The following is a 176987-nucleotide window of genomic DNA, read 5'->3' as shown; positions in this document are numbered from 1 at the left end:
TTTGTTTATAAGACCCTGGTGCGGCCCGGGGCCCGGGCCCGGGCCCGAACCCGCAGACCGGAGACCGCAACAGCGGTCAGGCCCCCGGCTCGCCCGGCATCCGCAGGTCCCACCCGGCCAGCTCCCGCAGTTGGGCGACCGTCACGTCGTCCGGCAGCGGGCGCGGCGGCTCGTTGCGGAACGGCGGCTGCCAGCCCTCCTCCGCCGTCCACCGGCGGACCGCCTTCGCCGGGGCGCCCGCGACCACCGTGTGGTCCGGCACCTCGCCGCGCACCACCGAACCGGCCGCGACCACCACGTTGCGGCCCAGCCGGGCGCCGGGCAGGATCACCGCGCCGGTGCCGATCCAGCTGCCGGAGCCGATCTCCACGGGCTCGTTGCGCGGCCACTGCTTGCCGATCGGCAGGTCGGTGGCCCGGTACTCGTGCGCCTGGTCCGATATGTAGACGCCGGGTCCGGTCCACACGTCGTCGCCGAGCACGATCGACTGGTGGCCGACGATGTGGCTGTCCCGGCCGATCACACAGCCGCCGCCGATCCGCACGATCGGCTCGGGCCCGAGGTCGAGACCGGGCAGGAAGCCCGCACTGATGGTCACCCGCTCGCCGATGATCGAGAACGGGCCGATGGTGATCCACTGTTCGTTGAAGACCGCGCCGAGCGGGAACGTCAGCTTCGTCCCCGCGCCCAACTCGCCGAACCGGTACGGCCCGGGGTTCTCGCTGGACACCGCGCCGGCCTGCTGCACCCACCGCCAGCCCCGGTGGACGAGCCGGCCCGCGGCTCGCCGGCCGCCGGCCCGGGCGGCGCTGAACAGGGAACGCGTGATCGACATGCACTCACGCTACCGGTCCGTAGGGTCCGCCCGGCGAGAGGGCGGCCAAGGTCACACGGGCCGGTCACATCGAAAGCGTGTTCGGAAAAACGGTGGGCGGAATTCCACCCTGCTGCCAGACTCGGGCCATGGAGATCACCGCGCACCTCGACGCGCTGCGCCGCGAGGGCACCCTGCTCGGGGACGCCGCCGCCCGGACCGACCCCGCCGCTCCCGTCCCGACCTGCCCGGAGTGGCGGCTTCGCGACCTCGTCCTGCACATCGGCCAGGTGCACCGCTGGGTGACCGGCACCGTCCGGGACCGGCTGCCCGTCCCGATGGACGCCGAACGCCAACGGGCCGCCTGGGGGCCGGAGCCCGACGACGCCGACCTGGTCGACTGGTTCCGCACCGGCCACGCCACGCTGGTCGACACGCTCACCGCCGCCCCGGCCGACCTCGACTGCTGGACCTTCCTGCCGGCGCCGAGCTCGCTGGCCTTCTGGGCCCGCCGCCAGGCGCACGAGACCGCCGTGCACCGCATCGACGCCGACGCGGCCGCCGGCGCCGAGGGACCGCACACCGACCGGCGGCTCGCCCTCGACGGCATCGACGAGCTGACCCGCTTCCTGACCGCCCGCTCCGCGGCCCGCAGCGAGCGGCGGCGGACGATCCAGATCAGCCCGGACGACGGCCCCGGCCGCTGGCTGCTGACCATCGGCCCGGAGCCGCTCGGCGTCGAACACGCCGAGCGTCCGGCCGATCTGACGCTCACCGGCCCGGCCCGCGACCTCTACCTGCTGCTCTGGAACCGCCTGCCGGCCGGCACCGGCCGGGTGGTCACCGCCGGGGACGCCTCGGTGCTCGACCTGTGGCGCGAGACGGCCACCATCGGCTGACGCCCCCTGCGCCCCAGCACCCGGCACCCGGCACCCCGCGCGCGGCACTCAGCACCCGGCGCGCGGCGGGCCCGAGGGGCGCGTCAGCGCACCCAGCGCGCCGGGCGCTTCTCCAGGAACGAGCGCATGCCCTCCTGCGCCTCCTCCGAGGAGAACAGCCGCGCCGACAGCTCCACCAGTCCGTCGGCGTCCCGCTCGAAGGAGCGCACCACCTCGGCGTTGGCCAGCCGCTTGGACTGCGCGAGGCCCTGCGGCGACCCCAGCCGCAGGGCGTCCAGCAGGCCCTTCAGCGCGACCTCGGCCGCCTCCGGCGCGTCGACGGCCTGGGTGACCAGCCCGATCCGGGCGGCCTCGGCGGCGTCGAAGACCTCGCCGGTGAGGTAGTAGCGGGAGGCCGCCCGCGGGTCCAGCTTGGGGCGCAGCGGCAGCGAGATGACGGCCGGTGCGAGCCCGAGCCGGACCTCGGTGAACGCGAAGGTGGCGGCCGGCCCGGCGAGTGCCAGGTCGGCCGCGCCGACCAGCCCGAGCCCGCCGGCCCGGACGTGCCCGTCGATCACGGCGATCACCGGCTTGGCGCAGTCGACGATCGCCCGCTGGAGGTCGACCAGTCCGCGCGGTCCGACGGTGGGGTCGGCGCCGGTCGCCTCGGAGAGGTCCGCCCCGGCGCAGAACACCTTGCCCGCGTGCGTCAGCACCACGGCGCGGACCTCCGGGTCGGCGGCCGCCGCGGCGAGTCCGGCCGTCAGTTCGGCCATCAGCCGGGTGGAGAGCGCGTTGCGGTTGTGCGGCGAGTCGAGCGTCAGGGTGGTGACGGCGTCCTCGGTGGTCACGCGGACGAGGGGCGCTTCGCTGGTCATCGGTGCGGTCCTGCTTTCCGGCTGAGGGTGGGTCGCAGCGGGCGCCCGCCGCCGGTGGGCCGCGGGCGCCCGGACGACTCTGGCATGCCCACCCTCCCCTCGGGAAGTGCCCAGCTCGTCGCCGTGGTCACCCGCGCCGGGCCGGTTCGGCGCCGCGAGGCGTCGGGCTCCGGGCCGAACGGCTCCGGAAGGCGGACCGGTGTCCCGGAGGGGTGCGGCCCGTCCCCGGCGGCGTGGCCGGGCGGGGCCGGGCCGGGCGGGGCCGCTGAACGCCTGCGACGTGCCGGACCGCGTGCTTCGGCGCCCGCTCGGGACCGGCGCACTGGCCGTGAACGCCTGGTGCGGTGACCGGCCGTCGGCCACGATGGGCGCATGACCATGGAATCGCAGCGCAGGGCCGCCCCGCTCACCCACATCGCCGAGCCGCCCGGGGTCGCGCCGGGGACGGGGTACACGCAGGTCGTCACGGGGAGCGGGCGGCTGGTGGCGGTGTCGGGGCAGGTGGCGTTCGACGAGGAACGGCGGGTGGTCGGGGTCGGGGACCCGAAGGCGCAGGCGCGGCAGGTGTTCGAGAACCTGCGGCGGTGTCTGGCGGCGGCGGGGGCGGACTTCTCGCACGTCGTCAAGCTGACGTACTTCCTCACCGATCTGGGCGACCTGCCCGCCGTGCGCGAGGCCCGGGACGAGGCGCTCGGGGAGGTGCCGCTGCCGGCGTCGTCGGCGGTGCAGGTGGCGGCGCTGTTCCTGCCGGAGGTGCTGATGGAGATCGAGGCGTTCGCGGTGGTGCCGGAGTAGGCCCTCAGGGCGCCACCGCCGCCTCGCCCCGTCGTGCCGCCCAGCGGACGGCGGGGCCCATCGCGAGGCCTGCGGCGGCGAGCAGTGCGCCGAGGGCGGCCCAGCCGAGCAGGCCGTGGCCGATGACGGCGGTGGACACGACCGCCGGGCCGATCATCAGCGCGACGGCGCTGCCCGCGTTGAAGACGCCCTGGTAGGCGCCGTGGGCCCGTTCGCCGGCCAGGTCGTAGCTGAGCGCCCAGGTGCCGGCCTGGCCGAGGACCTCGCCGGTGGCCTGGAGGGCGACGCCCGCGAGCACCACCACGGCGGCGATCGCGGCGGGTGCGCCGTGGGCGAGGGCGATGACCAGGCAGGAGGCGGCGAGGACGAGCCCGGCCCGGCCGCAGGCCCGTGCGGCGGCGGCCGGGTGTTCGGTGCCCCGGGTGGCGCGGACCTGGAAGGCGATGACCAGCACGGTGTTGACGACCAGGGTGGCGGCCACGGTGATCCGGGGCGCGTCGGTCTGCTGGACGATCCACAGCGGTATGCCGACCTCCAGCATGGCGAACTGCAGGGCGAGCACCGAGCTGAGCGCGGTCACCAGCAGGAAGGGTCCGTCCCGCAGCGCCGGGTTGCGTTCGCGGGCCGGCCGCGGCCGGCCGTCGGCCCGCGCCCCGTGGCCGGCGTCGCGGGCGCCCGACCCCGGCCCCGGCCCCGGCCCCGCCCCCGCTCCCGCTCCCGCTCCCACTCCCGGCAGCCGGTGGAACATCACGGCGACCGCCAGGTAGGAGGCCGCGTCGGCCAGGATGGCCGTCAGGTAGCCGGTGCGCGAGTCCACCTGGAGTGCGATCGCGCCGACGCCGGTGCCGAGGCAGAGCCCGACGTTGGTGACCACCCGCAGGTAGGCGCGGCCGGCCACCCGCTTGTCGGCGGGCAGCACCTCGGCGTAGAGGGCGTTGCGGACGGCGGCCGAGCCCCGGTCGGCGGCGGCGACCAGGCAGGCGAGCGCCACGAACGCCGGGTAGCCGCCGGCCGCGGTGTAGCCGGCGGTGCCGAGGCCGGTGAGGGTGACCAGGACGACCAGGACGGGCCGGCTCCCCCAGCGGTCGGCGGCCCGCCCGGCGGGGACGCTGGCGAGGACGCCGCACAGGCCGGCGGCGGTGAGCGCGAGGCCGAGCCGGGCCGCGCTCAGGCCGAGGTAGCGGGTGAAGAACAGCACGCCGACGGAGAGCGAGAGTCCGCTGCCGAGGGTGTTGAGCAGGGTGATCCGGGCGAGGCGGCGCACCGTCGGGTCGGGGTGCAGCAGCCGGGAGGCCCTGGACGCGGGCAGCGCGGAACTCGGTGCGGCGTTCGCCGCCGGTGGGGTGGTCATGCCCCCGATTCCACCCCGGCGCCGCCGCCCGGCCGTACTGATTTAGGCTGGGCCTGAAACGTCCGGGGGGAGGCGGCGTGCACCGGTTCAAGCTCGACCTCGGTGATCTCGCCACCACCTGGTTCGCCTGCTCGCCGATCCAGGAGGCCGCGCTCAGCCTGCGGATGTGGACGCATCCGGGCCACTACGCCCTGCACTCCGCGGCCTTCGAGCGGCTGCGGCCGTCCTTCGAGCGGCTGGACTCGTCGCTGCTGCTCTCGCTGGTCGCCGCGAACCGCTGGATCCCGGACTTCCTGACGCCCCGCCCGGCCTCCCCGTGGCCGGACTTCCGCGCCGAGCTGGCCGTCGTGCGGGCGCTGCCGCCGGAGCGGTTGCGAGGGGAGCTGGAGCAGACGTTCCTGCCGCACCACCAGGTGCTGCCCGCGGTGCTGGCGGACGGGCTGGCCGATCCGGCGCGGTTGCTGGCGCGGATCGCGGACGCGCTGGAGGAGTACTGGGAGCGCTGTCTGGCGCCGGCGTGGTGGCCGCGGGCGCGGGCGGTGCTGGAGGCGGATCTGGTCTACCGGTCGCGGGTGCTGGCGCAGCAGGGCGCGGCGGCGCTGTTCGCCGATCTCGACCACCGGTTGCGCTGGGCGGACGGGATCCTCTCGATCGACCGCCGCTGGACGGAGTGGGACGGCGAGATCACGGTGGACGGGCGGGGGCTGGTCCTGGTGCCGACGTTCTTCGCCCGGGGCGCGGTCACGATGATCAGCAACGACCGTGCGCCGCAGATCGGTTATCCGGCGCGCGGGCAGGCGGGGATGGCCGGCCGGCGTCCGCCGGTGATCCCGCGCGCGCTGGAGCGGCTGGTCGGCGCGCCGAAGGCCCGGTTGCTGGCGTTGCTGGCCGAGCCGGCCTCCACGACCGATCTCGCCTACCGGCTGGGGGTGACGCCGGGGGCGGTGAGCCAGCACCTGGCGGTGCTGCACGCGACGGGCCTGGTGACCCGGGCGCGGCACGGCCGTTCGGTGCTGTACCGCCGCAGCCCGCTCGGCGACGACCTGTGCGGCGGGACCCGGCACGGCTGACGGCCCGGCCGACGCCAGAGCCGACGGCCCGGCCGACGGCCCGGCCAACTCTTCAGTGGTACAGACCTGTTGACGCATTGGTCTGTACCTCCTACAGTGCCCATGCCCCCGTCTCCCCACGGCGGTGGGCATGTCACAAGCCCGAAGCACCTCCCGCACCACCCCGTACGGTTCGGCGTCACCCTGTCCAACCCCCACAGTCGCAGGGAGAACCATGTCCGTTCGATCCCGCACGCGCCGAGGCCGCCACAGGCTGCTCGCGCTGCTCTCCGTCCTGCTCCTCCCGCTCGCCGCGATCACCGCCCTGGCCACCCCGGCCAGCGCGGCCGGCAAGCTCACCGCCGCCTTCACCAGCGAGAACAGCGGTTCCTGGTGGAAGGGCACCTACATCGTCAAGAACGACAACACCACCGCCGTCAACGGCTGGACCATCGAGTTCGACCTCCCGGCCGGCGTGACCATCCAGAACAGCTACAACGGCACCGCGACGGTCAACGGCCGCCACGTCACCGCCGTCGCCGCGTTCTACAACGCCAACGTCCCCGCGGGCCGGACCACCGAGCCGTACAGCTTCTGGTTCGTCGCCAACGGCCCGATCGGCACGCCGACCGGCTGCCGGATCAACGGCGACAAGTGCGACGGCAGTTCGGACGTCCTGCCGTCCGCCCCGGGCACCCCGACGGTGACCGACTCGACGGCGCACAGCCTGGCGCTGAAGTGGTCCGCCGCGACCGCCGGCGACTTCCCGGTCGCCTCCTACGAGGTGCTGAACGGCACCACCGTGGTCGGCACCAGCACCACCACCGACGCGCTGGCCACCGGGCTGACCCCGGCGACCAGCTACACCCTGACCGTCCGGGCCAAGGACACCCGCGGCAACGTCGGCCCGCTGAGCGCGCCGGTCACCGCCTCGACCTTCGACCCGGCCACCGATCCCACGCCGCCCACCGCACCCACCAACCTGCGCACCACCGCGGTGGGTTCGAGTGACGTGACGCTCGCCTGGAACGCCGCCACCGACAACCTGAAGGTCGCCGCGTACGACGTCTACCAGGACGGCACGCTGGTCCGCACGGTGACCGGCTCCACCCTGACCGCCTCCGTCGGCAGCCTCTCCCCCTCCACCTCCTACACCTTCACGGTCAAGGCCCGCGACGGCGCCGACAACGCCTCGCCCGCCTCCACCGCGCTCAAGGTCACCACCTCCGACCTGGTCGGCACCGGCAAGTACGCCCGGGTCGGCTACTTCACCCAGTGGGGCATCTACGGGCGCCAGTACTTCGTGAAGAACCTCGACACCTCGGGCAGCGCCGCCAAGCTCGACGTCATCAACTACGCGTTCGAGAACATCGACCCGGTCAACCTCACCTGCATGGCGGGCGTCACCCGGGGCACCACGTCCAACCCGCAGGACCCCGACCAGGGCACCGGCGCGGGTGACGCGGACGCCGACTACGCCCGCCCGATGAGCGCCGCCCAGTCGATCGACGGCGTGGCCGACGACGGCTGGGGCAAGCTGCGCGGCAACTTCAACCAGCTGAAGAAGCTCAAGGCCAAGTACCCGCACCTCAAGGTCGTCGCCTCGCTCGGCGGCTGGACCTACTCCAAGTACTTCTCCGACGCGGCGGCCACCGACGCGTCCCGGCAGAAGTTCGTGAAGTCCTGCATCGACATCTGGATCAAGGGCAACCTGCCCGCCTACAACGGCGCGGGCGGCGACGGCGTCGCGGCCGGCATCTTCGACGGCATCGACATCGACTGGGAGTGGCCCGGCTCGCCCGACGGCCACGCCGGCAACCACTACAGCGCCAACGACAAGGACAACCTCACCGCGCTGCTCGCCGAGTTCCGCAAGCAGCTGGACGCGCTCGGCGGCTCGCACAAGCTGCTGACCGCCTTCACCCCGGCCGACCCGGTCAAGATCAACCAGGGCTGGGACCTCTCGAAGATCTTCAACTACCTGGACATCGCCAACATCCAGGGCTACGACTTCCACGGCGCCGGCAGCGACAACTCGTGGGAGCCGAACCGCGCCGGCCACCAGGGCAACCTCTACGTGGACGCCCAGGACCCGTACACCACGCACTTCAGCGTCGAAGGGGCCGTCAAGCCCTACCTCGACGCCGGCGTCAACCCGCGCAAGCTCACCATCGGCCTGGCCTTCTACGGCCGCGGCTGGCAGGGCGTCGCGGACGGCGGGGTCAAGGGCGAGTGGCAGAGCGCGACCGGCGCAGCCCCGGGCCAGTTCGCCGAGGAGGCCGGCACCCGCGGGTACAACAACCTGATCACCACCTTCCCCAACCTCTCCGTCTACCACGACGAGCAGTCGGTGGCGACCTTCGGCTACACCGGAGCGGGCGGGCAGTGGTGGACCTTCGACGACGCCTGGTCGATCGGCAAGAAGACCGCCTGGCTGAAGTCCAAGGGCCTGCTCGGCGCGATGATCTGGGACATGACCGGTGACACCCCGGGCGGCACCCTGATCAACGCCCTCGACGGCGGACTCAAGTAGTCACGTAGCACCACGGTAGTCGGAAGGGGCCGGTCCGGCGGACCGGCCCCTTTCCGTGCGCCCCGCACCGCCCGGGGCGACGGCCGGACCAGCGCGGGGCGACGGCCGGACCAGCCCGGGGCGAGGGCCGGATCAGCGCGAGGCGAGGGCGGCGAGGCGGCGGGCGGAGCGGTACTGGCGCAGCACCTGGGCGAAGGTGGTGTGGCCCTGGGTGGTGCGGGCGAAGGCCCGCCAGGCCGGGTCGACCAGGCAGACCGCCGCGTGGAACAGGTACGGGCGGCGCTCGAAGGCGTTCAGCATCTGCTTGCCGGCCCGCATCTCCACCCCGAGGCCCGCCTTGATCGCGAACGCGTAGTTCAGCGCCTCGCGCCGGACCTCCGCCGCGGTGCCGGCCTCGGCCAGCTTGACCGCCCACTCCCCGGCCAGCCGGCCCGAGCGCAGCGCGTAGGAGATGCCCTCGCGGGTCCACGGCTCCAGCAGCCCGGCCGCGTCGCCGGCCACCAGGACGCGGCCGCGCGACAGCGGGGAGTCCTCGGCCCGGCAGCGGGTCAGGTGCCCGGACTCCACGCTCGGCGGGAAGCCCGACAGGCCAAGGCGGCGGATGTAGTCGGCGAGGTACTGCTTGGTCCGCTCGCCGTCACCGCGCGCCGAGATCACCCCGACGGTCAGGCTGCTGGACTCGGTCTTCGGGAACACCCAGCCGTAACTGCCGGGCAGCGGGCCCCAGTCGAGGTGGATCCGGCCCGCCCAGTCGGCGGCGACGTCCGCCGGGACGGGGATCTCCGCCTCCAGGCCGAGGTCGATCTGGTCGAAGGAGACGCCGACGTGCCGGCCGATCCGGCTCGCGCTGCCGTCCGCGCCGACCACGGCGCGCGCCTCGAAGCTGCGCCCGTCGGAGGCGGTGACCAGCGCCGTCCGGTGTTCGCCGCCGCGCTGCTCGACCCCGGTGACGGTCACTCCGGTGACCAGCACCGCCCCGGCCTGCTTGGCCGCCTGGACCAGGCGCAGGTCGAACTCGTCCCGGTTGACCAGGCCGAACAGCATCCGCTTGGAGCGCCTGGTGCGGGTGAAGCGGCCTCGGTAGGCGAAGGAGACGGCGTGCACCCGGTCCTGGAGCGGCAGCCTGAAGTCCGGCGGCAGGCTGTCCCGGGAGGGGCCGATGATGCCGCCGCCGCAGGTCTTGTAGCGCGGGTGCTCGGCCTTGTCGAGCAGCAGCACGCGCCGGCCCTGCGCGGCCGCGGCGTGCGCGGCGGAGGCGCCGGCCGGCCCGGCGCCGACCACGACGACGTCCCAGACGCCGTCCAACGGGTCCGGCCGGTCCGGCCCGGCGGCCTCGGCGTCGAGCGGGCTGGGGGAATCGGGGCTTCCGGAGTCAGTCACGGGCAGCAATCCTATGCCGCCGCCCCCGCCGTCGTCGGCCGCACCGCCCCGAACGCGCGACCGAATTCCCGGTCGGGGCGGGCCCGGCGCGGCCCGGGGCGCGGGCCCGGTCCCGGCCCGTGCCGACGTCCCCGGGGCCCTGCGGGCGGCTCGGCCTATGATCGGCATCACCCACCGTCAACGCCGTTCGCCCGCACCACCCCCTCGGACGGACCAGCCCCTCCCGGAGTACCCGATGCCGCAGCAGCCCCTGGCCGACGCCGTGCGGTCCCTCATGGACCGCGCCCGCACCGACCTCGCCGACCTGGTCGCCTTCCCCTCGGTCGCCGACCCGCGCCAGTTCCCGGTCGAGGAGTGCGAGAAGGCCGCCCGCTGGGTCGCCGACGCCTTCGCCGCCGAGGGCCTGACGAACATCCGGCTGCTGGACACGCCCGACGGCACCCAGTCGGTCTACGGCGAGCTCCCCGGCCCGGCCGGTGCCCCGACCGTGCTGCTCTACTCGCACTACGACGTCCAGCCGCCGCTGGACGAGGACGCCTGGCTCAGCCCCGCCTTCGAGCTGACCGAGCGCGACGGCCGCTGGTACGGGCGCGGCGCCGCCGACTGCAAGGGCAACATCCTGATGCACCTGACGGCCCTGCGGGCGCTGCGTCAGGTGGACGGCGGCTACCCGGTCGGGCTGAAGGTCATCGTCGAGGGCTCGGAGGAGCAGGGCACCGGCGGTCTGGAGCGCTACGCCGAGGCCCACCCCGAGCTGCTCGCCGCCGACGTCATCGTGATCGGCGACACCGGCAACTTCGCCCCCGGCCTGCCCACCGTCACCGCCTCGCTGCGCGGCATGACCGTGGTCGACGTCTCGGTCCGCACGCTGGCCGGCAACCTGCACTCCGGTGCCTTCGGCGGCGCCGCCCCGGACGCCCTGCAGGCCCTGGTCAAGGTGCTCGCCTCGCTGCACGACGAGAACGGCGACGTCGCCGTGGCGGGCCTGGCCACCGACCAGCGCTGGGACGGCGTGCAGTACTCCGACGAGCAGTTCCGCGCCGACGCCAAGGTGCTGGACGGCGTGGCGCTCACCGGCACCGGCACCGTCGCCGACCGGCTCTGGGCCCGCCCCTCGGTCACCGTGCTGGGCATCGACGCCCCGCCGGTGATCGGCGCGACCTCCTCGGTGCAGGCCTCCGCCAAGGCCTCGGTCAGCCTGCGGGTGCCGCCGGGCATGGACACCGGCGCCGCCCAGGAGGCGCTGGTCGCCCACCTGGAGGCCCGGGTGCCGTTCGGCGCGCAGATCACCGTGGAGCGGCTGGGCAACGGCGCCGCGTTCAGCGCCGACACCTCCGGCCCGGCCTACGAGGCGATGGGCGAGGCGATGGCCGAGGCCTTCGGCACCCCGATGGTGGCCTCCGGCGAGGGCGGCTCGATCCCGCTCTGCAACACGCTGCGCACCCTCTACCCGCAGGCCGAGATCATCCTGATCGGCGTCGAGGAGCCCACCACCCAGATCCACGCGGTCAACGAGAGCGTCGACCCGCTGGAGCTGGAGCGGATGGCCCTCACCGAGGCGCTCTTCCTGCGCCGCTACGCGGAGCTGCGCTCCGTCTGACGGGCCGTTCGGCGGTCCCGTTCGGCGGTCCCCTTCGGCGGACCCGTTCGGCGGACCGCTGCCGGGCCGCGCCGTCCCTCACGACGGCGCGGCCCGCCCGCACCACCGCACGCCCTCACCACCGCACGCCCGCGCACGCCGAGCCCCGCGCGCCTCCCGACCGTCCCTACGCCGGACTGTCCGTCCTGCCCCTACGCCCGGCGCACGCACGTCACGCCCCCCCGGGCCGGTCCCCCCGCCACGGACCCCCGCCACGGCCACCCGGGCCAGCGCCCAGCCGACCGCACCGACCGCGAGACCGGCGCCCGCACCGAAGCACAGCTCCGCGAGCGGTCCGCGCCGCAGCGGCACCAGCCGGTGCACCACCCCCGCCGCGGTCGCCGCCCCCAGCACCGCCGCGCCCGCCCGGCGGGCCCGGTCCGACGGCCCGTCGGCCGGCCGGACCGGCTCCACCGCCCGGGCCCGCCGCACCGCGTGGCGCGCCACCGCGGCCAGCGCCGGCACCGAGGTGCCGTACTGCAGCACCTCGTACAACGGCGGGCCGCCCGCCACCGGCCGCTCCAGCGCCGGCAGCAGCCGGGCCCCGAACCGCCCGGCGTGGGTGAAGCCGTCCCAGCCGACGTGGCTCGCGGCCCCGACCGCCGCCGAGAGTGCGAACCACCCGAGGTCCGCGCCGGACGGCCGGCCCCGCCCGGCCCGGCGGGCCGTCAGCGCCTCGGCGGCGCCCGCCCACCGACCGGGGAGCAGCGCGACCAGCGGCCCGCGCACCAGTCCGTGCCAGCCCGCCACCAGACCGGCGGCGAGCGCCACGTCCAGCGTCGGCACCGCCCACCAGCGGTGGGTGGCGCCGCCGTACCGGTACACGCCGGGCAGCAGCGATTCGGCGAAGAACGGCACGTCGGGCGCCAGCGATCCGGCGACCAGCGCCGACGCGACCAGCGGACCGCGCCCGCCCGCCGCGCGCAGCAGGGGCAGCACGGCGGCCGGGTGGCTCAGGGTGAACGGCATGCCCTCATCCTGCCGCCGTGCGGCCGGGCCCGTCACCCGCGGGCGCCGCCGCGTCCGGGCCTGGCGGCCTCACGCCGCGTCGGCGGTCCGCGTCAGCCCCACCCCGGCCCGGCGACCGGCCTCCAGGTAGCGCAGTTCGCCGCAGCGGCGGGCGTCCAGCGCAGCGGCCAGCCGCCGGTGGCGGCCCGGGGGCAGCAGTCCGGCGGCCTCGTCCAGGCTGACGAACCGCCAGCCGCGCAGTTCCTCCTGCTGGAGCAGCAGCCCCTGCCGGGCGGTGGCGTCCAGCAGTCCGCCGTCGTAGACCAGGCGCAGCCCGCCGCGGCGCGGGCCGGTGCGCGGCTCCCAGTCGACGGCGAGCAGGCGCAGCACGGCCGGGTCGAGGCGCAGGCCGAGTTCCTCGGCGGTCTCGCGCAGGGCGGCGTCGGTGGGTGCCTCGCCGCGTTCGACGACGCCGCCGGGGAACTCCCAGTCCGGTTTGTAGACGGGGTCGACGAGCAGCACCCGGTCCTGTTCGTCGAAGAGCAGGACGGCGGCGGCCACGGTGTCCCCGGTCGGGTCGGGGGTCTGCACGATCGGGCAGCGGGCGGAGCCGTCGCCCACCAGTTGGGCGAGCCTGGCAGCGGTCTCGCGCGGGGTGAGGCCGGAGGTGTCGACGAGCCGGGCGTCGCGGCGCAGCCAGCGGCGGGCGGCGCGGTAGCGCGGCAGGTGGTCCAGGCACCACTGGCGGATCCGCTCGCTGCGTTCCGGGTCGTCCGGGATCTCCTCGCGCTGGGCGATGCGCTCGCGCAGGATCGTTTCTTCAGCGTCGAGGACGAGATGGTGCACGGCGATGCCGTTCGAGGCGAGCGACCCGAAGATCTCGTCCCGGTAGTCCTCCCGCAGCAGCGTCATCGGGACCACCAGCGGTCCCGGCACCTCACCGAGCAGTGCGGCCGCCGTCTCGGGGACGAGCCGGCGCCAGGCCGGCAGGTCCTGGAAGTCCGACACCGCCGCCATCCGGTCGGCCGGCAGCATCGCGCGCAGTCCGAAGCCCACCAGCTCGGGATCGAAGAGCATGCTGCCCGGCAGCAGTTCCACCAGCTCGCGGCAGGCGCTGGTCTTGCCCGCCCCGAATGTGCCATTGACCCAGACGATCACTCACGCCCCCATGTTCTCGACCTCCCCCGGCGCCGTTCGCACCGGGCGGCGCCCCCGTCAGTCGTGCCGGCGCCACCCGAGGTGGTACCCCGGCCGCGCCGGTCCCCATACCTCCACGTGCGTGCCGCTCATGGCGGTTCCCCGTTCCGTTTGACAGGGGCATGTGCCCAGGTCAGAGGGCCTGCGACGGTTCCCGTACGACCCCTGGGGCGCCGGAGTACGCCTCCCCGCCACCGTAGTCCGGCCGTGTTGCGCGCGCCCCCGCCGCACTTCTCACGCCCTGTGGGGCGCGGGTCTCCCCCGCCGTTCGGCGGCCGCGTCGGACCGCCCCGCCGGCGTCGGACCGCCCCGCCGGCGCCGGGCCGCCGTGGCCCGGGCGCCGGCGGGGCCGTGCGGCCACGCCTCAGGGCCGGCCCATGTGGGTCGGGTAGTAGCCGCTGCTGATCCGCGAGACCCGGATCGAGGTCCCGGGCCGCGCGGCCTCCACGTACTGGTTGTCGCCCAGGTAGATCGCCACGTGGTGGATGCCGCGCGCGGTGCCGTCGTCCGACCAGAACAGCAGGTCGCCGCGGCGCAGCTGTCCGGCCGTCACCGGCGTGGTGGCCGCGTACTGGTCGTTGGCGACCCTCGGCAGGGAGATGCCGCCGCGCCGGAAGGACTGCTGGACGAGGCCCGAGCAGTCGTAGCCGTCCGGCCCGTTGCCGGCCGTCCGGAACGGCTTGCCGCGCTGGGCGAGCGCGAACTGCACCGCCGTCTCGACGTCACGGTCCGCCGCCGGGGCGGACGCCGAGTCCGCCGACGAGGAGCCCGAGCCGCTGCCCGAGCCGCCGGTGCGCGCCAGGTAAATGTCGTAGTGCGAGGTCCAGCGCCACTGGCCCTGGCTGTTGCGGAACCAGTACCGGGAGCCGTCCCACCCCTGGGTGATCCCCCCGGCGGAGCCGGCCGCCCGCGTGCCCGACGTCCCCGAGCCGGAGCCCGAGCCGCCGGTGCGCGCCAGGTAGACGTCGTAGTGCGAGGTCCAGCGCCAGTGGCCCTGGCTGTCCTTGAACCAGTACCGCGAGCCGTCCCATCCGGCGTGGGCCGGCGCCGGCTCGGCCGCCGCGGTCCCGGCCGAGGTGCCGAGGCCGATCACGCCGGCGCCGGCCGCGATCACGGCCACCAGGCCTATCCCCCGGCGGATCCGCGCCGCACGGGAAGGGCGGCCGCCCGCCGCCGGACGGGGGGTGGGGTCTGCGGTGTGCTGCTCGGTCGCGTCGTCGGCGGCACCCGGTGCGCCGGTGTTGACGGTCGTCATGCTGCTGTCTTCCTTCGCTGATCGCGCCGGTCGCCTCGATCGCGCCGAACGCTGGGAGCTGAACGCTGGACGCGGTGCGCGGGGCCTCACCGGCCCCGGCCGCGCCGCTTGTCACGTTAGGCACGCGTTCGCTCACGGCGCGCAGTGGAGTGCGCCAAAGGAAGGCTCACGGAAGGTGAGCGACCGTCATCCGACCCGGCGCCGGATGACCGCCCGTCACCCGTGTGCCGACTCCGCCGGCAGCTGCTTCTTCAGCACCTTTCCCAGGGCGTTCCTGGGCAGTTCGGGCACCAGCACCACCCGTCGGGGCCGCTTGTGCACCGAGAGGCGCTCCGCCACAAAGGCCGTCAGCTGTTCGCCCGTCACGGAACCCTCCGGAACGACGTACGCCACGATCGCCTGGCCGAGGTCGTCGTCCGGCACGCCGACCACGGCGGCGTCGGCGACCGCCGGGTGGTCGCGCAGCGCCGCCTCCACCTCGCCGGCGCCGATCCGGTAGCCGCCGCTCTTGATCAGGTCGACGGAGGCGCGCCCGACGATCCGGTGGAAGCCGTCCGCGCCGATCACCGCGACGTCCCCGGTGCGGAACCAGCCGTCGGCGGTCCAGGCCTCGGCGTCGGCGTCCGGCCGGTCGAGGTAGCCCCGGAACAGGGTGGGCCCGGCGACCTGGAGCTCGCCGACGCTCTCGCCGTCGTGCGGCACCGGAGCGCCGTCCTCGCCGACCAGCCGGGTGCGCACCCCGGCCACCGGCAGGCCGACGCTGCCGGGGCGCCGCTCGCCGTCGGCCCGGGTGGAGACGGTGATCAGCGACTCCGTCATGCCGTAGCGCTCGATCGGGGCGTGGCCGGTCAGCGCGGCGATCCGTTCGAACACCGGGACGGGCAGCGGGGCGCTGCCGGAGACCAGCAGCCGGGCGGAGGCGAGCCGGGCGGCCGCCTGGGGATCGCCCGCCACCCGGGACCAGACGGTCGGCACGCCGAAGTAGAGGGTGCCGCCCGCCGCCGCGTACCCGGCGGGGGTGGGCCGTCCGGTGTGCACCAGCCGGCTGCCGGTGCGCAGCGCGCCGAGCACGCCGAGCACCAGGCCGTGCACGTGGAACAGCGGCAGGCCGTGCACCAGGGTGTCCTCGGCGGTCCACTGCCAGGCGTCGGCGAGCGCGTCGAGGTCGGCGGCGACGGCGGAGCGCCCGATCACCGCCCCCTTGGGCGCGCCGGTGGTGCCGGAGGTGTAGAGCACGAAGGCGGTGGCCGCGGGGTCGGGCTCGGCGTACGTGGTCGCGGAGCGCTCGCGCAGGTCGACCGGGAGGCCGGCGATCCCGGCGTCCTGCGGCGGGGTGTCGGCGGCGGCGTGGGCGAGCAGGGCGGCGCCGGAGTCGCGCAGGATGTGGGCGCGCTCCTTGGGCCCGGAGTCGGGCGGCAGCGGCACCACCGGCACCCCGGCGAGCAGGCCGCCGACGACGGCGGCCACGGTCTCGGCGGTGGGCCGGGCCAGCACCGCGAGGGCCGGGGCGCCGGCCACCCGGTCGGCGACGGCGGTGGCCGCGCCGAGCAGCTGCTCGCGGGAGAGCCCGGGGCCGTCGGAGATCCGCAGTGCGTCGCCCGAGTCGTCCGGGCCGCCCTGAAGCGCCATCAAGAGTGTCATCCGTCTGCCCTCGCCCCTGTCCACGATGTCCACGATGGTCGGCGGCGCGCGACGGTCCGCGACCGCGCGCCGCCGACCGACTCTACGGGCCGCCGGCCACCGGGCGGTGTCCGGGCGAAGGACGGCGGGGGCGCGCCCGGCGGTCACCGGGCGCGCCCCCGCGCGGTTGCGCTCGCGTCGGATCAGGCCTTGCGGGCCTTGACCTCGGCGGTGAGCTGCGGCAGCACCTCGAAGAGGTCGCCGACCACGCCGTAGTCGGCGAGCTCGAAGATCGGGGCCTCGGGGTCCTTGTTGACGGCCACGATGGTCTTCGAGGTCTGCATGCCGGCCCGGTGCTGGATCGCACCGGAGATGCCGTTGGCGACGTACAGCTGCGGGGAGACCTGCTTGCCGGTCTGGCCGACCTGGCTGCTGTGCGGGTACCAGCCGGCGTCCACGGCGGCGCGCGAGGCGCCGACGGCCGCGCCCAGGGCGTCGGCCAGCTCCTCGACCACGCCGAAGCCCTCGGCGGCGCCGACGCCGCGGCCGCCGGAGACCACGATCGCGGCCTCGGTCAGCTCCGGGCGGCCGGTGGAGACCCGCGGGGTCCGCGAGACGACCTTGGCGGCGTTGCCGGTGAACGCCACGGTGACGTCCTCCACCGCGCCGGCGGCCGGGGCGGCCTCCGGGGCGACGGCGTTCGGCTTGACCGCGATGACCGGCACGCCGTTGCTGACGCGGGAGTCGACGGTGTAGGAGGCCGCGAAGACGGACTGGGTGGCGACCGGGCCGCCGTCGCCGGCGCGCAGGTCGACGGCGTCGGTGATGACGCCCGATCCCAGGCGCAGGGCGACGCGGGCGGCGATCTCCTTGCCCTCGCCGGAGGAGGTGACCAGCACGGCGGCGGGCGCCGCGGACGCGGCGATCTGGGCCAGCGCGTCGACCTTGGGGACGACCAGCTGGTCGGTGAACTCGGCGCCGTCGGCGACGTACACCTTCGCGGCGCCGTACTCGGCGGCCTTGGCGGCCAGCTCGGCGGCCTTGTCGCCGGCGCCGAGGACGACGGCGGACGGCTCGCCGATGCGGCGGGCCAGGGTCAGCAGCTCCAGGGCCGGCTTGCGGACCGCGCCGTCGGCGTGGTCGACCAGGACGAGGATCTCAGCCATGTGCTCGATGTCTCCGTGATTCGGGGGGCAGCAGGGGTGGCGGGTGAACGCATGGTGGTTCACCCGCGGGGTGACCGGGTGGCTAGATGAACTTCTGGCCGGCGAGGAATCCGGCGAGCGCCTTGCCGCCCTCGCCCTCGTCCTTGACGACCGTGCCCGCGGTGCGCGCCGGACGCGCCGCCACCGACTCCACCGCCGTCCACGAACCCGCCAGACCGACCTCGTCCGCCCCGATGCCCAGGTCGTCCAGGTCCAGGGACTCCACCGGCTTCTTCTTCGCCGCCATGATCCCCTTGAACGACGGGTACCGGGCCTCACCCGACTGGTCCGTCACCGACACCACCGCCGGCAGCGCCGCCTCCACCAGCTCGGTCGCCGCGTCACCGTCCCGACGGCCCCGGACCACACCGCCCTCGACCGACACCTCCGACAGCAACGTCACCTGCGGCACACCCAGCCGCTCCGCCAGCAGCGCCGGCAGCACACCCATCGTCCCGTCCGTCGACGCCATGCCACCGACCACCAGATCGAACCCGGTCCGCTCCAGCGCCTTCGCCAGCACCGCCGACGTCCCGATCACATCCGAACCGTGGATGTCCTCGTCGTTCACGTGCACGGCCCTGTCCGCACCCATCGACAACGCCTTGCGCAACGCGTCCTTCGCGTCGTCCGGCCCCACCGTCAGCACCGTCACCTCGGAACCCTCATGGGCCTCCGCGATCCGCAGCGCCTGCTCCACGCCGTACTCGTCCAGCTCCGACAGAAGGCCGTCCACGCCCTCCCGGTCGGTGGTGTGATCGTCCGAGAAACGACGGTCACCCGTCGCGTCCGGCACGTACTTCACACAGACAACGATCCTCAAGCTCATGAGCGGTTCTCCTGGTACGGGTGCACTGGTCGGATGCACTGGTCCACGGCCTCGGCCGCGCCGAGGGTACTGAGTGCCGGATCGGCCCTCGGCGGATCCGGCCCGTCGGCTCCCTTCGACAGCCTTCGAGGCTCTCCGGAGAGAATACGGCACTCAGTACCCCTCGTAAAGGAACTCAGTACCCTTTGCGCTCTTCCGGGGTACCACCGGCCGGGCCCCGGCGGGGCCGGGGCAGCGGGCCGCAAGGTTTGTGCAAGACCGGCCAGGAGCCGTCATGGAATCCGCCAGACCGCCCGGGCACACACCCGCCGGGGCCGCCGAGACCCGGGGCCCCGGTCCGGGATCAAGGAGGGGGAACGACATGACCTTGGTGCACGGGGAAGTCGACGAAGTCAACCACGGGGAACGGTCCGGCGCGCAGTGGTCGCCGGAGGAGCACCACGACCGGGCGGACGCTCACGACCGGGCGGAAGGCCCGGACGGGGCGGCCGGGGCGGACGGGGGCGCGGCGCGGCGCACGCGGCCGTGGGCCACGCTCACCGACTGCAAGGAGGTGCTGGTCGTCGTCCACTCGATGGTCTACGGCCAGCGGCTGCACGACATCTATCCGCTGCTCGCCGCCGACCTGCGGGTGCACGTCCAGTTCACGGTGCCGCCGCACGCGTTCAACGGGGGTGCGGCGGGCCACGTCCGGCGGCTCGGCGGCACGGTGCTGCCGTGGGCGGAGGCCGTCCGGCGGGAGTTCGACCTGGTGCTGGCCGCCGGCTCGCAGGGCCTGGAGCGGCTGCGCGGCCCGCTCGTCCGGCTGCCGCACGGGGCCGGTCACATCAAACTGGCGCCGGCCGGGCCCGGAGCCGGGCGCACGGTGGCCGGGCTGGGGCCCGAGTACGTCGTGTGGCACGGGCGGCTGGTGCCCACCGCGCTGGCGCTCGCCCACGAGGACGACCGCGCCGAACTCGCCCGCGGCTGCCCGGAGGCCCTGCCGATCGCCGAGGTGGTCGGCGACGGCTGCTACGACCGGATCGCCGCCGCGCTCCCCGACCGCGAACGGTACCGCGCCGCGCTCGGGCTGCGGCCCGGCGAACGCCTGGTGCTGGTCTGCTCCACCTGGGGCAGCGGCTCGCTGTTCACCCGGCTCGACGCCGTGCTGCCGCGGCTGGCCGCCGAGCTGCCCCGGCACGGCTACCGCACGGCGCTGCTGGTCCACCCCAACGTGGCCGCCGCGCACAGCCCGTGGGCGGTCCGGTCGTGGGCGACGGCCACCGCGCGCGGGGCGGTCACCGTGCTCGCGCCCGAGGAGGACTGGCGTCCGCTGCTCGTCGCCGCCGACTTCGTCATCGGCGACCACGGCTCCGTCACCCTCTACGGCACCATGACCGGCGCACCGATCCTGCTCGCCGAGTACCCGCACCGGGACGTCAACCCGCGCTCACCCGGCGCGCTGCTCGCCCGCACCGCGCCCGCGCTCAGCCCGTCCCACCCGCTCACCACCCAACTCGGCTACGCCGCCGAACAGTACCGGCGGGAGGAGTACGCGGCGATCGCGGCCCGGATCAGCTCCCGGCCGGGCGCCTTCGACCGCCGGATGCGGCGGCTGCTCTACCGCGTCCTCGGGCTCGGCGAGCCCGCCCACCTGCCGGAACCGCCCGCGCTGCCGCTGCCCGCACCGCTCTGGACGACGGGCGACGGGGCCGGGCGGGCACCACGGGAGGACGGGTGACCGTGCTGCACACCGTGCGGCTCGCCCCGGCCGACGGCCCGGCGCCGTCGGCCGGGGCGCCCGGCCCGCACGTCGAGGCCCGCATCCACTCCCCCGCCGGCGTCTGCCACGGGCTGCTCGCCACCCGCCCGCCGGCCGGCCGCTCCGGCGGGCCGCTGAGCCGCGTGTTCGTCGACGAGCACCTGGCACTCGACCTCGCCGACCCCGACGCCGCCCGGTGGCGCCACCACGCCGACGTGCTCCACCTCGGCACCGCCGCGCCCGGCCGGCTCACCACCGTGCTACGGGCCCACCCCGGCTGCGCGGTGGCCACCGCCGACGGCGAGGGCGGCACGCTGCTCGTGCTGACCCGCACGGGCGGGCGCCTGACGCTCCGGCCCCGCCCGGGGAGCAGCGGCCCGGCCTCCTCCGCCCAACGGCTGGCCGCCGGCTCCCTCGCCCACGCCTGGCTCGCCGCCGGGCGCACCCTCGGCGAGCTCACCGCCCTTGCCACCTCCGCCTACACCGCCCGCCCACCCTGCCCGGGCTGCCCCCTCGCCACCTGAGCCGCCCCTTCGGCCGGGCGGCCGGGCGGCCGGGGGCGCCCCACCACCGACCCGGCCTGGCGGGCCATCCCCGGTCGCGGTTCGTGGAGCCCCACCCCACAGCGCGACGCCCAGCGGCCGACGGCCACCCCACTCCGGGATCCGCGAGCCGACCGCCAAGCGCTGCGCGTGCGCTCCGGCGGGCCGCGGTTCCCCCGGCACCCCCCACACGGCCGAGCCCACCCCCGCGTTCGAGATCCGTGAGCCGGCCGAACCACCAAGCACTGCATGTGTGCACCGATGGGCCACCCGACAGCGGGGCTCCCCCGGGGGGGGGCGAGCCCCGCTCCACATGCGAGATCGCGAGCCGGGCGACCGACCGAGCGCTGCGCGTGCGCACCGGCGGGCCACCCGACAACGCGGCTCCCCCAAACGGCGAGCGCCACCCCACGCTCGGGATCCACGAGCCGGGCGGCGCGACCCGGAAAGCACCCGCCGATGCGACAGGCGGAGCGGCGACCCCGCACCCCACCACCCCCAAGTGGCCACGCCCAGCCCCGCGTTCGAGATCCGCGAACCGGCCGAACCACCAAGCACCACGCGTGTGCACCCGCGGGCCACCCGACAGCCCGGCCCCCCGGGGGGGCGAGCCCCGCTCCACATGCGAGATCGCGAGCCGGGCGACCGACCGAGCGCTGCGCGTGCACACCGGCGGGCCACCCGACAACACGGCTCCCCCAAACGGCGAGCGCCACCCCACGCTCGGGATCCACGAGCCGGGCGGCACGGCTCGGAAAGCTCCCACCGGCGAGACAGGCGGAGCAACGACCCCGCACCACACCGACCACCCCCAAGTGGCCAAGCCCAGACCCGCGTTCGAGATCCGCGAACCGGCCGAACCAGCAAGCGCTGCGCGTATGCAGCGGCGGGCAAGCCGACAACGCGGCTCCCCCAAACGGCGAGCGCCACCCCGCCTTCGGGATCCACGAGCCGGGCGGCACGGCTCGGAAAGCACCCGCCGATGAGACAGGCGGAGCAACGACCCCACACCACACCAACCACCCCCCAAATGGCCAAGCTCAGAACCGCGTTCGAGATCCGTGAGCCGGCCGAACCACCAAGCACCACGCGTGCGCACCGGCGGGCCACGCGACAACGCGGCTCCCCCAGACGGCGAGCGCCAGCCCACGTTCGGGATCCGCGAACCGAGGGTGCGGCCCGGGAAGCTCCCGGCGGTGAGACGGGCGGAGCGACGACCCCACACCACACCAACCACCCCCAAGTGGCCAAGCCCAGCCCCGCGTTCGAGATCCGCGAACCGGCCGAACCACCAAGCACCACGCGTGCGCACCGGCGGGGCGGTTCGGGGCGACGGCCCGACCCCTCACGCCGCGTGGGTCAGGTGGGTGGCAGGGTGCCGAGGGCAGCGGTGAGGCGGGTGGTGTCGGGGGCGGAGAGGGCTTCGTAGCGGGCCAGGGAGGCGCGGTAGTGGGTGGCCGCCCCGGTCAGGTCGCCGCGGGCGCGGGCGAGGTCGCCGGTGAGTTCGAGGACGCGGGCCTCCCAGTGACGGGAGCCGGCCGCGCGGAACGCGGCGAGTGCCTCGGTGTAGCACCGGGCCGCCTCCGCGTGGGCGCCGAGGGCCACGTGGGCCTGGCCGAGGATGGCGAGTGCGCGGGCCGCCTCGTACGCGGCGGGGACGGCGACGAGGTCGCGGTGGGCGCCGGTGATGGCGGGGACGGCCTCGGCGGGGCGGCCGTCGGCGAGCAGGACCTCGCCGAGCGCGAGGCGGGCGAGTGCGGTGCCGCGGACGTCCCCCTTGGCCTCCCGGAGCCCGGCCGCCCCCCGCAGGCAGTCGGCCGCCTCGGCGAGCCGGCCCGCCGTGCGGTGGGTCTGGCTGAGGCCGTACAGGGCGCCGGCCTCGGCGAGCGGCCGGCCGAGTTCGCGGGCCAGCCGGAGCGCCTCGGCGAACCAGTCGGCGGCCCTCTCCCCCTCGCCCGCGTTGCGCAGGCCGGTGCCGCCGGAGGTGAGCATCCGCAGCAGGCCGTCGGGGTCGCCCGCCGTCCGCGCGGCGGTGCGCCCGATCCGGTGGGCGTCGATCCACAGCCGGGCCGGGCGCAGCCGCAGGAACAGCGGCCACATGGCGTCGACGAGTTGCCAGGCGGTGGCGGCCCGGCCGGTGGCGGCGGCCCAGCGGACGGCGTCGGCGAGCCGGCCGGTCTCCGTGTCGAGCCAGCGGACGGCGGCCGGCTCGTCCGCGAACTCCCGGACGCCCGGCACCGGTTGGGTGGCGTAGTCGCGGCGCAGGGTGCGGTGGCTGGGGCTGAGCAGCGCCTCGGCGGCGGTGGCGGAGGCGAGGTACCAGTCGAGCACGCGGTCGACGGCGGCCCGCCCCTCCGGCCGGTCCCGCACCTCGTCGGCGCGCGCCCGGGCGTGCAGCTTGACCAGGTCGTGGAAGCGGAAGCCGTCCTCCATCTCCTCCAGCAGGTGGACGTCGATGAGCCCGCCGAGCAGCCGGTCGGCCTCGGCCCGTTCCAGGCCGCCGACCGCGCAGACCACGTCGAGGGTGAAGACCGGGAACGGCAGCAGGCCGAGCAGCCGGTACAGCCGGACCGTGTCCGCCCCCAGGACCTCGAAGGACGCGTCCAGGGCGTGTCGCACGGCCTCTCCCTCGACATCGAGCGCGGCGAGCCCCTGGGACTCCTGGCCGAGCGCCTCGGCGGTGGCGGCGAGCGGCCGGCCCGGGCGGGCGGCGATCCGGGCGGCCGCCAGGCAGACGGCGAGCGGGAGCCGCCCGCAGCGTTCCACCACCAGGGCGGCGGCGCCCTGTTCGCGGGCCACCCGGTCGGCGCCGACCCGCTGGGCGAGCAGTTGCACCGAGGCGTCGTCGGAGAGGACGTCGACCGGCCGGAAGACGGCGCCGTCTATGCCGAGCCCGGTGAGCCGGCGGCGGCTGGTGACGACGACCACCGCGTGTTCCGAGCCGGGCAGCAGCGGGCGGACCTGGGCGGCGGTGGAGGCGTTGTCGAGCAGGACGGCGATCCGGCGTTCGGCGGCGAGCGAGCGCCAGAGTGCGGCGACCTCGGCGAGGCTGCGCGGCACCGGCGCGATGCCGAAGGCCCGCAGGAACCCGCCGAGCGCCTCGGCCGGGTCGGCGGGCCCGCCCGGGGCGTGGCCGCGCAGGTCGGCGTAGAGCTGGCCGTCCGGGAAGCGGCCGGCGAGGCGGCGCAGCCACTGGGCGGCGAGGGCGGTCTTGCCCACCCCGGCCGGGCCGGTCACCACCACGGTGACGTCGGCGGCGCCGCCCGGAGCGTCGTCCAACTCACGGTCCAGGGCGGCGAGATCGGCGTCCCGCCCGACCAAACGTCTTGGCGTCGGAGGCAGTTGGCGCGGCACCGGTAGGGCCGGGGCGGCGGGTGGCGGGGCGGCCTGGCCGTAGACGGTGAGGTGGTGGATCTCCCCGGCCTGGACGACCGAGCCGCCGACCCGGGCGCCGGAGACCGCGTTCCTGGTCGCGGTGTGCGGTTCTCGCGGTTCGTGCGGTCCGTGCGGTTCTCCCGGTCCGTGCGGTTCACGCGCTCCGTGCGGCTGATGAATTCCCGCCCCGCCGAACCGATCCTGCCCCACTGGCTCCCCCTACCGGTAGAACGATGGACTGCCGTGACGGGAGCGGCCGATGTGCACGGGCAATCGGCGCCGCCCCTATATCACATGAGGCTCCGTCGGACCGGGTTAAGTGTCAACAATGCCTCGCCGCACAGCAGGAGACGGTATGGATCCGGCCCCCGCAATCGTGGGATGCTCCCTGCGACAGCAAGCTGGTAGCCAACCGGCGGGGGGCGTCACAATGGAGTTCCATCTTCTGGGTCCGATTGAACTTTCGGTGAACGGCGAGTTGTCGGCAATTCGCTCGGACAAGAGGCGGCAGCTGCTGGCCGCCCTGGCACTGGAGGTCGGCCGCCCGCTCAGCCACGAACTGCTGGCCAACCGGCTGTGGGACGAGGGGCCCCCGCCCAGCGCGGTGGCCAGCATCTACAGCCATGTCTCCCGCATGAGGAGCCAGTTGCGAAAGGCCGTGGCAGCCGAGGGGCTCGACGAGTCCCGCGACACCCCGGCCATCGATTGCCGATCGCACACATATGCGCTTCGTGCCGATCCCCAATTGATCGACTGGCATCGTTTTGTCGACCTGTCTCTGCGCGCCCGCCAACTCACCGAGAACGGCGAGGACATCCAGGCCCGCACCGTCCTGGGCCGGGCCGAGGAAATCTGGCGCGGTGAACCGCTCGCGGGCCTGCCCGGCAGTTGGGCCCAGTCCACCCGCACCACGATGGCCGACCAGCGCCTCGCCACCACCCTGCTGCGGATCGAGATCGACCTCCGGCTCGGCCGCTTCGCCGAGGTCGTCCCCGAACTCACCGCCCTGCGCGAGGCGCGCCCCACCGACGAGCGGGTCGCCGCCCACCTGCTGGTCGCCCTGCACGGCGCCGGACGCCAGGCGGACGCGCTCACCGTCTACCCCACCGTCGTCCGCCGGCTGCGCACCGAACTCGGCACCGGGCCCGGCGAGGCCCTGGTCCGGCTGCACGAGCGGATGCTCGCCGGCGAGCCGCTCACCGGACCGGCCGCCCGTGCGACCGCGGCCCGCGCGAGCGCCGCCCCGCGCCCCTCCCCCGCCGCGCACGCCGGTGGTCCGTCGGCCGCCCCGGCGGTCCGCCGCCTGATCGGCCGCCGGGAGGACCTCCGCCGCCTGCTCGGGGGCCCCGAGGACGCCGTCGAGCAGGGCGCCGTGGTGGCCGTCTCGGCGATCCTCGGCATGGCCGGGGTCGGCAAGACGACGCTGGCCCTGCACGCCGCCCATCTGATGCGGGGCCGGTTCCCCGAGGGCTACGTCCACCTCAACCTGGGCGCCCACGCCGTCAACCGGAGCCCGCTCGCACCGCAGGCGGTCGCGACCTCGCTGCTGCGCCGGCTGGGCGTGCCGGCCACCACGATCCCGCTCGACAGCGAGGAGCTGTTCGCGCTCTGCGCCGAGGTGCTCGCCACCCGGAGGGCGGTCGTCGTGCTCGACGACGCGGCGACCGCCGCCCAGCTGCGACCGCTGCTGCCGACCTCGCCGGCCGCGCTGATCCTCGTCACCAGCCGCCGCCGGCTCGCCGAACTCCCGGGCTCCAGACCGGTCTTCCTCGACATCCTGCCGGTGGACGACGCGGTCGCCCTGTTCACCTCGGTGGTCGGACGGGAGCGCGCCGACGACCGGAGCCGGATCGTCGAGATCGTCGACCGCTGCGGACTGCTCCCGCTGGCCATCGAGATCGCCGCCAGCCGGTTCAAGGCCCGGCCGTCCTGGACCCTGGACCACCTCGCGCTGCGGCTCTCCCGCAAGACCGGGCGGCTCGCCGAGATCCGGCACGACACCGAGAGCGTCGCCCGCGCCTTCGAGATGTCCTACCGTTCGCTGCCCGCCGAACAGCAGGAGGCCTTCCGGCTGCTCGGCGCCCACCCCGGGCCGGACATCGGCCTGCACGCGGCGGCGGCCCTGCTCGGCCGGCCGGTCGACGAGACGGACCACCTGCTGGAGGCGCTGCTGCACTGCCACCTGCTGCAGGAGAACGTTCCGGAGCGCTATCAACTCCACGATCTCCTCCGGGAATACGCGCTCGCACTGATGCGCGACGAAGGTGCCGAGGAGGAGGCCGGGGCCGCGCTGCGGCGGTTGCTCGGATTCATGCTCCACGCAGCCGACCAGGCGGACCGGCTGCTGTATCCCCGTCGTTCACGCCTCCCTCTCCCGCAGTTTCGCCAATTGCCGGGAATGGAAACGTTGTTGTACGACCTTGACCTCGATTCGCACGAGTCGGCGCGGGACTGGCTGGACACCGAACAGGCCGCCCTGGCGGCACTCGCCTCGCACGCCCGCGCCACCGGCCACCCGGAGACCGCCGCCTGGCTGGCCCACGTGCTGGCCGGCCGGCTGGACGCCCAGGCCTACTGGAGCGAGGCCCACGACCTGCACCAGACCGCCGCGGCGCACTGGCGTTCGATGGCGAACGACCGCTGCGAGGCCCGCGCCCTGATCGACCTCGGCGCCACCCTCGCCAACGCCTCCCGCTACCCCGCCGCCGTCGAGGCCCTGGACCGCGCCCTCACGCTGGCCCGCGCCGGACAGGACCCCGACGCCACGGCGGAGGCCCTGAGCATCCTGGGCCGGGCACTCTGGCACCGGGGCGCCCTGACCCGCTCCCTCGCCCTGCAGAAGGAGGCCCTGCACATTCGAAGAGCGCACGGAGACCTCTGGCACACCGCGCGCTGCCTCGCCAACCTCGGCATCGTCCAGCGCTCCCTCGGGAATCACAAAATGGCCCTCTCCGCCTACGAGAGCGCCCTGCCATTGGCTCGGAGATTCCAGGACAGAACCTTCGAGATGAGGATCCTGAACAATATCGGAGATCTCCATCTGGCAGCCGGTAATCTCTCCGCCGCACGTTCCGGGTTCGAGCGGGTGCTGAAATTCCCCGCGGGGGCCATCTCCACCTTCGATCTCGCCATCGTGAAAATCAACCTGGCAGCGACCTTGAACATCCCGGAGGAACTCGACCAGTCGTTGGCTCTTCACCGGCAGGCACTGGCCGTCTTCCGCTCCGTGAGCGCCATCAAGCACGAGGCCGACGCACTCAACGGCCTGGGTCACGCCCTCCGCTCGGCCGGCCGCCCCGCCGACGCCCGCGACCAGCACGCAATCGCCCTTGAACTGGCCCGCTCGGCGGGAACCGCCCACGAGGAGGCGGCCGCCCTCTACGGGCTCGCCCGCGCCGAGGCCGTCCTCGGCGCCCGGGCCCAGGCCGCCGGGCACCTGTCGTCCTCGATCAGCCTCGCCGAACGCCTCGGAGCGGCGGATCAGGCCGCGCTCGCCAGGAAGGCCCTTGCCGAAATCGGCCCGGCCGGACACCCGGACGAGTAGATTCCGGTTATATTTCCGACCCACCGCTCACGGCCATCGGCCGAAATTGATCGACCAGCCCCGCCGATGCGCCTGAAAACGCCATCCGCCGCCCGCTCCGTACATCCACCAACGCTTCACACAAGGCGTCGGACCCTAGATCGCCGGGCGGCCGCCGAGTCTGCTACAAAGGCATCGAGCGAGATCTCGCTCGACCCTCGCAGAGCCCTCAGGAAAGGCGCCATGTTCACTGTCTCCGCCCTGATAGCCGGATCCCTGCACGCCCTGGCCACGGGGATAGCCGCAATGCCCATCTGGTGCTGATCCGGGCACCAGCCACGCCGGAGGGCGTGACCGGAGACCCGGTCACGCCCTCCGGCACGTCGCGAGCCACCACCGCCGAGGGGCACCGCCCCCGAGGTGCACCGCCGTCGAGGGGCGCTGCAACTGCGGTGCGGGGGCCGTGGGCACCGGTCGACAGCACCCGCTGACAGCGGTCCGAGGTTTGAAATCCGCTGTATCGGCTCAGCCGATATCCACTACCCTCCTGCGGGGGGAGGATGCCGACTGATGGGGGTCGCCCGTGCCCAGACGCTGGGAGTTCTACCGATCGCCCATGGGGGCCGACGTGGTGCGTCGGGAGGTCGACAAGTGCAAGCTGAAGCGCTTCGAGACCGTGAAGCTCCAGGCGATCATGGAGCGCGCCGCCACCGGCACGCTCCGTCCTCCCGACGTCAAGCACCTCGGTGATGGCCTTCTGGAACTGCGCTTCGAGGGCGAGAGACGGATCTTCCGGCTCTTCTACTCCGAAGTCGACAACCAGGGACCCGTCCTGCTCGCGGTCAAGTTCATCAACAAGAAGGCCACCCATGGCATCGCAACCGATCCGGACGACATCAAGTCCGCCCGCAAGCGCCTGACCGAGTGGAACGGCCGTCCCCGGCCGTGACCGGAGTACGGGGCGGCCGTTGATGGAATATCCGGCTTAGGCGATACTCGGAGCATCTTCAAGGGGAGAGAGCACCATGGATGAGCACCTGGCATCACTACTCGGCATCGACCCGGACGACCCGGATGTCCAGCGCGCTCATGAGGACGCGGAAGCCCTGATGCAGCTCATCCAGACGCTCGTGGCGCACCGGAAGTCCGCCAAGCTCACGCAGAAGGCCGTCGCTGCCGAGATGGAGACGACGCAGTCGGCCGTGTCGGACTTCGAACGGCTGGGCGGAGACCCTCGCCTGTCGACGATCATGAGATACGCGCGCGCGGTAGGCCTGAAGATCTACGTCAAGGCACACACCGACCACGAGGTGACCCGGCCGTCGAGCAGTTGGACGCCGGTCGCGGAGACCGAAGAGCGGGTCCCGAGCTCATTCGGCCGGCGGAAGGCCGCATGACAGGCAACGCCGCCCGGGAGATCACTTCCGTCGATGAGCTCCTCACCGTGGCGCATCTGAACCACATCCAGTACTTCGAGGTCAGCGGGCGCCGGTTCGACGGCTTTGAACAGCCCAACGACGACGACCTCCCCGGCGAAGGGGTCGCACAGGTCCGCCTGATGCAGCTCTTCGACGGCGAGGCCATCGCCGCGCGGGCGCGCGCCGAGGTTCATGCGGAGGAAGGGCTGCTGATCGCGGACGTCGCCGCGTTCTTCCAGATCTCCGAGAAAGTCGATCTTTCACCGGAACTCGTCGGCGCTTTCGCCAAGCGCGTGGCCTCCCCCATCATCCGCCCGTACCTTCGCGAGGCGATCCACACCACCGCCGCCAAGCTCGGGATGGCGGGCGTACCGCTGCTCGCGCCCCTCGACCATGCCGGCGAGGAGATCCTGAACCCGGAGTCGGCGGACTGACGGATGCCGGAGGGCGGGGTCGGCGACGAACACGAACGGGGCCGGTGCGGTTCGCACCGGCCCCGTTCGTGTTCGTCGTGGCGGGGTGTCAGGCCGTGGTGAGGGGGACGGCGGCCTCGGGGGTGAGGACGCGGGCCGTGAAGGTCTCGGTCAGGTACAGATGGACGGTGTCGGCCGTGTGGGAGAGGTAGCCGACGCTGACGTCCTGGCCGAGCTGGAGTTCGAAGTCGCCGCCGCGGGTGGAGAGGAGCAGGGCGCCCTCGATGGCGGGGGCCCAGATGAGTTCGCCGTCGAGGAGGCGGGCGATGTGGCTGGCGACGGGGTAGCCGTGGTCGGAGGTCTCGTTGACCGCGGTGTAGGCGTCCGCGCCGAGCAGGAGGGCGTAGGGGCCGCCGACGCCGGCCAGGCGGAGGGTGGTGAGGGCCCTGCTGACCGCCTCGGGGTACTCGCGGACGTCGGTGGGGAGCGGGACGGCGGGGTTGGTGGCGGCGGCGCGGATGCCCTCGATGCCGGCGGCGGGGTAGCCGTCGAAGACGGCGCGGTCCTCGGTGAGGGCGAGGGTGCGGGCGGCGTCCTTCACGGGCTGCCAGTCGGAGTCCCGGGAGCCGCGTTCGACGTCGTCCACGGCGGAGCGGCCGACCGGGAAGGGCACCCGCAGTTCGACGAGCGGCCGCACCTCGCGGGCGTGGGCCTGGACGCCGGGGTTGGGCGGTTCGATGGCGGTGAGGTGGCCGGTGCCGACGGCCGCGAGGGCGGGGCCGTCGGGGCCGTTCAGGTCGACGACGCGACGGCCGGCGAGGTGGAGCTTGAAGGTCTGCCGGGCCTCCTCCTCGATCTCCGCCCAGGCCGCGGCGGAGACGGGAGCGAGCTCGCGGTGCAGGTTGTTCATGACGCGGGGGTGCCTTTCAGGCTGCCGATGGCGAGGGAGCCGTCGGGGACGGCGGCGGAGGAGGGGACGGCGGCGGTCGGGACGGGGGCGGGGACGGCAGCGGGAACGGCGGCCGGGACCGCCGCGGCCGGCGCGGGCGGCGGGTCGTCCAGGAACTCGGCCGTCGGGACGTGGAACAGGGTGCCGGTGGCCGCGGTCGAGAAGTCGAGCAGCCGGTCGTGGGCGCCGGGCGGGCGGCCGACGAACATGTTCTCCAGCATCTCCTCGGTCACCTCCGGGGTGCGCGAGTAGCCGATGAAGTACGTCCCGAACTCCCCGCCGCCGGCGAAGGAGCCGAACGCCATGTTGAACCGCATGATCTGCCGCTCCTCGCCGTCCGGGCCGGTGACGCTGGTCAGCGCCACGTGCGAGTCGGCGGGTTTGACGTCGTCGGCGAGCTCGATGTCGGTGAGCTTGGTGCGGCCGACCGCGCGTTCCTGCGCCTCGACCGGGAGCCGGTTCCAGGCGTCCAGGTCGTGCAGGTACTTCTGGACGATCACATAGCTGCCGCCCGCGAACTGCGGGTCCTCCTCGCCGATCAGCACGGCGGCGTCCGCGGCGCGGCCCTCGGGGTTCTCGGTGCCGTCGACGAAGCCGAGCAGGTCGCGGTCGTCGAAGTAGCGGAAGCCGTGCACGGCGTCGACCACGGTGGCGGCGCCGGCGAGGCGGTTGGTGAGCTGGCCGGCGAGTTCGAAGCAGAGGTCCATCCGGGCGGCGCGCAGGTGGAACAGCAGGTCGCCGGGGGTGGCCGGGGCGCGGTGGCGGGCACCGGTGATCTCCCGGAACGGGTGCAGCCCGGCCGGGCGGGGGCCGTCGAAGAGCCGGTCCCAGGCGTCCGAGCCGATGCCGGTGACACAGGTGAGCCCGGCGTCGGGGGCGCGGAAGCCGACCGCCCGGCGCAGGCCCGCCACATCGGGCAGCAGGGCCCGGACGGTGGGCTCGCCGCCGGGGTCGACGGTGAGGACGAGGAAGATCGCGGCGGTGGTGAGCGGGGTGAGGACGGGCTGCGGCATCGGCGGACTCCGGTCTCCGGGGTCTGATCATCCGTACGATTACACCCCGGGACGGACATTTCGGCGCGGTCGACGGGCCGAGCAGGGGACGCGGGCGGACAGCGGGACGGCCCCTCACCGGCCGGGACCGGCGAGGGGCTCGGGGGCAGCGACGGGCCCGGGGCGCGTCAGGAGGACCTGCGACCGCGCAGACCGAGGGCGGTGACCAGCGCGCCGAGGGCGACCGCCGCGACCGGGACCACCAGCGCGGCCCGGAAGCCGTCCAGCCCGGCCCCCCCGTCGCCGGTGACGGCCAGGTGGACGGCGGTGACCGCGGAGAGGCCGAGCGCCGCACCGAACTGGAAGGCGGTGTTGAGCAGCCCGCCGGCCAGCCCCTGCTCCTCCTCGGCGACGCCGTCGGTGGCGGCGATGGTCAGCGGCCCGTAGGCGAGGGCGAAGGCCAGGCCGGTGAGGATCATGGTCGGGAACATCATCGGGTAGCTCCAGTCCGGGCCGACCGGAAGGAACAGCGCGTAGGACAGCGTCGCCAGGCCGAAGCCGCCGAGGATCACCCGGACGGTGCCGAACCGGTCCACCAGCCGGGGGGTGAGGGTCGGCGCGAGCACCGCGTCCGCCCCGACGGCCAGCAGGGCGAGACCGGTCTGCAGCGGGGTCCAGCCGCGCAGGTCCTGGAGGTAGAGGGTGACGGTGAACTGGAAGCCGAAGAAGGAGCCGGCGAACAGCAGCGCGCCGAGGTTGGCGCGCAGCAGCGGGCCGGAGCGCAGCAGGCCGAGGCGGACCAGCGGGGCGGCGGAGCGCCGTTCGACGGCGACGAAGGCGGCCAGCAGGGCCAGCCCCCCGGCCGCCTCGGCGAGGGTCGGGACGGCGGCGGCGCCCGGTTCGCCGATCCGCACCACGGTGTGGACCAGCAGCAGCATGGCGCCGGTGACGGTGGCGGCGCCGGCCAGGTCGAAGCGCTCGCCGGGGCGGCGGGCCGGCGGACGGTCGCGCGGGAGCAGCGGCAGGGCGGCGAGCAGCAGGGCGCCGGCGAGCAGGACGGGGGCGAAGAAGACCCAGCGCCAGCTGATCGCGGTGAGCAGGCCGCCGGCCACCAGGCCGAGCGAGAAGCCGGCGGCGGCGGTGCCCGCGTAGAGGAGCAGCGCGCGGTTGCGGCGGGGGCCCTCGGCGAACGCGGTGGTGATGATCGCCAGGCCCGCGGGGGTCATGAAGGCGGCCGCGAGGCCGGTGGCGAAGCGGGCCAGGACGAGCACCCAGGGCGCGCCGGCGAGGCCGCCGGCGCCGGAGAAGAGGACGAAGACGGTGAGCCAGAACAGGAAGGTGCGGCGCCGTCCGAGCAGGTCGGCGGTGCGGCCGCCGAGCAGCATGAAGCCGCCGTAGCCGAGCACGTAGGCGCTGAGCACCCAGCTGAGCGAGCCGGTGTCCATGCCGAGGTCGGCGCGGATCGAGGGGAGCGCCACGTTGAGCATCGCGACGTCGACGCCCTCCAGGAAGATCGCGCCGCACAGGACGAGCAGGACGGCGGTCTCGCGGCCGGTGAGGCGGGCGGAGGGGGGCGGTGCGGCGGGTGCGGGAGGCGGTGCGGCGGCGGGCGCGGCGGGGGCGGCGGGGGCGGGCGTGCCGGTTCCGGACACGGCTGAGGACGCGGACACGGAGGTCTCCTGGGGAGTGCGCGGGAAGGCGGGGAGGCCGGACCGGGCGGTTCTCCGTCGTCCAGTCGGTTCCCTCTTGTAACCACCAGCCATCCTGAGGCAGCATCAGGAACCATGGAAGAAGGCACTTGGAAGTCACCGACGCACTGCGCGGTGACCGAGGACGACTACGACGCGTTCCAGTGGGACACCCGGGAGGACTGCGAGGTCCGGCAGATCCTCGACCGGATCGCCGACAAGTGGTCGTTGCTGGTGATCGCGCTGCTGGACCGCGGCTCGCTGCGCTTCACCGAGCTGCGGCGGGAGATCGACGGGGTCAGCCAGCGGATGCTGACCGTCACGCTGCGCCAGCTGGAGCGGGACGGCCTGGTCGAGCGGACGGTGCACCCGGTCGTGCCGCCCCGGGTGGACTACGCGCTGACCCCGCTGGGCCGGACCCTGCACGAGACGGTCCGGTCGCTGGTCACCTGGACGGAGACGCACCAGCGCGAGATCGCGGCGGCCCGGGCCTCGTACGACGCGCGGACGGGCTGAGCGCGGGCACGACGAGGGGCGGGCCCGGTTTCCCGGGACCCGCCCCTTCTCGTGGTGCGCGGACCGCCGCCGTCAGACCCGCAGGGCCGCCAGCTGCTCGGCGAACGGGACCACGCTCTCCGTCTCCCCGGACCCGCCGTCCGCCGCCGGCCCGTGGGGGGCGCGGCCGGCGAGCAGTCCGGCGAGTTCGCCGGCGGCCCGGTCGATCCGGCCCGGCAGGCCGTCGGTGAGCCGGTCGCCCGTGGTGCCCCAGTCGTCGGTGGCCGCGTAGACCGCGGTCGGGACGACCACCGAGCGCAGGTAGCTGAACAGCGGGCGGACGGCATGCTCCAGCGCCAGCGAGTGCCGGGGCGTGCCGCCGGTGGCGGCGATCACCACGGGCTTGCCGCTGAGCACGTCGGGGTCGATCACGTCGAAGAACGACTTGAACAGCCCGCTGTAGGAGGCGGTGAAGATCGGCGTCACCGCGATCAGCCCGTCGGCGCGGGTCACCGTCTCGATCGCCTCGCGCAGCGCGGCGCCCGGGAAGCCGGTGACGAAGTTGTGCGCGATGTCGGTGGCGAGGTCGCGCAGTTCGATCACCGTCACCTCCACCTCCCGCCCGTCGAGGGCGAGCCGGCGGACCGTCGCCTCGGCCAGCCGGTCCGCGAGCAGCCGCGTCGAGGACGGCTTGCTCAGGCCGGCGCTGACCACCGCCAGTCGGTACGCGGTCACTTGGCCACCTCCACGTTCTCCTCGGTGTTCTGCTCCTGCTCCCGGCGGGCGCGGTCGGCCGCGACCAGCGAGGCGTGCGTCGGCGCGTCCGGGACGTCGGCCGGGCGGCCCTTGGCGAACTCCTCGCGCAGCACCGGCACGACCTCCTCGCCGAGCAGGTCCAGCTGCTCCAGCACGGTCTTCAGCGGCAGGCCGGCGTGGTCCATGAGGAACAGCTGGCGCTGGTAGTCGCCGAAGGTCTCGCGGAAGGTCAGGGTCTTCTCGATGACCTCCTGCGGGCTGCCGACGGTGAGCGGGGTCTGGTCGGTGAACTCCTCCAGCGACGGCCCGTGTCCGTACACCGGCGCGTTGTCGAAGTACGGGCGGAACTCGCGCACCGCGTCCTGCGAGTTCCTGCGCATGAACACCTGCCCGCCGAGGCCGACGACGGCCTGCTCGGGGGTGCCGTGCCCGTAGTGGGCGTAGCGCTCGCGGTAGAGGTTGATCAGCTTCCGGAAGTGCTCCTTGGGCCAGAAGATGTTGTTCGCGAAGAAGCCGTCGCCGTAGTAGGCGGCCTGCTCCGCGATCTCCGGGCTGCGAATGGAGCCGTGCCAGACGAACGGCGGGACGCCGTCGAGCGGGCGCGGGGTGGCCGTGAAGGACTGCAGCGGGGTGCGGAAGCGGCCCGACCAGTCGACCACGTCCTCGCGCCACAGCTGGTGCAGCAGCGCGTAGTTCTCGATCGCGAGCGGGATGCCCTGGCGGATGTCCTTGCCGAACCACGGGTAGACCGGGCCGGTGTTGCCGCGGCCCATCATGAGGTCCACCCGGCCGTCCGCGAGGTGCTGGAGCACCGCGTAGTCCTCGGCGATCTTCACCGGGTCGTTGGTGGTGATCAGCGTGGTCGAGGTGGAGAGGATGATGCGCTCGGTCTGCGCCGCGATGTAACCGAGCAGGGTGGTCGGCGAGGACGGCACGAACGGCGGGTTGTGGTGCTCGCCGGTCGCGAAGACGTCCAGGCCGACCTCCTCCGCCTTGCGGGCGATGGCCACGGTGGCCTTGATCCGCTCATGCTCGGTCGGGGTGCGGCCGGTGGTCGGGTCGGGGGTGACATCGCCGACGGTGAAGATTCCGAACTGCATGTTGCTCACCACACTCCAGGCTGAATCCCGCTGGGAAACCCGGCTCAGGATCCGATCGTCAAAGTTTCAACCACTTTAGCATCCTCCACCCGGGTGTTATTCCCCCCAGCGTCCGGCCCCTGGCCCGAGACCGCACTACGGCCCCGCAGGGCGTCCGGGAGCAGGGTCAGCAGACCCGCGACGGCCAGCGCGACCCCCAGCCAGAGGACCGCCCGCAGGCCCCACAGGTCGATGGCGAGCCCGCCGAGCAGGGAGCTGAGGATGACACCGAGCGTGATGAAGGCGTTGTGGACGGTGTTCACCAGCGGCCGGGCGTTGCCGATCCGCTGCACCCGCGAGGCCATCGCCGGGTTCATGGTGACGCCGACCAGGCCGACCCCGAGCAGCAGGCCGACCGCCGGCACCCGGTGCTGGGCGAAGAGCGCGAGGCCGGCCAGGAAGAGGGTGTTCAGCCCCAGGCCGACGGCGAGCACCGGCAGCGCGTGGCGGTCGGCGAGCCGGCCGACCACGGTGTTGCCGACCACGGTCGCCGCGCCGTAGGCGACCAGCAGCAGCGGGACGGAGCCGGCCGAGAAGCCGGTGATCCCGGTGAGGACCGGGTTGACGTAGCTGAACAGCGCGAAGGTCGCGCCGATGATCAGGGTGCTGGTGGCGAAGGCCAGCCAGAGCCGCCGGTTGCGCAGGGCGCCCAGCTCCGCGCGGAGCGAGCCGCCGCCCTCGGCGTGGTCGGCGTCCGGCACCCCGGCGACGGTGGCCAGCGCGACCGCCACGGTGAGCACGGCCACCGCCCAGAACGCCGCCCGCCAGCCGAGGTGCTCGCCGATGACGGTGGCCAGCGGCAGGCCGAGCAGGGTGCCGAGCATCAGGCCGTTCATCAGCACGGCGATCGCCCGGCCGCGCAGCTCGGGGCGGGCCAGCTGGGTGGCCATCGAGATCGAGATGCCGAAGAAGGCCTGGGCGGCGACCCCGCTGATCACCCGGGCCACCAGCATCACCGGGTAGCCGGAGGCGGTCGCGGCGAGCAGGTTGCCGACCAGGAAGACCGCGAACAGCAGCATCAGGGCGTGTTTCTGACGCATCCTCAGCAGAGAAACGGTGAGGAACGGACCGCCGAAGGACATCGCGACGGAGAAGGCGGTGATCAGGTAGCCGATCTGCGGGACGGTCGCGTCGAGGCCCTCCGCCAGCTGCGGCATCAGCCCGGCGACGGCGAACTCACTGGTCACCATCGCGAAGATGCCGAGGGCGAGGACGTAGACGGCACGTGGCATGGGAGTGCTCCCCCGATAGTTTTGGATTGGCCGGTTCAAAATAAGGGCAGGCCGGGGCAGGGGCGGGCCGCACCGAGGACAGGGCGGACCGCGGACCGTCGCGAGGGAAGGGCAGGCCCGTCCGGTCAGGGGGTGAGCGCGTCCACGGCGGTGGCGGCGACGGCCTCGACGGCGGCCCGGTCGGCCCCGCCCTTGGCGGCGACCCGCATCCCGGCGATCACCGCGTTCACGAACCGGGCGAGCTCGTCCGGCTCCCGGCGCGCGGCGATCTCGCCCGCCCGCTGGCCGGCACCGATCGCGGCCGCCAGCGCGGCGAGCCGCACCCGCTGGTCCCGCTCCACCACCGCGGCCGCCTCCGGGTCGCGCCCGGCCAGCTCGACGACGGTGTTCACGGTCAGGCAGCCGATGCTGCGCCCCTGCGGGCGGTTCTCGAACTCCCCGTCGACGACCCGCGCCAGCAGGATCCGGATCCGCTCCAGCGGCGGCAGGCCGAGGTCCTCCAGCAGCGCCACCTGCGGGACGGTCATCAGCTCGTTGTAGCGGTCCAGCGAGCGCCGGAACAGGTCGCGCTTGCTGCTGAACGTGTTGTAGATGCTGCTCCGCCCGAGGCCGGTCGCCTCGCAGAGGTCCTGGGTGGAGGTGGCCTCGTAGCCGTTCGCCCAGAACGCCCGCATCGCCGCGTCCAGCGCCCGGTCCTCGTCGAAGGTGCGCGGTCTCGCCATGGCAGCACCGTAGCCGTTTTGGACCGTCCGGTGCAATACCGGCCCGGTGCCCCGCTCCCCCGGGCGGCGGGGCGGCGGCGCGCGACAATGGGAGGAGCCGGGAGGAGCCGGGAACGGCCGGCCGGAGCACCCCGAAGGGCGGCGAACCGATGGCGGCGTACATCGCGGTGAGCGCGCTGAGCCACGAGGGCCTGCTGCGCGAGCAGAACGAGGACAGCCTCGTCGCCGGGCCGTGGACGCTCTGCGCGACCGTCACCACCAACCCGCAGACCCTGCTCTTCCCGCTGGGCCCGCCCTGCCCGGTCGCGGTCGCCGACGGACTCGGCGGCCACCCCGGCGGCGAGGTCGCCAGCGCCCTGGTCGCCCGGCGGCTGGCGGCGGCCGGCCCCGGGCTCGACGGCGAGGAGAGCGTCCGGGAGGCCCTGCAGAACTGCAACCGGGACGTCTACGCGGCCGCCGGCGGCGATCCCGGACTGGCCGCGATGGGCACCACGGTGGCTGGCCTGGTGCTGCTGGAGGACCGCGTCGTGGTCTTCAACATCGGCGACAGCCGGGTCTACCGGATCGGCGACGGCGCCCTGCGCCGGGTCAGCGTGGACGACAGCCCACCGCTGCCGCCCGGGCGGCGCACCACCTCGGTGGTCACCCAGACCCTGGGCGGCTCGCTCGGGCTGACCTTCGTCGAGCCGCACGTCCGCAGTGAGCCGCTGGCCGTCGGCGACCGGTACCTGGTGTGCAGCGACGGGCTGACCGACCCGGTGCCGGAGGAGGAGCTCGCGGCCCTGCTCGACCGTCCGCCGGCGGAGGCCGAACGGGCCGACGGGCGGGCGGCGTTCGAGCTCTGGAAGGCCGCGATCGAGGCCGGCGGGCCGGACAACATCACGCTCGCGCTGGTGCGGGTCGGGCAGTAGCCGCCCTGGCACGGGAGGGCCCGGCGGCGCGGTGCACCGCCGGGCCCCCTCGGTCCGGGTCGGACGACGACTCCTCGGTCAGTACTCGGCCTTGATGCTCGCGCCGGAGAAGCCCTGCTGGGCGTAGAGGCTCAGGAAGACGTAGCCGGCCGGCGGGTTGGTGATGGTCAGGGTCTCGGTGTTGCCCGCGTTGGCGGACCTGGCGGTGTAGGAGTTGGTGTAGGCCCAGCCCCGGTCGTTGAAGTAGAGGTCGGCGTTGCCGGTGCCGCCCGTGCTGGTGAGCCGCAGCTGCGTCACCCCGGCCGGGAGGTACAGGTAGAAGTGCGCGTAGTTGCCGGTGGTCGCCGCCAGGTCGACGCGCCCGCAGTTGCGGTCCAGCTGGCGGGGGTCGGCGCCGGTGCACTGGACCGGGCCCGAGCCGGCGACGGTGACGTCCTGGCGGGTGCTCGCGGTGGCGCCCTTGTTGTCGGTCACGGTCAGCGTGACGGTGAAGGTGCCGGCCCGGGAGTACGTCTTGGCCGGGTTGGCCTCGGCGCTGGTGGTGCCGTCGCCGAAGTCCCAGGCGCGGGAGGCGATCGTGCCGTCCGGGTCGGTCGAGCGGTCGGTGAAGGTGACCGACTGCCCGGAGACCGCGGCGGTGAAGGCCGCGGTGGGCGCCTGGTTGCCGGGCGGGTTGGTGCCGCCGCCGCAGGCACCGGCCGCGCAGGCGGTCAGCCAGCGGTCGAAGTCGGCGTCGTAGCGGGTGCCGATGGTGGTCTTCAGGATGGTGCGGGCGCCGGCCCAGTCACCGGTGCGGTACTTGGCGAGCACGGCGTCCAGGTCGGCGCGGTGCTGCTCCAGCATGTAGCGGACGGCCAGGTAGCCCCAGCGGTAGACGCGCTCCTGGTCGCCGTAGGCGGTGTCGAAGAGCTCGGAGAGCCGGTAGGTGTGGAGGCCGGCGGCGCTGATCGCCGCGTCGTAGGTCTCCTTGCGGTACGAGTAGGAGACGTACTCCGCGAAGCCCTCGACCCACCAGATGGTCGGGGTGGTCATGCCGGCGTCGAAGTCGCCGTACATGTCGAACCGGCCGTCGAGGTAGTGGGTGTACTCGTGGTTGAGGTTCCAGATCTGGAAGTCCGGCGTCCAGTCGGCCTCGTAGGCGAGGAAGCGCGGCTGGTTGCCGGCCTCGTTCGGCTTGCCCTCCAGGTACATGCCGCCGTTGTTGGTGTCGATGCCGTAGATGCCGGCGGCGAACACCGCGTAGTCGAAGCGGGTGTGGAAGACCACGACCTCGATCGTGGTGTTCCGGTCGTCGGCGACCGGGCCGTTGTCCTTGGCCACCGCGTGGAAGAAGGCGTCCTGGCCGTTGAGGCTGGAGCAGGTGGTGCCCAGCTGCGCGGCGTCCAGCTTCTGGGCCAGCACGCGGATGCTCGGGCTGCAGCTGTGGTCGACGGTCAGGACGGCCGACCGGAGCCGGGCGGGAGCGTCACAGGTGCCGTAGTAGGCGCAGTTGCCGCTGTCGTAGGCGTCGCCCATCTCCGCGACGGCGGCCCACTGGTAGGAGGTGCGGTCGCCCGGCGAGGAGCGCTCGGCCAGCCCCTTCATCAGCGGGCGGACCTTGGGCCGGAGCGGCTCGTACTGCAGGAAGCGGCCCAGCTCGCGGGTCGCGTTGTAGACCAGGAAGGTGTAGTCGCCGCCGAGCAGGGCGCCGTTGGCGGAGGCGAAGGCGTAGAGCGCGTCGAGCACGCCCGGGTCGGCCTGCACCGCCTCGGCGAAGCCCTTCGTCTGGTGGCCGCGCCACAGCACGGTGAACACACTGTTGAGCGCGTTGCCCATGTTCGCCGGGTTGTGGGTGGCGGCGTCGTACGCGCCGAGCAGGCGCTTGACCACCGGCAGGTAGCGGACGTTCTCCTGCGCGCTGTCGATGAGGGTGATCGCCTCCCCGAGCGTGCCCGCGTTGGCGGCGGAGACGTCACGGGAGTGCGCGCTGTTGAAGAAGGCGTCCAGCGCGCCGCGGATCGAGGTCTGCAGGGCGGTGCCGTAGGTGCCGACGTCGGACGCGTGGTACCACTGCACGTAGTAGCCGGCCCGCAGGAACAGCACCAGCTGGGCGGTGGAGGTGGAGTTGTCGCCCGGGTAGGAGGCGGCGTTGTCGCGCAGGGCGTCCGCGACCGTGACCATCTGGGACTCGCGGAACGTCCGGTTGGCGTCGCCGCCGGTCAGCAGGAACAGGCTGTTGATGCAGCCCAGGTCGGCCGCCTTGACGGCCTGCACCAGAGCGCCGCCGGTCCGGCTGAAGTCGGGGATGTTGCAGGGCTGTTCGGCGAGGGCCGCGGGGGCTCCCGCGCCGAAGGCCTTGGCCAGTGCGGCCTGCTGCTCCGCCTTGCGCTCCGCCGCCGACAGGCGTTCGGCGCGCTCGGGGTCGGTGGTCGAGAACGGGGCGCGCTCACGCGGCGACACCGGCTTCTTCGCGCCGTGGCCGTCCGGCGCTTCACCGATCGCGGGCCGCGGGGCCAGGCCGGCGGGGCCGGCCGAGGTCGCGGGCGAGCCTCCGCCGGGCTGCGGCGAGGCCGGGGCGGGGGCGGCCTGGGCGCGCGGGGCGAACAGGCCGACCGCCACGAACATCACCAGGAGGAACGTCAGCAACCTGGCGACATGGGGGTGTTGGTGCAAGGGACGTGCGGTTCTCACGTGGGGGCCTCCGGGCCGTCGTCGGCCGCGTGGGGGTGCGGCCGGTGGGGGTGGTGAGGACCGTTGCGACGGCACCGTTGGGGCGGTGACCGTCGAGCACCGGTGGGGAGTGTGACATGTACAATGGCATGCATCACATGGCGGAGGAAGGCCCAGAACCGGCAACTGCCGCTTCCCCACAGGAACTTCACGAAACGACCGCAGACGGCGAGGGCCGCCGGTCGGTCGACCGGCGGCCCTCGCTGGCGGCGACACCGTCGCCGGGGTGGGTCAGTCGCGCACGAGGAGCACCACGCCCGCGGTGACCAGGCCGAGCACGACGGCGGCCGCGCCGTACGACAGCCGGTGCGAGCGCACCACCGGCAGGTAGCGGTCCACGGCGTAGCGACCGGGGCCGGTCAGCGCCAGGCCCGCCGCGGCGGTGATCAGGAGCAGTTCGTACTCGCAGCCGCCCTTCCCGGCGAAGAAGCTGCCGTTCCAGCTGACGGCGAGGGCGTTGAGCATGGTGCCCAGGATCGCGGCGGCCGCCAGCGGGGCCAACAGGCCGACAGCGAGCGCCAGTCCGCCACCGGCCTCGGTGAGGCCGGCCACGACGGCCATGAGCTTGGGCGCCGGGTAGCCCTGCGACTCGAAGAACTTGCCGGTGCCGTCGATCCCGCCGCCGCCGAACCAGCCGAACAGCTTCTGGCTGCCGTGCCCGGCCATGGTCAGGCCGAGGGCCAGGCGCAGCAGCAGGAGGCCGGCGTCGTAGGCGTGCGGGGAGGTGGCCGCGGACCCGGAGTGTCTCCCGGCCGCGACGGGGGTGGTGGGGGCGGTCGTGCTCGGGCTGGTGCTCGGCATGCGCGTCTCCATCGAGAAAAAAAGGGGGGTTCGTCGATGCTGGCGGACTTGTTCAAATTCGAACCAGCGGGGTGATGTGACCGTACCGGTAAGTTTGAATTTGAACAACTAGCCGGACGGAAGATTTTGGCGTGGCCGGGTCAGCATTGGTGTAGACCGGCGTACGAAGGTGCCTGGCGGGGCAGGCTCAGGGCATGGCACATCGCAAGGAACACCGGCGGGCGGAGGGCCGGGGCACCCCGTACGCCGACGCCCTCACCGCCTTCACCGAACGGGTGCGGCTGATCACCCCCGACCAGTGGGACGCACCCACCCCCTGCGCCGACTGGACCGTCCGCGATCTGGTCAACCACCTCACCGGCGAGCAGCTGTGGGTGCCCGAACTGCTGATGGGCTCCACCATCGGCGAGGTCGGCGCCCGCTTCGACGGCGACGTCCTCGGTGACGACCCGGTCGGCGCCTGGACCGCCGCCTCGGCGGCCGCCCGCGACGCCTTCGCCGTCCCCGGCTCGACCGACCTCACCGTGCACCTCTCCTTCGGCGACGTCTCCGGCCAGTACTACCTGGACCAGCTCACCGCCGACGCCGTCGTGCACGCCTGGGACCTCGCCGAGGGCATCGGGCGGCTCACCCGGCTGCCGGACGGCCTGGTCGACTTCGCGCTCGACGAGTACACCGGCTACGGGGACCTCTCCGGCAGCGGGCTGTTCGACCCGCCCCTGCCGGTGGCGGACGACGCCGGCCCGCAGACCCGCATGCTTGCCCTCACCGGACGCCGGGACCGCCCCTGACCTGCGGCTCCGCCCGGCCCACCGGTTCCACCGCGCACTCCCCCGGGGCCGCGCCGCCCGGGCAACGGGCGCGGCGCCGGATACTGGAGGTGGCGGGGGGCGAACCGCAGCAGACCGGAGAGGCGGGCGCGCCATGAGCCGCAGGCCGGACATCCTCGGCGAGTTCACCGCGGAGCACCGCGCGGTGGAGGACCTGCTCGCCCGGATCGAGGCCGCTCCCCCGCTCTCCGGCGCGGCCGGGCCGGAGGGCGCGGCGGAGCCCGCGGCGCCGGGCGGCGCCGCGGAGCCCGTGGAGCGGCTGATCGGGCAGCTCACCGACCTGTTGTTCAGCCACTGCGCGGCGGAGGAGGAGCACCTGTTCCCGGTCGTCCAGCACGACGTGGCCGACGGCGGCGCGATGGTGTTCCGGTGCATCCACGACCACCTCGCGATCGGCCAGTACCTCGCCGACCTGCAGTCCCTCCCGCCCGGCGACCCCGCGCCGGCGACCCTGCTGCGCGGACTCGCCGAGCTGCTGCGCCGGCACCTGGCCACCGAGGAGAAGGAGCTGTTCCCCGCCGCCCGCAAGGCGTTGCCGGCCGCCGCCCGGAACGCGCTCGCCGAACGGCTGCGGGCCGAACGGGCGGAGATCGCCGAGGCGGGGCCGTCGGGGCCGTGAGCCCGCGGGTCAGGGCTTGGCGCTGATCACCGCGAACCGGCCGCCCTCCGGGTCCTGGAGCCGGGCCACCCGCCCGTACGGCGAGTCGAACGCCGGGCCGAGCGCTCCGCCGCCGAGCTCCCCGGCCCTGGCCACCGCCGCGTCGGTGTCCGGCACCGAGAAGGACACCTCCCAGTGCGGCGGCATCCCCGCCGGCCCGCCCGCCTGCTCCCGGGCGAGCGCGGCGACGCTGCGCCCCTCGGTCCGCAGCACCACCCGGTCGTGCTCCCAGCGGACCTCGAACCGCTCCGGGTCCCGGCCGTCCCAGCGGAACACCTCGCCGTAGAAGAGCGCGGCCGCGAACGGATCCGGGGTGCGCAGCTCGATCCAGACCGGTGAGCCCAGGAGGTCGAGGCGCCGGGCCCGGCCGAGCGGACCCTCCCAGATGCCGAACACCGCGCCCAGCGGGTCCGCGGCGAACGCCACCCGGCCCGCGTCGAAGGACAGCGGCCCCACCGCGAGCGTCGCGCCGCGCTCGCGGACCGCGTCGGCGGCGGCGTCCGCGCTCTCCGTGCCGAAGTAGCTGGTCCAGGCGACGGGCATGTCCCAGCCCCCGGTGGCCACGCCGAGACCGGCCACCGCCTGCCCACCGGTCACGGCGTGCACGTACGGGCCGAAGCGGTCCGGCCCCGGCTCGAACTCCCAGCCCAGCAAAGGCCCGTAGAAGGCCTTGGCCACGTCGAGGTCGCGCGCCATCAGGCTCACCCAGCACGGGACGGCCGCCACGCAGCGCACCTCGGCCGTTGTCCCACCGCTGACCATCGCGACCACCTCCGAGACCCCGGCCGCCGGGCCCCTCCCGACTCCCACGGCCGTCCGGCCGCCCGGGCGACTTCAGCCTAGGACGTACCGGACGGTTCGGGGCGGATCAGCACGCGGGGTGGGGTGTGGGCGTGGTGAGACCCTGGTGAGGGGCGTGCGCGGAAGGTTCCGCGCCCCGGGCGGTTCAGAGCACGGGCGCACCTCCGAAGCCGTCGTGGCCGGCGCCCGGGGCGGTCAGGGCCAGCCATCCGTGGCCCCGGACCGGAGTGTCGGCGCTGATCGCGGCCGGGTTCACCGAAAGACCGGCGGCGGCCGCGCCGATGGACTCGACCAGGGAGGCGTTGGGTTCGGTGCCGTCCGGGTCGTCCTCGTCGGGCTCGCCGGCCGTGGGCAGCGGCTCCCAGGGCAGCGGCTCGCCGGTCCACTCCGGCGCGTCGTGGCGCCAGTACCCGCGCACCAGGGTGCCGTGCTCGGCGGCCGCCCAGATGACGGAGTCGGCGAACGGGTCCTGGAAGAACACCTGGGCGCGGCCGCAGGCGGCGCTGAGGCGCTCGACCACCTCGTGCGGCCACCACGTCGTCTCCCGCAGCGGGGACTCCGCGTAGATCAGCCGCCAGCCCGCGTACTCGGGCGTGACGAACACCCGGTGCACCGGCCCGGGCGCGGACTTCTCGTCGTCCTCCTGGGCGGCGAGCCCGTACCGGACCGTGACGGGAACGCGGTCGTGCAGGCCCAGCACGGTGAACGCCGCCTCGTACGTCCCGCCCGGGACGGCGAGCCACCAGTGGTCGGGCAGCGGACCCGGCCGCTCGGCCTCGAACGCCCGGCGCACGGCCCGCGCGTCGACGGCGTGCTCCGGTGCCCCGGCGCGGAGGACGTCGAGGAGCGCGGCGAGCGCCTCCGGGGCGGGGACGGCGGTGGTCGCCGTGGTCGCGGTGGTCGCGGTGGTCATGGCACGGACGCTAGCCGAGGGGTCCGACACCCCCTCACCCGGACGGGTGAACCGGAGCGGCGGCCCGGCCCGCCGCCGGGACGACCGCGGGGACAACTGCGGGGACAACTGTGGGGGTCAACGCCCCTTCCGGCCGCAGGAGTCGAGCCGGGCGACCAGGTGGAGGCGGTCGCCGTCGGCGGTGTCGGCGGGCCGGTCGCCGTCCGTCCAGGGCGGTTCGGTGCGCGGACCGGGCCGGTCGTGGAGGGCGAGGACGGTGAAGCCGTGGACGGCGAGCAGACCGCGCAGCTCCTGGGGGAAGAGCAGCCGCCAGGCGGAGTGCTGCTCGACCGGCGGCGCGCCGTCGTCACTGGCCCAACTGCGGGTGCGGCGCAGCAGTTGGGCGGCGTGGTCGATCCACAGCACGGTGCGCGAGGTGTGGGTGACGCCGTCGTGGGTGACGCTGTCGAGCCGCGGGGCGTCGAGGAGTTCGGTGCGGCCGAGGAAGAAGGCGCCGTTGCGCATCTCGGCGACCAGCAGGCCGCCGGGGCGCAGGTGGTGGCGGAGCCGGCCGAACAGCGCGTCGAGGTCGGCGTTGGTGTGGCAGTAGAGCAGCGCGCTGTCCAGGCAGAGCACCGCGTCGAACCGGCCGGGCAGGGTGAAGTCGCGCATGTCGCCGACGTGGTAGGCCGGTCCGGGGTGGCGGGCCCGGGCGTGGGCGATCATCTCCGGGGAGCTGTCCAGGCCGGTGACGGTGCGCCCGGCCGTGCGGTGCAGCCAGCCGGCGTCCCGGCCGGTGCCGCAACCGAGGTCGAGGACGTCGGCCCCGGCGCCGTGCTCGCGGAGCATCGACTCGGCCCACCGGGCGGCGGTGAACCCGGGGTCGGGGAAGCGGAGTTCGTAGAGCTCCGGGCGGTCGGTGAGCAGGTTGCGGCGGGCGGTGGCCGGCTCGGGGGCCGGGCGGGGGTGGTTCATCGGGCCTCGCTGGGGAGGGGACGGGAAGCCGCCCGGTGCGGCCGGGCGAGAGCGGCGGCCGGGCCGGCCGACGTGCCGGGGGCCGTGGCCGGCGCGGACGCGGCGCGCGGGGCACCGAGGACACCGGGGGCACCGGCGGGCCGGCCGGAGCCGTACGCGTACGGCGCGCGGCGACCTCACCGGCCCGCCACCGGCCGCGGCCCCGCGAGCGGCGCGGCGCCCTGCCCGGGGAGCGGTGCGCCGGCGGGGGCGGGCAGCACGCCGAGGCCGGCCCGGTCCGGGGTGCGGACGGTGCCGTCGGCACCGCCGATGCCCTGCCAGGGGTCGTGGGCGAGCAGCAGGTGGCCGTCGAGGTCGAGCCACCGCGCCCGGTCGGCGAGGTGGACGGCGGGCGCGATGCCGAGCGAGCTGGCGGCCAGGCAGCCGAGCATCAGCTCGGTGCCGCTGCCGCGCAGGGCCTCGACGATGCGCAGCACCTGGTGGACGCCACCGCACTTGGCGAGCTTGAGGTTGACGCCGTGCACCCGCCCGGCGAGCCGGCAGGCGTCCTCGTAGCCGACGGCGTCCTCGTCGGCGATCACCGGGACGGGCGAGCGTTCGGCGACGGCGGCGAGCGCGTCGGGGCGGCCCGGGGGGATCGGTTGCTCGACCGCCTCGACGCCGGTGGCGGCGAAGGCGGGCAGCAGTCGCAGGGCCTGCTCCGGGGTCCAGGCGCCGTTGGGGTCGAGCAGCAACCGGGCGTCCGGGGCGGCCTCGTGGACGGCCCGCACCCGGGCCAGGTCGAGGCCGGGGTCGGCCGAGCCGGCCTTGACCTTGAGCACCGTGAAGCCGGCGCCGGCGAGCCGGGCGGCCTGGACGGCGGCGTGCGCCGGCGGGTCGATGCCGATGGTGCGGGCGGTGGCGGCGGCGACCGGTCCGGCGCGGCCGAGCAGCCGGTGGACGGGTTCGCCGGCCCGCTTGCCGACCAGGTCGAGCAGCGCGGCCTCGACGGCGGCCAGCACCCCGGCGGGCAGCGCCGCGTAGGGGGCGGCACCGTCGCGGAGGTCGGCGAGCGCCTGCTCGGGGTCCGGGCCGTCCTCCAGCGCGGGGCGCAGGGCGTCGAGGGACCGCCGGATCCGGTCGGTGGGAAGGTCCAGCCAGACGCTGCTGACCGCCTCGCCGTGGCCGGTCGATCCGCCGTGGGCGAGGGAGAGCTGGACGGCGTCGCGTCCGGTCGTCACCGAGCGCGAGATGCGCAGGGGTTCGGCCAGCCGGAGCCGGACGGTGCGGACGTCGAGCCTCATCGGCCCTCCTCGGCACGGGCGGGGGCGAAGCCGGGGGCGCTCACGGCGGCCCCGACCGGGACGGCCTCGGCGGGCCCGCCGCGGTCGGTGCGGCAGCGGGCCCAGCCGGTGACCTCGGCGGCCGCCGGGTGCGGGATCTCGACCGGGCGCGGCGCGGCCCGGGCGGCGTCCAGGCCGTGCCGCCGGCAGAACGCGTCGTCGTACACGGTGCCGAGGTAGCGGTGCGGGCCGTCGGGGAAGACGGTGGCGACGGTGGCGCCGGGGTGGGCGCGGGCCGCCCAGGCCGCGACCAGGGCGACCGCGCCGGTGGACCAGCCGCCGCTGACGAAGGCGCCCCGGGCGAGGCGCCGGCAGGCGTCGACCGCCTCGGCCGGGCCGACCCAGTGCACCTCGTCGAAGGCCTGGTGGGCGACGTTGCGCGGGTGGATGGAGCTGCCGAGCCCGCGCATCAGCCGGGGCCTGGCGGGCTGGCCGAAGATGGTGGAGCCGACCGAGTCGACGCCGATGATCCGCAGCCGGGGCCAGCGGCGGCGCAGCGCCTCGGCGAGCCCGGCGCTGTGGCCGCCGGTGCCGACACTGCAGACCAGCACGTCCAGCTGGTCGAGGTCGGCGGCGATCTCCTGGGCCATCGCCCGGTAACCGGCCGCGTTGTCGGGGTTGTTGTACTGGTCGGGCCAGTAGGCGTCGGGCAGCCGGTCGAGCACGGCGCGCAGCCGGGCGAGCCGGGCGGCCTGCCAGCCGCCGTGCCGGGCGGGCCGCTCGACCAGCTCCAGCCGGGCGCCGTAGGAGCGCAGCAACTGCCGCATGGACGGTTCGAGTTCGCTGTCGCCGACCAGCACGACGGGGTGGCCGAGGGCCTGCCCGGCGAAGGCCAGGCCGACCCCCATGGTGCCCGAGGTGGACTCCACCACCGTGGCGCCGGGCCGCAGTTCGCCCCGGGCGTGGGCGCCGCGGAGCATGGCGACGGCCGAGCGGGCCTTCATGCCGCCGGCGCTCAGCCCCTCCAGTTTGGCCCAGAAGCCGGGGTGCGGGTGCGGCAGCGGGGTGGTGATCCGGGCCAGCGGGGTGCCGCCGAGCAGCGGCAGCAGGGCCGGGTTGCCCAGCCGTGGACGGTCCACGGCCGCGCCGGGGTCGAGCAGGGCGGTCACCGGCCCGCACCTCCGTACAGGTGGAGGACGCTCGGTCCGCCGTCGAGCCAGAAGAAGGGGTACGGCTCGGCGCTGACGGCGCTGACCCCGTCGCCGAGCAGGCACGGCAGGACGGCGCTGCCGGTCTGCGCGAACAGCACCAGGGGCTTGCCGGTGGCGCGGGCGTGGGCGAGCAGCGGGTCGAGGGTGCCGTTGCCGAGGGTCATGCCGGAGGCGAGGATCGCGTCGCAGTCGTCGAGGTGGGCGAGGGCGTCGGTGTGCACCGGCTCGTCCCATTCGGTGGTGCCGCCCTTGAGGTCGCAGGGCAGATAGCCGACCTCGTGCGAACGGAGCTGCTCCAGGAGGGAGTTGACGACACCGACGACCAGCACCCGGCGGGTGACGGCGAGCGGCAGCAGCCCCACCACGGCGGAGGCGCGCACCCGTGACTTCACCAGCGAGGAGCCGGCGGGCAGGCCGTACCGCCGGGCGCCGTAGGCCGGTGCGTGCGGGCGGCAGTGGCCGAGGTAGGCGTCGAGCGCGGCGACCCGGACGGCGGTGCGCGGGTGGTCGAGCAGGTCGCCGACGCTGGCGCCGACGCAGTCGGTGACCGTGTCGGCGGGCAGCTCGCCGGGTTCGACGGCGCAGGAGCCGACGGCGGCGCCGAGCCGCAGGCTGAGCACCTCGTTGCGGTAGCCGCGGGAGCGGCCGCCGTGCCGGACGGCCTGCACGGTGCTGAAGGCGAGGGCGATCCGCAGGGAGGCCGGGTCGGGTCCGTACGCCCCCGTCCGGACCCGCCCGGTGATCAGGTCGAGCACGGGACGCGGGGCGGCGGCCCCGGTGCTCGGACGCGTGCTCGGGTGCGGACTCGTGCCCGGGCCCGGGAGGGTGATCGGGCCGATCGCGGTGGCGGCGCTCACGCGGACACCTCCGCGGGCTCGGCCGGGCCGGCGGCGGGCGCGAGGCGGGGAGTGAGCCCGGCGAGCAGCCGCTCGGCCGAGCGGCGCGCCCCGTTCCCGCCGGTGTCGGCCGTCATGACGTGCCCCAGGTACTCGTTGTTGCTGGTCGCGGGCCGCACCGCGCGGCCGGACCCCGCGAGGCTGAGCTCGACCACCGCCGGGTCGCGCCGCACCGAGGCCTCGCCGTCGAAGCCGTCCAGCAGGCCGTCCTGCCCGCCGTCGGGCACCAGGAAGGCGATGGCGGCGCTGGTCACCCCGGTCGGGCGGACGGTGAGGTCGGGACGGCGGCCGAGGGCGAGGTCGACGGCCGCGGCGGCCAGGTCGACCCCGGTGACCCGCCGGACCAGTTCGGTGATCCGGTTGCCGGCCGGGCGCGGGTTGACCTCGACCACCCGCGGACCCGTGGCGGTGAGCTTGATCTCGGTGTGGGCGACGACCTGGTCGAGGCCGAGCGCGGCCAGCGCGGCGACGGCGGTACCGGCGGCGGCCTCGGCCTCCGCCCGGTCGAGGGCGGCCGGGAACATGTGGCCGGTCTCGACGAAGGCGGGCGCGCCGCCGATGCTCTTGTCGGTGATGCCGACGACGTGTGCGACCCCGTCCGCGGAGACCGTCTCGACGCTGACCTCCGGCCCGGTGAGCAGTTCCTCCAGCAGCACCGCCGGCTCCCGCCGCTGCCCGCGCGCGTTGACCGGGAAGCCCTCCAGCGCCTCGATCGCCGCGAGGAGTTCGGCCTCGTCACGGACCGCGCGGACGAACATCCCGGCGCACAGGTCGACCGGCTTGACGACCAGCGGGTAGCCGATCCCCGCGGCGGCGGCCCGGGCCTGCTCGCCGTCGGCGCAGAGCGCGTACCCGGGCCCGGGGACGCCCGCCCCGGCGAGCCGGCGGCGGGTGAGGTCCTTGCGGCAGGCGGCCTCGACGGCCTCGGGCGCCGGGCCGGGCAGGCCGAGCCGGCGGGCCACCCGGGCGACCTGCGGGAGGTAGTAGTCGCAGGAGGAGAGCACGCCGTCGAAGCCGAGCAGCGCGTGCAGCCGTTCGGCGAACGGGAGCAGCGCGTCCGGGTCGTTGGTGTCGGCGGTGAGGACGTTCTCGGCGGCGAGCAGCGGGTGCGGGCCGTCACCGGGGGCGGCGGCGCGCAGGTAGTGGTGCAGGTCGCGGGTGAGGAAGGTGAAGCGGTGGCCGCCCTCCCCCAGCGCCCGTGGCAGCAGCCTGCTCATGGAGCCGACCCAGCTCTCGATCACCAGCAGATGCGCCACGGCTCTCCCTTTCGACGGACTCGGCGAACAGGCAGGACCGTAACGGGATTCGTTTTCATTTTCAACGCGCCGGACCGCGCATCCGTCGATGCGTCAGATGAAACTGGTTTTCATGTACTCTTGCCCCCACCCGCCGCGCCCCAGCCCTGCCGGAGTTGCCTGATGGACCGTCAGTTCCCTTATGTCGTACGCCATGCGCTCCCGCAGGACGTGCCCGGAGCCCGCCGGCTGATCCTGGACACCTTCTACCGCGAGTTCGGCTACGGCTACGTGCCCGACTGGCACGCCGATGTCGTCGACCTCCAGGGCCACTACCTGGACCACCCCCGGCACGCCCTGCTGGTCGCCGTGCACGGCGAGGAGGTGGTGGCCACCACCGCGCTGCACTCCACCGGACCGGCCCACCCGCCGCACCCGCGCGAGCTCACCCGGCGCTACCCGTCCGGGACCACCGCGCAACTGGTCCGGGTCTACGTCCGGGCCGAGCACCGCCGGCACGGACTGGCCCGGGAGCTCGTCCACCGGGCCCGCGCCTTCGCCGCCGCCGAGGGCGGGTACCGGCGGCTCTACCTGCACACCAACACCGCGATCCCCGGCGCCGAGGCGTTCTGGCGCAGCCTCGCGGAGGAGGTCCACGACGCCCGGCCGACCGGCGAGCACGGGCCGGGGGTGGCCACCGTCCACTTCGAGATCCCGCTGCACCGGCCGGCGGTCACGGCCGGCCCCGGGCGGACCGGCGGGACCGCGGGGCGGAGCGTCGGCGAGGGGGTCGGAGCGGGCGCCCGGGCGATGTGACGCAGGTCACACCGGAGTACGAAATTTCCGGGGACGGATTCCCCGTTTAGCCCTGCGTAGGACTAAGCGGGGAGTGACTCCCCGGAACCCGTACCCCGGGAGGAGTGCACCCGTGACCACCGTCGCCCCTCGCCCGAGCCCCGCCGCGGGGCCGGCCCGCGCGCCCCGACTGCGCGCGGACGCCAGCCGCAACCGCGAACGGATCGTGCTGGCGGCCCGGGACGCGTTCGTCGAGTACGGCGCGGACGCGCCGCTGGACGAAATCGCGAAGCGGGCGGGCGTCGGAAACGCTACGCTCTACCGGAACTTCCCCACCAGGACGGCACTGATCCGCGAGGTGGCGCTGCTCGTCAAGAACCGCATCGTGGCGATCGCCGAACGGGCGGCCGCCGAGGTCGCCGGCCCGTTCGACGCCCTGGAGCGGTTCGCCCACGAGACGGTCGACGAGAAGGTCGGCGCGCTCTGCCCGCTGCTCACCAACCGGGTCGACATGTACGACCCCGACCTGGTCGAGGCGCGCGAGCGCCTGCTGGCCGTCGCCGGCGGCCTGCTGGAGCGGGCGAAGGCGGCGGGCGAGGTCCGTCCGGACGTCGACCACGGAGACCTGTTCATCGCCCTCAGCCAGCTCACCCGCCCGCTGCCGGGCACCGAGTGCCACGTCCTGGACGGGTTCGTCCACCGGCACCTGCAACTGTTCCTGGACGGCATGCGGGCGCCCGCCCCGTCCGTCCTGCCCGGCCGGGCCGCGACCTTCGAGGACTTCCACGGCGACCACTGACCTGCCGCGCCGGCCGACCGGCGTGACCTGACGACACACCCGAGACCCACCACCGCGGGGACGCGGTGCGGCCGCCCGTGCGCGCCCACCGCTGCCGTCCGCGACCCCTGAGCGACCTCCGCACCGCCCGCACACCGCACCCCTAAGTGAGTACTTCCATGCCACAAACCGACGCCCAGTCCGCCCTCCAGCCCGATCCGAGGCGCTGGAAGGCCCTGATATTCATCGGCCTCGCGCAGCTGATGGTCGTCCTCGACGCCACCATCGTGAACATCGCGCTGCCGTCCGCCCAGCAGGACCTCGGCATCACCGACGGCAACCGCCAGTGGGTGATCACCGCGTACGCCCTGGCCTTCGGCGGCCTGCTGCTCTTCGGCGGCCGGGTGGCCGACCTGTGGGGGCGCAAGCGTGCCTTCGTGGTCGGCCTGACCGGCTTCGCCCTGGCCTCCGCGCTGGGCGGCGCCGCCGTCAACACCACGATGCTGCTCGGCGCCCGCGCCCTCCAGGGCGTCTTCGGCGCGCTGCTGGCGCCCGCCGCGCTGTCGCTGCTGGCCGTGATGTTCACCGAGGCCAAGGAGCGCGCCAAGGCGTTCGGCATCTACGGCGCGATCGCCGGCGGTGGCGGCGCGATCGGCCTGATCCTCGGCGGGCTGCTCACCGAGTACATGAACTGGCGCTGGACCTTCTTCGTCAACATCCCGTTCGCCGTGGTCGCCGCCGCCGGCGCCGTCCTGGTGATCCGCGAGCCGGCCGTGGGCCGCAACCGCAACCGCCTCGACGTCCCCGGGGTGCTGCTGGTCACCACCGGTCTGGTCGCCCTGGTCTACGGCTTCACCCGGGCCGAGTCGGACGGCTGGAGCTCGGGCGTGACGATCGGCCTGTTCGTCGCCGCCGCCGTGCTGCTGGCCGCGTTCGTCGCGGTCGAGCGGCGGGTCAAGGCGCCGCTGCTGCCGCTGCGCGTCGTGCTGGACCGCAACCGCGGCGGGGTCTACCTGTCGCTGGGCCTGGCCGTGATCGGCATGTTCGGCCTGTTCCTGTTCCTGACCTACTACCTGCAGATCGTGCTCGACTACAGCCCGGTGCTGACCGGCGTGGCCTTCCTGCCCATGGTGGCGGGCATGATCACCGGCTCGACCCAGATCGGCGCCCGGCTGATGACCCGCGTCCCGGCGCGGTTCCTGATGGCGCCCGGCTTCCTGGTCGCCTCGCTCGGCCTGCTGATCCTGACCCAGATCGACCTGGACAGCTCCTACCCGGCGCTGATCCTGCCCGGTCTGGTCCTGATGGGCCTCGGCATGGGCACCGCGTTCATGCCCGCGATGAGCCTGGCCACGCACGGCGTCCAGCCGCGCGACGCGGGCGTGGCGTCCGCCATGGTCAACACCTCCCAGCAGGTCGGCGGCGCCATCGGCACCGCACTGCTGAACACCATCGCGGCGAGCGCCACCACCACCTGGCTGGCGGCCCACGCGGCGAGCGCCACCACCCCGGACGCCGCCCGGGCGGTGCAGTTCCAGGGCATGGTGGAGGGCTTCTCCACCGCGATCTGGTGGTCCTTCGGCATCCTGGTCCTGGCGGGCGTGATCGCCTTCACCCTGATCAACGCCGGCCGCCCCGGCTCCGGCGGTGCCGGCAAGGGCGCCGACCCGGACGCGGCGGAGGCCAACGAGGTGCCGGTGCTCGTGCACTGACCCCCGCGGGGTTCGCGACGGTGCGACGCGGCCCGCCCGGTGTCCTGAGGACACCGGGCGGGCCGTTCGCCGTTTCCGGGCACCCCGGTGGAAGTGGGGAGTGGTCCCCGATTATTCTGGTCGGACTTCGAAACGGGGATCACTCCCCGCTTCACTCCGACCGAGGTGCGTGGACATGACCCGGAATCAGGGAAGCGGTGGCGGACGCGGACAGCGCGCCGCCGACTGGACCGACGGCCGGCTGGGGATCTACACCCTGGCCCGGGCCAACCTGCGGAAGATCTTCCCGGACCACTGGTCCTTCATGCTGGGCGAGATCTGCCTCTACAGCTTCGTGATCATCATCCTGACCGGTGTCTGGCTGACGCTGTTCTTCAAGCCGAGCATGGGCGAGATCGTCTACGACGGCTCGTACGTGCCGCTCAAGGGCGTGCCGATGTCGGAGGCGTACGCGTCGACGGTCGCCATCAGTTTCGAGGTGCGCGGCGGTCTGCTGATCCGGCAGATCCACCACTGGGCGGCGATCGTCTTCATCGCGGCGATGTTCGTGCACATGATGCGGGTCTTCTTCACCGGCGCGTTCCGCAAGCCGCGCGAGATCAACTGGGTGTTCGGCTTCCTGCTGCTCTTCCTCGGCATGCTGGACGGCTTCTTCGGCTACTCGCTGCCGGACGACCTGCTCTCCGGCACCGGCATCCGCTTCGTCGAGGGCGCGATCCTGGCCGTCCCGCTGGTGGGCACCTACATCCAGATGTTCCTGTTCGGCGGCGAGTTCCCGGGCACCGACATCGTGCCCCGGTTCTTCACCGTCCACGTGCTGCTGATCCCGGGCATCATGCTGGGCCTGCTGGTCGCCCACCTGATCCTGGTGTTCCACCACAAGCACACCCAGTGGGCCGGGCCGGGGAGGACCGAGAAGAACGTCGTCGGCATGCCGCTGATGCCGGTCTACCTGGCCAAGGCGGGCGGCTTCTTCTTCCTGGTGTCCGGCCTCATCGCCGCCGTCTCGGCGATCGCCACGATCAACCCGATCTGGGCGTACGGCCCCTACCGCCCGGACCAGGTGTCCACCGACGCCCAGCCCGACTGGTACATGGGCTTCGCCGAAGGGCTCGTCCGGGTGATGCCCGGCTGGGAGGTCGGTCTGTGGGGCCACACCCTCAACCTCGGCGTGCTGATCCCGTTCTCGCTCTTCCCCCTGATCCTCGGCGCGATCGCCGTCCACCCCTTCGTGGAGGGCTGGGCGACGAACGACCGCCGCGAGCGCCACCTGCTCGACCGCCCGCGCAACGCCCCGGTCCGCACCGCGCTCGGCGCGGCCTGGATCTCGCTCTACCTGGTGACACTGGCCGGCGGCGGGAACGACCTCGTCGCCACCCACCTGCACCTGTCGCTCAACTCCATCACCTACGCCGTCCGGGTGGGATTCTTCGTCGTCCCGGTGGCCGTCTTCGTCGTCACCAAGCGCTGGTGCCTGGGCCTCCAGCGCAGGGACCGGGAGAAGGTGCTGCACGGCCGGGAGACCGGCGTCGTCGAGCGGCTTCCGCACGGCGAGTACGTGGAGGTGCACGCCCCGCTCGCGCCCGCGGAACTGCACCGGCTCACCTCGCACGAGCAGCCGCGTGCCCTCGAACTGCCCGCCCCCGTGGACGACAATGGAGTGGCCCACCCGGCCGGGGTCCTTGACCGCGCCCGTGCGAGGCTGTCCCGTGGGCTCCACGGCGAGGGCGCCCGGATCCCCCGGCCCACCGCCGAGGAGTTCCACCGGGCCGCCGCGCACCACCCGCCCGTCGGGCCGCCCGCCGTCGCCGAGCCCCGCGTCACCGAGCAGCACGTCACCGAGCACCGCGTCACCGAGTCCCGCGTCACCGAGCACCAGGAGACCGGCGGCGGGCACGGCCACTGAGGCCGCGCCGCCCGCGACCACCCGCCGAACCGGAGAGGGAGGACACCGTGCACGACCGTACCGACCAGCTGGCCGACAGCAGATACCTCCTGCTCACCACCTTCGGCGAGGACGGACGCCGGATCCGCTCGCAGAGCTGGGTGATCGCCGACGGCACCGCCCTCGGCATCTGGACGCCCGCCCACTCCGGCGAGGCCGAGCGGATCCGCCGCCACCCCAAGGTCCTGGTCGGCCCGTGCGACGCGCACGGGCGCCCGACCGGGCGTCAGCTCCCGGCCCGCGCCGCCGTCTGCGACGCGGACGCCACCGCCCGCTACCGCACCTCGCTGATCAACAAGTACGGGCTGACGGCGTTCCTGGCGCTGGCCCGCAGCCGGATGCGGCTCGGGCTGGCCGGGACGGTCGGCATCCGGATCACGCTCAACGAACTGGAGCAGCGGCTGGTCGGGCCGGAGTGGCAGGTGCCGACCACGTACTGCCCGAACTGAGGGCCGGGCGGGCGGGCGTCAGGCCGGCCCGTCGTCCGGCGCGCGGGCCAGGTCCCCCGGCTCGCAGGCCTCCCGGCCGGTGCCGGCGTGCACCACCTTGACCGCACGGCCCGGCCCGCCCGGCACCACCCGCTGCTCGCGGCCGCAGCGCGGGCAGATCAGCGGAATGCGCGAGCGGTGCGCGGCCGGGCCCGCGGTGCCGTCCGGTTGCGTCACGACAGCGGGTGGGTCGGGACCGGGCTGACCTCCTGGATCTCGCCGTGGGCCTTGGTGAGCAGCTGCGAGGCGAGGTCGTTGAGCGCCCGCGCGGCCGCGATCTCCTCGCCGACCCTCAGCTGTTCCGGGTCGGACGGGTGGCGGCTCGTGTACCCGTGGGCGCGCAGCTCCGTGCCGTCACCCAGCCGCAACAGGGCGGCGGCGGCCGTCCGCGGCCCCTCCTCGCGGAATTCCATCTCGATGTGCCAACCGACAAGAGTCTGCATGGCGGATCACCTCCGGCGGTCGCTTCTCGTCCGGTTACCCCTCCAGAGTGCGCCGCACCTCCGGTGAACACCAGAGCAGGGGTTTTGAACACGCTCAATCCCAGCGCCTCGCCCTGCCCCCGCCGGAGCAGGAAGTCGGCCGGGCCGACTTTCCACTCCCACCCACCAGCCGGCACCACCAGACACCCGACCGCCCCACCCGCACGGCGCGCCCGGCGGAGCAGGAAGTCGAACCGGCCGACTTCCCACTCCCCACGCCAACCAGCCCCGCCGGAGGCGGCGGGCGGCTCGCACCGCACATTCGGCGGCGGCGTGGCGTGGGAAGTCGGACGGGCCGACTTTCTGCTCCGTGGCGGGTGGGGGTCAGGTGGTGGGGATGGTGAGGAGGAGGGTGCCGGTGTCGAGGGTGCGGATCTCGAAGTGGGTGATGGTGGTGGGCGGGTAGGCGGTGCCGCCGGTGGTGCGGAGGGGGGTGGTGGGGGCGTAGCCGGTGGCGGGGACGTTCCAAGTGGTCACGGTCTGGTGGCCGCCGGTGGCGGAGACCGCGACCAGGTCGCAGGTCAGCGGCCCCTGGACGCCGGAGAGTTCGAGGGTGACCCGGCTGCCCCAGGGGGCGGGGTCGACGCCGACCACGGCGTGGGTCCCGGTGGCCGCGTCCGTCGCGGTGAAGCGGTGGGCGGCCGCGGTGGCGACCACGCCGGGCGTGGAGTCGGCGGTGATCACGGCGGCGGTCACCGCGGGGCCGGCGATCGTCAGCGCGGCCGCCGCGGCAACCAGCACCAGGCGCCGCACGCGCCCGCGCCGGCGGCTCTCCCGGACCTGCCCGACCAGCCGGTCGAACAGCGCCGGGTCCGGCCGGGGGGTGGGGTCGGCCGGGTCGGCGGCGGCCGCGTACTCACCGAGCAGCGCCTCGACCGGGCGGAGTTCGGCGAGCTGTCCGGCGCACTGCGGGCAGCCGGCGGCCAGGTGGGCGTCGAAGGCGGCGCGTTCGGCCGGGTCGAGGACGCCGAGGACGTAGGCGCCGACGTCGAGGTGCACGGCCCGCGCGGGATCGGGTTCGGACGGTGTCACGATGTCACTCCCCGTTCCTCCAGCGCGAGCCTGAGCGCGCGCAGCGCGTAGTACGCCCGCGAGCGCACGGTACCCGCCGGGATGCCGAGTTCGGCGGCCGCCTCGGTGGCGGTGCGGCCCTTGAAGTAGGTCTCGACGATGACCTCGCGGTGCGCGGCGGAGAGGTCGCCCAGCGCGTCGGCGACCGTCATCATCCGCAGCGCGCGGTCGAGTTCGTCCTCGGCCGGCAGCAACTCCAGCGGCCCGGCGTCCACTTCGCGCGGGCGGGCGCGTTCGGCGCGGTGCTCGTCGATGACGATCCGGCGCGCGACGGTGGCGAGCCAGGGCCGCAGCGACCCGGCCGCCGGGTCCAGCCGGTGGAGGTTGCGCCAGGCGCGCAGCAGCGTCTCCTGCACGACGTCCTCGGCGCGCTGGCGGTCACCGGCGACGAGGTGGAGGACGAAGCCGAACAGCGGCCCGGCGTGCTCGCGGTAGAGCGCGCGCATCAGGTCCTCGTCCGGGGCCGGCGCGCCCCGGACGGCCGGGCCGCCGTCACCGGGAGGCTCCTCGGTCACCCTCACATCCTCGCGCACACGGACCTCCGGGTCGAGCGTCGTCACGGGCCGGACGGCCGGCTCAGTAGCCGGTCCCACCGGAGCCGCCGGAGCCGCTCGCACCGGCCCGGTCACCGGTGGGGGTCACCGCGAACCAGATGCCCTGCACGCCCTGGCCCTTGGTGTCGCCGGGCTTCTCGTCGGGCGTGTAGCGGTAGAGCGGCCGGCCCGCGAGGGTGAGCTGCTTGCTGCCGTCGGCGCGGGTGACGGTGCCGACCAGCTTGGGGTCGACGCCGCTGACGGAGGCCGTCGTGCCGGTGGCCGGGACGGGCGGCCAGAGGGCCGCGCAGCCGCCGTTGCAGGTGGCGGTGGGCGGGTCGGTGCTGTCGTGGTCGAAGCGGTAGAGGGTGTACCCGGCGCTGTCGGTGACGATGGTGCCGAGGTGCGGGTCGTCGGTGGTCCTCAGGACGGCTGCGGACATGCCGGGCGAGGCCGGGGCGCTGGGCGCGGCGGGCGGTTTGGCGGGCGACGAGCCGCTGTAGGACGAGCCGCAGCCCGTCACCAGGGCCGCCGCGGCCAGCCCGGCGGCGGCGAGCACGGCGAGCCGTCCGCGGGAGTGCACGGGAGGGCGCCGGGCTCCGTCGGTGTGATCATCGGTCGTGCCGTCGGTGCGGCGGGTGGTGCGCATGGTGACCGCTCCCCGGTCGGTGCGGGTGCACGTCGGTGCCGGACACCCTCCGGTACGGACGGGGGCGGCCGTCCGCTCAACGGACGGCACGGTAGGGTCCGCGGAATAGCGCGCGGGCAGCAGCCGTTGTCGGGGGCACATGGCCTAGACCGCCACCACCGGAAGGGCAGGAATCGCGACATGAGCAGCACGGTCGAGCTGACCAAGGAGAACTTCGACGAGATCGTCCCCGGCGCGGACGGCGAGGGTTTCGTCTTCATCGACTTCTGGGCGGCCTGGTGCGGCCCCTGCCGCCAGTTCGCGCCGGTCTTCGAGAAGGCCGCCGAACGCCACCCCGACCTGGTCTTCGCCAAGGTGGACACCGAGGCGCAGCAGGACCTGGCCGCGGCCTTCGGGATCCAGTCGATCCCCACGCTCGCGATCATCCGCGACGGCGTGCTGGTCTTCTCCCAGGCGGGCGCGCTGCCCGAGCCGGTGTTCGAGGACCTGATCGGCCAGGCCCGCAAGCTGGACATGGCCGAGGTGAAGCGGAAGGTGGCGGCGGAGCAGGACGGCGGCCCGAAGGCCTGACCTCCGGCCCTCGCACGGCCCGTTCGTCACGGCGAGCCCCCGGGGTGGTACGGCCACCCCCGGGGGCTCGCCGCCATGTCTCCGGGAAGGTGCGTCGGGCCGCCGCGCTCAGTCCTCGCCCGCCCCGCTCCAGGCGGTGAGGCGGACGGCGAGGGCGCGCAGTTCGTCCCGCAGGGCGTCCGGGCTCCGGACGGTGAAGGGCCAGCCGAGGCCGGCCAGCATCACGGCCATGCCGTCGAGCCGCTCGGCCCGCGCGCGGAACAGGACGCGGCCGTCCCCGGTCGCGGTGACCGTGCCCGCGGTGGGCGGGATGCGGTGGCGGGCCTCGTCGAGCGTGGTGGTGAGCACCACCTCGACCTCGTGCGTCCAGGGCACCGCGGCGAGCGACTCCAGCACCCGCTGCACCGGGTCGACCCCGGCCGGCGGCTCGAAGCCGTCCTCGCGCGGCTCGACCGAGCGGATCCGGTCGACCCGGAAGGTCCGCTGCTCCCCGCTGTGGTGGTCGAGCCCCGTGGTGTACCAGCGCCCCGAGTGGAAGACCAGCCCGTACGGGTCGAACGCGCGCTCGCTGGGCGCGCCCGCCCGGTCCCGGTAGTCGAGCCGGACGCGGCGCCGGCGGCGGGCCGCCTCGGCGAGCGCGAAGAGGGCGGTGGCGGCCGGGCTGGGACCGGTGGCGGGCGCGCCGGTCAGCCCGAGGGTCTGCTCGACGGCCGCGACCTGCTCGCGCAGCTGCGGCGGCAGCACCCGCTGGATCTTGGCGAGCGCCGACTCCCCGGCCTGCTCCCCCACCGACAGCCCGGAGCGCCGGCCGGCCAGCAGCCCGAGCACCACGGAGGCGGCCTCGTCGCCGGTGAGCATCAGCGGTGGCAGCCGGAACCCCGGCATCAGCCGGTACCCGCCGTAGCGGCCCCGCTCGGCGCGCACGGGGATGCCGAGCTCGGCGAGCCGGGCCGCGTAGCGCCGCACGGTGCGGACGTCGACCTCCAGCCGGGCCGCGAGTTCGGCGCCGGTGAGGCCGGGGCGGGCCTGGAGCAGTTCGAGCAGGGCGAGGATGCGGCTGACCGGGTGTTCCACGGGTCCTGCGCTCCTCGGGCCTGCTGCGGTTCGCCCGGCCGGTGGCCGGTCCGCCGGCCCGCCGATCGGGCACGCCGGCCGGCCGATCGGCGGACCTGCCGACGATCCGGTTAATCCGGTCGAGTTCTGTCCGGATGTGATTCTAGGGTCGGAGTCGACAACGGGCAGCCGGGAGACCTCCCGGTGCCCCGACGGCGGCCGCGCGGCCCGGCACCATCAGGACAAACAGGAGAGGACCGTTCCCCATGAGCACCTTCGTACTCGTCCCCGGTTTCTGGCTCGGCGGCTGGGCCTGGGACGCGGTGGCCGAACCGCTGCGCGCCGCCGGCCACGTCGTGCACGCGGTGACCCCGCCCGGGCTCGCCGAACGGGCCGGCGAGGCCTCGCCGGAGACCGGGGCGCAGACCCACATCGACGACCTGACCGACCTGCTGGTCCGCGAGGACCTCCGGGACGTCGTCCTGGTCGCGCACAGCGGCGGCACCATCGCCGTGAGCGGCGCGGCCGACCGGGTCCCGGAGCGGATCCGCCGGGTGGTCTGGGTCGACTCCGGCCCGATGGCCGACGGCGTCGCGCTCGCCGAGCTCTGGGACCCCGCCTACCGCGCCGCTCTGGAGGCCTCCCTGGTCGACGGCCGGCGGCTGCCGCTGCCCTCCTGGGAGGTGCTGGCCTCGGGCGGCGCCGACACGGCGGGGATCGACGAGGAGGGCCTCGCCCGGTTCCGCGCGCGGGCGACCGACCAGCCCGCCCGCACGTTCACCGAGCCGGTGCGGCTGGCCGACGGGGCGGCGAAGCTGCCGAAGGCCCTGGTCTCGTGCTCGATCCCGCTGGCGCAGGTCCGGGAGATGATCGCCGCCGGGCACCCGTACTTCGCGGCGCTCGGCGGGCCGGAGTGGGAGCTGCGCGAAATCCCGACCGGCCACTGGCCGATGTTCTCCCGGCCGGCCGAAACGGCGGCGGTGCTGGCCGAGTTGGCCGGGATCGAGTAGGGCGCTCCCGGCCCGGCCGCGCGGGCGGGGCGCCGGCGCCGGCGCGCCGAGCGGCGCCTCGCCCGCGTGTTCGGCTGCGCCGGGCGGGCGGGGCGTCGCAGGATGGGCACGGCACCACGGCACACCCGCGAGAGCACGGAGGAAGCACGGATGACCTCTTCCCAGTCCACCGCCCCCGAGGAGTACGACGTCATCGTGATCGGCGCCGGTCCGACCGGCGAGAACGTCGCCGACCGGACGGCCGCCGCCGGTCTGCGCACGGTGATCGTGGAGAGCGAACTGGTCGGCGGCGAGTGCTCGTACTGGGCCTGCATGCCGAGCAAGGCGCTGCTGCGCCCGGTGGCCGCGCTGGCCGACGCCCGCGCGGTGGCCGGCTCCCGGGAGGCGGTCGGCGGCGGCGTCCTGGACCCGGCCGCGGTGCTCGCGCGGCGCGACTCGTTCACCTCGCACTGGCAGGACGACGGCCAGGTGCAGTGGCTCCGCGACACCGGGATCGACCTGGTCCGCGGCCACGGCCGGCTGGCCGGCGAGCGGCAGGTGACGGTCGAGGCGGAGGACGGCAGCGAGCGGCTGCTGGTGGCCCGGCACGCGGTGGCGATCTGCACCGGCAGCCGCCCGGTGCTGCCGCAGGGCGTGCCCGGACTGGCCGGCGCGAGGCCGTGGACCAACCGGGAGGCGACCGGCTCGCCGACCGTCCCCCGGCGGCTGGCCGTGGTCGGCGGCGGCGTGGTCGGCGTGGAGCTGGCCACCGCCTGGCGGGCGCTCGGCTCGGAGGTGACGCTGCTGGTCCGCGGGAGCGGGCTGCTGCCGCGGATGGAGCCGTTCGCCGGCGAGCTGGTCGCGGACGGCCTGCGGGCGGCCGGGGTGGACGTCCGGTTCGGGACCGAGGTCGCCTCCCTGGAGCGCCGGGCGGCGGGGGCGGACGACGGGCCCCGGGAGGTCACGCTGGTGCTCGGCGACGGCGGGCGGCTGACCGCCGACGAGGTGCTGTACGCCACCGGGCGCGCCCCGCGCACCGCGGACGTCGGCCTGGAGCAGGTCGGCCTGCACCCCGGCGGCTGGCTGGACGTGGACGACAGCTGCACCGTGCTCGGGGTCGACGGCGGCTGGCTGTACGCGGCCGGGGACGTCAACCACCGGGCGCTGCTGACCCATCAGGGCAAGTACCAGGCGCGGATCACCGGCGCGGCGATCGTCGCGCACGCCGAGGGGCGCTCGCTGGACACCACGCGCTGGGGCGCGCACGCCGCGTCCGCCGACAGCGCGGGCGCGCCGCAGGTGGTCTTCACCACCCCGGAGGTCGCGGCCGTCGGTCTGACCCTGGACGCCGCCGAGCGGGCCGGACTGCGGGTCAAGGCGATCGACCACGACCTCGGCGCGGTCGCCGGTGCCTCGCTGTACGGCGACGACTACGAGGGCCGGGCCAGGGCGGTCTTCGACCTGGACCGGGAGGTGCTGGTGGGCGTGACGTTCGTCGGCCCCGGCGTCTCCGAGCTGTTGCACTCGGCGACCGTCGCGGTGGTCGGCGAGGTGCCGATCGACCGGCTCTGGCACGCGGTGCCCGCCTACCCGACGATCAGCGAGGTCTGGCTGCGGCTGCTGGAGGGCTGCCGGGGCTGAGCCCGCCGCCCCCGCCCGCGCCCGCGCCCGCGGGCCGTCCGCCGGTTTACGGCGGACGGCCCGGTGCCCGGTGCCCGGCGCGGCGAGGTGTGGCGGGCGTCCGGCGGCGGGACACTGGCCCGGGGAGGGGTGTCCGGGCGGGGCCGTTTCGCCGAGCAGGTGGTGTGTGGCAATGAGCGAAGTGCTGTTGGCCGTCGGGACCGAGAAGGGCCTCTTCCTCGGGCGCAGCCGCGACCGGTTGGACTGGGAGTTCAGCGGGCCGCACTTCCGGATGAACGCGATCTACTCCGTGGCGATCGACCGCCGCGACCGCGGCGACGGCGGGCCCCGCGGGGACGGGGGTGTCCGGCTGCTGGTGGGCGCCGACAGCAGCCACTGGGGGCCGTCGGTCTGGCGCTCGGACGACCTCGGCGCCAGCTGGTTCGAGCCGCCCACCCCGGCGATCCGCTTCCCCGAGCACACCGGCGCCTCGCTCACGCGGGTCTGGCAGCTCCAGCCGGCCGGCCCCGAGGCCCCCGGCGTGGTCTACGCGGGCACCGAACCCGCCGCGCTGTTCCGCTCCGAGGACGGCGGCGAGAGCTTCACGATGGTCGAGCCGCTCTGGAACCACCCGCAGCGCAGCGAGTGGGGAGCCGGGTACGGCGGCCAGGGCCTGCACACCGTCCTCAGCGACCCGCGCGACCCGCAGCGGCTGCTGGTCGCCGTCTCCAGCGGCGGCGTCTACCGCAGCAAGGACGGCGGCGACAGCTGGGAGCCGTCCAACGCCGGGCTGCGGGCCGAGTTCTTCCCGGAGGAGAGCCAGTACCCCGAGTTCGGCCAGTGCGTGCACAAGATCGCCCGGGACGCCGTCAACCCGGACCGGCTCTACCTGCAGAACCACGGGGGCGTCTACCGCAGCGACGACGGCGGCGCGAACTGGCGCTCGATCGCCGACGGGCTTCCGGCCGACTTCGGCTTCGCGATCGCCGCCCACCCGCGCCGCGCCGACACCGCGTACGTGTTCCCGCTCGGCGGCGCCGACGACCGGATCCCGCCCGGCCGCCGCTGCCGGGTGTTCCGCACGAACGACGCCGGTGACAGCTGGCAGGCGCTGGCCGAGGGCCTGCCGGGCGAGGACCACTACGGCATCGTGCTGCGCGACGCGCTGCGCACCGACGACGTCGAGCCGGCCGGCATCTACTTCGGCAACCGGACCGGCGACGTCTACGCCAGCCACGACGAGGGCGAACACTGGTCGTTGCTGGTCTCCCACCTGCCGGACGTCCTCTGCGTCCGGGCGGCCGTGATCGCGGACTGACCCGGGCGCGGGGGTCGGGGCAGGGGGATCGGGGCGGGGGCGGGCGGGGCAAGGCAGGGCAGGACAGAGCAGGGGCCGGGACGGCGGGCTCAGGTGTCGTACTCGCCGTCCCACGGGGCGTGGAAGCCCAGGTTGTCGGGGTAGAACTCGGCCCAGTCGTCCTCCGTCGCGCCCTCGCCGTGCCGTTCGACGACCAGGCCGAAGCGGCAGCCGTCCACGTGCACGGCGAAGGGCGCGATCGCGATGTCCCCGTAGGCGCGCCCGGGCAGGGCGTCCAGCCACTGCGCCAGCCGGTCGGCGGCGGCGACGGCGGCGACCGGGAACCCGCCCGGCACCGCCTCGATCCGCGAGCCGAGGTGACGCCCGGCCTCGTCGAACCGGTGCAGCACGGCGAAGCAGCACCGGTCGGCGCCGTCGTCCGCCTCAGGGACGGCGTAGGTGACCGAGGCGAAGAACTGGCCGCCCCGGAAGCGGCCGATGGTGTCGGTGCGGTAGCCGGGCTCGTGGGCGATCGGGATGACCTCGGGGACGCTCATGCCCGGCCACGCTAGACCCCGCCACCGACAACGCCCGGGGCGGGGGCGCTCAGCGCAGGGTGCGGAAGAACGCCCGGACGTCCGCCACCAGCGGCTCCGGCGCCTGGAGCGAGGCGAAGTGGCCGCCGGTGTCGTACGCGGTCCAGCGGGTCACGGTGTGGGACAGCTCGGCCAGGGTGCGGATCGCCCGGTCGCCGCGGAACACCGCCACCCCGGTCGGCACGCCGGAGGGCGCCGGGCGGCCCCAGCCGTCGGCCGCGATCTCGCGGTAGAGGCGGGCCGCCGAGCCGGCCGTGCCGGTGAGCCAGAACGCGGTGACGTCGGTCAGCACGGCGTCCCACGAGGGCAGGGTCTGGCGGGTCGCCACCGGATCGTGGTCGACGAAGAATTCGAGGTTCCAGGCGAGTTGGCCGACCGGCGAGTCGTTGAGCGCGTAGGCCACGGTCTGCGGGCGGGTGGACATCTGCGTCGCGTAGCCGGAGTGCGCCTGCCACCAGCGGGCGTTGTCGCCGGCCCGGGCCCGCTCGTCGGCGGTCAGCAGCGCGGACTCCGCCGCGTCGAGCGGGGCCGAGGCGGTCGGCGGCGCGTTGAGGTGGACGCCGACCACCCGGTCGGGCGCCACCCGGCCGAGCTCGGGCGAGACGATGGCGCCGAAGTCGCCGCCCTGCGCGCCGTAGCGCGGGTAGCCGAGCCGGCGCATCAGCTCGGCCCAGGCCGCGGCGATCCGGCGGGTGCCCCAGCCCGGCGCCGTGGTCGGCCCGGAGTGGGCGAAGCCCGGCAGCGAGGGCGCGACGACGTGGAACGCGTCGGCCGGGTCTCCGCCGTGCGCCCGGGGGTCGGTGAGCGGCCCGAGGACACCGGTGAAGTCGTGGACGGTGCTGGGCCAGCCGTGGGTGAGGACCAGCGGGAGCGCGTCCGGCTCGGGCGAACGGACGTGCAGGAAGTGCACGTTCTGGCCGTCGATCGTGGTGGTGAACTGGGGGAAGGCGTTGAGTTCCGCCTCGTGCGCCCGCCAGTCGTAGCCGTCCGTCCAGTACTCGGCCAGCTCACGCAGGTACGGCCCGGCCACCCCGTACGACCAGCCGGCCCCCGGCAGGTCGTCGGGCCAGCGGGTGCGGGCGATCCGCAGGCGCAACTCGTCGAGCTCGCCCTGCGGAACGGCGAGCCGGAACGGACGGACGGCGTCCTCGTCGGTGATCATGCGGCGACGGTAGGCGGCGAGTAGGTCCGCCGGTGTCCTACTCTCCACCCGGCCCGGCCGGTCGAAGGGGTCGAACCGGTTGATCCGGACGGATCGTTCACCGAGCATGGCGGGGACGGTACAGGGCGCGCCGAAGGGTGCGCCGACGCGCGAGGATCGGACGAACGGCGTGGCGGAGAAGGATCCTGACTGGCAGTACGGCTACGGGGCGGACGGCGACGCCCTCGTGCGGTACGAACGCGGGGAGCGGGAGGGGCGGCCCTGGGCCGATCAGCTGGAGGTGGTCGACCCGCGCGCCGACCTGGCCGCGCAGGTCGCCTACGTGCGGGCGGAGATGGCGGGCTGGGTGGTCTCCGGGCCGGTCGGGCTCGGCGAGGAGCTGGTGCGGCAGGGCTCCACGGTGCTGCGCCACGGCCACACCATGGAGCGCAAGCTCGCCGGCGCGGCCCCCGACGGGGGGTGGGAGGCCTGGGCGAGCACCCCGCTGCGGGCCGGGTTCCGCGTCGTTCCGTGCGACCGGCCGGCCGGGGAGCTGGCCCCCGGCTCGCTGGCCGCCTTCGGACCGGGCCACCCCGACCACCGCCCCGAGGACGCCGGGAACGCCCCGTCGGCGGTGGACCGGCTCGCCGAGTTGCTCGCCGGCGAGGTCATAGGGCCGCTGCTGCCGTCCAGCGCCCTGGTCGTGGACGACGCCGACCGGGTGGTGGCCGGAGCCGTGCTGACCGACTGGGACGGACTGCCCTGGATCGCCCATGTGTTCCGCGACCCGGCGCACGGCTACCCCGGTCTCGGCGGTGACCTGCTGCGGCGCACCGTCGCGGACGTCGCCCTCGCGGGCCGGAGCGCGATCGGGCTGGCGGTGACCGAGGGCAACCGGGCGCGCCGGCTGTACGAGGAGATGGGTTTCACGGTGACGCGCAGCTCGCTGACGGTCATCGTCCCCTGAGGTACCGCGGCACCGGGGCACCGCAGGCCCCGGTGCCGGGACAGCCGTCCCGGAGCCGGCCCTCAGGGGTGGGCCAGCTCCAGGACGGCTATCCCGGCGAGCACGGCCGCGCTCGCCGCCACCCGCATCCGCCCCAGACGCTCGCGGAACACCACGGTGGCGATCAGCGCGGCGATCACGATGCTGGTCTCGCGCAGCGCGGCGATCGTCGCGAGGTTCCCCCGGGACTGCGCCCAGACCACCAGCCCGTAGGCGGTCAGCGACAGCACCCCGCCGAGCAGCCCGTACGGGACCGCCGGACCGGCCCCGGCCAGCAGGCTCCGCCCCCGGCGCGCCCAGGCGATCAGCGCCAGCACCGGCCCCTGGAGCAGGAACAGCCACGCGATGTAGCCGCCGACGGTGCCCGCGTGCCGCACGCCGCCGCCGTCCGACACGGTGTACCCGGCGATCATCACCCCGGTACCGAGGGCGGCCGCCAGCGCGGGCAGCTGGGCCCGGCCCGGGATCCCGTGGGCCAGGGCCAGTCCGGCCAGGCCGCAGGAGATGACGGCCACGCCGATCAGCTCCCCGGTCCCGAGCCGGTCGCCGAGGAGGGTGACCGACAGCACCGCCACCAGCAGCGGCGCGGAACCCCGCGCGATCGGGTACATCTGCCCGTAGTCCCCCAGCTGGTAGGCGCGGAGCAGGAGCAGCTGGGAGGTCACCTGCAGCACCACGGAGGTGACCAGGTACGGCCAGGCCGCGGCCGCCGGCAGCGGGTTGAGCAGCACCATGACCAGCGCGCAGGCGGTGCAGGCGAGGTTGATCAGCGTGAAGCCGACCAGCTTGTCCGGGATCCGGTGCGCCAGCCCGTTCCAGACCGCGTGCAGCACGGCGGCGGTCAGGACGGCCGCGGGAACAGCCGCGGGAACGGCGGCGGGCATGGTGGACTCCCCTCCGGTGGGCGGCCGAGGGGCCGGCGGACCACCGCCCTCGGAATCGGATTCCACGGTACACTGCCACCATGGAAGAGCGTTCCGATTTTTCTCCGCTGGAATCCCAGCTGGCCGCCCACGTCCGCGCCCGGCTCGGCGAGCTGCGCGGCAGCGAGGCGCGGGTCGCCCAGGTGGTCCTCGCCCGGGGCGCGGACCTGGTCGGCCTGAGCGTGAGCGATGTCGCCGAGCTGGCCGGGACGGCGCCCTCGTCGGTGGTCCGGGCCTGCCAGCGGCTCGGCTTCCGGGGCTACCAGGAGCTGAAGATCGCCGCCGTCCGGCAGGCCCCGGCCCCCGCGCCCGACCCCGCCGACACCCGGGACCCGGCCGCCCGCGCGCTCGCCGACACCGTCCGCTCCGCCCGCGAGGCGCTCGACGGGATCGCCACCACGCTCACCCCCGACCGGCTGCGGGCGGCGGCCGAGGCGCTGAACGCCGCCGACCACGTGCTGGTCCTCGGCGCCGGGCTGTCCGGCGCGGTGGTCGTGGACGCCGCGTACCGGCTGCGCGCGCTGGGCCTGCGCACCGACGCCCCGGCCGACCCGATCACCGCCCAGCTGGCCGCCGCCCAGCTGCCGCCCACCGCCGCCTGCCTGGCCGTCAGCCACACCGGCGCCACCCGCACCGTGGTCGACGCCGCCCGGCACGCCCGCGACAACGGCGCCACCGTGATCGCCCTCACCGGCTACGCCCGCTCGCCGCTGGTCGACGCCGCCACCCACGCCCTGGTCGCCGGCGGCCAGGACCTCGTCTTCGGCCTGGAGACCACGGCCAGCCGGATCGCCCACCTGACGGTGCTGGACGCCCTCACCCTGACCCTGCTCGCGCTGCGCGGCGAACCGGCCGAGCGGGCCCTGCGCCTGTCCGCGGACGTGACGGCCGATCACGCGTACTGAGGGGCCGCCGCGTTCGTCCAGCCGGTGAAACGGCCCCCGGGGCCGTCGGTGGCGGTGTGTAGGCTCGCGGCATGGCAAGGGTGACGCGGGACGACGTGGCGAGGGCGGCGGGGACGTCGACCGCGGTCGTGAGTTATGTGATCAACGATGGACCGCGGCCGGTGGCGGCCGCGACGCGGGCCCGGGTGCTGGCCGCCGTCGAGGAGCTGGGGTACCGGCCGAACCGGGTCGCGCAGGCGATGGCCCGGCGGCGCACCGACCTCATCGGCATGGTCGTGCCGGACGCCCGCCAGCCCTTCTTCGCCGAACTCGCGCACACCGTGGAACGCGCGGCCGCCGAGCGCGGGCGGCTGCTGCTGATCGGCAACTCCGACTACGCCGACGAGCGCGAGGCGCACTACATCCGCGCCTTCCTCGGCATGCAGGTGGACGGCCTGATCCTGGTCACCCAGGACCCGTCCGCCCCCGGGGTCACCGGCGTGGACGCCACCGAGGGGACGCCGGTCGTCCTGCTGCACCACCGCGCCGAGACCGAGCGCGGGATCGCCGTGGTCGCGGACGACGAGGGCGGCGCCCGCGAGGTCGTCCGCCATCTGCTCGGCCACGGTCACGCCGAGGTGCACTGCTTCGGCGGCACCTTCGCGCTCAGCCCCAGCGACCCGGTGACCGTCCGCACCGCGGGCTGGGCCGCCGCGCTCGCCGGGGCCGGCCTCTCCACCGAGGGCCGGCTGACCGCCGCGCCGTTCGACCGGGTGCGGGCGCACCGCGAGGCGCTCGCGCTGCTGGCGCGCGCCGACCGGCCGTCCGCCGTCTTCTGCGCGACCGACGACCAGGCGATCGGTCTGCTGCGGGCCGCCGACGACCTGGGCCTGCGGGTGCCCGAGGACCTCGCGGTGGCCGGCTTCGACGACATCGCCGAGGCGGTGATCGCCGGCCCGCCGCTGACCAGCGTGGCCACCGCCCAGGCGGAGATGGCGCGCGCCGCCGTCGACCTGGTGCTGAGCGCGGGTGCCGACGGCGGGCCGGCCCCGGCCCCCGGGGCCCGGACGTTCCCGGCCCGGATGGTGCTGCGCCGCTCCTGCGGCTGCCCCGGGGACTGACCCGCCGGGCCCGGGGCCGGGCCGGTCAGATCCCGGCCCGGGTGAGCCGGCGGAAGACGACGGCCACCACCAGGGCGGTGAGCACCAGCAGCAGACCGGCCTCGACGAGCTGGATCGGCACGAGGTGCGACACCGGGTGGTACCGCCCCCAGGAGGTGGGCGCCGCCGCACAGACGTCGGCCACCGGCAGGCATTCGTCGGACGTCATCCTGGTGCCGTCCGCGAGCACCACCCCGTGCTCCACCAGCCAGGCGTTGGTGGGCTGGGCGAAGCCGCCCAGGGTGTTGTTGTACGGCTGCTCCTGGTCGACCAGCGGCCAGAGCGAGGGCCGCAGCATGATCATCGCGGTGTGGGCGAGCGCCACCGCCGCGCCGCTCGCCAGCACGGCGGCGACGGTGCGCCGCAGCAACTGTCCGACCAGCACGCCCAGCGCCAGGCCGAACAGCGACCAGGCGACGGGGACCACGCCGAGCACGGGGTAGGTGAACCCCTGGAACGGCGGGTCGAAGGCCCCGAAGGCCCCCCGCCGGTGCACGATGTCCGACCACCACACCCAACTGGTCAGCCCGGCCACCAGGGTGGACAGCAGCAGCACGGCGGCGCCCGGGACGGCGAGCCGGGCCGCCAGCCAGCGGCCCGGGCTGACGGACTGCGCCAGCACCATCCGCAGGGTGCCGCGCTCGTACTCCTGGGCGAGCAACGGCCCGCCGAGGAAGGTGCCGAGCAGGACCGGGACGGCCGTGACGGCCGGCTGCAGGATGTCCGTGAAGGCCCGGAGCAGCAGCTCCAGCCGGCCGTACTGCACCCGGCACTCAAGGCCCCAGCTCTCCCCGGAGTCGCAGCCGGTCCGCGTCATCAGCTCGGCCCGGTCCTGGATGAGGACATGCAGGGCGATCAGGACCAGCACGGTGAGGAGCGCCGGAACGGCCATCGTCCGCACCGCCACCCGGCTCTGCTGCCACGACAGCCAGAGCACGCCGCGCGGCCCCCGGGGGCGGCGGGCGGTCGCGGGCCGTCCGGCCGTCCGGTCCGCGGGCGCCGGGGCGGGCGGGCCGGTCAGGGTGCTGGTGCTCATGCGGCGGCCTCGCGATCGGGGGCGGTGACGGGGGTCCGGACCGGGGTGCGGAGGTAGGCCAGCAGCAGTTCCTCCAGGCTCGGCCGGGTCGACTCCCACGGGCCGTCCACCGGTTCGCCGGTGTGCAGCAGCGCGGTGACCTGGCGGCCCCGGACCCGCCGCTCCACGGTGGTGCCGGCGGGCAGTTCGGCCCCGTCGGCGGCGCCGACGAGCAACCGGTGGCCGTCGAGGATCTCCTCCAGGTCTCCGGCCAGCCGGATCCGGCCCGCCTGGACCAGCAGCAAGTGGTCGATGACGCCGTCGAGTTCGGGCAGGATGTGGGAGGAGACCAGGATGGTGGTGCCGCGTTCGGCGGCCTCGGCCATCAGCACGCCCATCAGTTCGTGGCGGGCGAGCGGGTCGAGGTCGGCCATCGGCTCGTCGAGCAGGAGCAGTTCGGGGCGCTTGCCGAGGGCGAGCGCGAGCGCGACCCGGGTGCGCTGGCCGCCGGAGAGCGAGCCGACGCGCGCGCCCAACGGCAGCTCGCCCATGTCGATGACCCGTCGGGCGGCCTCCTCGTCCCACCCGGGGTTGAGCTCGCGCCCGAGGCGCAGCGTGCCCGCCACCGTGAACGAGGGGTAGAGCGGCTTCTCCTGGGTGACGTAGCCGACCCGCGCACGGGACTCCGGAGTGCTCGACGTCTCGCCGAACACCCGCAGTTCGCCCTCGGTCGGCTCGATCAGCCGGGCGGCCAGGGTGAGCAGGGTGCTCTTCCCCGCCCCGTTGGCGCCGACCACGCCGCAGATCCGGCCGGCCGGGACGGTGAAGTGGCAGTCGCGCAGGGCCCATCGGTCACCCCGGTAGCGCTTGCCCAGCCCCACGGCCTCGACGGCCGGCCGCTCCTCCGCCGGTGTCGCGTCCGGTCCGGTTGTCACGTCCGTCATGCGGTCCCCCCACCCTCCCTAGTCCGTTGCGGCCGGGCCCACCGGCCCGGCCGGCCCGTGCGGCGTCCCGGGGACGCCGGATGCGAAGCGCTGCTCCAGCACGGAGGCCAGCAGCGCGGTGATGTCCTCGCGGTCGAGTCCGGCCGCGCGGGCCTCGTCGACCCAGCCCACCAGCCCCGCCCGCAGCGGCCCGTCGGCGGCCGCCTCGGGCCGGGCGAGCGAGCGGCGGACGAAGGTGCCGAGCCCCGGCCGGGGTTCGACCAGCCCCTCGCGCTCCAGCTCGCGGTAGGCCTTCAGCACGGTGTTCGGGTTGATCGCGGTCTGCTCGACCACCTCCCGGGCGGTCGGCAGCTTGTCCCCGGGCTGGAGCACACCGAGCCGCAGCGCCTGCTTGGTCTGCTGCACGATCTGCTGGTAGGTGGAGACGCCGCTGCGCCGCTCGATGCGGTACTCGATCACACCCGCAACACCCTTTCACTAGGTCATTAGTGGAATCGTGGCGAACCTCGGCGCCGTGGTCAAGTCGGACCCGGGGGGTCCGGGGCCCGCGGGGCTCACGGACGGCGCAGCAGCCGCAGGTCGCCGTCCTCCACGACCCGCCGGTAGCCCAGCTCCCCGTACCGGCCGAGCATCCGGACGGTGTCCTCGATCGCGCAGGGTGCGTGCACGCTGGGGTCGGCCAGGTCGACGACCACCCACTGCGGCCCGTCCTGCAGCGCGTCGGCGAGCGGTGGCGCCGGTTCGCGGCAGACCAGGCCGACCGTGGTCCGCCCGGCCAACTGTGCGGCGAGGCGGTTGGACGCGGCCACGGTCGCGCCGTCGGGTATCCGTTCGAGCAGCTCCCGGGTCCGCGCCAGGCGGGGCGAGGTACCCCAGGCCCCGGGGGCGGCGAGCTCGTGCAGCGGGTAGACCGGGAGCGTCACGGCGGCGACCAGGCCGGCGGCCACCAGGGCGCGCCGGGCCCGGCGGACGGCCGCGGCGGGGGACGGGGCAGGGGAAGGGCCGTCCGGGGCGGGGGAAGGGCCGTCCGGCACGGGGGAAGGGCCGTCCGGCGCGCACCGGTGGCCGCCGGGGCGGGCGAAGGCGCCGGTCCGGTCGAGGGCGTCCACCAGGGCCGCCAGCAGCAGCGGCATCAGCACCGCGCTGTAGTGGTACCCCACGCCCCAGTAGTGCGGGTTGTCGGCGATCAGCCGCCAGCCCAGGGTCGGCACGCAGAGCAGCGCCAGCGGTGACCGCAGCCCGAGGAACCCGGCGGTCGCGGCGGCCAGGCCGAGCAGCAGCCACTTCAGCGGCGGCCAGACCAGCCGCACCGCCGTCTCCCACGGCGCACCGGCGGCCTCCCCCGCACCCACCTGCCCCCAGTAGGCGAAGTCACCGCCGGGGTTGAAGGACGGCAGCACCACCAGCATGGTCAGCGCCGTCGCGGCCAGACCGAAGAGCGCCACCCCGAAGCCCAGCGCCCGGATCCCGCTCCCGCGCGCCGCCCGTGCGCAGACCAGCGCCCCGACGACGGCCACCGTCAGCCCGAGGTCCTCCTTCACCAGCACCAGCGGCAGCGCCCAGAGCACCGCCGCGACCGGCCGCCCCCGCCCCAGCGCGGTGGCCGCGAAGGCCAGCAGCGGCACGGCGAACGCGATCTCGTGGAAGTCGTCGGCCACCGCCTCGACGATCCCCCAGGACACCCCGGTCAGGCAGCCGACGGCGCCGGCCAGTCGCGGGCCGCCGACCCGGTAAGCCCACCGGCTCAGCGGCACCACGGCCAGTGCCATCAGCACCGCCTGGGCGACCAGCAGCGTCACGGCGCTCGGGAACACCCGGTAGAACGGGGCGAGGGTGGCGAGCAGCGGGTGGAAGTGGTCGCCGAGCAGGTGGTAGCCGGGACCCTTGAGCAGCACGACCGGCGCCCGCCCGTCCGCGTAGGCCCGCACCGCCTGCTCGAAGATGCCCAGGTCGTAGGCCTGGGTCAGCATGCGCCGGTGCCGGTTGACGGCGACGCAGGAGTAGAGCACGGCGAACAGCCCGGCGAGCCCCCAGGACAGCACCCGGGGACGCCGGAGGGAGCGGAGCACCGCGCGGAGCACCCACATGAACAAACCACCCTTCCACTATTGAATTAGTGAAAGGGTGGTGGAAGCCCGGAGCGGCCGTCAACCCCGGCCGGACCGGACCGGGGGGTACCCCGCCCCGCACAGGGGGGTCAACCCCCCTACCGGGAAGGGGGTTTCTCCGGTTCCGGGGCGCCCGGCCGGCCGCCAGACTTCCTGCCATGAGCCCACAGTCCACGGCCCTGCCGTCCCCCGTTCCGGCCGCACCGCCGCGCCGCGACCCGGACGGCAGCGATTTCGCCCAGCTCACCCGCCGCATAGCCGAGGAGGCGCTGCTCGACCGCCGCCCCGGCTACTACGCGATCCGCTTCGGCGTCACGCTGGCCGCGTTCGCGGGCGGCTGGTACGCCCTGTTCGCCCTGGGCGACAGCCCGCTGCAGCTCGCACTGGCCGCCGCCATGGCCGTTGTCTTCGGCCAACTGGGGCTGCTGGCCCATGATCTGGCGCACCGCCAGGTCTTCGCCGACCGGCGGCGCAGCGAGCTCGGCGGGCGGATCGTCGCCAATCTGCTGATGGGCATGAGCTACGGCTGGTGGATGAACAAGCACACCCGCCACCACGCCAATCCCAACCACGAGGGCCGGGACCCGGACGTCGCGCCCGACATCGTGGTCTGGTCCCAGCAGCAGGCCCGGCAGGCGCGCGGGGTCCCCCGGTTCATCGGGCGGCGGCTGGCGTTCCTGTTCGTCCCGCTGCTCCTCCTGGAGGGCCTCAACCTCAGCTACAACAGCTTCCGGGCGCTCCGCAGCCCCTCCCTGAAGCGCCGCCGCCTGGAGGGCGCCCTGCTGGTCCTGCACTTCGCGGCGTACTTCGGGACCGTCTTCGCCGCGCTGCCGGCCGGGCGGGCGGTCGCCTTCCTCGCGGTCCACCAGGCCCTGCTCGGCGTCTACCTGGGCTGCGTCTTCGCGCCGAACCACAAGGGCATGCTGATGGTGACGCCGGAGATGCGGCTGGACTTCCTCCGCCGGCAGGTGCTGACCTCGCGCAACGTCCGCGGCAACCCGGTCCTGGACACGCTGATGGGCGGCCTCAACTACCAGGTGGAGCACCACCTCTTCCCCAGCATGCCGACCCCGGCGCTCCCCCGGGCCGCCCGGATCACCCGCCGGTTCTGCGCGGAGAAGGGCATCCCGTACCACGAGACCGGGCTGCTCCGCTCCTACCGCGAGATCTTCGCCCACCTCCACCGCACCGGCGAGCCGCTGCGCGCGGACCACTGAGCGCGGACCACCGAGCGCCGACCACTGAGCGCGGGCCGCCGGGGCCACGCCCCGGCGGCATAGGGTCTGTCTCTTGGATTTTGTCGGATCAGGCCGCGGCGTCTGGGTGCGTGCATCGCAAGGCGGAGGAGGGAGCCACTGCGGTGGGGGCACCTCCCGGCCGCCAGGCTGGGGGCCATTGGCGACCGACGACAACGCGGCGAGGTGCGTGCCCAGACGCCGCGGACCCGGCAAGGATCCAAGAGACAGACCCTAGACGAGTTCGGCGGCGAGCAGGTCCATCAGGAGGTTGTCGTGCCAGCTGCCGTCGGAGCCGCGCTCGTACTGGCGCATCACGCCCACGGGGCGGAAGCCGACCTTCTCGTAGCAGCGGATCGCCGGGGCGTTGTCGGCCGCCGGGTCGATGACCAGCCGGTGGAAGCCGTGGTGGCCGATCAGGTGGCGGGCCAGGGTGCGGACGGCGTCGGTGCCGTAGCCGCGGCCGTGGCGGGCCGGGTCGAGGTAGATGTCCAGGCCCGCGTGCCGGTACTCGTCGTCGTCGTTGGCGTACCACTGGACGGCGCCGGCGATCCGGCCCTCGGCCTCGATGACGAAGGTCTCGGTGCCGGACTCGGCGAGATCGGTGGTGACGGCGTCGGTGAGGTCGTCACCACCGCGCCAGCGGGCGTAGACCTCGGGGGTGCGGCGGATGGCGACCAGCGCCGGGATGTCCTCGGTGGCGGCCGGGCGGAGCGTGACGTGCGAGCCGTGCAGAATCGTCCCCATACCAGCGGATGCTTCCACGGAACGCCCCGTTCGGCGAACCGTTTTCGGCTTTGCGCGCACCGCCTCCCACCAGGGATGATTCGCCGTCGTGATACGTCTGCTGATCTTCCTCCTCTTCGTGGCGGGCTACGTCGTCTACCGGATCGTCCGCCGCAGGCGGCATCTGAAGTGGGCCCGCGAAGGCTTCGATCCGGCGGCCTACGGGATGCCGCCGCGCGATCGCCTCGACGCCGGCCGGGCCGGGCCGCCGCCCCCGCTGGAGCGGCGGCAGCGCTCGCAGGCGATCGCCGACGCGGCCTGGGCCGGGGACTGGCGCCCGGCGGCCGCCTACGTCGCCGAGGCCGGCGACCACTGGGACGAGCGGTGGTCGCGGCTGGACCTGCTGGCGGCGATCGCCGCCGACGGCGACGGCTGGCTGGGCGCCTGGCGCTCCGCCGAGCCCGGCAACTGCGACGCCGCCACCCTGGAGGCGAAGCTGATGGTGCGCCGCGCCTGGGAGGTGCGCGGCTCCGGTTACCGGCACGAGGTCGGCGACGACGCGATCGAGGCGTTCCGCGAGCTGCTGCCCGCCGCGATCGAGGCGGCCCGCCGGGCGGCCCTGCTGGACCCGGCGAACCCGGGCCCGTGGGTGGTGATCGTGACGGCGGCGCGCGGGGCGCAGTTCACCCCGGAGCGGTTCCAGGAGGCCTGGGAGGAGCTGGTGAGGCGCGCCTGGTACCACTACGAGGGCCACTGGCAGGCCCTGCAGTACTGGTGCGGGAAGTGGTTCGGCTCCGACAAGCAGATGCTGGCCTTCGCGGAGCGGGCCATGGACGCGGCCCCGCCCGGGAGCCCGCTCGGCGGGATCTACCTGCACGCCCTCGCCGAGCTGGAGGAGCGCCGCAGCAGTGCCTCCACGATCGCGGCGGACCGGACCAGGTGGCGCGTCGAGAACCTCGCCGCCCAGCTGCGGCTGGTCCGGCCGGACGACGAGCGGATGCCGCCGCTGCGGCACCTGCTGGCGCACTTCGCCGGCGAGGTGGAGGCGTACGACGTCGCGCTGGAGCAGTTCCGGGCGATCGGGCCGTGGTGCGGGGCGCGGCCGTGGACCGCGCAGGACGACCCGGTGGCGGCGTTCGACGTGGCCCGCGCGCTGGCGGTGAAGCGGGCCGGGGCGCAGCCGCTGGCGGCCGAGCTGCGGCCGGCGAAGAACGCCGGGGCGGGACAGGGGCTGTAGGCCCGGGGAGGGGCGCTCCCCGCGTCGTGCCCCTCCCCCAGCCTCCGACGGCCGCCACCGGCCTCCGACGGCTCAGAAGGTCTCGACCGGCAGGCCGGCCCCGGCCCAGTCCTGGATGCCCTCGCGGTACTTGCGGACGTTGGTGTAGCCGAGCGCGGTCAGCCGGTCGGCGACCTGGCCGCTGTTGGGGCAGGCCTCGTTGGAGCAGTAGGTGACGATGGCGGCGTCGCGGTCCGGGAGCAGCCCGGGCGCGAGGCGGTCGACGTCGGCCCGGACGAGCTCGATCGCGCCGGGCAGGTGCTGCTGGGCGTAGTAGTCGCCGCCGAGGGTGTCCACGACGGTGACGGAGCCGGTCTCGATGGCGGCGGCCAGTTCGTCCCGGGTGATGAGTGCGGTCATGCTGCGGCCTCCTGGGGCTGCGCAAGGATTCGGACTATAGTCCGCTTATGACTCAGGACAGTACCGGACCGCAGTCCGCTTACGCAATGCCCACTCCGGCCCCGGACGGTCCCGTGCCGCTGGAGCTGCTGCGCACCCCGCCGCCCGTCGAACGCGCCGACGCCGCCCGCAACCGGGCCGCGGTGCTGGAGGCGGCGGCGCGGCTGTTCGCCGAACACGGGGTGGAGTCGGTCTCCATGGACCAGGTGGCCGCCGCGGCCGGCGTCGGCAAGGGCACCCTCTTCCGCCGCTTCGGCGACAAGGCCGGGCTCGGCGCGGCCCTGCTGGACGCGCGCGAGCGGGCGCTGCAGGACGCGGTCCTGCGCGGGCCGGCACCGCTCGGGCCGGGGGCTCCGGACGCCCCGGCCGGGAGCGGGGCACGGCTGGCGGCGTTCGTCACCGCCTATCTGGACTACCTGCTGGAACACCTGGACCTGGTCCGGATGTCCGAGACGGCCGGCCGGGGCTCGCGCTACCGCATCGGCGCCTACCGGTTCTGGCACCGGCACGTCACGCTGCTGCTCGGCGCGGGCGGGCCCGGCGGGGATCCCGAGCACGACGCGCACGCCCTGCTGGCGGCCCTGGCGGCCGAGCACGTGTCCGCCCTGCTCCCGGAGCTGGGCGAGGAACGGATCCGGGCGGGAGCACTGCGGCTCGCCGCCCGGCTGGTGTGAACGCCCGGCCGGTGCGGGCGCCCGGCGTCAGCTCTCCGGCCCGTACGCCCCGAAGCCGCGGCACACCAGGCCGTCGCGGAAGGTCAGCGCCTCCGCGACGGCCACCCCGCGCTCGTTGCGGTAGTCGATCACGATCGTGTCGACCGAGACCCGCACCGAGTCCAGGGTGAAGCGCAGTTCGGGCAGCAGCGCGAGCGCCTTGCTCCAGTACGCGCGCAGCGCCTCCTTGCCGCGCACCTCCCCCGACGGCTCCCCGAGGAAGGTGACGACCCGGGGCGAGACGAAGACGACGTCCTCGGTGTAGTGCGCGAGAACGCCCTCCAGGTCGCGGGCGTTCCACACCGCCACCCACTCCTCGGCGAACCGCCGTGCGAAAGCATGATCGATGGTCATGCCGCCATCCTGCCGCTACGGAGCCGGCTCGGGGAGCGCATCGGTGGAACGGAGCGGGGCGAGGACGAACGGCAGGTACTCGGGCTCGCAGCCGATCAGGACGGTGGCGTCGCCGTCCCGGCACTCGACGAGGTACCAGGAGCGCAGGACCGCACGCGGGTCGCCCGAGCTGCGGGGCCGGACGGCGACCACCTCCAGGGCGGCGACGGGGAGCGCGACGGGGAGCAGCTCGGCGGGCGCGTCCTCCCCCTGGGGCCGGTGGGTGCGGCTCAGCTGCAGCGAGGTGGGGGTCGCGTGCAGGAAGGCCCCGGCCGGGTCGCAGTAGGGCAGCTTGCCGAAGACCTTGGCCTCGAACCGCGCCGGCTCGCCGAAGTGGAACGAGGCGTGCATCCGGTCGACCTCGGGGTCACGGCCACGGCGCAGGGACAGCAGGTCGGCCACGGCGTCCGGCACCAGGTCGAGCAACAGTTCACCGATCATGCGGGTATTCGATCATGGAGTGGCGGGCCCCGGTGGCCGGTCCGGAAATCCCCCGCGAGAATTTTCCGGGTCGGCTGTCGAAACGGCCGCCGCCCGTTCGACGCAGGGGTGAGCGGCGGGGAGAGGCCCCGCCCGCACACCGACGAGGAGTGAGCCGTCATGCCGCGTTTCCTGTCACTGATCCGCATCAACGAGGAGCAGGCCTCCGAGTTCGCGTCCGACCCCGGCTTCGAGGAGCGGATGGGGGCGCTGTTCGAGGAGATCACCAAGGCCGGGGTGATGCTGGACACCGCCGGGCTGCTGCCCACCAAGGAGGGCACCCGGCTGCTCTGGGAGGGCGGGAAGGTGAACTGCACCGACGGCCCGTTCACCGAGACCAAGGAGGTCGTGGGCGGCTACGCCCTGCTCCAGTGCAAGGACAAGGCGGAGGCCGTCGAGTGGACCCGGCGCTTCCTGGAGACGCACCCGGCGCACTGGACCGTGGGCGCCGAGCTGCGGCAGATCGACGAGGCCGCCACGCCGCCGGAGGCGTGACCGCCGGGGCGGTGGTTTGCCGCCGCGGGCGGCGGCTGCTCTGATGGGTGATCGTGACGGAGCGCGACGCGGGGACGGCGGGGACGGCGCGGTCGGCGGGTGCCGCGGAGACGGCCAGGACGGTCGAGACCGTCTTCCGGATCGAGTCGGCGCGGATCATCGCGGGGGTCGCCCGGATCGTGCGCGACGTCGGCATCGCCGAGGAACTGGCGCAGGACGCGCTGGTCGCGGCCCTGGAGCAGTGGCCCGGGTCGGGCGTCCCGGACCGTCCGGGCGCCTGGCTCATGGCCACCGCCAAGCACCGCGCGGTCGACCTGGTCCGCCGCCGCGAGACGTATGCGCGCAAGCTCGCCGAGGTCGGGCGGACGCTGGAGGACGTCCCGCCGCCCGAGCCGTCCGGGCCGGACGACATCGACGACGACCTGCTGCGGCTGATCTTCACCGTCTGCCACCCGGTGCTGCCGGCGCAGTCCCGGATCGCACTCACCCTGCGGCTGCTCGGCGGGCTGACCACGGCGGAGATCGCCCGGGCCGTCCTCTCCGCCGAGCCGACCGTGGCCCAGCGGATCGTGCGCGCGAAACGGACCCTGGCGCAGGCCGGGATACCGTTCGAGGTCCCGTACGGTCAGGAGCGGGCGGCCCGGCTCTCCTCCGTGCTGGAGGTCATCTACCTGATCTTCAACGAGGGCTACGCCGCGACCGCCGGGGACGACCTGCTGCGGCCCGCGCTGTGCGAGGACGCGCTGCGCCTGGCCCGGGTGCTGGCCGCGCTGATGCCCGCGGAACCGGAGGCGCACGGGCTGGCGGCGCTGCTGGAGTTCCAGGCCTCCCGCACGGCCGCCCGCACCGGTCCGGGGGGCGAGCCCGTCCTGCTCGCCGACCAGGACCGCACCCGCTGGGACCGGCTGCTGATCAGGCGCGGGCTCGCCGCCCTGGGCCGGGCGGGCACCGGGCCGTACTCCGTGCAGGCCGCGATCGCCGCCTGTCACGCCCGGGCCGTGCGGTACGAGGACACCGACTGGGCGGCCATCGCCGCGCTCTACGGCCGGCTGATGGCGCTGACGCCCTCGCCGGTGGTGGAGCTCAACCGGGCCGTGGCGCTGTCGATGGCCGAGGGGCCGGCGGTGGCGCTGGAGGTGGTCGACGCACTGGCCGCGGAGCCGGCGCTGCGCGGCTACCACCTGCTGCCGAGCGTCCGGGGCGAACTGCTGGCCCGGCTGGGGCGGGGCGCCGAGGCGCGGGCGGAGTTCGAGCGGGCGGCGGCGCTCACCCGCAACGTCCGGGAGCGGGATCTGCTGCGCGCCAAGGCGGCGGAGGCGGCCGAGGCGGCAGCAGCCCGGACGGACGAGGGTCGGGATTCGGCGGGCTAGCGGCCCGGAGGGCTGAGGGTTCGAGGGAGCTGAGGGTTCGAGGGATTCGAGGGGTGGCAGGGTCGAGGGGGTTCCGGGGGTTCTGAGCGCTCGGGGCGCTCAGAGGGCGTCGTCGAGGCGCAGCCGGGCGCTGACCAGACCGAGGCCGTCGGCGAGCACGGTCAGCTGCTCCCGGCTGAGCACGTCGATGAGCAGTTCGCGGACCAGGGCGACGTGCCCGGGGGCCGCCTCGCGCAGCATCTCGCTGCCCTGATCGGTGAGTTCGGCGAAGACCCCGCGCACGTCGCTGGGACAGGAGCGGCGGCTGACCAGGCCCATCTTCTCCAGCTGGGTGACCTGGTAGGTCAGCCCGCTCTTGGAGGTGACCAGCTTGTCCGCCAGCTCGGTCATGCGCAGCGAGCCGGCCGGGGCGGCGGAGAGGTGGACGAGGATCTCGTACTGGGTGTGGGAAAGGCCCGATTCCTCCTTGAGCTGGCGTTCCAGGCGGCGGTTGAGGAGGTTGCTCGCGGTGACGAAACTCCGCCAGGCGGCCATCTCCTCCTCGTCGAGCCACCGGGGCTCGTACGAGGAGGCGGCGGAGGGGGGCGCCGAAGGTGCGGACGAGGTGGAGGGCATGGGGTGATCGTACTCCCATTGTTCAAATTCGAACAAAGGTGTACGGTCGAAGCAATGGTGTTCAAATTTGAACTACCCCACCCGCCGAGGCCCGCCACCGAGGGCCGGAGGAGAAGAGCCGCCATGAGCACCGCCGCACCCGAGCGCATGCCCGCCCTCTACCTGTCGCACGGCGCGCCGCCGCTCGCCGACGACCCCGTCTGGCCCAAGGAGCTGGCCGCCTGGTCCGCCGACCTGCCGCGCCCGAAGGCGATCCTGATGGTCTCCGCGCACTGGGAGGAGGCCCCGCTCGCGCTCGGCGCCGTCACCACCGTGCCGCTGGTCTACGACTTCTGGGGCTTCCCCGAGCACTACTACGGCGTCCAGTACGCCGCCCCCGGCGCACCGGAGCTCGCCGAGCGCGTGCGCAAACTGCTGCGCGCCCCCGGCACGCCGGTCCAGGACATCCCCGACCGTGGGCTCGACCACGGCGCCTACGTCCCGCTGGTGGAGATGTTCCCGGAGGCGGACGTGCCGGTCCTCCAGGTCTCCATGCCGACCCTGGACCCGCAGCGGCTGCTGGAGATCGGCCGCCGGCTCGCCCCGCTGCGCGACGAGGGCGTGCTGATCGTCGGCAGCGGCTTCTTCACCCACAACCTGCGGGCGCTCAGCCGCGACGGCCGGGTGACCTCGGTGATGGCCGAGTTCGACGACTGGGGGCGGCGCGCCCTGGCGGCCCAGGACCTCGACGCACTGCTCGACTTCGAGCAGAAGGCCCCGGCCGGCCGGCTCGCCCACCCGCGCACCGAGCACTTCGCCCCGCTGTTCGTCACGCTCGGCGCGGCGGAGCACGAGCTGGGCAGCCAGCGCTCGGTGATCGACGGGTTCTGGATGGGCCTGGCGAAGCGCTCGATCCAGATCGGCTGACGGCCGAGGGCCGGCGGCGACCGGCAGCCGTCGGGAGGGCGGCGTTCGGAGCGCCCGGCCGTTCAGAGCGCGCAGCAGGTGAAGCGCTCGCCGATGTGCTCCGGCTGCTCGATCTCGTCGACCAGCGCCACCGCGTAGTCCGGCACCGAGATCCGGCTCTCCCCCTCGGCGTCGGTGAGCAGTTGCTCCAGCCCGGTGCGGTAGCGGCCGGTGCGCGCCCCCGGGCCGATGTGGGCGGCCGGGCTGAGCACCGTCCAGCGCACGTCGGTGACCGTCCGGTAGTACGCCAGGGCGTCGCCGTGCGCGTGCATGATCTGCAGCACCGCCTCCGGCAGGCCCGGGGCGTCCCAGACCCGGGTCCCGGGCGCGGTCTCCAGGCTGCCCGCGCCGCCGACCGCGAGCAGCCGGGGCGCCTCGCCGCCGAGCCGGCGCAGCCCCTCCACCAGGCTCCTCGCGGCCGGTTCGATCAGCGCCAGGTGGCCCGGGCCGTCACCGCCGCCGACCGCGCTCACCAGGGCGTCCTGCCCGGCGGCGACCCGGGCCACGTCCGCCCGGTCCAGCACGTCCCCGGCCTCGACGGACACCTCCCCCGGGTGGCGCGCGGCGTCGAACCGGGCCGGGTCGCGGACGACCGCCGTCACCCGGTGGCCGCGCGCGGCGGCCTCCGTGACGACGGCGCTGCCGATGGTGCCGTTGGCGCCGAGCACGGCGATCCTGGCCATGGGGTACCTGCCTGTTCTCCGGGAACCGGGTGCGGACGGGGCCGGGTGGGGATCCGGAGCCAGCAGTAGCACCCGGGGCGGGCGGGGCCCTGGCGGACACGCGGGAGCGGATGAGACGGTGGCCCGATGACCGACCGACCGTTGAACGGTGATGACGTCCGGGCCGCGCTCGGCGAGCTGACGGCCGTGCTCGGCCCGGCGGCGGCCGGGGCCGCCGGCACCCGCTGGGACGCGCCCGCCGGACCGCTGGAGTGGAGCTGCCGGGAGACCGCCGCCCACATCGCCCACGACCTGCTCGCCTACGCCGGCCAGCTCGCCGCCCGGCCCGGTGACCGCTATCTGCCCATGGACCTGACCGTGCGCCCGGAGGCCGGGCCGGCCGAGGTGCTCACCGTGGTCACGGCCTGCGCGCACCTGCTGGCCACCGCCCTGGACGCGGCGCCGCCCGAGCTGCGGGCGTACCACTTCGGGCCGTGCGACCCGGCCGGGTTCGCCGCGATGGGCGTCACCGAGACCCTGCTGCACACCCATGACATCACCCTCGGGCTCGGCCTGGAGTGGCGGCCCGCGGAGCGGCTCACCGCGGCCGCGCTGGCCCGGCTCTTCCCCGACGCGCCGGCCGGCGACCCGGTGGACGTGCTGCTGTGGTGCACCGGCCGCGGGGAGCTCGACGGCCGCCCGCGCCGGACCTCGTGGCGCTGGCGGGCGGCCGTCGGGTAGCGGCCGGCGTCAGGAGGTGGCGAGCCGCTCGGCGGCGCTGCGCTCGACGCAGAACTCGTTGCCCTCGATGTCCAGGAGGGTCGCCCAGCCCTTGCCGTCCGGGGTGCGGTGGTCCTCGAACAGCGTCGCCCCCAGGCCGAGGAGGCGCTCCACCTCCTCGTCCCGGGTGCGGTCCTGCGGCTGGAGGTCCAGGTGGACCCGGTTCTTGGCGGTCTTGCCCTCGGGCACCCGGATGAGGAGCAGCGAGGCGCCGGCCGAGTCGACCAGCACCTCGTCGTCCCCCGGCCCGTCGTCCTCGCCCAGGGTGCCGTCCAGGGCCTTCGCCCAGAACTGCGCCAGGGCGTAGGGGTCGGCGCAGTCGATCGTCACGTGTCGCACGAGAGAAGTCATGACGATCACCCTGACCCCGATCGCCGCCCGGGTCCACCCGTTATCCGGCGTTCCCGGCGGGCGCGGCGTTCCCGGCGGGCCGGCTGTGCCAGTGGCCGTCGACCGGGTGGCGCGGCGGGGCGGCCGGGACGAGGGCCTCGAACGGGTAGCCGGCCTTCTCCGCCACCCGGCACGACGCCGCGTTGTCCCCCTCGTGGAAGAGGTCCAGCCGGAGCAACCCGTCGGCGGCGAAGGTCTCCGCCGCCCAGGCGGTGAGCGCCGCCAGCGCGCGCGGGGCCACGCCCCGGCCGCGCGCGGCGGCGGCCGTCCAGTAGCCCACCTCGGAGCCGGCGCTGCCCGGGGCGCCGCGCTTGAGCACGACCTGGCCGACCAGCGCACCTCCCTCCAGGACCGCGAAGGAGTACCGGCTGCCCTCCGCCCGGCTCCGGTCCTCGGCCGCCAGCCAGCGGGCGGCGTCGTCCGGGCCGGTCACCCGGTTGCGGACGTAGCGGCGCAGCACCGGGTCGCGGTGGACCTCGATCAGGGCGCTCGCGTCCTGCGCCCGGAAGGGTCTCAGCAGCAGTCCCCCGGCGGTCGGCGCGGCCGTCACCGCAGGCCCTCCCAGCCCCAGCGCGGGGTGGGCCCCGGCTCGCCGAGGTCGGTGCCGGCCGGGGAGGCGGAGACGTCCTCGGCGATCCTGGTGCCCCAGTCGAAGTACTCCAGGACGCGGGCCCGCAGCAGTGCGTCCTCGGGCAGTTCCGCGCGCACCGCCTCGGCCATCAGCTCCATCCAGCGCAGCCGCTGCTCCTCGGTGATCGCGAGGCCGAGATGGGCGCGGAGCAGCGCCCGGTGGCCGCCGAGGTCGGTGGTGAAGCGGTCCGGGCCGTCGAACACCTCGGCCAGCCAGACGGCGACGTGCTCGACGTGGGTGGGCGTGAACCGGGCGAAGACCGGCGCGAGCAGCGGATCGGCGAGCACGCCCCGGTAGAAGGTGTCGCTCAGCCGTCTCAGGGCGTCCAGGCCCCCGATCGCGTCGTACAGGCTGCCGGAGCGGTGGTCGGTCATCGGTGTCTCTCCCCCGTGGGCGGATCTCCTGCCACCTTTCCTAGCAGCGCGACGCCCGGCCCGCCCCCTCCGGACCCCCTGTTCGCGGCCGGCTCACCAACCGGATCCGGTGGCTCCGCTCCGGTGCGGTCCCGGGCCCGCGCCGTGGTGGGCGCCCCCGCCCGGGTGACACCCCCGATCGGGGGTGTGCAGGGAGCGGCGGGCGGAGGACAGTGGGGCCATGCAGATTCCACTCTCCGTGATGGACTTCCTCGACCGGGCCGAGCTGGTCTACGGCGACCGGGTCGGCATCGTCGACGAACCGGTGCAACCGGCCGAGCCCTGGACCGATCTGACGTACCGTCGGATCGCCCGGCTGGCGCGGGCGCAGGCGGCCGGGCTGGACCGCCTCGGCGTCGGCCCCGGTGAACGGGTCGCGATCGTCTCGCACAACTCGGCGCGGTTGCTGACCTCGCTGTTCGGCGTGAGCGGGCACGGCCGGGTGCTGGTGCCGGTGAACTTCCGGCTCAAGGCCGAGGAGGTGTCGTACATCGTCGAGCAGAGCGGCGCCTCGGTGCTGCTGGTCGACCCGGAGCTGGCCGAGCCGCTGGCCGGGGTGGTCGCCAAGCACACGTTCGTGATCGGGTCGGACAGCGATGCGCTGCTGTACGACTTCGGGACCGCGCCGCGCCGGTACGCGATCGACGAGAACGACACCGCGACCGTCAACTACACCAGCGGAACCACCGCCCGCCCCAAGGGCGTTCAGCTCACCCACCGCAACATCTGGCTGAACGCGACGCTGATGGCCCTGCACTTCGGGGCGAGCGACCGGGACGTCTACCTGCACACCCTGCCGATGTTCCACGCCAACGGCTGGGGCCTGCCGTTCTCGCTCACCGGGCTCGGCGCGCAGCACGTGGTGCTGCGGAAGGTGGACGGCGCCGAGATCCTGCGCCGGGTCGAGCGGCACGGGGTGACCTTCCTGTGCGGCGCGCCGGCGGTGGTGCAGATGGTGCTGGACGCGGCGGCCGAGTGGGACGGTCCGGTTCCCGGCCGGGACCGGGTGCGGATGGTGGTGGCGGGCGCGCCGCCGCCGACCTCGGTGGTGCAGCGGATGGAGTCCGAGCTCGGCTGGGAGTTCATGCAGATCTACGGGCTGACCGAGACCTCGCCGGTGGTGACGGTCAACCGCACCCGCGCCGAGTGGGACGAACTGCCCGCCGAGCAGCGGGCGGAGAAGCTGGTGCAGGCGGGCTCCCCGGCGATCGGCAACCAGGTGCGGGTGGACGAGCAGGGCGAGGTGCTGGTCCGCTCCAACGTCGTCCTGGACGGCTACTGGCAGCAGCCGGAGGCCACCGCCGAGGCGCTGCGGGACGGCTGGTTCCACACCGGCGACGGCGGCGTGCTGACCGACGGCTACCTCACCATCTCGGACCGGAAGAAGGACGTCATCATCAGCGGCGGGGAGAACGTCTCCTCGATCGAGGTGGAGGACTGCCTCTACGACCACCCGTCGGTGGCCGAGGTCGCGGTGATCGGCGTGCCGGACACCAAGTGGGGCGAGACGGTCAAGGCGCTGGTGGTGCTGAAGCCGGGCGCGGAGATCACCGAGGCCGACCTCATCGCGCACTGCAAGCAGCGGCTGGCCGGCTACAAGTCGCCCACCTCGGTGGAGTTCCGGGACGCGCTGCCGCGCACCACCACCGGGAAGCTGCAGAAGTTCCGGCTCCGCGAGCCGTACTGGTCGGGGCGCGAGCGCGGGGTCAACTGATCCGCGCGGCCCGGGGGTTCAGTCGAGCAGGCCGGACTCCCGGGCGGTGACGGCGAGTTCGGTGCGGTTGCGGACGCCGAGCTTGTGCATGGCGCTCTTCAGGTAGCCGGTCACCGTGTTGCAGGTCAGCCCGAGCTGGGCGGCGATCTCCGGGTTGGTCCGGCCGGTCGCCGCCCAGCGGAGCACCTCGTGCTCGCGCCGGGTGAGCGGGACGGCCGGGGGTCTTCGCGCGCCGCCGGCGCCCGTGGCCGGCGGCGGGGCCGCAGCCGGGACCGGGGCCCCGCGCCAGGCGGCGGCTCCGGCGAGGGCCCGGGTGGCGGCCTCGGCGAGCCTGGTCACGGCGGCGATCCGGACGTCCCCGAACGGGACCACCGCGCGCAGCGAGGCGTACACCACGCCGTGCACCGCGCCGTCGTGCAGCAGCGGCACGGTGAGCATCGCGTAGAGGTCCTCCGCGATGACGGCGGCGTCGTAGTGGTGCGAGATGGTGGTGTCGGCGCGGTAGTCGGGCGCCCAGCTGGGCGCCCGTTCGGCCAGCGCCCGGCCGCCGAGGCCGGTGCCGGCCGGCACCGGGAGGTCGTGCAGCAGGTCCGCCCTGGTGCCCGCCCAGTGCCGCAGCACCATGCCCTCCCCGCCGGCCCTGGCCACGCCCGGCTCGGGCACGCCGACCAGGCCGACGTCCGCGCCGCAGTCGGCGATCACCCGGCGGGCGAGGTCGCCGAGCACGGCGTCGCGGACCAGCTCGGCGGCCCGGGCGGCGAGGTCGTCCGGGGTCTCGGCGCTGCTCTTCGACGCGGTCGGGGCGGTCGTCATCGCGCGATTGTCACACGCGGTTCCGGTGGTGGGGAGGGGTCGCGAAGGTGTTCGGTGCGCGTGTCGCGCGCCGTCGTGCGGAGTTCCGGGCGGGCGCGGGCCGGACGGCGTAGGGTGCGGGCGCGAGGTTACCGGCGGGTCACCACCGAGACCTGTCGCACCTCGTCGTGGTTTCCGTTGTTTCCAAGGTTTCCAACCGTTGCGAAGGGGAGATCCATGGCCGATCCGAACGTTCCCGAAGGCTCGCCCGTCCTGGCCGGGCTGCTGGCCGACCTGCGGGACGAGAGCGCGGTGCTGGACGGGCTGGTCGCCGCACTGGAGCCGGAGCGCTGGGCACTGGACACGCCCGCGCCCGGCTGGACGGTGGCGCACCAGATCGCCCACCTGGCCTGGACGGACGGCTGGTCGGAGCTGGCCGCCCGCGATCCGGAGGCCTTCGTCGCGGAGTCCGGCCGGGTGTTCGGCGAGCTGGCGGCGGCCGGCGCGGACCCGGTGGAGGACGGCGCGGCGCGCGGGGCGGCCGAGGAGCCCGCCGCGCTGCTGGCCCGCTGGCGGACCGGACGGGACCGGCTCGCGGCCGCGCTCGCGGCGGCCCCGGCCGACGCCCGGCTGCCCTGGCTGGGCCCGCCGATGAAGGCCGCGTCGATGGCCACCGCCCGGCTGATGGAGACCTGGGCGCACGGGCAGGACGTGGCGGACGCGCTGGGCGTCCGCCGGGAGCCGACCGCCCGCCTGCGGCACGTCGCGCACCTGGGGGTGCGGACGATCGGGTTCGCGTTCACGGTGCACGGGCTGCCCGCCCCGCAGGCCCCGGTGCGGGTGGAACTGACCGCGCCGGACGGCGGGTCGTGGACGTGGGGGCCGGCCGACGCGGCGGACCGGGTGACCGGCCCGGCGCTGGACTTCTGCCTGCTGGTCACCCAGCGCCGGCACCGGGACGACCTCGCGCTGACCGCCGTCGGCGAGCTGGCGACGGCCTGGCTGCCGATCGCCCAGGCCTTCGCGGGCGCGCCCGGGGCGGGGCGGGAGGCCGGGTCGCCGCTCTAGCCCGGTCGCCGCTCCAGCCCGGTAGCCGCTCCGGCCGGGTCGTCGCCTCAGCCATGTCGTCGCTTTAGCGGATGATGCGCCGAATACGCCGGATCGCCCGGTAAACCACACGTTTCGGCGATGTACAGGGTTCGTCGGCGAATGGTGGACTTCGGGCATGAAGCGAACGAACCCGCTGCGCACCGCCCTCGCCGGGGCCGCCGCCCTGCTCGCCGTGGGCGCTCTCGCCGCCCCCGCCCAGGCCGCGTTCGCGCTGCCCGCCGGCCCGGCCGGGGTGTCCGCCCCGGCACAGGTCCGGGCGGGGACGCCGGCCGCGCACCAGGTGGTCACCTTCGTCGAGGAGTACCGGCGGGCGGTGCTCGGCGAGAGCAACGAGACCCCGCGCGCCGTCCGTGAGCGCTACCTCGCCCCGCACCTGGAGTTCCGCCTCGACGCCTGGGCGCAGGAGCACGACGCCGATCCGGTGTTCCGGGCCCAGAACGTCCCGGCGGACTGGTCGGCCCAGCAGGTGAAGGAGGAGTACGGCTTCGCCTCGGTCCGGCTCACCGAGTTCTGGGGCGGTGGCGGCAGCCAGGAGGTCTGGTACACCGTCCGCCTGAGCGATCTGCGGATCGTCGAGCTGAACGACCAGCCCGCCTTCTGACCGGGCCCGCCGACGGGCCCGGTCCGCACGGACCCCGGCGCGGCGCAGGCACCCCCCACGACTGCGCCGCGCCGGTCGTCACTTCCCCCCGTCCCGCAGGAGCAGCAGCCCGGCGCCCCGCTCCAGGGCGCCCGCCGTCCAGGCCGGGAACACCTCGGAGACCAGCCACTCGACCTCCTCGGCCGCGTCCTCGTCGCCGCCCGGCAGGAGTTCGGGCTCCCGGTGGATCCGGCCGGTGTCGAACCCCGCGAGTTCGGCCCGGACGCGGTCGAGTCCGGGACCGGCCGTGAAGGAGGGGAAGGGCCAGGGGTCGTCGTCCGGCGCCCCGGATCCCCACGGGAAGGGCCAGGGCCGCGCCCAGAGGCCGGCGAGGGCCGGCAGCCCCCAGGCCTCGAAGGTGTCCGCCAGCTCGTGCCAGCCCCGGCCGGGCAGCACCGCCGCGCCGAGGGCGTCACCGGCGCCGGGCAGCAGGAGTTCCAGCAGCCAGGTGTAGCCGGCGGGACGGCGGCGGTCGAGCCGGCCGGCGGCGAGTTCCCGCAGGGCGGGCTCCACCTCGGCCGCCTCGGTGGCCCGCAGCAGGCGGCCGGCGTCCGCGAGCGGGCCGATCCGGTCGAGGGCGGCCCGGACGAAGTCCTCGTCACCGGAACCGACCGTGCGAAGCAGGGCGTCGCCGTCGACCGCGAACGCCGAGAGGTACTGTTCGGACATCGCGCCATTATGGCGGTGTCGTCATCTCCCGTGACACCCGGGGTCGTTGGGGCGTACCCCGTGGATCGGTCCGGACGAGGCGCCCAGGCGGAGTCCGTGCGGTGGGGACGCCTCCACGCCGCCGGGCCGGGGGCGTGCGTGCCCTTGGCGTCGCGGCCCCGGGCCGAGCCGCAAGGCACGCCCCGGGGCCCGCCGTCCCACCCCCGCCGTCCGCCCGGAGGACGGACCGGGCGGCGTCCGGGTGCGTGCATCGCACGGCGGAGGCGGGGGCACCCGCCGGCCGCCGGCCGGGGGCGCGTTGTTCGGCGGGCGGGAGTGTGAAGACGGGCCCTACGAGAGGACCGGCTTGCTCCAGGGGGCGACACCGAGGGCGCGGGTGGTGCCGAGGTCGAGGTGGGCCGGGACGGTCAGCCGGGGGCGGCCGGGGATCGGGGCGATGTCGAGGAAGCGGCCGTCGTCGGGGCCCCGGTCGCCCGCGGTCACCGTGTTGCGCCAGAGCAGCTGGGACTCGGCGTACTCCTGGGGCTGGAGGATCAGCGGCACGGGGGTGGCGTCGAAGTCGTCCAGGGTGGCGATGCCGGCCGAGCCGCGCTTGACGGTGACGGCGAGCGGGGCGCGTTCGGCGTCGAGGACGCGGACGGCGGGGTGGCCCTTGAGGGCGTAGGGGCGGGTGCCGCAGTTGGTCAGCCGGACCGGCATCACCCGCAGTCCCGTCGCGGCGTTGGCCTCGCCGACGGTCAGCGCGACGCCCTCGGGGGAACAGACGGGCGCGGGGGCGGCGGAGGCGGTGGGGGCCTCGGGGGCGGACGTCACCGGGAGGGGCGCCTCACCGATGGTGCGCGCCGGTCCGGGCGCTCCCCCGCCCGCCCCGGTCGCCGGGGTGCTGCCGCAGCCGGCCGCCGCCAGTGCCCCGGCCACGAGCAGCAGCCCGGCCCGCAGCGGTCGCGGCGCCCGGCGGGCCCCGTCCGGAGCGGCGGTCTGCGGCGACGGCGTCCAGTCCATGGGGACGATCATGGCACGGACCGTTCCCTGCGCCCCCTCACAGCCCGATCCGCAACGGGGTGAGCCGGGTGGCGACCAGGTTGGTGGCACCGCGGTCCCGTTCGACGTGCCCGTGCACCAGCAGCCCGGCCCGGTCGAGGGCGGTGCGGCGCTGGGACTCCCAGACCGGCCGGCTGCAGATCACATTGATCAGCCCGGTCTCGTCCTCCAGGCTGAGGAAGAGCACCCCGCCCGCCGTCGGCGGCCGCTGCCGGTGGGTGACCAGGCCGCCGACCACCACCGCCGTCCCCGGTGGCACGTCCGGGAGTTCGGCCGCCGAGAGGGCGCCGCCGCGCTCCAGGTGGGCGCGCAGGTGCTGGAGCGGGTGGCTGGTCGCGGAGGTCCCGGTGGCCCAGAGGTCGGCGATGGTCTCCTCGACCGGGGTCATCGCGGGCAGCTCCGGCGCCCCGGTGCCCGGCGTGGTGCCCGGGATGAGGTCCGCCGAGACGCCCGCGAACGCGCCGGCCGCCCAGAGCGCCTGCCGCCGCCCGAGCCCGAAGCAGCCGAACGCGCCCGCCGCGGCCAGGGCCTCCAGGCCCGGCGCGGGCAGACCGGTGCGGCGGGCGAAGTCCTCCAGGTCCGCGTACGGCTGCCCGGCCGCGATCGCCTCGGCCTGCGCGGCACCGATGCCGCGCACGGTGTCCAGGCCGAGTCGGATCGCGGGCTGCGGCTTCCCGGCGGTGAGCGGCGGCGCGGGCGTCGGCCCCCGGTACGGCTCCAGGGTGGGCCCGGCGCCGCTGGCGTTGACGTCCACCCCGCGCACCCGCACGCCGTGCCGCCGGGCGTCCGAGATCAGGCTGAGCGGTGCGTAGAAGCCCATCGGCTGGTTGGCCAGCAGGGCGCAGGTGAAGGCCGCCGGGTAGTGGTGCTTGAGCCAGGCGCTGGCGTACACCAGGTAGGCGAAGCTGATCGCGTGGCTCTCCGGGAAGCCGTAGTTGGAGAAGGCCTCGATCTTGGTGTAGACGTCCTGCGCCACCTCCTCCGGGATGCCGCGCTCGGCCATGCCGCCGAGCAGCCGCTCGCGCAGCCGGGCGACCCGCTCGTGCGAGCGCTTGGCGCCCATCGCCTGGCGCAGCCGGTCCGCCTCGACGGGGGTGAACCCGGCGCAGTCGATGGCGAGTTGCATCATCTGCTCCTGGAACAGCGGCACCCCGAGGGTCTTGCCCAGCGCGTTCTCCATCAGCGGGTGCGGGCAGCCGGCCGGTTCCACCCCGGCGCGGCGGCGCAGGTACGGGTGGACGGAGCCGCCCTGGATCGGCCCGGGCCGGATCAGCGCGACCTCCACCACCAGGTCGTAGAAGTGGTCCGGCTTGAGCCGGGGCAGAGTGGCCATCTGGGCGCGCGACTCGACCTGGAAGACGCCGACGGTGTCGGCCCGCCGCAGCATCGCGTACACGCCCGGGTCGTCGTCCGGGATGGTCGCGAGGTCGTAGTGCTCGCCGTGGTGCCGGGCGACCAGGTCGCAGGTGTCGTGCAGGGCGGCGAGCATGCCGAGGCCGAGCAGGTCGATCTTGACCAGTCCGGCGCCGGCCACCGACTCCTTGTCCCACTGCAGCACGGAGCGCCCCGGCATCCGCGCCCACTCGGTCGGGCAGATCTCCGCGATCGGCTCCCGGGTGAGCACCATGCCGCCCGAGTGGATGCCCAGGTGGCGCGGCAGGCCGTGGAGCTGTCCGGCGAGCGCGAGCACGTCGGCGGGGACGACGGCGTCCGCGCCGGGCGGCGAGCGGAAGTCGGCCTGCCGGCTGAACGCGTCCACCTGCCCCTGCGGGTAGCCGAGGACCCTGGCGGCGTCGCGCAGCGCCAGCCGGGGCCGGTAGGTGATCACATTGGCGACCTGCGCGGCGTGCTCGCGCCCGTAGCGGCGGTAGACGTACTGGATGACCTCCTCGCGGCGGCGGTTCTCGATGTCCAGGTCGATGTCCGGCGGCCCGTCGCGGGCGGTGGAGAGGAAGCGTTCGAAGAGCAGCTTGTAGTGCACCGGGTCGACGGCGGTGATCCCGAGGGCGTAGCAGACCGCCGAGTTGGCCGCCGAGCCGCGCCCCTGGCACCAGATGGACTCCCGGCGGCAGAAGTCGACGATGTCGTGAACGATCAGGAAGTAGCCGGCCAGGTCGAGCGTCTCGATGACGTCCAGCTCCCGGGCGAGCTGACGGCGGGCCGGGCCGTTGCCGGGTCCGAACCGGGCCGGGCCGCCCTCGGCGACCAGGGCGCGAAGGTGGCTGATCTCGGTGTGGCCGGGCGGGACGGGGTAGCCGGGCAGCTCCGGGTCCAGGGTGGCGAAGTCGAAGGCGCAGGCCCGGGCGAGGTCCACGGTGGCCTCCCGCACGCCCGGGAAGCGGGCCAGCCGGGCCGCCATCTCGTGGCCGGAGCGCAGGTGGGCGGTGCCGGCGGCCCGGGTCCAGCCGGCCGCCTCGGCGAGGGTGCGCCGGTCGTGCAGGGCGGCCAGGCTCTGGGCGAGCCGGCCCTCGGCGGGGCTCGCGTGGTGGGCGTTGGTGGAGGCGACGGTGGTCAGGCGCAGCCGGGCGGCGAGCGCGGCGAGGGCGTCGTTGCGCGGGTCGTCGCCGGGGAGCCACTGGTGGACCAGCTCGACGTGGACGTTCTGGTGGCCGAACGCCTCGGTGAGGGTGCGCAGTCGGTGTTCGGGGTCGGCCGGGCCGCTTCCGGCGGCGGCCAGGGCGGCGGGGACCCGGCCTAGGCGGCAGCCGGTGAGCACCGCCCAGTGGCCGCCGTGCGCGTCGGCGAGGTCGGCGAAGTCGTAGACCGGGTTCCCCTTGGCCCCGCCCGCGAGTTGGGCCGCGCCGATGACGGCGGAGAGCCGGCGGTAGCCCTCCGGGTCGCGGGCCAGCACCAGCAGGTGCTCGACGCCACCCTTCTCCTGACGGAGCGTCAATTCCGCCCCGAAGACGGTGGCCACGCCCGTTCCCCGGGCCGCCTCGGCGAACCGGACCGCGCCGTAGAGGCCGTCGTGGTCGGTGAGGGCGAGGGCCTCGACGTCCAGCCGGGCGGCCTCGGCAACCAGCGCCTCGGGGTCGCTGGCGCCGTCGAGGAAGCTGAAGGCGGAGTGGACGTGCAGTTCGGCCCAGGCCGGTCCGGCGGGCGGCGGCCCGGCGGGCCGTCCGGCGGGGGCCCCGGCGCGGTCGCCGGGCGCGCGCGGGTGCAGCGGAACGACGACGTCGCCGCCGTCGCCGGTCAGCCGGCGGTGCAACTCGCTCCAGGGGAGGGAGGGGTGGCTGGTGAATCCCATCGGGGGTGGCGCCTTCGGTCTCTCGCTGGTCTCCTGCCCCCCTCGGACGGCCCGGCCGTCAGTCGTACCCGGCCTCCACGAACCAGGCACCCCCCTCCACCGTGAGCAGCAGCGCCCGCCCGTCCGCCACCGTCACCTGGAACCGGGCCCGGCGGCGGGCGCGCGCCTGGTCCCACCAGTACTCGACGGCCGGCCAGGGGCCGGTCCAGCCGTCCACCGCCAGTTCCCGCCCGCGCACCGCCACGGTGGCCGGCCGGGCCGACACCCCCGCCCGGCCGTCCACCGTCACCGGCCGCCCGTCGCCGTCCAGCACCGCCGCCGGCACCGGGACGCGGTGCACCACGGCCGGCCAGACGTCCCGCAGCCCGCCGAGCCGCCCCGGCCAGGGCGCGTCGGCCGGGGCCGCCGGGTCGTACGGCTCGCCCCACGGCACCCGGACCGCCTGGTCCTCCGGCCCCCGGCCGCCGGCCGGCTCGATCCGGCGCAGCCCGGCGTGGCCGAGCACCGCCTGCACCCGGGCCACCGCGCGTTCCACCCGGTCGTCCGCCACCGCCTGCCCCCAGAGGGCGAGTTGGCGGCCCTGGTCGGGGGTGAGGTCGTCGGGGAGCAGACGCAGCGCGGTGAACCCGCCCCGCTCCGGCTCGTGCGGGCCCCCGGCTCCGGTCCCGCGGCCGAAGGTGCCGGCGCTCTGCCAGGCCTGGAGCTGCCAGCGGACGCGTTCGGCGAGCGCCGTCGCCGAGAGCCGGCCCTCGTGCCGCCAGAGCCGGGCGACCGTCCGGCCGTCGGCGCACTCCACCTCGACGGCGACCCGCTGACAGGTCAGCCCCGCCCCGGCGAGCCGCTGGTGCAGCCGCTCGGCCAGGGTGCGGGCGACGAACACCAGCGGTTCGGCGAGCGGCTCGGGCGGGTCGAAGCGCTGTTCGACGGAGAGGTCCGGCCCCTCGGTGCGCGGCACCAGCGGGCGCGGCTGCAGACCGCGGGCCAGCCGGTGCGCCACCGTGCCGGCCGGGCCGAAGCGGTCGGCCACCGACTCGGCGGGCAGCGCGGCGAACGCCCCGACCGTGGGCAGGCCCAGCCGGTCCAGCAGGTCGGCCAGTGCGGCGTCGCCGAGCGCGGCCACCGGGTAGGGGGCGAGGAACTCCGCCGTGCGCCCGGCGGGGACGAGCACCCCGGCGCGGGCGGCGAGCACGGCGGCGAACAGGCCGTCGGCCACGCCGACCTGGCCGACGGGCACCGGCGCGGCGGTGACGGGCGCGGACCCGGGGGCGGGGGCCGGCGGGTAGGCGGGCGGGCGGGCGAAGCCGCCCCGGGCGCCGTCCCGGGCGGCGGGCGCGGCGGCGAGCAGTTCGTCCACCCCGGTGGTCCGCCGCTCCCCGGCCCGCCCGGCGCCGGCGGGGCGCAGCGGGACGACCTCGGCCTGCTCCGCGTCCCCCCGCTCGGCGGCGGCGCGGCTCCCGGCCGGTTCCACGTCCGCCGGGTGCGCGTCCGCCGGGTGCGCGTCCGACGGGTGCGCCCGGGCGGCGACGGCCGCCGCCGAGGCCGCCAGGGCGGCCGTGACCGCCCCCTGGACCTTCGCCGCCAGGGCCTCCTCCCCGCCGAAGTAGCGGGCCGGTCCCTTCACCGGGATCGCGCACAGCCCCGGGCGCAGCACCTCCACCCGGGGGGTGAACGCCTCCACCGCCGCGACCACCGGCTCGAACCGCCGGGCCTCCGCCTCCGGGTCGCGGTCACGCAGCTCCAGCGCCGGGCAGAGCCGCTGGGCCAGCTTGAGCCGCTGCCCCTGCCGTACCCCGGCCGCCCGGGCCGCCGCCGAGCAGGCCAGCACCCGGCCGCCCTCGACCACCGCCACCGGGACGTCCGGGCCGCCGTCCTCCGCCGGGCGTTCGACGGCCGCCACCGGCCAGTCCGGACACCACACCACCAGCACCCGGGGGGTGACCACGCCACCCGCCCCGGTGGTCCCGGCCACCTCGCCACCGGTCATCTCACACCACCGCCATGCGGTCGAGGCCAGCCCCGGCCCCCGGCACCGCGCCCTCCCCCAGCACGTCCACGTCCACCGCCCCGGCGCCGGCCGTCTCCTCCACGGTCCGCGCCGCGCCGTGCGCGTCCGGCAGCCAGAGCCGGGCCGTCCGCCCGCGCCCCGCCGAGCCGCGCCCCTCGGCCACCACCTCCACCTGCCGTCCGGCGAGCTGCCCGTGCCCGTCCCCCAGCCCGAACCAGCGCCCGGAGCGCACGCCCAGCCGCAGTCCGGCCCCGGGCCACGGCCCGGCCACCAGCAGCACGCAGCCGCTGCGTCGCAGCACGGCGGCCAGCCGGGCGGCGAGGTTCGGCGGGACCGGACCGTCCGGGCGCAGCATGATCAGCTCGACGGCGCCGGCCAGGACGGACACCACCTCGGCCCAGTGCGGCCCGGGGTCGTCGGCCACCAGCAGCCGCCGCAGGTCGAGCCCGTACCCGGCGGCCGCGGCCAGCCCGAGGTCCGGCAGCCCGACCGCCGCGGCCCAGCCGCCGTCGGTCTCCCGCGCCCCGGCGGCCAGGGCGAGCAGCAGCCCGGCGTCCCCGCCCGCCACCGACACCGCCGCGCCCCGGCGCAGCCCGCCCTCCGGCAGCAGCCCGCTCAGCGCGGGCACCACCGGCAGCAGTCCCCGGCCGGGGGCAGCGGTCGACGCCACCGGTCGGAGCGCGGGCTTCCGCTCGACGGTGGATTCGAAAACAGATTCGAAAACGGGCACACCCCCAGGATCGAACATCCGTTCGCAAAGATTCAAGTCCGAATCGTCCGCATCCGCCCCGCCACTCTCCGTAATCACCCTGGAGTGTGCGCGCTCGCGGCGGGCTCCGGCGGCCGACGGGCGACCTGATGGTGCGTCACCATCCCACTGTGCCTAGGATGTCGATAGTCCGTTGAACGGAGCGTTGGCCGCGTGGGGGTTTCGGTGGCCACGACAAGCAGGTGTTTATGTCCGGCTGACAGGGTCTGCCGGTGCGACCGAGGGCCGTCCGGCCCCGGCGGCGGTCGCGACGACGAAGACGAGTCGAGGAGAATCATGCGTGGCACCACGCTCGGTGACCGCTACCGCTTGGACGAGTGGCTCGGGGGCGGCTCGATGGGCGATGTCTGGCTCGCCCGGGACCAGGTGCTCGACCGCCGGGTGGCCGTCAAGGTCCTGAAGCCCGCGCTGCTGGACGAGCCCGGCTTCGCGGAGCGGTTCCACGACGAGGCCCGGGTGATGGCCCGGGTGCAACACCCGGGCATCGTCGGCGTGTACGACTTCGGCCCCGGCCGCACCACCGACGACGTCCCCTCCTGGGGCGCACCGGCGGGCCCCGCCGCCCGTCCGACCGCCTACCTGGTCATGGAGCTGATCGACGGCGAGCCGCTCAGCACCGTGATGGAACGGCGGGGCCCGCTGACCGTCCCGGAGGCGCTCGGCCTGGCGCTGGAGGTCCTGGGGGCGCTCCAGGCCGCGCACGAGGCCGGCATCGTCCACCGGGACATCAAGCCGGCCAACCTGATGGTGCGCGACGGCCATGTGGTCATCACCGACTTCGGCATCGCCCGCCCCGGCTGCGACCCCCGGCTCACCGTGCCCGGGATGGTGCTCGGCACCGCCGCCTACCAGGCACCCGAGCAGGCCTCCACCGGCACGGTCACCGCCTCGGCGGACCTGTACGCGCTCGGGGTGGTGCTCTACGAGTGCCTGACCGGGCGGCTGCCGTTCGAGGGCGGGACCGCCCTGGAGCTGATCCTCAAGCACCTGACCGACCCGGTGCCGCCGCTGCCGGCCGACGTCCCGGACGCGGTCCGGGCCCTGGTCGAACGGGCCCTGGCGAAGGACCCGGCGCTGCGCTGGCCGGACGCCGCCGCGATGGCCGCGGCCGTCCTGTCGGCCCTCGCCGGCGAACCGGCCGGGGGCCCGGCGGCCGGGCCCTCCTGGGCGGCGGTGGTCCGGTCGACCGGTGCGCAGGCGGCGCTGCGGGCCGCCGGGTCGGCGGCCCGGCCGATGGTCCCGGCCCCCGCACCGGCCCCGGCCGGGGCACCCTCCGGGGCGCCGCCGCGCCGCGCCGCCCGGTGGCGGACGGCACTGTTCGGCAGCCGGCGCCGGACCCTGCTCACGGCGGGCGCGGCCGCGCTCTGCTGCGCCGTCACCGCCACCACGACCGTCGTGCTGCACCGGGAGGGAGGTCCGGCCGATGTCCGGGCGACCGGGGCGGCGGCCGCCTCCGACCGGTCGGGCCCGCCGGCGGCGGAGGCCGTCGGCCTGCTCCCCGACCCGGGTGCGCCGTCCCCTGCCCCCGGTGCGCCGACGCAGCCGGGGCTCCCCTCGCCGCCCGGGACGCCCGGGCCGGCCGTCCCGGGCGAGCCGCTGCCGGGTGCGCCGCTGCCCGGGGCGGGCGGTCCGACGGGCACCGGCGGCACGGCCGGGGGCGCGGGCGGCGGAACGGCCGGCGGGACGTCCGCAGGCGCGGGCGGTACGGCCGGCGGAACCGGCCGGGACGGCGCCGCGTCGAACGCCCCCGCCGACCCTCCGGGCGCCCCCGCCCCCGCCCCCGGCGCCCCGGACACCCCCGCCGGCTCCACGGCCCCGGCCGCGCCGGGCGGCCCCTCGCCGGCGCCCGGGCAGCCCTCGGCGCCGGACGGCCCCGCCTACACGGCCGAGCCGCCGCCGAGCGTCCCGGGGTACACCGCCACGCCGCGGCGGACCGTCCCCCCGGCCCCGGACTACACCTACGCGCCCAAGCCGACCTACACCGCCTCCCCGCCGCCGTACACCGCCTCCCCTCCCCCGCCCCCGCCGCCCGGCACCGTCCCGACGGACCCGCCCATCAAGCCCCCGACCCAGCCGGGCGGCACGCTGCCCACGCTCGCCCGGCTGTCCAACGGCGGGTCCGTGCTGTACGACCAGGCCTCGCTCAACCGGCCGGGCAACCCGGTGGTCCTGTCCTCGGACGACGGCGGCCCCGGCGGCGTCTGGCAGCTGACCCCCTACGCGGACGGCGGGTACGCCCTGCTCAACGGCGCCACCGAGTACACCAAGGTCCTGAACCTGGAGGAGACCCGCGCGCAGACGCAGCTGGCGTACCGGCCGGCGCCCAACGCCACCCCGCCGAGCCAGGTCTGGTCGTTCTTCCCGGTGCCCGGGGGCTACGTGGTGACCGTCGCCCGGGACGCGAAGCGCTGCCTGTCCGCCGCCGGTCCGGGCGCGCCCGCCACGGTCCGCACCTGCGCGGGCTCGGCCGACCAGGTGTGGACGGTCTCCGCGGCCTGAGCCGGTGCGCGGTGCGGACGGCCGGGGCGTCGGCTTCCGGCCGTCCGCGCCCGGTCCGGCGGTCCGGTGCTCCGATCCGGGCTCGTCAGGCCGGGAGCCAGGAGGGCCAGGACCGCCGGGTCGGCCCGGCCGGGTGGCCGTCGCCGAGCAGCGGCACCAGGCGCTCGGCCTCCGGCGCGCCGATCGGGGCCAGGATGCCGTGCGCCTCGGCCCAGCAGGCGCGGGCCCGGACCGGGTCGTCCGGATGCCGGTCCGCCAGCGCGTCGCCGAGCGCGGCCAGGGCCAGGCCGCGGCCGCGGTGGTCCCCGTCCAGGGTCAGCGCCTCGACCGCGCGTTCCGCCGCCTCGGCCGCCTCCGGGGCGCGCCCGGCCGCGCGCAGCGACTCGCCGAGGCGCAGCAGGATCCGGCCGGTGCGCCGGTGGTCCTCCGGACCGGTCAGGGCGAGGGCCGCCCGCCGGTGGGCGACCGCCTGGTCGTACCGGCCGAGCTCGTGGGCGATCGAACCGAGCGAGTCCCGGGCCCGGGCCTCCAGCTCGTGGTCGGCCAGGTCGTGACCGATCACCAGGGACTGGTCGACCACCCGGCCCGCCGCGCCGAACCGGCCCTGGCGGGCGAACGCCCCCGCCAGCTCCAGCAGTTCGGCGGCCAGGGCGCGCCGGTCGCCGACCCGCTGCCAGACCGCGACCGCGGCCGAGAACCCGGCCACCGCCTCGTCCGGGCGGCCGAGTTGGACGAAGCAGGCGGCGAGCGAGCCGTGCACGAGGGCGAGCAGCGGCTGCGGCAGTCCGTGCGCGGTGCACAGGTCGCGGGCCCGGAGCAGTTCGGTGAGGGCCGAGGACGCGGAGCCGACCTCGGCCAGCAGCCGGCCGAGCACCAGGCGCGCCCGGGCCTCCGCCGTCCGGCCGCCCTCCCGCAGGGCGGCGTGCAGCAGGGCGTTGGCGGCGTGGCCGAGCGGCCGGGTGGCGTGCCCGGAGTCCGCCGACAGACATGCGCCCAGCAGGAGTTCGGCGATCCGGTCGAGGCCGGGCGCCGCCCCCGGGGACCGGCCCGGGAGCGTCGCGCACTGGCGCACCAGGGCCCCGACGGCCACGTAGTCCCCGACCGCCGGGGAGGCGGCCGGTGCCGCGGGCGACCGGAGCGCGGCCGTCACCCCGGCGTGGTGGTGCTCCACCAGCCGGGCCAGCGCGGCCGCCCGCTCGTCGTCGGCCTCCGCACGACCGTCCGGGCCGTCAGGGCCGTCCGGGCTGTCCGGGCCGTCAGGGCTGCCCGGACCGTCGGCACCGTCCGGGCCGGGCCGGTCGACCCGCTGGGCGAAGGCCCGCAGCAGATCGTGGTAGCGGTAGCGGTCGGGGCTCGCCGCGACCTCCAGCATCGAGCAGTCCACCAGGGACTCGGCCAGCGCCTCGGCGTCCGGCCCCGGCCGGTCCAGGACCGCCGCCACCTGCGCCGCCGACAGGTCCGGCACCTCGGGGACGGCCAACAGCCGGAAGGCGCGGGCCTGTTCGGCGTCCAGCAGGTCGTACCCGAAGCGGAACGACGAGTCGACCGCGAGATCCCCGCTGCGCAGCGCGTCCAACCGGTAGCGCTCGCCGCCCAGTTGCTCCACCAGCCGGGCGACGCTCCAGCCCGGGCGGCAGGCCAGCCGGGCCGCGAGGATCCGGACCGCCAGCGGCAACTGACCGCAGAGCCGGACGAGTTCACGGGCCGAAGCATCCTCCGCCGCCACCCGTTCGGCGCCCACCACCCGGGTCAGCAGGGTGACCGCCTCCTCGGCGGGCAGCACCGGCAGTTCGGTGAAGCGGGCGTTGGGCAGCGCGCCGATCCGGGTCCGGCTGGTGACCAGGACGGCGCAGCCCGCGCCGCCCGGGAGCAGCGGCCGGACCTGCTCGGCGTCGCGCGCGTTGTCGAGCAGCACCAGGACCCGCCGCCCCGCGAGCAACGACCGGTAGCAGGCCGCCCGTTCGGCCGGTCCGGCCGGGATCGCCTCGCCGGGGACGCCGAGGGAGCGCAGGAAGACCGCCAGCGCCTCCTCGGGGCGGGCCGGGCGGCCGTCCGCACCGTGCAGGTCGAGGTAGAGCCGGCCGTCCGGGAACTCCTCGGCGAGACCGTGCGCGACGTGCAGGGCGAGCGCGGTCTTGCCGACTCCGCCCATGCCCGCGACCGCCGCCACGGGCACGCAGCCCGGCTGCCGCAGGGCGGCCCGCAGCGCCGCCACCTCGGCCGACCGGCCGGTGAAGTCGGCGACGGCGGCGGGGAGTTGGTCGGGCCGGAGCAGGGCGGCCGGTTCCGGGTCGGCCGGCGGCAGGGGCTGCGCCGACGGCTCCGGCCCGGGCGCCGCCAGGGTCTCGTCCGCCGCGAGGATCCGCCCCTGCAGATCGCGCAGTCCCGGGCCGGCGCCGACGCCCAGCTCGGTGCGCAGCCGGCGGTCCGCCGCCCGGTACACCTCCAGCGCGTCGGCCTGCCGCCCGGAGCGGTAGAGCGCGAGCATCAGCAGCTCCGAGAGCCGTTCGCGCAGCGGGTGCTCCTCGGCCAGGGCCGCCAGTTCGGCGACCGACTCCGCCCACCGGCCGCCCTCGACCTCCGCCTCCAGGCAGGACTCCAGGACGGCGAGCCGGCGCTCCTCCCACTCCCGGCGCTGGCGCTGCACGTAGGGCCCGGGCACCCCGGACATCGGCTCGCCGCGCCAGAGCGCCAGCGCCGTCCGCAGCACGGCCGCCGCCTGCGCGGGCCGCCCCTCGGCGCGCAGCGTCCGCGCCCGGGCCAGCAGCGTCTCGCACCGGGCGGTGTCCAGGCCGTCGGGCCCGGCCACCAGCAGGTAGCCGCCGCCGAGCGAGGTCAGCACGTCCGGTCCGAGGATCCGGCGCAGCCGGTGCACATAGGTGCGGATGACGCCGTGTGCGCTGGCCGGCGGGTCCTCGCCCCACAGGTCGTCGATCAGCTGGGCGCCCGACACCTGCCGGCCCGCCCGGAACAGCAGGGCGAGCAGCAGGCCCTGCTGCTGCGGCGATCCGAGCGCCAGCTCCACCCCGTCCCGCACGCCGCGCACCGGCCCCAGCACCTCGAACCGCAGCCCTCCCGACCACGCCTCCCGGTCCACCGATCGACTCCCCCCGTGTCCGCACAACTCCCCCGTCCGCATGATAACCACCGGCATTCCCGCTGCTCAGCTCGGGCGGAACGGCGCCGCCGGGCCGCCGCGGCGATGCTTGACTTCGAGTGGACTCCACCTCATAGCTTCGACGGCACGACGCACCGCGGACGACCCGGGAACGGAGAACCCCATGAGCACGGACAGCAGCAGCGACAGCGCCGCCACCACGCGCGAGGAGCGATTCGAGCGGGGGCTGGCCGTGCTCACCTCCGTCGACGGCGAGGCCGGGCAGCGGGTGATCGACGCACTCGCCGACATCCACCCCGAACTCGCCCACCAGGTGGTCGCCTGGGGCTTCGGCGAGATCTACAGCCGGCCCGGACTGCCGCCTCGCGACCGGCAGTTGGTCACCCTGGGCATGCTCACCGCACTCGGCGGCTGCGAACCGCAGCTCGACGTGCACCTCAACGCCGCCCTCAACGTCGGCCTCACGCCCGCCGAGATCACCGAGGTCCTGCTGCACTCCGCCGCGTACTGCGGCTTCCCCAAGGCCCTGAACGCCACCTTCGTCGCCAAGAAGGTCTTCGGCGAGCGCGGCCTGCTGCCCGTGGAGGGGCGGTGAGCGCGCCGCGCTCCCGGGCCGGAAAAGCCGGTGAACGACGGGAACGGCGGCGGCAGACTGGCCGGTATGACCGATGAGACGCTCGAAGCGTTCAAGAAGGACCTGCTCGTCTATCTGCAGGACGCCCGGGACGCCCTGCTCTGGAAGCTCGAAGGACTCTCCGAGTACGACATCCGCCGGCCGCTGACGCCGACCGGGACCAATCTGCTGGGGCTCGTCAAGCACATGACGGCGGCGGAGGCCCTGTACTTCGGGGAGACCTTCGGGCGGCCGTTCGACGCACCCCGGCCGTGGATCACCGGGGACGCCGAGCCCAACTCCGACTTCTGGGCCACCCCGGAGGAGAGCCGGGAGCAGATCGTCGACCATTACCGCGCGGCCCAGGCGCACGCCGACGCCACGATCGCCGCGCTGCCGCTGGACGCGGTCGGCCGGGTGCCGTGGGGCCGGCGCAGCGAGGTGACGCTGCACCACGGCCTCGTCCACATGACCGCCGAGACCCAGCGGCACGCCGGACACGCCGACATCGTCCGCGAACTCGTCGACGGCAGGACCGGCCAGCGGCAGGGCGGGGAGAACACCGCGCCCGGCGACGCGGCCTGGTGGGCCGGTCACCTGGCCCGCGTCGAGGACGCCGCCCGGCAGGCGGCCGGGGCCTCGCGGCCGGCCCCGGCGCAGCAGTCCGCCCAGGCGCAACGGTCCGCCCAGGCGTAGGTGCCCGCTCGGGGGCGCAGGTGCCCGCTCGGGCGGTCGCCCGCTCAGGCGTAGTGGCGGGCGACGGCGGTGGCGGCGTCCGCGACGGCCGCGCGCAGGTCGGGCGGGCCGAGCACCACGGCCTCCGGGCCGAGCCGCAGGAGGTCCCCGACGGCCACCGCCGTGTTCTCGACGGCGAGGTCCACCTCCACCCACCCGTCGGCCCCGGGCGGCCCGGCGGCGGCCACGGCCCGGGCACCGGCGGCGCCGAACTGCATCGGGAGCAGCTTCCGGGCCTGCGGGGAGACCCGCAGCCGGGCGGTCTGCCGGTGGAGGGCGGCGGTCAGCCGGCGGGCGGTCTCGGCCCAGTGGGCGGCCAGGTCGAAGCCGGCGGGGCGCTCGAAGGCCTCCTCGGCGACCTCGACGGCGAGCAGCCGGGAGACCCGGTAGGTGCGGACGGCCTGCTCGGGGTCGCCGGCGGCCGCCGCACCGGCGACCAGGTACCAGATGCCGCCCTTGAGGACGAGGCCCAGCGGGTGCAGTTCCCGGTGCACCTCGCCGCGCCAGCGGCGGTAGTGGACGCGCAGTACCCGCTGCTCCCAGACCGCCCGCGCCACCGGGGCCAGATGGGTGACCGGGTCGGCGTCGCGGAACCATGCCGGGGCGTCGAGGTGGAAGCGGTCCTGGACGCGGCGGGTGCGGTCGGCGAGTTCGGCGGGCAGCGCCGCCTGGAGCTTGAGCTGGGCGGTGGTCAGCACCGCGCCGAGCCCGAGGTCGCGGGCCGGCCCCGGGGCGCCGGTGAGGAACAGCGCGTCGGCCTCGGCGTCGGTGAGGCCGGTGAGCCGGGTGCGGTAGCCGTCCATCAGCCGGTAGCCGCCCTCGGGGCCCCGGTCGGCGGTCACCGGCACCCCGGACGCGGCCAGCGCCTCGACGTCCCGGTAGACGGTGCGGACCGACACCTCCAGCTCGGCCGCGAGTTCCCCGGCGGTCATCCGGCCGCGGTTCTGGAGCAGGAGCAGCAGGGCGAGGAGCCGGTCGGCGCGCATGCCCCTCATTCTGGCGCCCGTACCTGACAGAAGGTGTCAGGTACGGGCGCCAGAGTGATCACCGGGCGCACGGCACACCCGCCGCGCGCCGGCCCGGAGGCACCACCCTGAGGACGACCATGAACGCATCCACCACCGTCACCGGCGGCTTCGGCTACACCGACTGGACGGAGACCCCGATCGGGCCGGCGGAGACCCTGCCCCGGCTGGCCCGGGCCTCCGTCGTCAACACCTTCACCGGCGGCATCGAGGCGGCCGCGACCGTCTGCGAGTACGTCCTCGTCTACGCCACCGCGAACACCGGCGGCTTCACCGGCCTGCAGCGGTTCACCGGCCGGCTGGACGGCCGCGCCGGGGGATTCGTCGTGGAGGAGCGCGGCACCTTCGAGGAGGACGGCACCGTCCGCTGCACCTTCGAGGTGGTCCCCGGCAGCGCCACCGGCGAGCTCACCGGCCTGCGCGGCACCGGCGGCTACCACTACCGCCCCGGCGAGTCGCCCGTCCCGTTCACCTTCGGCTACGAGCTCGGCTGAGCCGCCCCGGGGTTCGAGGGCGCATCCTAGGCGCGGCCGGTGAGCAGGGAGATCCGGACCTCCTCCGGGTAGCCGGCGGCGGTGGGCGGGGCGGGGAGGGCGGCGAGCAGCCGGGCGGCGAAGGCCGGCCGGTCGGCGTCGGAGGGGAGCTGCGGGGCGGGGATCGCGGAGTAGAGGGTGCCCAGGAGCCGGTCGGGGGTGAGGGCGTCCTCGTACGCGATCACCGTCTCCCGCACGTCCGTGAAGCCGGCCGCCGCCAGCTCGGCGGCGTAGCGCTCGCGTTCGGCCGCGCCGGTGCCGCAGGAGGCGGTGACCGGGCGGCCGAAGTGCTCCTCCAGCGCGCCGCGCAGGGCCTGCGACCAGTCGGTGTCCTGGGCCCAGACCGGTGTGCCGTTGGCGATCACGGCGACCCCGCCGCCCGCACGGGTGCGGGGGCGCAGGGCCCGGAAGAGCTCCTCGGAGCGCATCCAGTGCAGGGCGTTGCCGATCACGGTGACGCCGAGCGGGCGGTCGCCGGGCAGCAGGTCCGCGAGGACGGGGACGTCCGCGTCGGTGCCGAGCAGCCACAGCGCGTTGCGCACGCCGGCCCGGTCGGCGGCGGCCCGGGCCCCGCGGAGCATGTCCGGTTCCGGGTCCAGACCGATGACGGTCCGGACCCGGGCGGCGAGCGGCAGGGCGAGCTGGCCGGTGCCGCAGCCGAGGTCGAGCGCGAGGTCGCCGATGCCGGGGTGGGCGTCCAGGCCGAAGGCGCGGACGAGGGTGTCGAAGACGGCCGGCGGACAGCCGCGGCGGTACTCGGCGTAGTAGGCGGCCACCTCACCGGAGAAGTCCGGGAGGGCGGGGGCGGTGGAGGAGGTCATGGCCGAGTACCTGCCCACCCGGGCCGGGCGCAGTCGGCTGATCGCTGTGGGCGGACGGCCCGGGCGGGCAGGGGCCGGCGTTCAGACCTCGACGGGCGGCTCGGACATGATCCGGCGCACCTCGACCGGCATGTCGAGGGGCCTGCCGCCCGGGCCGGGGGCGGCGGAGACCTCGGCCGCGATCCCGATCGCGCGCGGCTCGTCGGCGCAGTCCACGATCCACCAGCCGGCCAGCCACTCCTTGGTCTCCGCGAAGGGGCCGTCGCTGACCACCGGCACGCCGCCGCCGGCGCGCACGATCCGGGCGGTCTCCGGCCCGGCCAGGCCCTGGGCGTCGACGAGTTCGCCGGTGCCGCGGAGCTCGGCGTTGAGGTCCCGCATGTACTGGACGTGCACCCGGACGTCCTCGACCGGCCACTCCTCGACCTTCGGGATGTCGAGGTCCTTCGAGCTGAACTGCATCAGCAGCATGTACTTCATCGTTGCGCTCCTCGTTCGTCCTGGGCTTTCACGGAGGGGTCGGAGCCGGCCGCGCGATCTCGACATCCCCGGCGCCGTCCGCGGCAAGAACGTAGCGGCTGCGCCCGCGCGCCCCCGGGAGCGGCGTCGTTGACCCGGCGCCGACCACGCGCCTAGGGTCGGGATCCGTGCAGCGATACGACTGGCTGAAGACGATTCAGCGGATGGACCCGGAGACGCAGTTCACCGAGATCTACCGGATCAGCAGCTGGTACGAGTTCCCCTGGGACTACATCCAGTCACTCGGCTTCGCGCTCTACCGCACCTACGCCGTGCCCGGCATCGGCCGGCTGCTCGCCCGCACCGGCGAGTTCACCGGTCGCACCCAGAAGCGGTACGACGACACCCTGCTGATCCTGGAGGCGGTGGTCGAGCACGGCTTCGACTCCTCCCGGGGGCGGGAGGCGATCCGCCGGATGAACCGGATGCACCGCCGGTACGACATCTCGAACGACGACTTCCGGTACGTGCTCGCGACGTTCGTGGTGACGCCCAAGCGGTGGATGGACGACTACGGCTGGCGCCGCCTCTCCCCGCACGAGATCCGGGCGGCGGTCAACTACTACCGCGAGCTGGGCCGGCACATGGGCCTGAGCGGCATCCCGGAGACGTACGAGGAGTTCGAGCGGCTGCTCGACGACTACGAGCGCGAGCACTTCGCCTTCGACCCGGCCGGCCGGGCGGTCTCCGACGCGACGCTCGGCCTGATGGCCTCCTGGTACCCGCTGCCGGTGCGGCCGGCGATGCGGCTCTCCTCGGTCTGCCTGCTCGACGACCCGCTGCGCGAGGCCTTCGGCTACCCCGCCCCGCCGGCCGCGGTGCGCGGCGCCGTGCGCGCGGGGATGCGGCTGCGCGGGCGCTTCGTGCGGCTGCTGCCGCCGCGCCGCAGGCCGCACCTCGGCCGGGACGGCCGGCAGGTGCGCAGCTACCCCGGCTATCCCCACGGCTACCGGATCAGCGACCTGGGGACGTTCGAGGGCGAGGGTTCCTCCTCCGGCGGCTGCCCGTTCCCGCACGCCCCGGCGTCCGTGGACGGGGGCCGGGCCGGGGACGGGGCCCGGGGCGTGGACGGGGACGGCGGCTGAGGCGCGGCGGTCAGGCCGGCCAGCAGCCGCAGCCCCGCCTCGGAGGGCGAACCCGGCTCGGCCGTGTACACGGCCACCCGCTGCCCCTCGTCCTTCGGCAGCACCAGGTACTCGGTGGTCAGCTCCAGCCGGCCGACCAGCGGGTGCCGGTACACCCGGTGGTCGGTGCCGTTGCAGAGCACCGAGTGGGTGGCCCACAGCTGTGCGAACTCCTCGCTCGCCAGGCTCAGTTCACCGACCAGGGCGGCCAGCCCCGGCGCACCCGGGTAGCGGCCGGCGATCATCCGCAGATCGGCCACCGCGGTGCGGGCCTTGCTCGGCCAGTCCTCGAACAGCTCGCGCAGGTGCGGGTCGAGGAACAGCAGCCGGGCGAGGTTGGGCCGGTCGGCGGGGCGGTCCGGGGCGGCCGGGTCGAGGTGTCCGGCCAGCAGCGCGTGGGCGAGCGGGTTCCAGGCCAGGACGTCGAAGAACCGCCCGATCACCAGCACCGGGGCGCAGCCGAGCGAGTCGACCAGCACCCGCACCGACGGGCGCACCCGCTCGGGGCGCAGTGTGCAGTGCCGCGGCCGGGGCACCGGACGGGCCAGCGCGTAGAGGTGGGCGCGTTCGGTGGCGTCCAGGCGCAGCACCCGGGCGACCGCGTCCAGGACGGCGTCCGAGGCGTTCGGGCTCAGCCCCTGTTCGAGCCGCGTGTAGTACCCGGCGCTCACCCCGGCCAGCTGCGCCAGCTCCTCGCGGCGCAGCCCGGGGACGCGGCGCCGGCCACCGAACGTCGGCAGCCCGACGTCCTCCGGGCGCAGTCCGGCCCGCCGGGAGCGGAGGAAGGCGCCGAGTTCGCGGTGGGGCGCCGGGGCGTCCTGCGATGGGGTCATGACGCCCAGTCTCCCCCGGGCGCACGGGTGTTGCCTGCACCTGCGGGGTGTAGGCACAGCGGATGCCTGGCAGCCGGACGGTGTCCGGCGCAGGCTGCTCGTCATGACCACCGACGACACCCGCACCCTCGTCCTGCTCGCCCACCCCGATCTGGCGGCCTCCCGGGTCAACGCGGCACTGGCCCGGGCCGCCCGGAGCGTCCCGTCCGTCACCGTCCACGACCTGTACGCCGCCTATCCGCGCTCCCGGCGGGCGGACGCCCCGGCGACGCCGGTCGACGCCGGGTTCGAGCAGAAGCTGCTCGCCGCCCACGACCACGTGGTGTTCCAGTTCCCGCTGCAGTGGTACTCCTCGCCGCCGCTGCTGAAGGAGTGGCTGGACGAGGTGCTCACGGAGGGCTTCGCCTACGGCCCCGGCGGCGAGGCCCTGCGCGGCAGGTCGCTGCGGGTGGCCACCTCGACGGGCGGTCCCGCCGCCGCGTACCGCCCGGGCGGGAGGGCCCACCGGGCGCTGCCGGACCTGCTCCTCCCCTACGCCGCCACCGCCAACCTCGTCGGGATGGACTACCGGCCGCCGTTCGCCGTCCAGGACGCCCGCGCCCTGAGCGACCCCGAGCTCGCCGGCCACGCGGACCGCTACCGGGAGCTGCTGGCCGCCGGCTGACCCGCCGGGGCCGCCCGCGGACTCCGCCGTCCCGGCCGCGCGGGGGCCGGCCGGGACGGCGGGCACTGCGGTGCGCCGCCCCCGGCCCGGCCCGCACGCGCCCCGGCCGCCGCGCCCTACGCGAGGGCCGCGCCGGTGAGGTGGCGCAGCAGCGGGCCCGGGTCGTGGCTGCCGCACGCGGTGCGGACGGCGGCGTCGTGGGCGGCGGCGAGGGCGTCGAGGCGGGCGAGGCGGGCGTGGCCGAGCCGGGAGAGGTGCGCGGTGATGCGGCGGCGGTCCTGCTCGTCCTGGCGGCGGTAGACCCAGCCGGCCTCGGTGAGGGCGTCGACGATCCGGCTGAGGCTGGCCTGCGGGATGACCAGGGCCTGGGCGAGTTCACCCATCGAGCGGCCGGTGCCCTCGGTGAGGGCGCGCATCACGCGCCACTGGTCGAGGGTGCAGCCCTCGGCCTCCAGGCGGCCGGCGAGGTCGCGGGCGAGGCGGCGCTGGGCGATGGTGAGCAGCTCGATCAGCAGGGGCCGGTCGGTGGCGACGGCGTCGGGGGTGGTGGCTGGTGGTGTCATGGCCGTGTCTCTTTTCCCCGTCGCTGGTCCTGGTCACCGGTCCTGGGCGCCACGCCCTCGTTTGGCCGGATCGGCTGGCCATGACGATACTCGCAAGCGATGAGCGCCGATGTGAAGCTGCTGGAGCCGCTCGACGCGCGGTACCTCCCCCGGGAGGCGCCGGCGCTGCGGGTGGGCCTGGTCGTGCCGCAGTCCGGGCCGCTCGGCCTGACCGGGCCGTCGGCCCTGGACGGAGCGCTGCTGGCCGCGCACGAGGTGAACGCGGGCGGCGGGGTGCGCGGACTGCCGCTGGAGCTGGTGCTGGTGGACGGCGGCGGCACTCCGGCGGCGGTGGCCCGGGAGGTGGCGCTGCTGCTGGACGCCGGGGCGGTGGACGCGGTGGCGGGCTGCCACTCCAGCGATGTGCACCGGGCCGTGGAGACGGTGACCACCGGGCGGACCGCGTACGTGTACACGCCGCCGCACGAGGGCGGCAACCGCTTGCCGGGCGTGTTCTGCACCGGGGCGGACCCGGCGCGGCAGCTGGCGGGCGCGGTGGAGCGGCTCACCGAACAGCACCGGCTGCGCCGCTGGGCGCTGGTCGGCAACGACTACATCTGGCCGCACGCGATGCACCGGGCGGCCGGGGCGGCGGTGGCCCGGGCCGGGGCGCGGGTGGTGCTGGAGCGGCACCTGCCGTTCGGGACGGCGGAGCGGGCGCTGGAGCCGCTGCTGGACGCGCTGCGCGCCGAGCGGGCGGACGCGCTGCTGCTGAGCCTGATCGGCGCCGACCTGGTGCGCTTCAAGCGGGCGCTGCGCCGCAGCGGCCTGGACCGCCGGCTGGTGCGGCTGTCCGGGGCGCTGGAGGAGAACGGCCTGCTCGCGTACGGCGGGGACGGCACCGGCACGCTGTACGCCTCGATGCCGTCGTTCGCGTCCCTCACGGAGGAGCGGCGGGTGCGGCTGGCGGAGCAGCACCGGGCGGTGTTCGGGCCGTACGCGCCGGTGCTGGACGCCTACGCGGTCGGGTTGTACGACGGGCTGCACCTGCTGGCGGCGCTGGCGGTGAACGGGGAGCTGGTCGCGGACGACGGGCTGGGACGGGCAGCGGCGCGGCTGCTGCGCGGGGACGGCGCGGCGGTGCGGCGGGCGTGGGCGCGGGCGCCGCTGGGGCCGGCCCGGGACGGGGTGCACCTGGCGCGGGCGGAGGGGCTCGGGTTCACCGTCCTGTCGTAGGGCGCCGGCCGGGCCGGGACCGGCCCGGGGACGCTCCGGCACCGCGATCCGGTGTTCGGCATGCGGACGCGATCCACAAAACCCTTCCATTTGGAAATAGCGGGCTCTAGTGTCTCCCCACCACCTCGGGTCGCCCCAGCACGGGTCGTCACGGAAGAGAGCCCCCACATGCCCGAAGCACCCCCCTCCCCCGCCGGCATCGAGAGCTACGGCTACAAGCAGGAACTGCGCCGCTCCCTGCGCTTCACCGACCTGCTGGTCTACGGCCTGGTCTTCATGGTGCCGATCGCCCCCTTCGGCATCTTCGGCAGCGTCTTCCAGGGCTCGGGCGGCATGGTCGCCCTGGCCTACGTGCTCGGGATGGTGGCGATGATGTTCACCGCCCTCTCCTACGCGCAGATGTCCCGGGCCTTCCCGATGGCCGGCTCGGTCTACACCTACGCCGGTCGCGGCATCGCGGCGCCGGTCGGCTTCCTGTCCGGCTGGATGATCCTGCTGGACTACGTGCTCGTGCCCGGCCTGCTCTACCTGATCGCCGGCGTGGCGATGAACTCGCTGGTCCCGGCGGTGCCGGTGTGGCTCTGGCTGGTCGGCTTCGTGCTGCTGAACACCGCCGTCAACTACTTCGGCGTCGAGATGACCTCCAAGGTCAACAAGGCGATGCTGATCGGCGAGCTCGTGGTGCTGGTGGTGTTCATCGCCTTCGGCGTGGCCGCGCTGGCCTCCGGCAAGGGCCGCGGCTTCGACTTCACGCCGGTCTACAACTCGCAGACCTTCTCCTGGAGCCTGGTCTTCGGCGCGGTGTCGATCGCGGTGCTGAGCTTCCTCGGCTTCGACGGCATCTCCACCCTCTCCGAGGAGAACCAGGACTCCACCAAGGCCATCGGCCGCTCGATGATCGCCGCGCTGGTGCTGGCCGGCTCGCTGTTCATCGCACAGACCTGGATCGCCTCGCTGCTCGTCCCGGACCCGGACGCGCTGATCGCCGACGGCGACCCCGACGGCACCGCCTTCTACGACGCGGCCCGCGTCGCCGCCGGGGGCTGGCTCGCCACCGTCACCGCCGCCGCGACCGCCGTGGCCTGGGGCTTCGCCAACTCCCTGGTCGCCCAGGCGGCCACCTCGCGGCTGCTGTTCGCGATGGCCCGCGACCGCCAGCTGCCCGCGTTCCTCGCCAAGGTCCACCCGCGCCACCGCGTCCCGGTGAACGCGACCCTGCTGACGGCGGGCGTCTCGCTCGTCCTCGGCCTCTACACCGCCTCGCGCGAGGACGGCATCACCCTGCTGTCCACCCTGGTCAACTTCGGCGCGCTGACCACCTTCCTCGTCCTGCACGTGTCCGTCGTGGTGCACTACGTGTTCCGCCGCCGCAGCCGCGACTGGTGGCGCCACCTCATCGCCCCGGTGATCGGGTTCGCGATCCTCGCGTACGTGGTCGTGAACGCGGACATCGCCGCCCAGCGGCTCGGCTTCGTCTGGCTGGCGATCGGCGGACTCGTCCTGACCGGGCTGCTGCTCTCCGGCCGCCGCCCGAACCTGGCGGCGGTGGCCGCCGACGCCACGCCCGACACCGCACCCGACGCCGCTTCCGCCCCCGCTTCCGCCCCCGGCAAGGAGAACCCGTGAGCCTGCCCGACGTCGTCTCCCTCTCGCCCGAGCCCGACGAGTACGCCTACACCTTCGGCGGACGCGAACCGCTGGTGACCGTCCGGCCCGGCACGATCGTCGAACTGACCACCGAGGACTGCTTCGGCGGCCGGGTCCGCGGCTTCGCCGACCTGCCGAGCGCGGTCTGCGAGTTCCCGTACCTCAACCCGGTCACCGGACCCATCGCGGTGGCCGGCGCCGAACCCGGCGACACCCTGGCCGTGCACTTCGTGGAGATCACCCCGGCCCGCGACTGGGGCATCTCCAGCACCTTCCCGCACTTCGGTGCGCTCACCGCCACCCACAGCACGGCGATGCTGCACGCCCCGCTGGAGGAGCGGGTCTGGGTGTACGAGCTGGACGTCGCGGCCGGTGTCTGCCGGTTCCGGGCCCGCAACAGCGACTTCACCACCGAACTCCGGCTGGACCCGATGCACGGCACGGTCGGCGTCGCCCCGGCCGGCGGCGAGACCCTGATGTCGATCACCCCCGGCGCGCACGGCGGCAACCTCGACACCCCCGAGATGCGGGCCGGCACCACCGCCTACTTCGGCGTCAACGTGCCCGGCGGGCTGCTCGCCATCGGCGACGGCCACGCCCGCCAGGGCGAGGGCGAGGTCTGCGGGACGGCGGTCGAGACCGCGATGCGCACCACGGTGGTGGTCGACCTGATCAAGGGCGGCGGACCGGCCTGGCCCCGACTGGAGAGCGACCACCACCTGATCTCCACCGGCTCGGCCCGGCCCCTGGAGGACGCCTTCCGGATCAGCCAGCACGACCTCGTCCGCTGGAGCGGCGAACTGCTCGGCCTGGACACCCTGGACGCCTACCAGCTGGTCAGCCAGGCCGGCCTGGCCCCCGCGGCCAACGTGTGCGACACCAACTACACGATGGTCGCCAAGCTGCCGAAGTCCGTCCTCGGCCGCACCCGGGCCTACGACGGCCTGCACGACCGGCTCCGGGAGATCGCCGCGACCTACCTGCGGGGGCGTTGAAGAGGGATCAGGTTCCCTGCACAACGGTGTTCTGATTGGCGGTGAGCAGCCACCGGCCGTCCTCCTTCACCATGACGTACAGCGGGCTGCCCTCCTCCCCGATCTGCCCGCCGTCGCCGTCGAGGTAGCGCTGGCGCACCTTGACGGCGGCGACGTCGGGGCGGAGGAAGAGCACGTGCACCACCTCGTAGGTGGCCGTGCTGCCGCTGCCGGCGAAGCTCCCGGGCAGCACCTTGCGGGTGAACTCGGCGATCTCCTCCCGCCCGCGCAGCAGCAGGCCGTGCCCGGTGGTCCAGATCGCGTCCTCGCGGAACAGGCCGATGAACTCCTCGGTCAGCTCGTTGACCTGCGCGTGCTGGACGGTGGCGACCACCTGCTGGACGGCGGCGATCTCGGCCTCGACGGACCCGGCGTTCATGAGGGCGTTCGTGATGGGGTTCATGCAGCCATGGTGGAATCTCAAGTCCGGTTGAGGTCAAGGCCGGGCGCCCCGCGGGCTTGAGGTTGCCGCAGCGGCAGCCCCTACCGTCGTGAGCGGGGCCGGAGGGACCGGCCCGGTGGAACACGTGAGGGGAGAGCGGATGGCCGGCTGGCCGATCGAGGAGGTCGCCCGGATGTCCCGGGTGACGGCCCGGACGCTGCGGCACTACGACGAGATCGCGCTGCTGCCGCCCGCCCGGACCGGCGCCAACGGACACCGCTACTACGGGGAACCGGAGCTGCTGCGGCTCCAGCAGATCCTCGTGCTGCGGGCGCTCGGCCTGGGGCTGTCCGAGATCGGCCGCGTCCTGGCCGCCCAGGTGGACGAGCTGGAGGCGCTGCGCGGCCATCACCGCCGGCTGCTCACCGAGCGCGACCGCCTCGACGAGCTGGCCGCGACCGTCGCCCGCACGATCACCGATCTGGAGCGATCCAGGAAGGACGGTACGCCGATGACCGAGATCAACCGGCCGGAGAACCTGTTCGAAGGGGTCCGGCCCGCCGACTACGAAGAGGAGCTGCGCGCGTTCCCGGAGCTGGCCGAGGCCGCCGGGCGGGCCGTGGCGGCGATGACGCCGGAGGAGGTCGAGGCGGGGCAGCGCGAGCGCACCGCGCTGATGATCGGGCTCGCCGAGCTGATGGCCGCCGGGCTGCCGGCCGGCGCCGAGGAGGTGCGGGCCCGGGTCGCCGGGCAGTACCGCGCGCTCACCGCCGTCCAGCCGGTGTCCGCCGCGGAATTCCGGGCGATGGGGCGCGGCTGCGTGGAGAACGGGCCGTGGCGGGCGGCGTACGAGGCGATCGCCCCGGGGCTGGCCGAGTACCAGCGGGACGCGATCGAGGCGTTCACGGCGACGCTGCCGGACGCATTCGCACACCCGCACCCGAACGGGTGACCTAGGCTGGTGGGGTGCTCCTTCTCGTTCGCCGTCGCCACGTGGACCTGCTCCGCGTGACCAGCATGTCCTGTCGACGCTCCGGCTGACCCTCGTACCCCTCACCCTCAGCGCGGCCCGCAGCGGCCGCGTCCCCCCCTCCCGGCCCGGGCACACCCGCCGCACCAGGCGCGTCCCCGGCGTCCCCGGTCCACCACCGGAGCCGGCCGGGACGAGACCCAGCGGATGTCCCCATGACGCAGCAGCACCCCACCAGCCCCGCCGACGCCCCCGCCGACGCCCTCCCGGTGATCGACCTCTCGCTCGCCGGCGGCAGCCCGGCGGACCGCACCCGCCTGCACGACGAACTGCGGACCGCGGCCACCGGCGTCGGCTTCTTCCAGCTCGTCGGCCACGGGGTCACCCCGGCCGAGACGACCGCCCTGACCGAAGCCACCCGCGCCTTCTTCGCCCTCCCCGAGGCCGACCGCCTCGCCGTCGCCAACCTGCACTCCCCGCACTACCGCGGCTACACCCGCACCGGTGACGAGCGCACCGGCGGCAGCCGGGACTGGCGCGACCAGCTCGACATCGGCGCCGAACGGCCCCCGCACGTGCCCGCCCCCGGCGAGCCCCCGTACTGGTGGCTGGAGGGCCCCAACCAGTGGCCCGCCGCCCTCCCCGAGCTGCGCGACGCCGCCCTGGCCTGGATCGACCGGCTCGGCGCGGTGGCCCGCACGCTGCTGCACGAACTCCTCGCCTCGATCGGCGCCCGCCCCGACTTCTACGACCCCGCCTTCGCGGGCCGGCCCCACCTGCGGCTCAAGCTGGTCCGCTACCCGGGCACCGCCCCCGACGGCGCCGCCCAGGGCGTGGGCGCGCACAAGGACTACGGCTTCATCACCCTGCTCCTCCAGGACACCGTCGGCGGCCTCCAGGTGGAGCGCCCGGACGGCTCCTTCCTGGACGTCCCGCCCCTGGAGGGCGCCTTCGTCGTCAACCTCGGCGAACTCCTGGAGGTCGCCACCGACGGCTACCTCAAGGCGACCAGCCACCGCGTGGTCAGCCCGCCCGGCGCCCGCGAGCGCTTCTCCGTCCCGTTCTTCTACAACCCCCGCCTCGACGCCCACATCGAGCCGCTGGACTTCCCCCTCGCCCACCACGCCCCCGGCGCCACCCAGGACCCCGCCAACCCCCTCTACGCCGACTTCGGCTTCAACGAGTGGAAGGGCTACACCCGCGCCCACCCCGAAGTCACCCGCCGCCACCACCCCGACCTCGCCGCCTGAGCCCACGGCAGCGCACCCGGGCCCGCGCTCCTCACCGGAGCGCGGGCCCTTGCGCGTCCGGCGCGTGGACCCGGTGGGACAGCGGTGTCACACTGGCGGTGTCACAGTGGTGGTGCGACGCGGCGGGAGGCGGGGGTGGAGGTGCGGCTGACGGTGGACGAGTTGGCGGCGCGGGCGGGGGTGACGGTGCGGACGGTGCGGTTCTACGGGACGAAGGGGCTGCTGCCGCCGCCGGTGCTGGGGGCGCGGCGGGTGGGGTGGTACGGGGCGGAACACCTGGACCGGCTGGGGCTGATCGAGGAGCTGCAGCGGCAGGGGCTGACGCTGGCCGCGATCGAGCGGTACCTGGCACGGCTGCCGCAGGGCACCACACCGTTGGACCTGGCGATCCACCGGGCGCTGGTGGCGTCGTGGACGCCGGAGGTGCCGGAGGAGGCGGGCCGGGCGGAGGTGGAGCGGCGGGCCGGGCGGCGGCTGTCGGAGGAGCAGGTGGACCGGCTGGCCGCGATGGGGGCGCTGGAGCGGACGGCGGACCCGGAGGTGTTCCGGGTGGACCCGGGGCTGCTGCCGCTGGGCGTGCGGATCCTGGACGTGCCGATCCCGCTGGAGACGCTGGTGGCGGCACGGGCGGTGGTGGTGGAGCACAGCCGGGCGACGGCGCGGGAGTTGCAGCGGCTGTTCCGGGAGACGGTGTGGAAGCCGTACCGGGAGAGCGAGCCGGCGCCGGACGACGTGGAGCGGATGAAGGCGCTCACCGACCACATCCGGCCGATGGTGGCGCAGGCGCTGGTCACCGCGTTCCAGAAGTCGCTGCGGGAGGAGCTGGACGCGGGGCCGGGCGGGGCGGCCGCGCAGGAGCGGCGGGCCGCCCCGCCCGAGCGGTGATCAGTCGGTGAAGGTGCGGCCCTCGGCGGCGATCCGCTCCAGCAGGGCGGGCGGCGCGAACCGCTCCCCGTACGCGGCGGCGAGTTCGCGGGCACGGGCCGCGAAGCCGGCCGGGCCGCCCGGGTAGCCGTTGATGTACTGGAGCACGCCGCCGGTCCAGGCCGGGAAGCCGATGCCGAGGATGGAGCCGACGTTGGCGTCCGCGACCGAGGTGAGCACGCCCTCCTCCAGGCAGCGCACCGAGTCCAGCGCCTCGCTGAACAGCATCCGCTCCTTGAGGTCCTCGAACGGGACGGCGGCGTCCGCGCGGGTGAAGTGCTCGCGCAGGCCCGGCCAGAGGCGGCCGCGCACCCCGTTCTCGTCGTACTCGTAGAAGCCGGCGCCGCCGCTGCGGCCGGGGCGGCCGAACTCGTCGACCATCCGGTCCACCACCGCGTCCGCCGGGTGGGCGGTCCACTCGCCGCCGGCCGCCTCGACGGCGCGCCGGTACTCGTTGCGGATCCTGCGCGGCAGGGTGAGGGTCAGCTCGTCGAGCAGCGAGAGCACCTTGGCCGGGTAGCCGGCCTGGGCGGCGGCCTGCTCGACGCTGGCCGGCTCGACGCCCTCGCCGATCATGGCGACGCCCTCGTTGATGAACTGGCCGATCACCCGCGAGGTGAAGAAGCCGCGCGAGTCGTTGACGACGATCGGCGTCCTGTTGATCTGCCGGACCAGGTCGAAGGCCCGGGCCAGCGCCTCGTCCCCGGTCCGCGGGCCGCGGATGATCTCCACCAGCCGCATCCTGTCGACCGGCGAGAAGAAGTGCAGGCCGATGAAGTCGGCGGAGCGCTGCACGCCCTCGGCGAGCAGGCCGATCGGCAGGGTGGAGGTGTTGGAGCAGAGCAGGGCGTCGGGGGCGACGACGCCCTCGATCTCCTGGAACACCTTGTGCTTCAGCTCGGGGTCCTCGAAGACCGCCTCGATGACCACGTCGCAGCCGGCCAGGTCGGCGGCCTCGGCGGTGGGGGTGATCCGGGCGAGCAGTTCGTCGCGCTGCGCCCCGGTGCGCCGCCCGCGCGCCACCGCCTTCGCCAGCAGGCCCTCGGAGTAGGCCTTTCCGCGCTCGGCGGCCTCCACGGTGACGTCCTTGAGCAGCACCTCGATGCCGGCCTCGGCGCAGACGTGGGCGATGCCGGCGCCCATCATCCCGGCGCCGAGCACCGCGACCTTGCGGACCGTCCGCTTCTCCACCGCAGCGGGCCGTCCGGCGCCGGAGTTGACGGCCTGGAGGTCGAAGAAGAGCGCCTGGATCATGTTCTTGCCGGTCTGTCCGCAGGCCAGCTCGGTGAAGTAGCGCGCCTCGATCACCATCGCGGTGTCGATGTCCACCTGGGCGCTCTCGACGGCGGCGGCGAGCACGTTGCGCGGCGCCGGGTAGGGGGCGCCGGCCAGTTGCTTGCGCAGGTTGGCGGGGAAGGCGGGCAGGTTGGCGGCGAAGGCCGGGGTGCTGGGGGTGCCGCCGGGGATCTTGTGGCCCTTGACGTCCCAGGGCTGGACGGGGGACGGGTTCGCCTCGATCCAGTCCCGCGCCCGGGCCGACAACTCCTCGGGGGTGTCGACGAGTTCGTGCACCAGGCCGTGTTCGAGGGCCTGCGCCGGGCGGTACTGGCGGCCCTGCAGCAGGAACTTCAGCAGGGCGTCGGTGATGCCGAACAGCCGGACGGTGCGGACGATTCCGCCGCCGCCGGGCAGCAGGCCGAGGGTGACCTCGGGCAGGCCGATCCGGCTCGCGGGGGTGTTCAGGGCGATCCGGTGGTGGCAGGCGAGGGCCAGCTCCAGGCCGCCGCCGAGCGCGCTGCCGTTGACCGCGGCGACGACCGGCCGGCCGAGGGTCTCCAGGGTGCGCAGGGCGCGCTTGATCCGCATCGACTTCTCGAAGACGGCGGCGGCGTCCTCGGGGCGGGCGGCGGAGAGCATCCGCAGGTCGCCGCCGGCGAAGAAGGTCTTCTTGGCGGAGGTGACGACCACGCCGCGCAGCTCGCCGGCGGCGGCGAGGCCGGCCAGGCGGGCGACGACGGCCTCGAAGTCGGCGGTGAACGCCTCGTTCATGGTGTTGACGGACTGGGCGGGGTCGTCGAGGACGAGGGTGACCACGCCGTCCCGGTCCTGCTCCCAGCGGATGGTGGTGGTGTCGCTCATGGGTTCGGGTCTCCGGAGGAGGTGGGGAGGAGGACGGGGGTCAGACGCGCTCGACGACGGTGGCGATGCCCATGCCGCCGCCCACGCAGAGGGTGGCCAGGCCGTAGCGCAGCTCGCGCCGCTCCAGCTCGTCGACGAGGGTGCCGATCAGCATCGCGCCGGTGGCGCCGAGCGGGTGGCCGAGGGCAATCGCGCCGCCGTTGACGTTCACCTGCTCCGGGGAGAAGCCCATCTCGCGGACGAAGCGCAGCGCGACGGCGGCGAAGGCCTCGTTGATCTCGACCAGGTCGATGTCGGCGGCGGTCAGCCCGGCCTTCGCGAGCGCCTTGCGGGTGGCGGGTGCCGGGCCGGTGAGCATGATGGTCGGCTCGGAGCCGGAGACGGCGGCGGAGACGATCCGGGCGCGCGGCCGCAGCCCGTAGCGCTCGCCGGTCTCGCGGTTGCCGATGGCGACCAGCGCGGCGCCGTCGACGATGCCGGAGGAGTTGCCGGCGTGGTGGACGTGGTCGATCGCCTCCACCCAGTGGTACTTCTGCAGGGCGACGGCGTCGAAGCCGCCGGCCTCGCCGATCGCGGCGAAGGAGGGCTTGAGGCCGGCGAGCGTCTCCACGGTGGTGCCGGGGCGGATGAACTCGTCGCGCTCCAGCACCACCAGGCCGTTGCGGTCGCGGACCGGGACCACCGAGCGGTCGAACAGGCCGTCGGCCTGGGCCTTGGCGGCGCGGGCCTGGGACTCGGCGGCGAACGCGTCGACGTCGGTGCGCGAGAAGCCCTCGATGGTGGCGATGAGGTCGGCGCCGATGCCCTGCGGCACGAAGTTGGTCTCGTAGGCCGTCATCGGGTCGGCGAACCAGGCACCGCCGTCCGAGGCCATCTTCACCCGGGACATCGACTCGACGCCGCCGGCCAGGACGAGGTCCTCCCAGCCGGAACGGACCTTGGCGGCGGCCAGGTTGACGGCCTCCAGGCCGGAGGCGCAGAAGCGGTTCTCCTGGACGCCGGCGACGGTGTCCGGCAGGCCGGCGGCGATGGCGGCGATCCGGGCGATGTCGGAGCCCTGGTCGCCGACCGGGCTGACCACGCCGAGCACGATGTCGTCGATCGCCGCCGGGTCGAGGTCCGGGAAGCGGCGGCGGATCTCGTGGATCAGGCCGACGACCAGGTCGATCGGCTTGGTGCCGTGCAGGGAGCCGGTGGCCTTGCCCCGGCCGCGCGGGGTTCGGATCGCGTCGTAGACGTACGCTTCGGTGGTCACGGTGGGGAGCCTTTCGGGGCGGGGGGTGACGGCGGAGCCGGGTGGTGGGGATCAGTCGAGGAGGGAGCGGCCCACGATCTCCTTCATGATCTCGGTGGTGCCGCCGTAGATGGTCTGGATGCGGCCGTCGGTGAACGCCCGGGCGACCGGGTACTCGGCCATGTAGCCGTAGCCGCCGTGGAGCTGGAGACAGCGGTCGGCGGTGCGCTTCTGCAGCTCGGTGGCCCACCACTTGGCCATCGAGGCGTCCGCCGGGGTGAGCGCGAAGCGGTTGTGCTCGGTGATGCAGCGGTCGACGAAGGTGCGGGTGACCGCGCACTCGGTGGCCAGTTCAGCGATCTCGAAGCGGACGTGCTGGAGCTTGGCCAGCGGCCGGCCGAACGCCTCGCGCTGCTTGACGTAGGCGGTGGTGAGCTCGACCAGGTGCTCGGCGCCGGCGATCGCGGAGGCGGCGATGGTGAGCCGCTCCTGCGCGAGGTTGCGCATCAGGTACAGGAAGCCCTGGTTGAGCTCGCCGAGCAGGTTCTCCTTCGGGACGCGGACGTCCCGGAAGAACAACTCGGCGGTGTCCTGGGCCTTCTGGCCGATCTTGTCGAGGTTGCGGCCGCGCTCGAAGCCGGGCGTGCCGCGCTCGACGACCAGCAGGCTGAGACCGTGCGCGCCGCCCTCGGCGGTGGTGCGGGCGACCACGACGACCAGGTCGGCGAGGATGCCGTTGGAGATGAACGTCTTGGCGCCGTCGAGCAGGAAGTGGTCCCCCCGGTCGACCGCCCGGGTGCGGATGCCCTGGAGGTCGGAGCCGGTGCCGGGCTCGGTCATCGCGATCGCGGTGATCAGCTCACCGGTGCAGAACCCGGGCAGCCAGCGGCGCTTCTGCTCCTCGGTGGCGAGCGAGGTGAGGTAGGGGCCGATGATGTCGTTATGCAGGCCGAGCGCCAGTCCGGAGGCGCCGGCCCGGGCGAACTCCTCGGCCAGCACGACGGCGTAGCGGAAGTCGGCGGTGCCACCGCCGCCGTACTCCTCGGGGACGGCGAGGCCGAGCAGGCCCTGCCGGCCGGCGGCCAGCCAGGCCGCGCGGTCGACGATGCCGGCCTGCTCCCAGCGGTCGTAGTGCGGTAGCACCTCCTTGGCGAGGAAGGACCGGACGGTGACCCGGAAGTCCTCGTGCTCGTCGGTGAAGAGGTCGCGTTGCACGGCAGGCTCCTTGGCGGGGTGGGGAGTTCAGGCGGTCGGCGGCGCGGCCGGCGGGTCCAGCCCGGGCACGCCCCAGTCGGCGGCCACCTCGGCGGCGTCGGCGCCCGGCCGGGCGGGCGGGCGGCGCAGCGCGCCGGGGGTGGCGGAGAACCGCGGGGCGGGGGCGGGCTGGGTGACGCCGTCCGCCTCGACGTACGTCCCCCGGCTCACCAGATGCGGATGGCGATGGGCCTGACGCATCGTCAGCACCGGCTCCACGCAGGCGTCGGAGCCCGCGAAGACGGCCTCCCAGGCGGCGCGCGGGCGGGTGGCGAAGCGCGCGGCGATCGCGGCCCGCAGCTCGGGCCAGCGGGCGGTGTCCCACTGGCCGGGGGCGTCCGGGCCGAGCTCCAGCAGCCGGGCGAACTCGGCGTAGAACTGCGGCTCCAGGGCGCCCACCGCAAGGTGGCCGCCGTCGGCGGCCGGGTAGACGGCGTAGAACGGCGCGCCGCCGTCCAGCAGGTTCACTCCGCGGCGGTCCTGCCACCGCCCGCCCGCCAGCAGGCCCTGGAGGACGGCGGTGAGGTGGGCGGCGCCGTCGACGACGGCGGCGTCGACGACCTGGCCGGCTCCGGTGGCGCGGGCGTGGTGCAGGGCGGCGAGCAGGCCGACGACCAGGTAGAGCGAGCCCCCGGCGTAGTCGCCGAGCAGGTTGGCGGGGATGCCGGGCGGCCCCTCGGCGGCGCCCGGGGCACCCGGGGCGTCGGCGTCGGGGGCGGGGGCGGGGGCGACCAGGCCGAGCGCACCCGAGACCGCCGCGTACCCGAGGTCGTGCCCGGCCCGGGCGGCCAGCGGCCCGTCCTGGCCCCAGCCGGTCATCCGCCCGTACACCAGCGCGGGGTTGCGGGCCAGGCAGGCCTCGGGCCCGACCCCGAGGCGCTCGGCGACGCCGGGCCGGTAGCCCTCGATCAGCAGGTCGGCGCGGGCGGCCAGGTCGAGCACCAGGCCCGACCCGCCCGGGGCCTTGAGGTCGACGACCACCGAGCGCTTGTTGCGGCCCGCGACGTCGTGGGCCGGGTCGATGCCCAGCGGCGAGGGTTCGGGCCGGTCGACCCGGACGACGTCGGCGCCGAGGTCGCCCAGCAGCATCGCGGCGAACGGCCCCGGGCCGATCCCGGCGAGCTCCACCACGCGCACGCCGGCCAGCGGTCCGCCGCGCTCGCCGCGCCCGCCACCGGCCCTGCCCTGTTCGGACGCCACTGCCCCTCCGGGGTCGAGGAAGTCTGACAGTAAAGCTGTCACACTCGCGATGATAGGGAAGCGACCGTTCAGTAACAAGACCTCTCCGCCTGTGCCGCGGCCCCCGGCGCACGCCGCGCGGCGACGCTCGCGGAGGGTGCCTCGGTACGTCTACGGACAGCCCGGTACCGTCGTCCCCGGCGGGGGGCTGCTGACCTCCCGTCGGATCCGGAGGAAGGAAGAGCAGCCGCACATGGTCTACCCAGGGTTCACCACCGGGCCGGTCGCGCCCAGTACCTCGCCGTTCGCCGCCCCCACGCCCCGGCCGACGCCCACCCCGGCCCCCGCCGCGGGCACGCCCGCCGCCACGCCGGGCCCGGTGCCGTCGCCCTCCCCCGGCGTGAACCCGGGCGGCACCACCACCCGGCTGGACCGCCCCTACGAGCTCAACGCCTCGGCCGGCATCGCCCGGCAGATCGCCGCCGACCTCGACAAGGCCAACGGCAAGGGCGGCAACAACCTCGCCGAGCACGCCTCCACCGCCGCCGGGAGGATCCGCGGCTTCGCCTTCGGCGGCGCGCTCACCGGCTCCACCGAGCGCTGGCTCCAGCAGTGCAAGACCCTGCACGACAAGCTGACCGGCACCGCCGACAACCTGGACGCCACCCAGCGCGCCTACCAGGCCAACGAGACGTCCATCGCCGGCCGGCTCGGCCGCCCCGGCCGCTGAGCCGCCGGGGAGAGGAGAGGAGCAACCCCCATGGTGTCCTTCAAGGAACTCCACGAGGCCGACTTCGCCGGCGTCACCGAGACCGCCGAGGCCTGGACCTCGATGGCGACCGCCCTCGACGCGCTGGACTCGCGCGTCGCCCGCGACCTCACCGGCACCCCGCAGCGGGCCGGCTGGGAGGGACCCGCCGCGATCCAGGCGGGCGCCACCCTCAAGGGCGTCGACACCGACGTCACCCAGGCCGCCGCGGTCGCCAAGGCGCTCGCCGCGATCATCCGCGACGCGGCCGCCGACTTCACCGCCGCCCGCAAGGCCCTCGACACCGCGATCCACGACGCCGAGACCCAGACCCTGACCGTCGGCGCCGAGGGCGACGTCCGCTGGCCGCCGATGCCCGGCTCGCACAACGACCCGGACGCCGGTCCGGCGATCAAGAAGTACGACGAGGAGATGAAGGCCAAGGCCGAGGCGATATCCGCCCGGCTCACCAAGGCCGTGCAACAGGCCACCGCCGCCGACCAGCGCGCCTCCGTCGCCCTGCAGACCGACATCGGCACCAGTACCACCGCCTTCAACGCCAAGCCCTACGGCGGCGGCGACGCAGCCGACGCCAGGCGCGCCGCCGACCTGCTGACCAAGGGCGGCAGCCTCTCCGACGACGAGCTGAAGCGGCTGCAGGACCTGATGGCCACCGGCTCCGGTTCCAAGGAGTTCTCCACCAGCCTGCTCAACAGCCTCAACGCCGGCGGCCACAAGGGCCCCGAGGCGCTGCTCGACTACGCCAAGGTCTACGGCGACCTCGCCCGGGGCGACCACAACGCCCAGCAGTACCAGGACCTCTACGGCAACCTCGGCCAGGTGCTCGCCACCGCCACCAAGGACGGCGGCATGGGCAAGGCCTGGGAGGACGACCTGCTCAAGGCCGCCCGCAAGCCGGGCGGATCGGCGGCCGGGTACAACGACAACTACCGGGCGCTCACCGAACTGATGGGCGCCAAGGGCGACTTCGACAAGCCGTTCCTCACCAGGGTCGGCAACGACCTGGTCGACTACGAGCGCGGCAGCAAACTCAAGGGCGAGGAGCTCTGGGGGCCGGACTACGGCAACGTCACCGGGAAGCAGGGCGACCCGATGCGCGGGCTGATGAAGGCGATGAGCCACAACCCGGAGGCGTCCAAGGAGTTCCTCGACCCGGGCGCCAACAAGAACCTCGACTACCTGTTCAAGGACCGCACGTGGCCCAACCAGGGCTACGAGCACAACCAGGTGGACGGCCTGGCCCGGGACACCTCGCGCGGCGCCTTCGGCGACGCCCTCCAGGCCGCCACCACCGGCCGCGACCCGCACGGCGACCAGCCGCCGGTCCGCCCGCACGACGAGGCGATGGCGCGGATCATGTCCGAGACCGTCACCCACTTCGGCGGCCCCAAGGCCGGCCACGAGAACGAGCTGCCCGCCGCGCTGCGCCGGCCGCTCGCCGAGATGATCGCCGACTACGCCCCCGACACCTACGAGATCCTCGGCAAGGAGACCGGCGGCACCTCCGAGACCAGCAAGCTCACCATCGGCCGGGAGCAGATGCTGCGGACCATCCGCGGGGTCGCCGAGGACCCCGAGGCGTTCAAGGTCGTCCACTACGCGGAGAGCCAGGAGGTCGCCCGGCGGCTGAACGAGTACCCCGCCGAGGCCTTCCAGCCGGACCAGACCGGGCGGCCCGACCACAAGATCCAGGGCTTCACCCGCGAGGCCGGCGAGGTGATGGGCACCCTCAGCGGTGTGCGCACCGACGTCATCGCCGACCACCGGGACGACGCGATCTTCCGCAACAACTGGAACGCCAAGATGGACTACCACCTGCTCGGCGCCCCGGTCACGCCCGTCCCGATGGTCGGCGACGCGGTCCAGCGGCTCGTGGACGTCGGCACCTCCGTCTACGCCAACAACCTCAACAACGACGAGAGCCTGAAGGCCACCGAGCAGATCTCGGACACCTTCCGGGCCGGCGACGAGCAGCTCAAGGCGATGATCCGGGAGCGCGCCCTGGCCGCCGGCATCCCGAAGGAGGAGGTCAACGCCACCGGCGGGGTCACCACCACGCTGCTGACCGACGTCAACGCGAGCTACCAGACCGGCGTCGACGACGCGTACCGCCGCGCACTGGGGCGGAGCTGATGAACCGATGAGCGGACCGACGCAGGAACACCAGGAAGACCGGGAGCACCGGCAGGACCGGCAACACCGGCCCGTGGGCGAGCGGGTCGACACGGCGCTGAGCAGGCGCGGGTTCACCACCCGGTCGCTGCGGCTGCGGGCGGGCGGGGTGCTGCTGGCGATCACGGCCGGGGCGGCCGGGCTGCTGCTGTTCGGGTACACCAACGTGCTCGGCCCGGACCGCGTGTGCGGGGGCGCGGCGAGCGCGGACGCCGTGCACGCCGCGCTGGGACCGGGGCGGATCAGCGAGGAGAAGTCCCCCGGCTACTCCCCCACCGCCGTCGACCCGACGCAGTACTGCCGCGCCACCGTGGACTTCGGCCTGTTCGGGGACACCGGGAAGAGCGTCGGGTTCGGGCTCTCGGTGAACCGGAGCGTGGGCGCCGAATCCCGCCCGGGGGCACGGCTCTTCGCCGACCACGGTGCCGTGGGCGCGGTGACCCCGGGTGGCGCCTGGGCGCTGCTTCCGGAAGGCTGCCCCACCGGACTGCGGGCCTCGGTCGGCACCGGACACGACGGGAAGGACGGCGACCACGCGGAAGGCATCGCCCGGCTCGCCGTCGAGCTCGCCGGCCTCGCCGCGAAGGACCGCACCTGCGGCACCGCACCGCCCGCGCCGACGACGCTCTCCCCGGCGGGCGCCGAGCAGCCGGTCGACTGGAACAACCTCTGCGGCCTCCCCGGCATGGCGGTCGCCAAGGCGCCCGACGCGGACCACGAGGACTGGTACCGCCAGCAGGCCACCACGGCGTTCTCCCCCGTCTGGTCCTGCACCGTGACCGACCGGCCGACCGGGAGGCCCGTGGCCTCGTTCGTGGTCGTCACCGAGCCCCGGGTGGTGGACCTCCCGGCGGACCAGGAGCGCTCCACGGCGTTCGGCCGCAGCACGTGGGCCGGCACCGGGAACGAGGACGTGGTGGCCCTCTGCCAGGGCCGCAGGACGTACTTCCACTACGAGGAGCGCCCCGCACCGGCCCTCCGCAGCCAGCACCTGCTGCCCGACACCGGGGCCGTCTGGACGCAGTTCCTGACCGCCGCCGGGAAGGCGATCGGCTGCGAGCCGATCGTTCCCTAGCGGCCTCCGTCCTCCCCGGGGACCGCCCGTCCCCCCTCGGGTTCCCCCCGGCGGGGGAGGCGGATCGGATGGCCGGAGGAGGTGCGGGCGGACGGGTGCGCGGGAGCGTGGGGGCATGACCTCGACGCTTCCGCTCCTGTCCACGGCCCCGGCCGCCGCACCCGCCGCCGCACCCGCCGCCGCACCCGCGCCCGTCGGCCGGGTGCGGACGGCGGCGGCCGTGGTGGCCGTCGCCGCGACCGTTCCCTACCTCACCCTCAAGCTGCTCTGGCTCACCGGTCACCCGGTCGGGGCCGGGGACGCCGATGCCATGGACGACCTGTGGCTCCTCAACCTGCTCACCTTCGGCATGGACGCCGTCGCCGTCGTCCTGGCCCTGGCGTTCGTCCGGCCGTGGGGGCGGCGCGCGCCCGCCGGGCTGCTGGCCTTCCCGATGTGGGTCGCGACCGGACTGCTCGGCACCCTGCTCGTCGCGCTTCCGCTCGTCCTGCTCGCCGCCCTGGTGCTCGGCCCGGAGGCGGCGGGGGCCGGGAAGGACGACGGGCCGAGCGGCTGGGTGTTCACCCTCGTCTACGGCGGCTTCGCCGTCCAGGGGCTGGCGCTGATCACCGGGTTCCTGCTGTACGCGCGGGAGCGCTGGGCCGGGCTGCTGCGCCGCGACCGGATCGGCGACCTGCCGCACTCCCCCACGCTGAGCACCCAGCGGGCCTTCGCCTGCGCGGCCGCGCTGCTCGCCGCCGGGGTCGCGGCGGCCCGGCTGTACTGGGCGTTCGGCGGGGCGGCCGGGCTGCCGGTGGCGTGGCGGGAGGAGCGCGGCCGGAGCGTGGCGGTCATGGACGCGGTGACGGCCGCGATGGCGGTGGCCGCGGCGGCGGCGCTGCTGGTGCTGGTGTTCCGGCGCCGGCCGGAGTGGCGGCTGCGCGGGCCGCTCGCGGTGGTGTGGACCGCCGCCGGGTCGGTGTTCGCCTGGGGCGCCTGGCAGTTGGTGGCGTTCGGGACGACGGTCAGCGCCTCCGCCGACCCGCGCGAGGCGGTGCCGGGGCTGCTGCCGCTGGTGGAGGCGGTGCAGGTGGTGACCGGGCTGCTGGTGCTGGCCGTGGGTGCGGTCGCGCTGGTGGAGCGGGCGGCGGCGGGAGCCGTCCCGGACACCGCCTGGGCGACGACGACCGGCCTCCCGGCCGGGGGTGCTGACGTAGAGTCGGCGGAGTGATCACGGGGGCGGGTCGGGAGTCGGAGGGGAGCGGCGGCGGGGCGCTGCGGCGGGCGGCGGGTGCGCTGCTCGGGCGGCGGGCCCGGCTGCGCTGGGTGCACCTGGTGCTCGGCGGGGCGCTGCTGATGCCGTACTGGATGCTCTCGACGGTCGCGCTGGGCGCGCTGGATCCGCGCAAGGGCTCGTTGGCGCAGGTCCTGCTCTACTTCGCCGCGCTCGGCGCCTCGCTGCCGATGGCCGCCGTCACCGCCCTGGTCCCGACCGTCCGGGCGCTGGAGGGTGCGGCGGCCCTGGCCCTGTGCGCGCCCCGGCGGGCGGCGGAGGTGGTCACCGGCCCCGCGCGGTCCTGGGCGGCGCGGCGGCGGACGGCCGGGTGGTTCGTGCTGCACCTGCTGTTCGGCGGCGTCGTCAGCGGGATGACGCTGGCCGGGGCGCCGTTCGCGGTGGTGCTGATCCTGCGGCCGACCGGCTTCGAGGAGATGGTTCGGTTCTGGGAGGAGCGCGGCGTGCCGGGCTGGCTGCCCGGCCCGGTGCTGGGCGTGGCACTGCTGGCCCTGATCGTCGGCACCAGCGCCGGTCTCGGCGCACTGCTGGCGCGGTGGGCGCCCGTGCTGCTCGGCCCGACCCCGGACGAGCGGCTGGCCACCGCCGAACGGCGGGCCGTCGTGCTCGCCCAGCGCAACCGGCTGGCCCGTGAACTGCACGACTCGGTCGGCCACGCGCTGAGCGCCGTCGGCATCCAGGCCTCGGCCGCCGCCCGGGTGCTGCGCACCGATCCGGAGTTCGCGGCGCAGGCGCTGGCCGCCATCGAGGAGACCGCGCGCGGCGCCGTCGCCGAACTGGACGCGGTGCTGGGGCTGCTGCGCGAGGAGGACGGCGACGCGGCGGGGCCCGCCGGACCGACCCTCGCCGGGCTGGAGGACCTGCTGCGGCAGCTGGCCCGCACCGGGCTGGCGGTGGACGCCGAGCTGGCCCCCGGCCTGGACCGGCTGCCGGCCGCGTTCTCCCGCGAGGCCTACCGGATCGTCCAGGAGGGCCTGACCAATGTGCTGCGGCACGCCGGCCCGGCCGGTTCCGAACCGGCCCGGCTGCGGGTCGCCCCGGCCGGGGGGCGGCTGGAGATCGAACTGACCAACCCGCTCGGCCGGTCACGGCCCAGCCGGCCCGGCGGCGGACGCGGGCTGCGCGGGATCGGCGAGCGCGCGGCGGCGCTGCGCGGCGGCTGCGAGGCCGGGCCGGTGGACGACGGGACGACGTGGCGGCTGGCCGTCTGGCTGCCGGTGGGAGGAGAGCGTTGAACAGCAACGGCAACAGCAAGAGCAGCGGGAGCGGGAGCGCGGGCGGGCCGGTCCGGGTGGTGATCGCCGACGACGAACGGCTGGTGCGCACGGGGCTGCGGGTGGTGATCGACGCCGAGCCGGACCTCACGGTGGTCGGCGAGGCGGCCGACGGCGCCGAGGTGGTGCCGCTGGTGCGCGCGCTGCGGCCGGAGGTGGTGCTGATGGACGTGCGGATGCCGGGGATCGACGGCATCCGGGCCACCGAGCAGTTGGTCGCCGGGATGGCCGAACCGCCCCGGATCCTGGTGGTCACCACCTTCGAGCACGACGACCACGTGTACGACGCGCTGCGGGCGGGGGCGGCCGGGTTCCTGCTGAAGCGGGCACGGGCCGAGGAGATGGTGCAGGCGGTGCGGCTGATCGCGCGCGGCGACTCGCTGCTGTTCCCGGCGGCCGTGCGCGACCTCGCCCTGCGGTACGCGGCGCCGGCCGCACGGACCTCCCGTCCGGCGCCCGAACGCGGCCCGGTCGGGCGGCTCACCGAGCGGGAGGGGCAGGTGCTGCGGCTGATGGCGGCCGGGCTCAACAACGGGGAGATCGCCGCGAGGCTGGTGCTCAGCCAGGAGACGGTGAAGACGCACGTGGGCGGCGTGCTGGCCAAGCTGGGCGCGCGGGACCGCACCCAGGCGGTGATCGCGGCGTACGAGTCGGGGTTCGTGCTGCCGGGCTGACGGGGAACCGGCGGGGGCGGGACCCGGCGGGTGCGCGGCCGGGGGCGGGGTGCGCGGCCGGGGGCGGTGGCCGGCCGGTCCCGCTCAGATCCGCCAGGACCGGATCCGGTCGGCCGCCGCGAAGACGTCCGCCCGCCCCTCGGCGATGTCCCGGGCCAGCTCCACCAGCGCCCCGTACGGCGGGTCGATGCCCTCGCCGGCCGCGTGCATGTACGCCGCCGTCGTCATGCAGGCGTACAGGTTGTTGCGCACGGGGAGCGGCCGCAGCAGCACGATCGTGTGCATCAGGGTGGCCGCGCACCATGCCGGATCCGCGTCGTGGCCGAGCTGTGCGGTGTTCACCCGGTGCCGGGCGACGGCCGCCTGCAGCGCCGAGTAGTCCCGCACGCTGAGGTCCTCCGGCGAGGCCAGCTCCTGGACGTCGAGCAGCCAGCGCAGATCGACCCGCAGCAGCATCATCGCGGCACCCCGGTCGCCCGCCCCTCCCCGCCCCGCCCGCTCAGGCGGCCGGCGCGTCCTCCGGGAACTCCCGGTCGAACTCCTCGCGGTGCGCGTTCCAGAAGGCCACCGCGTGGGAGACGAACACCCGGCGCTGCTGCTCCCGCACACTCAGGTCGTGCACATACGCCTTGACACTCTTGCCGTCGGCGGCGGCCGCCTCGCGGATCGCGGCGAGCTCGTGCTCCGTGTACTCGATGTTGAGTGCTGGCATGGCGCCGATGGTACTGGAGCGCACGGGAGTTGGACACCGAGCCGGTGACCCCGACGCCGCTGCGGCCGGGTGTACGCCGCCGGTCGGAGCCCGGCGCGCCCGGCGTACCTCCATGGTCCCGGTGCGGACCGCTCCGCAGGCTGACGTGCGGCGGCTCCACCGGTCCGTACCGTCGACCCGTGGGCGGCGGAGGGGTTCCGCGGGGGAGGCCCGGACCTGGAGACGGCAGGGGACGGCATGGGTATCGAACGGCGGAGGCCGGTGGCCCGGGCGGCGGCGATCACGGCGGTCGCGCTCGCGGTCACGGCGGGCACGGTCGGCGCGGCGGGCGCGGCGGGCGCGGCGGCGGACGGGGACGGCCCGGCCCAACGGCCGGGCGTCAACCGGCTGGAGGGCGTCTGGCAGGTGGACGGCTACGGCACGATCGCGGAGATCCACGGCACCACCCTCACCACCTACGACGTGACCAGGATCAGCTGCACCCCGGGGTTCCTGGACGGCGCCCAGGTCGGCGCTCCCGGCCACGGCGGCGCCGTCCGGTACGGCCGGCCCGGCAAGGGGTACGGGGAGCTGACCGTCACGCCCCGGGGGCGCGACCGGGCCGTGTACAAGGAGGACGGCGCCAGCTCGGCCAAGGACCTCTCCCGGCTGCCCGGGCTGCCGGCCCGATGCACCCGTCCGGCGCCGCAGGACCCGCTCGCGGTCTTCGACCGGTTCTGGGCGACCTTCGAGGAGAACTACCCCTTCTTCGCCGCCAAGGGCGTGGACTGGAAGGCCCGGGGCGCGCAGGCCCGGGCGACCATCACCCCGGGGACCGACACCACCGCGCTCGCGGGGATCATCACGGGCCTGCTCGAACCGCTCGGCGACGCGCACACCTTCCTCGGCCGCAAGGCGGCCGACGGCGGCTACGACCTGGTCTTCGGGGGGCTGCGCCCGGGCACCCAGGAGCCGAGCGACCAGCTGCGGGAGCAGGCGGGCCGGGCGGTCGCCGCCCAGCTCCTCGCCCCGGAGCAGACCTTCGGCCGCGGCCGGCTGGGTGTCGGCGAACTGCCGGGCGGCATCGGCTACCTGCGGGTCAGCAGCTTCGACGGGTACGTCGACGACGGCCCCTACCAGGCCCACGCGGCCGAGCTGGACAGGGCGCTGGACGCCCTGCTCGCCCACCCCGAGCGGCTCAACGGCCTGGTGATCGACCTCCGGCTGAACGGCGGCGGCTCGGACGAACTGGGCCTGCGGATCGCCTCCCGGCTCACCGACCGGCCCTTCCTCGCCTACCGCAAGGTGGCGCGCAACGACCCGGCCGACCCGACCGCCTTCACCCGGCCCCAGGCGGCGACCGTCCGCCCCGCCGCCGGGGCGGCCCGCTACACCGGGCCGGTCGCCCTGCTCACCGCCGGCTCGACGGTGAGCGCGGGCGAGACCTTCACCCAGGCGATGGCGGAACGGCGCCCGGCACCGGTGCGGATCGGCGAGAACACCCAGGGCGTCTTCTCCGACGTCATGCTCAAGCCGCTCTCCGACGACCTGCTCGCCGGCCTGCCGAACGAGAAGTTCCTCACCCGCGACGGCAGCACCTTCGACGGCCCGGGCATCCCGCCGGACGTCCGCACCCCGGTCTTCACCCCGGAGGAGCTGGCCGGGCTGAAGGACTCCGCCCTGACCGAGGCCCGGCGGCTGCTCGCCGCCGGGGCCGGCCGCCGCTGAGCCGTCACCGCGTCACATCGGGTCCACCGCCCTCAGTTCGCCGTCCAGCTCCAGCCAGCGGGTGACGCCCAGGCCGCGCAGGAACGGCAGGTCGTGGCTGGCGACGATCAGCGCGCCCTGGTACGCGGCCAGCGCCTGGGTGAGCTGGCGGACGCTGGCCAGGTCGAGGTTGTTGGTCGGCTCGTCGAGCAGCAGCAGCTGCGGCGGCGGGTCGGCCAGCAGCAGCGCGGCCAGGGTCGCGCGGAACCGCTCGCCGCCGGAGAGCGTGCCGGCCGGCTGGTCGGCCCGCCCGCCGCGGAAGAGGAACCGGGCCAGCCGGGCCCGGACCGCGTTGTCCCCCGTGCCCGGCGCGAACAGCTTGACGTTGCCCACCACGGTCAGCTTGTCGTCGAGCAGGTCCAGCCGCTGCGGGAGGTGGCGCAGCGGCACCGGCGTGGTGACCTCGCCCTCCAGCGGGGCGAGTTCACCGGCGATGGTGCGCAGCAGGGTGGACTTCCCCGCGCCGTTGCGGCCGACCAGGGCGATCCGCTCGGGCCCGCGCAGGTCGAGGTGGGCGGTGATGCCGTGCGGCATCCGGACCTTCTGCAGGGTGAGCACGGTGCGCCCGGCCGGCACGGCGGTGCGGGGCAGGTCGATCCGGATCTCGGCGTCGTCCCGGACGGCCTCCTCGGCGGCGGTCAGCTTGCGCCTGGCCTCCTCCAGCCGCTCGGTGTGCATGCCCTGGAGCCGGCCCGCGGTCTCCTGGCCCTGGCGTTTGAGCTTGCCGGCGACGATGTGCGGGTCGTTGCGGGTGACCGAGCGCTTCCTGCCGTAGCTGGCGCTGCGCTCCAACCGCATCCGGGCCTCGGCCAGGTCCCGCTTCTGGCGGTGGACATCGGCCTCGGCGTTGCGCAGCAGCCGCTCGGCGGTCTCCTGCTGGGCGGCGACGGTGCGCTCGTACTCGGCGAAGTTGCCGCCGTACCAGGTGACCTGGCCGTCCCTCAGTTCGGCGATCTGGTCGACGTGCTGGAGCAGTTCGCGGTCGTGGCTGACGATCACCATCACGCCGCCCCAGCCGGCCACCGTCTCGTAGAGCCGCTCACGGGCGGCGCGGTCGAGGTTGTTGGTCGGCTCGTCGAGCAGCAGGACGTCGGGACGGCGCAGCAGCAGGGTGGCCAGCCGCACCAGCACGGCCTCGCCGCCGGAGAGTTCACCGGTGGCGCGGTCGAGGTCGAGCCGGTGCAGGCCGAGCCGGTCGAGCAGCGCGCGGGCGCGCTCCTCGACGTCCCAGTCGTCGCCGACCGCGTCGAAGTGCCGCTGGTCGGTGGAGCCGGTCTCGATGGCGTGCAGGGCCTCGCGGGCGGCCCGGACGCCGAGCGCCTCGTCGACCCGCAGGCCGGTGTCCAGGGTGAGGCCCTGCGGCAGGTGGCCGATCTCGCCGGCCGCCCTGACGGTGCCCGAGGTGGGCGTGAGTTCGCCCGCCAGCAGGCGCAGCAGGGTGGACTTCCCCGCGCCGTTGAGCCCGATCAGCCCGGTGCGGCCGGGGCCGACGGCGAGGTGGAAGCCGTCGAGGACGGGCCTGCCGTCCGGCCACTCGAAGGAGAGGTCGGTGCAGAGGAGTGAGGTGGTGGGTTGTGCCATGGAGAGCCTCCCGGAGGTCGCCGACGTGGTCGTGGAGCAACACGGGGAGACACCGCGGGCACGGGCGGGACCGGGGAGGGAGGGCCGGGGTCGGCGGAGCGACGGGGGACGCCAGGCCGGCTCACCACTGAGGTCGGGCACGCGCACACTCACGGACCGCGGGCAATGGCATGACCGGCGACAAGGCGGTGGCATGGCTGCGGTGCGGCGGGGGCGGTGTCTCGGGACCTCAGTAGATCAAGGGCCTACTCCTGTTCTGGTGACTGGCAGGGATGACGCTACGGAGCGGCCCGGCCGGCGTGCAACCGGTTTTTCGGTGCCGATCGCGTGCCGATCCGGTGACAGCCGTGCCCCGGACCGGTCCGCGCGGCCGGGGGTGTCCGCCGCGCGTGGCAGACTCCTCCCCTGCCACCCGGTCGACATTCGCGGCCGTGGCGTGCATTCACAGGGGGAACAGAACTCATGTCACCGATATCCCGGGCGACGCGTGCCGCGCTGGGCGCTTCCGCCGTCGCGCTGACCATGGTCGTCGCGACCGCGTGCGGCCCGGAGAACAGCGACCCGGCCGCCGCCCCGTCCGGCGCGCAGACCGCCGCGACCACCGCGCCCGCCGCGGACTCCACCGGCAAGCCGGGCGGCCTGCCGCCGATCAAGCTGCCGACCGCCGACGAGCTCAAGAAGTGGAGCTTCGACGACTGGGACAAGTGGGCCCAGCAGAACGTCATCACCCCGGCGGTCAAGGGCTTCTGGGACCTCCAGAAGATCCTCAGGGCGAAGCCGGCCAAGCCCGGCCCGGGCACCCAGCCCACCGCACAGCCCACGACGCAGCCGACCGCGCAGCCCACCGCACAGCCGACGTCGGCGGCCCCGACGGCCCAGCCGACCGGCGCCACCCCGACCCCGCCCGGCAGTGGCGGAACCGGTGGCGGCACCGGCGGCGGCCAGAACGACCCGCAGCCGAAGCCGGTCGAGATGAAGCCCGTCGCCCACCCGTACGCCAAGCCGGCCCACGTCAACGGCAAGCTGTTCTTCCAGGACGGCAACCAGGACTACGTCTGCTCCGGCACCGTCGTCTCCGACCCGGCCAACCCGGGCCGGAGCAACCTGGTCTGGACGGCCAGCCACTGCCTGCACGGCGGCAAGGGCGGCAAGTACCACACCAACATCACCTTCGCCCCGGCGTTCAACAGCAGCGGCGCGGTCAGCGGCGGCAAGCAGGGCTCGCTCGCCGAGGCCGAGCCGTACGGCGAGTGGGGCGCCGTCGCGGGCATGGTCGCCCCGCAGTGGACGGCCGAGGCCGACCCGGAGAACGGCGGCCCGTGGAGCCAGTACGACTTCGGCATCCTCCGGGTGGCCAACCCGGACGGCAGCGCCAAGTCCCTGGAGGAGGTCGTCGGCGGCTCGGTGCCGGTCTGGTTCAACGCCCCGCGCGAGCAGATCGCCACCGTGAGCACCTACGGCTACCCGGCCGGCAAGCCGTTCGACGGCATGGAGCTGGAGCACTGCGAGGCCGGCAAGCCCGCCCGCCGCTCGATGGACCCGGCCCGCCCGACCATGCTGATGACCGGCTGCAACGGCACCGGCGGCGACAGCGGCGGCGGCTGGTTCACCACCAGGGACGGCAAGCAGGTCCTGGTGTCGGACACCTCCATCGGCGGGTTCGACAACACCTGGGAGGCCGGCCCCTACCTGGACGACGTCGCCCAGCACGCCCTGGAGTACTTCGCCAAGAAGAGCAAGTGACCCCGGTCACGCGCTGAACCCCGCCGCCGGGGGCGGTGGCACCGCCGGGCACCGGCCGGTGCCACCGCCCCCGGCGGCGTCCGGGCCCGCCCGCCTAGAATCGGGGCATCATGAGCGCCACACTCGTCGTCAAGGACCTCGCCGCCGGCCACGGCGAGCGCACCCTCTTCTCCGGCCTGGACCTGGTCGTCGCCCCCGGCGACGTGATCGGACTGGTCGGCGTCAACGGAGCCGGGAAGTCCACCCTGCTGCGGCTGCTGGCCGGCCTGGACACCCCGGAGGGCGGCTCGGTCCGGCTCAGCCCGGCCACCGCCAACGTCGGCCACCTCCCGCAGGAGCCGGAGCGCCGCCCGGAGGAGTCGGTCCGCGACTTCCTGGCCCGCCGCACCGGGGTGGCCGCCGCGCAGGCCGCACTGGACGAGGCCACCCAGGGCCTGGTGGACGGCACCCCCGGCGCCGACGACGCCTACGCGGCGGGTCTGGACCGCTGGCTGGAGCTCGGCGGCGCCGACCTGGAGGAGCGGGCCGAGGAGGTCGCCGACTCGCTGGGCCTCAAGGTCTCCCTCGACCTGCCGATGACCGCCCTGTCCGGCGGCCAGGCGGCCCGGGCCGGCCTCGCCTCGCTGCTGCTCTCGCGCTACGACGTCTTCCTGCTCGACGAGCCCACCAACGACCTCGACCTGGACGGCCTGGAGCGGCTGGAGGCCTTCGTCAAGGGCCTGCGCGCGGGCACCGTGGTGATCAGCCACGACCGCGAGTTCCTGGCCCGCACCGTCACCAAGGTGCTGGAGCTGGACCTGCACCAGCGCCGGGTGAACCTCTACGGCGGCGGCTACGAGGCGTACCTGGAGGAGCGCGCCACCGCCCGGCGGCACGCCCGCGAGGAGTACGAGGAGTACGCCGACACCAAGGCGGGTCTGGAGGCCCGGGCCCGGATGCAGCGCGGCTGGATGGAGCAGGGCGTGCGCAACGCCCGGCGCAAGTCCAGTGACAACGACAAGATCGGCAAGGCGATGCGTGCCGAGTCCACCGAGAAGCAGGCCGCCAAGGCCCGCCAGACCCAGCGGATGATCGAGCGGCTGGAGGTGGTCGAGGAGCCGCGCAAGGAGTGGGAGCTGCGGATGGAGATCGCCACCGCGCCGCGTTCCGGCTCGGTGGTCGCCACCCTGCGCGGGGCCGTCGCCCGGCGCGGGGACTTCACCCTCGGCCCGGTGGACCTGCAGATCGACTGGGCGGACCGGGTGGCCATCACCGGCGCCAACGGCGCGGGCAAGTCCACCTTGCTGGCCGCCCTGCTGGGCCGGCTCGACCTCGACTCCGGCGACGCCTCGCTGGGCTCCGGCGTGGTGGTGGGCGAGGTGGACCAGGCACGCGGGCTGTTCCTCGGCGGCGAACCGCTGCTGGAGGCGTTCGCCGCCGCCGTCCCGGAGCAGGCGCCGGACGAGGTGCGCACCCTGCTGGCGAAGTTCGGCCTGAAGGCGGTGCACGTGCTGCGCCCGGCGGGCACCCTCTCCCCCGGCGAGCGGACCAGGGCGGCGCTGGCGCTGCTCCAGGCGCGCGGGGTGAACCTGCTGGTGCTGGACGAGCCCACCAACCACCTGGACCTGCCCGCGATCGAGCAGCTGGAGTCGGCGCTGGCGTCGTACACCGGCACGCTGCTGCTGGTCACCCACGACCGGCGGATGCTGGACACCGTCGCGGTGAACCGGCGGATCGAGGTCGGCGGCGGCGCGGTCCGCGAGCTGTAGCCGGGGCCGCAGCCGGGAACAGGGCCGCGGGCCGGGGACGGAGGTCCAGACCTCTTCCCCGGCCCGCCGTCATGTGCTGTGCTGTCGCCCATGGTTGACAGCACAGCGCTCGACAGCGCGGTGGCGGACGCGTCCCACCCGACCGTTCCGCTCACCCCCATGACCGTGCCCGCCCACGAGGCCGAGGCCCGCAGCAGGTCCTTCCACGACGTGATGGCGCAGCGCCGGACCGTCCGCGACTACTCGACCCGCCCGATCCCGGACGGCGTGGTCGAGTGGGCGATCCGCACCGCCAACACCGCACCGAGCGGCGCCCACGTGCAGCCCTGGCGGTTCGTGGTGATCACCGACCCGGAGCGCAAGCGCCGGCTGCGGGAGGCCGCCGAGGCCGAGGAGCGCGAGTTCTACGCCCACCGGGCCTCCGAGGAGTGGCTGGCCGCACTGGCGCCGATCGGCACCGACTGGCGCAAGCCGTTCCTGGAGGACGCGCCGGCCGTGATCGTCGTCTTCGAGGTGCACAAGGGCCCCGCCTCGCCGCGCCCGTACTACACCAAGGAGTCGGTGGGCATCGCGGTCGGCCTGCTGCTCGCCACGCTGCACCAGGCGGGCCTGGCCACGCTCACCCACACGCCGAGCCCGATGAAGTTCCTCAACGAGGTGTGCGAACGGCCGCAGGAGGAGCGGGCCGCCTACGTCATCCCGGTGGGCTACCCCGCCGAGGGGGCGCGCGTGCCGGACCTGCGGCGCAAGGAGCTCGACGAGGTGCTGGTCCGGCTCTGACGCGCCCCCGGACGGCTCCGGCGCGCGGCGGCGGGCGGTGGTGACAGGTACAGGACGCGGCCATAATCGCTGTCATGAATCACGTCATGCCGCCGCCGCGCGGCGGCGCGCCCGCGTCCGGCACCCCCGGCGCACCCACCGCCGGCGTGCCCACCCCCGGCCGGCCGCCCGAACTGCTGCGGTCCGCCGGGGGGATCACCCTGCGGCGGCGCTCCCCGGCCCAGGCGCGCGCGCTCAACACCGCCGTCCGGGCCAACCTGGACCATCTGCGCCCCTGGCTGGAGTGGGCCGCCGAGGCGCCCACTGCGGCCCGGACCGCCGAGCTCACCGCGGCCGGCGTCGCCGCCTGGGACGCCGGCACCGACTTCATCTACCTGGCCGGCCTGGACGCCGAACCGGGCCGGGTGATCGGCTCGTTCGGCCTCCACGGCCGGATCGGCCCGGGTGCACTGGAGATCGGCTACTGGGTGAGCGCCGAGCACGGCCGCCGCGGCATCGCCACCGCCGCCGCCCGCACGGTCGCCGAAGCGGCGCTCGCGCTGCCCGGGATCCACCGGGTCGAGATCCACTGCGACCCGGCCAACACCGCCAGCGGCGCGGTGGCCCGCCGGACCGGCTTCCGGCTCGACCGGGTGGTGGCGGCGCCGGTGCGGGCGCCGGGCGAGACCGGGCGCAAGCAGGTCTGGATCCGGGAACGGAACCCGGTCCGCGCCTGAGCGCCCGGCCGGCACCCGGGCATGAGCACCCGTCAGTACCGCTCGCCCGTCCGTCGTTACCGCCGGTCCGTCAGTACCGCTCGCCGGCCGCCGCCGGCAGCGCGTCCAGCTCGGCGAGGTCCGCCGGCGAGAGCACCAGCTCGGCCGCCGCCGCGTTCTCCTCCAGGTACTTCGGCGTCTTGGTCCCCGGGATCGGCAGCACGTACCGCCCCTGCGCCACCACCCAGGCCAGCGCCACCTGCGCGGGCGTCGCGCCGACCCGCGCCGCGACCGCCCGCACCCGCTCCACCAGCGCCAGGTTGGCCTTCAGCGCCTCCTGCTGGAAGCGCGGCAGCCCGCGGCGGAAGTCGTCCGCCGGCAGCTCGTCGAAGGACGCGATGCCGCCGGTCAGGAAGCCGCGGCCGAGCGGGGAGAACGGCAGGAACGCGATCCCCTGCTCCTCGGTGTACGGCAGCACCTCGGCGAGCGAGTCCCTGGTCCAGAGCGACAGTTCGTTCTGCACCGAGGCCACCGGGTGGACGGCCTGCGCGCGCCTGATCTCCTCGACGTTCACCTCGGAGAGCCCGATCCGCCGCGCCTTGCCGGCCGCCACCGCCTCGGCGAGCGCGCCCCAGGACTCCTCGACCGGCACCTCCGGGTCGATCCGGTGAAGCTGGTACAGGTCGACGTGGTCGGTGCCGAGGCGGCGCAGGCTGTCGTCGATCGAGCGCCGGATGTGCTCGGGCCGCCCGTTGCGCAGCACCCGCTCCTCGGCGTTGCCCGGCACGAGCCCCACCTTGGTGGCGAGCACCGCGCGCTCCCGGTGCGGGCCGGCCAGCGCCGCGCCGACCACCTCCTCGTTGCTGTACGGCCCGTAGATGTCGGAGGTGTCGATCAGCGTGACGCCGAGGTCCAGTGCCTGCCGGATCACCCGGACCGAGGTGTCGTCGTCACGGTTGTGGACGTCGTAGGCCCAGGTCATCCCCATGCAGCCGAGGCCGATGACCCCGACCTCGGGACCCTCGCTGCCGAGCGTGGCGTTGCGCATGACGGTACTCCTCACTGGTGTCGGCCCCCTCGGGGCGCCGACCGCGGTCGGATCAACGGGAACCAGCCTCCCCCTTGGAGTGCGCTCTAGGTCAAGGCCGCCTCCTCCGCCGGACGACGCTCCGTCAGCCATTCCCGGAACCCGCCCCGCAGCACCAGGTCCGCGAGCCGCCGGTACCCGCCCGCGCCCGGGTGCGCGCCGTCCCCGGCCAGGGCCTGCGCCGTCCACTCCCGGTCCGCCGCCAGTTCCCGGGTCACGCCGATGAACGGCACCCCGCGCCCGGCGCAGACCCCGGCGATCCCGTCGGCCAGCGCCAGCAGCCGCTCCAGGTGCGGCGCGCCCGCACCGGCCACCGGCGGCGGGCCCACCACCAGGGGCGCGAGGCCGCGCTCGCGCGCCCCGTCCAGCAGCGCGGACACATGGACCAGGCTCGCGTCCGGCGCCACCCGCACCCGGCCGTCCTCCTCCACCGCGTCGTTGCTGCCCACCGACAGCACCAGCCGGTGGTCCGCCCCCGGCAGCGCCCGCACCGCCGTCTCGCCCCAGCACCGGGCCAGCACATCGGCCGAGGTGTTCCGCCGCACGCCCAGGTTGAACACCGTCACCTCCTCCGGCCCCGCCGCGAGTGCGGTCCAGCAGTCCGCCATCACCCGGCCCACCCAGCCGCGGTACTCGGGGTCCCCGATCCCCTGGGTGAACGAGTCGCCCAGGAAGACGATCCGCAGGTTCCGGTCCGCCGTGTCATCACTCATGGCGGAACCTTAAGGTCCGCGTAAGCCTTGCTACGACCTGCCTTTGGTGCACCTGAGGCGCTTGACGTGCGCAGGTGGTCTAGTCCAGGTTGATGCTCAGTACCGCGCACTCCCCCACCGGACCACCCCTCCGCCGCCGCCCGCCCCGCGCCTCCTCCCCCCAGCGCGCGGCGGGCGGCGGACTCCCGTCCCCGAGAGGCACCCCCATGCCACGCGCGCCCCACGACACCGCTGCCCGGCACCGCCGCCCGGTCCTCCGCACCAAGGCGCTCGGCCTCGCCACCGCCGTCGTCCTGGCCGGTGGCGGCCTCGCCGCCGTGGCCACGAACGCCGGCGCCGCCGACGGCAACCTGCTCGGCAACCCCGGGTTCGAGAGCGGCGCGCTGGGCACCTGGAGCTGTACCGGCGCGGCCGGCAGCGTGGTGAACTCCGGTGCGCACAGCGGCTCCTACGCACTGCGCGGCGAGGTCTCCGGCGCGGTCACCGCGCAGTGCGGCCAGAGCGTCGCGGTCAGGCCCAACACCACGTACACGCTGAGCGCCTGGGTCCAGGGCCAGTACGTGTACCTCGGCACGACCGGCACCGGCGTCACCGACCCGGCCGTCTGGACGCCCGGCGGCGCCGGCTGGCAGCAGCTGACCGCCACCTTCACCACCGGCGCCGCCACCACCAGCGTCGACGTCTACCTGCACGGCTGGTACGGCCAGGGCGCCTACCTCGCCGACGACGTCACCCTCACCGGCCCCGGCGGCACCCCGAGCACGCCCCCGCCCACCACGACGCCGCCGACCACCGCGCCGCCCACCACCGTTCCCCCGACCGGCGGCCCGACCACCCCGGCGCCGAACGTCGCCCTGCCGGTGGCCCCGTACATCGACATGGGCGCCTGGCCCACCCCGTCGATGCCCGCGATGGCCAGGTCAGGCAACCTCAAGGCCTTCACGATGGGCTTCGTCACCGCCGTCGGCTGCAAGGCCAGCTGGTTCAACGCCTACGACCCGCGCACCGGTTGGGCGAAGGACCAGATCGACGCGCTGCGCGCGGCCGGCGGCGACGTCAAGCTCTCCTTCGGCGGCGCCAGCGGCACCGAGCTCGCCGCCGCCTGCACCGGCGTCGACCCCCTGTTCGCCGAGTACGACGCCGTCGTCAACGCCTACGACCTGCGCTACGTCGACTTCGACATCGAGGGCGCGGCGATCGCCGACACCGTCGCCAACGAGCGCCGCTCGGCCGCCCTCGCCAAGCTGCAGAAGGCCCACCCCGGACTGAGGATCTCCTTCACCCTGCCGGTCCTCCCCGAGGGCCTGACCAGCGAGGGCGTCGCCATCGTCCGCTCCGCCCGGGACGCGGGCGTGGACGTCGACGTCGTCAACGTCATGGCGATGGACTACTACCGCGCCGGCACCGACTACGGCGACGCCGCCGTCCAGGCCGCGCAGTCCCTGTACGGCCAGCTGAAGGCGCTGTACCCGGCCAGGAGCGACGCCCGGCTGTGGGCCATGGTCGGGGTCACCCCGATGCTCGGCGAGAACGACGACCACCAGATCTACAACCAGGCCGACGCCCAGCAGCTGGTCGCCTTCGCCCGCCAGCACCACCTCGGCACGCTGGCCTTCTGGGACGCCACCCGGGACGCCAACGCCTGCACCGGCGGCGGCCTCTACAAGTGCACCAACATCCCGCAGCAGCCGTACGAGTTCGCGAAGATCTTCGCCCAGTACACCGGCTGAGCGCCGGATCCGGTCGCGACGCCGACGCCCCCTCCCCCCGGGGCGTCGGCGTCGCGGCACGTCGGGGAGCGGCACGTCGGGGAGCGGCGCGGCGGGGAGCGGCGCGTCAGACCGGCGCGCCGACCTTCTCGACCGGGCCGAAGTCGCGGAAGGTGCCGTGGGTGCGCATCGGGACGCCCCGCAGCTCGGTCCTCCGGTCGTAGCGGACGGTGCGGCCCTGGGCGTCGATCCACTGGTCGAGCTGGAAGGCCGCCACGCCCTTGCCCTTGAAGAGCTTGTACTGCTCCGGCTCCACGACCTTCATCCGCTCGATGTCGAGCGTGCCGGAGAGATGGAAGCACGGCGTGCCGTCGCAGTCCTCCATCCCCTTGCGGGCGGACGGGCCGACGCCCAGCAACGCCTTGGCGTAGCCGTGGTAGTCCGGGATCCGGTCGCCGAGCGGGGAGGTGCGCCAGCTGCCGCCGCTCTTGATGTAGGTGGTGCCGTCGTCGGTCACGACGACGGTCGGGCCGTCGTCACCGGTGCCGCCGAGCAGGTCGCTGCCGCCCGCGCTCATGGACTCGGTGAGCCGGCCGGAGCGGACGGGCGCGTTGAGGTTCACCCGGGCCTTGGTGACGGCGCTGAGCGGGCCGCCCTCGGTCGTGAAGTCCTGGGTGGCCGCGTACGGCGACTTCTCGGCGAGTGCGAGCGCCTTCTCCGGGTCGATCGCCCCTCCCGCCGTCGTGGCGACGGCGGTGGCGGTGGCGGTCGCGGTGGGCGTGACGGTGGGCGTGGCGGTCGGCGTCGTGCTGGGCGTGGCGGTCGGCGTCGGCGTGGCCGTCGGGGTCGGTGCCGACTCGGGCGTACTCGTGGCCGTCGCGGACACGGACGGGGGCGCGGCCGGCGCCGTGTCGTCGTCGCAGCCCACCAGGGCGGCGAGACAGGCCGCCGTGGCGGCGACGGCGAGCACGGTGGAGCGACGCATCATCAGGAAACCCCCGGTCGAACAGAGAGACGGGGCGCATCCTGACACACCGCCCGGTCCGTGGTCGAACCGTTTCCCCGCCCGGCCGCTCACCCCCGGGGGCGGACCACCGCGACTCCCGCGTCCGCACACGAATCGTTCCACCCGCCCCCGGCGCAGGAAGTCGGGCCCGCCGACTTCCTGCGCACCGGGCCGGGCCCTACGCCCCCGCGGCCACCGGCTCCTCGTCCGCGACCTCCAGGCCGTAGGCGACGACCGCCTGCCGCAGACCGCCCGGGTAGCCGGCGAGCGCCGGGGTGAAGTCCCAGTTCCCGGCGTCGTCGCGGTCGAAGCGGCCGAGGCGCATCGCGATGTTGGACTCCGCGCCGTCCGCCAGGTGCACGATCGCGGCGTCCTGGTCGGCGCCCGCCTCCAGGATCAGCGCCGGTCCGGCGAACCCGGCCATGGTGGCCCCGGGATGGTTCTCGGTGTCGGCGGCGGCGATGACGACCAGCCGGTCCGCCTCGGCGGGCAGCGCCTCGAAGTCGACCATCAGACAGGCGTTGGCGTCCTCGTAGCCGGTCACCAGACGGACCGAACCGTCGGGCGTGGAGGCGTTGTTGTAGAAGACCAGGTGGTCGTCGGAGAGCGCGCGGTTGCCCTGGCAGACCAGGGCCGCGATGTCGTACTCCTCCTCCCCGGTCCAGTGCAGCAACAGCCGGGACGGTTCGGCGGCCACCTCGATCTCCGGCTGCCCGGCGCCGGCGTCCACGGCCTCGGCCTCGACCTCGGCGTAGGCCGGCGCGAAGACCTCGTGGAAGCCGTGGTGCTTCAGCAGGCCCACCAGTTCGGCGCCGTTGATCAGCGTGATCGGCTTGCCCGACACGAACTGGTGCGAGCTGGGCCCGAACTTGCTGGTGGTGACCAGTACCGCCTTCGTGGCGGCACCGTCGTGCTGCAGCGTGCCGAAGAGGTCCCGGACGGCCGACGGCGTCACCGTGTCCCGGTACCGCTTGACCTGCACGATCACGTTCCCGCCCCGGAACGGGTCGGTGTCGATGCCGCGGACGTCCACCCCGCCGTCCTTCGACCGGGCCGTGAGCTCGACCTTCATGCCCATCGACTCCATCAGCCGGGCGATCAGACCCTCGAACTCGATCGGGTCCATCTGCAGCAGCAACTGGAGTTCGCGCACCCGCCGCGACATCCGGCCGCGGTTCGCGTTGGTGTCGTCACGCAGGTGCCGGAACAGCATGCGCTGGGCGCGGCGCTCGTTGGTGTCGGGGTTGCTGAGGCGGTGGAGCTTGCGGCTCCGGGACATAGGTACTCCCTCGAACGCGCCGGTACGACGGATCGTCAGGCACGTGTCAGAAAAGGCGACTTCAGGACGGCTTGAGCGTGTCCCCCGCTGGGTGAGTGAGTAGGTTACCGCCGCACCTGAGCTTTCGGCATGACGACGAACAACAGTGACCTACTCTTGACCGCCGGCCGCCCGGGGCTCCTGGCGCACCGCGCCTACGCTGTCGGCATGGCGACGAACAGCAGCGACCTCCTCCTCATGACGACGACCCATGACAACGAGGCAAGGGCCCGCGCCCTGGCCGCCGCCGTGGTCCGGGCCCGGCTCGCGGCCTGCGCGCAGGTGTCCCGGATCCAGTCGGTGTACTGGTGGGAGGGCGAGGTCCGGGACACGGCCGAGTGGCGGATCGACTTCAAGACCCGCGCCGAACTGGCGGGCGCCCTCACCGACTTCGTGAACGACAACCACGACTACGACACCCCCGAGCTCATCGCCGTCCCGGTGGTCGCGGGCAGCCCCGGCTACCTGGAGTGGGTGCGGGCGGAGACCGCCCCAGGCCGGTGAGGGCGCCGGAGGACGGCCCGCCGCCCGGTGCTCGGGGCGGCGGGCCGGCGGGGTTCCCCGGTCAGAACCAGTGCAGGTTGAACGGGGGGCGGTCGGTGCGGAAGAGGGCGTCGGCCCGGGCGGCCGCCTCCGGGTGGTGGGCGTGGACGCGGCCGGCGCGGACCAGCGTGCCGGGGGTGGTGCCGCCGAGGTAGACCGAACCGAGGTCGCTCGCGTCCAGCGACAGGTCCGGCTCGCGGTCGGTGGGGACGCACTCGGCCCTGCCGTCGCGGACGGTGAGCAGGTAGCGGCCGTGTTCGCCGAGGAACGGGTCGTCGACGTCGAGCACGAGCTCGCCGTCCGCGAACCAGCCGCGGGCGGTCAGGGCGCGCGGGACGTCCAGCAGCCGCACCCAGAGCCAGTCCGTCTCACCGCTCACCTCGGCCGCCCGGAAGTCCTCCAGCTGCCAGGGCAGCGGGTGTCCGGTGGGGAGGTGCTTGAACACGATGTGGGTCATCAGGTCGTGCCGGAGCACGTAGCGGGCCAGGGCCGTGAACGCGGTGTCGTCGAGGGCGACGGTCTCGTCCACCGTCAGGGTGACCGCCTTGGTCACCGGGTCGACGTCGCCCCGCGAGTAGCTCGCGTAGCCGTCCGGCACGCCGTCGGCGTCGCGGTGGACGACGACGTAGCGCGGCGCCGGGGCGATCGGCGGCTGCCCCGCCCGCAGCGCCCACCAGCGGTGCGGCCGCGACAGCGCGCCGGGCTGGGTCCGCCGGTACCGGTCGTAGACCTCCTCCATGAGGTCGACGCACTCGGCCCGCCGCAGCACCTCGACGGTGCCGCCGTCCGCGCCGCCCGCCCTCGGGGCGGCCAGGGCCGCGCGGTGGCGCGGCACCGTCAGCCGCCGGGTGTACGTCGCCGGGCCGTAGCCGAACCGGCGGTAGATCACGGCCTCCGCGGCGAGCAGCACCGAGAGGAACTCCCCGCGCCCGCGCAGTTCGGCGAGCTGGTGGCGCATCATCGCGGTGAGCACGCCCTGGCGCCGGTGCGTGGGCAGCACGCCGACGGCGGTCACCCCGGCGGCCGGGACAACGACCTCCCCGGGCAGGGTCAGCTCCAGGGAGTACGCACCGGCCGTGCCGATCGGCCGCCCGTCGTCCGCCACCGCCAGCACGCCCCGGTCCAGCTCCAGGGCCGACCACCAGGCCCCTCCCCCGTCCTCGGCCGGCGGCTCCGGGAGGAGCCCGAACGGGACGAGGAGGGTGTCGACGAAGACGTCGCGGTCCTGCTCGGTGGTGGAACGAATCTCCATGGGTACTGCTGCCTCCCCGCTTCACCGGCACCACGCGCGTGGTGTCCGGCCACAGTGCAACGCCAGGCGGCGGGCGGGTCAAGCGAATTTGGTCCTCCCCGTCGGATCACGCGTGGCGCAGCGCGGGGCGGGCCGGGAGTCCGAGGAGGGCGCCGAGGGCGAGGCCGAGGAGGGAGTCCAGGGCGTCCTGGGCGTCGCAGGCGCGGCCGAGCGCGGGGACGGCGTACTGGGCGGCCTCCAGGACAAAGGGGAGGGCCGCGGCGGCGACGAGCACCGCCGCCGCCCGGCGGCGGGAGCCGGTCAGGGCGGCGGCCAGGCCGATCGGGGCGAACACCAGGACGGCGAGGTCGGCCTGCCGGGAGGAGAACCACTCCCCCGGCGGGCGCAGCCGCACGCCGTCCAGCGTGCAGTGGTGGACCACGCCCGCCCAGGAGAGGTCCTGCCAGAACGGGCGCGGGTGCTCGGGGAGCAGGGTGAGCGTGGCCACCCCGCCGAGCGCGAGCAGCAGGACGAAGCCGACCGCCCAGTGCGTGCGCAGCAGCCGCCCCACCGGGCGGTTCAGCAGCGCCGCCGGGACGAGGGAGGCGAGCAGCCCGGGCCAGAACATCGGCAGCCCGTTCAACACGGTTTTGATCACGCCCGCACGGACGCCGCCGGCGCCCGCGCGGTTCTCCCCGGCGCGGTGTTCGTCTCCGACCGAGCCTTGGGGCGGCGGCTGTTAGAGTCGTCCGGCGTTCCGACCGAGGGGGTCAGCCGATGAAGAACCGTCTGGTGCTCACCGTGTTCGCCGGTGTGGTGGCCACCCTGCTGATCGGCTTCCTCGACCCGGCGCCCGTCCGTCCCTCGCCGTCCGTCGCGCGGCCCGCCCACGCGCCGTCCGTGATGCCGACGGCGTCGGGGGTCGAGGACAAGGCCCCCGCCTTCGTCCGCTGGGTGGAGCAGCACGGCACCGAGGAGCAGCGGGCGGCCGTGCTGGGCCACGTCACCAGGCTCGACCAGGCCGTGCCGCAGGACGACCACGTCAACACCTACCTGGCCACCGACCACCCGACGGCGGTGGACGCCCGGACCCGCGCGATCGTCGACGCCTACCTGGCCTGGGCCGGGCCGTTCGACCCGACCCGGATGCTCGTCCTCTACGACGCGAGCGGCGCGGTGATGGGCGCGGTGCGCCCCGACGACCGGCGCTGAGCCTCAAGCCCCGCCCCGGGCCGGCGCCATGACGTCGCGCACCCCGCGCGACATCCGCTCGGTGATCGCCGCGACGAGGGCGCGCGGGCGGCGCGGGGCGAGGTGGGCGGCGATCCGGTTGGCCAGGCCCGGCACGAGGTAGGCGCGGTCGGCGTCCAGGGCCCGCAGCGCCGCCCGGACGACCGGTTCCGGGGTGGTGAACCTCCCCACGACGGCGGCCTTCCGGGTGCCGATGACGTCGAAGAAGCCGGTCTCCACCGGGCCGGGGCAGAGGGCCAGGACGCGGATGCCGCGCCGTCGGTACTCCTGGCGCAGCGCGAGGCTGAAGTTGAGCACGAAGGCCTTCGACGAGCCGTAGACGGCGAAGTACGGGGTGGGCTGGAAGCCCGCGGTGGAGCCCACGTTGACCACCGCGCCCCTGCCGCGCGCCAGCATGCCGGGCAGCAGTTCGTGGGTGAGGTCGGCCAGCGCGACGACGTTGACCATCAACTGGTCGTGGTCGCGCCGCGGGTCGATCGTCTCGAACGGGCCGCAGGTGCCGAAGCCGGCGTTGTTGACCAGGAGGTCCACGCCCAGGCCGCGGTCGGCGAGTTCGGCGCCGATCCGGCGGGCGGCGTCGGGGGCGGCGAGGTCCTGGACGAGGACATGGGCGGTGATGCCGTGGGACTCGCCGAGGCGTCCGGCGAGGTCGTGCAGCCGGTCGGCGGAGCGGGCGACCAGGACGAGGTCGTGGCCGCGGGCGGCGAGTTGGCGGGCGAACTCGGCGCCGAGGCCGGAGGACGCGCCGGTGATCAGAGCAGTGGTGGCAGTGCGCACGGTGGTGCTCCTTGTCTCATCAACTGTGACAGGAGAGTATCGGATAACCGAAAATGTGCAACACTCTTGTTTCAGTTAGTGTCCGAGCCGTCCCCCCGCTGTACCGTTCCCGGGTACGACCGAGCTGGAGGCACCACCCATGACCCGCACGCCGCCCGCCCGCCCGCTGCGCGCCGACGCCGAACGCAGCGTCCGCGCGATCCTCGCGGCGGCGGAACGCGTCCTCGCCGAGAGCCCGGGCGCGTCCATGGAGCAGATCGCGGAGGCGGCCGGGGTCACCCGGACCACCGTCCACCGCCGGTTCGCCAACCGGCAGGCGCTGGTCGACGCGCTCGCCACCGAGGCCGCGGCCAAGCTCGCCGAGGCCATCGAGGACGGCCGCCCCGGAACCGCCCCGCCGCTGGTGGCGCTGCACCGGGCGACCGCCAACGTGCTGCGGGTGAAGGCCGCCTGGGGCTTCGCGCTCGGGCCGGCGGTCGCCCAGAGCGCGCAGGCCGCACGGACCCACGACGAGATCGCCCGCCGCTGCCTCGGACTGCTCGCCCGGATCCGCGACGAGGGGGTCATCGCCGCGGACGCGGACCTGGAATGGGTGCGCCGCGTCTTCTACGCCCTCATCGGCGAGGTCATGCACGGCGGCCCGCACGGCACCCACGGCGCACCGGCGGACGGCGCCGATCCGGAGGCGCTGGCGGCCCGGATCGTCGACACCTTGCTGCACGGCGTGGGCCCGCGCACCACGCGCTGACACGCCGGACGCCGCGCCCGGCCGCGCGCTCGCACGGTCGGCCGCACCCCTCCTACGACGGCCTGGGCAGCACCGTCCCCACCCTCGTAGATCTCATGACAATCGGTCATTTCCCTCGATCGAGGGAACTCGCGCCCGTGTCCCCACTTTTCCGGTCCGATGGGGCAGCATCAGCACGTCCGCGCCCGAACAACCTCCGTCCGGGCGGCAGAACCGGCCCTGGGACCAGCCCGTGACTACCTCCGCCCCCGTGTGGGACTGCCCCTTCAACCACACCGACGGCCTGGAGTTCGACCCTCTGCTCAAGCGCCTGCTGACCGAGGAGCCGATCGCCAGGATCCGTCTGCCGCACGGCGAGGGCGAGGCCTGGCTCGCCACCCGCTACGAGGACGTGCGCGTGGTCACCACCGACCGCCGGTTCAGCCGAGCCGCCGGCATCGGCCGCGACCTGCCCCGGATGACGCCCGCCCCGATCGCCCAGGTCGAGTCGATCAACCTGATGGACCCGCCGGCCCACAACCGGCTCCGCCGGCTGGTCGCCCAGGGCTTCACCAACCGCCAGGTGGAGCGGATGCGCGCGCACACCCAGGGCGTCGTCGACGGCTACTTCGACGAGATGGCGGAGCACGGCGCACCCGCCGACCTCGTCCGCTTCCTGTCCGCCCGGCTCCCGCTCACCACCATCTGCGAGCTGCTCGACATCCCGGCCGGGGACCGCGCCGAACTCCGCGGCCACGCCGTCGCGATGATGTCCATGGGCCCGGACAGCGGCGCGGGCCAGGTCGACGCCAAGGCCGCGTTGCGCGCCTACTTCGCCGAACTCACCGCCGCCCGCCGCCGCTCGCCCGGCGAGGACCTCATCAGCGCGCTCGCCACCGCCCGGGACGGCGCCGAGCTGCTGGACGACGACGAACTCGCCGTGATGGCCATGGTCCTGCTGGTCACCGGCCACGACACCAGCACCTACCAGCTCTCCAACATCACCTACACCCTGCTCACCCACCCCGAGCAGCTCGCCAAACTGCGCGCCCAGCCGGACCTGCTGCCGCAGGCCCTGGAGGAACTGCTGCGCTTCATCCCGTTCCGCCAGGGCGTGGGCATCGCCCGGGTCGCCACCGAGGACGTCGAGCTCGGCGGCGTGCTGATCAGGGCCGGCGAGCCGGTGCACGTCTCCTACCTGGCCGCCAACCGCGACCCGGCCGTGTACGAGCGCCCCGACGAGCTCGACCTCGACCGCGGCGCGCCCACCCACATGACCTTCGGCTACGGCACCCACCACTGCCTCGGCTCCCACCTGGCCCGGATGGAGCTCCAGGTGGCGATCGGCACCCTGCTGAACCGGTTCCCCGGGCTGCGCCTCGCCGTCCCGCCCGCCGAACTGGACTGGCAGACCGGCTCGATCTGGCGCTACCCGCAGACCCTGCCGGTCGCCTGGTGACCACCTCCCGGTGACCACGCCGCGGTGACCCCCACCGCCCCCAGCCGCCTCCGCACCCCCAGGCCCGCCCGACCGGAGATCCACCCATGGCCACACTCTGCAGACCCGCCATCGCCGTGCCCGAGCACGTCATCACGCTCGACGAGACCCTCGACCTGGCCCGCACCCTGCACGCCGACCACCCGCAGCTCGGCCTCGCGCTGCGGCTGATCGAGAACACCGGCGTACGCACCAGACACCTGGTCCAGCCCATCGAGGAGACCCTGCAGCACCCGGGTTTCACCGTCCGCAACGCCGTCTACGAACGCGAGGCCAAGCGCCGCGTCCCCGAGGTGGTCGAGCGTGCCCTCGACCACGCCGAACTCGGCGCCCGGGACATCGACCTCATCCTCTACGTATCCTGCACCGGCTTCATGATGCCCTCGCTGACCGCGTGGCTGATCAACGCCATGGGGTTCCGCTCCGACACCCGGCAGCTGCCGATCGCCCAGCTCGGCTGCGCGGCCGGCGGCGCCGCCGTCAACCGGGCGCACGACTTCTGCCGCGCCTACCCGGGCGCCAACGTGCTGATCGTCGCCTGCGAGTTCTGCTCGCTCTGCTACCAGCCCACCGACATCGGCGTCGGCTCGCTGCTCTCCAACGGCCTGTTCGGCGACGCGGTCGCCGCCGTCGTGCTGCGCGGCCGCGGCGGCACCGGGGTCCACCTGGAGCGCAACGGCTCGCACCTCGTGCCGGACACCGAGAACTGGATCTCCTACGGGGTCAAGGACACCGGCTTCCACTTCCAGCTCGACAAGCGCGTCCCGGGCACCATGGAGATGCTCGCCCCGGCGCTGCGCGCGCTGGCCGTCGAGCACGCCTGGAACGTCTCCGGCCTCGGCTTCTACATCGTGCACGCGGGCGGCCCGCGGATCCTCGACGACCTCTGCCACTTCCTCAACCTGGAGCCGGTCGCGTTCCGGTTCTCCCGGGCCACGCTCACCGAGCGCGGCAACATCGCCAGCGCCGTGGTCTTCGACGCGCTGGCCCGGATGTTCGAGGAGGGCGGCGTCGAGGACGGCACCCAGGGACTGATCGCGGGCTTCGGCCCGGGCATCACCGCCGAGATCTCGCTGGGCAGTTGGGTCGGCAGGCCACTGGAGGCGGTGGTTCCGCGGCGCTCGCGCGCGCTCGACCCCGCGGAGCTGACGCTCACTCACCCGACCGCGCCCCTACCACGTCCGGCCGGGACTACGATCACCGAATGACCGATACCACGGATGCCACCGGTACCAGTGAGACCGGCGAGACCACCGGCGCCCTCGCCGGCACCGCGACACCGGACGGCGCCGGAGCCCCGCCGATCCCCAGACAGCCCCGCCCCGCCGGGGCCGGGCGGGCCGCCGAGCTGGCAGCGCGCTTCCCCGCCCTGCACGCCCCGCAGTACTGGGCCTGGGGCCGCTACGACGCGCAGTTCTCCACCGTCCTGCCGCCGGACGAGCTGGTCACCAACATCCACCTGGTGGGCTTCACCGACGGCGGCCGGGTGGTGCTCTGCCGCGACGACCGCGACCACTGGTTCCTGCCCGGCGGGACCCGCGAGCACGGCGAGTCGGTGGACTCCTGCCTGGTCCGCGAGTTGCGCGAGGAGGCCGGCGCCCGGCTGCTCGGCGAGCCGGTCTGGCTGGGCGCGCACCGCTGCGTGACCGACGACCCGGTGCCCTACCGGCCGTGGCAGCCGCACCCCGAGAAGGCCTGGCTCTGGGGCTGGGCCGAGATCACGGTCGACTCCGTCCCGACCAACCCGGACGACGGCGAGCAGGTGGTCGAGGTCCGCGCGGCGGACCCGGCCGAGGCGCAGCAGCTGCTGCTGGGCGGCCACGACGCGTGGTGGGGCGAGCTGATCGCCCTGGCGGTGGAGCTCCGGTCGCGACCGCACTGAGCCCCGGCCGCAGCCTCCGCCGCACCGGGCCCCGGCCCCCCGCTCCCGGGGGCGGAGGACCACCGGAATGGCGCAGCAGCGGGCCACGGTGTCCGAGGTCCGGTGATTGACTCGGAAGGACCCGGGTCCGTCCCGGGCCCGCACGGACGGGAGCCGTCATGGACAACTACCCGCTGCTCAACATCTTCTGGACGATGCTGGAGCTGTTCCTCTGGATCCTCTGGTTCTTCCTGCTCTTCAAGATCATCACGGACATCTTCCGCAGCCAGGACATGGGCGGCTGGGCCAAGGCCGGCTGGCTGATCCTGGTGATCCTGCTGCCGCTGATCGGTGTGCTGGTGTACGTGATCGCACGGGGCAGGAGCATGGGCGAACGCGACATCGCCCAGGCCCAGAAGGCCGACGCCGCGTTCAAGGCGTACATCCGCGACGCGGCCGGCAGCGCGCCCGGCGAGGGGGCGGCCGGGGAAGGGCCCGGGGCGCCCGGCCGGAGCCATGTCGACGACCTGGCCAAACTGGCCGATCTCAAGGCCGGCGGGGCCATCTCCGAGGAGGAGTACCAGAAGGCCAAGGACAAGCTGCTGGTGTGAGGCCGGCGGGGCGGCCGGCGGACGGGTGTCCACCGGCCGCCCCGCGGCTGCTCAGCGCCGTCCGGAACGGCGGTCCCCGGAGCGGCGGTCGTCCGACGACCCGCCGCCGGCCAGTCCGGCCCGGCGCAGCGCGTCCGCCATGGCGCTGTTGCCCAGCGGCGCCGAGCCGCCGGAGCCGCCCCGGTCACGGTCGCGGCGGTCCTGCCCGCGCCCGCCGCCCTGACCGCCCTGGCCGCCCTGACCGCCCTGGCCGCCCTGGCCGCCGCGGCGCTCCTGGCGCGGCGGGCGGGCCTGCCGGTCGCCGCCGCGCCCGCCGCCCTCGCCGCCGCGCCCCACCTCGTCGTCCAGCCGCAGGGTGAGCCCGATCCGCTTGCGCGGCACGTCCACCGAGGTCACCCGGACGGTCACGATGTCGCCCGGCTTGACCACCTCGCGCGGGTCCTTGACGAAGTTCTTCGACAGCGCCGACACGTGCACCAGGCCGTCCTGGTGCACGCCCACGTCGACGAAGGCGCCGAACGCGGCCACGTTGGTGACCACGCCCTCCAGCACCATGCCGACCTCCAGGTCGCCGATCTTGTCCACGCCCTCCTTGAAGGTCGCGGTGCGGAACGCCGGGCGCGGGTCGCGGCCCGGCTTGTCCAGCTCGCCGAGGATGTCGGTGACGGTCGGGACGCCGAAGGTGTCGTCGGCGAAGTCACCCGGGCGCAGGGTGCGCAGCTTCCCGCTGTTGCCGATCAGCCCGCGCAGCTCCCCGCCGGTCGCGGCGAGGATCCGGCGCACCACCGGGTACGCCTCCGGGTGCACGCTGGAGGCGTCCAGCGGGTCGTCGCCGTCCGGGATGCGCAGGAAGCCCGCGCACTGCTCGAAGGCCTTCGGGCCGAGCCGGGACACGTCCTTCAGCGCCTTGCGGGTGCGGAACGGGCCGTTGGCGTCACGGTGGGCGACGATGTTGTCCGCGAGCGTGCCGGTGATGCCGGAGACCCGGGTGAGCAGCGGGGCGGAGGCGGTGTTGACGTCCACGCCGACCGCGTTGACGCAGTCCTCGACGACGGCGTCCAGCGAACGGGAGAGCTTCACCTCGCTCAGGTCGTGCTGGTACTGGCCGACCCCGATCGACTTGGGGTCGATCTTGACCAGCTCGGCCAGCGGGTCCTGGAGCCGGCGGGCGATCGAGACCGCACCGCGGATCGACACGTCGAGGTCCGGCAGCTCCTGCGAGGCGAAGGCGGACGCCGAGTAGACCGAGGCGCCGGCCTCGCTGACCATCGCCTTGGTGAGCTTCAGCTCCGGGTGGCGCTTGAGGAGGTCCTCGGCGAGCTTGTCGGTCTCCCGGGAGGCGGTGCCGTTGCCGATCGCCACCAGGTCGACGTCGTGCTTCTTCGCCAGCGCGGCCAGGGTCGCCAGCGCGGCGTCCCACTTGTTGGCGGGCTGGTGCGGGTAGATCGTGTCGTGGGCGACCACCTTGCCGGTGGCGTCCACCACCGCGACCTTCACGCCGGTGCGGAAGCCCGGGTCCAGGCCCATGGTGGCGCGGGTGCCGGCCGGGGCGGCGAGCAGCAGGTCCCGCAGGTTGGCGGCGAAGACGCGCACCGCCTCGTCCTCGGCCTCGGCGCGCAGCCGGCCGCGCAGGTCGATGCCGAGCCGGACCAGGACGCGGGTGCGCCAGGCCCAGCGGACGGTGTCGCCGAGCCACTTGTCGGCCGGGCGGCCGTGGTCGGCGATGCCGAAGCGGGCCGCGATCCGCTGCTCGTAGTCGTTGGCGCCGGGCAGGTCACCGGTCTCCTCGCCGTCGTACGGGGACAGGTCGAGGTCCAGCACCTCCTCCTTCTCGCCGCGCAGCATCGCCAGGATGCGGTGCGAGGGGAGCTTGGTGTACGGCTCGGCGAAGTCGAAGTAGTCGGCGAACTTCGCGCCCTCCTGCTCCTTGCCCGCACGGACGGTGGCGACCATCCGGCCGCGGGTCCACATCCGCTCGCGCAGCGAGCCGACCAGGTCGGCGTCCTCGCCGAACCGCTCGACCAGGATCGCCCGCGCCCCCTCCAGCGCGGCCGGAGCGTCGGCCACCGACTCGTTGAGGTAGCCCGCCGCCAGCGCCGCCGGGTCCTGCGTCGGGTCGGCGAGCAGGGTGTCCGCCAGCGGCTCCAGCCCGGCCTCCCGGGCGATCTGCGCCTTGGTGCGCCGCTTCGGCTTGAACGGCAGGTAGATGTCCTCCAGCCGCGCCTTGGAGTCGGCCGCCAGGATCCGCCCGCGCAGCGCGTCGTCCAGCTTGCCCTGCGCCTCGATCGACTCCAGGACGGCGGTGCGCCGCTCCTCCAGCTCCCGCAGGTAGCGCAGCCGCTCCTCCAGGGTGCGCAGCTGCGCGTCGTCCAGCGAGCCGGTGACCTCCTTGCGGTAGCGGGCCACGAACGGCACCGTCGCACCGCCGTCCAGCAGCTCGACCGCCGACTTCACCTGCCCCTCGCGAACGCCCAGTTCCTCGGCGATCTTCCGCTCGATCGCCTGCTGGGCCTGCTGGGCCGCCTGTTCGACTGGCGTGGTCACGAAGCCGGTCACCTTCTTCAGAGTTGCTGTCCGTACCTCCGCATTCTCGCAGCAACCCCCGACACCACGCCCCGCCCCCACCACCCCGGGCGTGGCGCGCCGGGCGGCCGCGGCGGGCCCGGCGACGGTCCGGAGCCGCTGCGCGACCGGCCCGGATCCGTCGCCCGGCGGCGGCTCCCGCCGGCGCCGGCGCGATCCCGAGCGCCCCCCGCGAAACCCAACGCCCCCGTGAAATCCTCGCTTTCCCACCCTGGTGTTCGAAATCCGCCTGAGCGCGGGCCCCGTCGCGGCGTACAGTGCCGGGCATGTGCGCAGCCGCTCGGACGCCCGACCACCTGCACGACGACGACCATCCGTACGACCAGTTGCACGGCCCTCTGCACGACCCCCTGCACGACCGCCTGCACGACGACGAACCGGCCATCGACACCGGTCTGGTGAGGCGGCTGATCGCCGCCCAGTTCCCGCAGTGGAAGGGTCTTCCGCTCACCCCGGTCGGGTTCGCGACCACCGACAACGCGATGTTCCGGCTCGGTCCCGAACTCGCCGTCCGCCTCCCGCGGGCCGCCTGGGCCGCCGGGAACCTCGGGCGCGAGCAGTACTGGCTCCCCCGCCTGGCCCGACAGCTGCCGGTGCCCGTCCCGGCGCCGGTCGGCCAGGGCCGGCCGACCGTCGGCTACCCCTGGAGCTGGTCGGTGCTGCGCTGGCTGGACGGCGCCAACCCGGTCCCCGGATCGATCCCCAACCCCGTCCAACTCGCCCACGACCTCGCCGACTTCCTCACCGCCCTGCGCTCCGCCGAGACGGGTCCGCAGGCTCCGGCCGCGCTGCGCTCGGGACCGCTGGCCGGCCGCGACGCCGCCACCCGCGCCGCCATCGGCCGGCTGCGCGGGGTGATCGACACCGAGACGACGACCGCCCTGTGGGACAAGGCCCTGCGCTTGCCCGAACCCACCGGACCGGGCGTCTGGGTGCACGGCGACCTCACCCCCGGCAACCTCCTGGTCACCGGCCAACGCCTCTCCGCCGTCCTGGACTTCGGCCTGTTGGGGACCGGCGACCCGACCGTCGACCTGCTGCCCGCCTGGAGCCTGCTGCCGCCCTCCGCCCGCCAGGCCTTCCGCACCGCCCTGGCCGTCGACGACGCCACCTGGGAACGCGGCCGGGCCTGGGCGCTGTCCCTCGCCCTCGTCCAACTGCCCTACTACCGCACCACCAACCCGCCGCTGGCCGCCAACGCCCGGCACATCGTCCGGGAGGTCCTGGCGGACCGCAGCGTCTGAGCGTCGGAGCGTCAGACGAAGCGGGTCGGCTCGGCGGCCCCCGGCGGCAGCGGGGCGTGGGCCGCCTCCGACTGCCAGGCGCCGGCCAGCTCGGCCGGGAAGCGCCGGCCACTGCGGGTCAGCACCAGCCCGGGCGTCAACTCGACCTCGTCGCCCGGGCGGAACGGCCGGTCGGTGCCCGGTGCCAGCCGTTCCCACGGGCCGAGGTGGCCGCGCCGCCCCGCCACCCGCAGCCGGCTGCCGTACGTGCTGGTGTCCCGCACCGTCACCGCGCCGCCGCGCACCGACACCTCCAGGTGGCGGCGGCTGACCAGGGCCGCCCGTTCGGCCGGGAGCAGGCCGAGCAGCGCGATGCCGTCCTCCGCCGTCCCGGGCGCCCGGCCGACCGCCGTGCGGGTCCCCTCGTCCAGCGTGCACCGGGCCACGCACTGCCCGTCCAGCACCACTTTGACCTGCGCGGCGCCGGCCCGGGGGCCGTCGTCGAGCAGCGGCACCCCGTGCAGCTCGCAGGTGGGCACGCCCCGGCGCATCCGCGGCAGCATCACCCGCCCGCCGCGGTGCACGCTGTACAGGGTGCACCGCGCGTCGGGGCAGCGCCAGGACCGTCCGACCACCTCGACCAGCGGCTTGCGGCCGGCCGTCAGCAGGCCCTGCTTCTTCAGCGCCGACAGCTCCATCTTCTTGGAGATCTCGGCGCCGGTGCGGTACCCCATGTCCAGCGGCACCAGCCGCACCGCGCCCCGCCCGGCCGCCTCCGGGCGCAGGAACTGCCAGGTGTTGCCCTGGATCCACGGGTACTCGATCCGGTGGTCGTCGTAGTGGTCGGCGGTGATCACCTGGATCCCGGTCATGCCGGCGATCTCCAGCACCCGCTCGTCGGCGTCCGGCACCTCCTCCACCAGCCCCTCGGCCACCCACCGCGCCAGCGTCCGGGCGTCCGCCTCCTCGGCGAACTCCCGCCGCCCGCCCAGCAGGCTGCGGTCGGCGACGCAGTAGACCGCCACGTGCCGGTCCCCGGTCAGCCGCACCAGGGCGTCCACCACCAGCCCCAGCCGGTGCAGCGAGCGCGGCGCCGTGCCGCCGAAGTCGGTCCGCCGGACGACGTTGGAGAGCTCCACCAGGTAGTCCGCCCGGTCCGCGGACGTGGCGAGGTTGCGGTCGAGGTTGCGGTCGAGGGCGCGGTCGGGGCTGTGCTCCATGGGGCCTCCGTGCGGTCGGACGTGCACGGGCCGCCCTGGACGAACCGTCCCGGCGTCCCGTCACAACGGTTCCATCATGACCCAGGCCGCTCCGTCCCGGGGCCCGCGGAGGAACCCCCTGCTCCGCCAACGCTCCCAGTAGGGTGCGAACATGACACGGCATATCGAATTCGAGGGTCCGTACAACTTCCGCGACCTGGGCGGCTACCCGGCCGCCGACGGACGGACGGTCCGCCGGGGCCTGCTGTTCCGTTCGTCCTCGCTCGGCAGGCTCGCCTCGGCGGCCGACCTCGAACGGTTCCGGGCACTGGACATCGGCACCGTGATCGACCTGCGCCACCCCTGGGAGATCGAACGCCGGGGGCGGATACCGCAGCTGGACGGCGTCGCGTACCACAACCTCTCGATCGAGCACCGGCCGTACGACCAGGCCGAGATCGACCCGGGGCTCGACCCCTGGCGCTACCTGGCGGACCGGTTCGCCGAGGTGGCCGAGGACGGCGTCGCGGAGATCCGCGCCGTCCTGGAGCTGATCGCGCAGGCCGAGCGGCCGGTGGTCTTCCACTGCGCCGCCGGCAAGGACCGCACCGGGCTGATCGCCGCCCTGGTGCTCACCCTGCTCGGCGTGGGCGAGGACGACGTGGCCGCGGACTTCGCGCTCACCGAGCTCGTGACGGCCCGGCTGGTGACCGACTGGCGCGCCGCCAACCCGGGGCGCACGCTGCGCTGGCCGGCCTTCGGGCGCGCGCCGGAGGAGGTGATCCGGCTCGCGCTCGCGGATCTGACCGCCGCCCACGGCTCGGTGCACGCCTATGTCACCGGCAAGGTCGGCATCGACGGGGCGCTGGTCGGCCGGCTGCGGGACCGACTGCTCACGGCCTAGCCGGGGGCGTCGAGAACCGGCCAGCACCGCGCCGGAACGACAATCGCACGAAAAAGAAATCGATCGGCCGACAGATCACCAAGGGACAGGGCTGGTCGGCATTCGACGGTAAATGCCAGGGAAAGACAATTCCCGGCGAATGCCGATCAGCCCCTTGCCAAGCCCCGACACCTGGGCCTTGACCTGCCGAATGGCCGAAAAAAATGGTGCTGAGCGCCTGTTCGTGCACGCTAAGGTCATTCCCGCGACGGCTCGTCCGATCGGGTGACCGCGACCGTTCCGGTCGGACCTCCGCTCGTTTCCTTTCGCCTGCATGACCCCGCCCCGCACGGCGGTGTCACCGAAACGATCGGACGGACCATGCACGCAGAGAACCGCGCCCGCCGCCCCCGCCGGACCGACCGCACGCGCGTCCGGGGCATCCTGGTCGCCGCCGCACTCCTCGGCATCACCGGCGCCGGCCCCGCCCTCGCCGAGGGCTCCTGGACGTCCCACATCAGCGGCTGGGGCCCCGGATCGGAGTCACGGCGCTGGGCCGACAGCGACCGCGACGACGTCGCCACCACCGTGACCTTCCAGGGCTGCGTCACCGGCAACAACGACTTCAAGGACGCCGACCTCCAGCTCTACAAGGACGTCTTCGGCCCCGACAAGGCCTACGGCCACCGGTCCAACCACTGCGACACCTCCGGCTGGGGCGACCAGAGTTCCGGCGACTACTACTTCACGCTGGAGGCCGTGCGCAGCGGCGCCAAGCTCTGGGTGGACACCGTCACCACCCGGTACTGACCCCGTCCGGCCCGCATCCGTCCCGTACGCGAATCCGTGTCGTACGTGAATCCGTCCCGTACCGAATCCGCCCGGTACCGCTCCAGCCCGTCCGCGCCCCGCCCGCCGGCCCCACCCGCACCCCTTCCGAGCGAAATGCGTCGACTCCGCCATGGCCCTTGAGTTCCACCGCATCGACTTCCAGTACAGCCGGAAGACCTTCCTGTTCACCGGCCTCGATCTGCGGATCGACCATCCGGCCACCGTCCTGCTCGGCCCCAACGGCGCCGGCAAGTCCACCCTCATGGCGCTCGCCGCCTCCCAGCTGAGCCCGCGCCGGGGACTGGTCACCTGGCGCGGCGTCAACCCGGCGACGGGCGCCGGCCACCGGGCCGCCTACCGGCGCGCGGTGGCCTGGCTGCCCCAGCAGATCACCCCCGTCCCCGGGCTCACCGTGCGCGAACAGGTGGCGTACTGCGGGTGGTTGAAGGGCATGTCGCGCACCGCCGCCTGGCAGGCCTCGGCCGGCGCCCTCGCCCGGGTCGGCCTCTCCGGACTCGCCGACCGGGCCGGCCACCAGCTCTCCGGCGGCCAGCTGCGCCGGATGGGCATCGCCGGCTGCCTCGCCCATCACAGCGAACTGATCCTGATGGACGAGCCCACCGCCGGGCTCGACCCGACCCAGCGCGCGGTGTTCCGTTCCCTGGTCGAGGAGCTGACGGGCGAGGTGAGCGTGGTGGTCTCCACCCACCAGACCGAGGACCTCGCCGGCACCTACCGGCAGGTGGTGGTGCTCGACCGCGGCCGGGTCCGCTTCCAGGGCGCCACCGAGGAGTTCCACGCCCTGGCGCCCGGCGGCCGGCTCCCCGGGCCCGGCAGCGGCTCCGACGGCGGCTCCGGCACGCGGAGTGCCGAGGCCGCCTACGCGAGCCTGATCGAACGGGAGACCTGACCATGCTGCTGCGCACCGTACTGCGGGTCTCGGCCGGCACCCGGACGCTGCCGTTCCTGCTCGGCTTCGTCCTGGTCGCGCTCGGCGACGAGCTGACCACCTGGGTCACCCCGGCCTACGGGCTCGCCGCCGCCGGACACGCCAGCCTGGCGCTGCCGTTCGCCTGCGCGGCCTGTGCGGCCTGCGGCGCGTGGGAGGGCGCGCGGCTGCACCGGGGCCGGGTGTTCGGCCGCTCGCCGGTCCGCTCCGCGCCGGCCATCACCACACCGGTGCTGCTGCCCGTCGCCGTGATGGGCGGGCTCGGCATGGCCGTCGCGCTCGGCACCGCCGCACTGGCCGGCGGCACCGTGGACGGCGTCCCGCAGCCCGCTCCGCTCGCCGTCTGGGCCGGGCTGCTGCTCGCCAACACCCTGGTCGGCTCGGTCGTCGGACGGGTGCTGGCGCCGCTGGTCGCCGTCCCGCTCGCGCTGGCGGGCAGCTTCGTGCTGAACGCCTACCCCGCCGCGTTCGACACCTACTGGCCCCGGCACCTGGTCGGCGGCGGGCTGTCCGACTGCTGCGCCGTGGACCAGGTGCTGGACGGTCGGGCGGTGGCGGGCTCGCTGGTCTTCTCCGGCGCGGTCTGCGCGGCCGCCGTGCTGCTGATCCGCCGGCGCGGCACCCCGCTCGCCGTCGCCGCCGCGCTGGCCGTCACCGCGGGCGGCATCGCGGCGGGCGGCTGGACGGCCCGTGACCTCGGCCCCGAACCGGTACGGGACCGGTCCGCCGCCGCCCTGGTCTGCGACGGCGGGCGCCCACGCGTCTGCCTCTGGCCCGAGCTGGGTGACACCCGGTCGGCCGTGGTCCGCGGCGAGGTCCGGCGGGTCACCGGCAACCTGGCCTGGTACGGCGTCGCCGTCCCGGAGGCGTTCACCATGGCCGCCCGCCCCGGACCGGGCGAGGCCAAGCTCGGCGTCCCGACCGACGCCCGGGCGCAGGACGTCGCCCCCGCCGTCGTCGGCGGCCTGCTCCCGCGTGCCCCGGACTGCGCCCTCCGCGGCGACCCCTATCCGGCGGACGCCGCGGCGGGCACGGCCACCGCCTGGCTCACCGCCCGGGCCGGACCGGGCGGGACCACCGTGCCCGCGGCCGGCGTCGGCGGCCGCTTCACCGAGGACGACGCCGCCCGCGCCGCCCTGCTGCTCCACCTGCCCGACGGGACGCAGCTCGCCTGGTACCGCGCCACCGTGGCGGCCCTGGCCGACTGCGGCACCCTGCCCCCGCCGCTCCCGCACACCGGGACGGCCTCCGCCGGGGGTGAGCGGTGAGCTGGTGGTGCAAGGCGCGCGCCGTCCCGCTGCTCGCGGCCGTACTCGCCGGGACCTTCGCCGTCGGCCTGCTGTGCGGGGACGGCGAGCTGCCGGTGCCCGCCCTGCACGGACAGGCCGGGCACTTCCTGCTCGCGCACGTGCTCACGCTGCTCCCGGCGGTGTTCCTGCTGCACGGGCTGGGCCGGGGCGACCTGCGCACCGAATCGGTCGCCGGGCGGTTCCTGCGCGGCCTCGACGCCGGGCTGGCGCTCGCCCTCGCGGCCGGCGGGACGGCCTGCGGCGGCCTCGCCCGTGCGGCCGGCTGCGGGGCACTCGCCCTCGTCCTGGCCCGCAACATCGCCGGCTACCTCGGCCTCGCGCTGCTGGTCCACCCCCTGGTCGGCCACCGCCCGGCCGCCGCCGCGCTCGCCGCCGTCCCGCTGCTCTGCTCGGCGGCGGGCTGGTACCCGGACGGCCGCCCCCAGCCGTGGGCCTGGCCGCTCCATCCGGCCGGCTCCCCGACGGCGCTCGCCGCCGTCGCCCTGCTCCTGCTCGCCGGCACCACCTGCACCCTGCTCCGCCGACCCCCGCCCACCACCCCGCACCCACCGACCGGCTGACCGCACCCCGGCCCACCCGGCCACGCCCATCACCCGCCGCGTCAATCCCCTGCCCGGCGGCAGGCAACCCCGTGCACCCCGCCACCTCCCCGGACGCCGCCCACCACCGCCAGCGCAACCCACGACCGCCCGCCCACACCCCGGCAAGCCCGGCCACGCCCATCACCCGCCGCGCCAATCCCCTGCCCGGCAGCAGGCAACCCCGTGCACCCCACCACCGCCAGCGCAACCCACGGACCGCCCGCCCACACCCCGGCAAGCCCGGCGCCCGCGGGGCCTCCGCGCCCCGGCGGCTCAGCGGCGCCGGGGCCTGCCCGGGCGACCGCCACCGCGGGCGCCGCCCTGCGGCTTGCGCGGCCCGCGGGCGCTGCCGCCGCCGGGGGCCGCGGCGTCGGCCTTCTCGGGCCAGTGGGCCGGGCGCCGCAGCGCCGCCGGGAGGCGGGTGGCGGCGTCACCACGGGCCGCGTTGAGCTGCGCCTGGGTGAGGAACAGCGCATCGGTGAGGTCGGCGCCCGCCAGGTCGGCGTCCCGCAGGTCCGCGCCGACCAGGTCGGCGAGCCGCAGGTCGGCGCCGGCCAGGTCCGCCGCGACCAGCAGCGCGCCGCGCAGATTGGCCCCGCGCAGGTCGGCCCCGCGCAGCCGGGCGCCGAACAGGTCCGCGCCCCGGTGCTCGCGCCGGCCCGGCACGGCGGCCCGGACCAGCTCGCTCGCCCTGAGCAGCAACTCGGCCACCGCCTGCCGGTGCGCCGGCACGTCGACCGCCAGGATCTCCTCCGGTGTCCCGCCCGCCAGCCGCTCGGTCTCCTCCAGCGCCCGGCGCAGCTCCCCGTGCACGGGGCGGGCCGGGGCGAAGGTGAGCGCCTCGGTGAGGTACCAGAGCAGTTCGTGCAGCTGGCGCACCACCGGGAACACCTCGAACATCGGGCCCGCAGTCTCCGGGACCTCGCGCCAGCTGCGCCCGCCGAAGGTGACCCGGGAGACGTGCTGACCGGCCCCGAAGCAGTCGTACACCGTGCAGCCGGGGAAGCCGCTGTCCCGCAGCCGCTCGTGGATGCCGCAGGTGAAGTCGGTCTGCAGATTGCGGCAGGCGCTGCCGGCGGCCTTGTTCACGGCGAAGTCGGTGCCGGCCGCGAACGGCAGCGCGACGCAGCACAGCCCGAAGCAGTTCCCGCAGTCGGAGACGAGGTTGAGGCCCGGGACGCTCACGATGCTGTTGTTCCTCCGGTACGACGGTCCAGTGCGGTGCGGCGCTGTTCGGCGCTGTTCACCGCGGTGCGGTGGTGCAGGTGTAGAGCGTACCGACAAGCCCCCGCGCGGCCGTCGGTTAGTGTGGTCGGCCGAACACGAGCAGACCCGGCGCACCAGTGGAGGAACCCAGGCATGTCCCGGCACGACGTGGCGCCGTACCCGGACACCGAGGGCACCGAGCGGCCCGCCGCCGGGCAGCCGGCCGCCCTCCGCCTCCCGCCCCGCGCCCGCACCGTCGCCTTCACCCTGCTCTGCTTCGCGGTCTGCCTGGCGATCGCGGCCCAGCAGTGGACCACCCTCCAGCTCGGCGGCTTCGACCTCGGGATCTTCGACCAGGGCGTGCGCGGCTACGCGCACTTCGGCCTGCCGGTCTCCACGCTGAAGAGCTTCCACCACGCGTTCCCGCCCGGCTTCTCGCTGCTCGGCGACCACTTCTCGCCGGTGATCGCGCTGATGGCACCGCTCTACTGGCTCTGGGACGACCCGCGCTCGTTGCTCCTCGGCCAGGCGCTCTGCTTCGCCGCCGGCGTGCCGCTGATCCGGCGGATCACCGACCGCTGCTTCGCCGACGCCGACCCCCGCACCGCCCGCCGCGCCGCCGACCTGGCCGCGCTCGCCTACGGGCTGGGCTGGCCGCTGCTGGTGGCCTCGCGCGGCGGGTTCCACGAGGTGGCGTTCGCCGTCCCGCTCACGCTGCTGATGCTGGAACGCGGCATGGCCCGGCAGTACTGGGCGTCCGCGCTGGCCGGTCTGCTGCTGTGCTGCACCAAGGAGGACATGGGCCTGACGGTCGGCGCGTACGGCCTGGTGCTGCTGCTGCGGGCACGCCGGGAGCCGGACGCCGGCCGTCGCCGGCCGGCCGTCCGCTGGGGCCTGGGCCTGCTGCTCGGCGGCCCGCTCGCCTCGGCGGTGGCGATCGCGAAGCTGGTCCCGGCGATGGGCGGGGTGCCCGGCTACTACTGGAACTACCAGGCGCTGGGCGAGGACGGCGGCTCGGCGGTCGCCCATGTGCTCGCCGACCCGACCCTCCTGGTCTCGGCGTTCTTCGACGCCCCGCTGAAGCCGCTGCTGCTGCTCTGGATCTTCGGCACCCTGTTCCTCCTGCCGCTGCGCTCCGCCACCGTGCTGCTCGCCGTGCCGCTGCTCGCCGAGCGGGTGCTCTCCAGCAACCCGAACCACTGGTCGGTCGCCCGGCACTACGACGCCTTCCTCTGGCCGATCCTGGTGGTCGCCGCGGTGGAGGTGCTGGGCCGCTGCCACGACCGCGTGCTGACCCGCCGGCTCGGCGTGGCGGCGGCCGCCGTGACCGTCGCGGCCGCGCTGCCGCTCGGGGCGGCCAACCTGTTCGTGCCGGCCTACTGGCAGCCGAAGACGAGCGAGGCGGCGCTGCTGCGCGGCGCGGCGCTGGTCCCGGACGGCGCCTCCGTCGAGGCCGACAACCAGGCCGCGCCCCGGCTGACCGCCCGCGCCGACGTGGTGCTGGTCGACGAGACGCCGCGCGCACGCGAGTACGTGCTGATCCGGGCGGACAAGCGGTCCTTCCCGTTCCGGACCGACCGGGAGCAGGCGGCCCGGATCGAGCTGCTGCTGGCGCACGGGTACCGGACGGTCTGGTCGGAGGACGGCGTGTACCTGCTGCATCGGGAGGGCACCGAGCCGGTCCCGGGCGAGCGGGTGCCCGGCCCGGACTCCACCCCGTACCAGGACGAGGTGCCGTCGGACGTCGGCCACAACCTGTTCCGCGGCTGACGCCCGCTGCCGGTACGGGCACCGGCCCCGGCCCGCGCGTCAGCCCCCCGTACCGGTTCTCGTCCCGGGGTTCCCGTCCCGGCCCTCGTCTCAGCCCTCGTACGGCAGCAGGTCCGCGCGCTTGGGCGCCCGGCCGTCGCCGGAGGAGCGGCCGGTGAGGCGGCGGCCGATCCAGGGGCCGAGGTGGGTGCGGGCCCAGCGGGCGTCGGCGGCCAGCTTCTCGCCGCGGGTCGGCGGGGCGGCGGCCGGCAGCGGCGCGCGCCAGTCGAAGCCGGCGGGGCGGCCGAGCGCCTCCAGGACGGCCTCGGCGACCCGGCGGTGTCCCTCGGGCGAGAGGTGCAGCCGGTCCTCCGCCCAGAGCCGGCGGTCGTCGAAGCAGGGCGCGGAGAAGAGGTCCACCACGGCGATGCCCGGGTCCTGGGCGAGCTCGTGCACGAAGGCCTTCATCCGCAGGATCGCCGGGAGCAGCCGGGCCGAACCGGCCATCCGGCGGGTCGGGTCGGTGCTGGTGAACATGACCACGGTGGCGCCGGTGGCGCGCAGCCGGGCGGCGGAGGCGCCGAGGAGTTCCTCGACCCGGGCGATGTCGCAGCGCGGCCGCAGCACGTCGTTGAGCCCGCCGGCCAGGGTGACCAGCTCGGCGCCCATGGCGGCGGCGTCCTCCAGCTGCTCGTCGTGGATCTGGCCGATGAGCTTGCCGCGGACGGCGAGGTTGGCGTAGCGGAAGCCGCCCTCGGGGTGGTCGGCGGCGAGCCGGGCGGCCACGCGGTCGGCCCAGCCGCGGAACTGGCCGTCGGGCAGCAGGTCGTCGCACATGCCCTCGGTGAAGGAGTCCCCGACGGCGACGTAGCTGGCGAAACTGGCGCCACCGCGGACGGCGGCGGGCGTGTTCTCGGTGTTCTCCATGGCCCGACGATCGTACGCGCGCGGACGGCGACGGGGTCCGGCGGCCTCGGGATCGGGCCCCGGCCGCAGACCCCGGCATCGGCCCCGCACCACCGGCACCACCGGCACCACCGACACCACCAGCACCACCGACACCGCCGGAACCACCGACACCGCCGGCACTACGGGCATCAACGGCCACGGCAAGCGGATACCGATCCACCGTTTATCGGCGCCGGGCAGAGTGGGACACGTCGGGAGGACGCGAGGCCCGGCCCGAGCAGCACCACACCACAGTCACTTCGGGGGAACCACATGAACAGCACCAGCCGCCTGCGCGCCACCGCGGTCACCCTGGCCGCCGCGGCCGCGCTGACGGCCGGCCTGGCGGGGACGGCCTCGGCCGCCCCGACCACCGACCGCACCACCACGGGCGCCACCGCCGCGGCCGCCACCGCCGCCCGCAGCACCACCGTCCGGCTCTCCAACTGGACCGGCTGCACGCTCACCCGGGAGTCCTGGGAGCTGAGCCACGGGATCTGGAGCCACGAGCCGCCGGAGCGGATCGCCGACCAGCAGCGGGGGAGCTGGTCGTCGGAGTCCAACGGATTCGCGACCGGCACCGAGGGGTTCGCGCAGTTCTACGCGGAGAACTGCGCGAACCCCGCCCTCGACGGGCGTCTGGTGCGGGTGCACTGGAACAACCCGTACGTCGGCTCGAACAGCTACGACTGGGCCGGCAGTGACCTGAAGTTCCACGTCAGCAAGGCCGGCGGCTCGGGCAACAACGCCACCGTCGACTTCTCGGTGTGGGGTGTCTGACCCCCCGACACCCGCAGGACCCCGGGCCGCGGCACGGCGCCTCCCACACGGGCGCCCCGCCGCGGCCCGGCCGCGTTCCGCTCCGGCCCGGACCGGCTCCGGTCGGGCCGAGCCCCGGCCGGACCCCGCTCCGGTCAGACCCCGACCGGCTCCTCCACGCCGCCGGTGACCCAGTGCGTGCGCACGGCGTCGGTCGGCCGCTGCTCCCCCAGCGCGTCCAGCCCCCAGACGCCGAGCGCCGCCACGACCGGCCGCAGCTCGGCGCCGCGCGCGGTCAGCGCGTAGACGGTGGCGTTGGCCGGCCGTTCGAGGCGGCGGCGCTCGACGACGCCCTCGCCCTCCAGCTGCTTGAGCCGCGCGGCGAGGATGTCGGTGGAGACGCCGGGCAGGTCGGCGTGCAGGTCGGTGTAGCGGCGCGGGCCGGCCAGGAGTTCACGGACGATCAGGAGGCTCCAGCGCTCCCCCACCGCGTCCAGGGCGCGGGCGACGGCGCAGTACTGGTCGTAGCTTCGGCGTGACATGTGGATCAGCATAGCCAAGAGGTTGGACTTTCCAAGTGCCTACTTGGTAGAACAAAGCGACCAGGATCGACGCGGGGTGACGGTCGGGAGGCCGCAGATGGAGTTTCGGCAGTCCAGCAAGCTGAATGACGTGTGCTACGAGATCCGCGGCCCGGTGGTCGACCAGGCCAACGCGCTGGAGGAGGCCGGGCACAGCGTGCTCCGGCTGAACACCGGCAACCCGGCCACGTTCGGCTTCGAGGCGCCGGAGGAGATCCTCCAGGACATCATGCGCAACCTCCCCCGCGCACACGGCTACAGCGACTCGCGCGGCATCCTGCCGGCGCGCCGCGCGGTGGTGCAGTACTACCAGCAGCGCGGCGTCGAGGGTGTGACCGTCAACGACGTCTACCTCGGCAACGGCGTCTCCGAGCTGATCCAGATGTCCGTCACCGCCCTCGTCGACGACGGCGACGAGGTGCTCGTCCCGATGCCCGACTACCCGCTGTGGACGGCGGTGGTCCGGCTGGCCGGCGGCAAGGCGGTGCACTACGCCTGCGACGAGGGGGCGGACTGGTTCCCCGACCTCGACGACATCGCCGCGAAGATCACCGCCCGCACCAAGGCGATCGTGGTCATCAACCCCAACAACCCCACCGGCTCGGTCTACCCGAAGGAGCTGCTGGAGGGCATCCTCGACCTCGCCCGGCGCCACCAGCTGATGGTGCTGGCCGACGAGATCTACGACAAGATCCTCTACGACGGCGTGGAGCACCACTGCCTGGCCGCCCTGGCCGACGACGTGCTCACCCTCACCTTCAACGGCCTCTCCAAGTCCTACCGGGTGGCCGGCTTCCGCAGCGGCTGGCTGGTCGTCTCCGGCCCCAAGCAGCACGCGAGCGACTACCTGGAGGGCCTCACCATGCTCTCCGGCATGCGGCTGTGCCCCAACGTGCCCTCCCAGTACGCCGTCCAGGCCGCACTCGGCGGCCACCAGTCCATCAACGACCTCGTCCTGCCCGGCGGCCGCCTCGCCGAACAGCGCGACGTCGCCTTCCGGGCCCTCAACGAGATCCCCGGCGTCAGCTGCGTCAAGCCCCGCGGCGCGCTCTACGCCTTCGCCCGGCTCGACCCGACCGTCCACCGGATCGTCGACGACGAGCGCTTCGTCCTGGACCTCCTGCTCCGCGAGAAGATCCACGTCGTCCAGGGCACCGGCTTCAACTGGCCCCGCCCCGACCACTTCCGCTTCGTCACCCTCCCCCGCGCCGACGACCTGGAGACGGCGATCAACCGCATCGGCCGCTTCCTCGCCACCTACCGCCAGACCTGACCGCCCCGACACCCCCGAAGCCCCCGCGGAGCGAGCTCTGCGGGGGCTCCGGGCGGATCCCGGTCACGGCTCGCGGACGTCCCGCTCCCTGAGCTCGGTGATCACCCGGGCGACGGCGGCGAAGTCGCTGTCCACGTGCAGGACCGGGTAGTCGTGGTGCACCGCGACGGAGCAGAGCAGCAGGTCCACCGCACCGGCCGACCGGTGCTGCCCCCTCTGCGTCAGCTTGTACTGGGCGTTGAGCGCCCAGTCCTCACCGCCCTTCGGAAGCCCGAGCGCCGCACCGAAGAGGTCGTCGAGCTCTTCCTCCAGCTCGTCACGGTGGGCGGGGCCGGTGGCCGAGTAGAGGATCTCCGCCTTGGTCACCTTGGCGATCCTGAGGAGTCCGGACTCCAACGGGGCTCGCCACCGGCCGAGCACCCTCGGGTTGCGCATCAACTCGACGAACCCCGAGGTGTCGATCAGGAAGCCCATGTCGCTCATCCGCTACTCCTGTCCGCCGGCCTTCCGGGCCCGGTGGATCCGCTCGGTCGGGTCGAACTCACCGCGGGCCGCGCGCGCGGAGAGCCGCTCCAGGGCCTCCAGGCGCTTGAGGCGGTTGACGTAGTCGGCCAGGGCGCCGTTGATGGTGTCCTTCTTGGTGCTGGTCCCCATCAAGCGCATGGCCTCCGCGAGGATCGCATCGTCGACATCGACGTTGGTCATGCTCATATTCGCCCCTTTGTAGATGACGTGGCAAATCGATCCACATCATCCACGGTACGGCCGCGCCACGGCACTGGCAAGTCGAAATGTCCGAATTCTCCGACGGCAGAGCCCCCGCGGAGCGAGCTCTGCGGGGGCCGGCCGGGTGCGGAAGGGCGGGGCGCCGGGGGGTTACCAGCCCCAGCCGCCGCCGCGGCCGTCGTCGTCGTGGTCGCTGTCCCAGCCCTCGCCGACCGTGCGCAGGATCGTGTAGTGGTCGACCCGGGTGCCGTCCTCGGCCAGGGCGGTGACGGTCATCTCGGACTTCTGCCCCAGGTGGGCGGGCTTCACGTCGACCTTGATGAAGGAGTAGCCGGTGTAGCGGACCCGCGACCACTCGACCTTCTCGGTGACCTTGCCGCCGCCCTTGGCGAAGTAGTAGGTGTCCACCGAGTCGAGGCGGTTCTCGTGGCCCTCGTAGGTGTCCGGGGCGTCGAAGCGGTAGAGGCTGCGGCCGGCCGCGCCCGCCGTCACGTAGACCACGCCGTCCTTGGCGGGCTCGACGGTGGCGCCGCTCGGCACCGCCCGGGAGACCTTGTTGCCGAGGATCGCGTCGGTGCGCTCGTACACGTGGTTGTGACCGTTGATCACCAGGTCGACCCGGTACTTCTCGAACAGCGGCACCCAGGCCTCGCGCACCCCGCCCTCGGAGGCGTGCTGGTGGGTGGTGGAGAAGGCGCAGTGGTGGAAGAAGACCACGACGAAGTCGACGGTCTCGTCACCCCGCAGGTCCTTCAGGGTGCGCTCCAGCCAGCGGGTCTGCTTGCCCGCCGAGATGCCCAGGTTGGCCGGGATCTCGTAGGAGACGTCGTTGGCGTCCAGCGAGATGACGCCGACGTTCTTGTAGCGGAACGAGTAGACACCCGGGACGCTGCGCCGGTCCGGGCCGTTGTCCGGGAGGTAGAAGCGGGCGTTCTCGCCGCCGTAGCCGTTCGGCGAGTACCAGGCCTCCATGTCGTGGTTGCCGTAGGAGACCATCCACGGCACCTTCGAGGCGACCGTCTCGGTCTGCACCAGGAAGGCGTCCCAGGTGGCGGCGTTGAACACCGACTTGTCGGAGTCCTGGCCGGAGCCGGCCGGGTCGGCGTAGCAGATGTCGCCGGCGTGCAGGTGGAACGCCGGGTTCTGCGCCAGGATGACGTGGTCGTTGCCCTTGGCGTGGTCGCTGACGCCCTGGTCGCCGAAGGCGGTGAAGGTGAACGGCTCGTACACCTTGCCCCAGCGGTGCTCGCGCGAGGGCGCGGTGCGGAAGGTGCCGAGGGTGGAGATGGCCTGCTGCGAGGCCGGGTCGAAGCCCTGGTGGCCGACGCCGTAGTAGTAGGTGGTGTCGGGGTGGAGGTCCTCCAGCGCCACGTGCAGGTAGTACTGGTCCACCGGCTGGCCGGTGGGGGTGAGCGCCGGGGTGTGCAGGGTGCGCACCTCCGCCTCGATCCGGTGGCCGAGGTCCCACGGGTTCTTGCCGTAGCGCAGGAACGGCCGCTTCACCGGGGCCGGCACCTGCCAGGAGACCCGGAACTGGGTGTCCGGCTCGGGACCGAAGGACAGGTGGCGCCCGATCGGGGCGACCAGCGAGCCGTCGACACCCGCGGCGGCCCCTCCGGTCAGCAGCTGCGGCGAGACCGGGGCGGCCGAGGCGGTGCCGCCGCCCAGGACGCCGCCCACCGCCAGCGCACCCACCGAGACGGCGCCGGCACGCAGCATCCGGCGGCGGGAGTGACGGGCCCGCAGGTACTCGTGCTGCTCGGCCATGCTCATGCGTTCGGCGAGCTTCACCGGCACGCCCATGTTCGGAGTTTCCATGGGCCGGACTCTTCCAGCCACGCGTTGACCGGACACGGACGCGCGGTGAACGGGCCCGGGCGTGCCGGTCAGTCGAACGCCAATGTTCGACCATGCCTCGGCAAAGCCGTACGCAGGCGAAACGCGCCGTCAGGGCCCGGACGGACGCGGGTCCGGAGTGCGGGTCCGGAGCGCGGTCGGGCCCGGACGCGGGCGCCGCGGCCGGGGCTGGCAGGATCGTGCACCATGGCCCGGATCCTGATCTACCGTCGCAACCTCCGCTTCCCGCACGCCTCCGTCGTCGACGGCACCCGCGCACTGGGCGAGCTGGGAGAACGGCACGGCTTCACCGTCGACGCCACCGAGGACCCGGCCGTCTTCCGGCCCGCCGCGCTGCGCCGCTACGCCGCCGTGGTGTTCCTCTCCACCGGCGGCCCGGTGCTCGACGAGGCCGGACAGGACGCGCTGCGCGCCCACCTGAGCGCCGGCCACGGCTGGGTCGGCGTGCACGCGGCGTCCAGCACAGCGTACGAGTGGCCGTGGTTCGAGGGACTGGTCGGCGCCCGGTTCGACCGTCACCCGGCGATCCAGACCGCGCCGGTGCGGGTCGCCGACCCGGACCACCCGGCCACCGCCCACCTGCCGGCGCGCTGGGAGTGGACCGACGAGTGGTACGACTTCCGCTCCGACCCGCGCGAGCGCGGCGCCCGGGTGCTGCTCACCGTGGACGAGGCCGACTACACCGGGGCGGCGATGGGCCTGGCCGACCGTCATCCGCTCGCCTGGTGCGGGGAGCACGACGGTGCGCCGACCTTCTACACCGCGCTCGGCCACGCGCCCGAGGCGTACGCGGACCGGGCCTTCCGCGGTCACCTGCTGGGCGGCCTGCGGCACGTGCTCGGCTGAGCGGCCCGGGGCGCGCCGCCGCAACAGCGGACCGCCCGGAGCAGACGATCTGCTCCGGGCGGTCCGCTCGTTCAACCGGTCACCAGCACTCCTCCTCTTCCTTCTCCTTCTTGTTGGTGAGGCAGATCGGGACGCAGTCGTCGTCGTTCACCTGGATGGGGCCCGTGACCGGGTCGCGCGGGAGCTGGTAGCCGTCGGGCGCGGCGGTCTCCTTCAGGTAGTACTGCCCGACCGCCAGGTGGTCGAAGTCGCAGGCACCGTCGGTGTCGGTGGTGCAGCCGCCCGCGGGGGTGTCCGGGTTGGCACCCCCGGTCTGCAGGCCGGGGACGCCGTTGCTCTCGCGCCACAGCTCGAACACCGCACCGGACAGCGGCTCGCCCGACCACTTGTCCTTCTTGTTCAGGTGGATCGAGCCCGTGCCCGGCGGCTTCGTCGACGGGCAGTCACCGGCGGTGACCTGGACTCCCTGGGCGGCGTTGGCCGCCGTCAGCACCAGCGGGCCGAACACCGGGTCGGCCGGCAGGTCGTACCCGGGGGGCGCCGCGATCTCCCGCCAGTAGTAGGTGCCCAGCTCCACCGTGCGGCGGCAGAAGCCGTCCGCGCCGGTGGTGCACGCGGCACCGACCTGGGTGTCGGGGTTGACACCCGTGGTCTGGAGACCGGGAATCCCGTTGGTCTCCTCCCACAGCTCGAACACACCGCCCGCCAGCGGAGCACCGCTCTCGGCGTCGGTCTTGAGCACCCGCACCTCACCGGTGGTCACGGGGCCCTGCGGAACATCGGGGGCCGTCACCTGGACACCGGCCTGGGCGTTCGCCGGGGTCAGCACCAGCGGGCCGAACACCGGCTGGGCCGGCAGCAGGTACCCGGGAGGCGCGGCGGTCTCCCGCCAGTAGTAGGTGCCGACGTCCACCGTGCGGCGGCACAGACCGTCCGCGCCGGTGGTGCAGGCCGAACCCACCTGGGTGTCCGGGTTCGCGCCGGTGGTCTGGAGACCGGGAATCCCGTTGGTCTCCTCCCACAGCTCGAACACACCACCCGCCAGCGGAGCACCCGTCACCGAGTCCGTCTTCAGCACCCGCACCTCACCCGTCACGGGCTGCTGCGGGGCATCGGGGGCGGTGACCTGGACACCCTGGGCGGCGTTGGCCGCCGTCAGGACCAGCGGACCGAAGACCGGCTGGGCCGGCAGCACGTATCCGGGAGGTGCGGCGGTCTCCAGCCAGTAGTAGGTACCCAGGTCCACCGTGCGGCGGCACAGGCCATCCGCGCCGGTGGTGCACGCGGCACCGACCTGGGTGTCGGGGTTGACACCCGTGGTCTGGAGACCGGGAATCCCGTTGGTCTCCTCCCACAGCTGGAACACACCACCCGCGAGCGGGGCACCCGTGACCGCGTCGGTCTTCAGCACCCGCACCTCACCGGTGACGGGAGCCTGCGGCTCGTCGGGAGCGGTCACCTGGACGCCGGCCTGGGCGTTCGCCGGGGTCAGCACCAGCGGGCCGAACACCGGCTGGGCCGGCAGCACGAACCCGGGAGGCGCAGCCGTCTCCCGCCAGTAGTACGTCCCGACGTCCACCGTGCGGCGGCACAGACCGTCCGCACCGGTGGTGCAGGCCGAACCCACCTGGGTGTCCGGGTTCGCGCCGGTGGTCTGGAGACCGGGAATGCCGTTGGTCTCCTCCCACAGCTCGAACACACCACCGGCCAGCGGAGCACCGGTCTCGGCGTTCGTCTTCAGCACCCGCACCTCACCGGTGACGGGAGCCTGCGGCTCGTCGGGAGCCGTGACCTGGACCCCCTCGGCGGTGTTGGCCGGGGTCAGCACCAGCGGGCCGAACACCGGCTGGGCCGGCAACACGAACCCGGGAGGCGCAGCCGTCTCACGCCAGTAGTACGTCCCGATCTCCACCGTGCGGCGGCACAGACCGTCCGCGCCGGTGGTGCAGGCCGCACCGACCTGGGTGTCGGGGTTGACACCAGTGGTCTGGAGACCGGGAATCCCGTTGGTCTCCTCCCACAGCTCGAACACACCACCGGCCAGCGGAGCACCGGTCTCGGCGTTCGTCTTCAGCACCCGCACCTCACCCGTCAGGGGCAGCTGCGGAATGTCGGGGGCAGTGATCTGAACGCCCTCGGCCGCGTTGGCCGCCGTCAGCACCAGCGGACCGAAGACCGGGTCGACGGGCAGCGTGTAGCCGGGAGGCGCGGCGGTCTCCAGCCAGTAGTAGGTACCCAGGTCCACCGTGCGGCGGCAGGTGCCGTCGGCGCCGGTGGTGCAGGCGGCACCGATCTGGGTGTCGGGGTTGATGCCGGTGGTCTGGAGACCGGGGATGCCGTTGGTCTCCTCCCACAGCTGGAACACGCCACCCGCGAGCGGGGCACCCGTGACCGCATCGGTCTTCAGCACCCGCACCTCACCCGTCACAGCGGGCTGGAGCACATTGGGAGCCGTCACCTGCACACCCTCGGCCGCATTGGCCGGAGTCAGCACCAACGGACCGAACACCGGATCCACCGGCAGCACGTACCCGGGAGGCGCAGCGGTCTCCAGCCAGTAGTAGGTGCCCAGGTCCACCGTGCGGCTGCACAGACCGTCGGCGCCGGTGGTGCACGCCGAACCGATCTGGGTGTCGGGGTTGATGCCCGTGGTCTGGAGACCGGGAATCCCGTTGGTCTCCTCCCACAGCTGGAACACACCACCCGCCAGCGGCAGACCCGTCACCGCGTCCGTCTTCAGCACCCGCACCTCACCCGTCACAGCGGGCTGGAGCACATTGGGAGCCGTCACCTGCACACCCTCGGCCGCATTGGCCGGAGTCAGCACC

160 protein-coding genes and 3 pseudogenes are annotated in these 176987 nt (G+C 74.8%); 78 read left to right on the top strand and 85 right to left on the bottom strand.

The window, feature by feature from the left end:
- Positions 1 to 76: 76 nt before the first annotated feature.
- Positions 77 to 835: an acyltransferase gene (locus tag ACFVVL_RS09135; protein ID WP_380296100.1), complete on the bottom strand. Its 759-nt coding sequence runs from the start codon at positions 833 to 835 to the stop codon at positions 77 to 79.
- 128 nt (positions 836 to 963) lie between these two features.
- On the opposite strand from ACFVVL_RS09135, the gene ACFVVL_RS09130 reads away from it, so the two are divergent.
- Positions 964 to 1713: a maleylpyruvate isomerase family mycothiol-dependent enzyme gene (locus ACFVVL_RS09130; protein ID WP_387672751.1), complete on the top strand. Its 750-nt coding sequence runs from the start codon at positions 964 to 966 to the stop codon at positions 1711 to 1713.
- An 83-nt stretch (positions 1714 to 1796) separates the two neighbouring features.
- Here the strand turns inward: ACFVVL_RS09130 and ACFVVL_RS09125 are convergent, their stop codons facing one another.
- Complete coding sequence (locus ACFVVL_RS09125) at positions 1797 to 2570, bottom strand: enoyl-CoA hydratase family protein (protein ID WP_380296097.1); 774 nt, start codon at positions 2568 to 2570, stop codon at positions 1797 to 1799.
- Positions 2571 to 2948: 378 nt separating this feature from the next.
- Between ACFVVL_RS09125 and ACFVVL_RS09120 the strand changes: the two genes are divergently transcribed.
- Complete coding sequence (locus tag ACFVVL_RS09120; protein WP_380296114.1) at positions 2949 to 3365, top strand: RidA family protein; 417 nt, start codon at positions 2949 to 2951, stop codon at positions 3363 to 3365.
- A gap of 4 nt (positions 3366 to 3369) precedes the next feature.
- On the opposite strand, the gene ACFVVL_RS09115 is transcribed toward ACFVVL_RS09120, so the two are convergent.
- The gene (locus ACFVVL_RS09115) at positions 3370 to 4716 is read right to left on the bottom strand and encodes an MFS transporter (protein ID WP_387672748.1); all 1347 of its coding nucleotides are present in this window, start codon (positions 4714 to 4716) and stop codon (positions 3370 to 3372) included.
- A gap of 77 nt (positions 4717 to 4793) precedes the next feature.
- Between ACFVVL_RS09115 and ACFVVL_RS09110 the strand changes: the two genes are divergently transcribed.
- A complete protein-coding gene (locus ACFVVL_RS09110; RefSeq protein ID WP_387672745.1) occupies positions 4794 to 5786 on the top strand; it encodes an ArsR family transcriptional regulator in 993 nt (330 codons plus the stop codon).
- Between the two features lie 214 nt (positions 5787 to 6000).
- The gene (locus tag ACFVVL_RS09105; RefSeq protein WP_380296093.1) at positions 6001 to 8298 is read left to right on the top strand and encodes a glycosyl hydrolase family 18 protein; all 2298 of its coding nucleotides are present in this window, start codon (positions 6001 to 6003) and stop codon (positions 8296 to 8298) included.
- Between the two features lie 132 nt (positions 8299 to 8430).
- Here the strand turns inward: ACFVVL_RS09105 and ACFVVL_RS09100 are convergent, their stop codons facing one another.
- On the bottom strand, positions 8431 to 9846 hold the full coding sequence (locus ACFVVL_RS09100) for a geranylgeranyl reductase family protein (protein WP_387672741.1): 1416 nt from the start codon (positions 9844 to 9846) through the stop codon (positions 8431 to 8433).
- 67 nt (positions 9847 to 9913) lie between these two features.
- Here ACFVVL_RS09100 and ACFVVL_RS09095 point away from each other — a divergent pair, with 67 nt between their 5' ends.
- Complete coding sequence (locus ACFVVL_RS09095) at positions 9914 to 11278, top strand: dipeptidase (RefSeq protein ID WP_387672738.1); 1365 nt, start codon at positions 9914 to 9916, stop codon at positions 11276 to 11278.
- Positions 11279 to 11356: 78 nt separating this feature from the next.
- Here the strand turns inward: ACFVVL_RS09095 and ACFVVL_RS09090 are convergent, their stop codons facing one another.
- The 6 genes from ACFVVL_RS09090 to ACFVVL_RS09065 form a co-directional block, all read right to left on the bottom strand.
- Positions 11357 to 12286 (bottom strand): DUF4184 family protein, encoded by a 930-nt coding sequence (locus ACFVVL_RS09090; protein WP_387672735.1) that lies wholly within the window; start codon positions 12284 to 12286, stop codon positions 11357 to 11359.
- A 69-nt stretch (positions 12287 to 12355) separates the two neighbouring features.
- Complete coding sequence (locus ACFVVL_RS09085) at positions 12356 to 13423, bottom strand: NUDIX domain-containing protein (protein WP_387672732.1); 1068 nt, start codon at positions 13421 to 13423, stop codon at positions 12356 to 12358.
- Between the two features lie 403 nt (positions 13424 to 13826).
- Complete coding sequence (locus ACFVVL_RS09080) at positions 13827 to 14717, bottom strand: C40 family peptidase (RefSeq protein WP_380298385.1); 891 nt, start codon at positions 14715 to 14717, stop codon at positions 13827 to 13829.
- A 216-nt stretch (positions 14718 to 14933) separates the two neighbouring features.
- Entirely contained in the window at positions 14934 to 16358 is a 1425-nt protein-coding gene (locus tag ACFVVL_RS09075; protein ID WP_387672728.1) for an acyl-CoA synthetase, read from the bottom strand.
- Positions 16359 to 16540: 182 nt separating this feature from the next.
- On the bottom strand, positions 16541 to 17503 hold the full coding sequence (locus ACFVVL_RS09070) for an electron transfer flavoprotein subunit alpha/FixB family protein (RefSeq protein ID WP_380423039.1): 963 nt from the start codon (positions 17501 to 17503) through the stop codon (positions 16541 to 16543).
- 82 nt (positions 17504 to 17585) lie between these two features.
- Positions 17586 to 18371 (bottom strand): electron transfer flavoprotein subunit beta/FixA family protein, encoded by a 786-nt coding sequence (locus tag ACFVVL_RS09065; protein WP_387672725.1) that lies wholly within the window; start codon positions 18369 to 18371, stop codon positions 17586 to 17588.
- Positions 18372 to 18732: 361 nt separating this feature from the next.
- Between ACFVVL_RS09065 and ACFVVL_RS09060 the strand changes: the two genes are divergently transcribed.
- Together ACFVVL_RS09060 and ACFVVL_RS09055 are read left to right on the top strand one after the other, a co-directional pair.
- Positions 18733 to 20091, top strand: a complete 1359-nt coding sequence (locus ACFVVL_RS09060; RefSeq protein ID WP_387672722.1) for a hypothetical protein — start codon at positions 18733 to 18735, stop codon at positions 20089 to 20091.
- Positions 20088 to 20636: a hypothetical protein gene (locus tag ACFVVL_RS09055; protein WP_387672719.1), complete on the top strand. Its 549-nt coding sequence runs from the start codon at positions 20088 to 20090 to the stop codon at positions 20634 to 20636. The genes ACFVVL_RS09060 and ACFVVL_RS09055 overlap by 4 nt, the downstream gene beginning before the upstream one ends.
- Positions 20637 to 22013: 1377 nt before the next feature.
- Here the strand turns inward: ACFVVL_RS09055 and ACFVVL_RS09050 are convergent.
- A complete protein-coding gene (locus tag ACFVVL_RS09050; RefSeq protein ID WP_387672716.1) occupies positions 22014 to 23975 on the bottom strand; it encodes an ATP-binding protein in 1962 nt (653 codons plus the stop codon).
- Between the two features lie 532 nt (positions 23976 to 24507).
- Here ACFVVL_RS09050 and ACFVVL_RS09045 point away from each other — a divergent pair.
- The 4 genes from ACFVVL_RS09045 to ACFVVL_RS09030 all read left to right on the top strand — a co-directional run bounded on the left by ACFVVL_RS09045 (position 24508) and on the right by ACFVVL_RS09030 (position 29404).
- Positions 24508 to 27573, top strand: coding sequence for a BTAD domain-containing putative transcriptional regulator (locus ACFVVL_RS09045; protein WP_387672713.1), 3066 nt, complete (start codon positions 24508 to 24510; stop codon positions 27571 to 27573).
- 595 nt (positions 27574 to 28168) lie between these two features.
- Complete coding sequence (locus ACFVVL_RS09040) at positions 28169 to 28501, top strand: type II toxin-antitoxin system RelE/ParE family toxin (RefSeq protein ID WP_380297386.1); 333 nt, start codon at positions 28169 to 28171, stop codon at positions 28499 to 28501.
- A 76-nt stretch (positions 28502 to 28577) separates the two neighbouring features.
- Complete coding sequence (locus ACFVVL_RS09035; protein WP_380297384.1) at positions 28578 to 28949, top strand: helix-turn-helix domain-containing protein; 372 nt, start codon at positions 28578 to 28580, stop codon at positions 28947 to 28949.
- The gene (locus ACFVVL_RS09030) at positions 28946 to 29404 is read left to right on the top strand and encodes a hypothetical protein (RefSeq protein WP_387672709.1); all 459 of its coding nucleotides are present in this window, start codon (positions 28946 to 28948) and stop codon (positions 29402 to 29404) included. Before ACFVVL_RS09035 ends, ACFVVL_RS09030 begins: the two co-directional genes overlap by 4 nt.
- Positions 29405 to 29492: 88 nt before the next feature.
- Here ACFVVL_RS09030 and ACFVVL_RS09025 read toward each other — a convergent pair whose 3' ends face one another.
- From ACFVVL_RS09025 to ACFVVL_RS09015, 3 genes are all read right to left on the bottom strand, one after another.
- Complete coding sequence (locus ACFVVL_RS09025) at positions 29493 to 30293, bottom strand: family 1 encapsulin nanocompartment shell protein (RefSeq protein WP_380293344.1); 801 nt, start codon at positions 30291 to 30293, stop codon at positions 29493 to 29495.
- Positions 30290 to 31345, bottom strand: coding sequence for a Dyp-type peroxidase (locus ACFVVL_RS09020; RefSeq protein ID WP_380293346.1), 1056 nt, complete (start codon positions 31343 to 31345; stop codon positions 30290 to 30292). The genes ACFVVL_RS09025 and ACFVVL_RS09020 overlap by 4 nt, the downstream gene beginning before the upstream one ends.
- 167 nt (positions 31346 to 31512) lie before the next feature.
- The gene (locus ACFVVL_RS09015; RefSeq protein ID WP_387672705.1) at positions 31513 to 32994 is read right to left on the bottom strand and encodes an MFS transporter; all 1482 of its coding nucleotides are present in this window, start codon (positions 32992 to 32994) and stop codon (positions 31513 to 31515) included.
- 114 nt (positions 32995 to 33108) lie between these two features.
- On the opposite strand from ACFVVL_RS09015, the gene ACFVVL_RS09010 reads away from it, so the two are divergent.
- Positions 33109 to 33528, top strand: a complete 420-nt coding sequence (locus tag ACFVVL_RS09010) for a winged helix-turn-helix transcriptional regulator (protein WP_387672702.1) — start codon at positions 33109 to 33111, stop codon at positions 33526 to 33528.
- A 72-nt stretch (positions 33529 to 33600) separates the two neighbouring features.
- On the opposite strand, the gene ACFVVL_RS09005 is transcribed toward ACFVVL_RS09010, so the two are convergent.
- From ACFVVL_RS09005 to ACFVVL_RS08990, 4 genes are all read right to left on the bottom strand, one after another.
- On the bottom strand, positions 33601 to 34242 hold the full coding sequence (locus ACFVVL_RS09005; protein ID WP_380293349.1) for an FMN reductase: 642 nt from the start codon (positions 34240 to 34242) through the stop codon (positions 33601 to 33603).
- Entirely contained in the window at positions 34239 to 35363 is a 1125-nt protein-coding gene (locus ACFVVL_RS09000) for an LLM class flavin-dependent oxidoreductase (RefSeq protein ID WP_387672698.1), read from the bottom strand. The genes ACFVVL_RS09005 and ACFVVL_RS09000 overlap by 4 nt, the downstream gene beginning before the upstream one ends.
- Before the next feature lie 44 nt (positions 35364 to 35407).
- Entirely contained in the window at positions 35408 to 36634 is a 1227-nt protein-coding gene (locus ACFVVL_RS08995; protein WP_387672695.1) for an MFS transporter, read from the bottom strand.
- 125 nt (positions 36635 to 36759) lie between these two features.
- Positions 36760 to 37356 carry a TetR/AcrR family transcriptional regulator gene (locus ACFVVL_RS08990; RefSeq protein WP_380293352.1) on the bottom strand — a complete coding sequence of 199 codons (597 nt, stop codon included), beginning with the start codon at positions 37354 to 37356 and terminating at the stop codon, positions 36760 to 36762.
- A 149-nt stretch (positions 37357 to 37505) separates the two neighbouring features.
- Here ACFVVL_RS08990 and ACFVVL_RS08985 point away from each other — a divergent pair, with 149 nt between their 5' ends.
- Complete coding sequence (locus ACFVVL_RS08985; RefSeq protein WP_387672692.1) at positions 37506 to 38267, top strand: PP2C family protein-serine/threonine phosphatase; 762 nt, start codon at positions 37506 to 37508, stop codon at positions 38265 to 38267.
- A 78-nt stretch (positions 38268 to 38345) separates the two neighbouring features.
- On the opposite strand, the gene ACFVVL_RS08980 is transcribed toward ACFVVL_RS08985, so the two are convergent.
- A complete protein-coding gene (locus tag ACFVVL_RS08980; protein ID WP_380293399.1) occupies positions 38346 to 40871 on the bottom strand; it encodes a collagenase in 2526 nt (841 codons plus the stop codon).
- 336 nt (positions 40872 to 41207) lie between these two features.
- Positions 41208 to 41777 carry a DoxX family protein gene (locus ACFVVL_RS08975; RefSeq protein ID WP_387672689.1) on the bottom strand — a complete coding sequence of 190 codons (570 nt, stop codon included), beginning with the start codon at positions 41775 to 41777 and terminating at the stop codon, positions 41208 to 41210.
- A gap of 194 nt (positions 41778 to 41971) precedes the next feature.
- Here ACFVVL_RS08975 and ACFVVL_RS08970 point away from each other — a divergent pair, with 194 nt between their 5' ends.
- On the top strand, positions 41972 to 42568 hold the full coding sequence (locus ACFVVL_RS08970; RefSeq protein WP_380293358.1) for a TIGR03086 family metal-binding protein: 597 nt from the start codon (positions 41972 to 41974) through the stop codon (positions 42566 to 42568).
- A gap of 133 nt (positions 42569 to 42701) precedes the next feature.
- On the top strand, positions 42702 to 43226 hold the full coding sequence (locus ACFVVL_RS08965) for a hemerythrin domain-containing protein (protein ID WP_387672682.1): 525 nt from the start codon (positions 42702 to 42704) through the stop codon (positions 43224 to 43226).
- A gap of 9 nt (positions 43227 to 43235) precedes the next feature.
- Here ACFVVL_RS08965 and ACFVVL_RS08960 read toward each other — a convergent pair whose 3' ends face one another.
- The 7 genes from ACFVVL_RS08960 to ACFVVL_RS08930 form a co-directional block, all read right to left on the bottom strand.
- Positions 43236 to 43991 carry a VOC family protein gene (locus ACFVVL_RS08960; protein ID WP_380293362.1) on the bottom strand — a complete coding sequence of 252 codons (756 nt, stop codon included), beginning with the start codon at positions 43989 to 43991 and terminating at the stop codon, positions 43236 to 43238.
- 220 nt (positions 43992 to 44211) lie between these two features.
- Positions 44212 to 44979, bottom strand: coding sequence for a hypothetical protein (locus tag ACFVVL_RS08955; protein WP_387672679.1), 768 nt, complete (start codon positions 44977 to 44979; stop codon positions 44212 to 44214).
- A 117-nt stretch (positions 44980 to 45096) separates the two neighbouring features.
- Positions 45097 to 45933, bottom strand: a complete 837-nt coding sequence (locus ACFVVL_RS08950; protein WP_387672676.1) for a class I SAM-dependent methyltransferase — start codon at positions 45931 to 45933, stop codon at positions 45097 to 45099.
- A 176-nt stretch (positions 45934 to 46109) separates the two neighbouring features.
- A complete protein-coding gene (locus ACFVVL_RS08945) occupies positions 46110 to 47216 on the bottom strand; it encodes a dipeptide epimerase (RefSeq protein WP_387672673.1) in 1107 nt (368 codons plus the stop codon).
- Complete coding sequence (locus ACFVVL_RS08940; protein ID WP_387672670.1) at positions 47213 to 48364, bottom strand: pyridoxal-phosphate dependent enzyme; 1152 nt, start codon at positions 48362 to 48364, stop codon at positions 47213 to 47215. Before ACFVVL_RS08940 ends, ACFVVL_RS08945 begins: the two co-directional genes overlap by 4 nt.
- The gene (locus tag ACFVVL_RS08935) at positions 48361 to 49161 is read right to left on the bottom strand and encodes a Rossmann-like domain-containing protein (protein WP_380293401.1); all 801 of its coding nucleotides are present in this window, start codon (positions 49159 to 49161) and stop codon (positions 48361 to 48363) included. The genes ACFVVL_RS08940 and ACFVVL_RS08935 overlap by 4 nt, the downstream gene beginning before the upstream one ends.
- A 98-nt stretch (positions 49162 to 49259) precedes the next feature.
- A complete protein-coding gene (locus ACFVVL_RS08930) occupies positions 49260 to 50558 on the bottom strand; it encodes an ATP-grasp domain-containing protein (RefSeq protein WP_387672667.1) in 1299 nt (432 codons plus the stop codon).
- Between the two features lie 162 nt (positions 50559 to 50720).
- Between ACFVVL_RS08930 and ACFVVL_RS08925 the strand changes: the two genes are divergently transcribed.
- From ACFVVL_RS08925 to ACFVVL_RS08905, 5 genes and pseudogenes are all read left to right on the top strand, one after another.
- Entirely contained in the window at positions 50721 to 51353 is a 633-nt protein-coding gene (locus ACFVVL_RS08925) for a GNAT family N-acetyltransferase (protein WP_387672664.1), read from the top strand.
- A 112-nt stretch (positions 51354 to 51465) separates the two neighbouring features.
- On the top strand, positions 51466 to 52131 hold the full coding sequence (locus ACFVVL_RS08920; RefSeq protein WP_380293376.1) for a TetR/AcrR family transcriptional regulator: 666 nt from the start codon (positions 51466 to 51468) through the stop codon (positions 52129 to 52131).
- Between the two features lie 158 nt (positions 52132 to 52289).
- Entirely contained in the window at positions 52290 to 53822 is a 1533-nt protein-coding gene (locus ACFVVL_RS08915) for an MFS transporter (RefSeq protein WP_387672661.1), read from the top strand.
- 175 nt (positions 53823 to 53997) lie between these two features.
- Positions 53998 to 55605, top strand: a pseudogene (locus ACFVVL_RS08910) (cytochrome bc complex cytochrome b subunit); the annotation flags it as partial.
- 170 nt (positions 55606 to 55775) lie between these two features.
- Positions 55776 to 56216: a PPOX class F420-dependent oxidoreductase gene (locus ACFVVL_RS08905; protein WP_380293382.1), complete on the top strand. Its 441-nt coding sequence runs from the start codon at positions 55776 to 55778 to the stop codon at positions 56214 to 56216.
- An 18-nt stretch (positions 56217 to 56234) separates the two neighbouring features.
- On the opposite strand, the gene ACFVVL_RS08900 is transcribed toward ACFVVL_RS08905, so the two are convergent.
- The 5 genes from ACFVVL_RS08900 to ACFVVL_RS08880 form a co-directional block, all read right to left on the bottom strand.
- Complete coding sequence (locus ACFVVL_RS08900; RefSeq protein WP_380293384.1) at positions 56235 to 56432, bottom strand: hypothetical protein; 198 nt, start codon at positions 56430 to 56432, stop codon at positions 56235 to 56237.
- Positions 56429 to 56698, bottom strand: a complete 270-nt coding sequence (locus ACFVVL_RS08895) for a DUF1876 domain-containing protein (protein WP_350545708.1) — start codon at positions 56696 to 56698, stop codon at positions 56429 to 56431. The genes ACFVVL_RS08900 and ACFVVL_RS08895 overlap by 4 nt, the downstream gene beginning before the upstream one ends.
- 363 nt (positions 56699 to 57061) lie before the next feature.
- On the bottom strand, positions 57062 to 57769 hold the full coding sequence (locus ACFVVL_RS08890; protein WP_387672657.1) for an anti-sigma factor family protein: 708 nt from the start codon (positions 57767 to 57769) through the stop codon (positions 57062 to 57064).
- The gene (locus tag ACFVVL_RS08885) at positions 57766 to 58323 is read right to left on the bottom strand and encodes a sigma-70 family RNA polymerase sigma factor (RefSeq protein WP_387672654.1); all 558 of its coding nucleotides are present in this window, start codon (positions 58321 to 58323) and stop codon (positions 57766 to 57768) included. Before ACFVVL_RS08885 ends, ACFVVL_RS08890 begins: the two co-directional genes overlap by 4 nt.
- Positions 58324 to 58384: 61 nt before the next feature.
- Positions 58385 to 58990, bottom strand: coding sequence for a hypothetical protein (locus tag ACFVVL_RS08880; protein ID WP_380293390.1), 606 nt, complete (start codon positions 58988 to 58990; stop codon positions 58385 to 58387).
- Between the two features lie 180 nt (positions 58991 to 59170).
- Here ACFVVL_RS08880 and trxA point away from each other — a divergent pair, with 180 nt between their 5' ends.
- On the top strand, positions 59171 to 59560 hold the full coding sequence (gene trxA, locus ACFVVL_RS08875) for a thioredoxin (protein ID WP_380293392.1): 390 nt from the start codon (positions 59171 to 59173) through the stop codon (positions 59558 to 59560).
- Between the two features lie 108 nt (positions 59561 to 59668).
- Here trxA and ACFVVL_RS08870 read toward each other — a convergent pair whose 3' ends face one another.
- Positions 59669 to 60634, bottom strand: coding sequence for a helix-turn-helix transcriptional regulator (locus ACFVVL_RS08870; protein ID WP_387672651.1), 966 nt, complete (start codon positions 60632 to 60634; stop codon positions 59669 to 59671).
- A 245-nt stretch (positions 60635 to 60879) separates the two neighbouring features.
- On the opposite strand from ACFVVL_RS08870, the gene ACFVVL_RS08865 reads away from it, so the two are divergent.
- The 3 genes from ACFVVL_RS08865 to ACFVVL_RS08855 all read left to right on the top strand — a co-directional run bounded on the left by ACFVVL_RS08865 (position 60880) and on the right by ACFVVL_RS08855 (position 64540).
- The gene (locus ACFVVL_RS08865; RefSeq protein WP_387672648.1) at positions 60880 to 61623 is read left to right on the top strand and encodes an alpha/beta fold hydrolase; all 744 of its coding nucleotides are present in this window, start codon (positions 60880 to 60882) and stop codon (positions 61621 to 61623) included.
- A 150-nt stretch (positions 61624 to 61773) separates the two neighbouring features.
- Positions 61774 to 63243, top strand: a complete 1470-nt coding sequence (locus ACFVVL_RS08860) for a dihydrolipoyl dehydrogenase family protein (RefSeq protein WP_387672645.1) — start codon at positions 61774 to 61776, stop codon at positions 63241 to 63243.
- Between the two features lie 172 nt (positions 63244 to 63415).
- The gene (locus ACFVVL_RS08855) at positions 63416 to 64540 is read left to right on the top strand and encodes a WD40/YVTN/BNR-like repeat-containing protein (protein ID WP_387672642.1); all 1125 of its coding nucleotides are present in this window, start codon (positions 63416 to 63418) and stop codon (positions 64538 to 64540) included.
- 89 nt (positions 64541 to 64629) lie between these two features.
- Here ACFVVL_RS08855 and ACFVVL_RS08850 read toward each other — a convergent pair whose 3' ends face one another.
- Positions 64630 to 65076, bottom strand: a complete 447-nt coding sequence (locus ACFVVL_RS08850; RefSeq protein ID WP_387672639.1) for a hypothetical protein — start codon at positions 65074 to 65076, stop codon at positions 64630 to 64632.
- 49 nt (positions 65077 to 65125) lie between these two features.
- Complete coding sequence (locus ACFVVL_RS08845; protein WP_387672767.1) at positions 65126 to 66277, bottom strand: epoxide hydrolase family protein; 1152 nt, start codon at positions 66275 to 66277, stop codon at positions 65126 to 65128.
- Positions 66278 to 66446: 169 nt separating this feature from the next.
- Between ACFVVL_RS08845 and ACFVVL_RS08840 the strand changes: the two genes are divergently transcribed.
- Positions 66447 to 67223, top strand: a complete 777-nt coding sequence (locus tag ACFVVL_RS08840; RefSeq protein WP_387672636.1) for a GNAT family N-acetyltransferase — start codon at positions 66447 to 66449, stop codon at positions 67221 to 67223.
- A 62-nt stretch (positions 67224 to 67285) separates the two neighbouring features.
- Here ACFVVL_RS08840 and ACFVVL_RS08835 read toward each other — a convergent pair whose 3' ends face one another.
- Positions 67286 to 68146, bottom strand: coding sequence for an EamA family transporter (locus tag ACFVVL_RS08835; protein WP_387672633.1), 861 nt, complete (start codon positions 68144 to 68146; stop codon positions 67286 to 67288).
- Between the two features lie 80 nt (positions 68147 to 68226).
- Between ACFVVL_RS08835 and ACFVVL_RS08830 the strand changes: the two genes are divergently transcribed.
- Positions 68227 to 69090, top strand: coding sequence for a MurR/RpiR family transcriptional regulator (locus ACFVVL_RS08830; RefSeq protein ID WP_380297074.1), 864 nt, complete (start codon positions 68227 to 68229; stop codon positions 69088 to 69090).
- Between the two features lie 71 nt (positions 69091 to 69161).
- A complete protein-coding gene (locus ACFVVL_RS08825) occupies positions 69162 to 70190 on the top strand; it encodes a LacI family DNA-binding transcriptional regulator (RefSeq protein ID WP_380297075.1) in 1029 nt (342 codons plus the stop codon).
- A gap of 25 nt (positions 70191 to 70215) precedes the next feature.
- Here ACFVVL_RS08825 and ACFVVL_RS08820 read toward each other — a convergent pair whose 3' ends face one another.
- The 4 genes from ACFVVL_RS08820 to ACFVVL_RS08805 all read right to left on the bottom strand — a co-directional run bounded on the left by ACFVVL_RS08820 (position 70216) and on the right by ACFVVL_RS08805 (position 74275).
- A complete protein-coding gene (locus ACFVVL_RS08820) occupies positions 70216 to 71265 on the bottom strand; it encodes an ABC transporter permease subunit (RefSeq protein WP_387672630.1) in 1050 nt (349 codons plus the stop codon).
- On the bottom strand, positions 71262 to 72188 hold the full coding sequence (locus ACFVVL_RS08815) for an ABC transporter ATP-binding protein (RefSeq protein ID WP_380297078.1): 927 nt from the start codon (positions 72186 to 72188) through the stop codon (positions 71262 to 71264). Before ACFVVL_RS08815 ends, ACFVVL_RS08820 begins: the two co-directional genes overlap by 4 nt.
- 18 nt (positions 72189 to 72206) lie before the next feature.
- Positions 72207 to 72647, bottom strand: coding sequence for a GntR family transcriptional regulator (locus ACFVVL_RS08810; RefSeq protein ID WP_380297080.1), 441 nt, complete (start codon positions 72645 to 72647; stop codon positions 72207 to 72209).
- 95 nt (positions 72648 to 72742) lie between these two features.
- Positions 72743 to 74275: a DUF2079 domain-containing protein gene (locus ACFVVL_RS08805; RefSeq protein WP_387672626.1), complete on the bottom strand. Its 1533-nt coding sequence runs from the start codon at positions 74273 to 74275 to the stop codon at positions 72743 to 72745.
- 179 nt (positions 74276 to 74454) lie between these two features.
- Between ACFVVL_RS08805 and ACFVVL_RS08800 the strand changes: the two genes are divergently transcribed.
- On the top strand, positions 74455 to 75513 hold the full coding sequence (locus ACFVVL_RS08800; protein ID WP_387672623.1) for a fatty acid desaturase family protein: 1059 nt from the start codon (positions 74455 to 74457) through the stop codon (positions 75511 to 75513).
- Positions 75514 to 75765: 252 nt separating this feature from the next.
- On the opposite strand, the gene ACFVVL_RS08795 is transcribed toward ACFVVL_RS08800, so the two are convergent.
- Complete coding sequence (locus tag ACFVVL_RS08795; protein WP_380295709.1) at positions 75766 to 76278, bottom strand: GNAT family N-acetyltransferase; 513 nt, start codon at positions 76276 to 76278, stop codon at positions 75766 to 75768.
- Positions 76279 to 76366: 88 nt separating this feature from the next.
- Between ACFVVL_RS08795 and ACFVVL_RS08790 the strand changes: the two genes are divergently transcribed.
- Entirely contained in the window at positions 76367 to 77494 is a 1128-nt protein-coding gene (locus ACFVVL_RS08790) for a hypothetical protein (RefSeq protein ID WP_387672620.1), read from the top strand.
- A 72-nt stretch (positions 77495 to 77566) separates the two neighbouring features.
- Here the strand turns inward: ACFVVL_RS08790 and ACFVVL_RS08785 are convergent, their stop codons facing one another.
- Complete coding sequence (locus ACFVVL_RS08785) at positions 77567 to 77893, bottom strand: rhodanese-like domain-containing protein (RefSeq protein ID WP_387672617.1); 327 nt, start codon at positions 77891 to 77893, stop codon at positions 77567 to 77569.
- An 86-nt stretch (positions 77894 to 77979) separates the two neighbouring features.
- Here ACFVVL_RS08785 and ACFVVL_RS08780 point away from each other — a divergent pair, with 86 nt between their 5' ends.
- Complete coding sequence (locus ACFVVL_RS08780; protein ID WP_380295714.1) at positions 77980 to 78606, top strand: TetR/AcrR family transcriptional regulator; 627 nt, start codon at positions 77980 to 77982, stop codon at positions 78604 to 78606.
- 27 nt (positions 78607 to 78633) lie between these two features.
- Here ACFVVL_RS08780 and ACFVVL_RS08775 read toward each other — a convergent pair whose 3' ends face one another.
- Both ACFVVL_RS08775 and ACFVVL_RS08770 read right to left on the bottom strand, forming a co-directional pair.
- The gene (locus tag ACFVVL_RS08775; protein ID WP_387672614.1) at positions 78634 to 78999 is read right to left on the bottom strand and encodes a nuclear transport factor 2 family protein; all 366 of its coding nucleotides are present in this window, start codon (positions 78997 to 78999) and stop codon (positions 78634 to 78636) included.
- Between the two features lie 15 nt (positions 79000 to 79014).
- Entirely contained in the window at positions 79015 to 79479 is a 465-nt protein-coding gene (locus tag ACFVVL_RS08770; RefSeq protein WP_380295718.1) for a hypothetical protein, read from the bottom strand.
- 159 nt (positions 79480 to 79638) lie between these two features.
- Between ACFVVL_RS08770 and ACFVVL_RS08765 the strand changes: the two genes are divergently transcribed.
- Positions 79639 to 80013, top strand: a complete 375-nt coding sequence (locus tag ACFVVL_RS08765) for a YciI family protein (protein ID WP_380295720.1) — start codon at positions 79639 to 79641, stop codon at positions 80011 to 80013.
- A gap of 53 nt (positions 80014 to 80066) precedes the next feature.
- The gene (locus ACFVVL_RS08760) at positions 80067 to 81383 is read left to right on the top strand and encodes an RNA polymerase sigma factor (RefSeq protein WP_380295722.1); all 1317 of its coding nucleotides are present in this window, start codon (positions 80067 to 80069) and stop codon (positions 81381 to 81383) included.
- A gap of 99 nt (positions 81384 to 81482) precedes the next feature.
- Here the strand turns inward: ACFVVL_RS08760 and ACFVVL_RS08755 are convergent, their stop codons facing one another.
- Positions 81483 to 81998 carry a MarR family winged helix-turn-helix transcriptional regulator gene (locus ACFVVL_RS08755; RefSeq protein WP_380295724.1) on the bottom strand — a complete coding sequence of 172 codons (516 nt, stop codon included), beginning with the start codon at positions 81996 to 81998 and terminating at the stop codon, positions 81483 to 81485.
- Positions 81999 to 82121: 123 nt separating this feature from the next.
- Between ACFVVL_RS08755 and ACFVVL_RS08750 the strand changes: the two genes are divergently transcribed.
- A complete protein-coding gene (locus ACFVVL_RS08750; protein ID WP_380295726.1) occupies positions 82122 to 82904 on the top strand; it encodes a dioxygenase in 783 nt (260 codons plus the stop codon).
- A gap of 62 nt (positions 82905 to 82966) precedes the next feature.
- On the opposite strand, the gene ACFVVL_RS08745 is transcribed toward ACFVVL_RS08750, so the two are convergent.
- Complete coding sequence (locus tag ACFVVL_RS08745) at positions 82967 to 83626, bottom strand: NAD(P)-dependent oxidoreductase (RefSeq protein ID WP_387672608.1); 660 nt, start codon at positions 83624 to 83626, stop codon at positions 82967 to 82969.
- Positions 83627 to 83752: 126 nt separating this feature from the next.
- Between ACFVVL_RS08745 and ACFVVL_RS08740 the strand changes: the two genes are divergently transcribed.
- Entirely contained in the window at positions 83753 to 84346 is a 594-nt protein-coding gene (locus ACFVVL_RS08740) for a maleylpyruvate isomerase N-terminal domain-containing protein (RefSeq protein ID WP_387672605.1), read from the top strand.
- Between the two features lie 9 nt (positions 84347 to 84355).
- Here the strand turns inward: ACFVVL_RS08740 and ACFVVL_RS08735 are convergent, their stop codons facing one another.
- From ACFVVL_RS08735 to ACFVVL_RS08725, 3 genes are read right to left on the bottom strand one after another with little or no spacing between them, the layout of a single operon-like run.
- Positions 84356 to 84736, bottom strand: coding sequence for a VOC family protein (locus ACFVVL_RS08735; RefSeq protein ID WP_387672602.1), 381 nt, complete (start codon positions 84734 to 84736; stop codon positions 84356 to 84358).
- 40 nt (positions 84737 to 84776) lie between these two features.
- Entirely contained in the window at positions 84777 to 85325 is a 549-nt protein-coding gene (locus ACFVVL_RS08730) for a GNAT family N-acetyltransferase (protein WP_387672599.1), read from the bottom strand.
- A complete protein-coding gene (locus ACFVVL_RS08725; protein ID WP_380295734.1) occupies positions 85322 to 85780 on the bottom strand; it encodes a group II truncated hemoglobin in 459 nt (152 codons plus the stop codon). Before ACFVVL_RS08725 ends, ACFVVL_RS08730 begins: the two co-directional genes overlap by 4 nt.
- A 220-nt stretch (positions 85781 to 86000) precedes the next feature.
- Between ACFVVL_RS08725 and ACFVVL_RS08720 the strand changes: the two genes are divergently transcribed.
- Positions 86001 to 87533, top strand: a complete 1533-nt coding sequence (locus tag ACFVVL_RS08720; protein WP_380295736.1) for an AMP-binding protein — start codon at positions 86001 to 86003, stop codon at positions 87531 to 87533.
- Between the two features lie 18 nt (positions 87534 to 87551).
- Here the strand turns inward: ACFVVL_RS08720 and ACFVVL_RS08715 are convergent, their stop codons facing one another.
- The gene (locus ACFVVL_RS08715) at positions 87552 to 88346 is read right to left on the bottom strand and encodes a LuxR C-terminal-related transcriptional regulator (RefSeq protein ID WP_387672595.1); all 795 of its coding nucleotides are present in this window, start codon (positions 88344 to 88346) and stop codon (positions 87552 to 87554) included.
- A gap of 216 nt (positions 88347 to 88562) precedes the next feature.
- Here ACFVVL_RS08715 and ACFVVL_RS08710 point away from each other — a divergent pair, with 216 nt between their 5' ends.
- Positions 88563 to 89393, top strand: coding sequence for a TIGR03084 family metal-binding protein (locus ACFVVL_RS08710; RefSeq protein WP_387672592.1), 831 nt, complete (start codon positions 88563 to 88565; stop codon positions 89391 to 89393).
- 157 nt (positions 89394 to 89550) lie between these two features.
- Positions 89551 to 90036, top strand: coding sequence for a hypothetical protein (locus ACFVVL_RS08705; protein ID WP_380295742.1), 486 nt, complete (start codon positions 89551 to 89553; stop codon positions 90034 to 90036).
- A gap of 78 nt (positions 90037 to 90114) precedes the next feature.
- Here ACFVVL_RS08705 and ACFVVL_RS08700 read toward each other — a convergent pair whose 3' ends face one another.
- From ACFVVL_RS08700 to ACFVVL_RS08680, 5 genes are all read right to left on the bottom strand, one after another.
- Positions 90115 to 90744, bottom strand: a complete 630-nt coding sequence (locus ACFVVL_RS08700; protein ID WP_387672589.1) for a hypothetical protein — start codon at positions 90742 to 90744, stop codon at positions 90115 to 90117.
- A gap of 330 nt (positions 90745 to 91074) precedes the next feature.
- A complete protein-coding gene (locus ACFVVL_RS08695; protein ID WP_387672586.1) occupies positions 91075 to 91758 on the bottom strand; it encodes a DUF4232 domain-containing protein in 684 nt (227 codons plus the stop codon).
- Positions 91759 to 91783: 25 nt separating this feature from the next.
- Positions 91784 to 95032 (bottom strand): error-prone DNA polymerase, encoded by a 3249-nt coding sequence (locus tag ACFVVL_RS08690; protein WP_387672583.1) that lies wholly within the window; start codon positions 95030 to 95032, stop codon positions 91784 to 91786.
- Positions 95033 to 95090: 58 nt separating this feature from the next.
- Entirely contained in the window at positions 95091 to 97016 is a 1926-nt protein-coding gene (locus ACFVVL_RS08685; RefSeq protein ID WP_387672580.1) for a hypothetical protein, read from the bottom strand.
- A gap of 1 nt (position 97017) precedes the next feature.
- A complete protein-coding gene (locus tag ACFVVL_RS08680; RefSeq protein ID WP_387672578.1) occupies positions 97018 to 97707 on the bottom strand; it encodes a hypothetical protein in 690 nt (229 codons plus the stop codon).
- A 375-nt stretch (positions 97708 to 98082) separates the two neighbouring features.
- Between ACFVVL_RS08680 and ACFVVL_RS08675 the strand changes: the two genes are divergently transcribed.
- Entirely contained in the window at positions 98083 to 100305 is a 2223-nt protein-coding gene (locus tag ACFVVL_RS08675; protein ID WP_387672575.1) for a protein kinase, read from the top strand.
- 85 nt (positions 100306 to 100390) lie between these two features.
- On the opposite strand, the gene ACFVVL_RS08670 is transcribed toward ACFVVL_RS08675, so the two are convergent.
- Positions 100391 to 103402 (bottom strand): BTAD domain-containing putative transcriptional regulator, encoded by a 3012-nt coding sequence (locus tag ACFVVL_RS08670; protein ID WP_387672572.1) that lies wholly within the window; start codon positions 103400 to 103402, stop codon positions 100391 to 100393.
- 184 nt (positions 103403 to 103586) lie between these two features.
- Between ACFVVL_RS08670 and ACFVVL_RS08665 the strand changes: the two genes are divergently transcribed.
- Positions 103587 to 104018, top strand: a complete 432-nt coding sequence (locus ACFVVL_RS08665; protein ID WP_380297687.1) for a carboxymuconolactone decarboxylase family protein — start codon at positions 103587 to 103589, stop codon at positions 104016 to 104018.
- 66 nt (positions 104019 to 104084) lie between these two features.
- Positions 104085 to 104732, top strand: a complete 648-nt coding sequence (locus ACFVVL_RS08660) for a DinB family protein (protein WP_387672569.1) — start codon at positions 104085 to 104087, stop codon at positions 104730 to 104732.
- A 44-nt stretch (positions 104733 to 104776) separates the two neighbouring features.
- On the opposite strand, the gene ACFVVL_RS08655 is transcribed toward ACFVVL_RS08660, so the two are convergent.
- The gene (locus tag ACFVVL_RS08655; RefSeq protein ID WP_387672566.1) at positions 104777 to 105757 is read right to left on the bottom strand and encodes a helix-turn-helix transcriptional regulator; all 981 of its coding nucleotides are present in this window, start codon (positions 105755 to 105757) and stop codon (positions 104777 to 104779) included.
- Positions 105758 to 105876: 119 nt separating this feature from the next.
- Between ACFVVL_RS08655 and ACFVVL_RS08650 the strand changes: the two genes are divergently transcribed.
- Entirely contained in the window at positions 105877 to 106290 is a 414-nt protein-coding gene (locus ACFVVL_RS08650) for a DUF3224 domain-containing protein (RefSeq protein WP_380297691.1), read from the top strand.
- A gap of 26 nt (positions 106291 to 106316) precedes the next feature.
- On the opposite strand, the gene ACFVVL_RS08645 is transcribed toward ACFVVL_RS08650, so the two are convergent.
- Entirely contained in the window at positions 106317 to 107150 is an 834-nt protein-coding gene (locus ACFVVL_RS08645; protein ID WP_387672563.1) for a class I SAM-dependent methyltransferase, read from the bottom strand.
- A gap of 81 nt (positions 107151 to 107231) precedes the next feature.
- The gene (locus tag ACFVVL_RS08640) at positions 107232 to 107630 is read right to left on the bottom strand and encodes a YciI family protein (RefSeq protein WP_387672560.1); all 399 of its coding nucleotides are present in this window, start codon (positions 107628 to 107630) and stop codon (positions 107232 to 107234) included.
- Positions 107631 to 107797: 167 nt separating this feature from the next.
- On the opposite strand from ACFVVL_RS08640, the gene ACFVVL_RS08635 reads away from it, so the two are divergent.
- The gene (locus ACFVVL_RS08635) at positions 107798 to 108754 is read left to right on the top strand and encodes an oxygenase MpaB family protein (RefSeq protein ID WP_387672557.1); all 957 of its coding nucleotides are present in this window, start codon (positions 107798 to 107800) and stop codon (positions 108752 to 108754) included.
- On the opposite strand, the pseudogene ACFVVL_RS08630 reads toward ACFVVL_RS08635, so the two are convergent.
- Positions 108733 to 109626 (bottom strand): annotated as a pseudogene (locus tag ACFVVL_RS08630) (helix-turn-helix transcriptional regulator); the annotation flags it as partial. The gene ACFVVL_RS08635 and the pseudogene ACFVVL_RS08630 overlap by 22 nt on opposite strands.
- 103 nt (positions 109627 to 109729) lie before the next feature.
- Here ACFVVL_RS08630 and ACFVVL_RS08625 point away from each other — a divergent pair.
- Positions 109730 to 110290 (top strand): NAD(P)H-dependent oxidoreductase, encoded by a 561-nt coding sequence (locus tag ACFVVL_RS08625; protein ID WP_380297699.1) that lies wholly within the window; start codon positions 109730 to 109732, stop codon positions 110288 to 110290.
- A 116-nt stretch (positions 110291 to 110406) separates the two neighbouring features.
- On the opposite strand, the gene ACFVVL_RS08620 is transcribed toward ACFVVL_RS08625, so the two are convergent.
- A complete protein-coding gene (locus tag ACFVVL_RS08620) occupies positions 110407 to 110853 on the bottom strand; it encodes a MarR family winged helix-turn-helix transcriptional regulator (RefSeq protein WP_387672553.1) in 447 nt (148 codons plus the stop codon).
- Positions 110854 to 110952: 99 nt separating this feature from the next.
- On the opposite strand from ACFVVL_RS08620, the gene ACFVVL_RS08615 reads away from it, so the two are divergent.
- The 3 genes from ACFVVL_RS08615 (at position 110953) to ACFVVL_RS08605 (ending at position 114710) form a co-directional block, all read left to right on the top strand.
- Positions 110953 to 112068 carry an ABC transporter substrate-binding protein gene (locus tag ACFVVL_RS08615; protein WP_387672551.1) on the top strand — a complete coding sequence of 372 codons (1116 nt, stop codon included), beginning with the start codon at positions 110953 to 110955 and terminating at the stop codon, positions 112066 to 112068.
- A 168-nt stretch (positions 112069 to 112236) separates the two neighbouring features.
- Positions 112237 to 113694: an APC family permease gene (locus tag ACFVVL_RS08610; protein WP_387672548.1), complete on the top strand. Its 1458-nt coding sequence runs from the start codon at positions 112237 to 112239 to the stop codon at positions 113692 to 113694.
- Complete coding sequence (locus ACFVVL_RS08605; protein WP_387672545.1) at positions 113691 to 114710, top strand: acetamidase/formamidase family protein; 1020 nt, start codon at positions 113691 to 113693, stop codon at positions 114708 to 114710. The genes ACFVVL_RS08610 and ACFVVL_RS08605 overlap by 4 nt, the downstream gene beginning before the upstream one ends.
- Positions 114711 to 114717: 7 nt before the next feature.
- Here the strand turns inward: ACFVVL_RS08605 and ACFVVL_RS08600 are convergent, their stop codons facing one another.
- Complete coding sequence (locus ACFVVL_RS08600; protein ID WP_387672542.1) at positions 114718 to 115152, bottom strand: SgcJ/EcaC family oxidoreductase; 435 nt, start codon at positions 115150 to 115152, stop codon at positions 114718 to 114720.
- Positions 115153 to 115291: 139 nt separating this feature from the next.
- On the opposite strand from ACFVVL_RS08600, the gene ACFVVL_RS08595 reads away from it, so the two are divergent.
- From ACFVVL_RS08595 to ACFVVL_RS08585, 3 genes are all read left to right on the top strand, one after another.
- The gene (locus ACFVVL_RS08595) at positions 115292 to 116083 is read left to right on the top strand and encodes a MerR family transcriptional regulator (protein WP_387672539.1); all 792 of its coding nucleotides are present in this window, start codon (positions 115292 to 115294) and stop codon (positions 116081 to 116083) included.
- A 233-nt stretch (positions 116084 to 116316) separates the two neighbouring features.
- A complete protein-coding gene (locus ACFVVL_RS08590) occupies positions 116317 to 117351 on the top strand; it encodes an isopenicillin N synthase family dioxygenase (RefSeq protein WP_380294654.1) in 1035 nt (344 codons plus the stop codon).
- Positions 117352 to 117486: 135 nt separating this feature from the next.
- A complete protein-coding gene (locus tag ACFVVL_RS08585; RefSeq protein WP_380294653.1) occupies positions 117487 to 118236 on the top strand; it encodes a MerR family transcriptional regulator in 750 nt (249 codons plus the stop codon).
- Here the strand turns inward: ACFVVL_RS08585 and ACFVVL_RS08580 are convergent, their stop codons facing one another.
- Genes ACFVVL_RS08580 through ACFVVL_RS08565 form a run of 4 tightly spaced genes read right to left on the bottom strand, consistent with a single transcriptional unit; the run spans position 118237 to position 124102 of the window.
- The gene (locus tag ACFVVL_RS08580) at positions 118237 to 120414 is read right to left on the bottom strand and encodes a 3-hydroxyacyl-CoA dehydrogenase NAD-binding domain-containing protein (RefSeq protein ID WP_387672535.1); all 2178 of its coding nucleotides are present in this window, start codon (positions 120412 to 120414) and stop codon (positions 118237 to 118239) included.
- 40 nt (positions 120415 to 120454) lie between these two features.
- Entirely contained in the window at positions 120455 to 121669 is a 1215-nt protein-coding gene (locus ACFVVL_RS08575; RefSeq protein ID WP_387672533.1) for an acetyl-CoA C-acetyltransferase, read from the bottom strand.
- Positions 121670 to 121720: 51 nt separating this feature from the next.
- Entirely contained in the window at positions 121721 to 122863 is a 1143-nt protein-coding gene (locus ACFVVL_RS08570) for an acyl-CoA dehydrogenase family protein (protein ID WP_387672530.1), read from the bottom strand.
- A gap of 27 nt (positions 122864 to 122890) precedes the next feature.
- Entirely contained in the window at positions 122891 to 124102 is a 1212-nt protein-coding gene (locus ACFVVL_RS08565; RefSeq protein ID WP_387672527.1) for a CaiB/BaiF CoA transferase family protein, read from the bottom strand.
- Between the two features lie 232 nt (positions 124103 to 124334).
- Between ACFVVL_RS08565 and ACFVVL_RS08560 the strand changes: the two genes are divergently transcribed.
- The 6 genes from ACFVVL_RS08560 (at position 124335) to ACFVVL_RS08535 (ending at position 131318) form a co-directional block, all read left to right on the top strand.
- On the top strand, positions 124335 to 124811 hold the full coding sequence (locus ACFVVL_RS08560) for a hypothetical protein (protein ID WP_387672524.1): 477 nt from the start codon (positions 124335 to 124337) through the stop codon (positions 124809 to 124811).
- Positions 124812 to 124841: 30 nt separating this feature from the next.
- On the top strand, positions 124842 to 126983 hold the full coding sequence (locus ACFVVL_RS08555) for a DUF6571 family protein (RefSeq protein ID WP_387672522.1): 2142 nt from the start codon (positions 124842 to 124844) through the stop codon (positions 126981 to 126983).
- A gap of 7 nt (positions 126984 to 126990) precedes the next feature.
- A complete protein-coding gene (locus ACFVVL_RS08550; protein ID WP_387672520.1) occupies positions 126991 to 128097 on the top strand; it encodes a hypothetical protein in 1107 nt (368 codons plus the stop codon).
- 115 nt (positions 128098 to 128212) lie between these two features.
- Positions 128213 to 129307: a hypothetical protein gene (locus ACFVVL_RS08545; protein WP_387672518.1), complete on the top strand. Its 1095-nt coding sequence runs from the start codon at positions 128213 to 128215 to the stop codon at positions 129305 to 129307.
- On the top strand, positions 129304 to 130605 hold the full coding sequence (locus ACFVVL_RS08540) for a histidine kinase (RefSeq protein ID WP_387672515.1): 1302 nt from the start codon (positions 129304 to 129306) through the stop codon (positions 130603 to 130605). Before ACFVVL_RS08545 ends, ACFVVL_RS08540 begins: the two co-directional genes overlap by 4 nt.
- The gene (locus ACFVVL_RS08535) at positions 130602 to 131318 is read left to right on the top strand and encodes a response regulator (protein ID WP_387672512.1); all 717 of its coding nucleotides are present in this window, start codon (positions 130602 to 130604) and stop codon (positions 131316 to 131318) included. The genes ACFVVL_RS08540 and ACFVVL_RS08535 overlap by 4 nt, the downstream gene beginning before the upstream one ends.
- A gap of 84 nt (positions 131319 to 131402) precedes the next feature.
- On the opposite strand, the gene ACFVVL_RS08530 is transcribed toward ACFVVL_RS08535, so the two are convergent.
- Complete coding sequence (locus ACFVVL_RS08530) at positions 131403 to 131774, bottom strand: toxin Doc (RefSeq protein ID WP_380294661.1); 372 nt, start codon at positions 131772 to 131774, stop codon at positions 131403 to 131405.
- A 43-nt stretch (positions 131775 to 131817) separates the two neighbouring features.
- On the bottom strand, positions 131818 to 132030 hold the full coding sequence (locus ACFVVL_RS08525) for a hypothetical protein (protein ID WP_344322900.1): 213 nt from the start codon (positions 132028 to 132030) through the stop codon (positions 131818 to 131820).
- 237 nt (positions 132031 to 132267) lie between these two features.
- On the opposite strand from ACFVVL_RS08525, the gene ACFVVL_RS08520 reads away from it, so the two are divergent.
- Positions 132268 to 133737, top strand: coding sequence for a S41 family peptidase (locus ACFVVL_RS08520; protein ID WP_387672509.1), 1470 nt, complete (start codon positions 132268 to 132270; stop codon positions 133735 to 133737).
- A 12-nt stretch (positions 133738 to 133749) separates the two neighbouring features.
- On the opposite strand, the gene ACFVVL_RS08515 is transcribed toward ACFVVL_RS08520, so the two are convergent.
- On the bottom strand, positions 133750 to 135357 hold the full coding sequence (locus ACFVVL_RS08515) for an ABC-F family ATP-binding cassette domain-containing protein (protein ID WP_387672506.1): 1608 nt from the start codon (positions 135355 to 135357) through the stop codon (positions 133750 to 133752).
- A 462-nt stretch (positions 135358 to 135819) separates the two neighbouring features.
- Between ACFVVL_RS08515 and ACFVVL_RS08510 the strand changes: the two genes are divergently transcribed.
- The 4 genes from ACFVVL_RS08510 to ACFVVL_RS08495 all read left to right on the top strand — a co-directional run bounded on the left by ACFVVL_RS08510 (position 135820) and on the right by ACFVVL_RS08495 (position 140344).
- The gene (locus ACFVVL_RS08510) at positions 135820 to 137100 is read left to right on the top strand and encodes a hypothetical protein (RefSeq protein ID WP_387672503.1); all 1281 of its coding nucleotides are present in this window, start codon (positions 135820 to 135822) and stop codon (positions 137098 to 137100) included.
- Between the two features lie 110 nt (positions 137101 to 137210).
- Positions 137211 to 138848, top strand: a complete 1638-nt coding sequence (locus ACFVVL_RS08505; RefSeq protein ID WP_387672500.1) for an ABC-F family ATP-binding cassette domain-containing protein — start codon at positions 137211 to 137213, stop codon at positions 138846 to 138848.
- A gap of 90 nt (positions 138849 to 138938) precedes the next feature.
- Positions 138939 to 139628 carry a nitroreductase family protein gene (locus ACFVVL_RS08500; protein ID WP_380298345.1) on the top strand — a complete coding sequence of 230 codons (690 nt, stop codon included), beginning with the start codon at positions 138939 to 138941 and terminating at the stop codon, positions 139626 to 139628.
- A 74-nt stretch (positions 139629 to 139702) separates the two neighbouring features.
- Positions 139703 to 140344, top strand: a complete 642-nt coding sequence (locus ACFVVL_RS08495; RefSeq protein WP_387672497.1) for a GNAT family N-acetyltransferase — start codon at positions 139703 to 139705, stop codon at positions 140342 to 140344.
- 70 nt (positions 140345 to 140414) lie between these two features.
- Here ACFVVL_RS08495 and ACFVVL_RS08490 read toward each other — a convergent pair whose 3' ends face one another.
- Positions 140415 to 141371 (bottom strand): aldo/keto reductase, encoded by a 957-nt coding sequence (locus ACFVVL_RS08490; RefSeq protein ID WP_380298341.1) that lies wholly within the window; start codon positions 141369 to 141371, stop codon positions 140415 to 140417.
- Positions 141372 to 141457: 86 nt separating this feature from the next.
- Positions 141458 to 142123 (bottom strand): GDSL-type esterase/lipase family protein, encoded by a 666-nt coding sequence (locus tag ACFVVL_RS08485; RefSeq protein WP_387672493.1) that lies wholly within the window; start codon positions 142121 to 142123, stop codon positions 141458 to 141460.
- Positions 142124 to 142329: 206 nt separating this feature from the next.
- On the opposite strand from ACFVVL_RS08485, the gene ACFVVL_RS08480 reads away from it, so the two are divergent.
- Complete coding sequence (locus tag ACFVVL_RS08480) at positions 142330 to 143853, top strand: carbohydrate binding domain-containing protein (protein ID WP_387672490.1); 1524 nt, start codon at positions 142330 to 142332, stop codon at positions 143851 to 143853.
- A 106-nt stretch (positions 143854 to 143959) separates the two neighbouring features.
- Here ACFVVL_RS08480 and ACFVVL_RS08475 read toward each other — a convergent pair whose 3' ends face one another.
- Both ACFVVL_RS08475 and ACFVVL_RS08470 read right to left on the bottom strand, forming a co-directional pair.
- Positions 143960 to 144820, bottom strand: coding sequence for a hypothetical protein (locus ACFVVL_RS08475; RefSeq protein ID WP_387672487.1), 861 nt, complete (start codon positions 144818 to 144820; stop codon positions 143960 to 143962).
- Between the two features lie 196 nt (positions 144821 to 145016).
- Complete coding sequence (locus tag ACFVVL_RS08470; RefSeq protein ID WP_387672484.1) at positions 145017 to 146117, bottom strand: restriction endonuclease; 1101 nt, start codon at positions 146115 to 146117, stop codon at positions 145017 to 145019.
- Positions 146118 to 146324: 207 nt separating this feature from the next.
- On the opposite strand from ACFVVL_RS08470, the gene cutA reads away from it, so the two are divergent.
- Entirely contained in the window at positions 146325 to 146660 is a 336-nt protein-coding gene (gene cutA, locus ACFVVL_RS08465) for a divalent-cation tolerance protein CutA (protein WP_387672481.1), read from the top strand.
- 61 nt (positions 146661 to 146721) lie between these two features.
- Here cutA and ACFVVL_RS08460 read toward each other — a convergent pair whose 3' ends face one another.
- Together ACFVVL_RS08460 and ACFVVL_RS08455 are read right to left on the bottom strand one after the other, a co-directional pair.
- Positions 146722 to 147951, bottom strand: a complete 1230-nt coding sequence (locus ACFVVL_RS08460; protein ID WP_380297355.1) for a GNAT family N-acetyltransferase — start codon at positions 147949 to 147951, stop codon at positions 146722 to 146724.
- Between the two features lie 106 nt (positions 147952 to 148057).
- Positions 148058 to 148588, bottom strand: coding sequence for a hypothetical protein (locus ACFVVL_RS08455; protein WP_380297357.1), 531 nt, complete (start codon positions 148586 to 148588; stop codon positions 148058 to 148060).
- 119 nt (positions 148589 to 148707) lie between these two features.
- Here ACFVVL_RS08455 and ACFVVL_RS08450 point away from each other — a divergent pair, with 119 nt between their 5' ends.
- Entirely contained in the window at positions 148708 to 149142 is a 435-nt protein-coding gene (locus tag ACFVVL_RS08450; RefSeq protein ID WP_387672477.1) for a hypothetical protein, read from the top strand.
- A gap of 3 nt (positions 149143 to 149145) precedes the next feature.
- On the opposite strand, the gene ACFVVL_RS08445 is transcribed toward ACFVVL_RS08450, so the two are convergent.
- Positions 149146 to 149958: an SDR family NAD(P)-dependent oxidoreductase gene (locus ACFVVL_RS08445; RefSeq protein ID WP_380297360.1), complete on the bottom strand. Its 813-nt coding sequence runs from the start codon at positions 149956 to 149958 to the stop codon at positions 149146 to 149148.
- 139 nt (positions 149959 to 150097) lie between these two features.
- Here ACFVVL_RS08445 and ACFVVL_RS08440 point away from each other — a divergent pair, with 139 nt between their 5' ends.
- From ACFVVL_RS08440 to ACFVVL_RS08420, 5 genes are all read left to right on the top strand, one after another.
- The gene (locus tag ACFVVL_RS08440; RefSeq protein WP_380297362.1) at positions 150098 to 150706 is read left to right on the top strand and encodes a TetR/AcrR family transcriptional regulator; all 609 of its coding nucleotides are present in this window, start codon (positions 150098 to 150100) and stop codon (positions 150704 to 150706) included.
- Positions 150707 to 150938: 232 nt separating this feature from the next.
- Entirely contained in the window at positions 150939 to 152144 is a 1206-nt protein-coding gene (locus ACFVVL_RS08435; protein ID WP_387672474.1) for a cytochrome P450, read from the top strand.
- Positions 152145 to 152230: 86 nt separating this feature from the next.
- Complete coding sequence (locus ACFVVL_RS08430; protein ID WP_380297366.1) at positions 152231 to 153391, top strand: type III polyketide synthase; 1161 nt, start codon at positions 152231 to 152233, stop codon at positions 153389 to 153391.
- Positions 153388 to 154065 (top strand): NUDIX domain-containing protein, encoded by a 678-nt coding sequence (locus ACFVVL_RS08425; RefSeq protein WP_387672471.1) that lies wholly within the window; start codon positions 153388 to 153390, stop codon positions 154063 to 154065. Before ACFVVL_RS08430 ends, ACFVVL_RS08425 begins: the two co-directional genes overlap by 4 nt.
- A gap of 158 nt (positions 154066 to 154223) precedes the next feature.
- Positions 154224 to 154655, top strand: a complete 432-nt coding sequence (locus tag ACFVVL_RS08420; RefSeq protein ID WP_387672468.1) for an SHOCT domain-containing protein — start codon at positions 154224 to 154226, stop codon at positions 154653 to 154655.
- Positions 154656 to 154706: 51 nt separating this feature from the next.
- On the opposite strand, the gene ACFVVL_RS08415 is transcribed toward ACFVVL_RS08420, so the two are convergent.
- Positions 154707 to 157199 carry a Tex family protein gene (locus ACFVVL_RS08415; RefSeq protein ID WP_387672465.1) on the bottom strand — a complete coding sequence of 831 codons (2493 nt, stop codon included), beginning with the start codon at positions 157197 to 157199 and terminating at the stop codon, positions 154707 to 154709.
- Between the two features lie 305 nt (positions 157200 to 157504).
- Here ACFVVL_RS08415 and ACFVVL_RS08410 point away from each other — a divergent pair, with 305 nt between their 5' ends.
- Entirely contained in the window at positions 157505 to 158482 is a 978-nt protein-coding gene (locus tag ACFVVL_RS08410) for an aminoglycoside phosphotransferase family protein (RefSeq protein WP_387672463.1), read from the top strand.
- A gap of 11 nt (positions 158483 to 158493) precedes the next feature.
- Here ACFVVL_RS08410 and ACFVVL_RS08405 read toward each other — a convergent pair whose 3' ends face one another.
- Complete coding sequence (locus ACFVVL_RS08405) at positions 158494 to 159681, bottom strand: FHA domain-containing protein (RefSeq protein WP_387672460.1); 1188 nt, start codon at positions 159679 to 159681, stop codon at positions 158494 to 158496.
- Between the two features lie 151 nt (positions 159682 to 159832).
- Between ACFVVL_RS08405 and ACFVVL_RS08400 the strand changes: the two genes are divergently transcribed.
- The 5 genes from ACFVVL_RS08400 (at position 159833) to ACFVVL_RS08380 (ending at position 164193) form a co-directional block, all read left to right on the top strand.
- Positions 159833 to 160564, top strand: a complete 732-nt coding sequence (locus ACFVVL_RS08400) for a tyrosine-protein phosphatase (RefSeq protein WP_380297733.1) — start codon at positions 159833 to 159835, stop codon at positions 160562 to 160564.
- Positions 160565 to 160924: 360 nt separating this feature from the next.
- On the top strand, positions 160925 to 161353 hold the full coding sequence (locus ACFVVL_RS08395; protein ID WP_387672456.1) for a hypothetical protein: 429 nt from the start codon (positions 160925 to 160927) through the stop codon (positions 161351 to 161353).
- Between the two features lie 151 nt (positions 161354 to 161504).
- Positions 161505 to 162284 (top strand): ATP-binding cassette domain-containing protein, encoded by a 780-nt coding sequence (locus tag ACFVVL_RS08390; RefSeq protein WP_387672453.1) that lies wholly within the window; start codon positions 161505 to 161507, stop codon positions 162282 to 162284.
- A gap of 2 nt (positions 162285 to 162286) precedes the next feature.
- Entirely contained in the window at positions 162287 to 163591 is a 1305-nt protein-coding gene (locus ACFVVL_RS08385) for a hypothetical protein (protein ID WP_387672451.1), read from the top strand.
- A complete protein-coding gene (locus ACFVVL_RS08380) occupies positions 163588 to 164193 on the top strand; it encodes a hypothetical protein (protein ID WP_387672448.1) in 606 nt (201 codons plus the stop codon). Before ACFVVL_RS08385 ends, ACFVVL_RS08380 begins: the two co-directional genes overlap by 4 nt.
- 294 nt (positions 164194 to 164487) lie before the next feature.
- On the opposite strand, the gene ACFVVL_RS08375 is transcribed toward ACFVVL_RS08380, so the two are convergent.
- Positions 164488 to 165399 (bottom strand): pentapeptide repeat-containing protein, encoded by a 912-nt coding sequence (locus ACFVVL_RS08375; protein WP_387672445.1) that lies wholly within the window; start codon positions 165397 to 165399, stop codon positions 164488 to 164490.
- Between the two features lie 174 nt (positions 165400 to 165573).
- Between ACFVVL_RS08375 and ACFVVL_RS08370 the strand changes: the two genes are divergently transcribed.
- Positions 165574 to 167190, top strand: a complete 1617-nt coding sequence (locus ACFVVL_RS08370; protein WP_387672442.1) for a DUF2079 domain-containing protein — start codon at positions 165574 to 165576, stop codon at positions 167188 to 167190.
- Positions 167191 to 167280: 90 nt separating this feature from the next.
- On the opposite strand, the gene ACFVVL_RS08365 is transcribed toward ACFVVL_RS08370, so the two are convergent.
- Positions 167281 to 168096, bottom strand: a complete 816-nt coding sequence (locus ACFVVL_RS08365; protein WP_380291151.1) for an SGNH/GDSL hydrolase family protein — start codon at positions 168094 to 168096, stop codon at positions 167281 to 167283.
- Between the two features lie 294 nt (positions 168097 to 168390).
- On the opposite strand from ACFVVL_RS08365, the gene ACFVVL_RS08360 reads away from it, so the two are divergent.
- Complete coding sequence (locus tag ACFVVL_RS08360; protein ID WP_387672438.1) at positions 168391 to 168897, top strand: aegerolysin family protein; 507 nt, start codon at positions 168391 to 168393, stop codon at positions 168895 to 168897.
- A gap of 170 nt (positions 168898 to 169067) precedes the next feature.
- Here ACFVVL_RS08360 and ACFVVL_RS08355 read toward each other — a convergent pair.
- Positions 169068 to 169418, bottom strand: a pseudogene (locus tag ACFVVL_RS08355) (winged helix-turn-helix transcriptional regulator); the annotation flags it as partial.
- A gap of 97 nt (positions 169419 to 169515) precedes the next feature.
- Between ACFVVL_RS08355 and ACFVVL_RS08350 the strand changes: the two are divergent.
- A complete protein-coding gene (locus ACFVVL_RS08350) occupies positions 169516 to 170730 on the top strand; it encodes a pyridoxal phosphate-dependent aminotransferase (protein WP_387672435.1) in 1215 nt (404 codons plus the stop codon).
- Between the two features lie 63 nt (positions 170731 to 170793).
- On the opposite strand, the gene ACFVVL_RS08345 is transcribed toward ACFVVL_RS08350, so the two are convergent.
- The 3 genes from ACFVVL_RS08345 to ACFVVL_RS08335 form a co-directional block, all read right to left on the bottom strand.
- On the bottom strand, positions 170794 to 171213 hold the full coding sequence (locus ACFVVL_RS08345; protein ID WP_387672432.1) for a PIN domain-containing protein: 420 nt from the start codon (positions 171211 to 171213) through the stop codon (positions 170794 to 170796).
- A 3-nt stretch (positions 171214 to 171216) separates the two neighbouring features.
- The gene (locus ACFVVL_RS08340; protein WP_387672429.1) at positions 171217 to 171441 is read right to left on the bottom strand and encodes a type II toxin-antitoxin system VapB family antitoxin; all 225 of its coding nucleotides are present in this window, start codon (positions 171439 to 171441) and stop codon (positions 171217 to 171219) included.
- Positions 171442 to 171606: 165 nt separating this feature from the next.
- Positions 171607 to 173274 (bottom strand): purple acid phosphatase family protein, encoded by a 1668-nt coding sequence (locus ACFVVL_RS08335; protein ID WP_387672426.1) that lies wholly within the window; start codon positions 173272 to 173274, stop codon positions 171607 to 171609.
- A 225-nt stretch (positions 173275 to 173499) separates the two neighbouring features.
- Here ACFVVL_RS08335 and ACFVVL_RS08330 point away from each other — a divergent pair, with 225 nt between their 5' ends.
- Entirely contained in the window at positions 173500 to 174159 is a 660-nt protein-coding gene (locus ACFVVL_RS08330; protein ID WP_380291163.1) for a ThuA domain-containing protein, read from the top strand.
- A 79-nt stretch (positions 174160 to 174238) separates the two neighbouring features.
- On the opposite strand, the gene ACFVVL_RS08325 is transcribed toward ACFVVL_RS08330, so the two are convergent.
- On the bottom strand, positions 174239 to 176987 hold a 2749-nt coding region (locus ACFVVL_RS08325; RefSeq protein ID WP_387672423.1), incomplete at its 5' end, for a collagen binding domain-containing protein.

It is taken from the genome of Kitasatospora sp. NPDC058115 (assembly GCF_042884635.1).
GTDB lineage: Bacteria > Actinomycetota > Actinomycetes > Streptomycetales > Streptomycetaceae > Kitasatospora.
Note: the sequence above shows the minus strand (reverse complement) of the source record. Positions and strands in the feature narration are given on the sequence as shown.

Excerpts from the sequence above, each read along its gene's own strand:
- ACFVVL_RS09135 (WP_380296100.1), bottom strand. The coding sequence starts at position 835 with ATGTCGATCACGCGTTCCCTGTTCAGCGCCGCCCGGGCCGGCGGCCGG.
- ACFVVL_RS09130 (WP_387672751.1), top strand. The coding sequence starts at position 964 with ATGGAGATCACCGCGCACCTCGACGCGCTGCGCCGCGAGGGCACCCTG.
- ACFVVL_RS09125 (WP_380296097.1), bottom strand. The coding sequence starts at position 2,570 with ATGACCAGCGAAGCGCCCCTCGTCCGCGTGACCACCGAGGACGCCGTC.
- ACFVVL_RS09120 (WP_380296114.1), top strand. The coding sequence starts at position 2,949 with ATGGAATCGCAGCGCAGGGCCGCCCCGCTCACCCACATCGCCGAGCCG.
- ACFVVL_RS09115 (WP_387672748.1), bottom strand. The coding sequence starts at position 4,716 with ATGACCACCCCACCGGCGGCGAACGCCGCACCGAGTTCCGCGCTGCCC.
- ACFVVL_RS09105 (WP_380296093.1), top strand. The coding sequence starts at position 6,001 with ATGTCCGTTCGATCCCGCACGCGCCGAGGCCGCCACAGGCTGCTCGCG.
- ACFVVL_RS09100 (WP_387672741.1), bottom strand. The coding sequence starts at position 9,846 with ATGCCGATCATAGGCCGAGCCGCCCGCAGGGCCCCGGGGACGTCGGCA.
- ACFVVL_RS09095 (WP_387672738.1), top strand. The coding sequence starts at position 9,914 with ATGCCGCAGCAGCCCCTGGCCGACGCCGTGCGGTCCCTCATGGACCGC.
- ACFVVL_RS09090 (WP_387672735.1), bottom strand. The coding sequence starts at position 12,286 with ATGCCGTTCACCCTGAGCCACCCGGCCGCCGTGCTGCCCCTGCTGCGC.
- ACFVVL_RS09080 (WP_380298385.1), bottom strand. The coding sequence starts at position 14,717 with ATGACGACCGTCAACACCGGCGCACCGGGTGCCGCCGACGACGCGACC.
- ACFVVL_RS09075 (WP_387672728.1), bottom strand. The coding sequence starts at position 16,358 with ATGACACTCTTGATGGCGCTTCAGGGCGGCCCGGACGACTCGGGCGAC.
- ACFVVL_RS09070 (WP_380423039.1), bottom strand. The coding sequence starts at position 17,503 with ATGGCTGAGATCCTCGTCCTGGTCGACCACGCCGACGGCGCGGTCCGC.
- ACFVVL_RS09065 (WP_387672725.1), bottom strand. The coding sequence starts at position 18,371 with ATGAGCTTGAGGATCGTTGTCTGTGTGAAGTACGTGCCGGACGCGACG.
- ACFVVL_RS09060 (WP_387672722.1), top strand. The coding sequence starts at position 18,733 with ATGACCTTGGTGCACGGGGAAGTCGACGAAGTCAACCACGGGGAACGG.
- ACFVVL_RS09040 (WP_380297386.1), top strand. The coding sequence starts at position 28,169 with ATGGGGGCCGACGTGGTGCGTCGGGAGGTCGACAAGTGCAAGCTGAAG.
- ACFVVL_RS09035 (WP_380297384.1), top strand. The coding sequence starts at position 28,578 with ATGGATGAGCACCTGGCATCACTACTCGGCATCGACCCGGACGACCCG.
- ACFVVL_RS09030 (WP_387672709.1), top strand. The coding sequence starts at position 28,946 with ATGACAGGCAACGCCGCCCGGGAGATCACTTCCGTCGATGAGCTCCTC.
- ACFVVL_RS09025 (WP_380293344.1), bottom strand. The coding sequence starts at position 30,293 with ATGAACAACCTGCACCGCGAGCTCGCTCCCGTCTCCGCCGCGGCCTGG.
- ACFVVL_RS09020 (WP_380293346.1), bottom strand. The coding sequence starts at position 31,345 with ATGCCGCAGCCCGTCCTCACCCCGCTCACCACCGCCGCGATCTTCCTC.
- ACFVVL_RS09010 (WP_387672702.1), top strand. The coding sequence starts at position 33,109 with ATGGAAGAAGGCACTTGGAAGTCACCGACGCACTGCGCGGTGACCGAG.
- ACFVVL_RS09000 (WP_387672698.1), bottom strand. The coding sequence starts at position 35,363 with ATGCAGTTCGGAATCTTCACCGTCGGCGATGTCACCCCCGACCCGACC.
- ACFVVL_RS08995 (WP_387672695.1), bottom strand. The coding sequence starts at position 36,634 with ATGCCACGTGCCGTCTACGTCCTCGCCCTCGGCATCTTCGCGATGGTG.
- ACFVVL_RS08990 (WP_380293352.1), bottom strand. The coding sequence starts at position 37,356 with ATGGCGAGACCGCGCACCTTCGACGAGGACCGGGCGCTGGACGCGGCG.
- ACFVVL_RS08985 (WP_387672692.1), top strand. The coding sequence starts at position 37,506 with ATGGCGGCGTACATCGCGGTGAGCGCGCTGAGCCACGAGGGCCTGCTG.
- ACFVVL_RS08980 (WP_380293399.1), bottom strand. The coding sequence starts at position 40,871 with ATGTTCGTGGCGGTCGGCCTGTTCGCCCCGCGCGCCCAGGCCGCCCCC.
- ACFVVL_RS08975 (WP_387672689.1), bottom strand. The coding sequence starts at position 41,777 with ATGCCGAGCACCAGCCCGAGCACGACCGCCCCCACCACCCCCGTCGCG.
- ACFVVL_RS08970 (WP_380293358.1), top strand. The coding sequence starts at position 41,972 with ATGGCACATCGCAAGGAACACCGGCGGGCGGAGGGCCGGGGCACCCCG.
- ACFVVL_RS08965 (WP_387672682.1), top strand. The coding sequence starts at position 42,702 with ATGAGCCGCAGGCCGGACATCCTCGGCGAGTTCACCGCGGAGCACCGC.
- ACFVVL_RS08955 (WP_387672679.1), bottom strand. The coding sequence starts at position 44,979 with ATGACCACCGCGACCACCGCGACCACGGCGACCACCGCCGTCCCCGCC.
- ACFVVL_RS08950 (WP_387672676.1), bottom strand. The coding sequence starts at position 45,933 with ATGAACCACCCCCGCCCGGCCCCCGAGCCGGCCACCGCCCGCCGCAAC.
- ACFVVL_RS08945 (WP_387672673.1), bottom strand. The coding sequence starts at position 47,216 with ATGAGGCTCGACGTCCGCACCGTCCGGCTCCGGCTGGCCGAACCCCTG.
- ACFVVL_RS08925 (WP_387672664.1), top strand. The coding sequence starts at position 50,721 with ATGGACCGTCAGTTCCCTTATGTCGTACGCCATGCGCTCCCGCAGGAC.
- ACFVVL_RS08915 (WP_387672661.1), top strand. The coding sequence starts at position 52,290 with ATGCCACAAACCGACGCCCAGTCCGCCCTCCAGCCCGATCCGAGGCGC.
- ACFVVL_RS08895 (WP_350545708.1), bottom strand. The coding sequence starts at position 56,698 with ATGCAGACTCTTGTCGGTTGGCACATCGAGATGGAATTCCGCGAGGAG.
- ACFVVL_RS08880 (WP_380293390.1), bottom strand. The coding sequence starts at position 58,990 with ATGCGCACCACCCGCCGCACCGACGGCACGACCGATGATCACACCGAC.
- trxA (WP_380293392.1), top strand. The coding sequence starts at position 59,171 with ATGAGCAGCACGGTCGAGCTGACCAAGGAGAACTTCGACGAGATCGTC.
- ACFVVL_RS08865 (WP_387672648.1), top strand. The coding sequence starts at position 60,880 with ATGAGCACCTTCGTACTCGTCCCCGGTTTCTGGCTCGGCGGCTGGGCC.
- ACFVVL_RS08860 (WP_387672645.1), top strand. The coding sequence starts at position 61,774 with ATGACCTCTTCCCAGTCCACCGCCCCCGAGGAGTACGACGTCATCGTG.
- ACFVVL_RS08855 (WP_387672642.1), top strand. The coding sequence starts at position 63,416 with ATGAGCGAAGTGCTGTTGGCCGTCGGGACCGAGAAGGGCCTCTTCCTC.
- ACFVVL_RS08850 (WP_387672639.1), bottom strand. The coding sequence starts at position 65,076 with ATGAGCGTCCCCGAGGTCATCCCGATCGCCCACGAGCCCGGCTACCGC.
- ACFVVL_RS08845 (WP_387672767.1), bottom strand. The coding sequence starts at position 66,277 with ATGATCACCGACGAGGACGCCGTCCGTCCGTTCCGGCTCGCCGTTCCG.
- ACFVVL_RS08835 (WP_387672633.1), bottom strand. The coding sequence starts at position 68,146 with ATGCCCGCCGCCGTTCCCGCGGCTGTTCCCGCGGCCGTCCTGACCGCC.
- ACFVVL_RS08830 (WP_380297074.1), top strand. The coding sequence starts at position 68,227 with ATGGAAGAGCGTTCCGATTTTTCTCCGCTGGAATCCCAGCTGGCCGCC.
- ACFVVL_RS08825 (WP_380297075.1), top strand. The coding sequence starts at position 69,162 with ATGGCAAGGGTGACGCGGGACGACGTGGCGAGGGCGGCGGGGACGTCG.
- ACFVVL_RS08820 (WP_387672630.1), bottom strand. The coding sequence starts at position 71,265 with ATGAGCACCAGCACCCTGACCGGCCCGCCCGCCCCGGCGCCCGCGGAC.
- ACFVVL_RS08815 (WP_380297078.1), bottom strand. The coding sequence starts at position 72,188 with ATGACGGACGTGACAACCGGACCGGACGCGACACCGGCGGAGGAGCGG.
- ACFVVL_RS08805 (WP_387672626.1), bottom strand. The coding sequence starts at position 74,275 with ATGTGGGTGCTCCGCGCGGTGCTCCGCTCCCTCCGGCGTCCCCGGGTG.
- ACFVVL_RS08800 (WP_387672623.1), top strand. The coding sequence starts at position 74,455 with ATGAGCCCACAGTCCACGGCCCTGCCGTCCCCCGTTCCGGCCGCACCG.
- ACFVVL_RS08795 (WP_380295709.1), bottom strand. The coding sequence starts at position 76,278 with ATGGGGACGATTCTGCACGGCTCGCACGTCACGCTCCGCCCGGCCGCC.
- ACFVVL_RS08785 (WP_387672617.1), bottom strand. The coding sequence starts at position 77,893 with ATGACCGCACTCATCACCCGGGACGAACTGGCCGCCGCCATCGAGACC.
- ACFVVL_RS08780 (WP_380295714.1), top strand. The coding sequence starts at position 77,980 with ATGCCCACTCCGGCCCCGGACGGTCCCGTGCCGCTGGAGCTGCTGCGC.
- ACFVVL_RS08775 (WP_387672614.1), bottom strand. The coding sequence starts at position 78,999 with ATGACCATCGATCATGCTTTCGCACGGCGGTTCGCCGAGGAGTGGGTG.
- ACFVVL_RS08770 (WP_380295718.1), bottom strand. The coding sequence starts at position 79,479 with ATGATCGGTGAACTGTTGCTCGACCTGGTGCCGGACGCCGTGGCCGAC.
- ACFVVL_RS08765 (WP_380295720.1), top strand. The coding sequence starts at position 79,639 with ATGCCGCGTTTCCTGTCACTGATCCGCATCAACGAGGAGCAGGCCTCC.
- ACFVVL_RS08755 (WP_380295724.1), bottom strand. The coding sequence starts at position 81,998 with ATGCCCTCCACCTCGTCCGCACCTTCGGCGCCCCCCTCCGCCGCCTCC.
- ACFVVL_RS08750 (WP_380295726.1), top strand. The coding sequence starts at position 82,122 with ATGAGCACCGCCGCACCCGAGCGCATGCCCGCCCTCTACCTGTCGCAC.
- ACFVVL_RS08745 (WP_387672608.1), bottom strand. The coding sequence starts at position 83,626 with ATGGCCAGGATCGCCGTGCTCGGCGCCAACGGCACCATCGGCAGCGCC.
- ACFVVL_RS08740 (WP_387672605.1), top strand. The coding sequence starts at position 83,753 with ATGACCGACCGACCGTTGAACGGTGATGACGTCCGGGCCGCGCTCGGC.
- ACFVVL_RS08735 (WP_387672602.1), bottom strand. The coding sequence starts at position 84,736 with ATGACTTCTCTCGTGCGACACGTGACGATCGACTGCGCCGACCCCTAC.
- ACFVVL_RS08725 (WP_380295734.1), bottom strand. The coding sequence starts at position 85,780 with ATGACCGACCACCGCTCCGGCAGCCTGTACGACGCGATCGGGGGCCTG.
- ACFVVL_RS08720 (WP_380295736.1), top strand. The coding sequence starts at position 86,001 with ATGCAGATTCCACTCTCCGTGATGGACTTCCTCGACCGGGCCGAGCTG.
- ACFVVL_RS08715 (WP_387672595.1), bottom strand. The coding sequence starts at position 88,346 with ATGACGACCGCCCCGACCGCGTCGAAGAGCAGCGCCGAGACCCCGGAC.
- ACFVVL_RS08710 (WP_387672592.1), top strand. The coding sequence starts at position 88,563 with ATGGCCGATCCGAACGTTCCCGAAGGCTCGCCCGTCCTGGCCGGGCTG.
- ACFVVL_RS08705 (WP_380295742.1), top strand. The coding sequence starts at position 89,551 with ATGAAGCGAACGAACCCGCTGCGCACCGCCCTCGCCGGGGCCGCCGCC.
- ACFVVL_RS08700 (WP_387672589.1), bottom strand. The coding sequence starts at position 90,744 with ATGTCCGAACAGTACCTCTCGGCGTTCGCGGTCGACGGCGACGCCCTG.
- ACFVVL_RS08695 (WP_387672586.1), bottom strand. The coding sequence starts at position 91,758 with ATGATCGTCCCCATGGACTGGACGCCGTCGCCGCAGACCGCCGCTCCG.
- ACFVVL_RS08690 (WP_387672583.1), bottom strand. The coding sequence starts at position 95,032 with ATGGGATTCACCAGCCACCCCTCCCTCCCCTGGAGCGAGTTGCACCGC.
- ACFVVL_RS08685 (WP_387672580.1), bottom strand. The coding sequence starts at position 97,016 with ATGACCGGTGGCGAGGTGGCCGGGACCACCGGGGCGGGTGGCGTGGTC.
- ACFVVL_RS08675 (WP_387672575.1), top strand. The coding sequence starts at position 98,083 with ATGCGTGGCACCACGCTCGGTGACCGCTACCGCTTGGACGAGTGGCTC.
- ACFVVL_RS08665 (WP_380297687.1), top strand. The coding sequence starts at position 103,587 with ATGAGCACGGACAGCAGCAGCGACAGCGCCGCCACCACGCGCGAGGAG.
- ACFVVL_RS08660 (WP_387672569.1), top strand. The coding sequence starts at position 104,085 with ATGACCGATGAGACGCTCGAAGCGTTCAAGAAGGACCTGCTCGTCTAT.
- ACFVVL_RS08655 (WP_387672566.1), bottom strand. The coding sequence starts at position 105,757 with ATGCGCGCCGACCGGCTCCTCGCCCTGCTGCTCCTGCTCCAGAACCGC.
- ACFVVL_RS08650 (WP_380297691.1), top strand. The coding sequence starts at position 105,877 with ATGAACGCATCCACCACCGTCACCGGCGGCTTCGGCTACACCGACTGG.
- ACFVVL_RS08645 (WP_387672563.1), bottom strand. The coding sequence starts at position 107,150 with ATGACCTCCTCCACCGCCCCCGCCCTCCCGGACTTCTCCGGTGAGGTG.
- ACFVVL_RS08640 (WP_387672560.1), bottom strand. The coding sequence starts at position 107,630 with ATGAAGTACATGCTGCTGATGCAGTTCAGCTCGAAGGACCTCGACATC.
- ACFVVL_RS08625 (WP_380297699.1), top strand. The coding sequence starts at position 109,730 with ATGACCACCGACGACACCCGCACCCTCGTCCTGCTCGCCCACCCCGAT.
- ACFVVL_RS08620 (WP_387672553.1), bottom strand. The coding sequence starts at position 110,853 with ATGACACCACCAGCCACCACCCCCGACGCCGTCGCCACCGACCGGCCC.
- ACFVVL_RS08615 (WP_387672551.1), top strand. The coding sequence starts at position 110,953 with ATGAGCGCCGATGTGAAGCTGCTGGAGCCGCTCGACGCGCGGTACCTC.
- ACFVVL_RS08610 (WP_387672548.1), top strand. The coding sequence starts at position 112,237 with ATGCCCGAAGCACCCCCCTCCCCCGCCGGCATCGAGAGCTACGGCTAC.
- ACFVVL_RS08600 (WP_387672542.1), bottom strand. The coding sequence starts at position 115,152 with ATGAACCCCATCACGAACGCCCTCATGAACGCCGGGTCCGTCGAGGCC.
- ACFVVL_RS08595 (WP_387672539.1), top strand. The coding sequence starts at position 115,292 with ATGGCCGGCTGGCCGATCGAGGAGGTCGCCCGGATGTCCCGGGTGACG.
- ACFVVL_RS08590 (WP_380294654.1), top strand. The coding sequence starts at position 116,317 with ATGACGCAGCAGCACCCCACCAGCCCCGCCGACGCCCCCGCCGACGCC.
- ACFVVL_RS08580 (WP_387672535.1), bottom strand. The coding sequence starts at position 120,414 with ATGAGCGACACCACCACCATCCGCTGGGAGCAGGACCGGGACGGCGTG.
- ACFVVL_RS08560 (WP_387672524.1), top strand. The coding sequence starts at position 124,335 with ATGGTCTACCCAGGGTTCACCACCGGGCCGGTCGCGCCCAGTACCTCG.
- ACFVVL_RS08555 (WP_387672522.1), top strand. The coding sequence starts at position 124,842 with ATGGTGTCCTTCAAGGAACTCCACGAGGCCGACTTCGCCGGCGTCACC.
- ACFVVL_RS08550 (WP_387672520.1), top strand. The coding sequence starts at position 126,991 with ATGAGCGGACCGACGCAGGAACACCAGGAAGACCGGGAGCACCGGCAG.
- ACFVVL_RS08545 (WP_387672518.1), top strand. The coding sequence starts at position 128,213 with ATGACCTCGACGCTTCCGCTCCTGTCCACGGCCCCGGCCGCCGCACCC.
- ACFVVL_RS08530 (WP_380294661.1), bottom strand. The coding sequence starts at position 131,774 with ATGCTGCTGCGGGTCGATCTGCGCTGGCTGCTCGACGTCCAGGAGCTG.
- ACFVVL_RS08525 (WP_344322900.1), bottom strand. The coding sequence starts at position 132,030 with ATGCCAGCACTCAACATCGAGTACACGGAGCACGAGCTCGCCGCGATC.
- ACFVVL_RS08520 (WP_387672509.1), top strand. The coding sequence starts at position 132,268 with ATGGGTATCGAACGGCGGAGGCCGGTGGCCCGGGCGGCGGCGATCACG.
- ACFVVL_RS08515 (WP_387672506.1), bottom strand. The coding sequence starts at position 135,357 with ATGGCACAACCCACCACCTCACTCCTCTGCACCGACCTCTCCTTCGAG.
- ACFVVL_RS08510 (WP_387672503.1), top strand. The coding sequence starts at position 135,820 with ATGTCACCGATATCCCGGGCGACGCGTGCCGCGCTGGGCGCTTCCGCC.
- ACFVVL_RS08505 (WP_387672500.1), top strand. The coding sequence starts at position 137,211 with ATGAGCGCCACACTCGTCGTCAAGGACCTCGCCGCCGGCCACGGCGAG.
- ACFVVL_RS08500 (WP_380298345.1), top strand. The coding sequence starts at position 138,939 with ATGGTTGACAGCACAGCGCTCGACAGCGCGGTGGCGGACGCGTCCCAC.
- ACFVVL_RS08495 (WP_387672497.1), top strand. The coding sequence starts at position 139,703 with ATGAATCACGTCATGCCGCCGCCGCGCGGCGGCGCGCCCGCGTCCGGC.
- ACFVVL_RS08490 (WP_380298341.1), bottom strand. The coding sequence starts at position 141,371 with ATGCGCAACGCCACGCTCGGCAGCGAGGGTCCCGAGGTCGGGGTCATC.
- ACFVVL_RS08485 (WP_387672493.1), bottom strand. The coding sequence starts at position 142,123 with ATGAGTGATGACACGGCGGACCGGAACCTGCGGATCGTCTTCCTGGGC.
- ACFVVL_RS08480 (WP_387672490.1), top strand. The coding sequence starts at position 142,330 with ATGCCACGCGCGCCCCACGACACCGCTGCCCGGCACCGCCGCCCGGTC.
- ACFVVL_RS08475 (WP_387672487.1), bottom strand. The coding sequence starts at position 144,820 with ATGATGCGTCGCTCCACCGTGCTCGCCGTCGCCGCCACGGCGGCCTGT.
- ACFVVL_RS08470 (WP_387672484.1), bottom strand. The coding sequence starts at position 146,117 with ATGTCCCGGAGCCGCAAGCTCCACCGCCTCAGCAACCCCGACACCAAC.
- cutA (WP_387672481.1), top strand. The coding sequence starts at position 146,325 with ATGGCGACGAACAGCAGCGACCTCCTCCTCATGACGACGACCCATGAC.
- ACFVVL_RS08460 (WP_380297355.1), bottom strand. The coding sequence starts at position 147,951 with ATGGAGATTCGTTCCACCACCGAGCAGGACCGCGACGTCTTCGTCGAC.
- ACFVVL_RS08450 (WP_387672477.1), top strand. The coding sequence starts at position 148,708 with ATGAAGAACCGTCTGGTGCTCACCGTGTTCGCCGGTGTGGTGGCCACC.
- ACFVVL_RS08440 (WP_380297362.1), top strand. The coding sequence starts at position 150,098 with ATGACCCGCACGCCGCCCGCCCGCCCGCTGCGCGCCGACGCCGAACGC.
- ACFVVL_RS08430 (WP_380297366.1), top strand. The coding sequence starts at position 152,231 with ATGGCCACACTCTGCAGACCCGCCATCGCCGTGCCCGAGCACGTCATC.
- ACFVVL_RS08425 (WP_387672471.1), top strand. The coding sequence starts at position 153,388 with ATGACCGATACCACGGATGCCACCGGTACCAGTGAGACCGGCGAGACC.
- ACFVVL_RS08420 (WP_387672468.1), top strand. The coding sequence starts at position 154,224 with ATGGACAACTACCCGCTGCTCAACATCTTCTGGACGATGCTGGAGCTG.
- ACFVVL_RS08410 (WP_387672463.1), top strand. The coding sequence starts at position 157,505 with ATGTGCGCAGCCGCTCGGACGCCCGACCACCTGCACGACGACGACCAT.
- ACFVVL_RS08405 (WP_387672460.1), bottom strand. The coding sequence starts at position 159,681 with ATGGAGCACAGCCCCGACCGCGCCCTCGACCGCAACCTCGACCGCAAC.
- ACFVVL_RS08400 (WP_380297733.1), top strand. The coding sequence starts at position 159,833 with ATGACACGGCATATCGAATTCGAGGGTCCGTACAACTTCCGCGACCTG.
- ACFVVL_RS08395 (WP_387672456.1), top strand. The coding sequence starts at position 160,925 with ATGCACGCAGAGAACCGCGCCCGCCGCCCCCGCCGGACCGACCGCACG.
- ACFVVL_RS08390 (WP_387672453.1), top strand. The coding sequence starts at position 161,505 with ATGGCCCTTGAGTTCCACCGCATCGACTTCCAGTACAGCCGGAAGACC.
- ACFVVL_RS08385 (WP_387672451.1), top strand. The coding sequence starts at position 162,287 with ATGCTGCTGCGCACCGTACTGCGGGTCTCGGCCGGCACCCGGACGCTG.
- ACFVVL_RS08370 (WP_387672442.1), top strand. The coding sequence starts at position 165,574 with ATGTCCCGGCACGACGTGGCGCCGTACCCGGACACCGAGGGCACCGAG.
- ACFVVL_RS08365 (WP_380291151.1), bottom strand. The coding sequence starts at position 168,096 with ATGGAGAACACCGAGAACACGCCCGCCGCCGTCCGCGGTGGCGCCAGT.
- ACFVVL_RS08360 (WP_387672438.1), top strand. The coding sequence starts at position 168,391 with ATGAACAGCACCAGCCGCCTGCGCGCCACCGCGGTCACCCTGGCCGCC.
- ACFVVL_RS08350 (WP_387672435.1), top strand. The coding sequence starts at position 169,516 with ATGGAGTTTCGGCAGTCCAGCAAGCTGAATGACGTGTGCTACGAGATC.
- ACFVVL_RS08345 (WP_387672432.1), bottom strand. The coding sequence starts at position 171,213 with ATGAGCGACATGGGCTTCCTGATCGACACCTCGGGGTTCGTCGAGTTG.
- ACFVVL_RS08340 (WP_387672429.1), bottom strand. The coding sequence starts at position 171,441 with ATGAGCATGACCAACGTCGATGTCGACGATGCGATCCTCGCGGAGGCC.
- ACFVVL_RS08335 (WP_387672426.1), bottom strand. The coding sequence starts at position 173,274 with ATGGAAACTCCGAACATGGGCGTGCCGGTGAAGCTCGCCGAACGCATG.
- ACFVVL_RS08330 (WP_380291163.1), top strand. The coding sequence starts at position 173,500 with ATGGCCCGGATCCTGATCTACCGTCGCAACCTCCGCTTCCCGCACGCC.